The sequence below is a fragment of the Mesorhizobium sp. B2-3-14 genome (genome assembly GCF_006442175.1).
GTDB lineage: Bacteria > Pseudomonadota > Alphaproteobacteria > Rhizobiales > Rhizobiaceae > Mesorhizobium > Mesorhizobium australicum.
This window is the reverse complement of the sequence record NZ_VFVP01000001.1, coordinates 1-230,686: the sequence shown is the minus strand read 5'-3', so window position 1 is coordinate 230,686 and position 230,686 is coordinate 1. Positions and strand designations below refer to the sequence as shown.

Here is a 230,686-nt window from a genome sequence, read left to right as displayed (position 1 = left end):
GGATGCGCCGCCCGACGGCGACCACCGTGTCGGCCGCCAGCACGAAGCTCGACGCATGGTCCGTCTCGGACTTCAGCGACGCGAACGCCTTCTCGGCCTTTTCCTTCGACAGCCGTTTGGCCAGCGAGCGCGGATGCTCGGCACGCAGCGGCGTTTCGTCGATATCGGCTGGCAGGATGCGGTCCGGCTCGATGCCGGCCTGCTGCAGGAGTTCGATGCGGCGCGGCGAACCCGAGGCAAGCACCAGCTTTTGCAAAATGCTCATCGCTTTACCGGCCGGGTCTTGATCTTACTTGAAGCGGTAGGTGATGCGGCCCTTGGTCAGGTCGTATGGCGTCATCTCGACCAGAACCTTGTCGCCGGTCAGCACGCGGATGCGGTTCTTGCGCATGCGGCCGGCGGTATGGGCGATGATCTCGTGTTCGTTTTCGAGCTTCACCCTGAACATCGCGTTGGGCAACAATTCCGTGACGATACCCGGAAACTCGAGGACTTCTTCCTTCGGCATTCGATACCTTTGCTTGGATGGCAGTTCCAGCGCCCCGGCTGGAATTTCGGCGGAACCTATATGATAATCTGTCGCTTGTGAACACGCTTAATCGCCAGGCCTCGGAACGGTGAACCGGCTGTAGATCCGGGCTTTCAGCCGCTCGCGCACGTCGCGATAGCTGGCCATGATGTGTTCGCGCGTGCCGCCGGCATCGGTCGGATCCGGCGTCGGCCAGTATTCCACCTCGACGGCAAGCGAGCGCGTGAGTTCGAGCGCGGCATGGTGGGCCTCCGGCGCCAGTGTCACGATCAGGTCGAAATAGTCGTCCTCGAGATCGTTCAGCGTCCTTGGATGACGCTCACCCAGCGACAGCCCGTCCTCGGCAAGCACGGCATCGACGAACGGGTCGCGCTCGCCGGCGCGCACGCCGGCCGAGGCGACGAAGACGGTGGCGGGCAGCATCCGGCGCGCCAGCTGCTCGGCCATCGGCGAGCGCACGGCATTCATGCCGCACAGGAACAGAACCGAGCGGGGCAGGGCGCCGGGGGCCAGGATCAGCCCCGCCAGTGCAGCACGCAGACCAGCGTGAACAGCCGTCGCGCCGTGTCGAAGTCGATGTCGATCTTGCCGGAGAGCCGATCCATCAGCGTCTGCGAGCCCTCATTGTGCAGGCCACGGCGGCCCATGTCGATCGCCTCGATATGGCTCGGCGTCGAGGAGCGGATGGCGTCGTAATAGCTCTCGCAGATCATGTAGTAATCCTTGACGATGCGCCTGAGCGGCGTCAGCGACAGGATGTGGGTGACGACGGCGGTGCCGTCCTCGCGTGCCACGGCAAAGACCAGGCGGGACTCGGCCAGCGACAGCTTCAGCCGGTAGGGACCCGCACCGCTGTCGTTGACAGGCTGAAAACTATTCTCCTCGATCAGGTCGAAGATCGCCACCGCCCGCTCATGCTCGACATCGGGCGTCGAACGGCCGATCGACTCATCGAGTTCGACATCGATCAGTTTTGCGCGGGTTTGACCGGAGCCCGTCATACCGGCCTACATGTTCAGCCGTATGGCGACCGAGCGGCCATGCGCGTCAAGCCCTTCCGCCTGCGCGAGTGCGATCGCCGCGGGTGCCAGCACGCGCAACTGCTCCGGTCCGAGTTTGAGGACCGAGGTGCGCTTGACAAAGTCGAGCACCGACAGGCCGGACGAGAAGCGCGCCGAGCGCGCCGTCGGCAGCACGTGATTGGAGCCGCCGACATAGTCGCCAATGACCTCGGGCGTGTGGCGGCCGAGAAAAACCGCGCCCGCGTTGCGCATCTTCGCCAGGAAGCCTTCGGCATCCTCGATGGCCAGCTCGACATGTTCGGCGGCGATGCGGTCGACCAGCGGCAGCGCGGCCTCGACGGTCGGAACCACGATGACGGCGCCGAAATCGCGCCAGCTCTGGGCCGCCGTTTCCGCGCGCGGCAGGCTCCGCAGCTGGCGTTCGACCGCCCGTTCGACCGCCTTGCCGAATGCCGGGTCGTCGGTGATCAGGATCGACTGCGCCGACACGTCATGTTCGGCCTGGGCGAGCAGATCGGCGGCGATCCAGTCCGGATCGTTGTCGCCGTCCGCCACGACGAGCACTTCGGAAGGGCCGGCGATCATGTCGATGCCGACCCTGCCGAACACCTGCCGCTTGGCTGCGGCGACATAGGCATTGCCTGGACCGACGATCTTGGCGACGGGCTTTATCGTCTGCGTACCATAGGCGAGTGCCGCGATCGCTTGCGCGCCGCCGACGCGGTAGATTTCGGAGACGCCCGATATATCCGCCGCCACCAGCACCAGCGGGTTGACGACGCCGTGCGGTGCCGGCACGACCATGACGATGCGCTCGACGCCGGCTACCTTGGCTGGCACGGCGTTCATCAGCACCGAGCTCGGATAGCTTGCCGTGCCGCCCGGCACATAGAGCCCGACCGCCTCGACCGCCGTCCAGCGCGAGCCGAGCTCGACGCCGGCGGGATCCGTGTAGCGTTCGTCCTGAGGCTTTTGCCGCTGGTGATGGGACCGGATGCGGTCGCGTGCGAATTTCAGCGCCTCGACCGTGGCCGGATCGGCCTCGGCATAGGCGCCGGCGATGTCTTCCGCCGAGACGGCAATGCCGAGCTTGGCGAGGTCGCCTCCGCCGAATTTCCGCGTGTAGTCGATCAGTGCCGCATCGCCCTCGGCACGCACGCGCGCGATGATGTCTCGCACCACGGCGTCGACGTCGGCCGACACCTCGCGCTTGGTCGTGAGAAACGCGGCGAAACGCTGCTCGAAATCGGCGTCGGACTGGGCAAGCGTGATGGCCATCGTATGCTCAAGCCCTGTGGATGGGGCGCGAGGTGGCTTCCCACGCGCCGCCAATATCGGCAAGGCGGGCCTCGATGCATTCGACATCGAGCATGATCGTGCCGCCGCCCGAAAAGATCAGTTCGACGATGCCCGCGGGCTTGCTGATCTCGATAAAGCTGATCGCCAGCAAGGAGAGAATTTCGGCGGGCTTGTCGCGGGCGATACCGTTGGTCTTGGCGCCCAGCACCCGGTCGAAATGCAGCACGGCCTGCCGTCGTTCATTGTGCTGGCGAAACAGGCCGGATTTGGCCTCCCACACGAAACGGTTCATGGTCAGGACGAAGCGTTTGGCCTTGGGCAGGAATTCGAGGTCCGAGACCTTCATCACGGCGTCCTGGAGATGGGCCGAGACGATGCTCAGATCCTGGTCGTCGAGCGCGATAAGCTTGAGGGCGGTCATCCGGATTTTCGACCTACAGGTTGGTTTCAGCCTCTGTTAGGCGGTCTTTCCGGCCGGTGCAACCACCCCACGACGTCCGCCCGAGGCATTGCCTCGGGTTTGCGCTGCGGGCAGACGGGCGGCGGCGCTATGAGCCGCCCTTTGCTGGAAGCTGCTGCCGTCCGACCGTCAGGCGGAAATACGTTCGATCACCGCGCCGCAATTGGATAGCTTTTCCTCCAGCCGCTCAAAACCGCGGTCGAGATGGTAGACACGGTTGACCGTGGTTTCGCCTTCGGCCGCCAGGCCGGCGATGACCAGCGAGACGGAAGCGCGAAGATCGGTCGCCATGACTGGCGCGCCCTTCAGCTTCGCCACGCCGTCGACGATCGCCGTCTGCCCCGAGAGCGTGATGTGGGCGCCGAGCCGAGCCAGTTCCTGGACGTGCATGAAGCGGTTTTCGAAGATCGTCTCGGTGATGCGCGATTTGCCCTTGGCCATGGTCATCAGGCCCATGAACTGCGCCTGCAGATCGGTCGGGAAGGCCGGGAAGGGGGCCGTCGTCACGTCGACGGGTGAAATGCCGGCGCCATTGCGCTTCACGCGGATGCCGGAATTGGTCTGGGTGATCTCCGCGCCCGTCTGGGAAATCACGTCGAGCGCCGTCTGCAGCAGCTCCGGTCGTGCGCCTTCCAGCACGACGTCGCCGCCGGTCATTGCCACCGCCATGGCATAGGTGCCGGTCTCGATGCGGTCGGGGATGACACGCACGCGCGCGCCCGACAGGGCTTCGACGCCGTCGATGGTGATGGTCGGCGTGCCGGCGCCGGAAATCCTGGCGCCCATCGCGTTCAGGCATTCGGCGAGATTGACGATCTCCGGCTCGCAGGCGGCGTTTTCAAGCACCGTCTCGCCCTTGGCCAGCGACGCCGCCATCATCAGCACATGGGTGGCGCCGACCGAGACTTTCGGGAAGACATAGCGGTTGCCGACAAGGCGGCCGTTCCGGGTCTTGGCGATGACGTAGCCGGTATCGACATCAATGTCGGCGCCCAGCGCCTGCAGGCCTTCGAGGAACAGATCAACCGGGCGCGTGCCGATGGCGCAGCCGCCGGGCAGCGACACCTTGGCCTCGCCCATGCGGGCCAGCAGCGGGCCGATCACCCAGAACGAGGCGCGCATTTTCGACACCAGTTCGTAAGGCGCCGTGGTATCGACGATGTTGCGGGCGGAGAAGTTGATGGTGCGCGAATAGCCCTCATTCTGCTTCTCACGGCGGCCATTGACCGAATAGTCGACGCCATGATTGCCGAGGATGCGGATCAACTGCTCGACATCGGCCAGATGCGGCACGTTTTCCAGTGTCAGCGTGTCGTCGGTCAGAAGCGAGGCGATCATCAGCGGCAGGGCGGCGTTTTTCGCGCCCGAGATCGGAATGCTTCCGGCAAGCTTGTTGCCGCCGACAATTCTGATGCGATCCATTGGAGACTGTCCCTCTCGGCCAGAAAAGGGCCGGTTCAATCGTTTGAGTATCGGCCCGTCTAGACCATTGACCAATTTGGTTCAAGAAATAGGATTTCGCCCACCCCGGCCTGAGAGTGGCCGATTTGAGTTAATCTTTCTTCATTTCCTTGGCCGCGCCGAGCCCGTCGGGCCGCTGGTCGGCCTCGCCTGTCCGGCGCGAGCGCGACTGCGCCTTGCGCTTCTGCAGGTTGGCCCGCAACTGCTCGGCGAGCCGGTTCTTGCGGGTTGTTCCGCTGTTCTTCGGTGGATTTGTCTTGTCGTTCATTGTCCCGCCACGGCTGGCGCCCGGCCAACCCGCTTTCAGGGATAGCCAACATTGTGGCGCCGCCATGTCAATAAAAGCTATCCGGCAAAGCCATTCACAGAAGCGTTGTTCTTGGCCTTGCGCTTGCCGGTTCGATATGGCAGAAGCCCCGCCATCAGCGGCTGCGGTAGCTCAGTGGTAGAGCACTCCCTTGGTAAGGGAGAGGTCGAGAGTTCAATCCTCTCTCGCAGCACCAGACACCCTGCAAACAACGCCTGTGACACCGTCTTTCCGGCACGGACAGGCGATGAAGCCACGGCATGCGCCGGAATCCGTGGATTGCCCACGGCGTTTGTTCCCTTTGCGTTACCGGGATGATCTAGTGCCCGTTCCCATTCCGGGCATGGGTGCCGAGGCCGTAAATGCAGATATTCGAGGCCATTAGAAGCGATCTGTATCGCTATACGCGCAGCAGCGACATCGTGACGTTGTGCCGGCAATACCTCACGAATCGGGGCTTCAACTACATGGTCTGGCACCGGATCGCGCAGTCGGACAATTCCGTCGTGTGCCGGATAGCCCGTCTCTTCCTCTCGCTGAAGATGAGGAAATTCGGCATACAAATCCCCGTGGAGACCAGCATCGGCCATGGCTTCTACATAGGCCATGGCGGCCCGTGCGTGGTCCATCATACGGCAACGATCGGCAACAACTGCAACATATCCCAGTATGTGACGATCGGGGCGACGCTTGGCAAATCCGCGTCGATAGGGGACGAGGTCTATATCGGCCCAAACGTGTGCATCGTAGAGGAGGTCACGATCGGCAGCCGCTCGCTTATCGGCGCGGGTGCCGTTGTCACCAGGAATATTCCGGCGGGGAGCACCGCGGTCGGCGTCCCCGCGAGGCCGATCGACAAGGCGCGGCAGCACAATTTCATCACCAATCGATGGCCGCCGGCAATGTGAACAGGCCTATGGTGCTTGCCGGTGGCGCGCCCTCATCGGTCGAACGCATGCGCGGCATGACACGATTCGTTAACCAAGATGCTGTTCTTCGACATGTCGGGTTGTCGGACGGCTGCCTGTCCGGCTGGTTAAGTCATTGCCGGGGAGAGTGCCGAACGAAAGCTCCTCATCTGAGCGAAGACGTCAAATCGCCTGAAACAGGAACGATGTGCAAGGCATGAATGGGATTGAAAGCGAACAAAACCCGCTCGGCGCTTCCCGTCGTTGGACATGGTTGCCGGCCATTGCGATGGCGTTGCTTTGCATGTGTGTCACCGATGCGTTCGCCGAGACGCGCGCCTTGCGGATTCAGCATCTTCATACGGGCGAGAAGGCCGAGATCGTCTTCAAGCGCGATGGGCGCTACGATCAGGCGGGCCTGAAGAAGATCAACTTCATGCTGCGCGACTGGCGCCGCAACGAGCCGACCAGGATGGACCCGCGCCTGCTCGACCTGGTCTGGCAGGCTTACCGCGCCAGCGGCTCGACGGCCTATATCCATGTGGTCAGCGCCTATCGCTCGCCGGCCACCAACGCCATGCTGCGCGGTCGTTCGAAGGGCGTGGCCCGCGAAAGCCAGCACATGGTTGGCCGCGCCATGGACTTCTTCCTGCCTGACGTGCCGCTGAAGAAGTTGCGCGACATCGGCCTGAAGATGCAGGGCGGCGGCGTCGGCTATTATCCGACCTCCGGTTCGCCGTTCATTCATATGGATGTCGGCAATGTGCGGCATTGGCCTGGCATCAGCCGCCTGGAGCTCGCCAGGGTCTTCCCGAACGGCAACACGCTGCATGTGCCGAGCGACGGCAAACCGTTGCCTGGCTACGAGCAGGCGTTTGCCGCCTACGAGTCACGCAAGGCCGCCGGCACGCCCAACATCGAACTGGCCAGCGCCGACCGCGGCCAGCGCAGGCCAGCGCGCGGCCTGCTGGCGACGCTTTTGGGCGGGCGCGGCGCGGATGAAGCCGACGATGCCGCGGAAGCGGCGCCTGCGCCACGCAAGCCGACCAAGTCAGTTGAACCTAAAACGGCCGGTGATCCCAAGATGCCTGGCGACTCCAAGACGGCTGGCCAGGGCATTGCTATCGTGGCGCCGGAGGCAGCCCAGCGGGCGGACGTTCAGGTCGACCCCGCCGATCCGGCCGAAGAAACGTCTGCAAAGACGCCTGAAGCGATCGTCATGGCGATGCCGCCCGGCACGGTGCCGATACCCGCTTTCGCACCGCGCACCGGGTTCGCCGCCACCATTCCAACCCCGCAAGCCGTGCCGTTCGGCGTAGCCAGCAGCGCATCCACCGCGCGGGTTGAACCGGCGGCGACCGGTGCCGAAAATCCCGTGGCCAGGATGAATGCCGCCCCCGCGATTGCCGGTCCGGACATGCTGGCGCTCAACATCCCTGTCCCGACATGGCGACCGCAAGACCAGACGGGCCCCGCGCGTCAACCGGAGGCGGCCAAATCCGCCGATGCAATCGGTGCCTTGCTGGCCACGCATCACGTCGATGACAGCCTCGATCCGCTGGCTGGACAGCGGATTGCAGTCCCTGCATCGAAACCTGAAGACCGTGTCAGGACCAGCCCCAAGGCCGACCGTGTCCAGCCACGTCTCGATCCCGAAGCCACCGCCGTCATTCTGCCAGCGGCGCCGACCGCCCAATCGCTTGAGACCGGGCGCCGCATCACCGGAACCGGCTCGACAGCGGCGACCGTCATTGCCGCCAATTTCATCCGCACGGCCCCGGAGCAGGTCTATCTCGATGGCTTCCAGCCACGAGGACAGACGTCCGATCACCGCCGCTTCACCGGCTCCGCTGTGAAATTCCTGCCCACCGCCAGGTTCAGATAGGTCGACGCGCAAGTCTGTAAGATATTTTCCAAATTTGACAATCTTGTATGAAATTGTAAGGTAATCGTCTTTCCGTTGGCGAGAGGCGATGACCATGTCGATCCGCGAAGAGTTGGCCAACACCACCTTGGCTTTCACGTCGGCGGAAGAAAAGATCGTTCAGGTCCTGCTCGCCGACTATCCGATGTCGGGGCTGGGAACGGCGACCCGGCTGGCGCGACGCGCCGGAGTCAGCGACCCGAGCGTGACCCGCCTGATGACCAAGCTCGGCTATGTCGGCTTTGCCGATTTCCAGGCGCGGCTGCTGACGGAAGTCGAATCCAGACTGCATTCGCCGTTGCTGATGATGGAGGCCAAGCGTCCCGGCGGCTCCAGCGAGGGCACGGCACTGGCCTACTTCCATTCGGTTTCCGACAGTCTGGAGCGCACGCGCACCGCGGTCCCCCTGCAGGCCTATACACGCGCTGTCAATTTGCTGCTCGAGACCAAGGGCCAGGTCGTCCTGCTGGGCGGCCGTTTCAGCCGCCACATCGCCTCCATGCTCGCCGGCTATCTCCTGCAATTCCGCTCCGGCGTGCGCGACATCGGCTCGTTGAGCCCGGCGGATTTCGACTTGCTGATCGACCTCGGCAAGCGCGACCTTCTCGTCGTGTTCGACTATCGGCGCTACCAGTCGGACGTGGTGAGCTTTGCGCGGCAGGCGAAGGAACGCGGCGTCTCCGTACTGCTGTTCACCGATGTATGGCTGTCGCCGATCGCTGACATCGCCGACCTGACGATGGTCGCGGCGATCGACGCCAACTCGCCCTTCGACACGCTGGCGACCGCCGTGGCTCAGATGGAGACGGTTTTCGCCCATGCGCTGGAAGGCCATGGCGCCGGGGTGCGCAAGCGCATCGAGGACATCGAGAAGATCCGCAGCGCCAATGCCGTCACCCTCGATGCCGCCTTGTCGCCGTCCGACAACGAAACCGTCAAACCAAGAACCACCAGGAAATAGCATCGATGCGCCCGGCGCGGCGGTGCGAGGAAGGAATAACCATGGCTGACGCCCAGACGATCATCGATGCCGTGCAGGCTGAAATCGAGAGAGACCGCGACTGGCTGATCGGGCTGGTCCGCGACATGGTCCGCATCCCTTCGGTCAATCCCAAATTCGAGGCCAATCCGGCGATCAACCGCGAGGCGGATGTCCAGGCTCTGCTGGAGCCGATCCTCAAGCACGATGGCTTCAAGACCGAACAGTGGGACGCCTTGCCCGGCCGGCCCAATCTGGTCGGCGAATGGGCTGGAAACGAGGAGCGCAGCCTGATCCTGTGTGGGCATATCGATGTCGTGCCGGTCGGCGAGATGAAGGACTGGTCGGTCGATCCGTTCGGCGGTGAGATCACGAATGGCCGGCTCTATGGCCGGGGCGCGGTCGACATGAAGGGCGGCGTCGCGGCTTGCGTCGCCGCCGCGCACGCGATCCGCAAGGCGGGCATCACACTGCAAGGCCGGTTGGCCGTCCACTCCGTCGTCGACGAGGAGGCTGGTGGCTTCGGCGCCATGGACGCGGTCAAGAACGGCAAACTCGCCAAAGCGGTGCTTGTCGCCGAGCCGACCTGGGGCGATGTCCTCCCGGTCGAGGGCGGGCTCGAATGGGCGCGGGTGACGATCCGTGGCCGCAACGCGCATTCGGCGCTGCGTTACAACGAAATCTACCCGCAACGGCACGACAAGGACCGGCTGAAGCCGGGTGTCAACGCCATCGAGATCGCGGCGCGGTTCATTGCCGCCGTCCGCCAATACGAGCTCGACCGGACACGGGCAAAGTCCCATCCGCTGCTGCCGGTCGGCATGAACACGATCAACATCGGTGTCATGCATGGCGGAACGGGCCTTGGCGAACACGGCCTGCCGACGGTGATGACCAACCCGGCCATCATCCCCGATGTTGCCGTGCTCGATCTCGACATGAAGTTTCTGCCGGATGAGAATTCAGCCGACTATCGCCGCGATTTCGAGAATTTCGTCCATCATTTCGCGCAAACCGACGCCTGGTTGCGCGACAACCCGCCTGCCATCCAGTGGGAGCTCGGCGGGCTGCATTTCCCGCCGATGAACACGCCGGTCGACCATCCGTTGGTGACGTCGCTGATGAAACGCAAGGCGGCGATCGGCAAGGCGCCTCAGACAAGCGGCTTCGTCGCCGTGTGCGATGCTGCGCACTATGCCGGCGCCGGTGTCGACGGTGTCATTTTCGGTCCGTCGGGCGACGGCTTCCATGGCGCCAACGAATATGTCGAAGTGGAATCGGTGGTCGAGACCGCCAAGGTGATCGCGGCATCCGTCATCGACTGGTGCGGCGTGCGCTGAGGGGCTTGCTTTTCAGGCGGTCACGCCGGGCGGTTGATCCGCCCGGCGACGGCACCCCAAGCCGCTTTGATCATGCCGGCCAGTCCGCTGGGATAGGCCAGCATCACGCCGATGATCAGAACCGCCGTGATCATCGGGCGCCATGCGCCGAAATCAGCCATCCACTCGGCGAAGACCGTCAGCACGAAAGAGGCGACGATGGCGCCGTAGATGGTGCTGGTGCCGCCCAGCAGCACCATCGACAGGATGATGGTCGCCAGGCTCATGCCGAACACGTCAATCGAGGCGTTGCGCTGGTAGGCGGCATAGAAGGCCCCGGCAATGCCGGTGAAGAAGGCGCTTGCCGCAAGCGTCAGCATGCGTTGGCGCACGATCGAGACACCGCGGCTGACGGCGTATTCCTCATTGTCGCGCAGCGCCACGATGCTGGCGCCGGCGCGCGAGCGCACGAACACACGCAGGAACAGCGTGCTCGCCACCACCAGCGCCAGCGCGATGTAGAAATAGGCGAATTTGGCGTCGCGGACCATATTGTGGTCGAGCCAGTAGAGGCCGGGGATACGCACGATCCCTTGCGTGCCACCGGTGATGTCGGACTGGCTGAGGATCACTTGCATGACCAATTGCGCGAAGCCGAAGGTGACCAGGATGATATAGATGCCCTTCAGGCGCAGGATCGGGATGGTCACCACGATCGCGGCAAGCGTGGCGATGATGCCGCTGGAAAACAGCGCGATCCACGGATCGAGCCCGGCCAGCTTGGTCAGCAGGCTGTAGGCGTAGACGCCGATGCCGAAGAGCGCCAGATGACCGAAATTGAAGACGCCGCCATAGCCGAGGCTGAGATCCCAATTCGACGCCACGATGGCGTAGATGAAGGCCATGATCAGGATGTGGCGGGCATAGGTGTCGCCGAAGACGAGCGGCAGCAGCGCCAGCACGGCGAAGCCGAGCACGAAGCCGATGGCTTCGTGCTGCCACGGCGTGCGGCCAGGTGCGATCGGGGTTGCCGCCGCTGTGCGGATCTGGGTGATCGGCGAGGTCGTGTCGGTCATGCGAGGCCTCGCGAGCGGCTGGCGAAAATGCCCTCGGGGCGCACCATCAGGGTCAGGATCAGCACGCCGAACAGCAATGCCGGCGTCCAGTAGAGGCCGAAGTAATAGCTGCAGGCGGCCTCGAAAAAGCCGATCAAATAGGCGGCGAAGATCGGTCCCGATATGCTCGATATGCCGCCGAATACGACGACGATCAGCGCCTTGAGCAGCGGGTCTGAGCCCATCACGGGCGACATGAAGCGATAGCCGCCCATGAAGATGCCGGCGAGCCCCGCCAGCGAAGCGGCGATGGCGAAGGCCAGCCCGTAGAGCGCGGTGACATTCAGACCGACCAGATGGCTGGCATCCTCGTTCTGCGCGACCGCACGCAATGCCAGCCCGAGACGCGAACGGTTGAGGAACATCCACAACGCCGCCAGGATCAGCGGCGTGATGACGATGATGGCGATCTGGTGCAGCGAAACGCCGACGCCGCCGATGATGGCGTTGCCGTCGACCAGCGCCGGAATCTGCTTGGAGCGCGGCCCCCAGATGGTGAGCGCTCCGTTCTCGATCAGCGATCCGGCGGCAAGCGTGGTGATGACGACGACCAGCACGATATTGGGCCGGCCGATCAGCGGCCGCACGACGCTTGCCTGCAGGATCCAGCCGACGCCGGCCATGACGATCACGGCGACGGGAAAGGCCACCGCCGCCGGCAGGCCGAGTTCCACCAATTGCCAGGCGACATAGGCGCCCAGCATCATGAACACGCCATGGCTGAAGTTGAACACGCCGATCGTCGTCCAGACCAAAGCGAGCCCGACCGCCATCATGGCGTAGAGCGAACCTTGGAACAGGCCGCCGAACAGGATTTCCGCCAATGCGCTCATACCGAGTTCCTAGTGGCCAAAATACATCGACATGATCTCGCCGTGGTCGAGGCTCTCGCCCGGCTTGATCTCGGTCGCCACCGCGCCGTGGTTGACGAGGTAGAGTTGCTGCGTCAGTTCCAGCAGGAACTCGATATCCTGCTCGACGACGATCAGCGGCACCCCGCCGCGCGAAATGTCCATGACGGAGGCGCAGAGTTCGTCCTTGATCTTGGGGGCCAGCCCAAGCGTCGGCTCGTCGAGGATCAGGAGGCGCGGATGGCTCATCAGCGCCGTGCCGATCGACACCATCTGGCGCTCGCCGCCCGACAGCGTGCGCACGCGCTGGCGCCAGCGTTCCGCCAGTTTCGGGAACAGTTTGATCACCTTCTCGCGGTTCTCCGCCTCATGCGGACGGGCGCGCGGCGAATAGGCGCCCAGCGCCATGCAGTCGGCGATGGAGAGGTCGGGAAACAGCCGGTTGCCTTGCGGCACGTGGATCAGGCCGGCGCCGACGATGGCGCGGGCGCTGAGGCCTGCTATGTCTTGCCCGTCGAACTGGATGCGGCCGTTCTTCGGCCGGAGCAGGCCGGAGACGGTGCGCAACAGGGTCGTCTTGCCATGACCGTTGGGTCCGAACAGGCCGACATTGCCGAAGCGGCCAGCTTCCAGCGAAATGTCGTGCAGCACGGTGACGCGGCCATAGCCGGCGGTGACGCCTTCGACGGTGAGGATGGGAATCACGCCACCGCCCTCCTGGTTCCGAGATAGGCCTCGATGACGCGCTGGTCGGCGATCACGCTTGCCGGCTCGCCAGCGGCGAGCACGCGGCCATTGTTAAGCACCAGCAGATGCTGCGACAGGCTCATCAGGAAGGTCAGCACATGCTCGATCAGGAGGATGGTGATGCCGCGTTCGGCGGTGCGGCGGATCAAACCGATCGACGTCTCGATCTCGGGCTTGGTCAAGCTCGATGCCGGTTCGTCGAGCAACAGCATACGTGGCTGCATGGCGATCGCGGTGGCAAGCATCAGGCATTTGCGCTCGAAGACGGAAAGCTCGCCGGCCAGCCGCCCGAAGGACACTGAACCCAAGCCGACAAACTCCAGTGCCTCTGCGGCCGCCTCGCGGGCGGCTGCCGCTGCAGCTTTCTCCTTTCTGCCGTAGCTGGCGCCGATCAGCGCGTTCTCGAATACGGTCAGGCCGTCGAAGCTGGTTTCGCGCTGAAAGGTGCGGGCAAGGCCGAGGCGCGCGATGGCATGTCCAGACTTGCCGTTGATCGCGGTCCCGTCAAAGCGGATGTGGCCTCTGTCCGGCCCGAACGGGATGCCGGTGATGATGTTGAACAGCGTGCTCTTGCCGCTGCCGTTCGGGCCGGCGATGCCAAAGATCTCGCCGGCCTCGACCTTGAACGACACGCCATCGACGGCCTTCAGCGAACCGAAGGCCTTCGATACGTCGTCCAGTTCAAGCAGGGCCATGCCTCACTGCATCCAGGGCTGCGGCTTGAAGGCACCGGTGGCGTATTTTTCCGGCGAGATCAGCGTGCGCTGGCCGTCCCAGATCTGAAAGAAGGTGATCGGGATATAGTCGTCGCCCTGCGTGGCGAGATGCGTGGCGGAATCGAATTTCAGCCGGCCCTCGGCGACCTGCTTGTCGGTCTCCGACAGCGCCTTCATGATCGCGGCGTGGTCGGATGCGCCGCCGACTTTCTTGACCGCGTCGAAATAGACGTTGGTCATTTCATAGAGGCCGACGCCATAGGTGCCGCTCTCGACGCCATATTTGGCCTTGAACTTGGCCGCCACCTCATCGGCGCGCGGGTTCTTCGGCGTCGTCAGCGCCCCGCCGAGGAGATTGTAGATGACGCCATTCGACTTCTTGCCGGTGAGTTCGACGAATTCCGGAACACTCGGCGCATATTGCAGGAAGACAAGGCTCTTGGTCGGCTGTTCGAGGAACTGGTTCAGGAAAGACGCCGAATTGCCCGGCAGATAATCGGTGTTGATGACGACATCGGGAACATTCTCGCGCACCTTGGCCAGGATCGAACGCCAGTCGGTGACTTCGCCGAAGGGCACGATCTCATCGACGCTGATAGTCCAGCCCTTCTCCTTGAAAGTCTTCTTCATGCCCTCCGAGATGGTCTTCGAATAGGCGTTGTCGGAGGAGATGATGGCGACCTTCTTGGTCGGCAAGGTGATCTTGCCGTCGGCCGCGAGTTTCTCGACGAACAAGGTGACGTCGGTGTTGTAAGCGTCGAAGGACGGCGTTAGCGACCAACAGCACATGTACTTGTCTGGACTCGGCGCGATGATGTCCCTGGTCTGCTGCGAGGTGGCCGCCAGCATGTAGGGCATCTCGGCCTCGGCCATGTTGTCGATCTCGAAATTCGTCAGGCTGGCGTAGCCGGTGAGCATGAATTGCACGCCGGGATCGCCAAGCAGGCGCTCGACCGCGCTGGTGACGTTGCCGGCGGACTGATCCTTGACGTCGCCGACCACCAGTTCGAATGTGTTACCGGCAACGCCGCCGGCGGCATTCGCCTCATCGATTGCCATCTGCACGCCGCGCTGGAATTCCTGGCCGTCCGCCGCGGCAGGGCCCGTGATCGGCGCCAGCAGGCCGATCTTGACGACATCGGCGAAAGCGGGGGCGCTTGCCGTGGCAAACGCCGCGATCAGGGCCGTGGTCATCAGCATATGGCGGAGTCTGTTGCCTGCGAATTTGGATTTCATCGTGCCGTTCCCTGTTCTCCTCCCGTTCATCGGGAGTTGGATAATTGACAATCTACGCACAATTGATGTTATTTGAAAAGGATTTTTCAACGGCACGAGACCGGGAAAATGTTATGGCAGGGCTAGGGGAGGCGGCGGCGCTTTGTTGTGCAACTGCTTCGAAACAGAGCGATTCCAGACGGAGCCAAAGATGACGATCGCGCAGAAGACCCTTGAAACCAGTCACGGCAGGATCGCCGTTCGCGAGACCGGCGGCAAAGGCACCGCCGTCCTGCTGATCCACGGCAATTCGTCTTCCGGTGCCGTTTTCCGCAACCAGCTCGAGAGCCCGCTGGGCGAGCGCTACCACATGATCGCCCCCGATCTGCCGGGCCACGGCGCTTCCGGCAATGCGATCGATCCGGACCGCTCCTACAGTATGGAAGGCTATGCCGATGCGATGACCGAAGTGCTCGGCCTGCTCGGTATCGACAAGGGCATCGTCTTCGGCTGGTCGCTCGGCGGTCATATCGGGCTGGAGATGATCGACCGTTATCCTGGCCTGCTTGGCCTGATGATATCGGGCACTCCGCCTGTAGCGCCCGAGGAGGTCGGCAACGGCTTCAAGTCGAGTCCGCATATGCATCTTGCCGGACAAGAGGCCTTCACCGCCGCTGATGTCGAGGCCTATGCGCGCAGCACTTGCGGGGAACCGTTCGAACCGTTCCTCCTCGACACGGTGGCGCGCACCGACGGGCGGGCGCGGCGCCTGATGTTCGAGAAATTCGCGGCCGGCACAGGCCGCAACCAGCGCGAGATCGTCGCCGGCAAGACGCCTCCGATAGCCGTTCTCAATGGCATCGACGAGCCTTTCGTGAACACCGATTTTGTCTCAGCGGTCAAGTTCTCCAACCTGTGGGAAGGCAAGGCGCATCTGCTCGACAAATCGGGCCATGCGCCGTTCTGGGATTCTCCCGGCCGCTTCAACCCGATCTTCGCCCGCTTCCTGGAAAGCGTGGATCAGGCATAGACCCGCCGCAAGGCACCGACCAGCCGCCATCGACCGGAATGTGTCCAGCCCTGCTGGCCTCATTGCACTGACAGGAGGAGGGCGGCCGCGACTGGGCCGTTGGCAAGGCATGCGTGTCCGGCTATGACGGCAAAGTTGCGGAGAGCAGTCAGCTTTTCCGTTGGAGTGCGACATGACCGTATTTACACGCCGCGGACTGCTGAAAACTGCCGCCGTTGCCGGTGCGAGCGGGCTCGGGCTTGCCGCCATCGGCAGGATTGGCGGCTGGGCGGCGTCCGCGCCTGAGCCAGTGGTGCTGCGGACGGCGAAAATCCAGGCGAAGCTGATGGATGTCGGCCAGACCAACAATGTGCTGACTTACGGCAAAGCGGGAATGCCGCCGGTGCTCAGGATGAAAAAAGGCGAACCCTTCGCCGCGCGCCTCGACAACGCCATCGATGATCCGACGACCATCCACTGGCACGGCATTCGCCTGCCGAACAAGATGGATGGCGTGCCTTTCCTGGTGCAGCCTTACGTCTACACCGGCGATCATTTCGACTATGCCTTCACGCCGCCCGACGCCGGCACCTTCTGGTATCACCCGCACTGCAACACGCTGGAGCAGATGGGGCACGGCCTGACCGGCGTGATCGTGGTTGAAAACCCGAACGATCCGAAATTCGACGCCGAGTTTGTCCTCAACCTGCGCGACTGGCGCCTTGGCGACGACGGCCAGTTCATCGACCAGTTCCGGCCGCGCGATGCCGCGAGAACCGGCACTTACGGCACGGTGCGTACCGCCAACTGGCTCGATCAGCCGCAATATGACGCGCCCGCCGGCGGGCTGGTGCGGCTGCGCATCGCCATTACCGATGTCACCCGCATCCATGCCTTTCGCGTCGACGGCGCCGAAGCGATCGTGATGGCGCTGGACGGCAATCCGGTGCCGGAGCGCTTTGCGCCCGATGCCTTGCTGCTTGGACCGGGACAGCGCATGGAACTCGCCATCCGCATGCCCGACGATGAGGGCGCGACCGTCAGCCTGCGGGACGTCAGGGGCACCAAGCCCAAGGTGCTGGCGACGCTGCGCGCGACGGGCAACTCGCTCAAGCGGGACGTTCGCGACGTTGCGCCGCTGGAAGTGAATCCGGTGGCGGAAGTGGATCTCGGCTCGGCCCAGCATATCTCCCTGTCGCTCAGCGCCACGGCGGAGAACGTCCCGAGCGACAGCATCTGCGGTTCGCTCGGCTACAGTTTCTGGGCGATCAACAAGGTGCCGTGGCCGGGCGATACGCCCGATCCAACCGCGCCGCTGGCCGAATTGAAGCTCGGCAGGAGCTATGTCATCGACATGGAGAACCTGACGCCGCAATCGCATCCGATGCATTTGCACGGCATGAGCTTCAAGGTTTTGTCATCCTCGACGCGGCCGGTGCAGCCGTTGATTTCGGACACCTATCTCATCCAGCCCAATGAGAAGGTGAGCCTCGGCTTCGTCGCCGACAATCCCGGCGACTGGCTGCTGCATTGCCACATCATCGAGCACCAGAAATCGGGCATGACGAGTTACGTCAGAGTGGTCTGAGCCGGGCCCACCGAAGGCAGCATTGTCCGCGACCTACTTGCGCAGTTGCGCCTCGATCTCGTCGAGCACCTTGTCCTTGCCGATGCCGGTGAGGAAGGCGAGGCCCTTGATGACCGGCTTGGTCACCGAAGCCGAGATCGGCGTGGTGGCGACGATGAAGTCGACGCTGTCGGCGAGCCCCGGCACTTCGGTTGCCTTGGCCTGCTGCGCGTTGAAGGTAAGGCCGCGCATCTTCATCGCCTCGGTGACGGCGACGTTGACCGCCGTCGAGGTGGCGATGCCGGTGCCGCAGGCAAAGAGAATTGTCTTCTGTCTGGCCATCTTTGCTTTCCCTTGATTATCAGCCGAGCACGGTGCGCACGTCGTCAAGCGTCCTGGCCGACCTCAAGCCGTCCAATGCATCTGGATTCTGGATCGTTGCCATGACGGACTGCAGCGCTTCAATCTGCTTGTCCTTGTCATTGATCGCAAGCAGGAAGACGAAGCCCACCGGCAGCTTCTCGTCGGGGTCTTCCATGTTGGCGAAGATCACCGGCTTTCTCAGCGTGCCCATTGCGATGCCGGGCTTCAGCACATGCTCGGGATCGGTGTGGGGCACCGCGACATTGTCGGCGCGTTCCAGCGGCAGTCCTGTCGGGATGGTCATTTCGCGGCGCACGACCGCGTCGGCATAGGAGCTCTTGACATAGCCAAGCGCCTCGAGCCGTCCTGCCAGGACGCGGATGATCTCCTCATTGGTCGACGCGTCCGACCCGAGCACGATCGCTTCGGGATCCAGAAGCTGCATGAGGGCGTCGGACATGTCTTGCTCCGTCGATAAATCGTGCGCCCGGCGAAGGCGCACGATCGTTTCAGATGAAGGCACGCTTGCGTTCAGGCCGTGCCTTCGGCCGGCTCGTCCTCGGCGCCCGCCGCCCGTTCCCAGCCGAGCGGATTGCGGCGATAGAGCACGAACAGGGCCGCGATGACCACGGCGATCACGATGATGCCGATCAGCCCAAGTCCCTGGATCGCCTCGATGATCACATAGGGCACCCACAGGAAGCCGTCGACCACCGAGGTGATCTGCAAAGCATCCGCCGGCAGTTTGAAGCCCGACGCGACGGCCGCACTGGTGAACAGCGGCGCCAGGGCGTTGGCGACATAGAAGCCGATCGCCAAGGTCACCGTGCCGATCACCACCATGCGGAACACATTGCCCTTGACCAGCGGCGCGGTCATGGCGACGATGAACGGGATGACCGCCAGATCGGCGAACAGGATGACGCGGTTGCCCGGCAGGATCACCGACAGGATGATCGCGATCGGCACCAGGATCAGCGACGACGAGATCGCGGCGGGATGGCCGATCAGGATCGCCGAATCGAGGCCGACGAGAAGCTCGCGATCGCCGGTGCGCTTGCGCACGAACTCCTGCGCCGCGTCGGAAACCGGGATCAGGCCCTCCATCAGGATCTTCACCATGCGCGGCAGCAGCAGCATAACCGCGGCAAGTGTCATTCCGGTGCCCAGCACCTTGGCCAGCACCGTGCCGGGATCGCCGGCATTGTAGAAGGCGATGGCGCCGAGCACGAGGCCGATGATCAGGCCGAGCACGACCGGTTCGCCGAACACGCCGAAGCGGCGCTCGATGGTTTCGGTGTTGATGTTGATGCGGTTGATGCCGGGAATGCGGTCCATGATCCAGTTCAGGATGATGGCGATCGGCAGGATTTGCGCCGAGGCGAGATGCGGCACCGAAATGCCGGGAACGCCGTAGAATTGCTGCACCGCGCGCGCCGACCAATCGGCGAACAGCAGCGACAGCGCCGCAACCAGGGCCGCGATGGCAATGCCGTAGGCCAGATTGTCGGTGGCGGCGACGACGAGCGAGCCGACGAAGGCGAAATGCCAGAAATTCCAGACGTCGACATTGAGCGTGCGCGTCATGCGCGTCAGCAACAGCACGATGTTGACCAGGATGCCGACCGGGATAACCCAAAGCCCGACCGAGGAGCCAAAGGCGATGGCGGCCGCCGAGGGCCAGCCGACGTCGATAATGTCGCGATGAATGCCGGTGTTGGTGACGATGGCCTTGGCGACGTCGCCGATCGACGTGAACATCAGGCCAAGCACAAGGTTGATACCGATGAAGGCGACCCCGATGGTGACGGCGGCGCGAAAGGCCTTGCTGACCTTGGCGCCCAAAACCACGGCAATGATGAAAATGACGATCGGCAGCAGGATTGTCGCGCCGAGCGTGTCGATGGCCCCCTTGAGGCCAGCGAGTAGAGTATCCATTCTTCCTCCCCTGGAGCCCCGAGCCTAAAGCTTCGCGGTGCTCCTTTCTCTCAGCCTCTGCCGCCACCTTAGCGCAAAGGCACTCCCCAGATGCCGCGAGACGAGTGCCCCTCCGAGCGGTTGTCTCGATGAACATTTGCCTTCGTTGGCAAACGAATGTTTTATTGAGACTGTTCGCAACAATGTCAATTGGCAAGCCTTTGGGCCAATCGGCCAAGGCGACGACGCTTGTCACGGGCCATTTTCGTTGGAAATCGCCGGTCGCGAGCGGTTTTGTTGGCACAGGGGAATGGTCCCTGCTAATTCGCGTCCAGACCAAGAAGCTGTGGACATCCCGCATGACCAATGTCGCCTTGACCGGGCTTGCCCGCGATCTCGCCAGACGTGCCGCCGAGGGCCGCCCGGTGCGCATCGGCATCATCGGCTCCGGCGAAATGGGCACTGACCTCGTCACGCAAGGCATGCTGATGCCCGGCATTGCGGTTTGCGCCGTCTCGACCCGGCGCCCGCACACCGCGCGTGACGCCATCCGCATCGCCTACGGTGACGAGGCGATGGCGGTCGAAGCCGACACCGCGTCGAAAGTCACCGCGGCGATCGAGGTTGGAAAAATAGCCATCACCTCGAACGAGATGCTGGTCACCAACCCACTGATCGATGTCGTCATCGACGCCACCGGCAAGCCGGGCGTCGCCGCCGATTTCGACCTGATGGCGATGGAGCACGGCAAGCACCTTGTGATGATGAATGTCGAGGCCGACGTCACCATCGGCTGTTACCTCAAGCAGCAGGCCGACCGGCTTGGCGTGGTTTATTCGGTCGGCGCCGGCGACGAGCCGTCGAGCTGCATGGAACTGATCGAGTTCGCGTCCGCACTCGGCCTTACCATCGTCTCGGCTGGCAAGGGCAAGAACAACCCGCTCAACCACGATGCCGTGCCTGACGACTATCGCGAGGAAGCGACCCGCCGCAACATGAACCCGCGCATGCTGGTCGAGTTCGTCGACGGCTCCAAGACCATGGTCGAGATGTGCGCCATCGCCAACGCCACCGGGCTGGTGCCTGACGTGCCCGGCATGCATGGTCCCAAGGCCGACCGCGATGACCTCGTCAAGGTGCTGATCCCGCGCGAGGATGGTGGCCTCCTGCTGAAAAAAGGCGTCGTCGACTACACCATCGGCAAGGGTGTGGCGCCCGGTGTCTTCGTCATCGTCGAGGCGACGCATCCGCGCATCATCGAACGCATGGACGACCTGCATATCGGCCGCGGTCCCTATTACAGCCTGTTCCGGCCCTACCATCTGACCTCACTGGAAGTGCCGCTGACGGCCGCTCGCATCGTGCTGTTCGGCAAGCCCGACATGGTGCCGCTGCCGCGGCCGGTTGCCGAGGTCTGCGCCGTCGCCAAGCGCGATCTCGCCGCCGGCGAGACCTTCGATGCGATCGGCGAGACCTGCTATCGCTCCTGGACCATGACCGTCGGCGACGCGCGTTCCCAGCGCGCCGTGCCGGTCGGCCTGCTCGAGGGCGGCAAGGTGCTGAAGCCGGTCAGGAAAGGTGCACTGCTGACCACCGACAATGCAGCGCCAGACCGGACGACCAGTCTGTTCGCGCTGCGTCGCCTGCAGGACGAGATGCTGTACGGAAACAAGCCCGTTGTGGCGCTGTCATGACAGATGCGCTATATTGTAATGGCAGATGACGCCGAGGATCGACCAATGAACCTCCAGATCAGGGACCCGCGTGCACGTGAACTGGCACAGCGGCTCGCCGCCAAACGCAAGATTTCGATGACCGAGGCGGTGATCGAAGCTCTTGAGTCCGAACTGAAACGGGAAAGTGGACGCGCTCCGTTGGCGCAGCGGCTGGCTGCCATCGCCGATGAACTCAAAGCCAGAGCTGGCCAGGGCGGCCGGCCCGTACACAAGGATGAGATCGATGAGATGTGGGGCCACTCCTGATGTTTGTCGACACCTCGGTGGTCGTCGCAATTCTTTCGGGAGAAGGAGATGCTGGCGAGTGGAGCAACCGCATCGCGGTAGCACCTCGCAGGATTACTTCCGCGCTGGTGGTGCTCGAAGCGGCTATGCGGCTTTCAACTATGCTGGCCGTCGAGCCGCTCGTCGCTGAAGTGGCGATAGAGGCTTTTCTGCGCGAGGCCGAAATCGAAATCGTTCCCATCGACGCCGGCGACGCCAAGCTCGCGGTCCAAGCTTTTTCAGACTATGGAAAAGGACGCGGGCATCCCGCCCAACTCAAACTGGCCGATTGCCTGTCCTATGCTTGCGCAAAGGGCCGCGGCTCTGCTCTGCTCTACAAAGGCAACGACTTCTCGCATACCGATCTGGCCTAGGGAGTCTGCTCTATTTCCCTAGTTCGATCGACCGCAGCCGCGCCGCTTCCACCGCTTGCGTAAGGAGATTGGTCAACCGGTCATCGCCCATCAGCACGCCAAGCGCCGCCGCCGTCGTGCCGTTGGGGCTGGTCACCTGCTTGCGCAGCACGGCCGGGTTCTCGCGGCTTTCAGCGGCGAGCGATGCCGCGCCGTAAACGGTCTGCATGGCGAGCAGCCTGGCGGTCGCCGCCGGCAGGCCGGCCTTCTCGGCGGCCACCGTCAGCGCCTCGATGAAATGGAAGATATAGGCCGGACCCGATCCGGACACGGCGGTCACCGCATCCATAAGGCCCTCGTCGTCGATAGTGGCCACTTCGCCGCTGGCCGACAGAAGGTCGGCGACGAAGCGCTTGGCGTCGGCGGAAACCAAGGGATTGGAAAACACCACCATCATGCCCTTGCCGATGGCCGCCGGCGTGTTGGGCATGCACCGCACAACGGGGGCGCGGTTGCCGAGGATGTCCTCGAAGGTGGCGGACGGCGTGCCGGCGGCGATGCTGACGAAAGTGGTGCGTCCATCGCCGAAGCGCTTGTACGCGGCGGTGACGTCGCGGATCACCTGAGGTTTTACAGCGATGACGACCAGATCGGGCACGGCATCCGCCGGAATGGCTCCGGCATCCGCCGCCGCGCCGCAGCCAAGCGCCACTGCGCGATCGCGCAGCTCGGCATTGGGCTCGACCACGAAAACCGCCGAGGGTGCAAGCTTGCCGGACTTCAGCCAGCCCGAGAGCATGGCGTAACCCATATTGCCGCAACCGGCGAGAACAAGCCTGATCGTCATCGAGAGCCCTCCGAGGAAAGGCCATGACATAGACGCTCGCCGATCGGTGGGGAAGCCCTCTCAGGACCGCTGAACAGGCGTGCGCACCGCGATCGGCCGCAACGACACTTGCCTGAGGCCCAGCACGCCGAGCACGAAGAACAGCCAGACCGGATCGCCGCGATGGAAGAAGAAGCTCTCGAGAAAGGCGTTGAGTGCGGTGAACAGCACCACCATCATGAAGAAATCGCCGAGATAGATGTTCTCCTTGCGCGGCGGAATGCGCATATAGTCGCGCAATGGTGCGATGAGGAAGGTGTAGACCGCCACGCAAAGGGCAGGGATGCCCATCAGCACCGCGATGTCGAGATAGCCGTCATGGCCGTGCACGATGGTCCTGATGTCCCACGGGCGATCGAAGGGTTGGTCCTGGTTGAGCAGCAGCGGCGTGCCCCAGAAGCTCTCATAACCATAGCCGGTCCACGGCTTCTTCGCCAGCATCGAGCCGGCGAACTCCCACAGTGTCGTCCGGCCGGTATAGGTGAGGTCGGGGATGTAGATGGCCGCCAGATGCTTCACCGGCGGCAGGAAGACGATGCCCAGCGTGCCGACCGCCGTGGCGATAATCGCCAGCATGAACAGGATCGGCGTACCGAGCCGCATGCCCATCAGACTCGGAAACATCACGATCAGGATCGAGAACGGCACCAGCCCGGCGGTGGTCTTGGAGCCGGTGTGCAGCATGAAGATCATCGCCGCGCAGAAGATACCCGCGCCCCACCAGCGCTGGCCGCGCCGGTAGAGATAAAGCCCGGCGAAGCTGAAGCAGGCCATGATCGGGCCGGCGATGTTCTTGTGGGTGAACACGCCGCGCCACAAGCCGGCATGTTCGGGCTCCTGCGAGTCAGCCGTGTGCATCGCCTCGTGCGGAAAGACGATCAGGCCGAGATAGGACAGGCCCATGACCACGACCGCGGTGAAGATGATAACCCTGGAGAAGGACTCCGCGTCGCGGGGTAGCGCCAGAATCGTCGCCATCGTCAGGATGCCGATCATGGTGAAGGACGCCGCGCGCATTGCCGAGGGCGGATCGGTCGCCAGCACCACCGACAGAAAGAAGAAGCCCAGCATCAGTATCCAGGATGGGCTGAGTAGCGAGCGCACGACGCGCGGATCGGCGAAGGCCATCAGCGCGAAGATCGAAATCCCGCCGAGCGAGCCGAAGCCGAGCTGATTGACGATGTCGCCCCCTTCGCCGGTGAGTTCGGCGCCGGCCGGCTGGAACGGGCGGAAGGACACCATGATGACGGTGAACAGCAGCGCGGCGATCGCGGTCGCCACGCCACCGCGCGTGAACGCGGCGCTGAGCGGCGCGCGCTCAGTTCTTCTCAGGCTGGCGGTATTGCTCATTGGCATATCCGAATTCGGCCAGCACGCGGCCCAGCGCCACATGGACGGGGTAGATGGCGGCCGCCGGGGATCCCGTGCGCGCCAGCCGCATGATGCCGCGAAGCGGCGAGGCGGCAAGCAGCGCCAGGCTCCTGGCGAATACCTTGGCGCCGGCGAACGGCATGCCGGCGCGCCTCTTCTTTTCCACCAGTGTCGAGATGACACCGTTGCGTAGGCTGCGGGCGCGGATCCAGTCGGTCTCGACGCGCCGGGCCGGAACGGTCTCCCGCACCTTGGCTTCGGCGCACCAGCCCAGCACGAAGCCGCGTTGCGCCGACCGGCTGAGAAAGTCGGAATCGCCGCCGCCCATGAAATTGAATCTGAGATCGAGGAAGGGCGGCCCCATCGCGGTCAGCACGTTGCGCCCGACCAGAAGATTGCCGGACGAATAGAGCGCGGGCACCCGTCCCGTCTCCCGGTAGGGGGGTGCGAAGACGGGATGCTCGGCCCATTTGGCATGGGCAGGATCGGCAAAAACGGGCACCTGCGGGCCGCCGACGATGTCGGCGGCGAGCGTTTCGGCGGCGTGGCACATCCGCTCCAGCCATTGCGGATCGGCGGTCTCGTCATCGTCGATGACCAGAAGATGCTTGAAGTTCGGGAACTGCAGGATCGCCGTCTGCCAGCCGGCATTGTAGGCGCTGCAATTGCCGCGCTCATGCGCGATGATGACCATGCCCGGTATCTCGCCGCGCTCGAACAGCGGCAGCACCGCCTTGGCGCCCTCCCGCGCCTCGGCCTCGTTTTCGATGAGGATGACGGCAAAGCGCCTGTCGGTTTGCTGCGCGCGAAGCGACGCCAGTGTCTCCAGCACCTGTTGCGGCCGCTTGAACGTCGGCAAGGTGACGATCGCTTCGACGGCCTCCACGTCGAGCAGGCGAGATCGTCCCGCGATCGATACCGAACCGTCCAATGGCAAGGGGATCATCCGTGTCCAGCCGCGTCGTGAGTCGCGTTCTGGTAGCACCACGATGATAAGGTTTCGTTAATCACCTTGCACGGAGAGGCCCGCCAGACATGGGTTTTGGGGCGTTGATCGTGCTCGTTTAATCAAGGGTTCACCGCGCTTTGCTACCGGCTACACCACAGGATAGGTAAGATGCATCTGCTGTTCGCCACATCGATCGTGCCCGACGGTGCTCTCGCCTCGGGCTACGAGATAGCCAACGCCGCGATTATCGCCGCCCTGCGGCGCGCCGGCGCGCGCGTCACGGTCATCGGCTTCACCTGGCCCGGAAAAGCCGCGGCCGATCCCGAAAATACCGTGGTGCTGGGGGCGATCGACGTGCGCACCGAAAGTGCTTCGCCGCTGCAAAAGCTTGTCTGGGTCGGCAAGGCGATGTTTTCAGGCCTGACCTTCGCGTCGGTCAAGTTGCGTGCGGTGTCCAGCCACGATGTTCAGGCCGCCCTCGAACGAGCCGGTCCGTTCGATGGCTATGTGCTGAATTCCGTGCAGTTCGCCGGTGCTTTCGAACGGGTCTTCGAAGACCGGCCTTCGATTTTCGTCGCCCACAATGTCGAGCATCTCTCGGCGCGGGAGAACGCCGTTGCCGCCGCCGGCATTTTCCAGCGCCTGCTGTTTCGGCGCGAGGCAAGGCTGCTCAAACTGGTCGAAGAGCGCCTCTGCCGCCGCGCGCGTTTTGTCTTCACGTTGGCCGAGGAGGATCGCGGGGCACTTGGCGTCGCCTCGGATGATCGTTCGGCGGTGCTGCCGCTGGTGACCGGCGCCACGGCGCCAGTCTGGAACGGCCGGCGCGCGATCGACTGTGACGCGGCCCTGATCGGCACCTGGACCTGGCAGCCGAACCGCATCGGCCTCGACTGGTTCTTGGGCAAGGTGGTGCCGCATCTGCGGCCTGGTTTCCGCATCCGCATAGCGGGTCACATGCCTTCCGGCGTCACCTCCGCGCATCCGGGCGTCGAGTTTGTCGGCCGTGTCGCGGATGCCAGGGCTTTCGTGCGCGGCGCGGCCGTCATCCCGCTGATCAGCACCGCGGGCAGCGGCGTACAGCTGAAGACCATCGAGACCTTCGAGCTTGGCCTGCCCTCGGTCGCCACCAGCCGGTCGCTGCGCGGCATCGACCATCGCCCCGACAATTGCGTCGTCACCGACGATCCGGCCGGCTTCGCCCGGGCCCTGGAGGCAGCCGCGGCCGACATTCACGATGTCGATGGCAGCACCTTCCATCGCCGGCAGGTCAAGGCGCTCGACGCCGCGGTTCGTGTCGGTCTCGAAAAAATCGGCGCCGTGCGGGAGGAGGTGTTTGCATGAACATGCACGCCGCCCGCGCCGCGTTCGGCTTTGACAGCCTGAAGGCAATCCTCGGCATCCCGGTGCTGGCGATCCGCTGGGACGATGCGATTGCCTTGCTGAACCGATTGATCGCCGAGCGGCGCTTCACCAAGGTCAGTTTCCTCAACGCCCACAATGCCAATATCGCCCACACCGACCCGGTGTTCGCCGAGGCGCTCGACGATTTCCTCATCCTGCCGGACGGCATCGGCGTCGATCTCGCCGCGAAGCTTCTCTACGGCGCGCCGTTTCCCGACAATCTCAACGGCACCGATTTCGTGCCGGCCTTCCTGCAGGCTTCCAAGAGGCCGCTGACGGTGGGACTGCTCGGTGCGACCCGTGTCAACGCCGAGGCGGCGTCGATGAAGCTGGCGGCACTTGCCGTGCAGCACAACTTCGTGGTCATTCACGACGGTTATTTCTCCCCCGCGCAGGAGCCGGAGATCATCGACCGGATCGCAAAGCTACGGCCTGATATGCTGCTGGTCGCGATGGGCGTGCCGCGCCAGGAATTGTGGATTGAACGCCACATCGACGAACGCCATTGCACGCTGCCGATCGCGGTCGGCGCGCTGCTCGATTTCCTGAGCGGCTCGGTGCCGCGCGCGCCGCTGTGGATGCGCCGCCTGCGGCTGGAATGGCTGTTCCGGCTGGCCGTCGAGCCCGGCCGGCTCTGGCGCCGCTACGTGGTCGGCAACCCCCTGTTCCTGTGGCGGGTCGTCAAGCAGAAATGGGCGCGCGGCGCCGAGGCCGTCGCAGATGCTCCCGGAGAGTTTCGTTGAACAAGCGGTTCGTCCCAGACCCGCTGGCCGGCCCACGCCTGTTGCCGAAGACGCCGACGGCAGCGGTTGTGACGGCAAGCTACGCCCCGGATTTCGAACGCTGCCGACTGTTGTGCGAAACGCTTGACCGGCATGTCTCGGGTGCCGCGCACCACTACATTCTGGTCGAACATCGCGACCTTGCGCTTTTCCGTCAGTTGCAGACCAGCCGCCGTTCGGTCGTCGATGAGCGGGATCTCCTGCCGCGCTGGCTGCGCGCCTTCGACGATCCGCTCAGCCTGTTTCGCCGCCGCGTCTGGCTCAGCCTGAAGACCCAGCCGCTGCGTGGCTGGCACGTGCAGCAGCTGCGCCGTATCGCCATATCGGCGCACGCAGGGGAAGACGTGCTGATCTTCTGCGATTCCGACGTCGCTTTCCTGAAGGCCTTCGATTGCCGTGCTTTTTGGCGCGATGGCAAGGCGCGTTTGTTTCGCCGGGATGGCGTGCTCGCCGATGACGGCCATGACGAGCATCGCTTGTGGTCGTGCAATGCCGGAACGGCACTTGGCATCGATTCGTCCCGGACATCGGTCCATGATTATATCTCGACGCTGATCGCCTGGCGCCGCGACACGGTGCTTGCCATGTGCGGCCGGATCGAAAAGGTCCATGGCCGCGACTGGGTCGAGGTCATCGGCTCCGCGCGCAAATTCTCCGAATGCATGATCTATGGACGCTATGTCGACGATCTGCTGGACGGAGCCGGCCACTTCCACGGTTCGGAAGAATTCTGCCGCGTCCACTGGACGGGCGAGGCGCTGTCGGACGACGAGTTCCGCCGCTTCGTTGCCAGCATGGCGCCAGAGCAGGTGGCGATCGGCATGCAGTCCTTTATCGGCACCGATATAGGCCGGATCCGACGCCTGATCGGGCTTGATCGCTGATTTGTCCTAGATTGCCTTGGCCGGTCTGCGCAGCGCCGAATAGGTCAGCAGCATGGACGCGAGGTAGAGCAGCAGGAAGACGATGTTGAGCGACAGCACCAGATCAGATGTTTCGGAAATGGCGGTCAGCACATAGATCAGCAGCAGCGCCTTGAGGGCGGCGAGCAGGCCGAGATTGAGCGCTCGCACCAGCGTCTGGCCGCGCGCGAAAAGAAGCTCGGCCTGGTATTCGACCAGATTGCGCAGTCCGGGCACGCAGATCGCCAGCGCCACCAGGGGTGCGGCCTCGGAAACATTCCTGCCGAGCGCGTTGGGAAAGAAATGCAGCACGATGCCAAGCGCTGCCAGCGCCAGCGTTGAAACGAGGAACACGCCGCCCTCGATGCCGCTCTTTATCGCAAGGCGCGACAGCAGCTCCGGCGCGCGCATCATGCGCTGCACGAGCATCATGGAGAAGGTACGGATGGGGATCGCCGTCAGGTCGACGAGCCGCATGATGATGGCATAGATGCCGGCCAAATGCGGGCCGCCGATCGCCAGCACCAGCAGCTTGTCGAATTCCGATTGCAGGTAGAACAACACCTCGGCGCCGGCCACATAGATTGAATCGGCGAGCCGCCGCAGATAGAGTTCGATGCGCAGCCGCAGCCGCTGGCGTGGATAGAACCAGCCGAAAGCCAAAAGCAGCGAGGCGGCGTTGGCCCCTATGTAGAACCACGACCACATCCAAATGCCATGCTGTGGCGAGACCATGAACAACACCGCGCCAAGCGCCCGCAGTGCGGTGGCCAGGATCGCCAGCACGGCTGCACGGCCGAATTTGCCCAGCCCGTTGTTGACGATCAGCGCCACTTCCACCGGCCGCCACAGCAGTGCCTCGGCAAAAACGATGGCCGTGAATACCGACAGCGGCACAGTGCCGGCAAAGAAGATCAGGTAGACGCCGAACGAGGCCAGGACCAAAAGCGGCAGCGAGACGGCGCCGAGCAGCAGGAAACCTGCTGTGAACGTGCCGATCAGATTGGGGCGGATGGTGGCGGTGCGGTAGAGTGCCGAAATGAAACCGAAGGCGAGAAGCCTCGACAGCATGACGCCGGCCGCCGAGGCGGTGGCGAACATGCCGAACTCTGCGATCGACAGCGTATTGGCGAGCGCGATGAAATAGGCGAGTGAAAACACCAGTCGCCCGCCGGCGCCGCTGATCGCCGAAAAATAGTCGCGCACCAGCCCCCGCCGTTCGGCCATCAAGGTGCCGATCCGCGCGAAGGTCCGCCTTTGCGGTATGTCGCTGGCCTCAGTCATACGTCGAGGAAAATGCATAGGCTGGAAAGTTTAACGCGCCGTTCTGAAACTTTCAGTAGTGTTGAAAATTGTTGCAACCATGGCGTGAATTCTTGCCGTCCTCTTTCGAAAATTAACCTTTTGTTTCCTATGCCTGTTTAGCGTCACTTAACGAATGGCCGACCGCCGCTGCCAAGCGGCCAAGAGTAAAGCTCCACGACATGGTCGACAGGGAAAACCGTGAAGACTGGAAGCGCGAGCGCTCCTTGCTGGCGCTTGGCGAAGCCGTGCGTGGCGAGGACGATGCTTCGCTGGTGTCGATAGGAGACCGCGCGGACCCCTCATGGCGCGAGGATGCCGCCACGCGCCATCGCCTGGCTCGTTCCCGTCGCGAGACGAAGGCGAGCCCGCCTCGGTCGGCAGCCGATAACGCCGAACGGTCTCGCCTGGACGAGGAGCAGCCGTTTGTATCCGAGGGCGCCTGGCGTTCGCGGGGGGAAACCGGCACCGGCGATTTGCCACCCGACATGCCGCAAGCAAGGCCCGCCCCCGAGGAACCTTCGGGCACGGGTGGCGCCCACGATGCAATCGGGTCCCGCGCTGCGGGCAGAGCCGACCCGTCCTCCAATGGCGGGGCGGACAGTCAGCAGTGGAAGCCGCTGATCGATCCGATGCTGGTCGTTCGCGGCGTTGCCAGGTCGAAGCTGCTGATCGTTGCGACCACGATACTGGGCGCTGGACTTGGCGTTGCCATCGCCTTGTCGATGCCGAAGAAATACGAAGCCACGACCGAACTGATCATCGAGCCGGGTGACCTGAAGCTCTCCGACCGCGATCTCACCCAACCGGTAGGCCAGCCCGATGCCGCGCTGGCCGTCGTCGAAACCCGGATCAAGATGCTCACCTCGGGCACCGTTCTCGATCAGGTCGTCAAGAATCTCAACCTCGTCAACGATCCGGAATTCAATGGCCAGGGCTCCGGCGGCCTCGGCGTCATGTCGCTCATCCGCTCGATCGTGTCGCGCAACGCTGGGCCTGGCGGCGTCGATGAGGTTCGCCGCCAGGCTCTGGCTGTCGGCAATCTGGCCAAGAGCCTGTCGGTCGAACGCAGCGGCAAGACTTTTGTCATTTCCGTCAGCGCCGTGACCCAGAACGGCGACAAGTCGGCGCTCATTGCCAATACGACGAGGACCGTCTTCCAGCAGGAAGCCGCCAAATACCAGTCCGACATGGCCGGACGCGCGACGAACGAATTGACGTCCAAGCTCGATGATCTGCGCAAGGGGGTCGAGGCGGCCGAGCGCAAGGTCGAGGATTTCAGGGCCACGCATGGCCTGGTCGACGCGCAAGGCCATCTGATCAGCGACGATCAAATGCTGAAGCTCAACGAGCAGCTCTCGGTCGCCCGCGCCCGCACGCTGGAACTCAATGCCCGGGCAGCGTCGGCGCGTTCGCTGGACGTCAATTCCGTTCTGACCGGCACGTTGCCTGAAGAGATCAACTCCAACACCATGAGCGATCTGCGCTCGCAATATGCAACGCTAAAGCAGGAGGCCGATCGTGCCGCGGTCCGGCTGGGACCGCGGCATCCAGAACTCCAGGCCCTCGACGCCCAGATCGCCGGCGCGCGCGAGCGCATCGCGGCTGAATTGCGCCGCATCGCCTCTTCGCTGCAGGTCGACTTGAAGCGCGCGGTTCAGCTCGAACAGGACCTCGCTTCCCGGCTGGCCCAGGCAAAGGTCCAAAGCGGCGACGTCAACAGCGACCTGGTTGCCCTGCGGGAACTGGAGCGCGAGGCCACCGCCAAGCGTTCCGTCTACGAACAATATCTCCTGCGCGCCAAGGAGACTGGTGAACAGACGGGCATCAACACGACCAACATCAATGTGATCACTCCCGCCCAGGCTCCACTCGAGCCAAATGGACCCTCACGGGCCTTGGTGGCGCTGGCCGGCCTGCTGCTTGGCCTTGCCGCCGGCGTTGGCCTCGGCGCTCTGCGTGGCACCTATGACAGCCTGCGCGAGACGGCAAGCGCGCGCTCACGCCGCGAGCGCAAGGTGGATGAACGCAAGTTGGCTGACCAGAGAGCGCCTCGCGAGGAGCAGGCATTCCGGGCGGAGCCTCCGCCAGAGCCACCGATGCCGGCAGCGCCTGTGCCGCTGCCGCCCGCACCACCGCCGCCGGTCACGCGGACCGAGGCCGCTCCCGCCGAAAGCTCCGGGAGGATTGGCGCACTCATGTCGAGACTGCGCAAGGCCATGTCCCGCAAGCCGTCCGCCGAAGCCGACGACGACATCTCCAGCGGGTTCGGCCTGCCCGCCTTCGCCGACAACGGACGGCCTGTCAACGCTCCGCTATTTCCTGGCCATCCGGAGTCCGGTTTCGGGCCTCGGCAGGCGGCCGGCCTGGATTATTCGCAGTCACCCTTCCAGCCGGGCCCCGATGCGGGGTATGGGCAGCGGATGACCTTGCCTTCGCGCTCGCCCCTGATGCCGCAACAGGCAACGTACCCGGCTCCCCCGTTTCCGTCCTCTCCCTATGCACAGCCGCTGGGCTACCCCCAGGCGCAGCCCTGGTCGCAAGCGGGCCATCCCTCCACGCAAAGCTCAGCGGGACCTTATGCGGCGCAGATGCCGTATCCGCCGCCGCCCGCTCCGGCGCAGCCACCGGCCGCCCCGTCCGCGAGGCCGACCCCGGTCGAGGAGGGTGGCGAACAAGCATCGGTCGAAGAGATTCGCGCCAGCCTGCGTGAATTCCGCGAAGCGGTCCGCGAACTCACGGAAAACCGCACCCGCCGCCGCTACTTCTGAACCATCAGATAGGCTGCGGAGGCCGAACAAAACCGTGCCGGTTTCGCGTAAACGGCATGGGAAGGCGCTTTGACGGGATTGCGAGCTTGTATTTTCGTGACAATGCCGCGCTGCAGATTGCCTGCGCCGCGGCATTATGTTCTCGAAGCGGCGTTGGGCGGAACGATGTTGAGGGTGGCATGGCCGAAGTGATTGACGGAAAAAGCGTTGCCGAAGACGTGGTGCGGACGGTCAAGGCGCTGACTGCCGAGCTGGTCGCCAAGGGCCAGGCCAAGCCAGGCCTGGCCGTGGTCATCGTCGGCGAGGATCCGGCGAGCCAGGTCTATGTCGCCTCCAAATCCCGCACCGCCAAGGAATGCGGCTTTCATTCGCTTCAGCACACGCTGCCGGCGGAAACGTCGCAAGAGGCGCTGCTCAAGCTCATCGCCGAACTCAACGCCGATCCTGAAATCAACGGCATCCTGGTCCAGCTTCCGCTGCCCGCCCATGTCGATGCCGGCAAGATCATCCAGGCGATCGCGCCGCACAAGGATGTCGACGGCTTCCATTTCATCAATGTCGGCAAGCTCGGCACTGGTGAACTCGACACGGCCTTCGTTCCTTGCACGCCCGCCGGCTCGATGCTTTTGATCGAGCGCGTGCGCGGCAAGGATCTGTCCGGCCTCAACGCCGTTGTCGTCGGCCGCTCCAACATCGTCGGCAAGCCGATGGCCAATCTGCTGCTTGTCGCCAACTGCACCGTCACCATCGCGCATAGCCGCACCAAGGACCTGCCGGCGCTTGCCCGCACGGCCGACATCCTGGTCGCCGCTGTCGGCAGGCCGGAAATGATCAGGGGTGACTGGGTCAAGCCTGGCGCCACCGTCATCGATGTCGGCATCAACCGCATTCCCGCGCCCGAGAAAGGCGAGGGCAAGTCGCGTCTCGTCGGCGATGTCGCCTATGCCGAAGCGGCCAGGGCGGCCGGCGCGATCACTCCGGTGCCCGGCGGCGTCGGGCCGATGACCATTGCCATGTTGATGGCCAATACGTTAGCTTCGGCCTACCTTGCGGCCGGACTGAAGCGGCCTTCCTTCTGAGCCCGGGTTGACCCTGAAAGCCGCAGCTTTGCCGAACCCCACTATTTCCCCGGAACGGCCGGTCACGAATGATCCCGTTCAAGGCGGCCGGCAGTTCGCTTTCCTGCTGGTCGACAAGTTTTCGATGTTCTCGCTGGCCGCCGCGATCGATACGTTCCGGTCGGCGAACCGCCTGCTTGGCCGCGACTTCTACGGCTGGACAACTGTGTCGGCCGATGGTGACCCGGTGATGGCTTCCAACGGCCTGCCGCTCAAGATCGACTACGCCGTCGCCGACCTGCCGCCGGTCGATATTCTCTTCGTCTCGGTCGGCTTGACGACAGAATTTCCGGGCAAGAGCAAGGTTCTGGCCGCCTTGCGCAGCTGGGGCCGGCGCGGCAACGCGCTTGGTGCCTTGTCGGTCGGATCCTACCTGCTGGCCGAGGCCGGCCAGCTCGAAGGCTATCGCTGCACCATCCATTGGGAAAACCGCGCCGGCTTCGTCGAGCGCTTTCCCGACATCAACTGCACGGGCAACGTCTTCGAGATCGACCGCAAACGCTACACCTGCGCCGGCGGCACCACCTCGATCGATCTGATGCTGGAGATCGTGCGTGGCGATTTCGGCTCCAACCTCGCCAATGGCGTCGCCAACCAGTTCCAGCACGAGCGCATCCGCTCCGCTGGAGACCGCCAGCGCGTCGGGCCGGAGCGTGACCTCACCGGCAAGTCGGAGAAGTTGCGACGCATCGTCGAATTGATGGCCGACCATCTCGACGAGCCGCTGTCGGCGGTACAGCTCGCCAAGTCGGCGGGCCTCTCGGTGCGCCAGGTGGAGCGGCTGTTCCTGCGCCATCTCAACGTCACGCCGGGGCGCTACTACATGCGGCTGCGGCTGGAGCGCGCGCGCGAATTGCTGCGCCAGACCAACATGCCGATCCTCGACGTGGCGATCGCGACCGGCTTCACCTCGCATTCCTATTTTGCCCAGAGCTATCGGCTGCAGTTTGGCCGCCCGCCCTCGGAAGAGCGCCGCACGACATACTGAATTGGGTACGCACGGGCCCTATGCGAGCTATCGTTGATAGCGGTGGCTTGTGTCCCTGCACGCGCTCAAATAGCTTCGGCCAGCGGACGGGGTGGCTAACTCAGGAGATTTCGATGGCGATACTTGCGCGGAGCGTCGCTGCGGCGATCCTCCTTTTGTCGACGACGACATTCGGCTTTGCCGCCAACAAGGTCATCATCATCCTCGACGCGTCGGGATCGATGTGGGCGCAGATCGACGGAAAGCCCAAGCTGGAAATCGCCCGCGAATCGCTGAGGACCGTGCTTCAATCGGTTCCCGCCGACGACGAGATCGGCTTCATGGCCTATGGCCATCGCGAAAAAGGCAGCTGCGACGACATCCAACTGATCGTGCCGCCCCAGGCGGGCTCGGCAAGCGCCATCTCGGCAGCCGCCGACAGCATGAAGTTCCTCGGCAAGACGCCGCTGACGGCAGCCGTCAAGCAGGCGGCCGAAGCGCTGAAATACACCGAGGACAAGGCAACTGTCGTTCTTATCACCGATGGGCTGGAAACGTGCGGCGGCGACCCTTGTGCGCTGGGCAAGGAACTCGAAGCCTCCGGCGTCGATTTCACCGCCGACGTCGTCGGCTTCGGCCTGACCGCCGACGAAGGCAAGCAGATTGCCTGCCTCGCGGACAACACCGGCGGCAAATACATCCAGGCTTCCGACGAGAAGGCGCTGCAGGAAGCGCTGGTCGAGACCGTCGCGGCGCCGGCACCGGCGCCCGAGCCAGCACCGGCCCTCGCTCCGGCACCAGCGCCCGAGCCGGCGAAGCCCGAGTTCAATTTCATGCCGACCGTGGTGCTGGCCGAGGGCGGCGATCCTGTCACCGACGGCAATGCCTGGGAAGTCTACAAGGCCAAATCGGACGGCACGCGCGGCGACAACGTCACCACCGAATACGGCGACTACAAAGCCAATCTGGAACCGGGCGACTACATCGTCGTCGCGCGCGACGGTGAGGCCAAGACGGAGCAGAAGATCAAGATCGAGGCGGGCCAGGTCTACAAGCCGCTGTTCACCTTGAATGCCGGCACACTCATCCTGCATCCGCGTCCGAGCCAAGGTGCCGATGTGGCCAGCGGGGCGGCTGTCGTGATCGCCTATCCGGGCGTCGACAACCCTCCGACCTATTATGGAGACACGAAAGTCGTGTTGCCGGCCGGCGACGAGAAAGTGACCGTCACGATCGGACAGGGCGTGGTCACCGAAACGATCCTGCTTGCCGCGGGCAGGGTGATCGACAAGGACATAATCGTCGGCGTCGGCCATGTCGTTGCCAACGCATACTATGTGGCCGGCGGCGACAAGGCTGACGGTTCAGGCACCGGCTTCAAGGTGCTCAAGGCCAAGAAGAAGATCGATGGCACCCGCGACGAGGTCACCTATGCCTATGGCCCCGACAGCAAGTTCGATCTGCCGCCCGATGACTATGTGCTGATCGCGACGGTCGATCTCGCCGTCGTGGAACAGCCTTTCAGCGTCAAGGTCGGCGAGTTCCAGGACCTCAAGGTCGCCATGAATGCCGGCGTGCTGGCAATCACGGCGCCTGGCACCTCCAAGATCGAGATCTTCGAGACGAAGAAGGACATCAATGGCAATCGCAAGTCGATCGGCTATGCCTATGACGAGAAGTATCAGGCCACGATAGCGGCCGGCGATTACGCCGTGGTTTCGGAGAAGTCGGACAACAGCAAGAAGGAAGGCGCCGTGACCGTGAAGGCCGGAGAGCGGGTTGAACTGACGGTGCAATGAGGATTGCGATTTCGACCGGCAAAAAGGGCGGCCACGTGCCGCCCTTTTTCATGCCGGACAGAATGCGTCAGGCAGTGCCGAACGCGCTGGCGCCGTGATCGGCGCGGCCCACCAATTGGCGGAAGCCGGCGAACAACTCGCGTCCGAAGCCGAATTCATTGCCGATGAGATCGACTTCGGCCGTGCGGCGCAGCGCGAATTCGGTGCCTGGCACCAGCACTTCCAGCGTGCCGGCATCGGCGTCGAGGCGGATGATATCGCCGTCATGGATCCGCGCGATCGGCCCGTCCTCGACCGCTTCCGGCGTCACATGGATTGCCGCCGGCACCTTGCCGGAGGCGCCCGACATGCGCCCGTCGGTGACCAGCGCCACGCGCTGGCCGCGATCCTGCAGGATGCCGAGCACGGTGGTCAGCTTGTGCAATTCCGGCATGCCGTTGGCCTTCGGACCCTGGAAGCGGATGACGGCGATGAAGTCGCCGGTGAGTGTGCCCGCCTTGAAGGCGTCGTTCAGCCCCTGCTGGCTGTCGAACACCTTGGCCGGCGCCTCGATGACACGCCGCTCCGGTTTGACGGCCGATGTCTTGATGACGGCGTGACCGAGATTGCCCACCAGCACCTTCAGGCCGCCCGTCGCCTGGAAAGCCTTGTTGAACGGCGCCAGCACCTTTTCGTCGCCGCTTGCGCGCGGCGAAGCCTCGCGCAGCACAGCGCCGTCGGCGCCGAGCTTTGCCTCGACCGCATAGGGCCGCAGGCCTTCGCCCCACACCGTCTGCACATCCTCGTGCAGGACGCCTTCGTCGAGCAGTTCGCGGATCAGGAAGCCGAGGCCGCCGGCTGCATGGAAATGATTCACGTCGGCAAGTCCGTTCGGATAGACCCGTGCCAACAGAGGCACCGCTTCCGAGAGGTCGGAAATATCCTGCCAGGTCAGCGCGATGCCGGCGGCGGCGGCCATGGCGATCAGGTGGATGGTGTGGTTGGTCGAGCCGCCGGTGGCATGCAGGCCGACGACGCCATTGACGAACGAACGTTCGTCGATCATCCGCCCGACCGGCGTATAGGCGTTGCCGAGCGCGGTGATCGCCAGTGCCCGTTTCGTCGCTTCGCGGGTCAAGGCGTCGCGCAGGGGCGTGCCGGGGTTGACGAAGGACGCGCCCGGCGTGTGCAGGCCCATGATCTCCATCAGCATCTGGTTGGAGTTCGCCGTCCCGTAGAAGGTGCAGGTGCCCGGCCCGTGATACGACTTGGACTCGGCTTCCAGGAGTTCGGCGCGTCCTGCCTTGCCCTCGGCATAGAGCTGGCGGACCTTGGCCTTCTCATCGTTGGGCAGGCCTGTCGTCATCGGGCCGGCAGGAATGAACACCGCCGGCAGATGGCCGAAGGTTAGTGCGGCGATCACCAGACCCGGGACGATCTTGTCGCAGACGCCGAGATAGACGGCGGCGTCGAACATGTTGTGCGACAGGCCGATCGCGGCTGCCATGGCGATCACGTCGCGCGAAAACAGCGACAGCTCCATGCCGGGCTGGCCTTGGGTCACGCCATCGCACATCGCCGGCACGCCGCCCGCGACCTGGGCGATGCCGCCCGCCTCGCGCGCGGCCTCCTTGATCAGGGCAGGGAAGGTCTCGAAGGGCTGATGCGCCGACAGCATGTCGTTGTAAGAGGTGATGATGCCGAGATTGGGCACCTTGTCGGCACCGAGCGCCAGCTTTTCCGAGGGGCTGCAGACCGCGAAGCCATGGGCAAGGTTGCCGCAGGACAGCACCGACCGGTTGGCGGTCTGGTTCGACGCTTCGGCGATACGGCTGAGGTAGCGCTCCCGGCCCGGTTTGGAGCGCTGGCGTATCCGTTCGGTGATGGCTTCGATGTCTCGTCTTGCGGTCATGGGATCAGGTCCTTTCAGGCGAGGTCCCGGAAACATCCTCCCGCCGTTGCCGGGACCACTTGTAAACTTGAAATCAGGGCGCCCAGAAAACCTCCACGGGCTTGGGCGATGCGTCGAGCACGGCACGGATCGGCTTTCGCGGCCCGGACGCGGCCGCGCCGTCGAAGGCGGTGCGCTTGTCCTCGCCCTCGATGTGCAGCGCGATGAAACCGGCGTCGATGATCCGCGCCAGGGTCAGGGTCAGCCGAGGCTCACCCGCACTTGCGGCGTGAACCGGCAGGATGATCCTGTCCGAGGCGGGGTCGAGCAGCTTCGGCAGATCGTCGGCGTCGGGAAAGAATGAGGCGGTATGGCCGTCCGGCCCCATGCCGAGGATCACGGCATCGAGCGGCCAGGGCAGGGATCGCAGGGCCGCATCGTCGGATGCTGCAGCATCCTCGATGCCGACCGCCTCGTGGTAGAGCGGAACGAAGCGGGCCGCCTTGGCCGCGTTCTGCAGCAGGTTGGCGGCAACCAGCCCGGCATTGGATCGCGGCGAGGAGGCCGGCACGAAACGTTCGTCGACCAGCGTCACGATCACCTTGTCCCAGGCGATCGGCGCCGCAGAGAGCGTGGCAAAGAACTTTGCCGGTGTCGTGCCGCCGGAGACCGCCAGCAATGCCGTGCCGCGCCCGGTGATCGCCTTGGTCAGGGCATCGGCGACGCGGCCAGCCAGCGCCAAGGCCAGTTGCGGACGGTCGGGAAAAGCGTTCCAGTTGTAGCTGGCGCCGTTCAATTGCTCTCGTGCCATGTCCGCCCGTCACGTTCGATCAGTGCTATCGAGGCCGACGGCCCCCATGTGCCTGCCGTATAGCCCTGCGCTTCCTGCTTGGCGCCTTCCCAGGCATTCTGGATCGGGTCGATCCACTTCCAGGCGGCTTCCACCTCGTCGCGGCGCATGAACAGAGTCTGGTTGCCGCGGATGACATCCATGATCAGCCGTTCATAGGCGTCAGGCGCGCGGCCGTCGAAAGACTGCGCGAAACTCATGTCGAGCGAGATCTGGCGCAGCCGCATGCCGCCAGGGCCTGGGTCCTTGATCATGATGAACTGCTTGACGCCTTCGTCCGGCTGCAGCCGGATGACCAGTTGGTTGGCAAAGATCGGCCCCGCGCCGCTGTCGCCGAAAATCGAGTGCGGGATCGGCTTGAACTCGATGACGATTTCCGAAACCCGGGTCGCCAGCCGCTTTCCGGTCCTGAGGTAGAATGGAACGCCGGCCCAGCGCCAGGTGCCGATCTCGGCCTTGATGGCGACGAAGGTCTCGGTGTTGCTGTCCTTGCCGAGTTCCTCGACATAGCCTTTCACCGGTCCCCCGGCCGACGCACCGGCGCGGTACTGGCCGCGCACGGTGTGCTTCGGCGCCTCGTTGCCGTTGATGCGCTTCAGCGCCCGCAGCACCTTGAGCTTCTCGTCGCGCACCGCGTCGGCGTCCATCGACGAGGGCGCTTCCATGGCGACGAGGCAAAGCAGCTGCAGCATGTGGTTCTGCACCATGTCGCGCAGCGCACCGGCCTTGTCGTAGTAGGTGACGCGGTCTTCCAAGCCCACGGTCTCGGCGACGGTGATCTGCACGTGGTCGATGTGGGCGGAATTCCACAGCGGCTCGTACAGCGCATTGGCAAAGCGCAGCGCCATCAGGTTCTGCACCGTCTCCTTGCCGAGATAGTGGTCGATGCGGAAAATCTGGCTTTCGTGGAAGTCGTCGCCGACCAGGTCGTTGAGCGCCTGCGCTGAGGCAAGATCGCGGCCGATCGGCTTCTCCAGCACGATGCGCGAATTCGGCGTGATCAGATTGTGCTCTTTGAGCTTGTGCGAGATGTCACCGAACAGCGCCGGCGCCACGGCCAGGTAAAAGGCGCGGATGTGGTCACTTTCGCCGATCGCCTTTTTCAGCTTGTCGAAGCCGGCGCCGCTCGTTGCATCGGCCGGGACGTAGGAAAGCCGGGCGAGGAAGGTCTTCAACTCCTTGGCATCGATATCGGCCGGCTTGACATGGTCCGAAATCGCCTGCTTGGCGAAAGCCTGGAACTCCTCGTCGCTCATTTTCGAGCGCGACGTGCCGATGATGCGCGTCGGCTCGGAGAATTGATGGTCGCGCTGGCGATAGTAGAGCGACGGCAGCAGCTTGCGTTCCGACAGGTCGCCGGTACCACCGAAAATGATGAAGTCGAAAGGGTCGACGGGGATGATCTGGCTGGTCATGGTCTGTCCGCTTTGACGCCGGTCGCAAGTACGCGGCTGATATATTCTAATCGATTTAAATTTTCCAGTGCCATGGTGTCACATCAAGGACCAACCGCTGGATTTTGCGTCGGTCCACGTGTGCGCTTGACACTGGCGCCGCCGGGAGGCTTGTCGGTGAACGAAGACTCCGGAGGCTTTCGCAGTTGCAGCATAGAACGTGAATGTGACGAAAGCTAAGGGAGAAATCGGCGCGCCTTGCGGCATCGATTGCATCGGTCGCCAGCCCTTGTGCAAGCTGTGCAGTGATATCGAGGAAGTCCATGAGCGGGAAAAGCATGCGTCTGGAAAACAAGGTCGCCATCATCACCGGTGCGGCATCGGGCTTCGGCGAAGGCATGGCCAAGCGCTTCGTGGAAGAGGGCGCCAGGGTCGTTGTCGCCGATCTCAACGCCAAGGGTGCCAAACGCGTCGCCGATGAGATCGGCGAGGCGGCAATCTGGACGCAGACCGACGTTTCGTTGCGCTCCGAGTTCGACGAGATGGTCTATGCCGCCAAAAGCGCCTTCGGCCGTGTCGACATCATGGTCAACAATGCCGGGTTCACCCATCGCAATGGCGACATGCTCAAGGTCGACGAGGAAACCTTCGACCTGATCACATCAGTCAACATGAAGGCGATCTATCACGCCGCCCTTGCGGTTGTGCCGATCATGGAGCGGCAAGGCGGCGGTGTCATCTTGACCACGGCGTCTACCGCAGGATTGCGGCCGCGGCCCGGCCTCACCTGGTACAATGCCTCGAAGGGTTGGGCGATCACCGCCACCAAGTCGATGGCGGTGGAACTCGCGCCCAGGAACATTCGCGTCAACTGCCTTTGCCCGGTCGCCGGCGAGACCGGGATGCTTGAAAAATTCATGGGCGCCGACACGCCCGAGATCCGCGAGGCATTCCGCGCTTCGATCCCGCTCGGGAGGCTGTCGACCCCGCTCGATATCGCCAACGCGGCTCTATGGCTGGCCTCGGACGAGGCCGCTTTCATCACCGGGGTCGCGCTGGAGGTCGATGGCGGGCGCTGCATCTGAACGCGGCGATCGTCGGATATTACGTGCCGGGCTTGACGTAGCTCTTGTACACCCAGCCGTGCTTGCCGTTGTAGACGATCTCGCACCACTGCTTGCAGCCCATCAGTTGCACCGAGGTCCGGGCAGGGATCGTACCGATGGGGGTGGCCCCCTTCTTCGGAGCACTGCGCATGGTCACAGCCCTGAGAATACGGCCGTTGCCTGTCGCCGCCACCTTGCGCGGCTTCGCTTTGGCTGCGTTGTCCTCGCCTTGTGCATTCGCGGGTTTTTGGTCCGGTGCTTGCGGCTGCGTCTCCGGAATGGCGGCGGTCTGCGCGCCATCGGGATTGCTGCTATTGGCAGGCGGGCTCGGCGCGGCGACCTTGGCAAGCTCGTCGGTGGCATCGGTATCGGTAGACGATTGCGCGAATGCCGCCGCTGTTTTGTCAGGCGCCGGCTCGGGCTGCTTGGCTACCTGGCTGGGAGCCGCCGTTTGATCGGGATCAGTTGCCGCGGCAGCCTTCGGCTGCGCCCCTGTCCAGCGGGGATCATTGGCGGCAAGCGCTGGTATGTCCACCGCCGCCGCTGCCTTGGTCAGTGACACCTGGCTGGACTTGCGCTCCGCCTGCGGCGTCACGGCCGCCACCGTCACCGTCGTCCCCGAGGAGGGAACTTTCGTCGTCTTCACCGGAATGGTCGGAATGCTCTGCTCGGGACTGGCGGCTGCTTGCCTCTCGCCGGTCGGCAACGCCAGCCAGAGCGCCACTGCGGCAACGCCAAGCAGTGCCGCGGTGCCTATTGCCGCGATAACCAGGTGCGAGTTCGAACGGACTCCCTGCCAGAATGACGGGCGCATGTCATAGCCGAACTGCATGGCGAAGCGCCGACGTTCCGGAGCACCGAAACTGAAGGGCTCTCTCACTCTTGCCACCTCCATAAGCGGGCCGGTGTTCTTTTGATCAAATATCGCAAGTCACGCGTTCGATCAGCATCGGTCCCAAACGCGGGCGGGCCCGCAACAATCCCCGAACAATCGCCCAGATGCGGACCTTTCGCCCGCGATTGTGGCGTCAGTACGCCCTTAGCAAGGATTCTGCGCTTTTGCCGGCAATTCCGCAATGTGTCGCCCGGGCAACAAATATTACATGAATATTACAATATTACATGAGTTCGTGATCGCAGGGATAGCGGCGATCCAATCCCAGCCTAAGCACGTCGCGTTGGAAAAGGCCCCACGACGCACTTGGATCTTGTTTTGTGCATGTCGTTCTTCCCAAAGGTCACTTTGCGCGACGCATTAGATCCTGTCCCGCAGCGCAAACCAGTTGAGCGCAAGGAAAAGCAGCGGCGCCCGGAACCGGCGGCCGCCAGGAAATGGCGGGATTTTCAGCTCCTCGATCAGCTTCAGCCGATCGCGGTTGCCGGTGATGGTTTCGGCATAGAGCTTGCCGAAGAAGTTCGACAGCATGACGCCGTGACCGGAATAGCCGCCGGCCGAGATCACATTCGGCATCACTTCGCGCACGAACGGCTTCCTCGGCACGGTGATGCCGACATAGCCGCCCCAGCCATGGGTGATCTCGACATCGCTGAGCGCCGGATAGAGCTCCGCGATCTGGCGGCGAATGTGGATGTGGATATCTTTGGGATCGTTGACGCCATAGACCTCGCGTCCGCCGAAAAGCAGCCGTCCATCCCTGGATTTGCGGAAATAACGCACGACGAAGCGGGAATCGTCGACCGATTCGCCCCCCGGCAACACGTTCGAATCCGATCCCAGCGGCACGGTCGCGCCGATGAAGGATCCGATCGGCATGATGTGCGCGGCACTCACCGGCTCGAGCGTGCCGCCATAGGCGTTGACCGCGATCAGGCATTTTTGCGCCGAGATCGTCCCTCTCGGCGTGGAGACCCTGACCTTGCCGCCTGCCGAGACGATGCCGGTCGATGGCGTCCCTTCGAACAAGTGGGCGCCAGCTTGTGCCGCCGCCCGCGCCGTGCCGATCACCAGCTTCATCGGATGGATATGCCCGGTGCCGGTGTCGCGCGTGCCGCCGAAATAAGCGCTCGAGCCCAGCCGATCCGCCGTCTCCTTCGCATCCATGAAGGAGATGTGCGGGTACGAGAAGCGGCCGGCCATGATTTCGGCATGCGCCTTGTAGTCGTCCACATAGCGCGGCTTGTGCGCGACCGAGAGCTGGCCCGGCATGTAGTCGATATCGATCTGGTTGAGGGCGGCGAAGTCGAGCAGATGCGCTTTCGCCTCTTCGGCGAGATCGAACAGCGCCCTGGCGCGGGACAGACCGTATTCGGCCTCCAGGTCCTCGGCCCAGGCACGCTGCCCGGTGCCGAGCTGGCCGCCATTGCGCCCGGAAGCGCCGTCGCCAAAACGATATGCTTCGATCAGGACAACGCTGGTACCGGCCTTGGCCAAATGCGTCGCTGCCGACAGGCCGGTAAACCCGCCGCCGATAATAACGACGTCGCAGGTCCGGTCACCGTCGAGCGTTGGATATTCGGGCCGCGGCCCAGCCGTGTCCTCATACCAGGACCGGCCGGGGGAAATGGGGGATTGGTAGTTCATGATGAGCGAAGACTCGAGGGAGTTCGGGTAGTGAGTAGTGAGTAGTGAGTAGTGAGGAGTGAGGAGTGAGGAGTGAGGAGTGAGGAGTGAGGAGTGAGTAGTGAGTAGTGAGTAGTGAGTAGTCGCTACCAACTACTCACTACTCACTCACCATCACACATTCAGCAGCAGATATTCCCGCTCCCACGGACTGATCACTTCCATGAACGTTTCGAATTCCGCCCGCTTGATCGCCGCATAGGTGGCGGCGAAGGACTTGCCCAGCAGTGCGCAGAGTTCCTCGTCGCCTTCGAACAGGTCGACGGCTTCGAGCAGGCTGCGCGGCAGGTCGATCTCGTGCGCGTTGGCGGTGGTCAGTACGGGAGGCTCGGCCTTGATCTTCCTGGTGATGCCGATCAGCCCGCAGGCAAGCGAAGCCGCCAGCGCCAGATAGGGATTGGCATCGGAGGACGGGATGCGGTTTTCAACGCGCCGCGCCGCAGGGTCGGAACGCGGCACGCGGAAAGCCGTGGTGCGGTTGTCGTAGCCCCATTTGTTGTTGACCGGGGCAGAGGCCGCCTGCGTCAGCCGCCGGTAGGAATTGACGTAGGGCGCGAACATAACCAGCGCATTCGGCACGTGCTTCTGCATGCCGCCGATGAAATGGAAGAAATCCTCGGTCTCCGAACCATCCTCGGCCGAAAAGATGTTCCTGCCCGTCTTCTTGTCGACGATCGACTGATGGATATGCATGGCGGAGCCCGGCTGGCCCTGAATCGGCTTGGCCATGAAGGTCGCGTAGATCTCATGCTTGAGCGCGGCTTCACGAATGGTGCGCTTGAACATGAACACTTGGTCGGCGAGCTCGATCGGGTCGCCGTGGCGCAGATTGATCTCGAGCTGGCCGGCGCCCTCTTCGTGGATGAGCGTGTCGATCTCCAGGCCCTGGCTTTCGGAGAAATGGTAGATGTCGTCGATCAGTTCGTCGAACTCGTTGACGCCGGCGATCGAATAGCCGGCGCCGCCGCCGATCGCGCGCCCCGAGCGGCCGACAGGCGGGGTCAGGGGATAGTCCGGGTCCGGATTCTTGCGCACGAGGTAGAACTCGATTTCGGGTGCCACGACCGGCTTCAGCCCAAGCTTGTCATAGGCCGCCAGCACGCGCTTCAGCACATTGCGCGGCGTGAACTCGACCGAGCGGCCGTCCTGGTGGACGAGGTCGCAGATGACGGCGGCCGTCGGGTCTTCTTCCCAGGGCACCACGGTCAATGTCGACAGGTCCGGCATCAGCTTGAGGTCGCCGTCGTCTTCCGGATAGTGAAAGCCGTTACCGTCCTCCGGATAGCCGCCGGAAATCGTCGTCATAAAGACCGCCGAAGGCAGCGCCAGTGAGGTGTTGGAAGTGAATTTCTTCGACGGCATCATCTTGCCGCGCGCCACGCCGGCCTGATCAGGCGTGATGCATTCGATATCCTCGATGCCGCGCCATTCCAGCCAATCGCTGACTTCCTTCCAGTTCTTCACACCTCGCAGGTTTTTCACGAAGGCAGGCGTGCGCGCCCGTCCTCCGCGGCTCGACGGACGGACTTCCTTTTTTGCAGGCGGCATCATTCACCAGATTGGGTTGCGGATTTTCAAGTATAGCCGTGCCGTGCGACCGAAGGGAAGGGGAGCCGCCCCGGGCATTTGCCGTTGCGGGTTGAAAACCGGTTGCCGGTCGGCATAGGTTTGGCGTCTTCCCGCACTCGAGAAGCCGGCGATGAGATCCAGCAACGAACTGACCACGATCGGCTTCGACGCCGACGACACGCTTTGGCAGAACGAACGGTTCTTCCGCATGACGGAAAAGCGCTTTGCCGCCATGCTGGCCGATCATGGCGAGGGGGAGCAGATCTCGGCTCGACTGTTGGAAGCCGAGAGGCGCAATCTCGCGATCTACGGTTTCGGCATCAAGGGATTTACGCTCTCGATGATCGAGACGGCGATAGAGGTCACCGACGGGCGCGTGCCGGCTTCCGTCATATCGGAGATTCTCGACGCCGGCCGCGAGATGCTGGGCCATCCGATCGAGCCCTTGCCGCATGCACGCGAGACGGTCGAGAAGCTCGCCGGCACCTTCCGCCTCGTGCTGATCACCAAGGGCGATCTGTTCGATCAGGAGCGCAAGCTGGCCGGCTCCGGGCTGGGCGAGTTGTTCGACGCCGTCGAGATCGTCAGCGACAAGACCGCCGCGACCTATGCGCGCCTATTCGACCGCCATGGCGATGGCCCGGCAAGGAGCATGATGGTCGGCAATTCGTTGAAGTCGGACGTGGTGCCCGCCATCGAGGCCGGCGGCTGGGGTGTCCATGTGCCGCACGAATTGACTTGGGTGCTCGAACATGTCGAGGCGCCGGTCGCCGAGCCGCGGTTCCGCCAGATATCGGATCTCAGCCAATTGCCCGCGCTTGTCGAAAGCATCAGGAACAGAGTTTGATCGTAGACCTCCGGCTGCTTTTTTCGCGCAATTCTGGATGGAAAAAAACGGTTTCGCCTTTTGGAATCGTTTTAGCGGCCGGTCAGGCGATCGATGACCGGTTGCAGCCGTTCGGGCGTGATCGGCTTGGCCACCACCGCGTCGACAACATGCGCCAGGCCCAGGCTCTCCGGCGTGCCATTCTTGGTTGAAAGCAGGATCACGGGAGGAAGTGCCTTGCCCGCGGCTCGCCGCAACGTGTCGATACTGGACATCAGCGTGTCGCAGTCTTTGTTGTCGGGGCCACCATCGAGGACAACCGCCCCGGGGATAAGCGAACGTAAGGTCTTCACCGCCATTTCAGGCGATTCCGAGATTGGTTTGAGCCCGGAACGCTCGACGATTTTAGACACCACGACGCGATTGATCGGCGACTTCCCGACAACAAGCACCCGCGAAGGATCTCGGATCGTCTCAATGTTTGAACCCCGGGTCACCCGATTCAGATTTTTTGTACTCTCCCCCTCGTCACTCACTAGGCACCCAAGTCGGCCAAGAATCTTGCCCCTATTTCAATGCAGAGTTGAATCTGCGGACAATTGGCGTGAGATCGCACCCTATGTCAAGTTGAAATAAAAGACTTCTGAAACCGTCTCCCACACAGTGGATTCAAGCAACAGTACTGTACTGCCCTGTCCATAGCTTGGTTGCGTGAAAATAAAATTCACCTACGCATACGCGGCGCGGGCAAATGGCCGGTTGTAGCGCTTCCGGGTCAGCCATGGCTTTGTTGTGTAACGATCACCGGGATCAGCAGGTCGCCCCAATTGCCGTCGCCGCCATGGTGCCTCGCGGAGCGCACGAGCTCCACCGAGACGCCCGCCTCGACCGCCTTCATCACCGATTGGTTGAGCCTGTGCAGGTCGTTGGCCAGCATGCGGATTGTCGCCTGCTGGTCGACGCTCATCGTGGTCGATTGCTCTTCGGCCCGTTCCTTGACGCGGCTTATCGATGCCATTGGTCTTCTCCTGTGTCTGAGGCCCTGTTGGGCGTTTCCTCGGTATTTCTGGTCGCTATTCCGCGGCCGGCTTGAACTGCGCGTGCTCGGTCGATTCATGCATGGCCGTGGTCGACGACCGGCCGCCGGTGATCGCCATAGAGACCGCGTCGAAATAGCCGGTGCCGACCTCGCGCTGGTGCTTGGTCGCGGTATAGCCATTGGCTTCCGCCGCGAATTCCGCTTCCTGCAACTCGGAATAGGCCGCCATCTGCCGCGCCTTGTAGCCGCGGGCGAGTTCGAACATGCCGTAGTTGAGCTGGTGGAAGCCGGCCAGCGTGATGAATTGGAACTTGTAGCCCATGGCGCCCAGTTCCCTCTGGAACTTGGCGATCGTCGCGTCGTCGAGATTCTTCTTCCAGTTGAACGACGGCGAGCAATTGTAGGCGAGCAGCTTGCCTGGATGGTGCCTGCGCACCCCCTCGGCGAATTTCTTGGCCTGCGCCAGGTCGGGCTTCGAGGTCTCGCACCAGATCAGGTCGGCGTGCGGCGCATAGGCAACGGCCCGCGCGATGCAAGGCTCGATGCCGTTCCGGACCTGGTAGAAGCCTTCCACCGTGCGGCCGGCATCATAGTCGACGAAGGGCTGGTCGCGTTCATCGATATCGGAGGTCAGCAGCTTTGCAGCTTCCGCGTCCGTGCGTGCCACGACCAAGGTGGGCGTGGCCATCACGTCGGCCGCGAGCCGCGCCGCGTTGAGGTTGCGGATATGCGCCGCGGTCGGGATCAGCACCTTGCCGCCGAGATGGCCGCACTTCTTCTCCGACGCCAACTGGTCCTCGTAATGGACGCCAGCGGCACCGGCCTCGATGAACGCCTTCATGATCTCGAAGGCGTTGAGCGGACCGCCGAAGCCGGCTTCCGCGTCGGCAACGATCGGTGCGAACCAGGTCTCGACAGAAAGCCCCTTGCCTTCGGAGGTTTCGATCTGGTCGGCGCGCTGCAGCGTGCGGTTGATGCGCCTGACCAGTTCGGGCGCCGCATTGGCCGGATAGAGCGATTGGTCCGGATACATCGCCGAGGCGGTGTTTGCGTCGGCGGCGACCTGCCAGCCCGACAGGTAGATCGCCTTCAGCCCGGCGCGCACCTGCTGCATCGCCTGGTTGCCGGACATGGCGCCGAGCGCGTTGACGAAGTCCTCCTCGTGGATGAGCTTCCACAGCCGGTTGGCGCCTATTTCGGCAAGGCTCTGACGAATCTGCACCGAACCGCGCAGCCGCTTCACGTCCTCCGGCGAATAAGGACGTTCAATGCCGTCGAAGCGACCTTCAGGCGCCGAGGGGACGAGGTTGTAAAAATCAGTCATTGGTCACTCCGAAGATTTCTGCACAGCCAATTCTCGGGGCCGCTTCTATGTGACTGAATTTACATCTTGGCGCCGCATGAGCTAGAAAAATCAACAGAACCGGGTGGATATAAGGGCAAACCTGTGTTGTGTTTGACAGCAAGGCACTGTAAATTTGTCAATCCTGTAAAGCGAAGAGAGGCGGGATGCGGCGGGCGGCGTGTAAACTCCTGTCAAGAATTGGCGATGGCTGACCAGAAGATTTTCGCTGGGCCGCGCATCCGCCGCATCCGCGGCGCCAAGGGCCTGACCCAGACGGCGATGGCCGAGGGGCTCGGCATCTCGCCGTCCTACCTCAACCTGATCGAGCGCAACCAGCGGCCGCTGACGGTGCAATTGATCCTGAAGCTCGCCTCCGTCTACAAGGTCGATCCGCATGAGCTTCAGGGCGAGGCAAGGGGATCGGTCGCTGCCCTCAAGGAGGTGTTCACCGACCCGCTGCTGGTCGGCGAATTGCCGGGAGACCAGGAATTGATCGAGTTTGCCGAGGCGGCGCCCAACGCCTCCGCCGCGGTGATAAAACTGTTCCGCGCCTATCGCGAGCAAGCCGAGCGGCTGTCCGATCTCAACGAGCTTCTGGCCCGCGAGGGCCGGGCGACCGCCCTCTCCGGCGCCCGCCTGCCGATCGACGAGGTGCGCGAGATTTTCGAGCGGCGACCGAACCATTTCGCCTCGCTCGAGGAAGAGGCCGAGGCGTTCACGTCGGTGCTCGATCCCGGCGACGACCTGTTTGGCGCCTTGAAGGCATGGCTGAAGCGCGAATACGGCATCGTGGTCAAGGTTCTGCCGGTCGCCACCATGCCGAACTGGCGCCGCCGCTACGACCGCCACTCGCAGCGCCTGTTCCTGTCCGAGCGTCTGTCGCCGTTCGACCAGTTGCGTGAAGTCGCGATGGAGGCCTGCCTGATCCGCATGACTGTTGCGGTCGCCGGTGAGATCCAGGCACTGGGGCTGACCACGGACGAGGCGCGCCGCCTTGCCCGCTTCGAACTCGGCCGCTACGCCGCCCATGCGCTGATGATGCCCTATCAGCCCTTTCACGCGGCGGCCGTTCGCTCACGCTACGACATTGATGTCCTGCGCTCGCGCTTCGGCGTTTCCTTCGAGCAGGCGGCAAACCGGCTGACCATGCTGCAGCGGCCAGGTGCTTCCGGCGTGCCCTTCTTCATGCTGGAGATCGACAATGCGGGAAACCGCTTCCGCAAGGCCGGCAGCCGGGGCTTTCCGCAAAGCCGCTTCGGCGGTGGCTGTGCCAAGCTTCCCGTGCATGTCGCCTTCACTCAGCCGGGCCAGATATTCGTCGAGGCGGTGGAAATGCCCGATGGCGCCGAGTTCCTGTGCATCGCCCGCACGCTGGAGGGGCCGCAAGGCGCGTTCTCCGAACGACCGCGCCGCACGGCACTGCTGCTCGGCTGCGACATCGGCTTTCGCGACGAGATCGTCTATGGCACGGTGCTGCCTGGCGCGGCGACCGGCGCGAAGATGGGGGCGGGCACCGTCGCGGCGACGCCTGTCGGCCCCGCCTGCCGGCTTTGCGAGCGCGCCGGCTGCCTGGCGCGCGCCGAGCCGCCGGTGACGCGACCGCTCGGCCTCGACGAGATGGTCACCGGCTTGAGTGCCTTCGACTTCCAGTGATGTCGTGGTGACTTGCCGCGCGAAGAAGAAGACTGCTTCCTACTCGGGAAGACAATAAGCCTTCACGCTAAATATAGCGGATGCAATATTGATTAAGCATTGCTGTTAAGATATCAACGACAATCTGTGCAGCGATCGGGGGGATTGATGAGCCGGATAGCTCTTTGGCTTGGTTTGGGCCTTGCCCTTTCGGTCTGGCCCGCTCAGGCGGAAAGATCCTCGGATTTTTTTAAATCTTACCAAGGGTACAATGACGACGGCAAGGCTTTCCTGGACAAAATCGAGCCGAAGATCGGCACGGTGGACCTTGCCGAAGGTGTACACCTGACCCTTGGCGATAAGTTCTATTTTCTTAACAAGAAAGACACTGCCTCTGTTTTGACAGAAGCCTGGGGCAATCCTGCCAGTTCCGCTGCCGATTCGGTCGGCATGATCTTTCCGGCCAAATATGATCCCATTGCCGATGGCAATTGGGGCATAGAGTTGCGATGGGAGAAGATAGGCTATGTCGATGATGGCGACGCCGCATCCATCGACTACGGCGAGTTGCTGCGCACCATGCAGGCGGACACATTGTCAGGCAACGATCAAAGGGCAAAGGATGGCTTTCCTCCCATTACCTTGATCGGCTGGGCCTCGCCGCCAGTCTACGACTCGGTCAACAAGCGTTTGCACTGGGCAAAGGAACTGCAATTCGGAGACGATACCGTCCACACGCTCAACTACGACGTCCGTTTTCTGGGTAAGGAGGGCGTTTTTGTGATGAGTTATATCGCTACGGTGGAGCAATTGCCGGAGATAAGGCAAAGCCTGGACGAAGTCCTTGGCCTCGCCGCCTTCAATACCGGCAAGAAATACACTGATTTCATACCCGGCTCCGATACAGTTGCGGCAGTTGGCATTGGTGGCCTCATAGCGGGAAAATTGGCGGCGAAGGCGGGCCTTCTGGCCGTGGCCCTCATTGCGCTGAAGAAATTCGGTTTGATCTTGCTGGTTCCCTTGGCCGGAGTCTGGCGCTTCGTTCGCGGCAACAAGCGCACGTCGTAGGCGTCGCCCAAGCGCTGCTGACTGTTGTCGGGCGCGCCGGCAGGGTGCCGGCAGTGCGCCAAACGGAACACTGCACTGGATCACGCCTCGCCAATGCCTTTGCGGTACGCGAACAGGGTACGTTCTTGTCGTCTCCTGCGCATCGTGCCGTCCTCAAAATCTCGACAGTCGCGCCCATGACCGACACCACATCAAGGCAGATCGCCACGTCCGCGGCCATCCCGCCGCGCGAGGAGCGCATCGGCTTCCTTCTGGTGTTCCTGTCGGCACTGATGTGGAGTTTCGGCGGCACCATCGCCCGGTTCATCACGGTCGGCGACAGCTGGACCGTGATATTCTGGCGCTCCGCGTGGGCTGCCGTATTCCTGCTTTGCTTCATGGTCTGGCGTGACGGCTGGCGCGGCATGCTGAAATCATTCCGCGACATGGGCCTGCCAGGTATTGCGGTGGGGTTCTGCTTCGCCATTGCGTCGACCTCGTTCGTGGTGGCGCTTGCCTATACGACCGTCGCCAATATTCTTTTGATGCAAGCCGGCGTGCCGCTTCTGGCGGCCCTGTTTGCCTGGGCGCTGTTCCGCGAAAAGGTAACCGTCGCGACCTGGATGGCGATCGTCGCCGTCCTCGCCGGCGTCGCCATCATGGTGTCTGAATCTGTTGACGGCGCCGTCTCGCCCATAGGCGATGGACTGGCGCTGCTGATCGCGTTCATGTTCTCGATCGCCACCGTCATCACCCGGCGCTTCTCCAGCGTGCGCATGACGCCGGCGACCTGTCTCGGCACGATCCTGGCGGCGGGCTTCGCTGCCTCGCAGGCCTCGACCTTCGCGGTGTCGGCCGGCGACATGGGCTTTCTCTTCGTCTTCGGCGTGGTCAATCTCGGCCTTGGTCTTGCTTTCTTCGCCACTGGCGCGCGCTTGATCCCGGCGGCTATCGCGGCACTGCTCGGCACGTTCGAGCCGATCCTGGGGCCGATATGGGTCTGGCTCATCCATTCCGAGGTGCCGTCCGGGCGCACCATCGTCGGCGGCGCGGTGGTGGTCACGGCGCTGCTTGTCCATATCGGGCTCGAATTCAAGCGTCAGGCGCGGCCGCAGCGGCCTGGGGTCACCGGGGTGCCTTCGCCTAATTGATGCGGGTGCCGAAGCTTTGCCCATTGACAATGTCGCTGCCACCCGGGCAGGCTGGGAACACGGCAACAACAAGACAGGCGTATCTTGCCAAGTCTCCCCGGCGGCCCGATCGAGACCGGACCACATTCTAGTATCTCTGACCGCACGGCGGCGAAAGCTTCTGAAGGCATCGCAATTCCTTCCCGCCCCGACCGTGCGGGCGGCCGTCGGCGGCGTGCCGAATGGCGGCCGTCGACCTCTGGAAAGCTCAACAGTCTAAAGCAAATGCCCGGCCGCGCGAGCATGTCGCGACGCGCCGGCAATGGAACACTCACCAAAGGAGAATAGCATGATCCGCAAAGCGCTCTGGCTTTCGGCAACCTCGGTATTTCTGGCGCTTTTGACGCCCGCCGGTCACGCCGCGGACCGCGTCGTCAACGTCTTCAACTGGTCGGATTACATCGACAGTTCGATCATCGATGATTTCACCAAGAAAACCGGCATCAAGGTCGTTTACGATACGTTCGATTCCAACGAGATCCTCGAAACCAAGCTGCTCGCCGGCGGCAGCGGCTACGACGTCGTCGTGCCGAGCGGCAATTTCCTGGCCCGCCAGATCCAGGCCGGTGTGTTCCAGAAGCTCGACAAGTCGAAGCTGCCGAACCTCTCCAACATGTGGGACACGGTTACGGAGCGCACCGCCAAATACGATCCCGGCAACGAATACTCGGTCAATTACATGTGGGGCACGGTCGGCATCGGCTACAACACCAAGAAAGTGAAGGCAGCGCTCGGCACCGACAAGATCGACAGCTGGGATACCTTCTTCAACCCCGATAGCCTGGCCAAATTGAAGGATTGCGGCGTCTATGTGCTGGATTCTCCATCCGACATCCTGCCGGCGGCGCTGAAGTACCTCGGTCTCGACCCCAACAGCACGTCGCCCGACGATATCGCCAAGGCCGAGGAAGCTCTTCTCAAGGTCCGTCCCTATATCAGGAAGTTCCACTCGTCCGAATACATCAACGCACTTGCCAATGGCGATATCTGCCTGGCGGTCGGCTGGTCGGGTGACGTGTTCCAGGCTCGCAACCGCGCGGTCGAGGCCAAGCAAGGCGTGGAAATCGGCTATTCCGTGCCGAAGGAAGGCGCCCAGATGTGGTTCGATCAGATGGCGATCCCCGCCGACGCGCCGCACGTCGCCGAGGCGCTTGAATTCATCAACTACATGATGACGCCGGAAGTGATCGCCAAGTCGTCGAACTATGTCCTTTATGCCAACGGCAACAAGGCATCGCAGCAATTCGTGGACAAGGCGCTGCTCGACGATCCCTCGGTCTATCCGGACGCCGCGACCTTGCAGAAGCTCTATACCACCCAGCCTTACGATCCCAAGACCCAGCGCATCGTCACGCGCAGCTGGACCAAGATCGTCACCGGCCAGTAGGCAATCCGGCGCGACCCCGGCAGCCAACTGCCGGGGTCGATTTCTTTTGGGGAATAAAAAAGCACGGAGTGGGGATATGAAATCGCTTGGCAGCATCCGCAGGGACTTCGCGCCATGGAACGACCCGAACGCCAAGCCATATATCCAGTTCGACAATGTCACCAAGAAGTTTGGTGACTTTACCGCCGTCAACAATCTGTCGCTGACCATTTTCGAGCGTGAATTCTTCGCTCTGCTTGGCGCATCGGGTTGCGGAAAGTCGACGCTGCTCAGGATGCTTGCCGGCTTCGAGGAGCCGACGGCCGGGCGCATCCTGCTCGACGGCCAGGATCTGCGCGGCATTCCGCCCTATCGCCGGCCGGTCAACATGATGTTCCAGTCCTATGCCTTGTTCCCGCATATGACCGTCGAGAAGAACATCGCCTTCGGTCTCAAACAGGAAGGCATGCCGAAGCCGGATATCGAAAAGCGCGTCGCCGACATGCTGAAGCTGGTCAAGCTCGAGCAGTTCGCCAAGCGCAAGCCGCACCAGCTTTCCGGCGGCCAGCGCCAGCGCGTCGCGCTTGCCCGCTCGGTAGCCAAGCGACCGAAGGTGCTGCTGCTCGACGAGCCGCTCGGCGCGCTCGACAAGAAACTGCGCGAGGAAACCCAGTTCGAACTGATGGATCTGCAGCAGGAGCTTGGTCTCACCTTCGTCGTCGTCACCCATGATCAGGAAGAGGCGATGACGATGGCCGATCGCATCGCCATCATGGATAAGGGCGAGGTGATACAGGTGGCGACGCCGCCGGAAGTCTATGAAGCCCCGACGTCGCGCTTCGTCGCCCATTTCGTCGGCAACGTGAACATGTTCGAGGGCAAGGTTGCCGAACAGGCAGCCAACACGACCCACATTACAGGTCCAAGCGGGGCTCAGATCGTCGTCGAGAACGGTGGCGCGGCTGCAAAGGCCAATGCGGATATCGTCTTCGCCGTCAGGCCGGAGAAGATCAGGGTCTCGTCTAAGAAGCCGGCCGATGCCGTCAACGCGCTGGAAGGTGAGGTTTACGACATCGCCTATCTCGGCGACATGACTGTCTATCACGTCAGGCTGGACGACGGGCAGATCGTGCGGGCAAGCGCCTTGAACGCGGCCCGTGTGACCGAGGATCCACTGACCTGGAACGACCGTGCCTGGGTGTCTTTCCGGCCCGACGCCGGCGTCGTGCTGGCACGGTAGGGGACGGCCATGTCCAACACCGCCGTTACCGATGCCGCCGCACCACCGACCGCCGCCAATCCGTTCCTGACGCGGCTCGGTGCCGGCTTCGTCAGCCGGCTCGTCATCATCGTTCCCTATCTCTGGCTGCTGTTCTTCTTTCTTGTCCCCTTTGTCATCGTCTTCAAGATCTCGTTGTCGCAGACGGCTATCGCCATGCCGCCCTATACGCCGGTGCTCGATTTCAGGGACGGCGTTTCCGGTTTCTTCGCCGGCTTTCGCGACCTCAACTTCGACAATTATGTCTGGCTGACGCAGGACGCACTCTATTTCAAGGCCTATCTCACCAGCGTCGTCATCGCTGCCATCTCGACGGTGCTGACCCTGCTGGTTGGCTATCCCATCGCCTATGGCATGGCGCGCGCTCCGGCGACAATCCGCCCGACATTGCTGATGCTGGTCATCCTGCCGTTCTGGACGTCGTTCCTGATCCGCGTCTATGCCTGGATCGGCATCCTCAAGCCCGAGGGCCTGCTCAACCAGCTGCTGTTGTCGCTGCACATCATCAACCAGCCGCTGGTGATCCTCAACACTTACACGGCCATCTTCATCGGCATCGTCTATTCCTACCTGCCGTTCATGGTGCTGCCGCTTTATTCGTCGCTGGAAAAAATGGACTATTCGCTGATCGAGGCAGCCAAGGACCTCGGCTGCCCGCCGACGTCAGCCTTCTGGAAGATCACTTTTCCGCTGTCGCTGCCCGGCGTCATAGCCGGCTGCCTGCTGGTGTTCATCCCTGCCGTCGGCGAGTTCGTCATCCCCGATTTGCTCGGCGGCTCGCAGACGCTGATGATCGGCAAGACGCTGTGGAACGAGTTTTTCGCCAATCGTGACTGGCCGGTGTCGTCGGCCGTTGCCGTCATCCTGCTGCTGCTGCTGATCGTACCGATCGTGTTGTTCCAGCATGCCCAGGCCCGCGCGCAGGAGCAGGACAAATGAACACCACCTGGAGCCGCTTCAACATCACCTCGATCACGCTCGGTTTTGCCTTTCTCTATTTGCCGATCGTGCTGCTCGTCGTCTTTTCCTTCAACGAGTCAAAGCTCGTCACCGTCTGGGGCGGCTTTTCCACCAAATGGTACGTATCGCTGTTCCACAATCAGGGCCTGATGGACGCCGCATGGGTGACCATCCGCGTCGGTCTGATTTCAGCGACCGTGGCCACCGTTCTCGGCACAATGGGGGCCCTGGCGCTGACCCGCTACACACGCTTCCGGGGCAGGGTCCTGTTCTCCGGCATGATCTTCGCACCATTGGTCATGCCTGACGTCATTACCGGCCTGTCGCTGCTCCTGCTGTTTGTCGCAATCGGCATGGATCGCGGCATGACGACCGTGATCCTCGCGCATATCACCTTCACGATGTGCTTTGTCGCTGTTGTCGTGCAGTCGCGGCTTGTCAGCTTCGATCGCTCACTGGAAGAAGCCGCCATGGATCTCGGCGCGCCGCCTGTGAAGACCTTTTTCCAGATCACCCTGCCAGTCATTCTGCCGGCGATCGTGTCCGGCTGGATGCTGGCCTTCACGCTGTCACTGGACGACCTGGTCATCGCCAGCTTTGCTTCGGGCCCTGGCGCCACCACGCTGCCGATGAAGATCTACAGCCAGGTCCGCCTCGGTGTGACGCCGGAGATCAATGCCGCCTGCACCCTTCTGATCGCGATCGTCACGGTTGGCGTCATCATCGCTTCCGTCGCCAATAAGCGGCGCGAGGTGCAGCGGCAGCTTGACGAGCGGGCCGCGCAACGCGGTTAGAAGCGTTTCAACTGAGGGGCCAGGCCTTATTCGCCCGAAACGCCGCGGCTGATGGGTGAAATGAACGGCGTGCTCCAGGTTCCGCCGACGAAAAACGACGACTGGTTGGGCCCCTGCTGGCCGCTCTTCTGCGTTGCTGGCTGATCCGGCTGGATGACACCGCCCGACAGCGCCAGTCCGCGTCCTGCGTAGGATGCGATGCCGGAAAGCCAGATCTTGTATTTCGCCGAATTGGCCTCGGCCTTGTCCAGTCTGGCCACGCCTCGCGAAATGGTTGCCTTCACTTCGGCGCCATCGATGGGCAGCGTCCCGTCCGAGACATCGTCGAGCGCGAAGAAGCCGCCTTGTTCGGTATGCTTGAGAAAGGCCGGCAGGTTGAACTTGCTGAGCGCGCCAGGGCCAAAGGTCGCCGAGACAGAGCCGTCGGCGTTCTCAAAAACCGAATCCCAGGTCCTTCCTGGTCCCTTGAGGATGACCGAGACGGTGCCCGTGCCGACCGGCACCAGCCGGGTCATCCCGGCCGCGGTGCCGAACGCCCCGCCATCGACATCGGAGGCCAGCAGCCGGATCTCGACCTGGGTGCCCTCGGGCTTGCGGTCGAAACGAAGGCTGGTCTGGATGTTGCCGCCGAAGGCGGAGGCGTCGGAGATGTCGAAGACGGAAAGGCCATCCTTGACCTGCGCGGTGGCCGCGACATCGGCAAGCTGGATGCTCCCTGCGGTCGCATGCGCCGCCGACAGCCTGAGATCGAGGTTGACCCGGTCGGCGAAACTCGTGTCGATCTGACCTGGTTCGCCGCTGCTCGCCGGTCCCAGCGACGTGAAGGCGGATAGAAACGACCTGAGGTCGAGCGTGTCGAAGGCAAGTGTGCCCGAGATCACCGGCTGTGCCTCGCCAAGCGACACGTCCAGCGCACCCATGCCCGGATTGTTGTCCAGCGCCAGCGCCGTGTTCTCGAACTTGACGCGTCCGGCCGATGCCGTGACCTTGCTGGAAATGCTGACCGAGCCGATCGCGGCGCTCGGCGCGATGCCGGCCTGCGACCATTCCAGTACGCGGCGCAGCGAAGGAGCCGCGAATTTTACCTGGCCGTCGAAATAGGCGTTTTCGGACATGCTGGCCGTGCCGTCGAAGGAAAAGGTGGCCGGCGCCGCCTTGAAGGACAGGGTCAGCGGCGCCATGCCCCCGGCAAACAGCACCAGCGGCCTCGGCGAGGCAGCATCCACGGTCACGCTTTCGCCACGCCAGATCCCGGTCGCGGACAGTGTTGCATTGCTGTTCATCGCCGCCCAGTTGGCCTGGCCGCTAAGACTGCTCAGGATCTCTTCATCCTTGCCGTTGACGGACGCCACCATGCGGCCGTCCCTGAACTCCACAGTGCCGAACGTGTCGGCCGGCAGCTTGTCGAGGTCGGGCTTGGCGGGGTCGGCGTTGACCAGGCCACGGGCCGCATCGATGGAGCGCGCGATGCGCCCGCCGGTCGGCGCCGTGGGCAGGAACAGACCGTCCGCCGTGCGCTGGACCCGGATCGTCGGCCGCACCAGCCGTGCCGTGGAAAACACCACATCGCCCTGCAATGCCGCCATGGCCGAGAGGTCGACCTCGACCCGTTCGGCTTCGACGACCGGCGGCGCATCGCCGTCGGTCCATTTTGACAGCGTCACATCGGTCAGGATCGCGCGGAAATTCGGCCAGACCTCGATTCGTGGCGACCCCTCGATGGCAACCCGAAAGCCACTCCAGGCGCTCAATTCCCACGCGATGCGGTCACGCACGATCCGCGTCGAGGCGATCAGCGGCAGGGCCGCGACCACCAGAGCGATGACGATCGCGGCAGCGCCGATCGCCCATACTCCGCGGCGGATCAAGGATGATGGCATATAGCCCCGTATGCTTCCATTCCGACAAAAACGAGCGTCCGACGGGTATAACCCCTGTCGTCACTACGACTTAGGGCCGACGCATTTCAAGTCTTTATGGCCCGGCGATGGCATTTGCGCACACCTGACCGCATCGGCCCAACAAAATCTTGCTCTGCCGCGCAGCGATATGCATAAGCGATGGCGACCGTGGGAGGATCGATCATGGCTGGCGAACTACCGCTCTGGACCCCGACGCAAGACCAGATTGATGCCTCGCCATTGACCGCTTTCATGAAGGCCGCGGCAGCGAGTACCGGCAGTCCATTCTCGTCCTATGCCGACCTCCACCTCTGGTCGGTCGAGAACCGGGAGGCGTTCTGGGGTCTCGTCTGGGATTTCTGCGGTCTTGAAGGCGACAAGGGTGAACGACTGCTGCTCGACGGCGAGAAGATGCCCGGCGCCTCTTTCTTTCCGGACGCATCTTTGAATTTCGCCGAAAACCTTCTGAAAAAGACCGGCGCTGGCGAGGCCATCGTCTTTCGCGGCGAGGACAAGGTCGAGAGGCGGCTGTCGTGGAATGAACTGCATGGCCTGGTCTCGCGCCTGCAGCAGCTTTTCCTGGCGCTCAAGGTGAAGAAGGGTGACCGTATAGCGGCGATGATGCCCAACATGCCCGAAGCCGTCGCCGCCATGCTGGCGGCGGCCTCCATCGGGGCGGTGTGGTCATCCTGTTCTCCCGATTTCGGCGAGCAGGGCGTGCTCGATAGGTTCGGCCAGATCGAGCCCGTCATCTTCATCGCGCCGGACGGCTATTGGTATAATGGCAAGGCGATCGAGGTCGCCGACAAGGTCAAGGCGGTCGCGGCCAGGCTCGGCGGCGTCCGCAAAGTCCTGCTCGTCGACTATCTTGGCACCTCCGCCGACGTGGCTGATACCATCGACAAGGCAGTGGCGATGGAAGAGGCCCTGTCGCCCTTTGCCGTCAGGCCCGTCACCTTCGAGCGGCTGCCGTTTTCGCATCCGCTCTACATCCTGTTTTCGTCCGGTACCACCGGCGTTCCCAAATGCATCGTCCATTCGGCCGGCGGCACGCTCATTCAGCATGTCAAGGAACACCGGTTGCATGCCGGCCTCGGCGATGGCGACCGCTTCTTCTATTTCACCACCTGCGGCTGGATGATGTGGAACTGGCTGGTTTCGGGCCTCGCTTCCGGCGCCACGTTGCTGCTCTACGACGGTTCTCCCTTCTATCCCGACGGCAATGTGCTGTTCGATTTCGCCGACGCTGAGAAGATGACCTTTTTCGGCACCTCGGCCAAGTTCATCGATTCAGTGCGCAAGGCCGGCCTCAAGCCGATCCGCAGCCATGATCTGTCGACGATACGCGCCATATCCTCCACCGGATCGCCGCTTTCGCCCGAGGATTTCCGCTTCGTCTATGATGGCATCAAGAAGGACGTGCACCTTGCCTCGGTGTCCGGCGGCACCGATATCGTCTCGTGCTTCGTGCTCGGCGTGCCGACCCAGCCGGTCTGGACCGGCGAGATCCAGGGGCCGGGCCTCGGCCTCGCAGTCGATGTCTGGGACGATGATGGCAAGCCGGTCCGGCAGGAGAAGGGGGAGCTGGTGTGCACCAGGGCTTTCCCGTCCATGCCGATCGGCTTCTGGAACGATCCCGACGGCAGGAAATACCAGGCGGCCTATTTCGAGCGTTTCGACAATGTCTGGTGCCATGGCGATTTCGCCGAATGGACCGATCATGGCGGCATGGTCATCCATGGCCGCTCCGACGCGACGCTCAACCCCGGCGGTGTGCGCATCGGCACGGCCGAGATCTACAATCAGGTCGAGCAGATGCCGGAAATCCTGGAGGCGCTGTGCATCGGCCAGGATTTCGACAATGATGTGCGCGTCGTGCTGTTCGTGCGGCTTGCCGCCGGCGTCAAGCTCGACGACGATCTCGAAAAGCGCATCCGGGCCAAGATCCGCAGCGGCGCCAGCCCACGCCATGTTCCGGCCAGGATCGTCGCCGTCTCCGACATCCCCCGCACCAAGTCGGGCAAGATCACCGAGCTTGCGGTGCGCGACGTGGTCCACGGCCGCGCCATCAAGAACAAGGAAGCGCTGGCCAACCCGGAAGCGCTGGAGCTGTTCCGCGACTTGCCGCAGCTCGCGCAGTGAACGCGACCGGCATGGTTAACGAAATATGTCGCACGAATTTACCTAGATTTCACGAGTGGTACACATTCGTAAATTTTTTGGCGACCCGGTAAGGACTTGTTAAGGCCCGGCGTCGATAGTCGCACGTAACTTGAGGGAGAAATCCCGTTCCTCAGCCCCGAGGATCTGAATTCAGCTCAAGCCCCCGTTGTGACAGCAATCCAATTTCCTAAGGCGTCCTTACCGGGCGCCTTTTTTCTTGGCTTGCTACTCCGCGAGCACCCGGGTCGAGGGGAACGCAACCTCCACCAGCGTGCCTTCGCCGGGCGTCGAATTGATGGTGAAGCGGGCGCGGTTGGCTTCCACCATCGCCTTGGTCAGCGGCAGGCCAAGGCCGGTGCCGTCGCCGCGCCCACGCTTCAGCGCGTTGATCTGCTTGAACGGCTTCAGCGCCTGCTCGATCTCGGCCTGGCTCATGCCGATGCCGGTGTCGCGCACCCGCATGACGACGTCGCCCGAGGTCTCGTAGGCGGTCGAGACGATCACCTGGCCGCCGGCCTGGGTATAGCGCACGGCGTTGGACAGGATGTTGAGCGCGATCTGGCGCACGCTGCGCAGGTCGGCCACCACTTCCGGCAGCCGCGAGGCGAAGCTGGAACGGATGATGACGCGTTCGCGGTTGGCCTGGGGCTGCATCATCGCCACGGTTTCGGCCAGCGTATCGTTGAGCGACACCGCCTCATAAGCCATTTCCTGCTGGCCGGCCTCGATCTTCGAGATATCCAGGAGGTCGTTGACCAGGTCGAGCACGTGGTTGCCCGAGCGGTTGATGTCGCGCAGATAATCGCGGTAGCGGTCATTGGCCACCGGCCCGAACTTCTCGTCGACCATCAGTTCGGAAAAGCCGATGATGGCGTTGAGCGGCGTGCGGATCTCATGGCTGATGCGGGCGAGGAAATCTGTCTTCTGCGAGGAGGCGCGTTCGGCCACCGCGCGCGCCTGGGTGAGATCCTCTTCGGCTCGCTTCCACTGCGTGATGTCGCGCACCACGGCACAGAAGCCGCTGTCGTTGGGCAACCGGCCGATGGTCATGAACAGCGGGATGAAGCGTCCCTGTGCTTCGCGGCCGATCACCTCGCGGCCGTCATTCAAGACGCTCGCCACACCAGGCTCCGACAGGCCGGTGAGATAGTCGCGCGCCGCGCGCTGGCTCTCGATGGCAAACAGCGAGGCGAAGGGCTTGCCGGTCACCTCGTCGCTGTCGAAACCGAACAGCGCCTCGGCCGGGCGGCTGATCGAACGGATGGTGCCGTCGCTGCCGATCAGCACGACCCCGTCGGTAGCTGTGTCGATGATGGTGCGCATCTCTGCGATGCGTGCCTTGAGCTCGGAAATGTCGGGCTGCGTCGGCTCCTCGCCGATCGCATGCGCTGCCGCGGGCGCATCATCCTCGCCGGAACGGCGAACGACCAGCATCAGGGCCTTGCCGTCGCGCCAGGGCACGGAGCGCAGGATGGCGTCGATCGGGAATTCCTGCCCGTCGCGCGTCTTCAGCCGCAGCGCCCGGTCGCTGCCGTCGGAGGCGCCGTCATCGGCATAGGGATCGGCAAACAAAGCGCCGAGGCCGCCCGCATCCTCGAGGTCCTCCAGCGTCGCGTACCTGGTCAGGTCGAGGAATTCCTCGTTGGCATAGTGCAACTGGTCGCCTGAATGGATGATCAGCGGCACCGGCAGCTTGCCGAGCAGCGATGTATCGGGCGTCTTGTTTTCTGTGCCGACGGAAAAAGCCGACGGCATGAACCCTTCGGTCTTGAGCGGCGGTACCTGCAGCCGTGGCGGCTGGATGAGCGTCTCGGCCGCGTGATGCGTGCCGCCGGTTCCGCCGGTGGCCGCAATCGCTTGATCGCCGGATGCAGTTGCTGCGTCGCCGGCCCAATCCTCGTCATCCTCGGCGTCGCGAAAATCGTCTGACGTCATGCTGTCGTCATCGGCCGGTGCTTGGGCAGGTTCTGCCTGGGCCGCAGCCTCGCCATCCTCGGCCGTCGCCGCCTCTTTGTCGCTATCGTGGGCGGCATAGTCGAGCAGGGAGCCCGAGGCCTCCGGCGGCGGGGATCCGGAGGCCGGCGCCTGTTGTTCGGCCTGGTCCGGTTGCGCACCGTCGAGCCGCGCCAGATCCCTCTGATCCTCGGCATCGCTTGGGGAAAATTCGCCCGCATCCGGCTCGTCTTCCGCATCGGGCGCTGCCATCTCATGCGCCGGGCCGCTCGCCGGTTCTTGGCTCAAGCCTGCTGGTCCGGCATTCGGGTCGGCGATATCCGCCTGCGGCTTCGCATCGGCCTCCGGCTTGGCCGCGTCGTGCGGCCCGGGCAAGGACCCTATTCCGGCACCTTGTTCCGCCTGCCTTGCCGGCTCGGCTGCCGCCGGCGGCTCTGCCGTGGAACTGTCTTTTTTCAGCCGCTCGCCGATCTCGCGGAATGCGCTGCGTTCCAGCGAGGACAGTCCCTTGTCGTTGGCCGGCTGCCGGTGTTCGGCCAACCGGATGACCTTGTCGGCAAAGCGCCGCTCCGGTTTCGGGACGATGGTCAGCGCCGGCACTTCGCCCTTGAACGGATCCGATGCTTTTGGTTCTTCGGCCTTTGGGTCTTCCGGCATTGTCTCCACGGTTTTCGGCTTGGGTGCCGCCGGCATCTCGCCATTGGGCACCAGGGCCATGCCGATCGCTTCCGGATCGACGACCGCATCCCCGCTTCGCGCGACGCCGAAGCCGCGAAAGCCTTCGAAGGCGCGGCCGCGCCCATAGACAGGCAATGCCGCCAGGTCGACAGGGATCTTCAGGTCGGTACCGACGACCGGCCACAGCACCGAGCGGCCGGACCAGGTGTCGCGCCGCTCCAGCAGGCCGGAGATCTCGCCGGATGCATCAAGGCCGAAGGCCGCCGCCACATCTCGGAAGCGCCGGCCGATCACGTCGGCGGCCGGATGGCCGACGATATCGGCGAATTCCGGCGACAGGGCGCTGAACTTACCCTCGGCGTCGGTCCGCCAGACAAAACGCAGCGGTGCGGCCGAGCGGTCTATCGTCCGGGTGGCCATGGTCGCGGTCGGGGCTACGGGCGAGGTGGCCTCGTCCTGCTTTACGCTGTGCACCGCAGCTTCGGTGCCGACCGCCTCTGCCACGTGTTTCGGTTCCGGCGCGGCTGGCGCGTCGTCTTCTCCGGCATTGAAATACCAATGATCGTGCTGCCCCGGCGTGCCCGCCGCCGGCTGATCATTGTCGGCGGCAGCGGGTGTCGGCCCGGCCGGCTCCTCGATTTCCCGCGCTGTCGGCTCCGGCATCTCGCCAGCCATGGGTTCGGAAGGGACGTGTTCGTGCTCGGTCGCGGCAGCGACGGGCAACCGCTCGCTCGCCTCTGTCGCGGCGGTTCCCACCATCCGAACGCCAACCTCCTCGGCAGGGCTTTCCGTGGTCGCGGGCGAACCGTCTGCCGGAGCCGCGCTGTCCTCGAGTTGGTCCTCGTCTATCACCACCAGCAGATGCCGCTCCGGCGTCAGCCGGGCGAGACCGGCGGGGTAGGAGGTCCTGCCGCCCGGAACGAGGCGCTTGACGATGCGCTCGCCCTCGGCCGCGACGTCTGCCACCAGGGCCGCCAGTGTCGCGGGCTGGATGCCAAGCGCCGAAAATCCCTCCGAGGCGGCCTCGACATTGCCCTTGGCATCGATGAAGGCGATGAAATGGCCGTCTTCGGTAAAGCCGCTGATTGCCCGGCCGGCGATCTCGGCGGCACTGCGCGAGCCGGTCTGCGCGGCCGGCACCGCCAGCATGATGGCATTCTCGCCGTCGGGCAGGGTCACGGCACTGGCGAGAAAGCCGACGGCACGACTGGTCATGCCGGTCGCCAGGCGCACGGTGATCGATCGATCGACCCCGATCTGGGGAAAACCGCTGGTCGCCATGACCTGGCGGCGTGCGACCAGCGGCAGCCGGGCCGAGGCCCCAATGATCGCTTCGATGTCGGGATAGCCGAACATGGCGGCGCCCGGCCCGTTGGCCCAGATCACCTGCTCGAGGTCCACCGACAGGATCGCGATTGCGTCGCCGGCGGCAAACCGCTGGCGGACCGCGTCAAGCACGGCGACGTCGAGGAAGGAATATTCGGACGGCATGCGCTTGGCGAACCCTCACGGAGCGGCGAATTTGCAGTTAACGCTTTGTTAATAAAAGCCGCAGCCACGAAGGTCCACAAGCCAGAACGTGCAAAGGCTGAATTTTGGCCGTTTGGTTAACGTCCGAAAACATTTTTTTGTGCACTGCAACAAAGATATTGCAATGCACAAGATTTGCCTTTATATTGCCATCATACATGAACGAGACGGCTTTCTGTCAAAGCCGCTGCCGCTGAAAAGGATGGAAAATGTCCAGGACCAAGACCGCCGAGACGATTGAAAACGTTGAATTCCCGAGCTTCGACGCTTCCAAGGCCACCGACCAGATCCGCGCTTTCGCCGAAAAGGGCGTTGAGCAGTCGAAGGAGGCCTACGCCAAGCTCAAGACCGGTGCCGAGGAGACCCAGAAGGCCCTGGAGTCGACCTACGAAACCGCCAAGGCTGTTTCCAGCGACCTGTCGCTCAAGACCATCACCGCGCTGCGCGCCAACGCCGAGGCCGGCTTCTCGCATCTCGAAGCCCTGATCGGCGCGAAGTCGCTGTCGGAAGTCATCGAGTTGCAGACCGCGTTCCTGCGTAAGCGCGTCGAACTGACCGTCGAGCAGGCCAAGGACTTCCAGGCCGTTGCCTCCAAAGCGGCCGAGGACGTCTCGAAGCCGATCAAGACCGCCTTCGAGAAGGCGATCAAGGAAATCAAGGCCGCCTAACAAGTGCGCATCGTCCACGGATGCAACAAAAGGTCGCATTTTGTCGGACAAATAGATGTGAGACAGTTGCGACCGAGCGAATACCCGGCGAGTGGAACCTCCTCCCTCTGCTCTTCGGGGTGACCAGCCAGCACCTCCTCCCGCTGGCTCGTAACAGGAAAAGGCCGGCACCTCCTCCCGCCGGCCTTTTTCTTTGCCCGGCGAAAGGGGCGCCGCTGTAGGGAAGTGGCCTTTGCTTTGCAAAAGCCTTGAATTAGAATTCATAAGCCCGTAAGGACGCATCGCCGAACGAAAGAGCGGATCGCGGAGAGTGAACCTTCCACCCCGATCCTGCTACCAACGTTAAGACGTGCCGTTGTAGCTCAGATGGTTAGAGCGCCGGATTGTGGATCCGGAGGTCGCTGGTTCGATCCCAGCCAACGGTACCACTAGCACTCTCCCCATAACCGGTCGAAACTATTGGAGAAGGTTTTTCCAATAGCGGGTCCTTTCCTGATTGCATCGCCTTCGATGCTGCGCCCCTTGCTCTCGCGCACCGCAACTTTCGCGGTGTTCCGGCGCATCAGTAAGTGATGGCTCGACCCGCAAAACCACGCCCCGCTCTTAAACCGTCGGCTGCGGCCCGGGCCTCGCGAACCCGACCCGTCAGCTGTAGAAATCCTGGTACCACTCGACGAACCGCCCCACCCCCTCGGTGACGGAGGTGCGGGGGCGATAGCCGACCGCCGCCTGCAGCGCCGAAGTGTCGGCGAAAGTGTCGGGCACGTCGCCGGCCTGCAGCGGCAGCAGCTCGATCACCGCCTTGCGGCCGAGCGCGTTTTCCAGCGCCTCGACATAGGCGGTCAGCTTCACCGGATTGTTGTTGCCGATGTTGAAGATGCGCCAGGGCGCGCTGCTGGTCGCCGGATCCGGACGGCCGGAATCCCAGGCCGGGTTGGCCGCGGCGGGGCTGTCGCTGGTACGGATCACGCCCTCGGCGATGTCCTCGACATAAGTGAAGTCGCGCGTGTGATTGCCGTTGTTGAACAGCTTGATCGGCTCACCGGCCAGGATGCTCCTGGTGAACAGGAACAGCGCCATGTCAGGGCGTCCCCAGGGGCCGTACACGGTGAAGAAGCGCAGCCCCGTGGTCGGCAGGCCGAACAGGTGGCTGTAGCTGTGCGCCATCAGTTCGTTGGCACGCTTGGTGGCGGCGTAGAACTGCAGCGGATGGTCGGCCGGCCGATGCTCGGAAAACGGCATGTCGGTGTTGGCGCCGTAGACGCTCGAGGTGCTGGCATAGGTCAGGTGCCCGACACGGCTGCCGCGGCAGGCCTCGAGCATGTTGGTGTAGGCGATAATGTTGCTCTCGACATAGGCGCGCGGGTTTTCCAGGCTGTAGCGCACGCCGGCCTGGGCGGCGAGATGGATCACCCGGTCGAAGGCATGGTCGGCAAAGCAGCCGTCGACCACGCCCCTGTCGGCGAGATCGCCATGGATGAAATGATAGCCGGCATTGGTCTTGCGGCTCGCCTCGTCCAGGAGCCGCAGCCGCGCCTGCTTGATTTGCGGGTCGTAGTAATCGTTGATGCTGTCGATGCCGACAACCTCGTCACCGCGCTCCAGGAGCCGCCTGGCGACATGATAGCCTATGAAGCCGGCAGCGCCGGTGACCAGTACCTTCATCAGAAGGCATTATAGGTTGCATCGTGAAGCCGGCATCCTGCGGACGCATGATATGTCCAGCCCATGGCTCTCGGGCTGGACTGCCGGCATGCGAACTCCAGGCCTGCTTAGCGGAAAGCCCTGGAAATCTGGTCCGTGAGAGGTTTCAGCATATACGACCAGACATTGCGTTCATCCGTGCGGATGTGAACTTCCGCCGGCATGCCCGGTCTGAGTTGCCTGGCTTCCTTCAAGCACTCCGACTGACTGTCGACCTTGATACGGGCCGAAAAGTACGAAAGCTGGCGTTGCGGATCTTTGATCAGGTCCGCCGAGATGTACTTGACGGAGCCGTTGCAAACAGGGGTAGTCCCGGCATCGAAAGCTGGAAACCGGATCGAAACGCTCTGTCCCGGGTTGACGTCGTCTATGCGGGAAGGAGGGATCAACGCGTCCACGACAAGGTTGTCGGCCTCGGGAACGATCGTCATCAGCAGTTCGCCCGGGGCGACCACGCCGCCGACAGTGTGAACGGACGACTGCTGAACTGTGCCGGATTGCGGAGCGCGGATCTCGGTTTTGGTCAGTTCGTCTTGCGCCACGATCTTGCGTTCGTTGAGTTCGGTGCGCTTGGCTTCAGTCTCGCGCAGTTCACCGGTCACATCGCTTCGCCGTTGCTCGTCGAGCTGCAGAATCTGCAACTCGATCTCGCTGATCTTGGCCTGTGCCTCTGCTACCGCGGCTGCCAGTCGCCCCGACTCGCCCTTGGCTCGCGTCGCATCCAGCCTGACGTTGCTGATCCTCTCTTTGGACACCAGTTTCTTCGAATAGAGGGCATCGACATCCGTAAGGTCAGTGCTCAGCAGCGCCGCTGATTCATCGGCTGCAACCTGCTGCGCCTTCAGGCCATCGATCTGACGCTCGAGTTGCTTTGTTTGGCTCGACAAGAGCGCCTTCTGCCCGGCCAATGCCGAGGCACGGGTTTCGAACAGAGCGCGCTCGCCGCTGACAAGGGCGGCCAGCTCCGGCTTTGGCATCCCGGCCTCAAGGCCGGCTGGAAGCTGCATTTCACGCAAACCGCCGCGTTCGGCCTCCAGTCGCGCAAGCCGCACCGTGGTCCGATCAAGATCTTCGCTGATGATCTGCAGGTTGGCCCGTGGCAGCGTGCCGTCCAGCCGGACCAATATGTCACCGGCCCGAACATGGTCGCCGTCTTGCGCAAAGATGCCGCCGATCGTGCCGCCGGTCTGGTGCTGGACCTTCTTGATGTTGCTTTCGACCACCACCGTGGCGGGCGCGATCACGGCACCGGCTATCTTGGTCAAGCCAAGCCATGCTCCGCCGCCGACCACCAGCAGGCCAGTCACAACGAGCCCCAGCGTCATGCTTGGCCAAAGGGTCCCTGGCGCAAGGATGCTGCCTGGCACCTTGGGCAAGTCGGTTTCGGCGGGCTGATCTCGAGATCCGAACCGGGCAAGTGTCGGTATGAACGCAAGCACGCGGGGCAAGATGTCACGCATGTCCGGTCACTCCCGAGTGGATCGGCGCGATCGAAGATGGACGTTGCGCGGCAGGCGAGGGTGGCCGCCGCATGCCGGCAAGCACTTCCTCGCGCGAGCCGAAGGTGCGCAGCCTGCCATCCGCCAGGACCATGACTTGATCGATGTTGGTGAGGGCAGATGGCCTGTGTGCAACAACGATCACAATACCCCCACGCTGGCGGACGGCCATGATGGCTCCGGCCAGGGCGGCGTCACCTTCAACGTCGAGATTTGAGTTTGGCTCGTCCAGCACGACCAGGAACGGGTTGCCGTAGAGCGCCCGGGCAAGGCCGATAAGCTGCCTTTGCCCTGCCGACAGCGCTCTTCCTCCCTCGCCGATGCGCGTCTGGAAGCCTGCCGGCAGATGCATGATCATCGAGTGGACGCCCGCGGCTTTCGCCGCGGCGAGCACGCCCTGGGGGTCGCTCTTGCCGCCAAATCTCGAAATATTGTCCGCCACCGTCCCGTCGAACAGTTCAACATCCTGCGGCAGATAGCCAATGTGGGCGCCGAGCCGTTGCGCGTCCCACTGGTCGAGAGAGGCCCCGTCCAGCCGCACCGTGCCGTGCAGAGGGCTCCAAACTCCCACCAGCGCGCGCACCAATGTTGTCTTTCCCGAGCCGCTTGGGCCGATAACGGCCATTCCCGCGCCGCTCGAAAGCTGGAAGCTTACATCGATGAGCGTCGGCCTGGGTGTACCCGGAGGCGCTACCGCCAAACTATCGACCGCCAGGCGGGCCTCTGGCGGCGGCAACTTCATGGATTCGATTGGACTCTCGAACGCACGGAGCGCCGCTTTCAACTGGGAATAGCTCTGCCGGGTGGACAGGAAACCCCGCCAGTTCGCAATCGCCGCATCGACCGGGGCTAGGGCGCGACCCAGCAATATCGACGACGCGATGATCACGCCGGGGGATGCTTCGCCTCCGATGACGAGATACGCGCCGAGCCCTAGCACCGAAGATTGCAGCACCATCCTAAGCGCCTTCGACAGCGAGCTGATTCCACCCACGATGTCGGAGAGCCGCTCCTGATAGGAGAGATAAGCGTGAGTGACTTCGCCCCAGCGCCCCGCCAGCCGTTCGGAGAGGCCCATCGCGTGGACCACCTCGGCGTTCCGACGGCCGGAATCAGCAAGCGCGCGCTGTGTCAGGATCGCTTCGGACGCCAGCGCCGCAGGGCGGCGGCTGATGATCTCAGCCACGATGGTCAGCACGACGACGGCGACGGAGCCGAGGGTCGCAAGCACGCCGAGCGACGGATGCAACATGTAGATAATGAGCAGATAAAACGGGATCCACGGCGCGTCGAAAAGAACCGTCGGCCCCGTTCCCGAAAGGAATGCGCGCAACTGATCCAGGTCCCGCAACGGAAGCACCCGGTCCGCTTCTCGACCGGCCCTGAGCGGAAGAAGCAACGAAATCGCGAATGTTCTCTGCTGTAAACTGCAGTAGAATCGACTGGCGATTCGGACCAGCAGGCGAAGCCGCACGAAATCGAGCAGACCGTAGGCCGCGTAGAGGCCCAGCATTCCGATGGTGAACCCGACCAAGGTCGGGACGCTTTGCGACGGCAGGACGCGATCGTAGACCTGCAGCATGTAAACGGATCCGGTCAACGCAAGGATGTTTATCATTGCGGAAAAGAGTCCGATGCCAGCTATTCCGGGCAGGCAGTCTAGTATTGCGGAGCGTAGCGGTGAGGCGTTTTGTGGTTCTTTATTCATAGCTTATTGCTATGACGCGACGTTGTCGCGTGTCTTTCTTTGTTCATCCGATGGGTAACCTTTTCTGATTCCACCATATCACATGCGCCCCTGGACATGATGGCTAGCTAACATATGGCGAACTTTATGCAAAATGAAGCGAAATCGTGGCCGGGAGTCGCGGTGGGAAGAGGGGATGCCTGTGAAAACAGTGGAGAACTGTGCATGCGGTGGTCAATGGAAAACCCGCAGATTTCGCTGCAAGCCACTGACTTCACAGTAAATTGCACCGACCCGTTGATGTGGCCATCCCCACAGCGATCAAAAACTTCGTTCAAAGATGTTGGTATGTGATTTTCATCTAATGTAGCTTTCGGTCTAACCCCCATCCAGGGCGGGGTGTTGCCAAACAAGAAGGAAAACGCATGGCGACTCTCCATTATGCATCAGGCGGTTCGGCTGCCGAAGTTGCGGGCGCCGGATTTAACCTGGCGGACGTTCAGTATCTTTCGCAGGTCAATGAGCTGCCCAGCGGAATGAAGGGGCTTGTCTATCTAAGCGCTCATGACGGGGTGACCTCGTCGTTCATCGAAAAAGTCACACCCTTCCTCAACAATCCAAAAGTGTTTGGATTTTTCCTGATGGACGAGCCGGACCCTACCGGCAGATGGGGCACATACGCGAGTGCGGCAAATCTGAAGGCTGAATCCGACTGGATCCACTCCCATTTTCCGGGCGCCAAGACCTTCATCACCATGATGAATATGGGGTCGTCCACCAATCCGGACTTTTCCAACACCTATAATCCCGCCAACACCGGGATCGACTACTATGGACTGGACCCATACCCTGTTCGCACGGGAATAAGCAGCGTCGACTACAACATGATCGACCGAGCCGTGGCCGCGGCCGTGAAATCAGGCATTCCGGCTGACAAGATCGTTCCTGTATATCAGACATTTGGCGGCGGCGGTTGGCAGACGGACACCGGCGGCAAGCACGTCATGCCGACGTCGACCCAAATGCAAACGATGATCGATCACTGGGCAAAGCTGGTTCCGTCCCCAGCCTTCGACTATGCGTATGCCTGGGGTTCGCAGAACGGCGACACCGCCCTGGAGAACTCGCCTGAGTTGCAGGCCGTTTTCCGCCAGCACAACCTCGCCAGCACTAGTCCTTCGACACCGCCTCCGAGTTCCGAGCCGACAACGCCTACGCCCACCACGCCTACGCCCACCACGCCCACTGTCCCCGATCCCACGCAGGCGACCCATCACATCTTCCATGGCGGCCCTGGCGCGGACGTATTTCATTCGACCAGCGGGGACGACGTTTACTATGTCAACAATGCACATGATAAGGTGATGGAGGCATCAGGCGGCGGCTTCGACAAGGTGGTTGCCTCGGTCAGCTACGCATTGTCTGCTGGTTCGCATGTCGAGCAACTCTCGACCGACAAGACGGGCGGCACACATGCGATCAACTTGACGGGCAACGAGTTCGACCAGGCGATCAATGGCAATTACGGCGCCAACAAGATCGATGGTCGAGGCGGCGCCGATACAATGAAAGGCTATGGCGGCAACGACACCTATTTTGTCGACAACGTGCATGACAAGGTGGTGGAGCAGCCAGGCAACGGCAAGGACGCGGTGTTCGCTTCGGTGAGCTATGCTCTCTCGGCGGGCTCGTCCGTCGAGAAACTTGCGACCACGCAGGCGTCGGGAACCGGGCAGATCAACCTGACCGGCAACGAGTTTGCCCAGACGATCCAAGGAAATGCCGGCGCCAACAAGATCAATGGCGGGGGTGGTTCCGATACGCTGACGGGCTTTGGCGGCAAGGACGTCTTCGTGTTCAACACCGCGCTAGGGTCTGGAAATGTCGACAAGATAACCGACTTCAAGGTTTCCCAGGACAAGATCCAACTCGATCACAGCGTATTCGCCGGACTCCAGCAGGGCGCCCTTTCGGCCGCGAACTTCCACATCGGCAAAGGTGCGCATGATGGAAGCGACCACGTCATCTATAACAGTTCGACCGGCGCGCTCTCTTTCGACAGTGACGGAATCGGCGGCCATGCTCAGACGCAGTTTGCGACCGTTGCTCCGCATCTCTCAATTGGCGCGAGCTCCTTTTTCGTGGTTTGACGCACGCAATCGTGCTTCCGGCAGGAGCTGAGCGCTCCTGCCGGTCGGCTTCTCCGTTCGCCGTCTATTCAGCACAGTTCGCATCTGTTTTCCGTCGAGTTGAGCGCGCACGCCGCTTTTTGGGCTAAAAACGGCTGCCGTCCGAGGCATTGCGGGAACATTCTGCCTTGATCGTGGTTTGGTGCCATCGCGCAGGGGATGGATGACGTGCCAAGCTACGAAGTCGAGGAGATTTTCGCCGGCCAAGTCGTGGTGACCCACAAGGTAGTCGCACCAACTCCGTTTCGAGCAGCCAAGCTCGCGACAAACCGGGAAATCACGCTTCGTGCTTCCGAGGCCCGCTGGATCCGGGTATTCGAGCAGGACGGCCGCCGCCGAGCCTATGAATATACGTTCTCGGATCGACCTCAACCCACCCCAACGAGCAATCTTGATAGTCCGATCACCCGTTCGCGATGAATGCGCATTCGCGCGGCTGATCCCATAGCGCACGGCGTCTCGATCCAAACAGTCCAGCCTGCGGTCTGATCCTTGCGCCGTTGGCACGCAAGCATGGTTCTAGTTGCGTCATTCGAACGGACGAGGACAACGGCCAGCCCTGCCCGTAGCCTGAATTGCTGGTGTAAATCGCAACGAAATCGGGCCATGGGAAACGATCCAAGTTCGAGCCGCTTATGGGAGCCGAAGGCCCGCTGGATTTCGGGAGCGGCACGATGAACCCGCACCTGGTCTGCATCGGCGGCGAGGATCACGCCCTGAGGATCTCGTTTCTGATGGAACTCCGCGAGCGGGGTTTCCGGGTCACCGCGGTCTCGACGGGCGATGAAGCTCTGTTTTTACGGCACGGCATTCCGCACCGCCGCTACGAGTTCAATCGCTTTGCCAATGGCAGCGGCAAAGCCGGGACGATCAGGACATTGCGAAGGTTGTTGCGGGAACTCCGCCCCGACATTGTCCAAAGCTTCGATACGAAACCCAATTTGCTAACCCCGCTGGCGGTGCGGGGAGAAGTCCCGGTCGTCCGCACAATCAATGGCTTGGGCTGGACCTTCTCATCGCTGGAGCCGCGAGCCTTGGCCATGCGGCCCGCCTTCTGCGGTCTGCAGTGGGTTGCTTCCTTCTGGACTGCTGCCACGGTTTTCCAAAATCGCGACGACCAAGCCTTTTTTGAGCGCTATCGGCTGATCCCACGCGGCAGCGGACGCCTTATTCAGGGGTCGGGCATCGACGTCAATGCATTCGCGGTGGCAAGACGTCTTGCCTCATCACCAGCGGCAATGCGGCGGGAATTCGGACTGGAATCGGCCGAGATCGTCATTTTTGTCGGCCGGCTCACCCGCCTTAAGGGCATTCCGACCCTTCTCGAGGCGATTCCGCACATTCTCTCCAAAAGACCTCATGCGCGTTTCGTGCTCGTTGGCCCACGGGAATCGGAAGGACCATTCGCCGTCGAAAAGTCCGAAATCCAACGATTTGCTTCTCATGTAACCGTGCTGGGCAAACGGCATGATGTCCCCAGTCTGCTTGGCATGGCTGATTTGTTCGCCTTCCCAACGCAATATCGCGAGGGCGTTCCGCGCGTCTTGCTGGAAGCCGGACTCGCTGGATTGCCGATAGTCGCATCGCGAATGCCCGGTTGCAGCGACGTCGTCGAAGATGGGTGGAACGGTTATCTGGTCACGCCGCGCGATGCTCGCGCCCTTGCGGACCGGATAGTCGACATACTGTCGGACCGCACCTTGGGAGCGGCCATGGGGCAGCGCTCCGCCTCGCTTGTCAGGGAGCGTTTTGCCCTGCCGGGCATCGTCGACCAGTACTGCGATGTCTATAAGAGCAATCTCAGGACCAAATCTCGCGGCTTGCTTGCTCCATCGCCTCTGGAGAGCGGCATTGCGAACCGCCGGTTGGACGGGGCGCGGCAATGATGCGCGACGCGTTGCTTGCCGGCGGTGTCATCCTGTCAGCCGCGTCGCAGCTCTCCGTCCCCGGCATGCCATTCGGCTATGGCGAACTGCTCCTGGCGCTTTGGATCATGCTGTCGGCCGGACGAATGTTGGTCGGCGGGCGCGTCGAAGCGACACCAGCCTTCGCGCAACTCGCGACTTTTTGGCTGCTCCTTTCTCTCGCATTGGGGATCGGCACGATCGTCGGCTACTTGACGACCCTGCTTTACCCGACAGGGTTGTTGCACGACACAATGGCCTACGTGCTGTTGGCCAGCATCACTTGCCTGGCGAGTGTGGAGCCCGACGCGGGGCGTCGTCTTCGGCGCAGCGGTTGGTGGACAATCGTGTTCGCCGACGCGATATTTGCCATCCAACTCGCCATCGCGTGGGGCTGGCTCCATCAGCCCGGCGTCGATCCGTGGTATTGGGACCGCTTTCGCGGCTGGTCTGAAAATCCGAACCAACTCGCGCTCTATTGCGCGCTTCTTGGTCCGCTGGCGCTGCACCTTGCAACCACTACTCGCAATCGGTGGGGTCAGGTCCTTGCGCTCTCAAGCCTCGTGTTCATCTTTTTTGTCGGCCGCCTGACCAGGAGCGATGCCTATCTCTACACCACGATTGTAAGCGGCGTCGCCTTCCTCGGGTTACGGTTGAAGGCATGGTTGGCATCCGATGGCAATCGAACCAGCCTGCCCAGGCAGATCGCACTTCTGCTGATGGTCGGCGCTGTCCCCCTGGTGATAGCGATGACCCCCTATCTTCTTAGCGAGGAAAGCTTTGCGGCGAATTTTGCCAAGAGCCTCACCAAGGACGGAGGCGGCGAGGCCACGGCTGAAACATTCGAACTTCGGGTTTATCTGTGGGATGAGGCGCTTCAGAAGGGGCTGCAATCGGCATCGCTCGGCCTCGGTCCTGGCCCCCACCTGGAGCGCCCGCCGACGGCCGACATGCAATTTCTGGAGCGGCCGTTCGAAGCGCACAATACGGTTCTCGACCTCTATCTGCAGGGCGGGCTGGTCGCGGTCATCGCCTTGCTGTGGATCGTTGGATTGGCGGCCATGTCCGCCTGGCGCGCTCGCTACGACGCGCTTTTGGTGCTCGTGGCGTCCGCAGCCGTGTTCAGCATACCGCACCTCATCATTCGTCATCCGATCGTGTGGTTTGCATTGACCTTCTGCCTCGTCGCGGGAACGCCAAGCGTTTTCCGGCGCGAGCTTGAGCCTTCAGAGGTGATGTGATGTGCGGGATAGCCGGGATACTTCTCGCGTCCAATGCTGCCGACCCCAAGTCGCTCGATCAGATCGGGCAAATGATGATGGCGCTTCGTCACCGCGGTCCGGATGGCGAAGGACTCTGGACGGATCGCGAAGCAGGCATTGCCTTGGGCCACAGGCGGCTGGCGATTGTCGATCTGTCGGAAACGGGGCAGCAGCCCATGCTGTCCACAAGCGGTCGGTATGCGATCACCTTCAACGGCGAGATATATAATTTCCGTGACCTGCGTCTCGAGCTCGAAGGCGTCGGTCACCATTTCCGCGGCACCAGCGACACCGAAGTCATGTTGTGTGCGATCGAGAGCTGGGGCCTCGAGGCCGCACTCCAGCGTTTTGCTGGCATGTTCGCGTTCGCCTTGTGGGACCTGAAGACCAGGACCCTGCATCTCGCGCGCGATCGATTGGGCAAAAAGCCCCTCTACATCGCTTCAGCCAGGCATGCGCTGGTCTTTGCTTCCGAACTGAAAGCAATCAGCCGCTTTTCAGGCTACTCTCCGGAGATCGATCTGGATGCCGCCACTGCAATGCTTTCCAAGGGGTGGGTCCCGGATCAGAGTTGCATCTGGCGAGGTGTCTTCAAACTGCCACCCGGCTCGGTCCTGACCCTCACGGCCGCGACTGTGGCGGAGGGGCGCGGGGCCGCCTCCCTTTCGCAGGGCGCAAGTCGCTGGTGGTCGCTGGCCGAAGTCGCCAAGAACGGGCGAGAACACCAGATCGCCGGCAGTGACGACGATTTGACCAATGAACTGGATGATCTGCTCCGGCTTGCCGTTCGCGAGCGCATGATCGCCGACGTTCCGTTGGGCGGTTTCCTGTCGGGAGGCGTCGACAGCTCTACCGTTGCAGCCTTGATGCAGGCTCAATCTCCAAATCCCGTGCGCACTTTCACCATCGCCTTCGCGGAGAGCGGCTTTGACGAGGCCCCTTACGCCGCCGAGGTAGCGCGCCATCTGGGCACCGACCACACGGAACTACACCTTTCGGCCGCCGCCGCGCGTGACGTGATCCCCGAACTGCCAACGGTGTGGGATGAGCCATTCGCCGACGAATCGCAGATACCGACTCTGCTGGTGGCGCGGCTGGCCCGCCAGCACGTGACCGTGGCGCTGTCGGGGGACGGCGGAGACGAGTGCTTTGCAGGCTATGGCCGCCACTTCATGGCGGACCGGCTGAAACGGTACCAAGGTCTACCCGCAAGTGCACGACGAACGGTGGCGGCCGGCGCAGGGATGCTGTCCAGGGCGGCTCGTCACGATTTCATTGGCAACCTGCCACTTCCGTCGCATGTGCGGCATGCGCTGCGCAGCGATCGGCTCACTCGCTTCGCCTGGCTTCTCGCCGCGAAGGATGAAGACGAGCTGCACAGGCGGCTGACAGGATCATCGGCCGAAAACCTCACCCGGCACGAGACTCCTGCATCCATAGTCTCTGCACCGCGGCTCGACGGGCTGTTGTCTCGCCTCCTGTACGACGACATGTCCGGTTACCTCGCTGGTGACATTCTCGTCAAACTGGATCGAGCCAGCATGGCCAACAGCCTCGAGGCGCGTTGTCCCCTGCTGGACCACCGCGCCGTCGAATTCGCTTGGCGCCTTCCGGCTGCCATGAAGGTTCGCAACGGCAGAGGCAAGTGGATCCTTCGAAATGTGCTGCGTCGTTATCTTCCGCAACGGCTGATCGACCGGCCGAAGCAGGGCTTCGACGTGCCGATCGCGGCTTGGCTTCGGGGCCCGTTGCGCAGCTGGGCCACCGATATTCTGTCCGATGTTCGCAACCAGGGCGAAGGCTTGCTGGACAGCACAAAGGTGGACGCCTGCTGGCGCGATCACGTTGCAGGACAGGACCGCTCCCGTGAACTGTGGTCGGTGCTCATGTTTCAAGCCTGGTGCAACGAGGCCAAGCGGCAGGCGTCGGCATCGAACTCATCCCGTGAACTCGATCTGGCAGGAGTATGAAATGGCGGGTTCCGCAGTCAGCCGAATTGAATTGCCACGAGCCACCCCGGTGGCTGCCCCGGCTCCTGAAAGCAGGGCCCGCGTACGGCCTCCCAGAAGCGCCCCGAATTCAGCAACCCCGTCTCGCCAACTGCTGGTGACATTGGCGAGCAGGAAATGGATCATTCTGCTCTTCGCGGTTGTCGGCGGCATCTTGGCGGCCTTGGCGGGAATAACCCGCCCTACCATGTACGAAGCCACCAGCCAGCTTATCATAGACGCTCCTGCCAGGGCGGCCCTTCCCGCCAGCCCGGGCTCAGCGCAGGACATGATCGATTCAAGCATTGACGACCACATCACGATGCTCTCGTCGGAGAGCCACCTTCGTCGAGTCGCCGCAGCGCTGCGTCAACCGAGCCCGGCCAACGCGACCGCACAACCGCAAGCCGGGAAGGGAAGCTCCAGCCAGGGGCCAACGCCCGCCGATCCGCCGACATCGCACTCTTTCGCTGGCGATCTGCTGAAGCGCCTTTGGCCGCGGGATGTTGTATCCACCAATGCGCCGCAAGCAGCAGAGGCCGCCGAGATGAAAGCGCTGCGCAAAGGGGTAAGGGTCGGACAAGAGCTCCGGTCCCGGGTCATTTCCGTCGGCTTCTCGGACGATGACCCGGCGCGCGCGGCGCTGGTGGCCAATACATTCACCAAGATCTATGTCGACGACCTCGCGCAGAAAAGTCAGGCGTCGAACATGCAGGAACTTGACGCCGTCGTCGCCAGTTTGCCCAAACTGCAGAATGAACTGGTGGATGCGTCCAATCGGCTCGAGGAGTATCGGCTGAGCCATGGCGCGGTCGATCAAGGCTCGGCTGACAAGGTGGCCGGGGAGAGGGCGGATCTCAGCCAACAGATATCGATGTCCAAAGCGGATCTGGCGGCGCTGGAGTCCCGGCTCCAGCGTATCCAGGAGCTTCGAAAGCAGGGCGCGCCGGCCGCGACCCTGGCCGAGGCCGCCGGCACGCAGGAGTTGGCCGACCTTTCGGCTCGCGTGGCCAGGGCGCCAGCGGACAAGGATCTGGCCAATGCCTTTTCTGTCGCGATCGAAAAGGCAATCGCTGATATCGTCGCTGAAGCGGACATCTATCGTGCCCAGGTCGAGGCTCTGGGAAATCGAATGCGTGTGCTCGATGCGGTCGCGGCCGACACGGCCAGCCGGCTCGCCGGTTTGCGGGCGCTCGAACCTCAAGTCAGCCTCCTGACGCAACGCTACAACGAACTTCTCGGCCGCCAGCAGGACCTGAAGCGGCGCATCGGAGCTCCGTCCGCCGGGGTCTCGGTCCTTTCCGTTGCATGGCCGCCGACAATTCCGCAGACATTGCCGCCGGTTTTTTTGGTTCCACCGGGAATGATTGCGTTCGGCCTCCTTGGCGCTGTTTTGGTCCTCATGCGAAATCGCTTCGATCGCACCTTGCGCGGTGAAGCGGAGGCGGAAGCCGTGCTCAGGATACCGTGCGTGGGGCTCGTGCCCGAACCGGGCAGGATGCACGCCAAACAGTTGCGTGACTTGGTTCTGGGCCAGCCCAGGTCGGCCTACAGCCGTGCGGTGACGTCGCTGCTGGTCGCGGCCGCGCCAAATCAGGCAAGGGGTCGTGCTCCGCACACGATCCTGCTCACGCCAAGCGTCCGGGCTGACGGAGCGACCGAGCTTGCGTGGGGCCTGGCCTTGGCGGCCACCCGACTGGGCAATCGTGTTCTTCTGGTGGATCTCCAGCGGGCGGGCTCCCAACTTACGCCCGAGTTTCTGCGCCAGTTCAACGGACCCAAGGCTCGTCATTCCTTCGCGGATTACATCAGCAGTCGTTGTACCTTGGATGACGCGGTCGCCAGCATTCCCGAAATTGGCATCGACCTGACGACCATGGCACCTGCAGAAGATCTCTTGGCTCTCCTGGCGCGTGTCGACACCGCCAAGTGCAGGGAAGATTTGCACTCGGCGTACAGCCTCGTCATCATAAACGGGCCATCGGGGCTGGCTGGGCCAGAAGCCATGTTCCTCAAGAGCTGGGCGGACGCGGTTCTCGTTACCGTTCGCTGGGCAAGAACCTCGCGGCATGTCGCGCGCGGGGTGGTGGAGCAGCTCCTGAGCGACGGAACGCTCTCGGTTCCGGTGGCGAGCGTCCTTACCCGGGTGAACCTCACCCGGTACGGCAGGTATCGGTTTGGCGACAGTGCCGATCTTTTGCGCGAGAGGATCTCATGAATTCGACCGGCACCGGCCGTAAGCAAGGCTCGCCATGATCCGACTTCCGCAAAGCCCCATCGGCAAGGTCCTTCGAGCGGCCGGTGGCGTGTCGGCCATGGCGATTGCCGGTCAGCTCATTCTTGTCGCGACCATTCCGGTGTTGGCCAGGCTCTATTCTCCTGCTGATTTCGGCTTGTTCACGATCTATCTTTCGACCGTGAACATACTGGGGGCGGTCGCGGCACTGCGCTTTGAGGCTTCGCTGTACGGCGTCAAGAGCGACGCGCAGGCATACGTCACGGTTAAGCTCATTCTTTTGGCCGTGTCGGCAACCGGCGTTCTTGCCTTGACGGCGGGGGTTATGTTGTCGAGCACCGTTCCGGTCCGCGCTGTTGACCTTGTGTGGCTGGTCCCGATCGGCATGGCAGGCGCAGGTCTTGTGGAGACCATGAATTGCTGGAGCCTGCGTGCCGGCCTGCTGCGCGACTTCGCGCTCGGCCGCTTGATCTTGCCCGCGACGATGGCGTTGTTGCAACTGATGTTCGGCATCGTCCATCTCGGAGGAGAGGCGATGGTGCACGCTCACATTCTCAGCCAATTCATCTTCATTGGGTTCCTTGGCGTTCGGATTTTCCGCTGGGAGGACGTGTGCGGTATTGCCCGCGCGCCGTGGCAAACGGTCTTTGAAAAGGCCAGGCGCGAATACAAATTTCCACTGTTCGACATCCCGGCAACGGTCGCAAGTTTCGCCATCAACAACCTTCCGGCGATACTCGTCGGCTCGATGTTCGGGACCGCCTATGCTGGCTATCTGGGCGTCGCGTCGCGGCTCGTCACCGGCCCCGTCACCCTCATTGCCACGCCGCTCAGCAATGTCTTTGTCGCCGAAGCCAATAAGGGCGGCGGCCGCAGGCATCTGCTCGGCCTCGCACGAGGCCTGCTGATCCTTGCCGGCGGGCTCACTTCACTACCCATTCTGGCTCTTGGCCTCGCCGCACCGCAGCTCGTCGTACCCCTATTGGGACGGCCATGGCTGCCCGCCGCCGAAATCATGACGGCGCTGGCGTTCATGGGCGCGGTGCAAGCTTTGTCGACGCCGCTTCAGGATGTGCCGGCTCTCCTGCGACGGCAGGAGGTGCGCCTGGTCGTCGATGCCGTAAGGACGGTGCTCGTGTTTGGTCCGCTTCTAGCCGGCGCCAGAGCTGGCTGGGAACCTCTCACTGTCATTTATCTCATGGCTGCCGGCGGCGCCGGGGGCTTCTTCATCAAGACGGCAGCCTCTCTCTATCTGTTGAAGCAAAGTGTTCAACCGGACGAGACGTCGCCTCGCAGCCGGTGCATCGCCTTGGAGGAAAGATAACATGACGCAGATGGACAGTCGCGACGCCCTTCCTTCCGCAGCCCTGCCAACAGGGGTCGGACCTTCGCAAGATGAGGGGTCGGCGGAGTTGGTGACACTGCGGCCGTTCATTTCAGTGGCCATCCCGACCTTTCGCAGGCCAGATACCATTCGAAGGACAATCGACAGCATCCTCCAGCAGGATTTTGCGAATTGGGAACTGGTGGTTAGCGACGACGAGGGGCAAGGAGGGCTGTCCTGGAGGATCGTCGACGACTATGCGCGTGCCGACGGTCGCATTCGGATTGTCGAGAACGGCAGGGGGCGAGGCCAGGTCGAGAATACCAACAACGCCATGCTCGCTTGCACCGGCACCTGGATCAAGTTGCTGCATGACGACGACTGGCTCGCGCCCGGCGCGCTCAAGCGATTTGCCGAGGTGTCCAAGGAGCATCCCTCGGCCGCATTCATGACCTGTGCAGCCAATATCGTGGAAGACGGCAGGATCATGCTCCGCTCGACGCCATCGGAGGAAAACCGCGTTTCAGTCTATTCGAGCCAGCAATGCCTCAGGGATCTTTACCTTGTCCGGACGACGAGGAGCCTCGGCATCATTCCCTCGACACTGTTGATCAACAGCAAGGTTCTTCAGGCTGGATGCCGAATGCGTGCACACAAATCGATCCCCGCCGGCGTCGACCAACTGTTCTTCGTGGACCTGGCCGGTCACGGAGACATGGTTGCGATTAATGAGGGTCTGATTTTTTACGACGCGACCAACCATCCGAGCATCACCACATCGAAGAGCTACACGGAAGTGGACGAAGTTACGCTTGCGGTTAAGCAGCTTAATTGGCAGCTGCTCGAAAACAGAAGGAATCTTCCTGACCCTGAGAGCCTCTTGCGAGCATTGCGGGTTGCACGCGTACCCGCCAGATTTCATCACCAGTCCTTGCCCGTGACTATCCGCGACACGCTGCAAATTCTTCGCCCATCAGTGATGAAGATCGCAAGCCAGTACCTCGTGGAATACCTGTTCAGGATCCGCCCGGTCCTAGGGCCATGGTATACCCGAAGACAGTGATGGAGCTGACCAGTTCAAGGCCGCGCACGGGACGCGGCACGCGCCGAACCAATTTATGGAACACGGAAACACGACGGCCGCCCCTGCGGTGGCCGCAAGGCTGGACACGATCATCCCCGAATGTTCAGGGAACTAGGGCAACACCGAGACGCGTGCGAGAAGGGTGACCAATTCTGCCTGACGCCTGGTTTCAGTTTTGGCGAACAGTGATGCGAGCTGGGTTCGGATGGTCGTCCGGCTGAGCGCACAGCTTTCAGCGATTTCCAATGGGGTGTAGCCCTTTGCCAGCCGCACCGCCAGATGTGTCTCGGCTCCGGTCAAACCGAACATTCGCTGCAGGGTTTGAGGATTGGGCGCCGATTTCGTCTCTCGGTCCAACAGGGCGACGACGATCGTGTTGTCGGCTGCGAAGAGGCCGCGCTCGTTGATGACAACGGGACGATCTCCGCTGCTGCGGACCACAATCCATGCAAACGATCCGGGATTGAGGTGGCACGGCACGTTCGCGATCAGGCTTCTGAGCGCTCCCGAAAGGCCGTCGGCGTTGTTCACCTGGCTGCCATAACCGCTGAGAATGACGCGCGCGGTGGCGTTCCACTTGAGGACTTTCCTGGTTTCGCTGAGCACGAGACATCCGTAGCCAAGGCGATCAAGCATACCCGGGAAAGAATGCAGCGGCGGTTGGTCACCTTCGGTGGCGGCAGCAGGCCTTTCAACCTGCCGGTCGGAGCTTTGGGCATGGCGCAAGGGAGACGGCCTGCTGCCAGGCCCCATGGCCGCCATCGCACGTTGCACTTGGAAAACAGTACTTCTCGGCCGTTCGACCAGGTTCATTGTCGTCACCACTTTCCGGTTTCGCTGTCAGATCGGCGCCAGCGCATGGGCTAAGTGTTGGAACTTTCTTCTGATGATTCTGATAGGCTGACATTTCGGCGCGCGAAAGCGAGCAGCAGCACTAGGTCCGATAACCAAAGGCTCTAAGCCGCATTGGCTAAGCCAAAAGTTGTAGGTAATCAGGATGAGATTGCGGATAGGCGGTCCCGTACTGTCGGACAGGCTACGACAACATCTGGTTTCGTCGGCCGTCCTGCTGGCTACCCTTTTTATCGAGATGAAATCGTCGCTGACAGGTGGTGGCAGTGCGGCCTTTCTGGAATGTGTGCCGGCGATTGTCATCATCGCCTTCCTGGAGGACCGCTGGCCTGCGATGGCTGCCACGTTTGCCATGGTGGCTGTCGGCTTGGCAGTTCGCCTGGCGGCGAACGGTCAGTTGGTCGGAGATGATCTTTCCGGGGCCATTCTCCTCGCCTTGTCCGGCGGGATGATCGCCTTTCTTTTCCATCGTTCAAGGCAGGAGTTGAGGAGCGCGCTCGATGTCGCCGAGAACAGGCTTACCGCCATCGAAACGACCGAAGCGCGATATCGCTGGGCTTTCGAGCGGGCCGCCTTGGGATTTGCGACCGCAAATGACCGTGGTGAGCTGCTGCAGGTCAACATGTGCATGTGCAGTATGTCCGGCTACGCACAGGAAGAGCTCGTCGGCCAGCATATCGAAACGCTCGTTCATCCTGACGAACGCGATCTGTTCGCCAGGCTTGGACGTGCTCTAAGCGCGGAGGCGCCGTCGTTTGGCTTGGAAATGCGCTTGAGAAGGAAGGATGGCACTGTTTTCTGGGCTCGCGTGACCCTCTCTTGGTCTGGTCCGGAGAAACAACTGCCGATGGGCATATTTGTCGTCTTCGAGGATATCACTGAACGCAGGGCTGCAAGCGAAGCGCTCTTGAGCCAAAAGGAATGGCTGGACCTTGCGCTGCTCGCCGGAAGGCTTGGCACATGGCGCGTGGACTACAAGGAGAGAATTGTCTCCGGTTCAGATCAATTTTGGGAAATTCTTGGTTTGCCGCCAGCCGCTTCCCGTCCTCTGGACGAGCTGTCGGCGATCATTCATACGGCGGACTGGCCAAAACTCGGGGCCCATTCAGAATTCATCGCGGCAACCGCCAACTACGACGCAGAGGTCCGAGTTCGGCGGTCGGACGGACAGTTCCGCTGGATTGCCCTGCGCGGCCGTGAGGACATCCGCGATGGCTATCATCAGCGGTTCGGGATCGCGGCTGACCTTACCGAGCGGCGGCAGACGACACTGTTGCGGGCCGCGGTGAGAAGACAGGAGCGGCTTATACTTGAACAGCGGCACCGGCTCAGTAATCTGTTTGCCGTGATCACGGCTGTCGTGAAAATGATCCCTGCTTCAGACCAGGATATTTCCAAGTACAGAGGAGATCTTTTAGAGCGAATTCGGGCGCTCGAATCCACGCACCTGCTGTTGATCAACAATGCAGAGTTATCATCTACGATCCGCGATATTGTCGCACATGCGCTTCGCCCCTACGCGGAGGCACACAGAGCAACGATCACAGGGCCTCATGTCAGAATCGTCGGAGGCGCTGCGGAAAGTTTCGCGATGGTCGTCCACGAACTCACGACAAATTCGGTCAAGCACGGGGTGCTCGGGAACTCCCAAGGCCAGGTGGAGGTAAGGTGGGGCGTCGCACCCGAGGGCTCGGACGGCGACATCGTGTTCGACTGGATCGAACGAGGCGGCCGAAATGCCAAGCCTGTCCTGCGGAAAGGTTTTGGGTCGATTGTCCTTGGCGCCGATGGAACGCCCTTGGTCGGTCACTCTTCGAAACTGGAAATGTCGGCTGGTGGATTGCGATATCAGCTACGCCTATCCCAGGGCGAGATTCAGCCTTAACTTAGATCGTTCCAAGCCATGTCCTCATCAAAACAGCGACCTCGGTGCGGTTTCGGACTCCCAGTTCACGCAAGATTGCGGCGGCATGGATCTTCGTCGTGGCCTCGGCGATGTCGAGATCGCGGGCGATCTCCTTGTTCGAATACCCTTCGGCCATAAGCTTGAGCACGTCCTTTTGCCTTGACGTGAGCCTTCCCAGAGAACCTGGGCTGGCCAAGGCCTGGTGCGAAGCCTCCACGGGAGATCTATGCGTCTGAGGCGCGGCTGCGCCAGAGCTTCGCGACAGGAGGGCTGGTACATAGATGCGGCCTGACAAGATCTCTTTGACAGCCAGCACCACCTCCTCATCCGGCTGCGACTTCACGATGTAGCCGTGGAGGCCAACTGAAAGGGCCAACAAAATTTCCGATCGTGAATCGTTTCCTGACACAATCGCAAACCTGCTTTTGGGATAGGCGGCGAGAACGTCGCCGAGCACTTCCTGGGTGAGCAGCCCGGGCATGTTCAGGTCCAGGATCGCAAGATCAATTGTTTCGTGTTCGGCCAGGAGCCCAACCACGGCATCAAAACAGGTCGCCTCGATTATTTCGGCTCCAGGGATTCCGGCTGTCAGCGCCATGCGCAAGCCACGTCGATAAAGGCCATGATCATCGGCTATGACGATCTTGTACATAGAAACCCCCACGCACAAACAACCCGCACTACCTGGCCGCGCCTTGCAGGAGCGCCGGTACGTCCAGAAAGGTGGACCCCGACGTCCTACAACCCCGTCCTGCTAATTACCGTACGCTAATGTAGCTCGGTTTTAGGAAAATGTTTACCTTCAATCGCAATTCAAGTGGGACCTTGGTCTGTTGCGCGTCTCGGCCACGCCCGTCAGGTCCGCGGGATATGTTTCGTCCCCTACGGTTCCGGGATCAGAGAAATTCGCCCGTGCCATTCAAACGCACGACGACAGTATCCCGGTTGGCTCCCTAATCTCTCGCAGGTTCGGACAACTGAAACCCTGCTGCGCGAGGCGGTTCGCCGTCTTGGCTCCGGATGCGGTTTCAGCCGTCAAGGCCAACTCTGGCCATGTGCGTAGGGAGGATCGAATGAAAGCGGTAATTCAATGCGGTGGCATGGGAACGCGCCTTCGGCCATTTACATCGGTTTTGCCCAAGCCGCTGATGCCAATTGGCGCGCGGCCAGTCCTCGAGTTGCTGCTGAAATGGCTGCGGCGTAGCGGAATCGAAGACGTCTACGTCACCACCGGCTATCTCGGGCACCTGATCCGGAGCGTGTGCGGTGACGGCTCGCAGTGGAATCTGAGGATCCGCTACACGCAGGAAATGGAACCGCTCGGAACGATCGGCCCGCTTTCCTTGATCAGAGACGAATTGAATGAGCCGTTCATTGTCCTGAACGGCGATGTGCTGACCGACCTAAGCATCAGCCGGTTTACCGCGGCGCACCGCCTGCACAAAGACTCCGTCACGATAGCGACTTCGCTGCGGCTTACCAAGATGGATTTCGGTGTGATCGACGAGGTTGACAACACCGTCCAGGTGTTCCGCGAGAAGCCTGCGCTGTCGCACCTGGTCAGCATGGGCATCTACTGCATGAACCCGGACGTCCTCGACTTCATCCCATCCGGGATACCGTTTGGGTTCGACGACCTCATGCTGCAGATGCTCCAGGCCGGACGCGTCGTGCATGTCTACAAGCACGAAGGTCTTTGGCTTGACATCGGACGCGTCGAGGACTTCCAGAACGCGCAGACAGTTTCCTGGGAAGAGCAGTCGGCGTCCATCGAAGTGGCCGCCGCGGCAGCGTAACGGCCAGGCGCGAGGATCATCGAGGAGGTGACGATGCTCTTGGTAAGTTCCCCGGTCCTGGGAGTGCCAGAAAAAGCGGCTTTGGCGAAAGTGATCGACAGCGGTTGGCTGACGATGGGTGAACGGGTCCGGGCTTTCGAAGAGGCGTTTGCCTTGATGCACGAGGCAGAGGACTGCGTAGCGGTTAGTTCCTGCACCGCAGCCCTTCATCTTATCCTTCACGGATTGGGGATTGGTCCGGGCGACGAGGTGCTGGTTCCTTCGCTGACCTTCGTGGCTACCGCGAACGCAGTGCTCTATGTCGGCGCCACTCCTGTCTTTGTCGACATAGAATCGGCAGACGTCCCTCTGATGTCGCTCAAAGAAGCAGAAGCACGCTGCAGCCCTCGCACCAGGGCCGTGATCCTGGTTCATTTCGCCGGCTATCTTGCCGACAAGGACGCCTGGCAAGCATTCGCCAGCGCACGCGGGCTCTCGATCATCGAGGATGCGGCACATGCTCCCGGCCTAAAAGCGGTTGGCACCTTTGGTGCGGGCGCCGCCTTCAGCTTCTACGGCAACAAGAACATGACGACGGCGGAGGGCGGGGCCGTAATTGCCCGGGACCCCCAACTGCTGGACAGGATTCGCCAGGCTCGCGCGCACGGCATGACCACCGGAACACGCCAGCGACTGAACAGCCGCACCGCGCATTACGATGTGACCATGCTCGGCTTCAACTACCGAATGGACGAAATGCGGGCCGCGATCGGCTTGGTTCAACTCCAGAACCTGCAGGAGTGGAACGAGATACGGCGCATTCTTGTCGTGTTGTACCGGCGCCTTATCGCGTTGCGTTGCCCGGCAATCACAATACCCTTCGAAGAACCGCGAGCCTCGGCTTACCACATCATGCCGATCCTCTTGCCGCGCTACGTCAATAGGCAGCATGTCGTCGATGAGCTGCGGGCGCAGGACATACAAACCACGGTCCATTACCCGCCCGTTCATCAGATGACCCTCTACCGTGAGCTTTACCCGGGTACCCACCTGCCGCGCACCGAGGATTTCGCGGAACGAGAGTTGACCATTCCGCTGCATCCTCAGATTACCGCGCCCGCGGTTGAAGCCGTGGTGGACGTCCTGGCGACCGCGCTCAACAGCGGCATCCACGCGGGAACCGCCGCATGAACGCGTTTGATCTATCCATACACCCGCCCGTCGTGTCAGGCGTGAGCCATGGTTTTGGCAGACGCGCGATGGATGTCGTGGCCGCATCCTTGGCCGCGATCGTTTTCGCGCCGCTGATGTTGCTGATTGCATTTGCGCTATTTCTCGAGGGCGGACGCCCCGTGCTTTTCCGGCAGCCTCGCATCGGTGCAGGGGGGCGCATGTTTCATATCTATAAGTTCCGCAAATTCGAGGTTCTGTGTGATCCTCAGGGCCCTGCGTTGACCAGCATAGGCGACCGTCGGCTGACGAAGATCGGGCGCATTTTGGCCAGCACCAAACTGGATGAGTTGCCGCAACTCTGGAATGTGCTCAGAGGCGACATGGCCATCGTGGGGCCACGGCCGGAAAGCCTCGCCTTTGCTGACTGCTTCCATGGCGGCTTCGAGGCGGTCCTAAGATATAAACCCGGCTTGGTCGGCCCGACGCAAGTTCTTTTCCGTCACGAAGCCTCTCTCTACCCGGTCTCAGGAGACCTGTCGTCCTTCTACAGGGAGGCGCTGTTTCCGATCAAAGCCAAGTTCGATCTTTCCTATTATCCCCGACGAACCATCGCTTCGGATGTTGTGTGGATGATCCTCGGTTTTCTGGCGGTAATCGGCTGGGTGCCTGTCGGGCTACTCAGGCGTTGAAGGCTGTTTCTGTGTGCGCGCTCGGCAACCGGAGCGCTTCAGGTGAAAGAAGGAACACCTGGTTATGAGCTACAATGGCAAGAGAGTTCTGGTCACTGGCGCGGATGGGTTCATTGGATCGCACCTGACCGAGGCACTCGTCCGCAACGGTGCCGAGGTGACCGCATTGGCCCTCTATAATTCGTTCGACAGTCATGGATGGCTGGATGATCTGCCAGACGACATCCGAGGTCATCTGAAACTCGTTCGAGGCGATGTACGCGACGGTGCATTCCTGAACCGGATCGTGCGCGGCCAAGCCGTCGTGTTTCATCTCGCTGCGCTTATCGCGATCCCGTACTCATACGCGGCCGCCCAGTCCTATGTGGAAACCAATATCATGGGGACGCTGAATGTCCTTGAAGCGGCCCGCCAATGGGAGACGGAACGGATCATTCACACCTCGACCAGTGAGGTTTACGGCACGGCGCTCAGCATGCCGATCAGCGAGTCCCATCCTCTTCAGGGACAATCGCCATATTCGGCGTCCAAGATCGGCGCCGACATGATGGCGCAGTCCTATGCCAGATCGTTCGACCTGCCCGTCGTGATCCTCCGGCCGTTCAATACATTCGGGCCGCGACAAAGCGAACGAGCCATAATACCGACAATCATCCGGCAGGCGCTCGATCCAAAATGTGTTTCGATCATGGTGGGAGATACCAGCCCGGTCCGCGACCTGACCTTCGTCGAGGACACAGCGGCTGCCTTCCTGAGCGCGGGTTCAGCCACACTCGAATTCGGCCATGCCTACAATGCTGGAAGCCAGCGTGCCGTGACCATATCGGACGTGCTCGATCTCGTGCGCGAACTGAGCAACTGCAAGAAGCCCGTTCACCGCGACGAGAGTCGATTGCGGCCGCAAAACTCCGAAGTTCGCGCTCTGCTGGCCGATTCATCACGGCTCGAACGTGAAACCGGATGGACTGCGCAAACGAGTTTGCGCCACGGCTTGGCCAGAACCATCGATTGGTGGCGGGCGCGCCTCGGCGAAGGTCGGGTACGTCGCGAAATGAGCTACATGACATGAGGTTTTACCCACTCCCATTGACACTGCTCCTGATCGCCTTTGCCGTCCTGCTGCGGGCGGCCGACAGCCAGGGAAACAGCATGTCCACGACGTTCGTCGCGCCAATGCCGATGGATCTCCCAGATTATCTGCATCCCGCGACAGATCCGGCATTCGGCACGAATTTCATGCGCATCACCAAACCCGGCGCACTTGGGGGAGGTGTCGTGTGTGGGACGAAATATTGCAGTCATCGCTATTCGAGCGCTCAAGCCTGGAATGCGGACCAGAGCCTGCTCGTGCTGGCCAATGGCTGCAACGGGCTGTGCTTCCTCGACGGCAAGACATATGCTCCGCTATTCCACCGCGACAAAGGCGGTGAATGCGAATGGAATCCTCGAAACGCTGACGTGATGATCTGCGTTGAGGATCGGAAGATCTCGACATGGGCGCCAAGGACAAACCACGAAGACGTTGTCTTCGTCACGGCTCAATACCACGATCTGCAGTTCGGGCCGTCGAAGGGCAATCCAAGCCGTGACGGCAACCGTATAGCCGTCCGCGCTGTCCGCGCGGATGGAAAAGCGGTGGTGTTCGCCTTCGATCTCGCGGATCGGTTCAAATTCCCGGACATCGATCTCGCTCAGGTTCCCGGAACCACCAGCTCCTGCACCATCTCCCCGCTCGGCACCAACATCCTTTGCTTTCAAAACCTGGCCGATGGCACCGAGCAGAGGGCCATTTTCAGTGTCGATGGCACCTTGCGACAGAGGTGGACGGACCATCACCGCCCCGGCCACGGAGACCTTACGCTCGATGACGACGGCAGCGAGGTCTATGTTGGCATCAGCAAATCCGGCCCCGACAAGTATCACGTGATCAAGCGAAGATTGTCCGATGGGAAGGTGACCTCCCTGACCGGATACGGCGAAGCAGAGCATGCATCGTCGCGTGCTCTGAAGCGGCCCGGCTGGGTCTTCCTGACCTATGGCGGCAACCCTGAGGAGATATCGGCCAATCCAAGCTGGGCACCATATGCACGGGAAGTCATCGCGTTGCGCATCGACGGCAGCGGCGAAGTTCGGCGCATCGTGCAGACCCGCAACGCGCCCTTCGACTACTGGAGCGAGACGCATGCGTCACCTTCGCCGGACGGCACACAGGTGATCTGGTCCAGCAATTGGGGCGTGGCCGGTGGACCGGTTTACGACTTCGTCACCCGCGTCGACTGGCCCGAAAACCAGGACAAGAAGGAGATTGTCGCGAATGGTCAACCTTAGCCGATTCTTCCTTGCGACACTTGCGATGCTTTGCGCCCTGCCGATGGCTGCGGCAGCCGATGCGACGATCTATCGAATTTCGCCCGGAGACACCATCGAGATCGCAATCACCTCGCTTCCCGAGCGGACGCAGCGTGCGGTGGTGCAGATGGACGGCACCATCGTCCTCGCCGAGGCAGGCACGGTGCCTGTCGCTGGTCTGACCCCGTCCGAACTTCAGACGCGCTTGCAGGCGATCCTGCCGACCAAGATCTACCACATACGCATGCCGGACGGCCGTGAGCAGGTGGCGGTCGTCAGGCCCGGCGACGTGACGGCGATCATCGCTGAATACCGTCCAATCTACGTGACTGGCGAAGTGCTCGCTCCTGGGCAGCAAGCCTTTCGTCCGCTCATGACGGTTCGGCAGGCGATAGCCGTCGCCGGCGGCTTCAGCCTCTTGCGTGCACGGGCGAACCAGGCTGGGCCGGACCCAACGGACCTGCAGCGCGATTATGAGACGATCTGGGGAGAATACATCAAGGACTATTTCCACAGTGCGCGCATACGTGCCGAACTTCAAAAGCAGCCCGATTTCGACATGAAGGCCCCCCAGGGCTTTCCGCTGTCTTCTTCCCTCGCAACCGAAATCGCGCGGGCCGAAGCAGAAGGGCTGAAGCTCTCGCTGGACAATTTCGGGCAGGAGCAGAGCTTTCTGGAGAAGGGCGCCAAGGATGCAGCGACCCAGGTCCAGGCGTTGCTCCAGCGCGAGCAGGACGAAGCCGATGGAGTCAAGGCCGATGAAGAGGATTTGGCGCAGGTGACCAAGCTCTTCAAGGCTGGCAACCTGACCAACAACCGGCTCGCCGATGTCCGGCGCGCGGTGCTTCTGTCCTCGAGCCGTGCGCTTGAAACTTCGGTCGAACTCATGCGGGCTCGGCGCCAACAGGATGATCTTGCAAGGCAGATTGAGCGCAATGACAACCAGAGGCGTGCCGGTTTGTTGAACGAGTTGCGGGATACACAGGCGCGCCTTGCCGACATCACCGCAAGGCTGCACGCGGTCAGCCAGAAATTGCAGCCGCAGGGAGCATCCGCCTTGCCGCAGCCGATCGGCGGCGAAACCGTGCGGGCCCAGGTGACGATCATCCGCTCCGTCGATGCGCAATGGCGCAAGCAGCCGGCCGACCAGGATACCGCGGTGGCGCCGGGTGATACGATCGAGGTCAGATTCAGCAGCGCGCTCGAAAGCGCGGCGGTGCAATAGACAATCCCTGCCGGTGTCGCCGGCAGCGGCAATATCTTCGATGTCGTTGCGAGAACGGTCGTGAGCGAAGAGATCAGCGTCGTCGGCGCTTACAACAAAGGCAGCATCATCTTCATGGGAATGAAGATCCTGGTTGCGCCCGGTGCACTGGTGCCGCGGCCGGAAACAGAGCTGCTCGGCTCCGTTGCCGTAGATGTCCTGCGCGCAATGGACCTGCCGGCGCCGCGTGTCGTCGACATGTGCTGTGGCGCCGGCAACCTGGCCTGCGCGATCGCTAGCCATATCCAATCCGCCCGAGTTTGGGCCTGCGATCTTACCGACGGCTGTATCGACGCGGCGCGGCGAAATGTCGTTCATCATGGCTTGACTGACCGGATTTCAGTGCATCAGGGTGATTTGTTCGAAGGCGTGTCCGGACTGGAGCTCGACGGCACGCTTCATGCCATCGTCTGCAATCCGCCCTACATTTCGGAGAAGCGGCTCGAGGGTGATCGCCGCCATCTGGTCGTGCTTGAGCCGCGAGAGGCATTCGCGGCCGGTCCTTATGGGCTCAGCATTCATATGCGGGTCGTCAAGGACGCGCTGCGCTACCTCCGACCAGGCGGCGTCCTGCTGTTCGAGGTGGGGCTTGGTCAGGACCGCCAGGTCATAAGTCTTCTGGAGCGCAGCAAGGGCTACGAGCAGATACGCACCTTCGCCAACCATGCCGGTGAAGTGCGGGTGGTCCTGGCAGGGGCCAGGCGGCAGGCATGACCGCGTTCGGCCGGTATCGGGCCGACCGTCCAGATCATTGCTTCTTGCGCCAGATCATTTCTTCTTGCGAACGATGAACCGCGCGATTCCTTGAATCGAATCGAGGTTTTCCGGCAGGAGTTCACTGTCTTCCACTGTGATGCCGAAAGTCTCTTCGATGAACCCGATCACCTCGAGCACTCCGGTCGAGTCGACGATCCCCTGATCGAGCAATGATGCGGTGAGGGATAGCGCCTTGACGTCCGCGATGTAGAAATTCGAGGCCAGGAAGCTGCGGATCTGGTTGATATGGATGTCGTCGCTTTCCGCGGCCGATATCATGGAATCCATCTAATCCATCCTCCATTGCAAAGGCGACTTGCGATCGCGCATCTGAAACAATCTACGACAGGGCCGCTTTCTTGAGTTTTCCGGTATCGGTCATCGGCAGGCTAGGCACGATGACGATGGTCTTTGGCACCATGAAACTCTCCAGCCGTTTCCGGCACTCCATCAGGAGCTGCCTTTCGCCGACAATTCTTCCCTGCTCGATGACGACGAATGCTTTGACCGCTTGCCCGAGGAGGTCGTCGGGAACACCGATGACCGCGGCTTCCTTCACCCCAGGGACGTCCATCAGCACGCTTTCCACCTCTTTGGGAGCGACCTTTTCGCCTCGTGATTTTATGATCTCGTCACCACGGCCGACGAAGTACAAATAGCCTTCAGCGTCCATCCGGCAGTAGTCGCCCGTGTAGAGGACCTGCTCGCCCGGCAGCGGCCCCGGCTTCAGCTTCCTTGCCGTGGCCTCTGGCTTGCCCCAATAGCCTTTCATCACCGTTGCGCCGCGGACTACAAGTTGGCCAACGACGCCCGGACCGACCCGCCTGCCACTCTCGTCGACGATCCACACTTCTGTGTTGGGAATGGCAATGCCTACGCTGAGGGGCTTTCGCCCGAGATCGTCGGGCGGCAGATAGCTGCAGCGTTTGCATTCGGTGAGGCCGTACATGGAATAGATGCGTGCGCCCGAAAACAGCTCCCTGAGCATGGCAATCTGCTTGAGCGGCAGGGCGGCCGCCGTATTGGTGACATAGCGGATGCTCGCGAAATCGTTGCTCTTCAGCGATCTGAGCTCCGCAAGCGCCGCGAAGATCGTGGGCACGCCCGGAAAGCCTGTGATCTGCTCGTCCTTGATCACCTGAAGGATCTGCGCCGGAAAAGCGAAGGAGCGTTCGAGGACGAGCCGTGCGCCGGTGCGAAAGGCCATGATCATCTGATAGAGCCCGTAGTCGAAGGCGAGGGGCAGAACGTTGAGGATCACCTCATCCTCACGCAGCTCCAGATAGGAGGCGATCGATGCGCACGCGGCAGTCATGTTGCCGTGCGTCAACATGACCCCCTTGGGTTCGCCGGTGGATCCGGAGGTGTAGACGATGGCGGCGAGATCGATGTCGATCGATTTGCGCGGCGGCGCAACAGAAGGTCTTTCGATGATCGTGTCCCAACGCACGGCGTGCGGCAATCGGTTGAACTCGGCCTCGTCGACCGGCCCAGAGACAATCACCGCCCGCAGCGAGTGACAGTCGCGCGACGGCTGGGAGAATATCGAGTGCAGATGGCTGTCCGTGATCAGCGCCGCTGGCAGGCAATCGTTGAGCAGGTAATGAAGCTTCTCGCTTTTCGTAAGCGGGTTGACGATGCAGACCACGGCGTTCGCCTTGAGCACCGCCCAGAAGCTGACGACGGTTTCGACCGTATTGTCGGCGAAGATCATGACGCGGTCGCCGCGCTCGACGCCGGCCGCGGCCAGGAAATGCGCGATCCTGTCGGAGCGCTCATCGATCTCCGCGTAGGTGACGCGTTGCTTGCCGGCCACCAACGCGACCTTGCCGCCAAGCCGGCCGGCGGAATGGATGAGGTAGTCCTGCAGGAGTGGTACGGCGCCGTGGATCATGCCAGGACCCTTTCCCGCTGTTCGTGATCAACGTCGATCCTGAGCTCGGCTTTGTCCGCTCCGCGTGGGCGGCTCGCGATGAACTGCTGATGCAGAAGCTGGGTCGACAACACGCCGACCAGTGCCATGTTGTCGGAGTTGGAGAGATCGCCGTCGCCGGCCTTGGACCGGCACTTTCCAAGCAGGAAAGCCACCGATTTCGGATCGAAGACATTTGCCGCGCGCAATGCCGTGTCCGACAGTGCTTCGCGAATGTAATCTGGTGCATCATGACCAACGAAACTAAGCGCATTTGGCGCCCTGTAGGGCTGCTTCGTGCGGGCAACGACTTGCGGTGGCACGATCGGCTGCGCCACTCGCTTGAGCACGTGCTTTTCGTCGAGGATGCGCAACTTGTAAGCATCCGGAAGCGAATTCGCGAGCGCCACGACATCGTCGTCGAGATAGGGGAAGCGTCCCTCGACCGAGTGTGCCATCAGCATCCTGTCGCCCTGCGAGGAGAGCAGGTAGCCCGACATCAGCGTTCGGATTTCGAGATACTGGTCCTGGGCAAGGAAGCTCCATCGCGAAAATTCGGCGGGGAGAGGGGCGAGCAGTTCGGAGACCGCATTGCGGTGCTGCGAGGCGCCGCGCATGTCGGGGCAGAATAGGCGCTTGATGGCGCTTGTGGTGCGCCACCGCGTGTCATGTGCAAAGCCGGGCCTGTCGCAGGCATGAAGATCGCGCCCGAAGAACTGTCGCGCCATGGCCTGTTGGTGAACCGGTGAGCGCGACAGATAGGGGTAGAGTCGCTCAAGCAGTCGCGCACGCCGGCTCGAAGCAGGTTGACGCCCCCAGAAGCGGCGAACCTTGCCTTCGCGGAAAAGGTCGTAGCCGGCGAACATCTCGTCGGCGCCTTCCCCTGTCAGCACAACCTTGATGCCGCGCTCGCGGACCAACTTGGACAGAAGGAAGAGCGGGGCCGGGGCCGTCCTCAGGATTGGCCGCTCGGCGTGGTAGACGACCTCGGGAAAAACCGCTGCAATGTCGCGGCGGGAAATCACCACCTCGTGGTGCTCGCTCGCGGTGGCGGCGGCGACCAGGCGCTGGAAATAGGTCTCGTCGTATTCCTCGTCGGCAAAACGCAAGGAGAATGTCTGGAAGCGCTCCCCCGCGAAACGTCTCCCAAGCGCCGCGACAAGCGAGCTGTCGAGCCCACCGGACAAATAGCAACCCACCGGCACGTCGGCCTGCACCATCCGCAGCGCCGTCGCGGCTTCGAGCGCACCGCGGATCGCCTCGACGGCATCGTCGCACGAGCCGCTGAACCATTCAGGGTCCGAAGCGGAAATTCGCGGATAATGCGGCTCCCAGAAGGCCGTCTCCCGTGCCACGCGACCTTCATAGAGTCGGATATGTCCAGGCTGCAGTTCCTTGACGCCTTCGAAGACGCTCTGCGGCGGGATCACCGTCCAGAATGTAAACGTCTGATCGATTCCTGTCGGATCAAAGGCGCGAGGAATGGCCATTTCCGCAGCGAAAATGGCTTTGACTTCGCTTGCAAAGAAGACGCGGCCGCCGTGCTCGCAATAATACAGCGGGCAGATGCCGTAGCGGTCACGCGACAGGATCAGGCGGCCGGCAGCAGAGTCCCATATCGCGACTGCCCATTGACCATTCATCCGCTCAAAGGCGGCCTGGCCCCAGGCCTGGTAAGCATTGAGCACGACTTCCGTGTCGCTACGCGTGCGGAAGCGGTGACCAAGCGCGATCAACTTGTCGCGCAATTCGACGTAGTTGAAGATTTCACCGTTGAAGACGATCCATGTCAGGCCGCTCACGTCGGCGAGTGGCTGCTGGCCGTGCAGCAGGTCGACCACGGACAGGCGGGCATGCGCCAAACCCGCGCGTCGGTCGCGATACAGCCCCCGCTCGTCGGGTCCGCGGTGTGCAAGCGCGCCCACCATACGCAACAGCGCTTCCCGCGAAGGAGGTGGGGCAGTGGCGCTCAGCGCGACAATTCCGGCGATCCCGCACATCCGTTCAGTCCACCGTCATTGGCACCGAAGGCAAAGGCTGGGCGTGCAGATAGCGCGCCGCTCGACGCTTGGCTTCGATATCCTTGAAGACCTTCTGGACCTCGTCTGGTGACAACCCGGCAACATCAGCGACATCATCGGCGCAGATGCCATGGTTCACGCCGTAGAGGCATAGGTCCGTCTGATGATAGGGCAGGGCGAAGTAGAACTCCTCCTGGCTCTGCGCCATGGAGAAGGTGTCGGTCGTCGGCGGCCTGCGCCGGATCTCCCCGTCCACACCGAGATATTCCGCCAGTTGATAGACCTGCGTCTTGTAGAGGTGGACGATCGGCATCAGGTCAGCGATTCCGTCGCCTTGCTTGACGAAAAAACCCTGATCATATTCGAGCCGGTTAGGCGTGCCCGCCACCGCATAGCCGAGACGGTCCGCGTGATAGTACTCAGTCATCTTGCGAATGCGCTGCTTGTAATTGGTCGCGGCCACTATCTGCAGATAGGCCGCTCCTGACAGGCGCACGGTATCGATCTTCCCCTGGGGATCCTGAACGGTGAGACGGGTGATATTGAGGCCTTTGCTCTCCAGCACCGAGGTCAGCACCAGCTTGCATTTCCACCCTTCACCGTAGTCCGGAACAACGGTGCGAATGGCCTCTATCTGCCGGCTATAGGCACCGATGGCGTCGAGCGCCGGCGCAATGTCCTCGGCGATGGTGTCGATGCCCAGCTGACCGGCGATAACGCGCCCCAGCCTCAGCGAGTCCCCGGACGAGTCACGCTCCGGCATGAAGATCCCGAGCACCCTGTCCTTGCCGAAGGCAGCCACGCACAACGACGCGACCACCGAACTGTCGATGCCGCCTGAGAGCCCGACCACCACTCCGCGCCGGCGGAGCGTGACCAATACCTGCTCGCGCACGGATGCTACGATGCGGTCGACCTCCGCGGCCGCATCCAGTGCCAGAACATCCTTGCCGAACCGCGAAGTCACGCGAAGCTGCCTTTCATGGTTGAAGACTCGGCCGGCGAATAAGTGCGAGCGACCGCCTCCTCGATCAGCGGACGATTGACGCCGATGTGAGGCTCGACGACCAGATCAATGTGGTTGCCGGCAATCGGGATGACCTGCAGGTCCGCGAACACCCGATCCCATCCGATGGCAAGAGGCATTCCCGGTCGCGCGCAACGGAACAGCGTTCCGGTGATCGGGAGCACCGTTCTTGGCTGCTCCAACCAACGGAAGAAGGCCTGCGCACGCAAGACTTCCTGCAACTCCAGCTTGATGCGGAAGCTGGTTGCGTTGAATTGTCCTCGGGAAAAGTGGTCGATGGCTTGGGCAAGACGAGCTTCCTGGCCGACCTTGACCGTGAGCTTCGCCAAAACACGGCAGGCCATTCGATAGGGTGACATGCGGTTGGACCGGACCCGACGCAAGGTGCGGGTGATTGTCTCCCACGGACGGCTCCGCTCGCCAGCCAGGCTGGTGTCGAGGATACCGACAAACTTGACGGACCTTCCCTCCTTCAGCAGGCGCACGGCAACTTCGAATGCGACGGCTCCGCCGAGCGAGTGGCCGAGAAGCCTTACATGGCCCGACGGCTGGATGCGGTTGATCTGTTCAAGCGCGGCGTCCACCATGGCGGCAAGATCGTTCTGGCCGCTGAGAATCGTCGCGAGGTTGGGATATCTTATCGGACGGACCGTTGCGACTTTGCCCATGGCTGAGGCGAAGGCTGCAAGACTAGGCCCATAGCCCACGGAGCCGGGAAACAGAAAGAGAAAAGGCCGATCATGCTCCAGCCCATGATCGGGCGCATTGCCGGCTTGTGCGGACGCGACCGCGCTGACCATCGCTTCGGCGCTCATCCCGACGGTAAATGCCTCAAGATCCAGTTCCTGGCCGATTTCGTTCTCGATCTCCATGACGCAGTGGAGCAGCTTCAGCGAGTCCCCTCCCGCTTCATCCCATCGCCCGACGGCTGCCCGCGTGTTGAGGACCCTGGTCCAGGCATTCTGCACTGCTTGATGGGCCTTGAGATCGCTGCCTGAAATCGGTGGATCGGCAACTTGGGTAGGCTTCTTGGCCAGAAGATCCATTTTCCCGAGTTTCGCCACATCTATTTTTCCGCCTGCCAGGCGCGGAATGTCCTCTACCCTGTGGAGCCGCAGCGGGCGCAGTGGCGGCGGCAGCGTCTTTGCAAGCAGCTGGCGAAGGTCGTCGGCGAAGGCCGGACCGGCGGAATTCCTGGGGATCGCGAAAGCGACCAGTTCGTTGGCCTCGGTCACGATCGTCACCGCATCCTCGACTGACGAGGCGGAGCGCAGGATACTCTCGACTTCGGCCGGCTCGATGCGCCGACCGTTGATCTTTATCTGCCGCCCCTTGCGGCCGACGATCCTCAGCAGGCCCCGATTGTCCAATTGGACGAGATCGCCGGTCGCGAATATCCGTTGACTTGGATCATCGGGATCCGCCTCGGCAGGGATGACGGTGCCGTTTTCCCAGTGGCCGAGCAAGACGTAGGGGCTCTTGATGACGAGTTCCCCGCTTCCGCCCCGCGGTACGCTGTCACCGTCCTCGTTGACGATCGCAAAAGCTATTCCTGGCAAGAGCCGGCCGACCGGCACGGACGTTTGGTTCTTTGGTTGAACGCGAGGCAGAAACCATTGTGACCCGGTCGTCTCGGTTGACGAGTAGCCGATCTGTACGAGGCAATGAGCAGGAATCGCCTTTCGCAAAAGGGCAATGTCGGTCCAAAGCACTTTCTCGCCGCCGACGCGGACCACCCTGAGCGACCCGAACGCATCGGCGGGGGCATTGGCCATGAGGGCGCGAAGCAGCGCGGGCACGAGGTAAGTAAGCGTCGCGCCAACCTGCTGCATTCGCTCGCGAACCGCACGCAGGCCGATCGCTTCCACGTCGACCATATGCAAAGTGGCGCCGCACAGGACCGAAGTCAGGATTTCTCGACATCCGGCTATGGTGGCCGGCCCGGTCAAGGGGAGGAAGACATCGTCGGAATTGATGTGACACGCATCGGCATATTGGTGCACCCGCCAGAGCAGGCTGCGCTGGCTGTTGACTATGCCCTTTGGAGATCCGGTGCTGCCAGACGTGTAAAGAACCATCGCCGGTGCATCGACGGATACGGCAGGCAATTGCGTCGATGACAGCGGCGCCGTCGACGCGGGGCTGGCAGTCACATCGATCCAGCGGATGTCCTCGGGTAAACCCGCATGCCGGTGTCCAACGCCAAGAATGGCGCGGAGCCGCGCGACGCCGACAATCTCGTTGACACGGGCGATTGGGTCCCGGGCGTTGAGGGGAACCGAAATCCTTCCCGCCGCCATGCTCGCCAGGACAGCAACGATGTACCAGACGGAGTTTGGTTGATAAATTCCGATCGGCTGCCCCACGGGAACGACGGCAGCGATCCGGCGGGACAGGACTTCGACGGCAGTTGCAAGCTCGAAGTACGACAGTTGATTCACGCCGTCATGCACAGCGGCTTTTTCGGAATATTGGGCCGTGACTTTCTTGAGCTGATCGGCAATCCCGACATCTGCAAATGCCGGGCCCAACTTCTGATGAAGGCGCAGCGCCGGGCCACCTTGATCCAGGGCGTAGGCCGGGACGTCTATCCATCTGCGGGAGGGCCGAGAATCCTGGTGATGGTCCTGATCCGCTGCTGGTGCATTCAAATACGCCGGGAGCATGGCTTGCCTGGGTTTACGGTTGATACCCGGTTATGAGCTTGCAAGAGGGGGAATTCATCGATCATTCTGATGATGAACAAGGCACGGAAAGAGATTAGGCGTCGGGTTTCCTTGCCACGGGCGCAGCGTTGGAACCGATCCGCTGTTGATCTGTTGTTTACCCAGCGTGGAGATGTCCCCTCAACTCCTAGCCGATCGCCCGCTGCACTCCCCCGAGGCAGTGGGCTTTCTTTTTCAATTGGAAATCGCGGGCTCTCGAACAAGCCTGTCAGGCGAGATGAGCCGCTGCTGTAAATAGGATTTAGCGTCTTCCCGAGAGACCTGGAGGCTTCCGTCAGGTGCTGTCCTTGTATGACTTCGCCGCCTCATCGATCTTGCGCCAATCGTTGCCGTGGCGACGTACCAGCTCCCTTGCCTGAGCGGGCGACAGGTCATGCGTTTCGACGACATGCCGGACCTCCGCGTCCTCGCCCTTCAAGGGACGTGTACGACGCCTCTTGGTCGGTTGATCCCCCATTTCTCCATCTCGCCTTGACACGATCGTTTCCTCCGGTGTCGCAAACAAGCTGCGAGTAGGGAAAAGGTTTCACTGTTGGGTGCACGAAGCCCCAATAGCCTCTGCGGTACGGCAGTTGTCTTGCCGAAGGCATCAATTCCGCCCAAGCGCGGCGTCCCGTAAAGTAACTGAAGCGGAGAGGGATTGGTGTGCCTCGGACAGTGACCATTCACTTGCGATCCAGCACCTTACGGATCTTCTCTGCCAATTCGTCAATCGTGTAGGGCTTGGTTAAAAGCTCCGTTCCAAAATCAAGTGTGCCGTTGTGGACAATCGCGTTTCGTGTGTAGCCGGTGGTGTAGAGCACTTTTAGCGACGGGTGCATGCTCTTGACCTGATCCACCAGTTCCCGGCCGGACATCTCCGGCATGACGACGTCAGTGAACAGAAGCGACGGCACTTGCCCGCTTGCGACGGCCGCCAGCGCGTCCCGCGGCCCTTGCATTTCCAACACGGAATAGCCCAGTTCCCGCAGCGCCTCCGCAGCCATCAGCCGGACGCGATCTTCATCCTCGACAACCATGATGATCTCGTCCTCACTGCCGGGGTGCTCGCCCGCCACGGACTCGGCCGGGCTGTCGACCACGTCGCCGTGCGAGCGCGGCAGATAGATTTTCAAAGTGGTTCCGATACCCTGCTCGGAATAGATCTTGACGCTGCCGCCGGACTGGCGAACAAATCCATAAACCTGGCTGAGCCCCAGCCCGGTGCCTTTGCCAACCCCCTTTGTGGTGAAGAACGGATCGAAGGCTCTGGCCAACACGTCAGCGGTCATGCCGGTTCCGGTGTCCGTGACAGCTATCATCACATACTGGCCGGAGGGTATTGCGTTTTCTCTCGCATACCGGTCGTCGACATGGGCATTGGATGTCTCGATGGTCAGCCTTCCACCAGCGGGCATGGCATCCCGCGCGTTGACGCAAAGGTTGAGCAACGCGCTTTCCAGCTGCCCTGCGTCGACTTCCACATGCCAAAGTCCCGCGGCGAGCACGGTCTCGATTTGGATTGTCTCCCCAAGCGTCCGGCTCAGCAATTCACTCATATCCGAGACGAGGCGATTTGGATTCAGGCGCTTGGGCGCCAGAGGTTGCTGGCGAGAGAAGGCAAGCAGCCGCTTGGTAAGTTCTGCAGCACGTTGGGCTCCATCGATCGCGCCGGTCACGAACTGGTGGACGTTGGTATCGCCGTTTCTGAGCTTGCGCTGCACAAGGTTCAGTCCGCCGATGATGACAGCCAGCATATTGTTGAAGTCGTGCGCGATGCCACCGGTAAGCTGTCCGACAGCTTCCATCTTCTGGGCCTGCCGCAGGTGCTCTTCTGCTCTGGTGCGTTCGGCGACTTCGTCCATGACACGTTGTTCAAGGGTGCCATTGAGCGTCTGCAGCGCCTTGAACAGTCGAGAATTGTCGATTGCCGTCGCGGCATGGCCCGCAAGCCCCAGCAAGGCCTTCTCTTGCTGTTCGGCGAAGACGCCGATCTCTGCATGACCAAAGAAGAGGCCGCCCAGCACCTCTCCCGAACGCGAGACGACCGGTACCGCAAGATAGGAACGCACTGGCAGATGGCCCTCCGGCATTCCCTTGCGGGGCCAGTTCTTGCCGTAGCGGGGGTCGGCGAGGATGTCGTCGGAGCGCACCACGCTTGTCCCGCGGAAAGTGGGGTCGAACACCGCCGTGTTGCGAGGCATTGGAAAATTTTCGAACGCGGAGCGAGGTGCGCCCGACAGGGCGTAGAGCATGTAGCTGTCGCCCTTGTCGTCGATCACATTGTAGAAGAAAGCTCCGAATTGTGCGCCCGACAGCGCTACGCCGGCATCAGTTACCGTTTGAACAATCCGCTCCACGTCGAGCTCGGCCGCTACCGCGGCAGCGGTGACGTTCATCATCTGAAGCTGATGCTCCACCCGCTTTCGCGCGGTGATATCCATGACGGTACCAATGAAGCGGACCGCGCGCCCTGACTGGAAAAGCGACTCGCCCGCTGCCGCAATCCAGCGTTCCTTGCCGTCGTGCAAGCCGACCGTCCGATATTCGATGTCGTAGCGGGAAGACGTGCCCGGCGCGAGCGCCTGGCGTACGGCCTCGTCGGCGCGGGCCCGATCTTCTGGATGAATACCCGCCAGGAACGCGCTTTCATATGTTACCTCCGCGTCTGGCGGGAGGCCGAAAAGGGCTTTGCACCGGTCATCCCACCGCAGCGCCTTGGTGACGGGATCGTAGTCCCAGGTCCCGATAGCGGCTGCGTCCGTGGCAAGCCGGAGGCGCTCCTCACTGGCCCGGGCCGCCTGTTCCGAGCGAACGCGCTCGATGTGAGCCCAGGACCGCTCCGTCACCTCCGTCAGCAAGGACAGTTCGCGCTGTGACCAGACGCGGGGCTGCTTGTCGTGAATGGCCATCAGGGCGGTCAGCCGGCCCTGTTTTACCAAGGGCATGCAGATGGTTGCCGTTATGCCGATGTCCTGAAAGGTCTTTGCCTCCTCGGGCGCGATTTCCTCGAGGTTGTTGTTGATGATGAGCGGCCGATTGGCGCTGAGATTGGTGACCGCCAGGCGACCAAAATCGGTAAGACTGTAGTACCCTCTGATGCTGGGCGAGCCGGGTGCGCTCCAGTCGCCACGGATGGTGAAATGGTCCCGGTCCTGCTCCATGTCGGCGTAGGCGCAAATCGAGACGGCAAGATGTTCGCCCAACAGACGAGTGGTGATCGCCATGACGGCGTCGGCGTCGGCCGCGAGGGCAATCTCCCTTCCAAGACGGTCGAGAAAAGCCAGGCGTTCGGCGTTCTCACGCAGCGCTCGCTCAGCGCGAAGCCGCTCGATGGCGGTACGCGTCCGGTCCGCCACTTCCGAAATAAGGGCAACCTCCTCCTTGGCCCAGCGTCTGGGCGCGGAGTGGTTCAGGTATAGCAGCGCCACCAAACCGCCATGCTCGGTAACCGGCATGTTGATGACGGATTGGGCGCTGATGGCTTTGAGAGCCTCTGCATGATCCCTTGTTCGCGGGTCTGTCTCGGCATTTTCGAAGACAACGGTGTCGCCCCGCTTCAAGTCCTCGATATACGAGCCGTAGTTCCTGAAATTCAGGGTCCCAGCCAGGCTTTTGATGCCTGGCGCGTTCCAATCCCTCTCGATCGTGATGGTTTCTTTCTCAAGATCGATCGTGCCGTATCCGGCTCGGCTGACATCGAAATGTCTCCCTACCAGTTCCGCGGCAGCGTGGGCCAGTTCGGCAGGATCAGTAATCTCGCGAATCCGGTCGCCCAGCGCCGCCAACAGCTCGAAGCGCTGCAGTTCAGATTGACGATCGCCTGAAGTGACCCCCATATCGCCCCCGTTTTGCCCGGACTGGATAATGCAGTTGACGGCCAAGAGTTCCATTGCGGCCCGCACGCGGTCGTGCGGCTTCCATTGGGCGTGGCGCTAGCCGCGTCGCTATACGCAATTGGATCTTTTGTGCGCGAACTTGCCTCGGTCCATCATAGGTTAGCGACACGTCGTGCGCTGTGCCGCATAAGCGAGAGGTCAGCGGGCATGTAACGGGCTCCGCTGCTTGGGAGACCATCGCACTCTCGCTCGTTTGGAGACGCTTGATGCTTGACCGACCCATTCGCACGGATACCCTCTACCCGAATGACCTGGACACGCTTCGCGCGGTCTTCGACGCGATGTGCCAGGAGTTTGCCATTTTGCCGGACACCGCGGCGGCTCACTCCATCGCGAGAGAGCTGATCAGGCTGTTCCAGACCGGGATCACGGAATCGGCCATGCTGATGATTGCCGTGCGCGCGCGTTGGCAGGACGACTGGCAAACGGAAGCCAGCAACGCTGCCTGACCTCCGGTTCAGGCACGCACAATCGGTGCATCCTTTTCGAAACGGTGGCGTTGACCGTCACCCTGCCAGCAATGGCCGATCCGTTATCACCACCGACAGGAGGGATCGATGCCGAAATTTCGCTTCGAGTTTATCGAAGGCATGTCCCAGCCTGCAATCTTCGCCGACATGGCTGATCGGGATGAGGCCATCAAAGAGGCGAAGCGCGCAGCCAAGGAGGCCATGCTTGACGGAATTATCGATGGCGCGGACCCGACCAACTGGGTGACGAAAGTCTACGACGAGGCGGGTTATCTCGTCGTCACACTTGGATTCCAGGATCTGGTCGCCGCCCCCGAGGATTCGCAACGATTAAGAGAGGCGGACGAACCTGGCGTCATGCGGTCTGGCTGAAGCCCGATGTCTCGGTTCACCGGGGCCAGTCGAGTTCGATCCAGGCTGGCGCGTGATCGCTTGGCTTGTCCCATCCCCGTACCGTCTCATCCACGCCCGCGCCGGCCAGCCTGTTCGTGAGCGAGGGGCTCACGAGAAGATGGTCCATGCGAAGGCCGGAGCTGCGGTCGTAACCGCCCCGATAGGAAAAATTCCAGTAGGTATAGACGCCTCTCTCGGGACGGATCAGCCTGACGGCATCGGTCCAGCCATCGGCAAGCAGGTCGGCGTAAGCCTGTCGGCTCTCCGGGAAGTAGACGGCGTCGCCCAGCCATCGTGCCGGAACCGCGGCGTCGATCGGCGCCGGCACCACGTTGTAGTCGCCGCAAAGCAGGCTGGCGGGCGCGTCCTTGATCAGGAGCCGTCCGTAGTCGATCAGCCGCTCGAACCAGCGGAGCTTATAGTCGAACTTCGGACCAGGCGCCGGGTTGCCGTTGGGCAGGTATAGGCAACCAACGACGAGACCGTCGATCTCCGCCTCGATGTAACGGCTATGCGTGTCATCGGCGTCACCGGGCAACCCGCGCCGACGCTCATGCGGCTGCTTGCCCCGAGCGAGAATGGCTACGCCGTTGTACGACTTCTGTCCGTGCCATATCGCCCCGTAGCCGGCGTTGCTGATGGCATCGGCAGGAAACTTTTCGTCCGATGTTTTCAATTCCTGGAGACAGATGATGTCGTGGTGCGTCTCACCCAGCCATTTGAGTAGAACCGGCAATCGACCGTTGACGCCGTTTACGTTAAAGGTGGCGACCCGGATCATCTGAAGCCTTGAGGCATCCATTCATAAAACGGCGCTCCCCGTTTGAGCGAGTTCGGCAGCGCCCTTTGTCGGCGGCCTCAGCTCTTCACTCATATCATTCATGGCCTGCGAGCCGCCCGACGTCGTTTGAGGACGAGGTCAACGGTTGTGTTTCGCAGGTGCTCACCTTGTCCGTCAGGATTAACCCCGAAGCGGTAAGAAGGTTTCGACGCCGAGCAGGACCGGTGTGACAACGAGATCGAAGCTCTCTGGCTGCGGCTGAAGCCGGCCGGGCTTATGCGGTCTCTCCGCGTGTCGTGCTGGAACATCGAACGAACCAGATAGTTCGCCGCTGATGAAGCAAACCTGCGGTGAAAGCCATGCCGGTCACCCGCTCGCCGACGCTGAAGATGTGCTGATCGTCGGAGGCGGGCCAGCGGGACTGACCGCAGCCCAATATCTCGCCCGTTTTCGCCATCGCGTGCTGGTGGTCGATGCCGGCCAGCCCCGTGCCGCTCTGATCCCGAAGAGCCATAATTGTCCGGGCTTTCCCGAAGGGATAAGTGGCCCCGACCTTCTCGATCGGCTTGGCCGCCACGCGAGCTTGTACGGAGCAACCTTGATGCGGGGGCAGGTGTTTTCGCTGGCCGCTGGCGAGGGAGGCTTTGATGCTGAGACCTCGATCGGCGCAATCCGCGCGCGTAAGGTTTTCCTGTCGACCGGGATTGTCGACACGACACCCGAATTGCCCCGCTTGGCGGAGGCAATCGCGGCCGGTGTCGTTCGGCTTTGTCCGGTGTGCGACGGATATGAGGTGATCGACCGGAAGATAGCGGTCGTGGGGCAGGGTGACAGAGCCTTGCACGAGGCCATTTTCCTCAGCCGATTCACACCACACGTAACGATGCTGGGGACCCATGCATCGGACTTTTCAACCAGCACGCGTCGCGCGGCGGGCGAAAGAGGGATAGTCATCCGTCACACTCTCGACAGGCTCAGCCCGGCTGCTGACGGTTGTGCGGCGATTTTGCAGGATGGAGCGACCTGCCGCTTCGATGCAGTCTACGCGGCCTTGGGATGCAAGGTGCGCTCGCACCTCGCCCTGGCCGTCGGCGCGAGATGTTGCGCGGAGGGCTACGTCACGGTCGATGAGCACCAGCAGACTTCCGTCGCCGGCATGTACGCCATCGGCGACGTTGTGAAAGCGCTGAATCAGATTGCGGTCGCGTTTGGACAAGCTGCCATCGCCGCGTCCCATGCCCATAGAGAGCTTACCGCCTAGGCCGTTTGAGCCGGCTACAAAGCGTCGTCTTTGTCCAGCGGAACAAGCCGCCACTCCGAAGGTTTGGGCAGGCAGGGCACCGGGCAGGGCAGTTGCTGGCAGGCATGGGCATGGCGTTCGACAGGGATGGACCGAAGCTATCGACCGTGCTGCTCATCGCTGCATTGTCGGCACTTGCCGGGTACAATCACACCCGCGCCAAACGTGCGCTTGTTGGCCGGGCGCACGGCCATGTCATGGAGGTTGACGGTCTTCGCCTGCATTTTATCGAAGCCGGCACCGGCATGCCGCTCATTCTGCTGCATGGAAACGGATCCATGGCACAGGATTTCAAGTCGAGCGGCATCTTCGATCAGGCGGCAAAAACCTATCGGGTACTCGCATTTGATCGGCCGGGCTTCGGGCGAAGCACGCGGTCGCGCGGCCGGCGGTGGTCTGCCCGCGACCAAGCCGATCTCATACATGCCGCCGCCGGCAGGCTGGGTATCGAGAACTACATCGTGCTTGGACATTCGTGGGGCGCTTGGGTAGCCCTCGAATTGGCGCGCAGGCATTCTCGTTCGGTTGCCGGCGTCGTGCTGGTCTCCGGCTATTACTATCCGCCGCCGCGGCTTGATCTTGCGCTGGCCGCCCTCCCGGCTCTGCCATTCGTCGGCACCGCGTTTCGCCACACCTTGCTGCCGGTGCTTGTGAGGCTTGCCTGGCCTTGGACGATGCAGAAGATCTTCCACCCAGCGGATGTCGCTGCCGACTTCGCCGTTCTCGCAAAAGATATCGCCAGCCGCCCTTCCCAACTGCGGGCGGTGTGTTCGGAATCGGCATCGATGCTGGCGGCGGCCCTGCTGACGAAGGCCAGCTACACGGACATTGGTGTCCCGACAGGCATCCTGGCGGGTTCTGGAGACCGGCTGTTCGACGCCGAGGGGGAGGCACGACGCCTGCATGCGGAGGTTGGTGGGTCCCTCCTCGACGTCGTTGAGGGCGCCGGCCATATGGTTCATCAGAGCGCCCCGGGGGCGGTGATCGCCATGGTGGACACGATTGCAGGACGGCACTCCTCGTCTGAAGAGACCGGCGGCCATGAGCCCGCGAGTTCAGGCGGTGCAGCCTCGCCGGACGTGCCAGGCGGGCGATGAGCAACGCTCGGATGACATTGGCCAAACCGGGCTTTCAAAGATGAACGGTCAGCATCCCGCCGACATGCGGTCGGTCCTTCAGCAGAACATACAGGCTCTGGTCGACCACAGGCGACAACAGGAGGAGCACCAAGGCGTTCAGGTGCGAATTGCCGGCATCATTTCGCGCTTCGCGGGAAGCATGCCTTTTGTCTATTTGCATCTCGCAATTCTGGTCGCCTGGATCCTTGCGAACCTTGGCCTGATACCGGCCGTCCCAGCTTGGGACCCAACTTTTGTGATCCTGGCCATGGTGGCTTCGGTCGAGGCGATCTTCCTGTCCACCTTCGTGCTGATCAACCAAAACAGAATGGCCGAACACAGCGAGCGCCGAGCGGAGCTGGATCTGCAGATCAGCCTTCTCAACGAGCACGAAACCACGAGGCTCATCGAAATGGTGGCTGCTTTGACGGAGCGCCTCAATGTCTCCACACCGGCCGATCAGGAGCTGCCGCAACTGGCCGAGAATGTCGATCCCCGGCAGGTGATGACGGAAATCCAGCAAGCTTCTGGAGATCAGGAGAAATCTTGAGCAAAAACGAAATGCCCCGCATTGGAGGCGGGCTGCCGCGGAGGCTAATCGAATAAGAGCCTACATCCAGAGGAACATTCGCTGCACTTCAAGGTTCGGTCGCGGGCCTACAATCCTCCCTTGTCTTGGCCTTCGAGGCTGTCGAAGCAGCTTCAGCCCGTCTCGGCTTTCCGAGGCGGGCTTCTCATGACTCCGCCGCGAGGTCGCGGTGACAACAGGCCGATGCGTGTCATATGGAACCAAGTTGACGCCGAGATCGTAGTAGCGGTGGCGACTTGGGGATATCCCGGATGAGCGATGGCGTTGTTCTGATCGTCGAAGACGAGACGATGATACTGCTCGACCTCGAGTCAGCTTTGGAGGAGGCTGGCTTTCAGGTCGTCGGCGTTCGAAATGCTGCCGAGGCGCTGGCGGCCTTCGACCCCGATCCCACCAGGTTCAAGGCCGTGCTCACCGACATCCGTTTGGGGCCGGGACAATCCGGGTGGGAGATCGCCCGGCATTTGCGTAGGTCCAACTCGACCATCCCAGTTGTCTATATGAGCGGCGACAGCGCGGTACACTGGGGAGCGGAAGGAGTGCCCAACAGCATTATGATCACCAAGCCCTTCTTTCTGCCGCAAATCATAACCGCCGTTTCGCAGCTTTTAAACGCTCGGCAAGCCCCAGAAACTCACATCTAGCGCTGATAAGCTTTTTCTCCTTCCACGAAAATCCATGGAACATTCTGTCCCGACCAGCGTTAGGGCGCGCCGGAGAATCCTTATTGTAGGTTTCTTGCAGTGCATGGGCGGGATGAAATGCATAGGGATGCCTATACCCCATCGGAACTTGCCGTACTGAGCCGTGTTCTTGCACGCAGCAATCTCAAGAACGAGACTGAAGCCGAGAGAGAACGGCGCGCATCGCGCATCCTTGCTTACTACCAAGCCGGGATCACGGACGAGAACGAGCTTGAACAGCTGTCCCGGCAGCCGCTGGGAAGATGACGACTGAGCGTCCGTGTCTCGGCAAGCATGCATTTATTCGTCGAGCTTTCGGTCGAGTTCGTCGAGCAACGACCGATGCTCGCGCGGCATGTCCGCATCGGTCGGTAGGTCCAGCAACTGGCGAAGCTGGCGACGGCTGGCGTCCGATGCAATCCACTGACGTATGAGACGGGCTATGGCCTTCTGTTGCGCCTTGCCGATTTCTTCCATGTTGGGAACCCGAGCTTGTCCGAGGGTCGAACTCGGCGGATCCCCTCATGGTTCCCTGTCATGGATAACAAACCGGCGGTTGAGCTATAGGCTATCTCAGGGCAAGTGATGCGTGGCTGCCTGATAGGCATTCCGAATTTTTTGCGTTGAACACTGCCGCGCTTTGCTCACCATCAATTCGATATTTCAGGCGTGGCTTCCGCCGGGACACCCGACAGGACAGCCATTCTTGTCCTCGCATCCTGTATCCGGCCCTTGATGGTGGCTGTGTCGCAATCGCAGATGTCGGCGGCGTCTTCATAGGACAGTCCGAGCATGCAAACCAGAACGATGGCCTGCCGCTCCGGATCCGCCAGGACGTCAATGGCATGCGCTATCCTTGGGCCGGCTTCCATCTGTTCCTGTGTGTCCGTGGCAAAAGGTTCTGACAAGCAGCTCGCCGGTCCTCGAGGCTGGGGGGCTGTGCCTTCAAGCCTGGCCAAGGAAGCCCTACGCATGGTGGCGAAGATCCAGGGCTTTACCCGGCTTCCGTCAAGACCATCGAGATCTGCAATCCCTTTGACCAGTGTTTCTCGGACAAGATTGTCAGCTTCGTCGATGCTGCCGCTGAGCGAACGTGCGAATGCCCGCAATGCGGGAACAAGGTCTACCAGGTTCGTCTGTTCGCCAGAACCTGGCAAGGACGATCCGCCAGGGTCGGTAGCGGGCTGTGTCTGCTCCGCAAGCGCCGGATCGGACGCGTTGAGCTTGCGACGGTGGTCAGCCATCACACCGATCCTCCAGAGACATGGGACCTTCTTTCGTGTCGGTCTGATCTGGTGGGATGAAGGGTCCAAGAAGCGACAATTGTCATGTTTTGCTCCAGGCTGATACTCGGGCCCGTCATCAGCAGGGTCCTGCGTGCGAGCAAGGGTGCATTGTCCCCCGGCACGCACAGACCCAATTAATCCGGTCGCCGACTAGGCGCACTTACATAGATTAAAGCGCCCACCCACTTGCATTCATGGATCTACTCCATGACCGAGCACTGAGTGATCTATGGCTCGCGGCCCTTCGAGAGTTCTCGCTCGATGCAGTCCGATGGCCATGTTGAAGCTGGTTGGGTGGGGGGCTGATCCGATAATGGCGCGAAAATCGGCCGAATTCATCTCATCAATTTGATCTGAAGCGAGAGGCTTAGCCGCAGAACCTTGTCGCCATTTTCATCACGCACCTCGACAAACAATTTCTGGCCGTCGACGCTTTTCAATGCGTCTCTCGTAAGATCGATAAGGCCCTCGAATCCGACTCGGCGCACCTCTTCCAGGCCAGCGCATTCGACACCTATCTCATCCTGCAAGACCAAATCGCGATCGCCGGTGTCAAAGAAAAATCGTGCCATGGGAGAGCTTCCGTCACCACTAATCTGCCGGGTTCTTTTGATGCAGGTAAGTCGTGTCGAAATCCCCTGCGTGAGTGAGGCCGGGCCAGTCGATTGCATGCATTCTCGACCCCGTGGTGGCGATCAGGCCTTCACGTCGTAGTTCCTGAAGCATTCGGTTGACGTGGACCGTCGACAAACCCAATGCGTCGCCAAGTGCGGCTTGGGTTATGGGAATATCCGCAATGTGATCCTGAATGCGTCCGACCGCCCGCAAGCGAAATATGAGTTCGCACAAAATGTGAGCCATGCGGGTGTAAGCCTCACGTCTTCCAACGTTGGTGACCCACTCCCTGTACATCGCGGCGTCGATCAGCGTCGACCGCCAGAAAGCGGTGGCGATGCGAGGGTGCTGGTCACAGATGCTGCGTAGAACATCGTGTCGCATGAAGCCCACTCGGGCCGGCGTCATGGTCGAGAAATTACAATCCATGACCGACAGATGCAGCCCGTGCAGATCGGGAATGTCTCCGGCCACGAAGAAAGACGTGATCTGTCGCTTTCCTTCGCTTGTGTATTTGGTGGACCCGACCAAACCATCCAGGACGACAAACGAGTAAACAGGATGGTCACCCTCACGCACCAGGTCGTGGTTGGCGGAAAAATCTTTCTCCTGAATCGGTATGCTTTTCAAAACCGCGATTTCAGCTTCTCGAATGTCCGAGATGGTCTGAAGCTTGCGGATAAGTACATCCGAGGATGAAGTGGGGGACAAAATGGCTACCTAGCTGATTTTGCCCACCGAACTTTTATCCCGGCCAAAAGTTCCGGATGGCGGTGAAATCCGAATGAGCAGGACCTGGTTTGCCAAAGGCGCGATCAAAACCGCGGCCCATGGAACAAACGCACCCACGGCTTTGTACGTTTTCATACCTAACGCCGCTCCGCCGGAACGTAGGGTAGGCATTCGCGGTTACGTCGGACTCTTCGGGGAGTTCGCCATGGATGAGCCTCAGACAGCTTTCATTGATCGCCTGATCAAGGAAACCAGCGTCAGCGAAAAAGACGCCCGCGAACTGATAGCCCTGCTAGGGCTCAATTGGTCGTCCTTGGTCCGGGAAGCGAAGCTCCTGAAGCCACAGGCCCACGGTGCCTCTTATATGAGCGTGGACGGCGGCGGCGTCTCTGATTTCCAAACGAATTCTAACCAGGTCTCCGAGCAAGGCGGCCATTCTAGCCCGCTGGTCGGCAAGGCTGACACGTAGCGCCCGCGCTATTACGAGTTCGTTCAAGCTTTCCGGGAGGTCTGGAAGGATGGTCGCTAAACGGCCATCGTCCGCGACGGCACCGCTGCCAACAGAAGCGGCTCATCGAGAGGCGCATCTTTGGCGCGTCGCCAGATAAGAACGCAAGACCGCGCGCGCTGCCACTGCCTGCAACACTTTAATCCGCGCCTCAGGAACGGAGTGGTCCCACTGACGTTCTCGACGGTGGCAAGGTGAGACCTCAGTGAACAGACCCATTTCGCGGACGGAAATCATCGAAGAAATGGATCACCCGTCGAATGATGGGGACCTCGCGAGAGACCAGGGCGCCTCGCCTTCCGCCGCAATCGCGGCGGCGCTGGCCGACTCCCTTGAGAGCGGTCCAAACAAGCATATTGTCCATATAGCCGCCTCGGAACGCAGTGCCGAAGAGACCGCTGCGGCTTTGCGTCAGTTTCTGCCGAGCGCGGACGTCATCTTCCTGCCGTCCTGGGATTGCCTGCCTTACGACAGGGTATGGCCGACACGCGCCAATATGGGGCGGAGGCTTCGCGCTCTGCGTGAGATCGCGAGCGAGCCAAAACGTCCGCGCATCGTGGTTCTGTCGATCGAGACTACTCTCCAGCGGGTGCCGCCCGCACCAGTCATTGCTGGCGGTTTTACAATTCTGGAACTCGGACAAGAGTTCGACCCGGATGGTTTCCGAACGAGAGCAGAGGCGATTGGATACGGTGTCGACGAAAGGGTCGACGAACCGGGCGAGATAGCCTTTCGGGGCGACCTCATGGACATATTCCCTGCTGGCGCCGATCACCCGGTTCGCGTCGTCATCGGTACAGATAGCTGCATCCGGGAACTCAAGACCTATGACCCCATCAGCCAGCTTAGCGAACAGTCGCGCGAGTCGGTCACGGTTGGGCCGGCATCCGAGCTGATTTTCGCAACGGGGGATCATCCCGAGTTGGCAGCGATGCGCGCGACGTCGATGGAAGAACGCCTCGTCGCGTTGTACGGCAGCATGCCGTCGGTCTTCGATGTGGCATCCGGCGCCTGTGTCTCCATCGCGGAAGGTCTCGAAGGCGCGCCGCTCGACCGCTTCCTGGGCCTGATCGAAGATGCTCGTGGTGCAAGGCAGGAGGTTGCCGCGCCCGCCAAACCCTTGCCGGAACAGTTTTACCTGTCGCGTCAAGAATGGGACGTCGCAGTCCGTAAACGCCACGGCACGAGTCTCGCCGTTTCTGCCGCGCGAGTTCCCAAATTCTTCCAGCAGGCGCGATCCGGGGATCGGTTCGCCGAATTTGCGGAAAGGCAGACAAGGTCGGGTGTCACCGTGGCGTTCGCGGGCGAGGCCTCCGAACTGCGGCGAGCCGATCGTCTGCTCGATCGGAAGCTTGGTCGGCGAATGGGGGAAGTGGCGGACTGGCCGCGGATCCGTTCGGCCCCAAGGGGCTCTCTTCTCAAGGCCGAGATCGTTCTCGACGAAGGCTTTGTCGACGAGCAATCTGGCATCGCGGTGCTGGCCGCGGCCGACCTGTTTGGCCACGCCTTGAAAGCAAACGGCAGCGCGGCCACCAGCATACTCGAACCCGAGTTGCGCATTGGCGACGTCGTCGTCCATGAGGACCATGGCCTGGCCACGCTGGTGGCGGTCGAACAGGTCGAGTTGGCCGGTCAGCAGCAGGATGTCGTCAGGCTGGAATATCAGGACGGAGCTTCCTTGCTGGTCCCGGTCGATGAGTTTGGGCGGATATGGCGCTACGGCTCGGAACCCGGTGCAGTGCCGCTCGATCGCTTGAACAGCGATGGGTGGCTCAACCGACGCAAGGCGGCGCTGCGCGATATCGACAGGCTGGCCAAGCGCTTGAGGGACCTTGCCAATGCCAGGTCCAGCCAGCCTGCCGCGATCATAAAACCCTCTCGCGCCGACCTTGCCCGGTTCGCGGCGCGGTTTCCCTATACCGAGACTCCCGACCAGGCTGCCGCCATCCGCGACGTGCTCGGCGACCTGTCGTCGGGGAGAACAATGAATCGCCTTGTCTGCGGCGACGTCGGCTTCGGCAAGACAGAGGTGGCCCTGAGGGCCTGCGCCGCCGTGGCCCTCTGCGGGAAGCAGGTGGCGGTGATAGCGCCGACAACGGTGTTGGCACGTCAGCACTACGAGACGTTCAGCAGAAGATTTGCGGGAACCGGCCTCGACGTCGCCCACCTCTCGAGAATGGTCGGAGCGGCGGAGGCGAGAGCGGTGAAGGAGCGGCTGCGGAGCGGTCAGGTCGCGGTGGTTGTGGGTACCCAGGCCTTGGCGGCCAAGAGCGTTAGCTTCGCCAATCTCGGACTGCTGGTGATCGACGAGGAGCACCGGTTCGGCGTCAAGTTGAAGCAGGCGCTGCGGAACATGGCGCCCTGCCTTCATACGCTGAGCATGAGCGCCACGCCGATACCGCGGACGCTGCAATCGGCGATGTCAGGCGTCCAGGAGGTCAGCGTCCTCAACTCTCCGCCCGCCAAAAGACGTCCCGTTCGCACCATCCTGGCGCCCTTCGATCCAGCTTCGGCAAGAGCCGCTCTTTTGCGCGAGTTTCGTCGGGGCGGACAGAGCTTCCTGGTGGTTCCGCGCATCGAAGACATCGATCCGGTTCGCCTGCAGCTAAACAGACTGGTGCCGGAACTCGCGGTCAAGACGGCGCATGGCGAAATGAAAGGGAGACAACTGGACGACATCATGGTCGGGTTCGCTGACGGTGACGGCGACGTCCTGTTGAGCACCGACATCATCGAGAGCGGCCTCGACGTGCCGCGGGCCAACACCATACTGATCTGGCGAGCGGACAGGTTCGGTCTGGCACAGCTGCACCAGCTTCGCGGCCGGGTCGGAAGGGGGGCGGTGCAGGCTATTGCTCTTCTTCTGACCGAGCCTGGCGTCGAACTGGCCGAAGGCACAAGAGCCCGACTTTCGACCATGATTGCGCTCGATCGGCTTGGCTCCGGCCTTGCGATCAGCCAAAGGGACCTCGACCTGCGCGGGGCAGGAGACCTTTTCGGCGAAGATCAAGCCGGACACATGAAGCTGATCGGAGCAGGCCTTTACCAACATTTTCTGCAGCGGGCGGTCTCGCTGGCTGCGGGAGGGGCCGATACCGACAAGCAGCTTGCCGACATCAACGGCGCCGGAAAAGGGGCCTTTCCCGAAAGTTACGTCAACGAGCCGACGGTGCGCGTCAGCCTCTATGCGAGGCTGTCTCGTTTGGCTGCCGAGACGGACCTCGATGCATTCGGCGAAGAGCTTGAGGACCGCTTTGGAGACATGCCCGGCGAAGTGGCGGATTTACTGGAACTGACCAGGTTGCGCATAGCCGCGGCGGACCTGGGCATCAGCAAAGTCGATGTGGGACCAGAAGGGATCGCGATTACCTTCCGCAAGAAGCCGGTGGCATCAAAATGGCGCTTTAAAAACGCACAGGGCTTCGAGTTCCGCAACGGCCGGCTGATTTTCAGGCCCCCGATCCAGTCTCGCGGCTCAGGTATCGATGCCGTCCGCTCGGTGCTCGGTGCCTTGCGTGCAGCCCGGCCGGCGCGGCGCCGCCCATGATGGGTTCGCTCGGATCACCGGTTCCAGATCGTGGGGAAAGTCCGGCGCTTCGACGGGCAGTTCGTCAGCCGGCGTTCTTTCCCTTTGAGTCACGGCCGGAAGCATTTCGGCGACCTCGATGAGGATATCCTTGACGAAGTGATTGATCTGGGCGCCCATCTACCGCGAGCCTGTTGTCTCCGATGGCGTCCGAACTTGCTGCCCGAACCAAAGTTCCCGCCTGAAACGCGTGACGAGGCGAGCGAAAGTCAGCTAATGCCGTGTCCGGCGTGCGGTTCGCTCAAGGCATCACTCCGGCTTGATGGGCCGTCATGGCAGCCATGTTCTGATCCAGATGGGCCATGATCCAGACTGAGCCCAGAACCACCAGCGCCACGATCAGCACGCCGAAGGCCAGGGCCAGGACGTTGTTGGTGTTGTCCGGTCCGGTCGTCAGGTGGAGAAAGAAGACAAGATGCACCCCCATCTGCGCGACAGCGAGCACCACCAGAGCCGAAATCACCGCCGGCTGGTAGATCAGGTTGGTCTGAGCCGCCAGGAACGAAGCAATCGTCAGCAGGATGGCCAGGCCGAAGCCGAGCAGGTAGCCAGAGAGGCCCCCCGCCATTTCGTGCTCGGTTATGCGTTCCTCGCCCGGCGCTGAATCGCGGCGGTCTGGCGTCTCGCCGGCCCCGCTCTCGCCCCCGATTTCGGTCATGGCGATACTCCTAACAGATAAACCAGGGTGAAGATTGCAACCCAGATGATGTCGAGCGCGTGCCAGAAGAGCCCGAAGCAGTGGAGCCGCCGCAAAATATCGGGTCGAAAACCCTTGACCCACAGCTGCGCCATCATGGTGCCTAGCCAGAGCAGGCCAAGTGCGACGTGGGTCCCGTGGCAACCAACGAGTGCGAAAAAGGCTGAAAGAAATGCACTTCGAGACGGGCCTGCCTGCTCGCCGGCCATCGCCGCGAACTCCTGCACCTCCAGGAGCAGGAAGGCTGCCCCGAGCAGGCCCGTAACCAGCAGCCAGAACTGGGTGGCAGCCATCGATCTGCGGTGGCTCGCGAGCGTTGCCAAGCCGCAGGTGAAGCTTGAACTGAGCAGAAGGCCCGTTTGCACCGCAACGCGCGTGGGTTCGAACAGATCCTTGCCGGTCGGTCCGCCGGCGGTTGCCTTGGCGAGCACGGCATAGGCGGCGAAGAAAGCCGAGAACATGATGATGTCGGACAGCAGAAAGATCCAGAACCCGTAGGCAACGGTGACGAACTTCGACGCAGGGCCGCCCTGTCCGTGGCCCGTCGCGGATCTTGCACCATGGCTGCCGGTGCGATTGACCCGGTATTGGTCGCGTGTCTGGCCGTCGGCGCTGATGTCGGTGGTGAAGGCGTGATCGCTCATACCGGACGTTCCCAGCTGCGCAGGAAGGCAAGCCGCGCGGCTCGGCCGTTTCGGTCTATTCGCGCGACCTCATCGGCGGGGATCTCGTAGTCGCCATGATCGCGCCAGGCGAAGACGACGAAGGTGGCGTAGGCGCCGATGAAGCCGACGATCGCCAGCCACCAAATGTGCCAGATCAGCGCGAAGCCGATCAGCGTGCTGAAAAAAGCGGTGACGAAGCCTGTCGGGCTGTTGCGCGGCATCTCGATAGGCTCGTACGCGGCCTCCGTTTCCGCGCCCTGCTCCTCGATCCCCCGCTGCTTGATGCTCCAGTAGGGTTCTTCGTTCTCGACGTGCGGCAGCCACGCAAAGTTGAAGGCGGGCGGAGGGGAGGATGTCGACCACTCCAGCGAACGCCCGTCCCACGGGTCGCCGGTCTCGTCGCGAAGCTTGTCGCGATGCCGGATCGAAACCACCAGCTGCATGATCTGCAGCGCGGCGCCGATAATCATCACCAGCACGCCGAACGCGGCCACCACCAGCCACGGCGCCCAAAGATCCATGTCGATGTGCTGAAGGCGCCGCGTCATGCCAAGCAGGCCGACGATATAGAGTGGCACGAAGACCAGCATGTAGCCGACCAAGGTGACCCAAAATGCCGCCTTCCCCCAAGCTTCGTGCAACCGGAAGCCGAATGCCTTGGGGAACCAGTAGGTGAAGCCGGCAAAGGCGCCGAACAGCACGCCCGAGATGATGACGTTGTGGAAATGTGCCACGAGGAAAAGCGAGTTGTGCAGCACGAAGTCGGCGGGCGGGACGGCAAGCAGGACGCCGGTCATGCCGCCGACGGTGAAGGTGGTGACGAAAGCCAGCGCCCAAAGCATGGGCGTGTCGAAGCGAACGCGCCCGCCATACATGGTGAAGAGCCAATTGTAGATTTTTACGCCGGTGCCGACGGCGATGACCGAGGTGGCGATGCCAAACGCGGCATTGACGTCGGCACCGGCGCCCATGGTGAAGAAATGGTGCAGCCAGACCATGAACGAGACGATGCAGATGAACATCGTCGCCGCGACCATCGAACGATATCCGAACAGCGGCTTTGACGAGAAGGTCGAGAAGATCTCGGAAAAAATCCCGAAGGCTGGAAGCACCAGGATGTAGACCTCGGGATGGCCCCAGGCCCAAATCAGGTTGACGAACATCATCTGATTTCCCCCGGCTTCGTTGGTGAAGAAATGGAAGCCGAGATAGCGGTCCAGCGTCAGCATCGCGAGCGTGGCGGTGAGGATCGGGAAGGCCGCGACGATGAGCAGGTTGGATGCCAGCGATGTCCAGCAGAACATCGGCATGCGCAGGTACCCCATTCCCGGCGCACGCATCTTGAGGATGGTCGTCACCAGGTTCACGCCGGTCAGCAGCGTGCCGACGCCGGAGATCTGGATCGACCACAGATAGTAGTCGACACCGACGCCCGGCGAGTAGGTGGTTTCCGACAAGGGTGCATAGGGCAACCAGCCGGTGCGCGCGAACTCGCCGATGACAAGCGAGATGTTGACCAGCAGGGCTCCGGTAGCCGTCAACCAGAAGCTGACCGAGTTGAGTGTCGGAAAGGCGACATCGCGGATGCCAAGCTGCAGTGGCACGACGAAATTCATCAGTCCGATGATGAAGGGCATTGCCGCGAAGAAGATCATGATCGTGCCGTGCGCCGAAAAGATCTGGTCGTAATGCTCGGGCGGAAGATAGCCTGGACCGTGGATGGCCAGCACCTGTTGCGTGCGCATCATGATGGCATCGATGAAGCCACGCAAAAGCATGAGCATCGCGAGCACGATGTACATCACGCCGATGCGTTTGTGGTCGACCGAAGTTATCCACTCGCTCCACAGATAGGGCCAATATCCCTTGAGACTTATCCAGCAGAGCACCGCTGCCGCGGCGAGGAACACCGCGAAGGCCGCACCGAGGGGGATAGGTTGGTCGAACGGAATCGCCGACCAATCGAGCTTGCCGAGCATCGTCATTCTCCCCCTTCTGCCTGCTGGTGGTGCGCAATGGCCGCCGCTCGTAACGCCTTCGGGCTGACCTGTGGCTCACCGCTGCCGCCACTTTCAGCGGGGCCGGGGCCGGGCGGCAGCGTCTGCTGAACAACCGCTTCGAACAGCCCGGGCTGCACGTGGCCGAACGAAGCCGGCGGCAGGTTTGTGCTTTGCCGGGCGAGCTCGCGGTAAGCGTCGGCGTTGAGCACGCCGCCGCCGCCACGCAACGATGACGTCCAGCGGGTGAACGCATCAGGCGAAACCGCGGTCACGCTGAAATTCATGTCCGAGAAGCCGTCGCCGCTGAAATGCGCCGACTGACCGAAATAGCTGCCCTCGCGGTCGGCCTGCAGATGCAACTCGGTCTGCATGCCGTTCATGACATAGACCATGCTGCCAAGCTGAGGCACGAAGAACGTGTTCATCACGCTGGCCGAGGTCAGCTTGAAATGCACGGGAACGCCGGCCGGGATGACCAGCTGGTTGACCGCTCCAACACCCTGCTCGGGATAGAGGAACAGCCATTTCCAATCGAGCGCCACCACTTGGATGTCGAGCGGTGGCTGCGCCGAGGCGATCGGTTTGCGCGGATCGAGGTGATAGGAACCGTAATAGATCAGTCCGCCAAGGAAGAGGATGGTGAGCGTCGGAATCGACCAGACGATCAACTCGATCCGGCCTGAATAGGTGAATTCCGGGTCGTAACGGGCATTGCTGTTGGAGGCGCGGAATTTCCAAGCGAAGGCCAGCAGTGCGATCAGCGTCGGAATGACGATCACCAGCATCACCGCCAGCGAGTTCAAAAGGATCGTGCGATTGCCCGCGCCAATTGGCCCTTGCGGGTCGAGCACGCCCCCCGCGCAGCCGGGCAAGAATGCGGCTGCGGGTATCCAGAGCAGCGAACGCGCCGGCTTGAAGGTGGGTGGCAATAACAGTGGCTGCGCCACGCATCTCGGGGAGGACGCGTCGTGAGGGCACGCGTTCTTCGCGTTTTCCATCTAAGTCTTCCCTGACGCAGAATTCGAGATACGCCCGGTGTCGCCTGCCGCCCAACGAACGCCTAACTGGCGCCTGTGACGTTTGTTCCGCCGCCGCCCGTCTTGGGCCGCCCGGGCGGCAAAGCCGGCGCGTTTTTGACAGATCTTGAGAACCGCAGCAGAGCGCTGCGCTCGGACAGGCTCAGCTATTTGGAACCGTCGCCGGCTCGCGCACGAATTTCATCTTCGGCGGCACGGCAAACTCCGTGAACCGATCAGCCAGGCTGTCAAGAGCTTGACGCATGCCCATGCCAGCCGCCGCCGCCCCATGTCCACTGATGACCATCTGCGGCTTCAGCGCGGCCAGGCGCTTCACCGATCTTTCCGCCGCATCCCAGTCCGGCGTGAAATAGCGTGGCGGACCGTGCATCTCGAGATCCTGAACGGCGACCTCATAGACCGACTCCTGGCCTGTGGTGATGAAAGCGTCCCCTACGATCAGCGAGCGGTCCTCCTCGCGCCAGAGCGAGATATGCCCCGGGGCGTGTCCTGGCGTGTGCAGCCACTGCCATCCGGGCATTCCGGGGATCGAGCCGTCGGCCGGCAAGAGTTCCAGACGGTTGCCAAGATCGATCGGCCCGCGTGGAAATAGCGGCGAGAGCAGCGCCATCAGTCCACCCCCGACCCAGGGGTCCGGCGGCGGATAGGATGTGGTCCCGTCCAAATAGGGGCGCTCGAGCGGGTGCGCGAAGACAGGCACGTCCCACGTATTCGCCAGGTCCAGAACCGTTCCCACATGGTCGAAATGGCCGTGCGTCAAGATGATCGCAGCCGGCCGCGCGTCAATCCCGAAGCGCTTCTCCGCCACAGCAAGGATGCTGCTCCGGGACGTCGGCAACCCGGTATCGATCAGCACCCATTTCCGGTCTCCGCTGCCCGGTGCGCCGAAGAACACGACATTGACGATTGCCAGCCGCAAATAACCCAGATCCGGTGCGATGCTCCAAGCACCGTCGCCACGATCCTCGCGCCTGGCGTGGTCGATATCGGAAAGTTGAATTTGAACGGTCATGTGATCCCGTGCCTCTGTTGTTTGCCGGGCAGCCGGTCGAGTTAAGCGACGCCGGTGCTACATCGCCCCGAACTTGGCTCGAGCCTCCTTGTTCCTGATGTCGCCAATCGCCACCCAGCTCGCGGCTGGTCGACCACCGGAACAAAGGCTCGGCCAGTCGGTTCGGCTTTACCCCGCTCAGGCAGGATGAGGGGTCAGCTGAGCTGAGCAATGGGACGCGGCTTGCCTGATCGGATCCGGCGTTTCGCCAAGGCAATTCGCGGTCCGAACAGGGCGGCCGAGTTTGAAACCGACTGCCCAAAGGAGACTTCGAATGGACGAAGTGGGACGCACGGACGGGCACGAAGTGGGTGAGTCGGCTCCGAAAGCTTCGCGCTTTGCCAGTTTTTTCATGGCGGGCTTTGAGTGCTCCTCGCATCGGCGCAAGGATGGCGTCCGCCTCGACCTTATTCGTGCGACTTCGCATAATTTGCATGCCCTCGGCGATTACCGGGCCTGCGCCGAACTCGGCCTGCGCACCATTCGCGATGGGCTACGCTGGCACCTGATCGAAACCGCTCCTGGAACCTATGACTGGTCAAGTTGGATGCCTATGGTCGAGGCAGCCCAATCGGCAGGGGTCCAGGTCATCTGGGACATCTTCCATTATGGATCCCCGGATCATGTCGATCAGGGGTCCATCCAGTTCATCGATGCCTATGCCTCGTTCGCGGCGGAAGCCGTGAGGGTGTACCGTTCGATAACCGGAACATCGCCTCTGTTGTGTCCGATCAACGAAATCTCCTTCTTCGCCTGGGCCGTCGAGGTCGGCTATTTCCCGCGCGTAGGGCCGAACAAGCGGGGATGGTTCAAGCGGCACCTCGTCAAGGCTGCCATAGCCGGTGTTCGTGCAATGCGGGAGGTCGATCCGGCATGCGGATTTGTCTGGGCCGAGCCGCTCATCCACATCGCGCCTCGCGACCGGACCCGCGGCGAACGGCGCCGCGCCGAAAACGCCCGACTGGGACAGTTCGAGGCCTACGACATGTTGCTGGGCCGCGTCGAACCGGAGTTGGGCGGCAGCGAGGATGTTGTCGACGCCGTGGGCCTGAACTTCTACCCACACAATCAATGGTACATAAATGGACCGACCATTCCGATGGGGCACCACGAGTACCGTGCTCTGTCGGAAATGCTGATCGAGGTCGCTCATCGATACGGCAAGCCGATGTTCATTGCCGAAACCGGCTCGGAGGGATCGGGCGGGGCGGCTTGGCTCCACTATGTCTGCGACGAGGTGCGTGCGGCGATAAAACTCGAAGCGCCGATCGAGGGTATTTGCCTGTATCCGATAACCGCTTACCCCGGGTGGGATAATTCCCGACATGCGGAGGTGGGATTGTTTTCCGTCATCCAGGCGGATGGCACGCGACGCCTCCGCCAGCCCGTCGCGGACGAACTGGTTCGGCAGCAAGATCTGTTCGCACCAAACCGGACGCGTTGAAGGAGCGGCCGGCAACCAGGCGGGGGCGGCGTTGTGGATGCCGCCCCTGGCCGTTGGATCAGCTTTTTGCGGTCTCCCCCGCCGCGCGCAACTTGGCGTACCGCAGGGTCACGTCGCTCAGATTTTCCTTAAGCCAATCGGCCATCGCTTCCTCTTCGCTCAGATTTTGCTTGAGGACCGTTTCGGCATCCTGGAAGCCGCCGGCCTCGGCGAGCACCAGGAGCGAATTGTAGGCAGCGATCTCGTAGTTCTCGAAGGCGAAATTCGCTAGGCTGTTCTTGATGATCTCGTCGCCTGCCATCGAGTGTCCCATGGCAGCCATGCTGCCAACCATCGACAGGGCCGTGTCCTTGAGAGTCGAGTGCTCTTCATCGAGACCCTCCAGGACCGTCTCGAGCCGAGTGATCTGGCCCTCGGTCTCTTGAATATGCCGGCGCAAGCGATCAGCCACCTCAGGATAATTCTCGATACGCTCGACCTGTGGTTTCATGATCGACAGCGCTTGGTTCTCCATGGCATGGGCGTTGCGCAAGCCAACAATGAATATCGAACGGCTCTCCGAGTTGAAGTTTGTATCCATCGCAATTCTCCTTCTGTTTTCTGCCGCGGTTAATTCAGCTCCCATGTGCGGGAGAACTCGCCACCAGTCCGGCCAGGGACGTCCTTCCAGTGCCCGCCCATTCCGGCAGACTTTTCTGGATGCGAGCGAAAGTGGCCAGAGCCTGTCCGACCACCTGGTCCATGTTGTAGTAGCGGTATGTTGCCAGGCGGCCGACAAACCACACGTCGGGACAGGTTGCGGAGAGCGCTTCGTAGCGCTTGTAGAGCGCTTCGTTTTCGGCTCGCGGCACCGGGTAGTACGGGTCGCCGATATCCGTCGGGTATTCGTAAGTCAGGCTGGTCCGCGCGTTCTGCTGGCCGGTCAGATGTTTGTACTCGGTGATGCGGGTGTAATCTTGCGTCTGCGGATAATTGACGACGGCGACCGGCTGAAACTGCTCGCGGTCCAGGGTGACGTGCTCGAAACGCAGCGAGCGATAGGGAAGATGCCCAAGCTGCCACCCGAAATATTCGTCGATCGGACCGGTATAGATCATCCGCCTGAACGGGATCTTCTCACGGATTTCGCGGAAATCGGTCTGCAGCATGATCTTGATGTTCGGATGGTCGAGCATGCGTTCAAACATCCTGGTGTATCCGCCGGCCGGCATTTTCTGGAAACTATCGCTGAAATAGCGGTCGTCACGGTTGGTCCTGGTCGGCACTCGTGCCGTCACCGACTTGCTCAGTTGACTGGGATCGACGCCCCATTGCTTCCTGGTGTAGCCACGGAAGAATTTTTCGTAGAGCTCGCGGCCCACCGTGCTGACAACGACATCCTCGGCCGTGCGAACGTCCTCCACAGTCTCGCGTCGCGACGCGAAGAATTCCTCCAACTGGGCCGAGGTCAGATCCAGTCCATAAAGGCTGTTGATCGTGTCGAGATTAATCGGGATGGGAACGAGTTTCCCGTCCACCGCCGCCAACACCCTGTGCTCGTATGACCGCCACTCGGTGAACTGCGACAGGTAGTCCACGATTGCCTGGCTGTTGGTGTGGAAGATATGCGGACCGTAGCGGTGGATCAGGATGCCGGCTTCATTGTAGCAATCATACGCATTGCCGCCGACATGGCCGCGACGATCTACCAGCAGGACGCTTTCGTGACGCTGCGAGGCTATCCTTTCGGCAAGCACGCTGCCGGCAAAACCCGCCCCGACGACCAGCCAGTCGAACATGGCTAAGCGCTCCTGCGAAGAGGGACGATTTTCTTGCGTTCATGGGCGCGCTCGATGTGAGCCGCCATGGCATTCCATGTTCGCTCCCAGGAGGTATCCGCAAGGTAGGCGTCGACTTGTTGCCGGAGCATCTGGCGCGGTCGCGAAAGAGCCGAGCGGAGCTTGGTTTCCAGATCGTCGCTGTCGGCGATTTCCACCAGCCCGGCAGCGCCGTAGCTGCGCACCACGTCCACGATCGCCGTCGAGACTACCGGCAGCCCTGCCGCGAGGAACTCCGGCGTCTTGGTCGGGCTGATGAAGCGGGTCGCTTCATTGAGGGCGAACGGCATCCAGCCGGCATCCCAATGGCGCAGGTAGTCGGGCAGATCGCAGTAGGCTTTCCCGCCCAGCCAGTGAAGGTTCTCGGCGCGCGGCAGGCTTGCAGCGTCGATCTTGACCACCGGGCCGAGCATGACGAAATGCACGTCCGGCATGGTCTCCGCCGCCTGGGCTACGAGATCGACGTCCAGCCGCTCGTCGATGACGCCGAAATAACCGACCCTCGGGTGAGGAATGCCGGCCTGATCGGCCGGGTCTTTTCCCGGCTTCCTGGCCTGGTGAAAGTGGTTCACGTCGATGCTGCTCGGAAAGGGATAGATCGCGTGATGCAGGTGGCGCTTGGTCTCGAACAAGCTCAGGCCGCCGGTGAAAACAAGATCGGCGCGGTGCAGAAGCGCCTTTTCCATCTGCCTCAATTCAGGCGGCGCATTCTTGAACGCCGAGAGTTCGTCCATACAATCATAGACACATATGTCAGGCTCAAGGTACTCCGTGAAGCGGAGAGCCATTGGCGTATAATACCAGGCGATCAGCCGGCTGTGCGGCATAGACGCGATTGTCTGCTGAACAAATCTGCGCTGCACGGCATCTGCTTTCGCGGCCGACGTGCCGACCGGGAGCACTGGTGTCACAATCAGAATGTTTGGCGAGGCCTCGCTCGTCCGCATTAGCGGCTGCGGCAATTCTTCGAAGACAGGTTCTTCAAAGTAGACCACCCTCTGCTGCATGGATGCGAGAGTGAGGATATGCTGCGGGCGTTGATGAACGAAATTCCACCTTAAATGAGAGAAGCAAACCAGTAGATTTTGCCTGCCAGCCTGTTTACTGACGGTTACCCTGCCCAAGGCTGCTTCCATTGAGATATTCCTTTTATAGACGGTGGTTTATGTTGCGACTAACATTTGTTAATCGTGGATGAGGGGGAACTAGACTTCGGTTTCAGCTCCTAACTTTCGGGTAGGTGAGTTGTTCCAAGGTGAAACGGAGAGCCTCGGTCGCCGCTTCGGATTGGACGAATGCAAAGCGCCGGCTGCGCGGAGGCAGACTGGCTGTCTCAAATGGCGGGTCATCGAAACTGCCCGCGACCAAGTTTGCTGGTGGAGAACCGCCTTCGCCGTATTTGCGTTGAACTTGCTGGCTATAAAATGTGCCGGACAATCAACTTGATTCGCCCGCGGCTTGGGCGGGTCCGGGGCAAGGGCAAATTCCGGGGCTAAGATGAAGATCGACTTCGATACCAACGTGTTTCCGCTGTTTCATCCGCAAAGCGTGGATGACCTCAAGGACCCATGCCCCGTCTTCGATGGCAGGCTGTGGCATGTCTTCGGTTCCAGCGGGACGGTGACGACCGAGACGTGGAGGATCCTGCACGCCACTGCCCCCGACCTCTATGGGCCTTGGACCGAGCACGAAGCGATCGAGCTTCCCATCAATGGGACGGGGGTCGCGGCTCCGGGCGTCATCCACGAAAGTGGCGTCTTCCATATGTTCATCCAGACCGAGTTCATGAAATCCGGGGGCCGCTGCGAGCATGCGGTTTCCAACGACGGCTTCCATTGGGTGGTTCTCAGCCCGGCCATTCTCGCCATCCCCGACACGGAAGAGGATGGCATCTACGATCCGCACCCGGCGGTCATTGGTGGCAGGCGCTATCTCGTTTACTCTGCCATGCCGAAATTCAACAGGGTGCCGCAGCCCGACATCTATCTCGCACGCAGCCAGTCCGACTCGTGGTTCGGGCCGTGGAAGCGGATCGGCAAGATCCTCGATCATGCTGATGTCCCTCATCACAATACGAGAGAGGACCCCGACTATGAATGGGGCATAGAAGGTGCCCAACTGGTCGAGTTGCCGGATGGCCGAGTGCTTCTGAACGCCACTTGCTTTCTTCCAAATGGCCTTCGTGGGAATCGCCAGCGCGTGTTTTTTGCCATCGCTGACGAGGTTGCCGGACCTTACGTGTCCATAGGCCCGGTACTCGAACCAGGCCAGCCGGGCGAGAACGGTCATTCAACGGTGATGATCGAAGGCAGCCAGCTTTCCCTGTTTTACCAAAGCCGGGTTGCCGCGACCGACCACCGATGGCGCTACGGCTTGGCCCGATGTGACGTGGCTCTGTTTTCCAAGGTTGCATGATCCTGGTCTGCCGGCCGGCACGACTGCGTTCGACCGGCCGGAGCGGCTGTCGTCGTCGTGCAATTGAGTTCCGTTGACACGAGGCGATCCGTTGCCAGTTCTTTCCAAATTAAACGCCTACCCGGGCGGAACAATGCTTCCGGGCTGAGGTTCGGCTGACTTCAAACGGAGAGTCAGCCATGTATTACACCGACAAGAAATTGCAGTTCCCGGTTCGAGTCGAGACGCCGAACCCAATCTTTGCACGCGCCTTACAGCAGGCCATAGGCGGAGTGGAAGGCGAAATTCGTGTCGCCTTGCAGTATTTCTTTCAGGCGTGGGGGTGCCGTGGACCGGCCAAGTACCGCGACCTGCTGTTGAACACAGCCACCGAGGAGCTCGCCCATATCGAGATGCTGGCGACCGCGGTCGCGCTCAATCTCGAAGGGGCACCGCTTTCGCTGCAGGAGGACGTGTCGTCCGATGCGGTCGGCGGCTCTGTCCTCAACGGGATGAATTTCCGTCATATCTTGTCGACTGGGCTCGCCGCCCTGCCGGAAAACTCCAACGGTGTTCCCTTCAATGCTTCGCATGTTTATGCCAGCGGCAATCTTGCCGCCGATATGGTCGCCAACGTAACCGCGGAAGGAAGCGGACGCGTGCTTGCGACCCGCCTCTACAACATGACCAACGATGCTGGAATGAAGGACATGCTGTCATTCCTCATTGCGCGCGACACCATGCATCAGCAGCAGTGGCTGGCGGCGATCGAGGACATGGGCGGCCTGACCGCGTCTCTGCCGGTGCCCAATTCCTTCCCGCAGGAGAAAGAGCGTCAGGACGTATCCTATGCCTTCATCAACTGTTTCATCGAAGGTGTAGCACCGGCGCAGGGACGCTGGAGCGAAGGCCCGTCGATGGACGGCAAGGGCGAGTTCTCCCTGGTGCCCGGCGCACCGATGGGCGAGGAGCCAATGCTTTCGCCGCCACGGCCAAGCTCTGGTGCGCAGAGTGAGCAGATGTTCGACAGGAAGGCAGCCGAATAGTCATAGTCGCAGGCCGAAGGCGGCGGCCAAATGGGGCCGCTTCCGCTTTGGTACTTGTCAGGTCGCGTCGGGCCGAAGGATCCTGGCGCAGACATCGCGAATGAGCTGCGGCAGGACGTCGAACGCATAGCCGACATGCAATCGCTCCAGCGGCGTGTGATAATCGCGTCCCCACGGACCGATGTTGATTGTCGGTATGTTGGCCAGGGCTCGCGTGAGGGGCCAGCGCACGCTGTCTTTCCAGGCTGGTGTGTTGCGGGCGACGACGTCGAGGGAGGACTCGGCCGCTTCGCCAAAGAAGCTCATGTCCGAAATCCCGGCGAAATAGTCCGCGCAGGTGACCACGCTGCCATAGCGAGCCGCTGCCTCGTCGGCCACCTCGACGGCAGCGGCTCGCAGCCTGGCGGCTGCCGGCTGCGCGGAAAGGTTCGTCGGCAGATAGGGAATGGATCCGAAGCCCGTCACGATGGCTGGTCCGGCCAAGCGGCTGAGTTCCCAGGCCTGCTCGGTTATCAATCGGCACTTCTCGGGCAGGGGCTGGTCGCCGGCGGCGATCGAAGCGGAAACAGCTTCGAGCCGCATCCGCTCCGGTTCTTCGAGACGCGCCAGCAGAGTCTCATACCGATGGACCGGGATCGATTGCACCATCTCCAGCAGACCTGTTTCGTGCTGAGCGGAGACGCGCCGCCGGAGCTCCTGTAAAAGACGCGAGGCCGCTTCGGCGCATAGGCTGTCGAACCGGTCGAGCACCTCACTGGGCGCCCGGCGATAACTCAGCACATTGAAAGTGGCATGGGCGGTCCGCGGTGTCGTGACATCATACCCCGTCTTTCCGTCCCGAATCCCGAGCAGGCTGGGCGGGGTGCCGGGTTCGGTGCCGCACATGTCGGTGAGCTCGGGCGCCCATTCGACCCGCGCGGCGATTGCCGCGGCGATCGCGCCGGCATTGAGGCCATTCAAGGGAAAGCCGCTATGTGTGGGAACACCAACCACGCAGGCGGCCGGAAGCAGCTTGCCGACGGTTCCCAGAGCGATGACGCGACCCTTGCTGCCGTCGCCATCATCCGCGATCGCATCGAGATTGATCACCGCGAGCAAATCGAGGTCGCGCTCTTTACAGAGTCCAGGCAGCATCTGCGCCGCCTTGCGGGCGCCGGCGGAATTGTTCTCCTCGTCCGGCACTGCGATAAAAAGCAGATTTCCAGCCGGCTTTGCGCTTTCGGCAAATTCGGCGCATACGGCCAGCCCGGCTGCAAGGCCCGCCTTCATGTCGAGAAGACCGCGTCCGGCAAGGAACTCCCCGCCCGCGAAATCATGGTGGGCCAGAATGGCGGCTGGAGCGTTCGCGGCGACGAGGGAACCGTGCAACGCCTTTGTCAACGCGTCGGGCCGAGTGGCCAGAGGCTCCAACTGTCCGTAGTCGCTTGTCCCGACGGTGTCGTAGTGACCGGTCAAGAGCACGGTCGAGCGACCAGTGCCGCGCAGGAGCATCGCCACGCAGTGACGGCCGTCCTGGGGTCCGACCTCGATCGTCCAGACCTCCGCGTTCTGAAATGCCGTCTCCTCTCGGAGTTCCGCCGCCAGCCACGGGCCGAAGGCAGCCTCGCCGTCCGTGCCGGTGACGCTCTTCTGCTCGGTCAACCCGATTGCCCAGCGCCGCGCGCGACTGGACAGCGTCTCGATAGGGTTGCGGGTCATTGCGGTCCTGCCATTCGGGTGCGAACGGTGGACCCTATCCTGGTCAAGCGATTTCTCTCAAGCGCACTTCGGCGGTGGCTCAGTGGAATCCACTTGGAAGGTATTCGTGCTCAGAGGGGAACTCCCGGGCCGGGCAGCTCGTCTCGATGACGGACTGGCGACGCTCTGGACCGGTTCTTCCTGCATTGCTCTTGGATCGCAAAAAGCTCTTCGCCGACGGAACATCGCAGGGTCCATGAAGTTGGGCTGCCAAGGAGGAACGTGCCATGAACGGTGTCATTTATCTTATCGGCCTCGTCGTTGTCGTGCTCGCGGTCCTCTCCTTCCTCGGTTTTCACTAGGTGACCCATGCAACGTAATGACGGCCAGGGCCGTAAAGCCACCGATTTCGACAAGGCGACAAGCGACGTTTCCGATAGGCTTGGCCGGGAAAAGGAGCGCGCGAGCGAGTTGCTTCACGATGCTCGCGACGGACTGACCCGCAAGGCTGGCGACTACGCGACAGAAGCCACGCAGGTTATTTCGGACAAGGCGGAGGAGACGCAGCGCGACATAGGATCGAGCTTGGCGGCGTTGGGCGGCGCGTTGCGCGCGGCCAGCGAGCATCTGGCCAACAATGATGAAAGGACCGCGTCGAAATTTGCCCTGGACGCCGCTGGCGGGCTGGAGCGGCTTTCCTCCTCGTTGAAACAAAAGCCGTTTGGCCAGGTGCTTGAGGATGTGCAGTCTTTCGGCCGGCAAAACCCCGGTGTCCTGCTTGCCGGGTCTGTACTGGCCGGATTGGCGCTGGGTCGGTTCATCAAGGCTTCCCCGCCCAGAAGCCCCGAAGCATCTCGAAGTGCCTTGGGTGGTGCAAATTCGCAGACCGGCGAAGCTGCTGGTTGGTCGGCCGATGGGGCGCAAGGATTCGGCGGCGGTGTTGATGATCTGGCCACGCAGTATGGGGAGCAAGACAGATGAACACTCAAGATAATCCCAGCCTCGCGACCCTGGTGACCGACTTGGCCCAAAACGTCACCACGCTGGTGCAAACCGAAGCCAGGCTTCTGCGGGCGGAGCTCTCTGAAAAGTTTACCAAGACGGGAGCTGGCGCCGCCGAGGTGCTGGGCGGGGCCATCTGCCTGCTCGCGGCTCTGCTCGTGCTGCTTCAGGCACTGGTCATCGCATTGACGCGGGCAGGGCTGGGGGCCGGGTGGTCCTCCCTGTTGGTCGGCGTGGTGGTGGCAATTCTTGGCGTCATTCTGCTGCGCACCGGCATGGCAAGCATGGCGCCTTCCGAACTTACTCCCGACCGAACCCAGGAACAGCTCAGGCGCGACGCGACTGTGATCAAGGAACAAGTGAGATGACCGAGAAATCCGCAGCCGAACTCGAACGCGAGGCGGAAGCCGCGCGCGCCAGGGTGGTGGAGACCGCCGAATCCATTCGAGGCAAAATGACACCGGGACAATTGCTGGACGAATTCACCGGCATCTTCTCTGGAGGAGAGAGTTCGGCAATGCTCAACAACCTGAGAACGCAGGTCAGGGACAATCCCTTGCCCGTGACCATGGTGGGCGCCGGTCTGGCTTGGCTGATGCTGGGCAGCGGTCCGTCGAACGGCAGCCGTCGCCCGGCCGGCTATACGGCGCCAACCCCGCCCAGCGGGGGTGACGAGGCGGAGGGCGGCGGCTTGGGCAGCACGCTCTCCGGAACCGCTGAATCGCTCACGTCGGCCGCAAGCAGCGCTGGCGCAGCCATATCGGGCGCAGCAAGCGGCGTCGCCGAAGGGCTGACGAGCAACGCCGCCAGCGCAGGATCGACGGCTGGCGACATGGCTGCGAAAGCCAGCCGCTCGGCACAGGAGCTGTTGAACGATCAGCCCCTCGCCGTTGCGGCGGTCGGTCTCGCCATCGGCGCCGCGATAGGCGCCATGTTGCCCCATACCGCAATGGAGGATGAGCAGCTGGGCGGCTATGGCGAGAAGCTTCGCAACACCTCGGAGACCATGCTCGAGCAAGGCCTCGATCAGGCCAGGCAGGTTGCCGCGGACGCCTATGAGACGATCAAGCAGGAAGCTGGACGGCAGGACACACAAGCAGGCACGGTGGCCGACCAGATTGGTGAAATCGTCAAGTCCGCGGCCGACACGACGGAGCAGTCCGTACGGGAACGGATCTCTCTCCCGTTGGAACAAAAATCCTAGCCGAGGATACTGGAGCCACCGCAACGATGGGCGATTCTCGCAAGGCAAGGCGGGAGCTTCAACCGATTGGCAGTGGGGGCTCCGCCACTTCAGCAACCACGATTGCGGCGGGCGCTTCGAATGAAGCGTCGCCTTCGATACACCAGCTCGCGAAAGGGTTGTCGCTCCAATCTTCAGAGCTCTTTTCGCAGGAAGATGCGCGCGGCGCCTGGAATGCCAAACTCAACCCTGCCAAATTCCTCGTATCCGTGGCGAACATAGAAGCCAGGTGCTTGGAAGCTGCTGGTCTCGACCACGGCGCGGGCGCAGCCACGCTTTCTTGCCTCTGTTTCAACGGCTGAAAGGAGCCGGCTGCCATACGACTTTCCTCGAACATCCTCAGCCACGAAAAACATGTCCAGGAACAACAGTCCAAGCTCAGTCCTGCCCCACAAACCCCCAACGACCTTTCCCGAGGCATCCCGCACTATGGCGCCGATCGGCATTCGATCCGCGGCGCCGGACTTGGCCACATTGTAGCGATAGAGCGCAGCGCCCGCTTCTGCCTTGGCATCCCCGCCGGTTTCAACCAACTCGATCAGGAGATCCGGCTTCCGTGCTGCGCGGCTCGCTGAACATGCCCAGTCTGAAACCTGCTTCGATCTTGTCATCGTTGGATCTGCGGAGGAGACTTTGGCTTCACTTGCCGGCCCCGCCGCCCACGGCCATTCGAATGCCAAGGCCGACAATGAAGCAGCCCGCTATCCGTTGTTGCCAAAGTCTCACGCGGGGTCGACGCATGACCCATTCGCCGAGCACACCAGAAGCAACCGCATAGGTCCCCAGGACCAAGACGCCAGTCAATTTCTGGGTCGCGCCGAGCATCAGCATCTGGAACCAGACAGAGCCACGGTTCGGATCGACGAACTGAGGCAGGAAGGCGATCATGAAGGTCATGGGCCAAGGATTGATGAGGTTGGCTATCATACCTTCCCGCATCGCGGCGAGCGGCCCGACGCGCTCGACGCAATCGAGATCCAGATCGCTTTTCGTGTCCGAGAGCAAACTTATGCCCAACCAGACCAGATAGGCTGCTCCAGCCCAACGGAGCGTGTCAAATGCCAATGGCGATGCACGCAAGAGCGAGGAGACACCCAGGGCGACCAGCGGCAGTTGCACCATGCCTGCGCCCAATGTCATTCCCACGACCGTGAACAACGCCACGCCACGGCCTTGCCCGATGCCACGTGCCATGACCAGCATGCTGTCGGGCCCAGGCGGCATCTGCAACAGGATCACGGTGCCGAGAAAGGCGAACCACAGATTGGGATCGATCTTACACCTCCTTGGCCCAAGCCTATTTGGTGCGTTCAATGGTGGCCCCCTGTCCCGGCAAGCGGCGACATCCTTGCCGGCGCGATCGCCCCTGGCGCCGTCTGGCCGGCCTTGTCAGACCGTATGGCGAGCCCCTGCTCGATGAGAACTCCGTCGCAAGGCGATATTTCCGGCCCGGAGCATGCGGCATTTTTCTCGGCGTCACAATTTTCCAAAGGGAGATTTGTTCCCGGGGAACGAACGCTGCGTGTCATCCGGCAGCGGCTGTTCAAGCAAGGAAGTCCAGGATCGCCTTTGCCAACAGGTCCGGTGCTTCTTCGGCGACATGGTGGCCGCTGTCGATGCCTCGGCCCTGCAGGTGCCGGGCCCATGGGCGCCAGATCGCCAGCACATCACCATAGAGCCGTTCAAGATCGTCGCGCAGCGACCACAGGACAAGCGTTGGGCATTCGACCCGGAGCCCTCGGGCGCGATCCTCCGCATCGTGCCGGCGATCGATCGTGAGCCCGGCCCGGTAGTCTTCCAGCATGCCATGCACGACATGCGGACTGCTGATCGCCGCCTGATAGTCCTCGAAGTTTTCTCTGCCCATCGCCTCGGCCGATCCGCCATACCAGGCCTGCGGATCGACATTGATGGCGCGCTCGGGCTTGTCTGGCTGGGCAAAGAAGAACCAATGCCACCACTCTGTCGCAAAGCGGCTGTCGCAACGCTCCAGATGCTCAAGGACCGGAATGCCATCGATTTCGACAAGGTGCGAAATACTGGCAGGATGATCCATCGCCATCCTGAACCCGGTAAGGGCGCCACGGTCATGCCCGGCGACGGCGAAACGATCAAAACCAAGCCTGTGCATGAGAGCCACGCAAATGCCGGCCTTTGCCCGCTTTGAAGATCCCGCGCTTTCCCAGGCATCGGCCGGGACGGACGATTGCCCGAACCCCGGCAGGTCCGGGCAAATGACGGTGTGATGTCTTGCCAGGATCGGCGCGACGCGATGCCATGTGGTGTGGGTTCGCGGGTGCCCATGCAGGAGCAACACTGGCGGGCCAGCCCCACCATGGCGCACGCGCAATGTCGCATCCGCAAGCTTGACGATCTCCAGGCTAAAGCCGTCGAACATCATTTTTGCCGAGGATCGGTCAGCGACTGTCCAGCGGCGACGAAAGTGCCCTCCTTCCGAGCGACCGCAGCGGCCAGAAGCGTACGCGCCGCGTTTCGGACTTCTTCCTGCAGGTCCATGTCGTCGTCGAGCTCGTTGTGGCTGGTAGCGTATGGCTTCCAATAACCGGTGTAGCGGTCGAGTTCGGCCTTCGGCCCCGCCGGGACCATTTCGATCGATTTCAGCCAATCCGATAAAGAGCGCCGGACGTTTTCGGCTCCCTCGGTATCGCCGTGCACGATTACCGAGAAGAGCCGGCCGGCAAGGTGCCGGGGATAGTCCCATCCCTCGAGTTCCAGCGCCTTCGCCTCCCGCGCCTCCTTGCCGTGCGTGGAACTAGGATCGGGATTGCCGCCATCGGCGCATACCAGACGGTCCATCATCAGCTTCAGCGGCGAGGTGGCCTGATACCAGTGGACAGGCGTTATGATCATCACCGCATGGGCGGCAACCCACATTGGATAGATCTCGTTCATCCAGTCCTGCGTCTGGCCGAGCGAATGATTTGGATAGCAGGAGCAAGGCCAGTGACAAAGCGCGGCAGCGGTGGAGAAGCAGGCCTTGCAAGGGTAGATTTTGCGGCCGTATTCGGCGGCCAGCCGGGACAAATCCAGGATCTCGACTTCCGCGCCGCCGGCCTTGAAGATCTTCCGGGCGATTTCGACAAAACGATAGGATTTGGACATCTCGCCGGGGCAGGTGTGCTCGCTGCGCGGCGATCCGTTCACGATCAGGACGCGGCGTCGTTTGCCCAGCTCGTTCATGCGCTTTGCGCGCTCGATTGCTTGTCTCGCCTCGAGCCAATCGACCGCCAGATCGTAATCGGGATCGGCGAAGCCACGGCCCGCCTTTCGGGTCCGCGGGCTTTTCCTGGAATCCCTGTAGGCCTGCCAGGCGACCTCCGTTATTCGCTCGATGTCGGCAGCCAGGGGCTCGAACGCCGGATCGTTGAACTGTTCGCCATAGCGACGCTTGAAAGCCTGTTCGTCGAGGCGGGGGCTGGGCATGCCCTTGCGCGGTTCTGGCGCGCCGCGCTTCAGCCAATCGAACATGGGGTTTCACCTCTGCATGGAAAGCGATCCAAGCTCAAACGCGGCAAACAGGCGCGGCGTTCCGAACGCGCATAGCCATGATCTGCAATGACTTTTGGGCGAGTACAAAAAAAGGCGCGCCGGAATCACCCGAACCGGCGTGTTTCGAATTGATTCGCCAAGTTCGGTACGAAGGCGTACACAAAGAGGTCGTCAGCAGCACGATCCGGGCGTTGACGCTTGGGAGCGACCATCGCACTCCTGCCCCAGCGTGAGGCTAGGATGTCATGACGAAAGACCCTGAGCGCCCCGGTCTGGCGCCCGAAGCCGTTCGTACACTTGCCCGGGAATCGGGCGCTACGGAACAGCAGATACGTGACATAGTGTTGCTGGTAGGGTTCGACCGCTCTTCGATCCTCAGGGAAGCTCGTCTTCTGGCGAAGGATGGATAGTCGACAAAACTTGCGATTTGTCCACAGCAGCTATTGTCGGTTTCATACCGACGCGGCCGCCTGCCTAGTGCTGGCCGGGTGGGACAGTTTATGTTTTGCCACCGTCCCCTCGTTCGAGGGGCGCGGCCGGCCGAGAGATCCCAGTGCTCTTGCCCAAGTGGAGAGCGTCTCGTGGATCCCAAGATTCTGCAGGCCAAGAGCGAGTTGTTGCGCCGAATGAGCGTGGCCGATTTCGAGCGGCTGCGGCCGCATCTCGAAAGTGTTTTTCTAGAGTTGCGCTCGCCGTTGGAGATCGAAGGCCAAAAGATCGAAGCTGTCTATTTCCTGGAGAGTGGCATCGCATCGGTCGTCGCCAAGACTGCGGGAACGGCTGAATCAGAGGTGGGAATAATCGGCTTCGAAGGTATGACCGGTTCGGCGCTGATCATGGGCGACGATCTGGCAAGCTTCGATTGCTACATCCAGTCGACGAGCGAAGCGATACGGATGAGCGCCGCGCCGTTCGTCGAAGCCTTGGAAGAGAGCCCTACCTTGCGGCCGTTCCTGTTGCGCTACGTCCAGTATCTCCACGTCCAGACCAGCTACACGGCATCGATCAACGCGCGACACAGCCTGGAGGTCAGGCTGGCGAGATGGCTTCTGATGTGCAGCGACCGGACCGTTGGCGACAGGCTTATGATAACCCACGAATTCCTTTCCGTCATGCTGGGCGTCAGGCGCCCCGGGGTTACAGTGGGGCTTCAGACAATCGAGAGCCATGGCTACATCCGTGCCCGCCGCGGCGAAATCACGATCCGGGATCGGAAAGGTCTCGTGGCGCTGGCACGGGAATCTTACGGCCCTCCCGAACTGCAATACCGTCGGCTGGTCGGGGACCTCGGTTCAAAGAACCCTTCGAGGCAGGACCGCCCGCCCAGTTGACCGCCATCATGCCGGCATTGCAGGGCGAGGATCGCGGAAGTGGCCGACGCGACGATGCCGGTGACGGCACATTGCCTAAGCCCGCATCGGCCACTGCGGCATGATTTGGGGATGCCGCCTGGTTAATCTAGGCATCTGCCAATGACTGACAATAAAGGGCCAAGGCTCGGTAAGAAACGTACGAAGCCGAACCTAATCTCACTAGCGGGAGGCGATACGGGCCCTGCTCATCTCGCACACGGAATGGAACTGGCGTCCCACCGCTTGCCAGGCAATGTTACTCGCGCTGCGGACATTGCGAACTTGAATTCCCGGAGCACACCGCGCTTCGCGCCATTCACCGCCGACAGCGATCGGCATTGGTCAGGGCAATCACAAGTCCTTGAACGCGAACAGTTCCCGGAACATCTCAACTTCAGGTTTGTTTGAAGCCCAGATGCCATCTGGAGCAGGGGCGGAGAAGATCCGTGGCCAATTCGCGATCGATCCCGGTGGTCGTCGGCCGTCCGATCCATCGGACACCGATGGCGGTCGCCAATGCCTGTTTCATCGGCACGCTGCTGACCGACCTCACCTATTGGCGAACGGCGGAGATGATGTGGGCCGATTTTTCCGCATGGCTGCTGTTTGCCGGCCTCGTGATGGGCGCTCTTGCGGTGCTTGCGGCGCTTTTCGATCTCTTCACCCGTCGAATTCTCCGTACGCACGGAGCCTATCTGCTCGGCAGCCTGGTGGTGCTTGTGCTGTCGTTCTTCAACGCGCTGGTGCACAGCCGTGACGCCTGGACGTCGGTCGTGCCGACAGGGCTCATCCTCTCCGCGGCGGCCGTGATCGTCTTGGTTCTCGTGTGGTTGCTGGAATGGAGCACCGGCCGCACCCGCGTCGAGGTGCTCGAATGAACGCCCTGCGGGTTTCGAACACTCACATCCGGCGTGCCCTTGGGTTCGGTCTGTTGTGCGGATCGCTTTTGGCATTGCCCGCCTGCAGCAACGACGACCCAGACCCAAGCGGCCAGGTCGGGCCAAATCCGACACTGCCTGAACCAACGCAATATCTTGTTCCGCCCATGCATGTCGCTTCGGTCGTCGGCTGGAAGCAGGACGAGAAACCAACGGTCGCGAAGGGTTTGCAGATCCAGGCATTCGCCAAGGGATTGAAGCATCCACGCTCGCTCTACACCTTGCCGAACGGTGACGTTCTCGTGGTCGAGTCCGTGGCGCCGCCCGGCGCCGCGATCAAGCGTCCGAAGGACCTGATCATGGGCTGGATCGAGTCCATGGCGACGTCGGGCGGCGGCACCGAGGGAAGCAACCGCATCACGCTGTTGCGTGATACGAACGGCGACGGCGTGCCCGACGTGCAGGATGTCTTCCTCGATCATCTCAATTCGCCCTTCGGCGTGGCCCTGGTCGGCAACGATCTCTACGTCGCCAACACGGATGCGATCGTGCGTTATCCCTACACATCCGGCGAGACCAAGATCACCGCGCCAGGCACCGTGCTGACGCCGCTGCCCGGCGGCCCGATCGATCATCACTGGACCAAGTCTCTCGTCGCCAGTCCGGACGGATCGCTGCTTTATGTCGGCGTCGGCTCCAACAGCAACATCACCGAGAACGGCATCCAGGCGGAAAAGGATCGCGCCGCGATCTGGGAGGTCGACAGGGCGACAGGCCGTTCGCGCATTTTCGCAAGCGGGCTGCGCAATCCCAACGGTTTAAGCTGGGAGCCGCAGAGCGGAGCGCTGTGGGCCGTCATCAACGAGCGCGACGAACTCGGCCCCAATCTGGTTCCCGACTACATGACTTCGGTCAAGGACGGCGCGTTTTATGGCTGGCCCTACAGCTACTATGGCCAGCATGTCGATCCGCGGGTGATGCCGCGGCGGCCGGACCTGGTCGCCAAGGCCATCCCTCCGGACTATGCACTGAGTTCCCATGTCGCGCCCCTGGGCCTGGCATTTTACACCGGCACCAACCTGCCCGAATCCTATCGCAATGGCGCCTTTGTCGGCGAACATGGCAGTTGGAACCGCAAGCGATTCAACGGCTATAAGGTCGTTTTCATACCGTTCAATGGAGGTCATCCTGACGGTAAGCCTCAGGACGTCGTCACCGGTTTCCTTGACAATGACAACAAGGCACATGGGCGGCCAGTGGGCGTTGCCGTCGACAAGGCGGGCGCGCTGTTGATTGCGGACGATGTCGGAAACACGGTCTGGCGCGTGACCGCAGCTCGGTAGTTATCGGATTGTATGCGCAGGAAGCCCGGTAGTGAAACTGATCCTCACGCTGTTATCGGCGGCGTAACCTATACTGAGGATTCAAAGCATGCGTTACCCGGCACTCGCGATAAGTCGAGAGGAACAAAGGTCGCGCCGCCTTGTCAGCGATGATGGCGCGCTATTATTTTGATCTAGTCGACAACGGAACCTCCTTCCCGGACACTGAAGGAACCGAGCTTCCGAGCTTGGAGGCAGCTGAGGATGAGGCGGCAAAGGCGTTGCTCGAAATAGCAAAGGACCAGATGCCTGAAGGCAATTTCCGAGAGGTTGCCCTGCATGTCCGTGCTGGTGCTAGCAAACCCCTCGTTATGGTGAAGGTAACGTTCGAACTGGTGCGCAACGGACCTGATCGCGATGGACCCGTGGGAACCTGACTACTTCCTCAATGAAAGTGCGCGCCTATATCAACGGAGGGCGGCGGCACAGATTGCCGATCTTCGCTCGAATATTGAAGACACGCGGCGCGTAATCGAGGAATCGCGCAAGCTGCTGGACCGGCTTTCCGCCAAATCAGGCGCTATCCACCCGTAGGGGATGACAAGGCCCGCTCGTAACGCGGGCCGCTTGAGTTGTGGTGGAGCAATCCGCCTCATAACTGAGTTTAAGGCTGCTCATCTCGGTTCGTTGTTGATGCTCAGATAGGTAGGGTCGAACTCGGCAAGCCTGGCAAGCTGGTCCCAGTCCAGAATGGTGACCATATGGTTCGTCCAGGTGATTACCTTGATCTTCTTCAAGCCTCCGATCACCCGGTTCATGTGCACGACCGACAACCCAAGCACGTCGGCCATTTCAGTCTGTGACAACGGTAGATGGAAACACATGCCGCTGGTGCGTTTCACCGCCTGCAGACGTACGAACAGTTCGCAGATGAGATGGGCCAGATGCGAGGTCCTGGAGCGGCGGCCCATTGCCACGATCCATTCGCGATGTATGGCCCCATCGACCAGCGTATCGAGCCACAACAGCCGGGTCAGGTGAGGGGCCTGTTCCGTAATGGCTTTCAGCTTGTTGTGGTCCGCGTACATCACCCGGCAAGGCGACAGCGCGACGATACCGTGATCCATGGTCTTGAGCAAAAAGGCGTGGAGATCGACGAAGTCGCCGGGCACCTGCAAGGACGTGAACTGCCGGCCGCCGTCCTCGAGCACCTTGTAGCGTGCCGCCAGGCCATCCAGCAGCATGGTGCTATAGGTTGGCCGGGACCCCGCTTTGACCACATCTTGCCCCTTTTCGAACTCGCGTCCGAAAACAACCGTTTCGGCCAGCAAGACCTTCTCGACGTCCGACAGAGTGTCATGCTGGCCGAGTTGCAGATAGAGGGACTCTAACATCATAGCCTCGAGGCGATCGGGGTTGAAACGCCGATCGCCAGATGTCCTGGACGCAAGGATAGCAGCCGGACCTTAGGCCTTCGGAAGATGGCGGACCCTATCATCGGCAGCCTGCGCGTATTCTGGCGCAAGCGCCGGAGCGGGAACCACCAGTGTCGCTGGGTATTAGCACGCTAGAGGTGTCCAAGGCTGCCCCGAAAATGAAACGGTGTCATTTCGATCTTTATAACGGTCATGGCCCCGTACCCAACGACGGCCAGCCATTTGAATCGCGAGAACAGGCGAGGGCAGAAGCCATTCGCATTTCGCAGGAAGTCGCTCGCGATGAAATGCCGGATCGCGACCTGGTCAAGATACCGGCAAGGTGCGCAATGAGGCGGGCGCCCAGGTGTTCGAGGCATCGCTTGTCCTGACCGCCGGGTGGAGCGCGTGACCTTGATGCGGTCAGCGTAGGAGTCGCTGTGGAATTTGCACCACATTTTCCGATCCGGGCAGTTCAAAGGCCATGGCCAACCGACGCAAGGAAGCCATTTCCACGATCAACTCTTCGATCGAACGATCCGGCAATCCCGTCTTCACTTTCTGCCTTACCCTTGCTGTGAGTTCATGAACGCGGACAGGCACGAAAAGCGCGCTGTCGTCCAGCAATCTGCTGATTTCGATCACCACATCGGCGTCAATGTCTTTCGGCAATTCCCGCATGGGCGTCACCTTGGTCTCGAAGCGATCCGAAGGCAGCCAGGCATTGCGCATCAGAGGGCATGCCGGACGCGGATCGATCATCGGATTCATAAAACCACCCACCCAGCGTGTCACTAAAAACGTTGGTACGAAAATTACCAAACGGGTTGGTTCCCGTAATCCATGTATTCTGGCATCGCGCGACTACAGGCATCGTCCAGTGGCGCTTGTCGCATGCCAGGACGCGATTGCCGCCAGCATCCCGGCACTCACTTGGTGAACTCGTCGTCAAGAATGCGCAATGCTTCTTCATACTTGGCCGTGGATGCTCCGATCTGCTTTGATTGCCAGATATTGTCGGCCAGATCCGCCCGTTTTACCGGCAGCGCCAAGGGGTTCGATGCGGCCCGGCGTACGAATGCGAAATAATCCTCGCCTTCTCTGCGTGTCATGGCGTCGACCGCGGCAGCGATCGTCGGTCCAAAGCCCGCCTCTTCGAGCTTGGCCCTGCTCCAGCCTTCGCTTTTTTCCAGGACATCGTGCAGATAGGCGACGACTTTCTGATCTATCGTTTCGACGGCGTCGACCACTCGACGGCAATGATCGATATAGGGGCCTCCTGTCTTGTCATGCTGCGATGCATGCGCCTGCTCCGCAATCTTGGCCGCCCGATAGAAAATACTCATCACATCGATCTCCGTCCTTTCGGCCAGCGAGCCGCATCGCCTTCAGGCGCTACCAGCGTTCCTCGGTTTCGCGGTGCGGCAAGTCCACGCCGCAGCAGACCCAGCCAAGCCGCTGCCCTGATCCGTAATTGTAGCGAGGCTCCAGCCGCGCTGGATCGTCGAATGTGCCGACATGCAGCGCGATTTCCCCGGGCGAGACGTCATAGGCAAGGCTGAGCGGCGATCCGCAGGCAGGACAGAACCCCCTTTGGGCGATTGGCGAAGATCGGCGATAGGCGGGAGTGGCGTCGACCCAGGTCAGGTCTGGCGAAGGCACCCACGCCAGGACCGCAAATGCACTGCCGGTCGCGCGCCGGCACATATCGCAATGGCAATAGTGCACTCTCGGTTCGCTTGTGACGTTGAAGCGAATCCGGCCGCAAAGACATCCGCCGTTCAGTTCCACCTTGGCTCCAGTCCGATGAGCCTGCGTTTCGGCGGGCTCTCCAATCCCGTGCGGGCAGCTTCGTTCATCTGGCGAAAACGTCGGCCGCTCTCGTCGGTTCCTGTGCCTCCGCAGGAGCGGGTTCGCGCACGAGGCGCTTGTCTTTTCCAGCGCTGCGGCATTGAGGCCGCTTCTGTCGGCGACCCTGCGGAAAATGGCCAGCCAGGTCCAGAGCCAGGCCGCCGATCGGCTATCGAGCCGCTTCGGTTTCGACGAAGCAATGGGCAGAAAAAGACTTCTTTTTGCGATCCGGCCCGGATGCTCTGTTGCAAACCTTAGAACACGCAAGGCTCGCTGGGAGGCGACGCCCAAACAAGAGCGGCTGCCGAAACGCAACCGGCATAGGCCGCGAGAATGAGGCCGATGCCGGCAACAGCCATAGGGGAACCACGACAATGAAGACATTTCGAAACTGCCTGATGGGCGCGGTCGGCGCAGGCCTGCTGGGCCTGGGGCTTGCAGCTCCCGCCAATGCGGGCGCCATCCGTCTCGGCATGACGACCTGGGTAGGTTACGGGCCGCTGTTTCTTGCCCGCGACCTCGGTTACTTCAAGGAGGCCGGCGTCGACGTCGACCTGAAGGTCATAGAAGAATCAGCGCTTTACATGGCTGCGGTCGCCGGCGGCGATCTCGATGGCGCCGCCTCCACCGTCGACGAGCTGATGAAGTACCGCTCGGACGATCTCTGCTTCAAATACGTCCTTGCGCTCGACGACAGCCACGGCGGTGATGGCGTCGTCACGCAGCCCGATATCAAGTCGCTCAAGGATCTGAAGGGCCAGCAGGTGGCCTTGAACGAGGGCTCCGTTTCCGAATTCTGGTTCAACGTGCTCCTGAAAAAGGAAGGCATGACCGAGGATGACGTCACCATCACCAACATGACCGCCGATGACGCGGCGACCGCCTTCATCGCCGGCCAGGTTCCCGCCGCCGTGACGTGGGAGCCGCACCTCACCGAGGTCCGCAAGGGCGGCAAGGGAAAGGTGTTGATCGATTCCACGACCACCCCTGGCTTGATCGTCGACGTGATCGCCCTCAAATGCGATCTGATCGAAAAACATCCCGAGGACGTAAAGGCCCTCGTCAAGGGCTATTACAAAGCGGTTGAATACATCAAGACCAATCCGGAAAAGGCCTATGAGATCATGGCCAAGGGCATTGGCGGCTATCTCGAAAAGCCCGAGGATTTCGCCGCCGGTGCCAAGGGCGTGCGCTATTACGATCGCGATCGCAACCTGGAATTCTTCGGTACGCCGGAAAAGAGCGAGGCGTCCGAGCTGGTGAATTTCGCGCAGGACATCTGGGGCAAGGCCGGCAAGCTCAAGATGACGATCGACGCGAAAACCATCCTCGATACCGACTTCATCAGGGAACAATGAGCCTTCGAGAAACCGGGGTCGGTCCGCTTGGGCCGACCCCGGTTTCCCGACGGGCCGGAGCCTTCTCGCTTCAGAAAATCAACGGAGGCCATGCCATGGCACAGAGGCGGACGGCGTGGACACGCCTGACGACCCCATTCGCCAACATTCCCGCCAGCACGGCAACGACACTCGCGCTGGCGATGTGGGTGGCCGTGATCGGCGGCTGGGCGCTGCTGTCCTATGGCCGCGTCGTGCCGAACATGTTCCTGCCGACGCCCGGAACCGTGCTGCAGACGACCTATCGCATGTCCCAGGACGGCAGCCTTTTTTACCACACTTTCACCAGCGCCAAGGTGGTGATCCTGGGCTTCATCGTCTCCTCGCTGATCTCGGTGCCGCTGGGGCTGTGGATGGGGACCTATCGGGTGGTGCAGGCGCCGCTGGAGCCCTTGGTCAACTTCATCCGCTACCTCCCTGTGACCTCCTTCGTGCCCCTGTTCATCCTTTGGATCGGCATCGGTATCGAACAGCGCATAGCGGTCATCTTCTTCGGCACCTTCTTCCAGCAGCTCGTGATGATTTCGGACTGTGCGCGCAGCGTCTCCAGGGACCTGGTCAACGCCTCCTACACTTTGGGCACCAAGCGGAGCGAAGCGGTGTGGCACGTCATTTTCCCGGCCGCGCTTCCAGCTATCCTCGACACGCTTCGCGTCACCATGGGCTGGGCCTGGACCTATCTGGTCGTGGCCGAACTCGTCGCCGCGTCGAGCGGCCTCGGCTATATCAGCCTGAAGGCGATGCGAGGCTTCCAGGTCGATGTGATCTTCATGGCAATCGCCGCGATCGGGCTTCTGGGCCTTATCACCGACACGGCGTTCCGCATCATCCGGGCCAGGGTCGCGCCATGGGCATCCTGATCTTGAACGCAAGCTCGCAAACCGCAGTCGGATCAAGGGTAGCAATGAGCGAGACCATAAAGGCGAACGATCTGGCCGGCACGGCCGCGACGACCGGCGATCCGCGCTCGACCGGCACGACGATGGCCGTTGAGGACGTGACATTGCGTTACGGCGACGCCAACGGCGTGCTGGCGCTGGACGATGTGTCGCTGAAGGTGGCCAAGAACGAATTCTGCGTCATCGTCGGCCCTTCGGGATGCGGCAAATCGAGCCTGCTCTACCTTGCGGCCGGCCTCAACGACGCGACTTCAGGCAGCATCAAGGTCGATGGCAGGGAAGTGATCGAACCGGGTCCAGACAGAGGCATGGTGTTCCAGAGCTACACCTTGTTTCCCTGGCTCACCGTGCGCGCCAACATCGAGTATGGACCCAAGCGCAAGGGCCTGCCGGCGGGGCGGCGCAAGCAGATCGTCGACCAGTATCTCGACGAAGTCGGCCTCGCGCCGTTTGCCGACCACTACCCCGCCCAGCTTTCCGGCGGCATGAAGCAGCGCGTGGCGATCGCGCGCGCCCTTGCCAACGATCCGGCCGTTCTGTTGATGGATGAGCCGTTCGGCGCCCTCGACAGCCAGACGCGCGGCACCATGCAGAAACTGCTTTTGCGCGTCTGGGAGCGGCAGCAAAAGACGGTGCTGTTCGTTACTCACGATATAGACGAGGCGCTGGTCCTGGGCGATCGCGTCCTGGTGATGACGGCCCGGCCCGGCAAGATCAAGGCCGAGATCAAGGTCGACATCCCAAGGCCGCGTTCGATGGATGTGATCCTCGAACCCGAGTTCATCGCCCTCAAGCGCCGCATCCTCGGCCTCTTACACGACGAGATCGATGAGGATCATTGAGAGCAATCTCGAGGAAACACAAAGGGTCGTCGGCAGGTCGGCGTTGCCAACGCTGAACTGCCTACGATGTTGAAAGGCGGAGCGGGTCCTTACCTTTCGCCGCGATACGCCTAGCCCAGGATCATCTCCGAGCACTTCTGTCCGATCATCATGCTTGGCGCGTTTGTGTTGCCGCCGATCAGCTTCGGCATGACTGACGCATCGGCGACCCGGAGCCCGTCCATACCTCGCACTTTCAGCGTCGCCGGATCAGCGACCGCCATAGCGTCCGTCCCCATCTTGCAGGTCCCGACGGGGTGGTAGACGGTCAGAGCTTCGGCGCGCAGATAGGCCAGGATCTCGTCGTCGCTGCTGACATCCTTGCCCGGAAGCATTTCCTTGCCACGCACCGCATCGAACTCGGATGCGGCCAGGATCCTGCGCGCGATCTTGATGCCTTCGACAAGCACCATGGCGTCGTCCTCGTTGGCGAAGAAGCGGTGGTCGATGAGAACGTCACGGCGAGAACTGTCCCGTGACAATCTGATCTCGCCAACGCTTTTCGGCCTGAGAACGCAGGTGTGAATGGCGTAGCCGTGGCCATATTCGATGAGCCTGCCGCGATGGCTGCGATAGCCCGGCACGAAGTGGAACTGAACATCGGGCAGGCCGTTCGCGTGCCTGGTTTTGGCAAAGCCACCGGCTTCGACATAGTTGGTGGTGAGGATTCCCTTGCGGCGCGCGAAATACTGGAAAGGCGCTGCCGCAATGCGGGGCAGGTTGGCAAACGACAGGCCGAGCGTCCTGGTGCTCCTGGAGCGCACGGTGATCATGCCGTCGACATGGTCCTGCAGGTTCTTGCCGACACCAGGCAGATCGAGAATCGGCGTGATGCCGATCTGCCGCAGCTCGTCCGCGGGGCCGATGCCGGATGCCATCAGGATCTTGGGCGAGTTGATGGCCCCGGCACAGAGCACGATCTCGCGGCTGGCCGCGAGTATTTTTTGCTCGCCGTCGTGGCGCACCCGCAGGCCAGTGGCGCGCCCTTCGGCGATGACAAGGTCGACCACCTCGCATGCACTGAGCAGCGTCAGGTTTCCGCGATGGAGCACCGGACGCATGAAGGCGGTAAAGCTGCTGAAGCGCTGGCCCCGGTTCTGGGTGACGTTGTAGATGCCGAGGCCGAACTGGCTCTCGGCGTTGAAGTCGTCGTTGGCGGGCAAGCCGGCATTTTTCCCGGCCTTGACGAACATGCTGGAAAGCACGTTCGGATCGCGCGGATTGTCGACCATGAGCTCGCCGTCCGTGCCGTGATAGCGCGGGTCCTGGGCGATCAGGTTGCGCTCCAGCTTCTTGAACACCGGAAGCACGTCGTTGTAAGCCCAGCCGATGCAGCCGAGCCCGGCCCACTCGTCATAGTCCTGCGCGGCGCCGCGAATATAGACCATCGAGTTGATCGAACTCGATCCGCCCAGCGCCTTGCCCCGGTTGACCGGAATGCTGCGGTTGTTGAGATGGGGCTGCGGCACGCCGACGAAACAATAGTCGTAGTTCGGGTTGCCATAGAGCGACAGAATGCCCGCCGGAATCCTTACCCGCAGGCTGTTGTCGCTGCCGCCTGCCTCTACCAGGCACACCCTGACCGACGGATCGGCGCTCAGCCGATTGGCCACCACGCATCCGGCCGAACCGGCGCCGACGACAATGTAATCATAGCTCTCAGTCTTCATGCCAGCCCCTCGAGAATGCCGGCTCGTGGCATTGCCGAACGGACCGCTGCGAGGCTGCGTTCTGTTCCGCAACAATTCCGTGCCGACACGTGCCCAGCTTCGCGGCCAGCTCATGCGGCGCTGCGGATCCGGCCGCTGAAACTGTAGATGCGTCCATCGGCACGAGAAATTCGGAAATGGTTACGCGTGACTTCGGAGATTCGTTATGGGCGCCCACCGGCACGTGCTGCTACTTGTGACCGCCAATGGGGAGGCGACCGGATGGCGCACGGCCTGTCCGGAACACGGCGAAATGGATCTCCCGGGGCTGCGTTTGCCGGCCGCCGGAAATCGGTTTCATCGCGTGCGGCGGGAGCTGTCGGATGGTCAGAAAAGGACTGGGCATGTCGGTTGAGACGATAGACACGCTTGTCGTTGGCGGCGGCCAGGCTGGGGTGGCCATGAGCGAGCACCTGAGCAAATGCGGGGTGCCGCATCTCGTTCTCGAACGCGGCCGCATCGCCGAGCGCTGGCGCTCGCAGCGGTGGGACTCCCTGGTTGCCAATGGCCCGGCCTGGCACGATCGCTTCCCGGGCATGGAATTTCCTATGACAGGTCCCGATGGCTTTCCCTCCAAGGAAGAGGTCGCCGACTATTTTGTCGCCTACGCAAAGCAGATCAATGCGCCGGTCCGCTGCGGCGTCGAGGTCAGGCTTGTGCAAAGAAACATCGGGCGGCCCGGATTCCGTGTCGAGACGTCCGATGGCGTGATCGAGGCCAACAGCGTTGTCGCGGCGACCGGGCCTTTCCAGGTCCCGGTCATCCCGTCGGTCGTTCCTGCCGATGCCGCCATCCTGCAAATCCACTCCAGCGCCTACCGCAACCCGGCGCAGTTGCCGAAAGGGGCGGTGCTGGTGGTCGGCGCGGGATCCTCGGGCGTCCAGATTGCGGACGAACTCCAGCGTGCTGGCAAACGCGTCTATCTCTCGGTCGGCGCGCACGACCGCCCGCCGCGCGCCTATCGCGGCCGCGACTTCTGCTGGTGGCTGGGCGTTCTCGGCAAATGGGACCTCGAAACTCCGGGACCCGGCACGGAGCATGTCACGATCGCGGTGAGCGGTGCGCGGGGCGGAGAAACGATCGATTTTCGCCGTCTGGCGGCGCAGGGGCTTACGCTCGTCGGCATGACGAGGGCCTACCAGGACGGTGCCATGACCTTCGCGCCCGATCTTGCCAAAAACATTGCCCGCGGTGATGCCAATCTGATGGCATTGCTGGACGAGGCCGACGCCTATGTCGCGCGCAACGGTCTCGACCTTCCCGAAGAACCCGCGGCCCGCCGGATCGGCCCTGACCCGGACTGCGTGACCAATCCAATCCTCGAGCTCGATCTGACCGAAGCCGGGATAAGTTCGATCATCTGGGCGACGGGCTTTGCCGTCGATTACAGCTGGCTGAAGGTCGATGCCTTTGACGAGCAGGGCCGGCCGAGGCACCAGCGCGGCGTCTCGACCGAGCCAGGGATCTATTTCCTGGGCCTCCCCTGGCAGTCGCGCAGGGGATCGAGCTTCATCTGGGGCGTATGGCACGATGCCAAGCACGTGGCCGACCGTATTTCGACGCAGCGCAAATATCTCGCTTATCACGCCGCTAAGCGCGAGACCGTGGACGCCTGACCAAAGCTGGCGACGGCCGCGAGCCCGACCTGATGGAGATCAAGATGAAGCATACCCGAATTCGCACCTTCAATACGAAGGACACTTATCCCGAGCAGAAGCTCGACAACGATCTGTGCCAGGCGGTCGTCACACGGGGTGGCCGGACGATCTATCTGCGCGGGCAGTGCCCGCAGGATCTCGACACCGCCAAGAATATCGCCAGCCACGATCCGGTCGAGCAGACCCACAAGGTGATGCAGAACATCAAGCAGCTCATCGAGGAATGCGGCGGCACCATGGAGCATCTGGTGAAGGTGGTGGTCTACATCACCGATGTCCGCCATCGCGAAGCCGTCTACCGGACGATGGGCGAATACATCAAGGGCGTCTATCCGGTTTCGACCGGCCTTGTGGTGTCGGCCCTGGCAAGGCCGGAATGGCTGGTCGAGATCGACGGCACGGCCGTAATTCCGGACTGAGCGCCATGACCTTCTCCATCGTCGCACGGTGCCGGCGCACCGGCATGTTCGGAGTGGCGGTGTCCTCGTCATCCCCCGCGGTCGCGGCCCGCTGCGCCTATGCACAGGCCGGCGTCGGCGCCGTTGCCAGTCAGAATGTCACGGACCCGACGCTCGGGCCACGGGCGCTGGAGCTGATGGCGCGAGGCGCCTCCGCCGCCGAAGCCGTCGCGATCCTGAAGCGCACGGCTGCTTTCAGCGAATACCGGCAGGTCCTGGCGGTCGACAAGGCCGGCGGCAGCGCGATCCATTCGGGACCGAAAGCGCTTGGCATCTGGAGCGAGGCACGCGGCGAGGACGTCGCCTGCGGCGGCAACCTGCTTGCCAGCGATAGGGTTCCGAAAGCCATGGTGGACGCCTTTCTCGCCTCCGAGGGCGATCTCGGAGACCGGCTGATTGCCACCATGCGAGCCGCGCTCGAGGCCGGCGGCGAGGCGGGGCCTGTCCGCTCCGCCGGTATGAAACTGGTACGCGATGTGTCATGGCCGGTCGCCGACCTGCGTTGCGACTGGACCGAAGGGTGTCCGGTCGAGCAGCTGGCAATGCTGTGGGACATCTATAAGCCCCAGCTCGATGCTTATGTCACGCGCGCCCTCAACCCGTCCGGTGCGCCAAGTTACGGCGTTCCCGGTGATGAGTAGTTCGACAATCTGGAGCCAGCATGAGCGAACTCAGTCATAAGGATTGGATCAGCAAAGCCTCGGCTATCCGTTTTCGCGACAGGGCGTTCATCGACGGCAAGGCAATGCCCGCGCGTTCCGGCAGAACATTTACCAGCATCAATCCGGCCACCGGAGCAACGCTCGCTGAGGTGGCTTCCTGCGGCGAAGAGGACATCGACCTTGCCGTCGCCGCGGCACGTCGCAGTTTTGAGGCCGGCGTCTGGTCGAGAGCGACCCCTCAGCATCGCAAACGGGTGCTGCTGCGGCTGGCGGAATTGCTGCGCGAGAACCTGCAGGAGCTCGCGCTGCTGGAATCTCTTGATATGGGCAAGCTGGTCAAGGACGCAGCGACCGTCGACGTGCCGGGGTCGGCGGCGATCTTCCAGTGGTATGGCGAAGCGATAGACAAGGTCTATGACGAGGTGGCGCCGACGGCCCGAGGCGACCTTGCTTTGGTACGGCGCGAGCCGCTCGGGGTCGTGGGCGCCGTCGTGCCGTGGAACTTTCCGCTCGACATGGCGACCTGGAAATGCGCGCCCGCGCTGGCTGCGGGCAATTCGGTGGTGCTCAAACCCGCCGAGCAGTCGCCTTTCTCGGCGCTCAGGCTGGCCGAGCTTGCCGTGGAGGCAGGGCTGCCCGCCGGCGTGCTCAATGTGGTGCCCGGCCTCGGCGAGACGGCCGGCCAGGCTCTTGGCCGTCATATGGACGTCGATTGCCTTGCCTTCACCGGATCGACCGCTGTCGGCAAGATGTTCCTGCAATATTCCGGCCAGTCGAACATGAAGCAGGTCTGGCTGGAGACCGGTGGCAAGAGCCCCAATCTGGTGTTCGCCGATTGCGGTGATCTGGACGCGGCAGCCGACATGGCCGCCTTCAGCATCTTCTTCAACCAGGGACAGGTATGCTCGGCCAACTCCCGGCTTCTGGTGGAGCGCGGCATCAAGGATACGCTCGTCGAGAAACTGGCGCAGCGCGCGACGGCGACCCAGCCCGGCGATCCGCTCGACCCTGCATCCAGGATGGGTGCGATGGTGGACGCGCGCCACGCCGCGGCCGTCATGCGTTTCGTCGATGGCGGCAAGAAGTCGGCACGGCTGGTGACCGGCGGCGACCGGGTTACCGTCGGCGGGCGCGGCAGTTTTGTGCAGCCCACGATCTTCGACGACGTCTCGCCCGACGACCCGCTTGCGCGCGACGAGATATTCGGTCCGGTCCTGTCGGTGATCGCCTTCGACACCGAAGACGAGGCGCTTCGCATCGCCAACGACAGCGTCTACGGCCTGGCCGCGTCGCTGTGGACCGACAGCCTGTCGCGGGCGCATCGTCTCGCGGAAGGGCTGCGCGTCGGCACGGTTTCCGTGAACACCGTCGATGCGCTGAGCCCGATGACTCCCTTCGGCGGTTTCAAGCAGTCCGGCTTCGGGCGCGACCTGTCGCTGCACGCGCTCGACAAGTACACCGCGCTGAAGACTACCTGGATAAAATATTGAGAAGCGGCCGCGACTTGATCGCCGGCTGCAAACCGGCAACATAGCCACCATGCCGCTTCGCTTCACGCTGAGACAACTCGAATATTTCGTCGCCGTTGGCGAAGCGGGTTCGATCGCCAAGGCGGCCGAGCAGGTGAATGTCTCGCCGCCATCGATCTCGGCGTCGATCGCTCAGCTCGAAGCCGAGTTCGGCGTGCAGCTTTTCGTGCGCAAGCATTCGCACGCGCTGGCGCTGACGGCGGGCGGGCGCCTGTTCCTCAAGGAAGCAGCGCGTCTGCTTAACGACGCGGATGCGCTGCACGACATTGCCGGGGATATCGCCGAAAAGGTGCGCGGACCGCTGGCGATCGGCTGCCTGCTCACTTTCGCCCAGATCGTGCTGCCGGCACTGCGCAAGAAATTCGAGGACGCCTATCCCGATGTGCGGGTCAGGCAATTCGAGCGCAACCAGGGGCAATTGTTCGAGATGCTCCAACGTGGCGAAATAGACGCCGCGCTGACCTACGATCTGGAGCTGTCGCAAGACATGACTTTCGAGCCGCTGATGCAGTTGCCGGCCTATGTCATGCTGCCGGCCGCGCATCGCCTGGCGGCGAAGGCAGGTATCACGCCCGAGGAACTGGTCGATGAGCCGATGGTGCTGCTTGACCTGCCCTACAGCAGAGAATATTTCCTGTCGGCTTTCCAGCCTAGGGGCCTGCGGCCCAAGATCGTCGAGCGTACCGGCGACATCGCCGTGATGCGCTCGATGGTCGCCAACGGCTTCGGCTACGGCATCGCCAATATGCGGCCGCTCAACACCATGTCGCCGGACGGCAAATTGCTGGTCTTTGTGCCTTTGTTGGGCGACCTCAGGCCGCTGACCATAGGGATTGCCCTGCCGAACGCCGAGCATCGCACGCTGACGGTGCAGGCCTTCATCGACCACTGTCGCCGCTTCGTCGTCGAGCAGGGCGTCTTCGGTACCGAGCGCATCGTGAAGTGAGGCCTGCCATGCGGCTCACGGCCAGCCGTCCGTGAGCCGTTCCAGCAATCTGTCCAGCATCGCGTCGCAACGACGCAGCTGTTCGACGCTGACAAATTCGTCGGGCTTGTGTCCCTGCGCCATGGAGCCCGGCCCGCAGACGACTGCAGGCGTGCCAAGATCGCGGCTGAACAATCCGCCCTCCGTGCCGAACGCGACTTTCATCGTGTCGTTGGCACCGGTCAGCGACTTGACGAAAGCCACCGCCTCCGATGCGGCCGGCGTGTCGAGGCCCGGATAGGTGTTGGTGATCTCGATGTCGATCGCTGCCTCTGCCGCGATCGAAGCGGCGTCCTCGGCAATGCGCACCGCGGCGGCGCGCAGCCTGTCGAGAATGCTGGCGGCGTCGTCGGCGGCAATGTTGCGGATCTCGAAATCGACGTGGCAGAGGTTGGGCACGATGTTGAGCGCGACACCGGCATTGATCTTGCCGACATGAACCGTCGTGTAGGGAATGTCGTAGTCGCCGTCGCGGGCGCCGTCGCGGGCCAGCCGTTCCTGTTCGTCACGCAAGGCGCGCACGAAATCGCACCCGAGGTGGATCGCATTGAGCGCCAGCGGGGCGAGCGCCGAATGGCCTTCGCGTCCCCTGCAGACGGCGCGAGCGGCAAGCTTGCCCTTGTGCCCGGTCGCCACCTGCATGTTGGTCGGCTCCCCGACGATGCACAGCAGCGGGCGTTGCGGCGCCGCACGCAGCATTTCGATCAGGTCGCGCACGCCTAGGCAGCCGACTTCCTCGTCACAGGAGAGCGCCAGATGCAACGGCGTCCGAAGCGCGATCCTGGAGGCCTTGATGCAGATCGCGAGCGCAGAGGCCACAAAACCCTTCATATCCGCCGCGCCGCGCCCATAGAGCTTGCCGTCGCGCTCGGTCATTTCGAATGGGGGCAGCGTCCAGTTCTGGCCGTCCACGGGAACGACGTCCGTGTGGCCGGACAGCATGACACCGGGTCTGCCTGCCGGGCCAATGGTGGCAAAGAGATTGGCCTTGTGCCTGTCCGCGCCGTGGACGATCTGGCAGGCAACGCCGCTCGCTTCGAGCAAGTCGGCCGCATAGCCGATCAGGTCGAGGTTCGAGTCGCGGCTCACCGTGGGGAATGCGATCAGCCGTTCGAGAATCCTGATGCTGTCCATTTTCTGTCTCTCGGTCGGGTTCTGGCTGTCTAGCATCATGCCGCCGATGCTCTGAAGTCGCATTTCGCTCAGCCCCGGTTCAACACAGACTAATTCGCGCCGGCGCGCGCGATTAGGCGCGTCCTAATCGGCACAGAAGAAATCCGTAGTTTTCCCGCGCCGGCTCCAACTTATGAGTAGTCTCGGCAGCACCGGCGGTGTCGAGCCGGCAGGGAGGAAGCTACATGCGCGACCCACGCTACGACATCCTGTTCGAGCCGATGAAGATAGGTCCGGTGACGGCCAAGAACCGCTTCTATCAGGTTCCGCACTGCAATGGCGGTGGCTATCGCGATCCATCGGCGGCGGCAGAGATGCGCCGCATCAAGTCGGAAGGCGGCTGGGGCGTGATCTTCACCGAGCAGACGGAGATGCACCATACCTCCGAGATCACGCCCTTCATTGAACTGCGGCTATGGGATGACGCCGACATTCCGGCTTTGGCCAAGATGGCCGAGGCCATGCACGAGCACGGGGCGCTGGCCGGCATCCAGCTCGCCTATTCCGGCATCAACGGCCCCAACCTCTACACCAAGGAGGTGCCGCGCGGACCGTCGGCCCTGCCGATCCGCACCTTCACCAATGATCCGGTGCAGGCGCGCGCCATGGACAGAGAGGATATACGCGACCTGCGCCGCTGGCACCGCAATGCCTTCAAACGCGCCAAGCAGGCGGGTTTCGACCTGGTGTGCCTCTATGGCGCGCATGGCTTCGGCATCATCCAGCATTTCCTGTCGACGGCCACCAACCAGCGCGGCGACGAATATGGCGGCTCGCTGGAAAACCGTTCGCGGCTGATGCGCGAGCTGATCGGGGAAGGGCGCGACGCGATCGGCGACACGTGCGGCCTGACGCTCAGGCTGTCGCTGGACGAGATGATCGGTGAACACGGCTTCGCCAATTCGGAGGTCCGCGACATGATCGAGATGCATGCCGAACTGCCCGATCTTTGGGATCTCGCGCACGGCGCCTGGGAGGATTGCTCGGGTCCGTCACGCTTCAAGGACGAGGCGGCGCAGGAAAGCCTGGTATCGGGCATCAAGAAGCTGACCTCGAAGCCGGTCGTCGGCGTCGGCCGCTTCACTTCGCCCGACGTGATGGTCAGGATGATCAGGTCGGGCACGCTCGACTTCATCGGCTGCGCGCGCCCGTCGATCGCCGATCCCTTCCTGCCGAGGAAAGTCGAGGAAGGCCGCATCGAGGACATCCGCGAATGCATCGGTTGCAACATCTGCATCACCGGCGACATGACCATGTCGATCTCGCGCTGCACGCAGAACCCGACCTTCATGGAGGAATGGCGCAAAGGCTGGCATCCTGAGCGCATGCAGGCGAAAGGCGACAGCGACAGCGTGCTGATCGTCGGCGCCGGGCCTGCCGGACTGGAGGCCGCGCGTGCGCTCGGCCTGCGCGGCTATAAAGTGGCCATCGCGGAAGCGGGCACCGAGCTTGGCGGGCGCGTGGCGCGCGAAAGCAGACTTCCAGGCCTGTCGGCCTGGGGCAGGGTGCGCGACTATCGGCAGTATCAGCTCAGCCAGATGCCCGATGTCGACATCTATTTCGAAAGCCGGCTGTCGGCCGGTGACATCCTCTCGTTCGGCTTCCAGAACGTCGCCATCGCCACCGGATCGACCTGGCGCCGCGACGGCGTCGCGCGTGCCCATGTCGTGCCGATGCCGATCGACGCCGCGATGCCGGTCTACTCGCCCGACGATCTGATGGCCGGCAAGGTTCCGGCCGGCAAGGTCGTGCTGTTCGACGACGACCACTATTACATGGGCGGCGTTCTCGCCGAGCTGATGGCGCTTCGGGGAACGAAGGTGACCCTGGTGACGCCATCGGCCTATGTCTCGGACTGGACCCGCAACACGCTGGAGCAAGGGGCCATTCACCGCCGCCTGGCTGAACTCGGCGTCGATATCGTCCTCAACAGGACCGTCACGAGTGTCGCTTCAGGTGGCGTCGTGACGGCCTGCGTCTACACCGGCGCGAAACAGGATCTGGCGGCCGATGCCGTCGTCCTGGTCACGTCACGCAATCAGGACGACGCCGTTTGGCGCGAGCTCAAGGCGCGGGAAAACGAGTGGGCCGACAACGGCATCCGTTCGGTCAAGGTCATTGGCGACGCCGAAGCACCGGGACCGATCGCCTGGGCAACCTATGCCGGCCACCGCTTCGCCCGGGAGCTGGACGAACCTGACATCGGCGACGCATTGCCGTTTCGGCGGGAAGTCGCCGCACTGACGGCGGAATAGAACGCCGGAGCGCGGCAGATCAGATCGCCCGCCCTTCCTGGTCGAAGAAGTGCAGATGCCCGGGTTCGGCCCGCAGGCCGACCTCGGCGCCGGTTTCGGGCGCCGGTCCTTGATTGTGGCCGGTCCTTGATTGTGGATGACGAGGCAGGTCTGACCACTGTCCAGCTCGACATGGAGGAGCGTGACGGCGCCGGTGTATTCGGCGAGCCTTACCTTGCCGCGCAGCGATCCTGTTCCTCTGCTCCGACGCCGCGAGCTTCGTCTACGGCGCCGCGCTCGACGTGGATGGCGACTCGATGTTCCGCTGACCGGGAGGGCAGCGGCTCCGGCGACGCTCGCTGACCCTTCCCGCCATTTATAGAGTTCAGTCGGTCGGACGATCCGCGACCGAACGCCGCCCGTCGATCCACAAGGCAAGCAAGGTGCAGGCCGCGCCCGAGAGCAGGTAGGCGCCCGCCGCGATGAGGCCGAAATTGCCGGCCAAAAGCAGGGCTGCGAGCGGCGCGAAGCCGGCGCCGAACATCCATGCGAGATCCGATGTTATCGCCGAGCCGGTATACCGATAGTGTCGCGAAAAGCTCGATGCGACGACGCCCGACGATTGCCCGAAACTCAGCCCCAGCAGGATGAAGCCCAACACCATGAACAGGGCCTCCCCGACGGTGCCGCCATCCAGGAGCTGCGGGGCAAAGCCGCTGAACGTCGCGATGGCGATCGCCGAACCGCCGAGCAGCGCACGGCGTCCGACACGATCGGCCAGTGGCCCCGACGCGACGATGGCCGCGATGCCGAACAGCGCGCTCACCGCCTCGATCGTCAGGAAGCGCGCCGGCCCCTCATTGGTGAACAGGAACACCCAGGAGAGCGGAAACACCGTCACCATGTGGAACAGGGCGAAACTCGCCAGCGGCGCGAAGGCGCCGATGACGACATTGCGGCCTTCGGCCCTGACCGTATCCCTGATGCGCGTCGGCTGCAGGTCGCCGCTCTCGTACAATCTTGAAAATTCGGGCGTCACCACAATGCGCAGCCTGGCAAACAGGGCCACGACATTGATGGCGAAGGCGACGAAGAAAGGATAGCGCCAGCCCCAGGCAAGGAAGTCGTCGGCCGACAGGTTGGCGACGAAGAAAGCGAAGAGGGAACTCGCCACGATGAGGCCGATCGGCGCGCCGAGTTGCGGGATCATGGCGTAGAAGCCACGCCGGTTCTGAGGCGCGTTCAGCGCCAGCAGCGAGGGAAGTCCGTCCCAGGTTCCGCCGAGCGCCACGCCTTGCCCGATGCGGGCCAGCGCCAGAAGCCAGATCGCAAGCGCACCGATATCGCCATAGGCCGGAAGGAACGCGATGGCGACGGTCGAGGTGCCGAGCAGGAACAGCGCGATCGTCAATTTCGCCCCCCGGCCATAGGCGCGATCGACGGCCATGAACAGAACGGAGCCGAACGGACGGGCGATGAAGGCCAGTGCGAAGATGGCGAAGGAGTAGAGCGTTCCGACGAGCGGATCGTGCGTCGGAAGCACCAGCTTCGGGAAAACGATGACGGACGCGATCGCATAGACGAAGAAGTCGAAGAATTCCGACGTCCTGCCCACGATCACGCCGACCGCGATATCGCCCGCGCTGACCTGGCCGTGGTCCGAGCCGATGAGCCCGCTGTTTGGTTCGGCAGTCGAAGTCTGAGCCATCTTGTCCGTCGCCACCGCGTGGAATGAAATATCTGGGACCCAATCACAGGGATTCCATTGTGCGCGGCACACTGTGCCAGACCCACCCCGGCTGGGCATTGGACAAATTGTCCAATGTCAGCGCGCCGCCGCCGGCAGTAGCCCTTTGTTGATACCGCACCGCAACATCCCTCCGCGTGTGGCGGTCCATCGAGGGCAGCATCTGATGAAACGATTTGGGGCCTTGCTTCTGTTTCCCCTGACCGGGCTGTTGAGCGGCTGCGATATGGTCGTGCTCGCGCCGGCAGGCGATGTCGCGGCCCAGCAGCGCGACCTGCTGGTGGTCTCGACCTTGCTGATGCTGATCATCATCGTTCCGGTCATGGCGCTGACTGTCTTTTTCGCCTGGCGCTACCGGCACTCCAATGCCTCGGCGACCTATGCGCCGGATTGGGATCATTCGACGAAACTCGAACTGGTGATCTGGGCAGCACCGCTTCTCATCATTATATGCCTTGGCGCGCTGACCTGGCTCGGCACGCATTTGCTCGACCCGTACCGCCGGATCGACAGGATCGAACCCGGCCAGCCCGTCACCCAGTTGCACAAGCCGCTCAGGGTCGAGGTAGTGGCGCTCGACTGGAAATGGCTGTTCATCTATCCCGATTACGGCATCGCTGCCGTCAACGAGCTGGCGGCGCCGGTCAACCAGCCGATCGACTTCCGCATCACCTCCTCGGCGGTGATGAATTCCTTCTACATTCCAGCCCTCGCCGGGCAGATCTATGCCATGCCGGGCATGGAGACGAAGCTGCACGCCGTCATTAACCGGCCAGGCACCTATAGCGGTTTCTCCGCCAATTATAGCGGCGCCGGCTTTTCGGGCATGCGCTTTGCCTTCCACGGCCTATCCGATGATGTCTTCAGCCAGTGGGTGGCACAGGCCAGGACCGCATCCGCGGCTCTCAACCGCGACAGTTATCTCGAACTCGAAAAGCCGAGCGAGAACGAACCCGTCCGCCACTACGCCTCCGTCGATCCCGATCTCTATGGCGCCATCCTCAATCTGTGCGTCGAGCGCGGCAAGATGTGCATGGACGAGATGATGTCGATCGACGCCAAGGGCGGTCTCGGCCTTGCGGGTGTGCGCAACACCTTGCCGCTGCAATATGACAAGCTCGCGCGGCGCGGCGCGGTGTTCGGAAACGATCCCTCCTATGTCGCCAGCATCTGCACGGCGGAGGAGGCCGCTGCCGTCTCGCGCGCGTCGCGCGATGCCCGGCCGACCTATTGGCCGGCGAAGAACCTGTCCCCGCTGCGCGGGGCGGGACTGCTCCGGCCAGGGACAGACAGCCGCAGCGCGGAGGCCGATACCCCGGCCCTCGGCCTGCTGCGGCGCGAACTGTGAGAGACTTGCGATGCCCGATACACTGACCAAATTCATTTTCGGCCGCCTCAACTGGGACTCGCTGCCGCTGCATGAGCCGATCGTTGTCGCCACCTTCGCCGCGGTGGCACTCGGCGGCATCGCGCTTCTCGGCGTCATCACCTATTTCAAGCTGTGGGGCTACCTGTGGCGTGAATGGTTCACCAGCGTCGACCACAAGAAGATTGGCATCATGTACATGGTGCTGGGGCTGGTCATGCTGCTGCGCGGCTTCTCGGACGCCATCATGATGCGCCTCCAGCAGGCCATCGCCTTCAATGGCTCCGAGGGCTACCTGAACTCACATCACTACGACCAGATCTTCACCGCCCATGGCGTCATCATGATCTTCTTCGTGGCGATGCCCTTCGTAACCGGGTTGATGAATTTCGTCGTGCCGCTGCAGATCGGCGCCCGCGACGTCTCCTTTCCGTTCCTCAACAATTTCTCCTTCTGGATGACGGTCGGCGGCGCCATCCTCGTCATGGCCTCGCTGTTCGTCGGCGAATTCGCCCGCACCGGCTGGCTCGCCTATCCGCCGCTTTCCGGCATGGGCTACAGTCCCGACGTCGGCGTCGACTATTATATCTGGGCGCTGCAGGTGGCGGGTGTCGGCACGACGCTGTCGGGCATCAACCTGATCTGCACCATCATCAAGATGCGGGCGCCCGGCATGACGATGATGCGCATGCCCGTCTTCACCTGGACGTCGCTCTGCACCAACGTGCTGATCGTCGCCTCCTTCCCGGTGCTGACGGCGGTGCTCTCGCTGCTGGCGCTCGACCGCTATGTCGGCACCAACTTCTTCACCAATGACTTCGGCGGCAATCCGATGATGTATGTCAACCTCATCTGGATATGGGGTCACCCGGAAGTCTACATCCTCATCCTGCCGCTGTTCGGCGTCTTCTCCGAGGTCACCTCGACCTTCTCCGGCAAGCGCCTGTTCGGCTACACCTCGATGGTCTACGCCACAGTGGTCATCACCATCCTGTCCTATCTCGTCTGGCTGCACCACTTCTTCACCATGGGCTCCGGCGCCAGCGTCAATTCCTTCTTCGGCATTACGACGATGATCATCTCGATCCCGACGGGAGCGAAGATCTTCAACTGGCTGTTCACAATGTACCGGGGCCGCATCCGCTTCGAATTGCCGATGATGTGGACGGTGGCTTTCATGCTCACCTTCACCGTCGGCGGCATGACCGGCGTGCTGCTTGCCGTGCCGCCGGCGGATTTCGTGCTGCACAACAGCCTGTTCCTGATCGCGCACTTCCATAACGTCATCATCGGCGGCGTGCTGTTCGGGCTGTTCGCCGGCATTGCCTACTGGTGGCCCAAGGCCTTCGGGTTCAAGCTCGACCCATTCTGGGGCAAGGTCTCGTTCTGGTGCTGGGTGGTCGGCTTCTGGTTCGCCTTCATGCCGCTCTACGTGCTCGGCCTGATGGGCGTGACACGCCGCATGCGCGTGTTCGATGATCCCTCCCTGCAGATATGGTTCGTCATCGCCGCCTTCGGCGCGGTGCTGATCGCCTGCGGCATCGCCGCCTTCCTGATCCAGATCTTCGTCTCCATCCGCAGGCGCGAGGCGCTTGCCGATCCGACCGGCGATCCATGGGACGGCCGCACGCTCGAATGGTCGACCTCCTCGCCGCCGCCTGCCTACAATTTCGCCTTCACACCTGTCATTCGCGACAACGATGCCTGGTTTGACATGAAGCAGGCCGGCTACACCAGGCCGCTCGCCGGCTTCAAGCCGATCCACATGCCCAGCAATACCGGCAGCGGTGTCATCCTGGCCGCCTTCAGCGTCGCGCTCGGCTTCGCCCTGATCTGGTACATCTGGTGGCTGGCGGCGCTGAGCTTCGTTTGCCTCATCGCCACCGCGATCGGCCACACCTTCAACTATCACCGCGACTTCCACATTCCGGCAGCCGAAGTCACTCGGACGGAAGAGGCGAGGACGACGCTCCTCGGGGCTGGGGTTTGAGCATGGCATCGACAGCAATCATGGCCGGCACCGAACCGGTGTTTCATCTGGAAGAGGAGCATGCGCACGCCGAAGGCGGCTCCACCATGCTCGGCTTCTGGCTCTATCTCATGAGCGACTGCCTGATCTTCGCGATGCTGTTCGCCGCCTATGGCGTGCTTGGCGGCAACTACGCGGCCGGGCCGGCACCCAAGGACCTGTTCGACCTCGATCTGGTGGCGGTCAACACCGCCATGCTGCTCTTCTCCTCGATCACCTATGGCTTCGCCATGCTGACCATGGACAAGGGTCGCGTGGGGGCGACGCAAGCCTGGCTCGCCGTCACCGGCCTGTTCGGCCTGGCGTTCCTGTCGATCGAGCTCTACGAATTCTCGCACATGATCCATGAAGGCGCGACACCGCAGCGCAGCGCCTTCCTGTCGTCTTTCTTCACCCTGGTCGGTACGCACGGCCTGCATGTCACCTTCGGCATCGTCTGGCTGGTGACGCTGATGACCCAGGTCGCACGATTTGGCCTCGTCGAGGCGAACCGCCGCCGGCTGATGTGCCTCTCGATGTTCTGGCATTTCCTTGACGTCGTCTGGATCGGCGTCTTCACCTTCGTCTATCTGATGGGAATGTTGCGATGAGCGCTCATGATCATGCCGAGGGTCACGGTCATGCCCATGGAGGAGCAGCACACGGATCGTTCCGGAGCTATCTGACCGGCTTCATCCTGTCGGTGATCCTGACCGCCATCCCGTTCTGGCTGGTCATGAGCGGCGCCATCGACGACAAGCAGGCGATGGCCATCGTCATCATGGCCTTCGCGGTCGCGCAGATCGTCGTCCACATGGTCTTCTTCCTGCATATGAACACCACCTCGGAAGGCGGATGGTCGATGCTGGCGCTGATCTTCACGCTGATCCTGGTCGTGATCGTACTGACCGGCTCGCTCTGGGTGATGTATCATCTCAACGCCAACATGATGCCGGGGCTGCACGACATGCGCGAGATGCCATGAGCCCGGTTGCGGGCTCTGGGAGAACCAACACCGAGGCGACGGGCATCGGTCCGCGGCCCGCGTCGCAAGAGGGCGCCGGCCGGTCGTCCGCATCGCGCCTTGTCCTTGTGCTGCTCGGGCTCCTCGGCGTGCTGGTGTTTGTCGGGCTCGGCATATGGCAGCTGGAGAGGCGGGCCTGGAAGCTCGACCTGATCGCCCGTGTCGACCAACGCATTCATGCCCCGGTTTTCGAAGCGCCTGGCCCGGAGAGCTGGAACGGCATCACCGCGGCCCGCTACGAATACAGCCATGTGCGATTGGCCGGACGCTTCCTGGGCGGCGCCAACACGCTGGTCCAGGCGGTGACGGAGCTTGGCGGCGGCTATTGGGTGCTGACGCCGATGCGGACCGACAGTGGCTTCGTCGTGCTGGTCAATCGCGGCTTCATTCCCCCGGAGCGCAAGGCCGAGTTCGGACAAGAGAGCGGCGGCTCAACCGCGCCGGTCATCATCGATGGACTGTTGCGCATGAGCGAGCCAGGCGGTGGCTTCCTGCGCAAGAATGACACCACGGGCAATCGCTGGTATTCGCGGGATGTCGCTGCCATCGCAACCGCGCGCGGCCTGACGGATGTCGCACCCTATTTTGTTGATGCTGAGGCATCCGGCATCGACGGCTGGCCACACGGCGGGCTGACCGTCGTGACTTTCCGCAACAGCCACCTCATCTATGCTTTGACCTGGTTCACGCTCGCTGCGATGCTTGCCCTCGCCCTGGCCAAGCCGATGACCGGCCGCCCCCAGCGGCAAGGACCAGCAAGATGAGCGTTCCCACGCAAGCGCTCCGCCGCGACAAATCGCTGGTGACGGCGTCCCTTGCCGCCAACAATGGCGCGGTACCAAATCCCGAAGCAACGAACAGGAAGAACTTGTTCCTGCTCATCCAACTGCGTTGGCTGGCGGTGGCGGGTCAGGTGCTCACCATTCTGGCGACGCAATACTGGTTCGAGATCCCGCTGCCGCTGGGGAAGATGGCCGGCGTTGTGCTTTTCCTGGTTGGCCTCAACATCTTCAGCTTGCTGGTCCTGCGCGGTATCAGGCCGATCACCAACACCCAGCTCTTCGTCGCGCTCATCTTCGACATGGCGGCACTGACGACGCAGCTTTACCTGAGCGGCGGCGCGTCCAATCCGTTCGTATCGCTCTACCTTCTGCAGATCACGCTCGGCGCGGCACTGCTGACCCCAAGGTTTACCTGGATCCTGGTTGCAGCCGCGTCGGCCTGCTTCGTCTTCCTCATCTTCCTTTTCCAGCCGATCGCCATCCCGCATCATGGCGGCAGCGATCTCCTGTCCCTGCATATCAGGGGCATGTTCATCTGCTTCGTGCTGGCCGCCGGCCTGATCGTGATCTTCATGACGCGCATCGACCGCAACCTGCGCGAACGTGATGCCTATCTCGCCGACCTGCGCCAGCGCTCGGCCGAGGAGGACCACATCGTGCGCATGGGCCTGCTGGCCTCCGGCGCCGCGCACGAACTGGGTACGCCGCTTGCCACGATATCCGTCATCCTGTCCGACTGGCGCCAGATGCGCACCCTTGCACGCAACCGCGAACTGGCGGCCGACATGGCCGAAATGCGTGCGCAGATCGAGCGCTGCAAGCGCATCGTGTCCGGCATTCTGATGTCTTCCGGCCAGGCCAGAGGCGAGGGAACGATACGCACCACCATTCGCGGTTTCCTCGACGATCTGGTCGAGGAATGGCGCATCAGTCGCCAGCCATTCAAGCTGGAATACACGAACGATTTCGACCCGGACGAGCAGATCGTGTCCGACACGGCGCTGAAGCAGGTCATCTTCAACGTGTTCGACAACGCCCAGGAAGCGTCGCAGGCTTGGGTCGGCGTCACTGCCGAGCGGCAGGGCGACAAGCTGGTGATCGCCGTGCGCGATCGCGGGCCGGGTTTCGACGAGACTATTCTGGCAGCGCTTGGCCAGCCCTATATGTCGAGCAAGGGACGGCCAGGGGGCGGTCTTGGTCTTTTCCTTGTCATGAATGTGGTCCGGAAACTGGGAGGCGATTTTTCCGCGCGCAACATGGAGCAGGGCGCCTGTGTTACGCTTTCGCTGCCGCTCGCGGCGCTGACCGACGGAGATGATCATGAGGCCTGATCGATCCCTCTTTATCGTCGAGGACGACGCGACCTTCGCCAAGACGCTGAAGCGCTCCTTCGAAAAGCGCGACTACGACGTCATGGTCTGCCATGACAGGGAAGCCTTGCTCGGCGCCCTCGAAAAAGCCGTTCCGGCTTATGCCGTCGTCGATCTCAAGCTTGGGGCCGGCGGTTCCGGGCTGGAGTGCGTCAAGCTGCTCAGCGCCCGCGATGCGTCGATCAGGATCGTCGTGCTGACAGGGTTTGCCAGCATCGCCACGGCGGTCGAGGCGATCAAGCTCGGCGCCAGCCACTACTTGGCCAAACCCGCCAACACCGATGATATCGAAGCCGCCTTCGGCCGTGCCGAGGGCGACATTTCCGTACCGCTTTCCAGCCGGCCCACCTCGATCAAGAACCTGGAGTGGGAGCGCATCCACGAAACGCTGGTCGAAACCGGCTTCAACATCTCCGAAACGGCGCGCCGGCTTGGCCTGCATCGGCGCACCCTGGCCCGCAAGCTCGAGAAGCGTGTGGTGAGATAGCGGGAAGGTCCGGCGAGCCGCGGTGCCGCTCTCGGCACAGCCTTAAAAGAGGACCGCCCCACAGCTCCGACAGCTTTATGCGAGCGCCTCCGTTCACCGCGGCGGAGACGCCGGCCATCCGCGTCGGTCCCTGTCGGCGGCTCAGGAACGAGTTCCCGCATGCGGCGTTGCGTATCCGGATGGCAGTGCCGGAAGTCATGAGAACGCACCGCCGGTCGGAGATGCGTTGATGTCGATGCCAGGCTTGGCTTATGGCCCATTGGGCGACCGGTGCATGCATGTCTGTGTGGATATGCAGAAGCTGTTTGCCGAACCGTCACCTTGGGCGACGCCCTGGATAACCCGTGTCCTGCCTCAAATTGAGAGGCTGGTCGAAAGGCGTGCGGAACAGACGGTCTTCACGCGCTTCCTGCCTGCGCAAAGGCCGGGGCAAGGCGCTGGTACATGGAAACGCTATTATGAGCGCTGGGCCTCGATGGCGATCGACAATATCGGGCCGGAGATGATCGAATTGTTGCCGGCGCTGGCCGCTTACTGTCCGCCGGCGGCAGTCATCGACAAGCACATCTATTCCCCCTGGTTCGAAGGGCGCCTCAGGACCTTTCTGATGGAACGCGAGATCGACACGCTGGTCGTCACGGGAGGCGAAACCGATGTATGCGTCCTAGCCACCGTGCTCGGCGCCATCGATTTCGGCTATCGCGTGGTGCTCGTCACCGACGCATTGTGCAGCTCTTCCGACGCAACGCATGACGCGCTGCTTACCGTCTATCACCAGCGCTTCGCGCAGCAGGTCGAGACAGTCGAGATGGAAACGGTTCTCTCGAACTGGACTTGACGCCAGTGTAGCGTCAGCCTTCCCTGCGGGGTCTGTAGTGCTTATCTGTCCCAATCGCGGACATTGGAGCAGGCAAACGTGGCGCAACGATCGGGCAGTGCTGATCTTCCCCTTCACGGTGGACGCGTGCCGAAATGGCTGGGCGACCGCATGACGCGTCTCGGTGCCGTCATGTGCGAGGCGATCATCCATCACTATGGCCGCAACGAATTGCTGCGGCGTCTGGCGCATCCGTTCTGGTTCCAGTCCTTCGGCGCCGTCATGGGCATGGATTGGCATTCGTCCGGCATCACCACCAGCGTCGTCGGCGCCTTGAAACGCGGCCTCACGCCGCTGTCGGGCGAACTCGGCATCCACGTCTGCGGCGGCCGTGGCGCGCATTCGCGCAAAACCCCCCACGAGCTTGCCGCCATTGGTGAGCGCATCGGCTTCGACGGAGCCCGCCTTGCGACCGCCAGCCGGCTTGTCGCCAAGGTGGACAGCGCCGCCGTTCAGGACGGGTTCGACCTCTATCTGCATGGCTTCATCGTCACCGACGACGGCGACTGGGTGGTGGTGCAGCAAGGCATGAACGGCGACAGCAAGGTGGCGCGCCGCTACCATTGGCTGTCCGAAGGTTTGAATAGCTTTGTCGACCAGCCGCATGCTGCCATCGAAGGCGCCAACCAGGGCGAGATCGTCAACCTGACCGACCGCCGCGCCGAAGCCTCGCGCCAGGGACAGCTTGATCTCCTCCAGGATCTTGGGCCGGACCGCATCCTTCGGGAGTTCGCCGCGCTGGAGCCCGGTACGGCACCGGCTCCGGTGCAGCCCCTGCTGCCGCATTTGATCATGCCGGCTCATCACGACGTCCGCGAAAGCGACGTCGTGATGCATCGCCTTCATGGCAACATGGCCGCCGCCGCCGAGCGAGGTCCAGCCGATTTTGCCGAACTTCTCCTGGTTCCGGGCGTAGGCGCCCGCACGGTGAGGGCACTCGCTCTCGTTGCCGAAGTGGTGCATGGCGCGCCTTGCCGATTTTCGGACCCGGGTCGTTTTTCGCTGGCGCATGGCGGCAAGGACAGGCATCCGTTCCCTGTACCGCTCAAGGTCTATGACGAGACGATCGGCGTGCTGAAGTCCGCCGTGCAAAAGGCCAGGCTCGGTCGCGAAGAGGAAATCGGCGCCCTGAGGCGGCTCGACCATCAGTCGCGGCAGGTCGAGCGATACCTCACGGGTCCCAGCCTCAAGGAAATTGTCGCCGGCGAATTCGACCAGTCGCATCTGCTTGGCGGCCGCAGTGTCTTTGGTTGGGAACCGGCGCCGGATGAGTTGAGCGCCGACGAGAACAGGAAGGCGTGACGGGCCGGGCATCACGCCACGCGACGGTACCTGTGGTGGTCCTTGATGAATTTATTGAAGAAGCGGCCTTTCGAAGGAGCGCGCATGAACGCCGCATAGGTAGCCGGGGCGACGTCCTCATAGTCATAGCGGTTGCCGTGCGGCACGAACCAGACCGAGAGGATCCTGGTCGCGGGATCGTATTGCGTGTTTCGAATGACGGTCGACGGCATGCTGGCACCTGACGGCTCAGCCAAATAACCCGCCAGGCGCGGTGCGGTTCCGTGCCGCCATCCGACATTGCTACCTGTCGCTTGGGTTGCCGAACTTCGCATCGCGTTTCCTCGAATATCGATCGATGCGCGGCAGCTTGTCGGCAAAGTCGACCCAAGGCAGCCTGAGGTCCCAATAGGCATGGGCCTGTGGCCGCAGCCCTTCGGGTTTGTCGAAGAATCCGATCGTCAGATAAAGCTCGTCCGGCAGCCCTTCGTCGCTATAGCCTATCGAACTCCCGCAGTCGGGACAGAAAGTGCGGATAACACCCGGCGTCTTGGAAAAGGCCTTTGGCGCCCCCCTCAAAAGATTGAATTGGCTCGGCCGATACCCGACCCAGACGGTGAGTGGACTGCCGATGGCCCGTCGGCAATCGTCATCGTGATCGTAGCATATCCAGAAAGGCTCACCGTCCATGGTGGCGGCGATCGCCCCGCAAAAGCAGGCCCCGGTTTCAACGCGCGGCATCCGGCACTCCAAGACTAGAACGTGTCCGGCGGCCCCCGACGGAACCGCCGTTGCTAAACTTTCACGCTCCTCTCGCGGTTCCGTTGCGCCGGTTTTGGACGTATCCAGCGGCAGGCAAGCGCGGTTCCCATATTGCCTTGTGGTCCGGCCTTCACCATCTAGGCAAAATGTCGCCGCTCAAACCGAAAACAGCCGGCCGTGTGGCCCAGCACGATCTCTTCGGTGCCGCTCAGGATGATCTGCCGGAGGGTTTCGCCTACCAGACCGGACTGATCACGCCACAGGACGAAATCGAACTCGTCCATCATCTAGAGGCACTGCCCTTCAAGGCTTTCGACTTCCATGGCCATCTGGCAAACCGGCGTGTCGTCGGTTTTGGCCTTCGCTACGATTATGACCGGCGCGAGGTGGTCGAGGCACCGCCGATACCTGATTTTCTGCTGCCCTTGCGCGAAAAGGTCGCGGCTTTTGCGCGCCGGCCGGCCGAAACCTTCGCGCAGGTCTTGATCAACGAGTACCGGCCCGGCGCCGGTATCGGCTGGCACCGCGACAAGCCGCATTTCGAGGATGTCGCGGGCGTTTCGCTGCTGGCGCCCTGCGATTTTCGCCTTCGGCGCAAGAATGGGTCTAAATGGGAGCGTCGGACCATCACTGTCGAGCCGAGATCGGCCTATCTCATGACGGGGCCGTCGCGGTCGCAATGGGAGCACAGCATCCCGCCGCTTGCCGAGCACCGCTACTCGATTACCTTGAGGACATTGCGGCCTCGCAATCCCTGAGCATGCGCAGAGGTTTGCACGGGAAGTTCCGCATCATCTCGCCATAGTGCTCAACCCGACCCGCGTGCAGCGGGGCGGGTTGAACGATCCTGTGCTCTAACTCTTTGTTTTTACGCAATTCCGAACGGAAAACCGCTACGCACTTTTCCCTGGAATTGCCCTAGGTCAGCACCAGCACGATTTTGTATGTATCCGGATCGACGATGACGATCCGGCCGTCGGCGAGAACGAAATACTCGTACGCCTCGTAGGCCGGAACGATCTTGACGATGCGAGCCGGCAAGCGATGCAGCCTGACCTTGTGCCGCGGAACTTCGATGCCGACGGAGACGTCGAAGTCGACGTTCGTGACCGGCTCGACCTTGGTTTCCCTGATCACATGAGTGATCTGGGTCTTCTGTTCAACCGTCACATTGTTGATGGAAGCGGTCGAGGTCTTGTCCTGCGTGGAGGCCTTGCCTTGGGCCTGCTGATCGGTCTGGACCTTTGTCTTGTCCTGAGCCTGCTGATCCGTGGTGGTGCCGGCCTTGCCCTGTGCCTGCTGATCGGTCTGGACCTTTGTCTTGTCCTGAGCCTGCTGATCCGTTGTGGTGCCGGCCTTACCCTGTGCCTGCTGGTCGGTCTGGACCTTGGTTTTGTCCTGGGCCTGCTGGTCGGTCTTGGTGCCAGCCTTGCCCTGCGCCTGCTGGTCCGTCTGGATCTTCGTCTTGCCCTGGGCCTGCTGGTCCGTGGTGGTGCCGGCCTTGCCCTGGGCCTGCTCGTCCGTCTTGGCCTTGGCCTTGCCCTGTGCCTGCTCCTCTGTCTTGGCCTTGGTCTTGTCCTGAACCTGCTGATCAGTCTGGGACTTGGTGCCCTGTGCCTGCTCCTTCATCTTCGAGCCCTTCTGGCAGTTGGTCGTGCCGGAAGCGCAATTTGTGTCCGCTCCTGATTGGCTATCGGCGGGCTGCTGCGTCTGAGCCATCGCCGTCCCGCAGCCTAGCCCGACCGCCAGCATGCTGGTAATGAGAACATGTTTCATAGGAAATCTCCTTCGGAGAGTTCGTCCCTTCAAGGGGTAAAACTTCGGCCAAAAAAGATTGTTCCGAACTGGCTGCGTTAATGCAACCACTCCCGATTGGGTCCCGAGATCGATCTTAACGGTCTTACTTCACGCCGATGCCGGCGGTGAGGCCGCCATCTATCTTGTAGTCGGCGCCTGTGCAGAAGCCGGCCTTCGACGAGCACAGGAAAGCGATGAGTTCCGCCACTTCCTCCGGTTCCCCGATGCGGCCGAGCGGATGGGCCGCGCCGAAGCGCCTGTAGGCCTCTTCCACGTCGGCATCGCTGCCGCCGTCGCCACGCGCGGCCTTTTCGAGGATCGGTGTGCGGATCGAGCCCGGGCTGACCGAATTGACCCTTATGCCGGACGCGGCATAGTCGAGTGCCAGCGAACGCGTCAGCGTATGAATGGCGCCCTTGGTCGTGGCATAGGCGGCAACGTTCTGCTGACAGGCGAAGCCCTGCACCGAAGCGACGTTGACGATGGCGCCGCCGCCACGCTTGATCATTTCCGGGATGCCGAAATGGGCGGTCAGATAGATCGAGCCGACATTGACCGTCATAGCCCGGTTCCACGTTTCCCAGTCGGTTGTCGTCGCCGTTCCGTAGGGATGCACCGCCGCCGAATTGACGATGACGTCTATGCCGCCGAATTTCGCCACGCCGGCCACGACCGCGTCGCGAACCTGCTCGGAAACGGAGACGTCAACCGTTTGCACCAGCGCATCGGCTCCGGACTTGGCGAGGCTTTCCTGCATGGCGGCGTTGGCCGCGCTGTCGATCCCGCAGGCGACGATCGCGGCGCCCCCAGCCGCCAGGCGTTTGGCGGCTGCCAGGCCGATACCGGTCGTTCCTGTCACCAATGCCACCTTGCCGTCAAAATCCTTCATCGCGGAAGCTCCTTCATTGCTATCGAAACCGGCTCTTAGTTTGACACTCATCGTGGTCAAACAATAGGTTGCCGGTCTCTCGCAGAAAGGAAGTGGCAATGGAACAGTGTTGGCGTTGGTACGGTCCCGATGATCCGGTGACACTTGAACATGTCAAACAGGCTGGCGCCACCGGCGTGGTTTCAGCGCTTCACCATATCTATGATGGCAGGGCCTGGCCTGAGGCCGATGTGCTCGAACGCAAGCGCATCATCGAGGCGGCTGGGTTGACCTGGTCGGTCGTCGAGAGCATTCCGGTTCACAATTCCTTCAAGATCGGCGCGCCGGAGCGCGAGCGCTATGCCGGCTATTATCGCGACAGCATCCGCGCTCTCGCGAAGGCCGGCATCCAGACGATCTGCTATAATTTCATGCCTGTGGTCGACTGGACTCGCACCGACCTGGCCTACCGGCTGCCGACGACCGGTTATGCCTTGCGCTTCGACGCCATCGACTTCGCTGCCTATGATCTCTTTGTCTTGCAGCGCAAGAACGGCGCGGCAAGCTATACGCCGTCACGTATTGCCCAGGCCGAGGAGCGCCTGAAGGCGCTGACACCGGAGCAGATCGGCCAGATCGAGCGCAATCTGATCGCCGGCCTGCCGGCTACGGAGCGTAGCTATAACAGGGACAGTTTCCGCGAGGCGCTGGCGGAATACGACGCGATTGGGCCTAAGGAACTGCGCGACAATCTTGCCTGGTTCCTGCGCGAGATCATCCCGGCGGCCGAAGAGGCGGGTGTGCGTATGTGCATCCACCCCGACGATCCGCCCTTCTCGCTTTATGGCCTGCCGCGCGACGTTTCGACGGCCGAGGATGCGCGTTTCATCCTCGAGACGGTCGACAGCCCGGCCAATGGTTTGACGTTCTGCACCGGCTCCTACGGTACGCGCGCCGACAACGACATTGTCGCCATGGTCAAGGAATTCGCCGACCGCATCCATTTCGTCCATCTGCGCAACATCACCATCGAGGAGGACGGTTCGTTCTACGAGGCCGAGCATCTCGAGGGCGGCACGGACATGGCGCATGTCATCCTCGCTTTGATGCAGGAAGAGAAGCGCCGTCGCGGAGAAGGCCGAGCCGACTGGCAAATTCCGATGCGGCCCGATCATGGCCATCTGCTTGCCGACGACATCGGCAAGAAGAAGATCAACCCCGGCTATTCGCTCATCGGCCGGCTGAAAGGCCTCGCGGAGCTGCGCGGCATCATGCGTGCGGTGGAGCGGTTCGGGCTGGCCTGAAGCCATCGGGCGGCAAGCTAACGTTTGCGATCTTCCGCCGGAATGTCGCGACAGGTCTGAGCGAGCGCTTCGCTTCGTCCGGCATCCGCGTGCCCTAGCCAGCTGATTGTCGATGAAGCCGGGGCTGCCCTGCGACGAGAAGTGGCCTCGACGGGTGGTCAACAATTTCATCGAGCTGGCACGCAAATTTTCGAGGCCGGTCGTGTAGTGCTCGTCGTCGCACTTCATGCTTGGCCAGTGTCCGATGAAAGCGGGCGACTTTCGCGCCACTGGGACCAGCCATCGGCGTGGGGCACCCTTATGAAAAAGGACAGTCCTTTGACGATCTTCCCTTTCACCGAAGCCAGTCCGATCCAGTTCCAGGCGCCGCTGCCGAAGACGTCGGATGTGGTCATTGTCGGCGGTGGCATCATCGGCGTGACCGCGGCCTTGTTCCTGGCCCGTCGCAACATACCGGTGACCTTGCTGGAGAAGGGACGCATCGCCGCGGAGCAGTCCTCGCGCAACTGGGGCTGGATTCGCCAGCAGGGCCGCGACGCGGACGAATTGCCCATCGTCATCGAAGCGCAGCGTCTCTGGCGCCAACTGGCCGAGGAGTGCGGCGAGGACATAGGCTTGACGCAGACGGGCGTGACCTATCTTGCGCGGACCGACAAGGAGATGGCCGGTTTCGCCAAGTTCCTGAAGATCGCCGAGGCCCATGGCGTCGACACGCGCCTCCTCGACCAGGGCGAGACCGCCAAGCTGATCCCGGCCATGTCGCGCCCCTTCAAGGGCGCCATGACCACGCCGTCGGACATGCGTGCCGAGCCTTGGGTCGCCGTGCCGGCGCTTGCCCGCCTGGCCGCTCGCCAGGGTGTCACAATCATCGAGAACTGTGCGGCACGCATGCTCGACATCTCAGCAGGGCGCATCAGCGGTGTCTGGACCGAACGAGGCCGCATCGCCACCTCGAACGTGCTTGTCGCCAGCGGCGCCTGGACGTCGCTGTTCCTGCGCGCGCATGGCGTCTCGATCCCGCAGCTCAGTGTCCGCACGACCGTCGCGGCGACCGCGCCTATGCCAGAAATCCATGCTGGCGCTGCCGCGGACGAACGCATCGCCTTCCGGCGTAGAAAGGACGGCGGGTACACGCTCGCGGCGGGAGGCAGCCACCTGCTCTATGTCGGGCCGGATGCATTGCGTCACGCACCGAAATACCTGCCTGCCCTGAAGGCAAATCCTTTCGGCACGCGCTACCTGCCGGCGGCGCCGCGTGCATATCCGGACAGCTGGTCCACCCCGCGCAAATGGGATGCCGACAAGGAAAGCCCGTTCGAACGCATACGCGTTCTCAATCCTGCCCCGGAACCCAGGGCCCTTCGCGCCATCGATCATGGGTTCAAGGCGCTTTTTCCGCAATTCGAGGCGGTGCCGCTCAGGGCAAGCTGGGCCGGCATGATCGATGCGATGCCGGATGTCGTGCCTGTGGTCGATCGCGCCGCAACGGTCGATGGCCTCGTCATCGCCACTGGGATGAGCGGCCATGGCTTCGGCATAGGGCCCGGCATGGGCCGCGTCCTGTCCGACTTGATCCAGGGCAACGAGACTGGGCACAACCTTCACAGGTTCCGTCAATCCCGGTTCAGCGACGGCAGCCCTATCCGGATGGGACCATCGCTTTAGGCGAAATTGCCCTGACGCCGGTTGGGGCGGCAGGTCAGGTCGGGCGACCTGATTGTGAGCTTTCGGGAAGTTGTACATTCGGATCGGACCATCCCCATCACGCGAGCGCCGCGCTGATGGCGAGAAGCGCGGCTTGCCGACCTGCGTAATGGTCGCGGCGTCACGTCCGCACCGGCTGAGAGGCCTCCGTCTGGTGCGCGGGCAGCGCCGCCGCCAGCCGGTCCGCCCATTCCTCGATACCGGACCGTGTCGACAACAAGTCCTGCCTGATCTCGACAAGGACGGCGGGGATGCCGCGATCATCGCCATGGATGGGTACGGCGTAGTCGGCATCGCGGCTGATCACATAGGGTACGTTGGCCGCGACATCGAGTGCCGCGTCGGTGCGCAGGCCCGAAAGGATCGCCGCGGCGAGATCGGCTGCATGACCATGCAGCACACCCGCATGCCAAGGCCTGGCGACACCCAGGAACACCGGCGTGAAGGAATGGATCGTCACGATCCGCGTCGGCCGGCCCTCGGCCACACGGCGATCGAGGTGCGCGGCCACACGCTCATGGAACGGCGAAAACATGATTTCCGCGCGCCGGTCTCGTTCCGTTCTGTCGACGCCGGCATTGCCGGGAATGTCAGTGTCTTCCGACAGCACCGGAATGCTGCCCGTGCTGCCCAGTGGCCGGTTGAGATCGATCAGCAGTCGGGAATAGCCGCTGAGAAAGGCCGCAGCATCGAGCCGGGCCGATAACAGGCGCGTGACCTCCGCAGCGCCGATGTCCCAAGCGATGTGGCGCTGCAGATGGCTGGCATCGAGCCCGAGCCGGCGGTACTCCGCCGGCATATGGTTGGACGCATGCTCGCACAGCAGCACGATCTCGCAACGGCCATGCTCGTTGAGCACCTCGACGGCTTCGGGCCAATCTTCTTGGGGGCGCGAGCTTTTTTCGGCCTGCGCAGTCATCAATAAAGCGTCCGGTAGAGATCGCAGATGGCAGCTGGATCAAGGCCTGCCAGGCGCTCGGCTTCATGCTGCTTCAACCCGACGAAGGTCTCGATGAAGATCGGGGCGAACCATCCCGTAACGGTCTTGTCGGCCAGGAGCGCATCCAGTGCCGCCGGCAAGGTCTCGGGAAGCCGCACCAGACCGAGTTCCGCCCGTTCCGTCTCGCTCATCAGCGTCGGGTCGCCAGTGACCAGCGGCGGTGATGGCAAGTCCGCCTTCAGCCCCTCCAGCCCGGCGCGGATGATCGCCGCCAGCGACAGATAGGGATTGCCGGTTGCGTCGGCCGCCCGATACTCGACATTGTACTGCCGTGCCGGATCGCGTCCGCCGATCGTTACCGTCGGACAAATGCGGAGCGACGCCTCGCGGTCGCGGTCGGCGAGCCAGGTGTAGGACGAACTCCAACTGTGCGGCTTAAGGCGATAGAAGGACGACACGCTCGACGCCGTCATGGCGGTCATCGCGGGCAGATGGCGCAGCACGCCGGCGCAGAAGGCGCCAGCCTTGGCGGACAGGCCGCCGGGACGCGCCGGATCGTAAGTTGCCGGCTTGCCGGCTTCGTCGACGAAGCTGAAATGGATGTGCACGCCGTTGCCGACGGCATCCGGGGCGACCTTGGGCGCGAAGCTCGCGCGCCAGCCGGCATTGCGTGCCACTTCGCGCGTGATTTCGCGGATGGCGACGGCGCGATCTGCTGCCGTGAGCGCATCGGCCGGCTCGTGCGTCACTTCGAATTGCTCACTGCCGAATTCGGCGATGACCACTTCGGGGCCGACACCTGCCTCTTCGAGTGCCGCCATCAGATTGGGGGCGAACGGGTCGGTGCGGCGCAGGGCGGCAAAGGACATCGAATGTGCCGGCGCGAAGCTGCCGCCGGCAATGTTGAATTCGTGCTCGAAGGCGGCGATGACGGAAAGGCCGGTGGCCGCCTTCAATTCCGCCAGCGCATCCCGGAGCATGGTCCGCGTGCAGCCAAGCCACGGGCTGCCATCGAGCTCGACGATGTCGCCGGCCACCATGTCGAAGGGCGTCGCCGATCCCGTCCGCTCGGTGCGGAAGCGCGCCTTGAGATCCGGGATCAGCCGAAGGTCACCGGACGAACCCCAGGGATTGGGATCGACGATCGAATTGAACGGCGTCATCGACAGATTGGCCTGCAGCCAGCCGACCCCTGTCGCGGCGGTCTTTTGCAATCTACTTTCGACCACGAAGCGGCCCCGCGTAATGGCGGAGAGATCCGTGGTGACGACGGCGACGAGAGGCTCGACGGCAGATGTCATGCCTTTTTTCCCAGAGCGTTGAAGCGGTCGACGACGGTGTCGGTGTCCGTGACCCAGCAATAGCCGCCAAAGGCCTTCAGCGCGATGTCGTGGCGCTCCTGGGTAATGGTGGCGCAGGCATCCGATACGCAGGTGACGAGATAGCCGCGGTCGGCGCCGTCGCGCACTGTCATGTCGACGCACTGGTCGGTCAGCACGCCGACCACGACGAGATAGCGGATGCCAAGGTTTTTCAGCAGGTAGTCGACATTGGTCGAGTTGAAGATGCCCGACGAGGTTTTCGGCAGCATGATCTCGTCGCCGACCGGCCCCAGCGATGGCACTGGCAGGCCTTCGGGGAGGCTGGGCGCAACATGGATCGGTGTCAGCTTGTGGTCGAGCGAGCGGTCGCGGCCGTCTTCGGTCAGGCTCTGGATGATGGTGTGCAGCACTTCGACGCCATTGGCCCTCGCCGCCGCCAGCAGGCGCTCCTGGTTGGGGATCGTCTGCGAGCATGTCTGCCGGTAGAAATAATGATCGGGTCCGCGTTCTGGATGCGAAGGATCGGCACCCGGCTCCAGCCAGATGCGTTGCATGTCGACCAGCAGCAGCGCTGTCTCGCCGGTACGAAAAGCTTCGTCTCGCTTGGGTAGGGCTTGGGTCATGCCTTCTCGTCCTGCTTTGCTGCTTTGGGTCCAGGTATCTTGCGCGGTCCTGATGTCTTGCGCATGCCGCTCCCTTCCGCATCGCTGTCGAGCGTCACCGCATTGGCGTGCCGCACTTTCTCGATCCTCTCGATGCGAGCCCGAGCGTCGTCGCCCAGCGTCGAAACGATCTGGGCCGTCAGCGCCTCCATCTGTGCGATCGCCGGCGCCAGCGTGTCATAGGGCGAGGCGACTTCGAGCGGGCTGACGATCGTGACTTCGGCAAGGTCCGATATCGGCGACAGCCATTGGTCGGTGAACAGAAGAATGCGTACATCGAGCGCGGCGGCTTGGCGCGTATAGGCCATCACGTCCAACTGGTAGCGGCGATAGTCGAAGACGACGAGCACGTCGCGACGGCCGAGGTCGGCCAGCGTGTCGAACGCCTGCGGAGAGAGCACGCCGAGATCGCGGACCCCGGTGCGGAACTGCACGAGATATCCAGCCAGCATCCCGGCGATGTGGCGGCTGAACCGGCCGCCGACCAGCAAGATTTCGCCCTTGGCCTCCATCAAAAGGCGGGCGGCACGCTCGTAGGTCTGGACCGGTGCCGCCGCGGTGGCTTTCTGCAGGGCCGTGGTAACGGAATCGAGATAGGCAAGCACCGCGCTGTCGCTGGAACCGCTTTGCCGCTTGGTCTCCATCATCAACAGCGGCGAATGCAGCCTGGCCTCGACCTCGGCGAGCAGCTTTGCCTGAAAGTCCGGGAACCCTTCATAGCCGAGCTTGACGACCAGCCGGACAACGGTGGGATCGCTGACGCCGGCGCGTCGCGCAAGCGACGATGCGGTACCGAGGCCCGAGGTCGGATAGTCCGTCAGCAGCAGCCTGACGATCTTCTCTTCCGACGGCGTCAGCGCCAGATCCCCGCGCATCAGAACATCGCGTATCGCCATAGGCCTCCCCTGAAATATATGCTGTGTCGAGTCTATTTCAGATATTTTAATTATGGTCAATAATGAAGAGGTATTGACATACTTTCCGAGACTGCCGACGATGATGAAGGCGTACAACCCGCATCGCCAGGGCTGACTAGTGTACCGGCAAGGAACAAATGATACCCAATCTCAACATCGTGCCGTTCGTCAGCGTCGACAATATGATGAAGCTCGTGCTCAGGATCGGCGTCGAGCGGTTCCTGGTTGAGCTCGCCGGCTATATCGAGGACGACTTCCGCCGCTGGGAGCTGTTCGACAAGACCCCGCGCGTCGCTTCGCACAGCGCCGAGGGCGTTATCGAGCTGATGCCGACCAGCGACGGCGAGGTCTATGGTTTCAAATATGTCAATGGTCATCCCAAGAACATGCGCGAGGGCCGCCAGACCGTGACTGCCTTCGGCATGCTGGCCGACGTCCACAACGGCTATCCCGTGTTGCTGTCCGAGATGACCATTCTGACCGCACTGCGCACGGCGGCCATGTCGGCCCTTGCCGCGAGGCACTTGGCGCCGGCCGAGTCCTGCTGCATGGCGCTGATAGGCAACGGCGCCCAGGCTGAGTTCCAGGCGCTGGCCTTCAAGGCACTGCTCGGCGTCGACAGGCTGCGGCTTTACGACATCGACCGTTCGGCAACAAAGAAATGCATTCGCAATCTCGCCGGCCTCGGCTTCGACATGACGGCCTGCACGAGCGCGCAGGAAGCGGTTGAGGGTGCGGACATCATCACCACCGTCACCGCCGACAAGCAGTATGCCACCATACTGACCGACAACATGGTCGGCTCGGGCGTGCATATCAACGCGGTTGGCGGCGACTGCCCCGGCAAGACCGAACTGCACCGCGACATCCTGCTGCGCTCCGACATTTTCGTCGAATTCCCGCCGCAGACCCGCATCGAAGGCGAGATCCAGCAGCTCGCGCCGGATCATCGGGTGACCGAGCTGTGGCAGGTGGTCACCGGCGCCGTTGAGGGCCGGCGCGACGCCGGCCAGATCACGCTGTTCGATTCGGTGGGCTTCGCCATCGAGGACTTTTCGGCATTGCGCTATGTCAGGGATCAACTGAGATCGACCGGCCTCTACCAGGAGCTCGACATGCTCGCCGACCCCGACGAGCCACGCGACCTGTTCGGCATGCTGCTCAGGGCAGCCCAATAGCGTGGAGGTCGCGCGCCTGCTGGCGGTCCGTATCGGCCGGAATGATCGCGGTCATTGTCAGCTTGCCGGCGCGCGCGCAAAAATTGTTCATCGCGGCGGCCTCGAAGGGCCGATCGTTTCTTTCTTGGCAATCTCGAGTCGATGAGACTTGCAGGCATTGCTGGCGGGTGTGCCCGCCGAAAAGTGCACGCCTGTCCAACAGTCCTGGTTTGCGGACGGTAACATCCGCACAAAGCCGGGAAAGGAGCCTGATATGCCCAGAATAGTACCCGTGCTCGACTTGAGCCGCTTTGAACAAGGCGCGTCGGAATGCCGGACATTTCTGGCGGATCTGCGTTCCGCGTCGCGCGACATCGGCTTTTTCTACCTGGCCGGACATGGCATTTCGTGGGCGGAAATCAGTGAAGTGCTCACCGCGTCGCGCCGCTTCTTTGCCTTGGCCGAGGCCGACAAGCTCGCGATCGAAATGGTCAAATCCTCGCAGTTCCGTGGCTATACCCGCGCCGGCGGCGAGCTGACCAAGGGCAAGGCCGATTGGCGCGAACAGCTCGACATCGGCGTCGAGCGTCAGCCCATAGCGCAAGGGCCAGGAATTCCCGCCTGGACGCGGCTGCAGGGGCCGAACCAGTGGCCCGCTGCGTTGCCGGAACTCAAACCCGCCCTGCTGGCATGGCAGGCCAAGGCAACAGCAGTGGCCATCAGGCTGTTGAAAGCCTTCGCGCTGTCGCTCGATCAACCCGAGGACGCTTTCGACCCGATCTACCGCGAGCAGCCAAACCACCGCATGAAAATCGTGCGCTATCCCGGCCGAGAGGCGACCGGCGATGACCAGGGTGTCGGCGCGCACAAGGATGGCGGTTTCCTGACGCTGTTGCTTCAGGATGACAATAAGGGGCTGCAGGTCGACTATGACGGAAGCTGGGTGGATGTGGACCCCATTCCCGGTACGCTCGTCGTCAACATCGGCGAACTGCTCGAACTGGCCTCAAACGGCTATTTGCGGGCGACCGTGCATCGTGTCGTGACGCCGGCGGCCGGCATTGAACGCATTTCGGTGCCGTTCTTCTTCAGCGCCAGACTCGATGCGACGATACCGCTGCTTAGCCTTTCCGAGGATCTGGCGGCGCAGGCGCGCGGGCCGGCCAGCGATCCGGACAATCCGCTGTTTCGCGATGTCGGAACCAATGTGCTGAAAAGCCGGCTGCGCTCGCATCCCGACGTCGCTCGGCGCCACTATGTGGATCTGCTCGAGCCGGAAAGCCGGGCCGGCTGAGTCTTGGACGAGAAAGAACGGGATTTTTGCCATCCCGACCGATTCTTAGAAAATCATTCGTCGTATTCGTCGGGGAATCGGCTCAAAAAGGAAAAACCGTTCGGTGTTTTCCTCCCATTTCACCGAGCGGTGTTCCCCTCTGAAGGTTATGACCTTCTTTTTTGGCCGGGCCGTTTGGCGCCCGGCCATTTTTCTTTTCGCCCTGCGTGTTGCCGGTGCGGCGCCGATCCGGCAGAGTTCAACACGCGCCGGCCATTGCGATCACTGGAAGAGGAGAGGATCTCATGACATCCAACGTCGCCGTGATTGCCGGAGCGGGCTCCGGATTGAGCGCCTCGCTCGCGCGTCTTCTCGCCAGGGAAGGGTTCCATGTCGTCCTGGCCGCCCGAAACATCGAGAAGCTCGATGCATTGCAAGCGCAAACCGGCGCGCAAGCCGTGGCGACGGATGTCTCGGATCCGGCATCGGTCGAGCATCTGTTCGATATCGCGGACAAGGCTGGCCCGCTTTCCCTCGTGATTTTCAACGCCGGTGGCCGCGCTCGCGGTCCAATAGCCGAACTCGATCCCGAGGCTGTCCGACAGGCTTTGCTGGTCGGGGCCTATGGCGGGTTCCTGGTAGCTCAGCAAGCGGCCCGCCGGCTGATCGCTCAAGGGGCGGGGTCGATCCTCTTCACCGGAGCGACAGCAAGTGTGAAGGGGTTCGCCGGCTCCGCCGGCTTTGCGATGCCCAAATTCGGATTGCGCGGGCTGGCGCAATCCATGGCCCGTGAACTGGCGCCCAAGAACATCCACGTTGCGCATTTCATCATCGACGGCGCCATTGCTTCGGCCGCTTCCGGACAGGAGCCTGGGCCGCAGGATCGCCGGCTGTCTCCGGATGCGATCGCAGAGGCCTATCTCGCCATCCACCGCCAGCACCGCAGCGCCTGGACCTGGGAAATGGAACTCAGGCCGTGGGTCGAAAATTTCTGACTGGATCAGCGATCCATGCGACTTTTGCATGGCTCGTCTGCACGGGCCTTGAGGAGAGTCGACATCGGATGAGGATGTCACTATATAGCGGCGGCTTCGCGGGCTCACGCCTTGAAGCGCAACGTCATAGGCGGCTGTAGCGACAGCCAGTGAGATTAAGAAACGGACTGGAAGCCGTAAAAGGTAGAAGCAATTGCTCGGAGCGGGAAGACCCCGCCAACGGTACAGTCCTTCAGAATCAGAAAATGTTCTTCACCCCTCGATTTCCTTCGGCTCTGTGGACCCTGGACGGCTTCGGCTTGCCGGCTGGCCGCGACTCGGCTCGAATGGGAACATGCATCCTTCGCGGGATGCCGACGCTTATGATTACCAACCGGCTTTGCCGCCAGGGAACAGCAGTATGAGTGAACACGCGATCGAGTTCTTGCGGGGATGGATCGGCGAAAAGGTCCATTGCCAGTCCCACGCCAGGATCGAGAAGCAGGCCGAGACGTTGGCCCGCGAATGCGCCGCCAAGGCGGCCGAGGTCGGCATACCGCTGGAGGACATCCAGGAGGAAGTCGGCGACATCCAGGAATTGATCGCTTCCCGGCTCGAGGAAGCGGCCGAGGCCGGCGAAAACCAGCAGGCCTCAAGCAAAGCCGCGGAATAACTGCGGGTCAAACCTGTTCGAAACGCGCGGGCTTCGGCCCGCGTTTTCGTCTCAGCCATTCCTCTCAGCCAAACTTTTCTTCCAGCCAGGCCTTTGGCAGCGCCGGCACAAAATTGCCGTCGCGCCCGGTCATGTCCTCATTGGCGATAAGAGCGTTGAGGATGGATTCCTCCACCGTCCGAATCACCGCATCGAAGAACGGGTCGATGTCTGTATCGGGGATGAAATCGGCGCTGGCGATGCGGCCGGACAGCCCCAGCGCCGCGGCGGGATTGGCCGTCGAGAAGGCGAGGAAGATATCGCCCGAACTGTGATAGCCGAAGCCGCCCGTTAAGGCGACGCCGAGCGGCACACGGCGCGCCAATCGCTTCATCTGATGCGGCAGGAAAGGCGCGTCGGTCGCGATGACGGCGATGATTGAGCCCTTTTCCGCGCGCGACGTGGCTTCGCGGATCGCCGGTTCGGTGAGTTCGGGCTCGGCGCGCAGGCCGCGAATGGTGAAATTATGCCGCTTGCCGAAATTCGACTGCACGAAGGCGCCGACCGTGTAGGTGCGCCCTTGCCATGCGACGATGCGCGAGGCCGTGCCGGACCCTGCCTTGAAGCCGAAGGTGATCATGCCGGTGCCGCCGCCGACGCTGCCTTCCTCGACCGGTCCGCCGGCGGCGCCGTCAAGGGCGTCGGCGACGTGCTCCGACGTTAGATGGTGGCCGTTGATGTCGTTGAGAAATCCGTCATAAGTCTCCGCCGCCACCGGCAGCCCCCAGGCGCTGTCGATCGCGGCCGGCAGCACCCGGTTCATCCAGCGCAGCGTGCCGTCACGCGAAACACCGCAGGAATGCGTGTTGGTGATGGTGATCGGGAAGTTGAAGGCGCCGGTTTCCTCGATGATGTGCGAGCCGGTCATCTCGCCATTGCCGTTCTGGCTGAAAATGCCGGCGAAGACCGGGGTGGCCAATTCGGAGCGCGGCCTCGGCAGGATTGCGGTCACGCCGGTGCGCACCGGCCCCTTGCCGACGATAAGCGGACCATCGCCCGATATCAGCGTCGCATAGCCCACAGCGACGCCGGGCACGTCGGTGATCGCGTTGAACGGCCCTGGCGTTCCGTCGAAGCCGATAGTGAAGCTTCGCGCGCGCGGCTTGCCGGACGGCGTTGCCAGATGGTGCGGATTGTCGATCATGCTCTTAGAACAAGGATCCCTGATTGCCGGGTTCCTTTGCCTTTGCCGCCGGTCTGGCCACGGGCTTTGGCCGCGCCGCGCCACTGGTTGCCACCGCGTCCGCCGTGCCATCGGCGAACTCCAGCGACAGCGCCATCCCCGACACCACGTCGGCGGCCTGCTTGATAACCGCGCCGTCGGCATCCTTCACCAGCGCGAAGCCGCGCGCCAGGACGGCCTTGTGCGAAAGCGTCGCCATCAGCCGGTCGGCCTGGACGATGCGGCCGCGCAACCGCTCCAGCCTGAGCAGCATCGCCTGGCCGCCGCGTCTCGTCAAAGCCGTCAGAAGATCCCTCTGCACACGTTGGCGCCGGGCTGTCGGCTCGATCGTGATGCGGCCCTGCAGCAAAGCCAATTGCTGCCTGTGCCGCTGCAGCGATGCCTTGGCGCATTTTGGCAACTGATCCGCGGCACGATTGAGCTCCGCGCGCCGGCTTCTGGCCAGAGTGCGCAGCGCCCCTTGCGCCCGTAAAAGGCTACGGTCGTTCGTGCGCCGCGCTTCGGCAATCCGCTGCGACAGCATTGCCGGCGTCAATTTTACAGCGAAGAATCGCGCTCGCTTGCGCTCGGTGGAAACCATCAGGCCACGACCGAGCCTCGATGTCGCCTCGTCCAGGCGCCGGCGCGGCAGCGCCAGCAATTGGTCGGGCGAGGGCAGCGCACGCGCCGCCGCACGGGCTGCCTGCCGCTTGCGCTCGAAATTGCGCAAGACGGCGGCCTTGAGCCGCGCGCCGAGGCTGGCCAGCGTCGCTTCGAGGTCAGCCTTCACCGGCACGGCGATTTCGGCCGCGCCCGTCGGTGTCGGCGCCCGCACATCCGCGACAAGGTCGATCAGCGTCCAGTCGGTTTCGTGGCCGACAGCCGAAATCACCGGAATGCCCGAGGCGGCGACCGCGCGGGCGAGTGCCTCGTCGTTGAAGCCCCACAGATCTTCCAGGCTGCCGCCGCCGCGCGCCACGATCAGCAGATCGGGGCGCTGAATGGGGCTGTCCCATGCCAGCGCGTTGAAACCGGTGACGGCACTGGTCACTTCCGCACTCGCCGTGTCGCCTTGAACCCGCACGGGCCAGACCAGCACATGCAGTGGAAAGCGGTCCTTGATGCGATGGATGATGTCGCGGATGACCGAGCCGGTCGGCGAGGTGACCACACCGATGACGCGTGGCATGAACGGCAGCCGGCGTTTGCGCACCGCATCGAAAAGCCCCTCCGCCTGCAGCCGGCGTTTGCGCTCCTCCAGCAGCGCCATCAGCGCCCCGGCGCCGGCCGGCTCGAGATTGTCGATGACGATCTGGTAGTTGGACTTGCCGGGATAGGTGGTGAGCTTGCCGGTGGCGATCACCTCCATCCCTTCCTCGGGACGGAATTTCAGCCGGCTCATCGTGCCTTTCCAGACCACGGCGTCGAGCCGCGCACGGTCGTCCTTCAGCGCGAAATAAGCATGGCCGGAGGAATGCGGCCCACGATAACCTGAGATTTCGCCGCGCACCCGCACATTGCCGAAGACGTCCTCGACCGTGCGCTTCAGCGCGCCTGATATTTCGCTCACCGTGTATTCGGTGGCGTTGGTGCGTGATTCGGATGCTGCTTCGCTCATCGGTCGATTGGGGGCCGGTTGGACGCCGCCGTCAAGGCGGCCGTGTCAGGCCCGATAGTCATGACCCGCTTTTTACCAGCCCGGCAGGATCTGGTTCGGCTTGCTTCGCTTCATCTTGGCAAAGGCGAGGGCCGCGAAATCGAACGTCCCCGTCTCCTCGCCGAGCGGCACGGAGATGTTGTCCAGGCTTTCCGAGATGTGGCGGGCAAGCGCATCGACGATCTCCGGCCGCGAGGTCTGGCCGCGCATGATGCCGATGCGGCAGTCGGGCAGGGCGCCGAAGCCGTCGGCCTCGCCCAGCACCCGCATGCCGGGCCTGAGCGCGCATTCCGGCAGCACCGAGATCGCCAGCCCCGACAGCACTGCGGCGGTGATCACGGTCGCTGAGAAACTGGTGAACAGGATGCGGTAGTCGCGGTTCTGCTGGTCCAACACGTCGACCGCGGCGCGCCTCCAGATGCAGTTCGGCCGGCCGAAGGCCATCGGCAGCGTCTCCTGTTCATGTGTCGCATGGTTGGCCGAGGAGACCCAGAGCAGCGGTTCACGCCGCACCACCTCCGACTGGCCGCGCACATCATTGTGGGTCACCAGCGCCAGGTCGAGATTGCCGCGCTTGATGTGCTCAACCAGCCCCGGCGTCGGTTCGCAGATGACGGTCAGTTCGACGCGCGGATTGGAGCGCGTGAACCGTGCCATGATCTCGGGCAGGAAACGGTCCGCATAATCGTCAGGCGTGCCGATGCGGATCGTGCCTTCGAGCCTCTGGTCATCGAAGGCTGCGAGCGTTTCGCGGTTGAGATAGAGCAATCGCCTTGCGTAGGAGAGTAGTTTGTCGCCTTCCTCCGTCAGCCTGTTCGAGCGCCCCTCCTTCTCGAACAGCGGCTTGCCGATCCGCTCCTCCAGCCGGCGCATCTGCATCGACACCGCCGACTGGGTGCGGTGCACTTCTTCCGCAGCGCGGGTGAAGCTGCCGGTATCGGCAATCGAGATGAAGGTCTGCAATTGATCGAGATCGAGCGGCGCTTTCATCGGTCCAATCCATCACTGCTGTTGATATTAAAGATTAGAAACATTCGTTGGATTAATCAATCGGTCGATGGCAAATTGGCGTTGTCCAAATGAAAGCCATGCATGTCGCCCAAAAGTGGACACCGGTTTTGAGACGACGACATGCATTTCTAAAATTGTATTTGAGACCGGAACGGCCGCTGTCGCCAGCGCCGATCGTCGGGTTTCGTCCGTTCGAGTCTGAAGGAGACCGACATGACCACGATCGATTTCGCCACCGAGACCTCGCGCATCACCTCGCGTCCGGCTGTTGCGACGCGCGTGGCCAACATTGTCTCCAACACCTACCGCGCCTGGAAAAACCGCCGCGCCTTCTACCGCCTTGGCGAGATGTCGGATGCAGAACTCGCCGATATCGGCCTGACGCGCGCCGACCTTTGTGTCGCCATCGACGTGCCGTTTGGCCGCGATCCCACGGTAATCCTGCGTGAAATTACCAGCGATCGCGTCGAAACGATCGAGGAAATCGCCCGCAAGGTGGCCTGATTGGTTCAGCTTCGGTTGCGTTGAACCCTTTCACGGTTCAGCGCGACCAAGGTTCTGCAGGCTCCCCACTCCCTGCCGGTTCCCCGCCGGCCTGCCTGCACGCTGCCCGGTCCTCCCAAGGACCGGGCTTTTCTTTAAGGTTTACCGAAGGCCGGGCGACTACCGCCGGTCCATGTCCCGCTTGAACTGGTCGAAGATCGTTTCCACGCCCTTCTGGTATTCGTCGCGCTGCTGGGCGCCGGTCTGGAACATCTTGCCGAAAATGTCGTCGAACGGGTTCCTTGGCCGTCCGCTCGGATTGGCTTGGGGCTGTGGTGCCTGGCGCCGCTGCGGTTGCGGCGCCGGCTGCCCGCCGGGCATCCCGAGGCCGCCGCCTCCACCTTGCCGCAGCATCTCCTCGAAGATTTTCCCCAGCGGGTTGTCGCCGTAGGGGCTCTGTGTCTGCTGGGACTGGGGCCGGCTTTGTGGTTGCTGCGGCGCGCCGCCACCGAACATGTCCTGCAGCACCTTGCCGAGCGGATTGTCGCCATAGGGGTTGGGCGCCGGCTGCGGCTGGCTTTGCGGCTGCGGTGAGCCGCCACCGAACATGTCCTGCAAGACCTTGCCGAGCGGGTTGTCCATGGGGTTCTGAGGCGGTGGCGCCTGGCGCTGTTGCGGCGCCGGCGCCTGCATGCCGCCTTGCCGCATCATCTGCTCGATGATCTCGCCCAGTGGATTGTTGCCGCCGCCGCCAAGACCAGCCGCTGCCTGCATCTGGTTTGTCGTCTGCTTGAACAGTCCGCCCATCACCATCGAGGCGATAGCAGGCAGCATCTGCTGCAAGATCTGCTGGCTGACGCCGCTCGCCTGCGCCGCCTGGCTGGCCACGGCGCGCGACAGGTCTTTCGAACCGAACAGATGTCCCAGAATGCCGTTGCCCTCGTCGACGCCTTGCGGCGAGAAGGCGCGCGTGGCGTCCTCGAAATACTTGGCGTGCTGGCCGCTTGCCATCGCCGTCATGAAGGCGCCGAGCCCATAGGGATCGGCGGTGTTGCGTTGCAACCCTTGTGAAAAGGCTGGCAGCAGTGCGGCGACCGCCGCCTGCGTCTGCTGCAGCGAAAGCCCGTATTGCTGGGCAAGTGCCTGCATGCCGTTGCCGTTCTGGGCCTGCGCCAGCATGTCGAACAAGGTAGGCATCGGCTTCTCCTCCGGGAAATCCTCGAAAGAGAGCCTAATTCGTTTCAGCGCCCGATTGAAGTTACTTTTGCCACCCGCCATGGCTCGCGGTTAATAGGCATACTCCATGAACACCGGCTCGATCGAGCCGCCCCAGCGCGTGTGGTAGGCCGACAGCATCTCCTCCGCACTGGTGGTGCCGCGCGCCACGACCTCGTCGAGCGTGTTGAGGAACGAGGTTTCGTCGTAGCCGTCACGGTTCTTCTTGCCGCGGTTCTTCAACCCCGTGCGCGAAATGGCCATGACGTCGCGGGCGACCTCGCGCAACGTCGTGTTGCGGAAGGGCGCGGCGATGCCGAGTTCCGGCACGGCGTTGCGCATGGCCAGCACTTCCTTGTAGGTCCAGCTCGACGTCAATGCCTCGGCCGCGTCGAGTGCCGCCTCGTCGTAGAGCAGCCCGACCCAGAAGGCCGGCAGCGCGCAGATGCGCCGCCAGGGACCGCCATCGGCGCCGCGCATTTCAAGGAAACGCTTGAGCCGCACGTCCGGGAACAGCGTCGACAGATGGTTGGCCCAGTCGCCCATCGTCGGCAGCCCGTCCGGCACTTCATTGCGCGCGGCCCCGGCCATGAACTGGCGGAAGGTGATATGCGTCATGTCGTGATAACGGCCATCGCGAATGACGAAATACATCGGCACGTCGAGTGCCCATTCGACATAGTCGGCGAAACCGAAATCGGGCGAGAAGCAGAATTCGAGCAGGCCCGAGCGCTGGTTGTCGGTGTCGCGCCAGATGTCGCCGCGCCAGCTCTGCAGCCCGTTCGGCCGGCTGTCGGTGAAGGGCGAGTTGGCGAACAGTGCGGTCGACAGCGGCTGCAGCTTCAGCGACACCTGCATCTTGCGGCGCATGTCGGCCTCGCTCTCGAAGTCGAGGTTCACCTGGATCGTACAGGTGCGGTACATCATGTCGAGGCCCTTGGTGCCGACCTTGGGCATGTAGCGCGTCATGATCTCATAGCGCGACTTCGGCATTTTCGGTGTCTCGGCCAGCGACCATTTCGGGCTGCCGCCGAGGCCGAGGAAGCGGATGCCCATCGGCTCGGCGATCTCGCGCACCTGCGCCAGATGGGCGTTGCCCTCGCGGCAGGTCTGGTGGATCGTCTCCAGCGGCGCGCCGGAAAGCTCGAACTGGCCGCCGGGCTCGAGCGAAATTGCCCCTTGGCCCGTCGGTTCGACCAAGCCGATGATGCGGCCGTCATCCATGATCGGATCCCAGCCAAGCTTGTTCTGCATGCCTTCAAGGATGGCGCGGATGCCGCGTTCACCACCATAGGGCACCGGTGCGTTGCCATCGACATAGAACGGGAATTTCTCGTGCTCGGTGCCGATGCGCCATTTTTCGCGCGGCTTGTTGCCTTCGGCCAGGTGCTCGACAAGCTCGTCTATGCCTTCGATGGGCCGGAAATCGGTTGTGTCGCGCGCCATTCTCAAGCCCTCAAAGGCGGTTGGACCACCGCCGGCGCTAAATGGACGAAATGTCAGTAGCCGATCAAGCGAAAAATCCTGAGCCACAGGTCAAGAGGAATTGAAGGCCACGCCCAGCAAGCACCTCTTGCAAGAGACAGAGCACTACCAGTCGCCGATTGTTGCCTGCATCACCGCAAGCGCTGCCACGGCCGCCGTGTCGGCACGCAGGATACGCGGCCCGAGCGGAATGGCGGTCACGAAGGGGAGCGCCCGCAGCATCTTGCGCTCCTCGTCGGAAAAGCCGCCCTCGGGCCCGACCAGCAGGGCGAGCTTCTTCTCCTTCACCGTCTGCAATGCAGGCAGTGGATTGTTGGTCGAGGCGTCCTCGTCGCAGAAGATCAACCGGCGTTCCTTGTCCCAGCCGGTCAGCAGGCGCTCGAATTTTTCCGCCTCGCGAACCTCCGGCACCGCCAGGATGCCGCATTGTTCGGCGGCCTCGACGACATTGGCGCGCAGGCGATCGATCGACGGCTTGGCCACCTGCGTGTGCTGGGTGATGACCGGCTGCAGGACGCCGGCGCCCATCTCGACCGCCTTCTGCACGAGATAATCCAGCCGGCCCTGCTTCAGCGGTGCGAAGCAATAGACCAGGTCAGGCAAAGGCGGCTGCGGCCTTTGCAGCGCCAGTACTTTCAGCCGCACCGAGCGCTTCGATTTCGCTGATATCGCGGCCGACCACTCGCCGTCGCGGCCATTGAAGACAAGGATCTCGGCGCCTTCGGCGAGCCGCAGCACATGCAGGAGATAATGGCTCTGCTGCTGGCCGGGTTCGACCTCGATGTCCAGTCCGAGGTCGTCGGGCACGAACAGACGTTGCATCTTGTAGTTGGCGCGCATGGCCGAGGAATGGGCGAGGCGGCCGCCGGCGTCAAGCCTTGGCGGAGGGATGCCACACAGGCTGAAAGCCGTGACGCAGGATGGCAACCGTCGTTTCCGGGGTCAGCAGCACCAGCGTCTCGTCCTCGAACCGACCCAGGCTGGTAGGCGGGCCGTATCCGGCAAAAGACCATGGCAACGCCTTGCCGTGGCACAAGGCGTAGGTGCTGCCGCCGGTTGCGATCATCGCGCCGTCGGGCAGGCGGGCAAGCGCGTCCATCGCGACGGCAGGCCGTTTGCCACCCGACGCCAACCGCTCCTTGTGCAGCCGTTTGTCCACCTGCGGCGCGCGCGGCTCGGCAATGACGAAGGCTTGGCCGAAGCGCCTGACAAAATCCCTGGCTCGTTCGCGCTGGCAAAAGAAGCAGGGACGATGCCCGGCGGCGAGCGCCGTCACCTCGTCGAGGAAGAACAGTTCGGTCCAGCCGGCCTTGCCATCGGCCCGGTTGCGGCCCATCGGCTCGCGCCGCACATTGCGGAATTGGCACACGCAGATGATCCAGGCCTGAAGCGCCCAGCGCTTTTTCAGGAGCGTCTTTGTCGCGGGGTCGTGGATGATGCCGCGATTGCCGGTGAACAGGCCGCGCTCCGGCATGGCATGAATGGCGCCGAACGGATCGACCCGGTTCTGCAGTGGCATGGTTTTCTCCTGGGATACGCATCTTGGCTGCGATACTGGCGGCATGATATCGCTGGTTTCCTCGTTTTCATGTCAGCAGGGTTTGCCATGCGGGTGCTGGTGGTCCAGAACTTCGACAATACCGGCCTTGGCCAGGTTGGCGCGGCGCTCGCGGAAGCGGGTGCCGATCTCGATGTGCGCCTTCCCTACAAGGGTGATGCGCTGCCACGGGACGCAACCGGCCATGATGCCATGGTGGTGCTCGGCGGTGGCCAGAATGCACTGGACGACGAAGACTATCCCTATTTCCCGGCGCTGCTGGAACTGACCCGCGATTTTGCCGGCAAGGACCGCGCAGTGCTCGGCATCTGTCTCGGGGGTCAACTCGTCGCCCGCGCCTTTGGCGGCGAGAACCGCATTGGCGGCGCCAATGAATTCGGCTGGCGCGGCGTGTCGTTGACCCCGGATGCCAAGGCCGACCCAGTGCTGTCTGCACTGCCGGAAACATTCCCGATCTTCCAGTGGCACGACGATACATTCGAGCTGCCGGACGACGCCGTGCGGCTCGCCGGCAACGATGTCGCCGAAAACCAGGCGTTTCGCGTCGGCCGTGCCGTCTACGGCTTCCAGTTCCATTTCGAGGCCGACCGTCCGCTGGTGAAGGACTGGAGTGCCTCCTTCGCGCCGACCATTGCCGCGCGCCATCCCGACTGGGCCGGCGAGCTCGAGGACGAAATGGCCCGCAACGGCCCTGATGCCGATGCTGCCGGCCTCGCCATCGCCCGCGCCTGGGTGGCGACGATCTAAGCATTCGCTTCCGCGTCCTACCGCGTGACATAATTGGCACGTGGGCCGGAATCCGTCTGGGGAAAACCCTTTCATCCTTGGCTTGTGTCCGCCTGCTATCCTAGAAGGCGCGCGCTATATCGGCTGTGCAACCGGGATGAACCTTTTGTGTGACCCGTGCGACACACCATCGATACAGAACACGCCTAGAAGCGCGAAATCGTCGAAACTTTGAAGCGATTTTTCCGTTTCAACGCATTGGTAACCGCCTCGTGCACAGATGCAGAAAGCTCAACAAGAGATGACCTCCGTGAAAGCAGCTCTTCTGTCCTTTGCCATGCTGTCCGCCATCGTGCTTTGCGGCCTTGGCATCTATGCCGCCGATGCCGCCAACAACCACAATGCGGTCGACGGCTACGGCGTCACCGCCTCCCTGCGCTAAAGCCCAGGCATCCCTCGCGCGAGTATTCCTCGCGCCAGTATCCTCGCGCCCTTGGGCGCCGGGGCCTCAAGGTTCCTTTATCGACATTTCCAGGATGCGTTTGTCCGCGCCGTCCACGACGAGCGCGGTAAGCATGCCTGACTGCCAGGCAAGCGTGTCGACATTGACGCGGTTGGCCATCACTTCCGCCTCGGGGACCGGCGTGTGGCCATGCACCACGATCTTCGGGAGGAGACCGGCGTGATCGTGGAAGACGTCACGGATCCAGATCAGGTCCTGGATATTCTGTTTTTCCAGCGCAATGCCTGGCCTTATGCCGGCATGGCAGAAGAAGAAGTCGCCTGACGTCACCGAGAACGGCAGCGACCGCAGGAAGTCGATATGGCTTTGCGGCACGGCTGCGAGCAAGGCTTGGTGGCCCTTGCGCATGGCTGACTCGGCCTTGCCGAACCAAATGCCGCTGCCGTTGTTGATCGTCACCCCATAGGATTGCGCGGTCTGGATGCCGCCAAAACGGATGAAGAGCCCTTCGGGGTCGGGTGTCTCGAGAAAGTCGAGAAAGCCGAGGTCGTGGTTGCCGGCCAGCATCATGTTTCGCTGATCGCGTTCGCGCGCTTCGATCAGGAAGTCGATGACGCCCTTGGAGTCGGGCCCTCGATCGACATAGTCGCCAAGATGGATGATGCGCCAGTCCGCGACCAGGTCCCTGGCGATCTCGGCCTCGATCTGTCCGTGCATGGCGGCCAGCAGGTCGAGCCGGCCATGCACGTCGCCGATCGCGTAGAGACGCACGCCGTCCGGCCCGCGTGCGTCGAGGAAATGGATGCCGGGTTCCAGCAAGGTTCTGGTATCTCCGTGGTCAGATGTCACGGCCTTAGCGCCGGAGTTGGTCCTTGCCCATGTCGGTGACCAGACGTTTTCCGCACAGCGCCAGCGTGATGTCCATCTCCTTGCGGATGATTTCCAATGCCTTGGTAACCCCTTCCTTGCCGAGCGCGCCCAGGCCGTAAAGAAATGGCCGGCCGATATAGGTGCCCTTGGCGCCCAGGCAGAGCGCTTTCAACACATCCTGGCCGGAGCGGATACCGCCGTCCATATGCACTTCTATTCTGTCGCCGACCGCATCGGCGATCTCTTCCAGTGCCATGATGGAGGACGATGCGCCATCGAGCTGGCGTCCGCCATGATTGGAAACGATGATGGCATCGGCGCCGGTATTGGCCGCCATCAGCGCGTCCTCCTTGTCGAGGATGCCCTTGAGGATCAGTTTGCCGCCCCAGCGCTCCTTGATCCAGGCGACGTCCTTCCACGACAGGTGCGGATCGAACTGTTCGGTCGTCCATGACGACAACGAAGCCACATCGCCGACGCCCTTGGCATGGCCGACGATGTTACGGAAGGTACGGCGCTTCGTGCCAGCCATGCCCATCCACCAGCCAGGCCGCACAGCGATGTTGGCGATGTTGGCGAGCGTCATCTTGGGCGGCGCCGAAAGCCCATTGCGGACGTCCTTGTGGCGCTGGCCGAGGACCTGCAGGTCGAGCGTCAGCACCAGCGCCGAGCACTTCGCCGCCTTCGCCCGGTCGATCAAATTGAGGACGAAATCCTTGTCGCGCAGCACATAGAGCTGGAACCAGAACGGTTTCTTCGTCACCGACGCGACATCCTCGATCGAGCAGATGCTCATCGTCGAAAGCGTGAACGGCACGCCGAATTCCTCCGCCGCCTGCGCTGCCAGAATCTCGCCGTCGGCGTGCTGCATGCCGGTCAGGCCTGTCGGCGCCAGCGCCACCGGCATCGACACTTTCTGGCCGATCATGGTCGATTCCAGCGAGCGGTTGCTCATGTCGACCAGCACGCGCTGGCGGAACTTGATCTTCTGGAAGTCTTCCTCGTTTGCCCGGTAGGTGCTCTCGGTCCAGGCGCCGGAGTCGGCATAGTCGAAGAACATCTTGGGCACGCGCCGGCGCGCGAGATCCTTGAGGTCTGCGATGGTGAGAATGTCGCTCATGATGGTCCCCGCTTGATCAAATTGACTAGGAGCGGCTGCGCGCTGGTTCGCTGCCGCCGGTTTCCGAGCGCTGCCTTAGCCTCAGCCGCGACACGCGTTGCCAGTCGCCGCTGCGCTCGGCTTCCGCCATCGAGCGCTCGACATAGGTCATGTGGTCCATCGCCGCCTGGCGGGCGGCGGCCGGATCGCCAGCCCTGACCGCGGTGTGGATCGCCCGGTGCTGCGCCAGCAGCGCCTCTCGCGCGCCCGGCACGGTGAACACCAGCAGCCGGTTCTGGAACACGCCCTCCGATAAGAGGCGGTAGCAGGAGCGCAGCGTGTGCAAGAGCAGGATGTTGTGTGCGCATTCGCAGATCGCATGGTGGAATTCAACGTCGATTTCCGCCTCGTCGTCGAAGTCGCCGGTGCGATGCGCCTCATCCATGCGCGCCATGATGCGGTCGAGCAGGGCGAGGTCTTCGGGTGTGGCACGCCGTGCCGCGTATTCGGCGGCTATGCCCTCGACCTCGCGGCGATACTCCAGATAGTCCGTCACCGCCTTGCGATGCGTCGAGATCAGGTCCGCCACCGGCTTGGTAAACAACTGGCCGATAATGTCGGCGACATGCGTGCCGCCGCCGGCCTTGGTCGTCAGCAACCCACGTCCTTCGAGCGCCTTCAGCGCATCGCGCAGGATGGGCCGCGACACATCGAACTGACGCGCCAGTTCGCGCTCGCCCGGCAGCCGGTCGCCAGTGCGCAGCACGCCTTCGAGGATGAGGCTTTCGATCTGCTGCACGACTTCGTCGGCGGTGCGCGAATGCTCGATCCTGGAGAAAATATCGCTCAAAGGAAGCGCCTGGGGACGGAATGAATGTCGCGCAGATTAAAGCGTCTGTCGCCAACTGGTCAAATTATTTATCCAATTCGCCTGGTTCGGTCGATTTTCGCATCGCGCCGGCACGTCGCCTCGCGCTAAACTTTGCTGTTTACGTCCCTTGTCGATTGCCGCAAGACGGCACCATTGCACGAAGGGTCGAAACCAGGGGGACCAGACGTGTCGGACGAGACGTCCAATCTTGAATTCCAGTCGCGCAGCCAAGGCAGCGTCATGGGCTTTCCGGCGCATGAAGGCCGGCCCGGCGCGCTCGGCGAGGTTCATGCCCGTCCGCATCCACTCGTCGAGAAGCCGCGCGTCCTCGTCCAGCTCTCCTTCATGACCGAAGGAGGCTCCGCGGTCGACCATGCCGTGCTTTCGGAACTGTCGCGCCGCCTCGGCATCGCCGCCCCCGAGCGTCATGCCCGCCACCACGCCATGAAATGGGGCAAGGGCACGCTGCGCTGGGAGCGGCATACGGAGTTCTCGACCTATCTCTGGGAAGGACCGCTGGCCGAGAATGACCGGGGGCAAGAGGATTCGCCGTTCGGCAATGGCTTTTCGCCGCCGGGAACCGTCATCTCGGGCATCCGGCTCGAGATCCGCAAGTGGACGCAGGCGAACGAGAGGCTGATCGCCGGCTTCGACCCGACCAGCCTCTGTCACTCGCTCGTCGAGCGCGGCAGCGCGGCTATTGTCACCGACTTCCGCCAGGACGGCGATGGCATGACCCGCATGCTGGTGCTTGATCGTGGTCTGACCCCGGCCAGCACCGGCGCGCTGTCGCAGCGGCTGATCGACATCGAGACCTACCGCACGCTTGCCATGCTCGGCTTGCCGCTGGCGCTCACCTTGTCCAGCCGCGCCCGCCGCATCGAGGATCGCTTGGCACAGACGACCCTGGAAATGAAAGTTGCCGAGACCCGCGACAGCCAGACGCTGCTCGCCGACCTGACGGAGCTTGCCGCCGAACTGGAGGCTGATGCCGCTTCCAGCCTTTACCGCTTCGGCGCCAGTCGCGCTTATGACGGCATCGTCACTGAAAGGCTCAAGGCACTGGATGAGGAGCCAGTGCTGGGCTACGACACCTGGGCGGGCTTTCTGCTGCGGCGCATGGCGCCAGCCATGCGCACCTGCCGCTCGGTCGAGGAGCGCCAGGCCAATCTGTCGCGAAAGCTGACCCGTGCCACCACGCTGTTGCGCACCTGGGTGGATGTCGAGGTCGAGAAGCAGAACCGCGATCTGCTCGCCTCGATGAACAACCGCGCCCGGCTGCAACTGCGCCTGCAGCAGACCGTCGAAGGGCTCTCGGTCGCCGCCGTCTCCTACTATGTGGTGGGCCTCATAGGCTATGTCGCCAAGGGCGCGTCGGTCTTTGGCCACGCCTTCGCGCCGGAGGTCGTTACCGCCGCATCGGTGCCTGTCGCCATCCTGCTGGTCTGGTGGGGCGTGCGCAGGGTGCGACAGATGCATTCCGAGCCGGCGAAGCATCCGGCCGAATAGACCGCGCCAAGCTTCGAAGCGCGATGGATGTGCAGCGGCAGATTGCCGCTGCGGAAGCCTTGCCTGCATCCGCCCCGGATGCCATCAAAGCAAGGTTTGCAACAAATGTCCCTAGCTGGTAAATCATTTTTACCAGTTGAGTGGAGGAAGCGCCGATGTCCGGCCTTGCCATGCCCAAGCCAGACGCCGAGACGCTGCGCCGGCGCAGCGAAATCGTCGCCGACATGCGCATCATCGTGCCGGGCGAGGGCGTGGTCGACGCGGCCAACGAAATGCGGGCCTTCGAGAGTGATGGCCTGAGCGCCTACCGGCAAGTGCCGCTGGTCGTGGTCCTGCCCGAGACGGTGGCGCAGGTTTCCCGTCTGCTGAAATACTGCAACGACCGCAACATCCGCGTCGTGCCGCGCGGATCCGGCACCTCGCTGTCGGGCGGCGCGCTGCCGCTGGAAGACGCGGTGCTCCTGGTCATGAGCCGCTTCAACCGCATCATCGAGATCGATTTCCCCAATCGCATCGTCGTCGCCCAGCCGGGCGTCACCAATCTCGGCATCACCACCGCCGTCGAGCAGGAGGGTTTCTACTACGCCCCCGATCCATCCTCCCAGATCGCCTGCTCGATCGGCGGCAACGTGGCGGAGAATTCCGGCGGCGTGCACTGCCTGAAATACGGCCTCACCGCCAACAATGTGCTTGGCATCGAGATGGTGCTGATGAATGGCGAGGTGGTGCGGCTCGGCGGCGGCCACCTCGATGCGGAAGGCTATGACCTGCTCGGCGTCATGACCGGTTCGGAAGGGCTGCTCGGCGTCGTCACCGAGGTCACCGTGCGCATCCTGAAGAAGCCGGAGACGGCGCGGGCGCTGCTGATCGGCTTTCCGACCAGCGAGCAGGGCGGCCAATGCGTGGCCGACATCATCGGCGCCGGCATCATTCCGGGCGGCATGGAAATGATGGACCGGCCGGCGATCCATGCGGCGGAAGATTTCGTCCATGCCGGTTATCCCCTTGACGTCGAGGCGCTGCTGATCGTCGAACTCGACGGGCCGGGCGTCGAGGTCGACCATCTCATTACGGCGGTCGAGGCAATCGCCATTCGCAACGGCTCGACCACCTGCCGCATCTCGCAGTCCGAGCAGGAGCGGCTGAGTTTTTGGGCCGGCCGCAAGGCGGCCTTCCCCGCCGTTGGCCGCATCTCGCCCGATTACTACTGCATGGACGGCACGATCCCACGCAAGGAGTTGCCGCGCGTGCTGGCCGGCATGCGCGAGCTGTCGGAAAAATACGGCCTCGGAGTCGCCAATGTCTTTCACGCCGGCGACGGCAATCTGCATCCCCTGATCCTTTATGATGCCAACGTGCCTGGTGAACTCGACAAGGCCGAAAGCTTTGGCGCTGACATTCTGAGGCTTTGCGTCAAGGTCGGTGGCGTGCTCACCGGCGAACATGGCGTCGGGGTCGAGAAGCGCGACCTGATGCCGGAAATGTTCAACCAGGTCGACCTCGACCAGCAAATGCGCGTCAAGTGCGCCTTCGATCCCAACCATCTGCTCAATCCCGGAAAGGTGTTCCCGCAACTGCGCCGCTGCGCCGAACTGGGGCGCATGCATGTGCATCGCGGGCAGGTGGCGTTTCCCGACATTCCGAGGTTTTGATGGGACATGTTGGCGCTTGAACACCCCCCTCTGTCCTGCCGGACATCTCCCCCGCAAGGGGGGAGATTAGCAGTTCCGGCATCTCGCCGTTCAACAGACATTGGATGTTGGCGAAATCCGATGCGGCATCTGATCTCCCCCCTTGCGGGGGAGATGTCCGGCAGGACAGAGGGGGGTGTGAAGAAACGCGACCTATCACTTCTCGCCCGCTTTGCGGGGCAGAGGAAGGGCACGCGTGCATGACCGCCTTCACCCCCACCACTTCAGCCGAAGTCCTCTCCACGGTTGCCTGGGCGACGGCAGAAGAAGCATCGCTCGAAATTCTCGGCCATGGCTCCAAGCGCGGCATCGGCCATCCGTTGCAGACCGAGCACACGCTCGACCTGTCGAAACTCTCGGGCGTGACCCTCTATGAACCCGCAGAACTGGTGCTGTCGGCCAAGTCAGGCACGCCGCTGGCCGAGATCGAAAGGCTGCTGGCTGAAAACGGCCAGCAACTCGCCTTCGAGCCGATGGACTACGGCCCGCTGCACGGCGGCGAGCCAGGCAAAGGTACCATCGGCGGCGTGCTTGGCGCCAACCTGTCCGGTCCGCGCCGGCTGAAGGCGGGTGCCGCGCGCGATCATATCCTGGGCATCAACGTCGTCTCCGGCCGGGGGGAAGCTTTCAAGTCGGGCGGCCGCGTGGTCAAGAACGTCACCGGCTACGATATGTCGAAGCTGATGGCCAACAGCTGGGGCACGCTGGCCGTCTTTACCGACGTCACCTTCAAGGTGCTGCCTGCGGCCGAGACCGAAGTCACGCTCGCTGTCCGTGGCCTGCTCGATGATGCAGCCTGCGCCGCCATGGCCTTGGCCCTTGGTTCCAGCGCGGAAGTTTCGAGCGCTGCCCATCTGCCGGAGCGCATCGCCGCCCGCGTTGCCGGCGGGACGCTCGGCAGCGAAGCCGCCACGCTGCTGCGCGTCGAGGGCTTTGGCCCGTCGGTTGCCTATCGCATCACCGCGCTGAAGACCCTGCTCGGCAAAGCCGGGCCGCTGGAAGAGATTTCCGGTGAGACCTCCAAGGCAATCTGGCGCGACGTGCGCGATATCAGGCCCTTCGTTGACGGCAGCGAGAAGCCGGTCTGGCGGGTCTCGATGACGCCCGCTCAGGGGCACCAGATGGTTCTGGCCCTACGCATGCAGGCCGCCGTCAGTGCCTTCTACGACTGGCAGGGCGGGCTGGTGTGGCTGCGCATGGAGGAGGGCGATCCCGAAGCCACCCTGCTTCGAGGGCTGTTGCGGAAACATGGCGGCGGCCACGCGACGTTGGTGCGCGCCGCTCCCGCCCATCGTGTCGCGCTGCCGGTGTTCGAGCCGCAGGCGCCGGCATTGGCGGCGCTCAGCCAGCGCCTGAAACAGGAATTCGACCCGAAGAACATCCTCAATCCCGGCCGCATGGCCTAGGACATCAGAGATGCAGACCAATTTTTCGCCCGCCCAGCTTGCCGACCCTGATGTCGCCGAGTCCGAAAAGATCCTGCGCAAATGCGTGCATTGCGGTTTCTGCACCGCCACCTGCCCGACTTATGTAACGCTTGGCAACGAGCTCGATTCGCCGCGCGGGCGCATCTACCTGATCAAGGACATGCTGGAAAACGGCCGTCCCGCCGACAAGGAAATCGTCACCCATATCGACCGCTGCCTCTCCTGCCTGGCCTGCATGACCACGTGTCCATCAGGCGTCAATTACATGCATCTGGTCGACCATGCTCGTGCCCATATCCAGGAAACCTACAAGCGGCCGCTGCTCGACCGGCTGACCCGTGCCACGCTGGCCTACGTGCTGCCCTATCCCCAACGCTTCCGCGCCGCGCTCAAGCTTGCGAGGTTGGGCAAGCCTTTCATCGGCCTGTTCGAGAAGATTCCTGCACTGAAGCCGCTCGCCGCGATGCTCAAGCTCGCGCCTGCATCGATCCCGGCGGCCTCGCCGATGGCCTTGCCGGGTGTCCATGCCAGGCAGGGGACGAAAAAGGGCCGCGTCGCCATCCTGACCGGCTGCGCGCAATCGGTGCTTGACCCCGCCATCAACGACACCACCATCTCGCTGCTGACGCGGCTCGGTGTCGAGGTCGTGGTGCCACCGGGCGAGGGCTGCTGCGGCGCCCTGGTTCATCACATGGGGCGGGAAGAAGCCGCCCTTGCCTCGGCCAGGCAAAATGTCGATGCCTGGACACGCTCCATCGAGCAGGGCGGGCTCGACGCAATTGTCATCACCGCATCGGGTTGCGGCACGACGATCAAGGATTACGGTTTCATGCTGCGGCTCGATCCGGCCTATGCCGACAAGGCCGCGCGCGTGTCGGCGCTGGCCAAGGACATCACCGAATATCTGGCAAGTCTCGAGCTCCCTGAACCGGTGCGCAAGCCGGGCACGGTCGTTGCGTATCACTCGGCCTGCTCGATGCAGCACGGCCAGAAGATCACCCGGCAGCCGAAGGAGCTGCTCGCCAAGGCCGGTTTCATTGTGCGCGAGCCGCGCGAGGGCCATCTCTGCTGCGGCTCGGCCGGCACCTACAATATCCTGCAGCCCGAGATTTCGGCCAGGCTGCGCGATCGTAAGGCGAAAAACATCGAGGCGACGGGCGCCTCGATCGTCGCCACCGGCAATATCGGTTGCATCACGCAGATCGCATCCGCCGCCAGCATGCCGGTGGTGCACACGATCAAACTGCTCGACTGGGCCTATGGCGGGCCGAGGCCGGATGGCATTTTGGATGAGAGCCTGGTCGCTGCGGAGTAGGCCGGGCGCTATTCCGCCGCAAGCCTGTCGGCCGTGCCGTAGGTCGCCTCGTAGAGCGCGCGCTGGCGGCTGAGCGCGACCATGGTATTGCGCAGCAGGATCGCCACCGTCAGCGGACCGACGCCTCCCGGCACCGGCGTGATCCACGAGGCGACTTCCTTGACGCTGTCGGTGTCGACGTCGCCGACGATGCGGCTCGTGCCGTCCGGTCCGACCTCCGAATTGATGCCGATGTCGATGACGGCGGCACCCGGCTTGACCATGTCGGCCTTGATCAGCCGCGGCTTGCCAACGGCGACGAACAGCGCATCGGCGCGCCGCGCATGGGCAGCGACCGACCGTGTCATATGATGGCAGACCGTCACCGTCGCGCCTTCGCTCATCAGCAGGAAGGCGATTGGCTTGCCGACGATTTCCGAATGGCCGACGATCACCACTTCCAGCCCCTTGAGGTCGAGGCCGGTTTCCTTGAGCAGTTCGACCGAGGCGGCCGCCGTGCAAGGCGCGAGATCGAGCTGGTTGTAGACGATGTTGCCGATCGAGGCCGGATGCATGCCCTCGACGTCCTTCAGCGGATGCACGGCCGCCTGCAGTATCTTGATCGGGATATGCGCCGGCACCGGCCGCTGGATGATGATGCCGGTGACACGCGGATCAGCATTCAGCCCATGGATGGCTGCTTCGAGTTCACCTGAGGTGATCGTGGCGGGAAAGCGCCGTTCCTCGAAATCGATGCCGGCGAGTTGAGCCTTGGCACGCTGGTTGCGCACATAGACGTCGACGGCGTCGGTATCGCCGACGGTGATCGAGATCAGCTTGGGCGGAAAGCCCTCGGCCTTGGCAATGGTCGCGTCCTCGCGCACGGCGGCGATGATGCGCTGGGCAACCGGGCCACCCCTGAGATAGCGGCTGTCGTCGGACAGGGACATGGTTCAAACCTTTGGTGGGGAAATTGTGCACTGCAATAGCAGAGCATGGCCCGGAAATCAGCCCTGAAAACGAAACACCGTGCCTCCGGGGCGACCTGTCGCACCGTGAAACGAAAAGGGCAGCCCGGTTACCCGTGCTGCCCTCTCGTGACTGGCCGTATCCCCACACGGCCCGTCCCCCGTTAACTCGTTGCCAGTCTAAGCACGTCTTCCAAAAGCGCGCTATGGCTTAAGGGCAACAGCGCGCCAAAACCTGCTCAGCACTGCTTAACCGGCTGATTCGCTGCCACTATATCACCTCGACGGTGGTTCCGACATTGACCCGCTCATAAAGGTCGACCACGTCCTCGTTGCGCATCCGGATGCAGCCCGATGATACCGCGCCGCCGATCGTCCAGGGCTGGTTGGTGCCATGGATGCGGTACTCGGTCGTGCCGAGATAGAGAGCGCGCGCGCCGAGCGGGTTTTCCATGCCGCCGGCCAGATAGGTCGGCAGGTATCGGCCCTTGGCCGCTTCGCGCTTGATCATCTCGGCCGGTGGACGCCAGTCCGGCCAGACGCGCTTGTTGGTGATCTTGTGGGTGCCCGACCATTCGAAGCCGGGTTTGCCGGTGCCGACGCCGTAGCGCCGCGCCTTGCCGTTCTTCTCGACCAGATAGAGAAAATTCTGCGTGGTATCGATGACGATGGTGCCCGGCTTCTGGGCGCCGTCATAGGCGACTTCCTGCGGCAGGTAGACGGGGTTGATCTGCCGGCGCATGACCATGCGTTTGGCCGGCGCCTGCACGGCGGCCGTTTGCACTCGGTCGGGCTGTGCCGGCTGCGCGGTGCGCTGGCGCGGCTGCTGCTGCACGGCCTGTCGGTTCTGCCGCACGACTCCGGGCGCATGGCCGAGCTGCAGCACCCAGGGCGCGGAAAGGTCGGGGCTCACCATCACCGGCGGCCTGTCGGCATAACGGTCGTTGGCGGTTGAGGGTGTGACGCCGGCGGCAAACACAGCCACGGCGCCGAGCAAGGGAAACAGAACTCTCTTCATCGGGAACGCACCTTGATCGTCTAATATGCCGGGCAAGAACGCTCCCGGCTTGCGCGATCATTGGCGGCGAGCAGCAACCGAAACATGAATCGGAATGCGTAAAATGCGGTTCTGTCAGTAAACCCTTTGGTGTGGTTACCGCCCGGTTCAGGAATCTGGTAAAGCCACGGTAAAGACAGCGCGCAAGCGCGTTAACGGATGGATTTCTTGGGATGAGCAATGAAAACACCGGCCTGCTTGCCGGTCCTGACGGTGTCGTGCGCTGCTTCTGGCACGGCAATCTGCCCGATTATCTGCATTACCATGACCATGAATGGGGCCGGCCGGTGGCCGATGACCGCAGGCTGTTCGAGAAGATCTGCTTGGAAGGGTTTCAGTCGGGCCTGTCCTGGCTGACCATTTTGCGCAAGCGGGAGAATTTTCGCGAAGCCTTCGCTGGCTTCGACTTCGACAAGGTCGCCGCCTTCAACGAACGGGATGTCGAGCGCCTGCTCGGCAACGCCGGCATCATCCGCCATCGCGGCAAGATCGTCTCGACCATCAACAACGCCAAACGCGCCCGCGAGATGGTGGATGAGTTCGGCTCGCTGGCCGCCTGGTTCTGGAAGTTCGAACCCGGCAAGGAGGAGCGGCCGGAGATCGTCGACCTCGCCCATCTGCGCGCCAACCCGACCACCGCGGTTTCCGTTCGGATTTCGAAGGACCTGAAAAAGCGCGGCTGGACTTTCGTCGGCCCGACCACCGTGTACGCCTTCATGCAGGCCATGGGCCTGGTCAACGACCATCTCGAAGGCTGCGTGTGCCGTAAGGAGGTCGAGAAGCAGCGGAAGGCTTTCCAGCGGCCGAAATAGCCGGGGGCAGCTCAGGTGCCGTTGGCGCTGGCCAGGAACAGCCCGGCGACGATTGCGGCCACCGTGGCGACCGTCGGATAGATCACCAGCAGACCGGTCACCAACGCGTCGCGCAGGGAAGGATCCTTGCTGGTGGCTGCCGGCACATCGAACGGCCCGGCAGCCTGGCCAACCATTTGCGGTGCATGGGTGCCCGCCGGGCGCAGGCGCGTCGGCACTTCGCCGGCCTCGCTGTTGGCCTCAAATTCCGTTGCGCTGGTCATGTCCCGAACCTCTTCGTTTCGGTGCGCTATATCGGCCGCGATTGTGTCGGCACGATGCCGCGCCCGTGGCGGCATTGTTTCATTTCCGGCGTGTTTTTGTTTCAGGGGGTTTCGATTCTTTCCTGATCTCGTCGGGTGCGCTGCCGGGCGCCAACCCTTGCCGCTCCCGGCTTCATCGGTTAGGAACGCGCGCTGTGAACGCGCTAGATTTGCCGCGTCACGAAGTCATGAACATCGGGTGCCCAGATTATGGCCGACAAATCGGAAAAGACGAAAGCGCGGCTGCCGCGCGGGTTTGCCGACCGCGGCGCCGAGGATATCCGCGCCGTCGAGAAGATGATGGCGACGATCCGCTCGGTTTATGAGCTCTATGGCTTCGAACCGGCCGACCAGCCGATGATCGAATATACCGATGCGTTGGGCAAATTCCTGCCCGACCAGGACCGGCCGAACGAAGGCGTGTTCTCTTTCCAGGACGACGACGACCAGTGGCTGTCGCTGCGCTACGACCTGACCGCGCCGACCGCGCGCTTCGTCGCCGAGAATTTCGAACGCCTGCCAAAACCCTATCGCAGCTACCGTTCCGGCTGGGTGTTCCGCAACGAAAAGCCCGGGCCCGGCCGCTTTCGCCAGTTCATGCAGTTCGACGCCGACACGATCGGCACGCCGGGCGTCGCGGCGGACGCCGAGATGGCGATGATGATGGCCGACGTCATGGAAGCGCTCGGTATCAAGCGCGGCGACTACGTCATCCGCGTCAACAACCGCAAGGTGCTGGACGGTGTGCTGGAAGCGATCGGCCTTGGCGGCGAGGAAAATGCCGGCCGCCGGCTGACGGTGCTGCGCGCCATCGACAAGCTCGACAAGCTCGGTCCGGACGGTGTCCGGCTTCTGCTTGGCCCGGGGCGCTGGGACGGCGGCAAGGAAGGCGAGGGTGACTTCGCCAAGGGCGCCGGGCTGAATGAAACGCAAGCCGAGGCTGTTCTTATGGCGACAGCGCGAAATGTGCAGGCGGGTTTGGATGCCAGCGTCAGCGGGAACGCGGTCTACCAGGAGGGCGTTGGCGAACTTGCGACCATCGAATCGTTGGTCCGGGCTGCCGGATATGCCGAGGACCGTATCGCCATGGATCGTTCCGTCGTGCGCGGCCTCGAATACTACACCGGCCCCGTCTTCGAGGCCGAACTCCTGGCTGAAATCCCCAACGAGGACGGCCAGATTGTGCGCTTCGGCTCGGTCGGCGGCGGCGGCCGCTATGACGGTCTGGTCTCGCGCTTTCGCGGCGAGCCGGTGCCGGCGACCGGCTTTTCCATCGGCGTCTCGCGACTGATGACGGCGCTGAAGAACCTCGGCAAGCTGGACGTATCGGAAGTGATCGCGCCGGTCGTCGTGCTGGTCATGGACAAGGACACTGAAAGCCTCGGCCGCTATCAGAAGATGGTCTCGGAATTGCGCGCCGCCGGCATTCGCTCCGAAATGTATCTCGGCGGCGCCGGCATGAAGGCGCAGCTCAAATATGCCGACCGGCGCGGTTGCCCCATTGCCGTCATCCAGGGCGGCGACGAGCGGGCCAAGGGCGAATTGCAGATCAAGGACCTGATCGAAGGCGCGCGTATGTCGGCGGAGATCACCGACAACGCCGAATGGCGTGCGGCGCGGCCGGCCCAGGTGACCGTGGCGGAAAGCGAACTGGTCGCCGAGGTGAAGAAGATTTTGGCGGCGCAGGCCGCTGATCGCGCCAAGGGTGGCGCTTGAGCACCCCCCTCTGGCCTGCCGGCCATCTCCCCCGAAAAGGGGGAGATGGGATGTCGCGTAGGTTTTCGCCAATCTCCGATGTTGGGAAAAACGCGCCGAGCCCGAAGCTGCCGATCTCCCCCCTTGCGGGGGAGATGGCCGGCAGGCCGGAGGGGGGGGCCTCGCGCCCAACCTGTCTATGACCTCCCGCCCCGCGATCGCCACCGACATCACCACCCTCTTCGCCGCGCGCAACACGCATGCGGTGGAAGTCGCGGTGCTGCAGCCGGCCGATCCCTTCCTCGATATGGCCGGTGAGGATTTGCGCCGTCGCATTTTCCTGACCGAAAGCGAGACCGGGCAGGCGCTCTGCCTGCGGCCCGAATTCACCATTCCCGTCTGCCTCGACCACATAGCCAGCCAGGCCGGCACGCCGCGCCGCTATTCCTATCTGGGCGAAGTGTTTCGCCAGCGCCGCGAGGGCGGCAATGAGTTCTTCCAGGCCGGCATCGAGGATCTCGGCGACCGCGACACGGCCGAAGCCGATGCTCGTTCAGTGGCCGATGCACACGCATTGCTGTCGCTGGTGCTGCCCAGGCAGTCGCTGGCCGTCACGCTTGGTGACCAGGCGATTTTCGAGGCGGTGCTGGCGGCGCTCGGCCTGCCGCGCGGCTGGCGCATGCGGCTGGCGCGCGCCTTCGGCTCGGCGCCGATGCTGGAGGCAGCACTCGCCGACCTCGCCAACCCACAGCGCAACAGCCAGATCTCCGGGCCGGTCGCGGCGCTTGTCCTCGATGGCGATCTGGACCGTCTTTCCCAGCATATTGCCGGCGGCATGGAGGAAGCCGGCTTGTCAGCATCGGCCGGGCGCGCGCCGTCGGATATCGCGCGGCGGCTGATCGAGAAAGCCGAGTTGCGCAGCGTGCGGCTGTCGAACGAGGCTTTCGCGGCGCTGAAAGATTTTCTGGCGATCGACGTGCCGCTCGATGGTGCGGCCCAGGCATTGGAAACCTTCGCGGCCGGCGCCGGACTTTCGCTGGGTGCGGCGCTGGAAAAATTCTCGGCCCGCGCCAAGGCGATCGAGGCGCATGGCTTGCCCTCCGAAAAAATCCGCTACGACGCCGCTTTCGGCCGTCCGCTCGACTACTACACCGGTGTCGTCTTCGAAATCGCGGCCGCCGACGGCGAGCGCGCCTTGGCCGGTGGCGGGCGCTACGACCGGTTGCTGACGCTGCTCGGTGCCAAGACCGCGATCCCCGGCGTCGGCTTTTCGGTGTGGCTCGACCGCATCGAGGCGCTGCGGGGGGCGGCATCATGATCACGCTCGCCGTTCCCTCGAAGGGTAGGCTCAAGGAGCAGGCGCTGGAGGTGTTGGCCAAGGCCGGCCTCGCCGTCAGCCTGCTCGGCGACGAGCGTAAGTATCATGCCCGCGTCGAGGGCCTGGACAATGTCGAAGTGCTCTTCCTGTCGGCTTCCGAAATATCGGGCGAAATAGGCCAAGGCGCGGTCGATCTCGGCATCACCGGCGAGGACCTGGTGCGGGAAAATCTCGCTGACTGGGAAGCGCGGGCCGAGATCGTCGCCCGCCTCGGCTTCGGCCATGCCGATGTGGTGGTCGCGGTGCCCGAGATCTGGCTCGATGTCGACACCATGGCCGATCTCGACGATGTCGCCGCCGATTTCCGCCAGCGCCATGGCCGCAGGCTGCGGATTGCCACCAAATATTGGCGGCTGACGCAGCAGTTCTTCTCCCAAAAGCACGGCATTCAGGTCTATCGCATCGTCGAGAGCCTCGGCGCCACCGAGGGCGCGCCGGCGGCCGGCCTCGCCGACGTCATCGTCGACATCACCAGCACGGGCTCGACGCTGCGCGCCAACCATCTCAAGGTGCTGGCCGACGGCGTCGTGCTGAAGTCGCAGGCCTGTCTGGTCGCGTCGAGGAAGACACGTGCAGCGGCCGACGACGCCGTTTTGCGCGACATCGTCGCGAAAATGGCGGCAGCGGTCGCATAGCGACCTCCAGGGAAGGGGCTCCAGTACCATCGACGGGATTTCCAGCGTCCCGGCAGGCTGATAGGTTCGGCCAGTCTTGGGAGGAGACAGCGATGCCGGTCAATCTCGACGAGCTGAAGAATGCCACCAATCTGCGCGGACGCGGCGCGCGCGCCGGCAGCGTCTTTATTGCACCGGTCGATGGCAGGGCGCATGTCTCGGGCGACCGCAAAGTGCCGCTGCTCGACAAGACCATTCCCGCGCTGTTCTCCGACACCGTCGGCAAATACGGCACGCTCGATGCCGCCGTGTTCGTCGGCCAGGACAAGCGCTTCACGTGGAGCGAACTGTCGGACACGGTGGATGCACTGGCCGCCGGCTTTCTGGCGCTCGGCCTCCGGAAGGGCGACCGGGTCGGCATCTGGTCGCCCAACCGCTGGGAATGGCTGGTGACGCAATTCGCCACCGCCCGCATCGGCCTGATCCTAGTCAACATCAATCCGGCCTACCGGCTGACCGAGCTGGAATATGCCCTGAACAAGGTTGGCTGCAAGGCACTGGTGACGGCGGCGAGCTTCAAGACATCGGACTATCTCGGCATGATCGAGACTCTGGCGCCGGAGATCGCGACGGCGACACCCGGCAAGCTGAAGGCTGCGAAATTGCCGGCGCTCAGGATCGTCATCCGTATGGGCGAGGAGAACTCGCCAGGCATGTTCAATTTCGGCGACGTGCTGGCCATGGCCGGTCGCGACGAGCATGATAGCCTCGACCGCATCTCGGAAGGGCTGAAGCCTGGCGATGCGATCAACATCCAGTTCACCTCAGGCACGACGGGCGCACCCAAGGGCGCGACGCTCACCCATCTCAACATCGTCAACAACGGCAATTTCGTCACCTCGGCCATCAAGCTCACCGTCGACGACCGGCTCTGCATCCCGGTGCCGCTCTATCACTGCTTCGGCATGTCGATGGGCACGATGGGTTGTGTGTCGAAGGGCGCGACCATGGTTTTCCCCTGCGAGGGGTTCGATCCGGGCCTGACGCTGAAGGCGATCGCGCGGGAGCGCTGCACCGGCCTCTACGGCGTGCCGACCATGTTTGTCGGCATGCTCGACCATCCGGATTTCCCGACCTTCGATCTCTCCAGCCTGCGCACCGGCATCATGGCCGGTTCGCCCTGCCCGATCGAGGTGATGAAGAAGGTGGTGTCGCTCATGCACATGGCTGAAGTGACCATCGCCTACGGCATGACCGAGACCAGTCCGGTCTCGTTCCAGAGCAGCACCGACGATCCGTTGGAAAAGCGTGTCTCGACCGTCGGGCGCATCCACCCGCATGTCGAGGTCAAGGCGATCGCCGTCGACGGCGCCACCGTTGCGGTTGGCGCGCCGGGCGAGCTTTGTACGCGCGGCTACTCGGTGATGAAGGGCTATTGGGACGACGACGAAAAGACCCGCGAGGCGATCGATAGCGATGGCTGGATGCACACCGGAGACCTCGCCACTATCGACGCCGAGGGCTATTGCAACATTGTCGGCCGCGTCAAGGACATGGTCATTCGCGGCGGTGAGAACGTCTATCCCAGAGAGGTCGAGGAATTCCTCTACCGCCATCCCAAGGTGCGGGAAGTGCAGGTCTTCGGCATCCCGGACGCCAAATATGGCGAGGAGCTGTGCGCCTGGATCGTGCTCAAACCCGGCCAGGTCGCCACCGAGCAGGAGATCAAGGCATTCTGCGCGGGCCAGATCGCCCACTACAAGGTGCCGCGCCACATTCGCTTCCGCACGGAATTGCCGATGACGGTGACCGGCAAACCGCAGAAATTCCTGATGCGTCAGGCGATGGTGGAGGAGCTGGGGCTGGTGGCGCAGAAGACGGCGTGAGGGGTTTGGATTCTTGTCCCCGATCGGAGGATTTGCCTACCGTACGCTTATGCAAGTGATCTGAAAGCGAAAATTGACCCATCATCCGGCAGAATCACGGTCCGGTTTGTTCTGTTGTTCCTTCAGCCAATAGTAGCGTTGGAACAAATTCATCCAAACCAGATGGACAATATCGCGACAGATACGAGCTTCTGGCGAGAGGGACGACAAATCCAACTTCTCGAATGTGCCATGGAGCCGTTCTATCGTCCCCAGCTCTCGCATTTCGCCATCTTGCCGCTTGCTCTGGGCACATGCGGCCAGAGTCTCCGCAAGCTCTTGCGGCAAGTCAGTAGCACACGCTGCGAGCGTCGCTGCGGTCAGGCGCACCGAAGTTATTGCCGGACCTGGTGAGACCGTGTTGGCTACGAACTGGTAGCGCTCGAGGGCGCGAAGTATCGGTTGAATATTCAGCAGCCTTTCGCCAGGCGTCACGGTCTCGATCTTTAGAAGATCACAAATCTTCTGATATCGCTCGTTGTTGGTGACAAATTTCTCTTGAAGATCCGCCCTCTCAGCCAGATCGATGCCGACAAGCAGGGTGCCAACACAAAGCTGAAAGATCTGGCGACCGAAAAGCATTAAAGAACCGAAACCATCGGAAGGCTGCCGCTGCTTGCCTGCAATGGGAGCGTAGAAATACCCGTCACCTACCTGTCCCTCGTGCGCGACACGAGAACGGGCGGCATAAAATTGGTCAGCCCAGTCATTGAGACGCTCTGTCCGACCCAGCAGCAATGAGATTGCATCGACAAGTCGTTCTTTCTTGGACGACTCTGGCAAACGCAGGAGTGTCTCGAAAGCTATCGCTAGATTGAGCACCTCTTGGCTACGGTCGAGCATATGTTCATTGGCAGCATTGTACCAATGCAGGGCTGCATAGATACGCTGGGCTGCGGACGTGACGGGTTTCTCTAGGAGGTCGAGCAGCAAACTATAACCCGGGCGACCACCAAGCCGCTGGCCTATGTCTAAGTAAAGATCTTGGGAGGCATTGAGATTCATATGGGGCTTAGGGCCATATAGCCGCGCTCCCGGCTCAACCCAAAAAGCATGACGGAAATTATAAAGGCCCGTATAGCCTGGAACGAAGTGGTTCGTGTCCGGTGCGGGGCCATGATAAGGCGAAGCACTCTCTGTATGATATTCGGGGCGAGTCAGGAAAACGCTGACACGATCCGGAGTAAACAACAATAAACTTACTTCATCAGGTGCGAGAAAAACCGTCTCGAAAACTTCGTGCGGTGCCGAATATAAGTAAGCGACTGCTGCGCGCAGATGAGCGATATGCGCAAGTTGCTGATCGCTTCTGTGGACCCGGATGTAAGGCATAATTGCATAAGACGCAGATTTTATTCGAAAATCGTCCTTTACGAACAACATCTGTGAAATTTCATCGACAGCTGTTGCCTGGTTAGGGGGCAGACCATCGAGATCGGTAGTCGAGCGAAATGTGTAGCCACCGATTCTGATCGGAGACGTGGTTTTCAGGAACGGAAAGACGGCGATACTGAATTGGGCAGGCGTCATTTCAATAAAAGCCATAAATAGCGGCGATTCGCACTTATACGGCTGAGAACGTGCAGAACAAAGCGTTTGAATCCATCTCCGATGGCCGCAGCATCGTACCCCTCGCACCTGCACGAATCGCGCCCTCAGCCGCGTCGCGCCATTGCGCCGATACCGTCGAGCAGCGCCTGCTGGTCGCCGACCCAGAACCAGTGATCGTCGCCATCGACCTCGATGAACCGCGCGCCTGGAATCTTGGTCGCTAGGAACCGCCCCGCCTCGATGCGCACGGCGCGGTCGCCGGAACGGTGGAGGATCATCGTCGGGGCGGAGACGTTTGCCAGGAGGTGACGGACATCGGCGTCCCGCAACGCGTCGAGCAGCCCTGCGACCGCACCCGGGCTGGAGGCTGCCCTGAGCAATCCGGCCCACCAGGTCCTCGCCTGGCGGTCGCCAGCGAGGCTCGGTGCGAAGGTGTCGATTTCCGCCGCGCCACCCCAGCCCGCCAGCAGCCGTTGCTTCCACAGATCATACTGCGCGATGGTCAAGGCGTGGGGATAGTCAGGTGCACGGCTGCCTTTGGCGAGCGAGCCCCACAAGACAAGGCCCGTCAGCCGATCGGGATGCTGGACCGCAAAACGGATACAGCCCGGCCCACCCTCCGATGCGCCGACCAGCAAGGCCCGGCGGCTGCCGGCCGCGTTCATGACCGCCAGAATATCCTGCGCCGTCGCCTCGACCGTGGGGCGGGCACCGACTCGGTCGGAAAGCCCCATGCCGCGCCGGTCGAAGAGGATCAGGCGACCCAGGCGCGAAACCGCGGTCAGCCAGGCGCGGCAACCCGGGTCTTCCCAGATACGCTCGACATGTGAAATGAAGCCGGGAACAAGCACGATGTCCGTCGGGCCGCTGCCAAAGATCTGGTACGCGATGTGGATACCGCCCACCGCGACATAGCGCGTCCTGGGCACGTCCAGGGCGGCGTCCTGAGTTGGCTGGCTCAGCATGGCAAGCGTGGCGGGGTCCGGCGCTACACCGAGTTCGTCCCGCAAGAGCCGGATGCACGTGTCGATCTGCCGCTCGGCCGCCGCCCTGTCCCCGGCCGCCAGATGGGCACGGACCAGATGTCGGTGCGCGCTTTCGCTCAAGGGGTCGAGTGCCGCCAGCCGTGTCGCGTGAACGACCGCGCCACGAGGCTGGCTGTAGGCGATCTTGGCGTCGATGAGCCGCTCCAGCGCCTGCACCAGCCGGCCACGCAACGTCTCTCGCCGAAAGAAGACCCATTCCTCGAATTGCGGACAGTCCGGCAGCAAGAAGCCGGCGAGATAGTCGTCTTTGTAGATCTCGGCTGCCTTGTCGAGAGCGCCGGAATTGCAGGCCTGCTCGAAAATCCTGGTGTCGATCTCGGCGGACAACGCCGGGTGCAGGCTTAGCGAGACGCCTGTGGCGGCGATGATCTCGTTGCCGAACGCGATGCGGATTTTGTACAGCGTGCGCCGAAGGCGGGCGCGTGCGGCCTGCTCGTCGGCTTCCGGCCACAACAGCGTGGCGGCGACCTCGCGCGCCACCGGCCCGCTGGCCTCGGCGAGATAGATGAGGAGGGCTGCCGCCTTGCGCAGGGCGAGTTCCACCCGCCGGCCGTTCAAGCGGAACTCCGGAAAACCCAGAAATCGGAATTCCAATCGCTCCATCGATCCGACCACGGCCATGCAGGGACGTTGAGGGGACGCCGGCCTTCTATCCATTCCCACGACATCGGGCCGATCGGGTCCGATCATGAGACTCCCTTGGAGCGAGAAATGTCACTGGTCAATACTCTCACCCGCCCTGTCGGTGCCGCCAACACACGGCAAGGAGGCTGAGACATGTGCCAATCCTGTCTCTCCTGGTACGCGCGCTGCATTGCTCCCTACCTCGTCCACGCCGGCTGTTCGGCCAACGCTTTCACGGACATGCGAAGGCGTCTGATCCCGCAGGCAGGGGGCGTCGTCGTCGAAGTCGGCTTCGGCTCCGGCCTGAACCTTCCCCATTACGACGCCGCCAGGGTGAAGCGGCTGGTCGGCGTCGATCCCGACGGCACGATGCTGGGCCTTGCCGAACCGAAGAGCCGTTCCGTGCCATTCGATGTCGACTGCATCAGGGCCAGCGGTGAAAGGCTGCCCTTGGCCGACAGCTTCGCCGACACGGTGGTCGTCACCTATGCCTTCTGCACCATTCCGGACCCCGAGGCGGCGTTGACCGAAATCCGGCGCATCCTCAAGCCCAAGGGCCGGCTGATCTTCATCGAGCACGGCCAGGCCGAAGGGCCGCGTTGCCGCCGGTGGCAAGAGCGTCTGAACCTGATATGGGGCCGGCTCGCCGGCGGCTGCCACCTCAATCGCGATCCATTGCACCTGATCCGGACGGCGGGCTTTCATATCGTCGAAGCGCAGCGCGAGCGGTTCCAGCTACCCTTCTGGCAGTTGGGAAGTCACCATGCCGGCATCGCGATACCCCTAACGGGTTGACGGGATGCCTCGTCCGCTAACGCCGCCCGCGCCGTATTTCCGCCGGCCGTGGCGCCGAACCCGGCTCCTGCACCAGCGGCCCCAGCAGCACCTCGCCGAACAGTGGCTGGTAGCTGCGGCGCACCGCCGGGTCCTCCTTGAAGGACAGCGCATATTGCCCGATCTGGTGGAAATAGGTGATGCGGGCCCTGACTAGGCTTTCGTCCTCGGGATAACCCATGGCGCGGAAGGAGCGGGTCAGGAGTTCGATGCGCAGGTCATCGATATCCTTGACCTCCTGCGCCAGCTTTTTCGACGTTCGTGACCAGTCGCGCACGGCGAGGTCGAGCAGGGGACTAAACGGCGCCTCGTCGACCCAAACATGCACGATGTCGGTGAAGAACTGCAGGCCGTCTATATTCTGCATCTCGCGCATAGCCCAGAAGGGCTCGCAATTGATATCTCGCCATTCTTGCAGCAGGCCGTCGCGAAGATCGGCCAGGCTGGTGAAATGGAAATAGAAGCTGCCGCGCGTCACCTTGAATTGCTTGGCGAGGCGGTCGATCTTGACCTCGCCAATGCCGTGCTTCTCCAGCACCTTGCGCGCCGCTGCGATCCAGGCCTCGCGACTCAGCGTCTGCCGCGCCGTCTTCCCAGGTCCCGCGGCTTTGGCTGGTCTCTTGCCTTTGGCCGGGGCGCTGTCCGATTTCATCCGATCAAGACCTTCATCGCACACGCAACGCCCACAAAACCGTTCGCCGGCTCCGATGCGCTTCGCGACTCATCAAGTGTCCATCTATCGCGGAAGGCGCAACTCAGGGCAATGCGCTGATCCGCTCCAGCATGAGTTCGAAGAACGGCGCGGGATCGATGCGCCGCAGGACGTTGCAGTTCTTGCGCCGGCCGGTGACGTGCCACCAGTCGACGACGGTCATGCCGATTGTCTCAGGCGAGACAATGTCGACCGTCACCGCGCACTGGCGCTGTTCATAGATTTGCGGTGCCAGGAGATAACCGGTGACGCAGGCATCGTGGATGGGGCGTGCCGGCGTCTCGAATTTGTGGGTGCCATACTGGCGGTAGAAGTCGGCCAGGTTCGCGGCCTCGATCGCCGCGCGGCTGCCGCTTGCGCGCAGGCGGTCGAGCCACTCAGGCGTCATCAGCGCCGTGTAGGTGCAATCGATGCCCGCCATGGTCACCGGCGCGCCGCTGTCGAACACCTTGTGCGCGGCATGCGGGTCGACGAAGATGTTGAACTCAGCCGCCGGCGTCGCGTTGCCACCCTGGAAGAAGCCGCCGCCCATCAGCACCACTTCGCGCAGACGGGGCACGATCCTCGGCTCCATGGTCATGGCCATGGCCAGATTCGTCATTGGCCCGAGCGTGCAAACGGTCAATTCGCCTTCCGGCGCGTCCATGATGGTGCACACCATGTAGTTCACCGCGTGTTCGCCCCGCAGCGGCGTCACCGGTTCGGCAAGGTCGGCGCCGTCGAGGCCGGTTTCCCCATGGACATATTCGGCGGTGATCAGCTTGCGCACCATCGGCGCCGGGCAGCCGGCATAAACGGGCACATCGGGCCGCCCGGCGAGTTCGACGACTTTCAGCGCATTCTTCGAGGTCAGGGCAAGCGGCACGTTGCCGCCGACCGTGGTGATGCCGACCACGTCGAGTTCATCAGGCGACCCCAGTGCGAAGAGGATGGCGAAGGCGTCGTCCTGGCCCGGATCGGTATCGATGATGATCTTGCGTGGTGCCATGATGCCGCGTCCTTCCTTTTGCGATCGAAAGCCTATTGATGAGGCCGTTCGGATGTGTAGAAATACAGTACTGTATCTTATGTTCAAGACAGGGTGTTCGAAATGGATGCACAAGAGCGCGGCGATTTTTCCGAAATTCCGATCCTCGACGTTTCGCCGCTCTATGGCGACGACGAAGGCGCGATCAGGGAAACGGCAGCGACACTGCGCCGCTATCTCGAGACGATCGGCTTCCTCTATGTCACCGGCCACCCCATTCCGCGCACCGATGTCGAAGCGGTCCGCGAGGCCTCCAAGCGTTTCTTCGCCTTGCCCGAGGAGGAGAAGGCGAAGCTGAAGATCGACAAGAATTTCCGCGGCTATTTGCCCTTTGCCGGCTCGACCATCGTGACCTCGTCCGTGGCGGCCGTCAGCAAGCCGAACCAGAGCGAATCGATCTTCTTCATGCACGAGGTCGGCGCCGACGACCCCCGGGCCTTGGCCGGCAAGCCGCTGCAAGGCCCCAACCAGTGGCCTGACGAGGCCGCCCTTGCCGGCTTCAGGGAGACCATCGAGCGCTATGTCCAGGAGATGGGCACGCTCGCCCGCAAGATGGTGCGCGCCATCGCGCTTTCGCTCGGGCTGCCCTCCGACAGTCTCGACCGCTATTTCGAGCAGCCGACGACTTTCCTGCGGCTGCTGCACTATCCGACGCAGCCCCAGGAAGAGGGGCTTTTCGGTTCGGCGCCGCACACCGACTACGGCTTCATCACGCTGCTCGCCCAGGACAATGTCGGCGGCCTCGAGGTCAAGAACAAGGCGGGCGACTGGGTCCCCGCGCCGCCCGTTCCGGATTCCTTCGTCATGAATGTCGGCGACATCCTGGCGCGCTGGTCGAACGACCAGTTCGTCTCGACGCCGCACCGCGTCATCAACCGCTCCGGACGCGAGCGCTATTCGCAGCCCTTCTTCTTCGACCCCTCCATGGACGAGACGATTGCCGCACTTTCGGTCTGTGTGCCGGCCGGCACACAGCCGAAATACGAGCCAGTGCTCTATGGCGATTACCTGATGGAGCGCATCGACAAGAATTATCACTATCGAAAGAAGAAGGCGGCCGAGACAGCCGCTTCATAAGGGACACCGAGCCCGTGCCGGCCACTGGCCCGGGCTCTGCCGGAAAGACTGCAAACAAGGACAAGAAAAGGGGAACAGCAATGAACAGATATCTGCGAATGACCAGCCTTGCACTGGCGCTCTCCACCACCGTCTGGGGCGGGGTTTCCAAAGCCGCCGACGTGCCGAAATCGGCTGAGGTGAAAGAGAGCGGAACGCTCGCCGTCGCCAACACTCTGGACTTCGCGCCGTTCGAATATCTCGACGCCGACGGCAAGCAGACCGGCATCATCGTCGAACTCGCCGGCGAGGTGGCCAAGCTCGTCGACGCCAAGCTCGATATCCAGCGCACGCCGTTCCCGTCGATGATCCCGGGTCTTGCGGCGGGCCGCTTCAAGATCGCCTGGGAGACCTTCTCGGCCACGCCGGAGCGCCTGAAGCAGGTCGATTTCATCATGTTCCTGAAGGCAGGGCTCGCCGTCTCGACATCGCCTGACAAGAAGGCGAGCTTCAGCGGCGACATGCCGCTCTGTGGCAAGCGCATCGGCGTCTCGGCCGGCAGCGCCTCGGATTTCCTGGTCGACAAGCTCGGTAAGGAATGCACCGACAAGGGCCAAAAGGCTATCGAGAAATCGGTGTTCAACTCCTCCACCGATATCGTCCAGGCCGTGCTTTCGGACCGCGTCGACGCGCGTATGGACGATGCCACCGCATCGAGCTATTTCGAGGTGACGAGCAAGGGCCAGTTGGTGGTCCTGCCGACGCTTTACGAGGTCGCGCCGCTCGGCATGGCGATCGCCAAGGACGACAAGCAGACCGCCGACATGATGGTGGCGGCACTTGCCGAACTGTTCAAGAACGGCACGTACAAAGCTATCCTGGAGAAATACGGCATGGGCGCCTATGCGATCAAGGAACCCTACTTCGTCGGCACCATGGACGCGCTTCGCGCCGAATAGAGACCATCCGGCGCCTGATGAACGTCAGGCGCCGGCCCGCAAGCTGGAGACATCCGATGGGCGTTGCCCTCCCGACCGACATCGGCGTCGAGCCAAGCGTTTCCGCCGCTGTGTCACGACTGACCGTCGTGCCGCAGCGCCGTTATGGCATCTGGGTCGGTACGGCGTTCGCCCTGCTGCTGGCCTTCCTCATCATTCGTGCTTTCGCCAGCAACCCGGCCTTTGCCTGGGGCACGGCAGCCGGATACCTGTTCCATCCCTCGATCATGCGAGGCCTCGGCAACACGCTGATGCTCACCGTCATCATCATGGTGCTGGCGATCGTCGTCGGCACCGTCATCGCCATCATGCGGGTGTCGCCGAGCCCGGTGCTGCGCGCCTTTTCCGGCGTCTATGTCTGGTTCTTCCGGGGTGTCCCAGCCCTGATCCAGCTGATCTTCTGGTTCAACCTGTCGCTGCTGGTGCGCGAAATCTCGCTGACTTTGCCGTTCATAGGCACGCTGTTTTCCGTGCGCACCAATGATTTCATGACGCCGTTCTTCTCCGCCGTGGTGGCGCTTTCGCTGTGCGAGGCCGGCTACATGGCCGAGATCATCCGGGCGGGCATCAAGTCGGTGCCGTCTGGCCAGTCGGAGGCGGCGAGCGCGCTCGGCATGCCCTACCGCATGATCCTGAAGCGCATCACCTTGCCGCAGGCCATGCGCTTCGTGCTGCCGCCGACCGGCAATGAGGCGATCAACCTCCTGAAGATGACGTCGCTGGTGACGTTCATCGCCGTCGACGACCTGTTCTATACCGCGCAGAGCATCTATGCGCGCACCTTCGAGACCATTCCGCTGCTGATCGTGGTCGCCTTCTGGTATCTCGCGGTGGTCAGCATCATGTCGGTGGGGCAGCATTTCCTGGAGCGCCATTTCGGCCGCAGCGATGTCAGACGCGACCCCCTGACGGTGCGCACCTTGCGCAACTTGATCAGCCTGCGCGGCGTTGCCCGATGAGTGATGTGAAGTTCGAAAATCGTACCCGCTTCGGGGTGCCTGCCGATTCCATGGTGTTCGCGCGCGGCGTGCGCAAAACCTATGGCCAGCTTGAAGTTCTCAAAGGCGTCGATCTCGATGTACCGGAGGGATCGGTCGCCTGTATCATCGGCCCGTCGGGATCGGGCAAGAGCACGTTCCTGCGTTGCATCAACCATTTGGAAAAACTCAGCGGCGGCATCCTGCTCGTCGACAGCCAGTTCGTCGGCTACGACCTCCAGGGCGAGAAGCTCTATGAGGTGAAGGACGATCTTCTGTGCCGGCGCCGCGCCGAGATCGGCATGCTGTTCCAGTCGTTCAACCTGTTCTCGCACATGACGGTGATGGAGAACCTGATCGAGGCGCCGACGCAGGTGCGGCGCATTCCAGTCGACCAGGCAAAGACCGAGGCGGAGATGCTGCTGCGGCGTGTCGGCCTGGCCGATAAGGTAGACCGCTATCCCCGCGAACTGTCCGGGGGCCAGCAGCAGCGTGTCGCGATCGCGCGCGCCCTCGCGATGAAGCCCAAGGTGCTGCTCTTCGACGAGCCGACCTCGGCGCTGGATCCGGAACTGGTCGGCGAAGTCCTGCAGGTCATGCGCGACCTTGCCGAGAGCGGCATGACGATGGTCGTCGTCACCCACGAGGTCGGCTTTGCCCGCGAGATCGGCGACCAGCTCGTGTTCATGGACGGCGGCGTGATCGTCGAACGCGGCGCACCGCGCGAGATGATCGCCAACCCGGTGTCGCCGCGCACCCGCGAGTTCCTGTCGCGGGTGCTGTAACGAGCGTTAGGGCCACCTCTCAGGCCGCCAACAGCGCCGGGCCTAGCCCCCGTATAATCTTGGCTAGCTCGACGCATTCCCCGTGCCGCGCATTGTTGCGTCGCCAGGCCAGGCAGATCATGCGCTGCGGCATCGGTTCCTGGAACGGCACGATCTTGAGGTCGGGGATGGTGCCGGCGGGGCCGGTCGCCATTTCGGGGATGAGCGTGACGCCGAGCCCGTGCGCCACCATCTGCAGGAGCGTGGTCAGGCTGGTCGCGCCATAGCTTGCCATCGCCACCGGCCGCACATTGCCGCAGACGGCCAGCGCCTGTTCGCGCAGGCAATGGCCTTCTTCCAGCAGCATCAGTCTTTCCAGCGCCGGGCTCTCGGGTGGAACCGGCGGCGAGGCAAAGGCCGGATCGTCCGACGGCACGGCCAGGAAGAACCGGTCGGGAAAGAGCGCCTCGGTGATCAGTCCTGGATGGTCGAGCGGAAGTGCCGCGATGAAGGCGTCGAGTTTTCGCGATGCGGTGTCTTCGACCAGGGAGGTGGTGACCGCCTCGCGCAATTCGAGCAGCAAGGCCGGGAAATGCTTCTTCAGTTCGGGCAAGGCGCGCGGCAGAAGATAGGGCGCGACAGTCGGGATGATGCCCAGCCGGAAGCGTCCCTCCATGGCCGTGCGGCCGCGCCGGGCCGTCGTTTCCACGTCACGTATATCAGCCAGGATGCGCTCGATACGCGGCAACAGGGCGATCGCCTCGTCCGTCATGCGCACCGACTTGCCGCCGCGTTCGAACAGCCGGCAGTTCAGCCGTTGCTCCATTTCGGCGATCTGCGAGGACAGCGCCGGCTGGCTGACACCGGCAAGTTTCGCCGCACGCCCGAAATGCAGCGTCTGCGCCAGCGCGTCGAAATAATGCATCTGGCGAACTGTCAGTCCGATCATGCGGTCAAGGCCATCATAAGAAAATCCTATCGAAATAAACAGGAAAGACAATTTGTTTTTATCGACGGTCTGGCCTAGGCTGGAATGGTTCCAGATTGGCGCGGGCCGCTGGCCGCCCCCAAAATCTCGGCAAAAAATCAACCTCGGCAAATCAAACCTCGGCAAATTGGAGTGAGAGATGGACGCGAAAACCGACGACAGCAGCGCGGGCAAATGCCCTGTCGCGCATGGATCCGCCGGCCGGACCAACCGTGACTGGTGGCCGAACCAGCTTGACCTTGGCGTTCTCCATCAGCAGTCGAACCTGTCGGACCCGATGGGCGAGGACTTCGACTATGCCAAGGAATTCGCCAGCCTCGATCTCGATGCGGTCATCAAGGACCTGCACCAAGTGATGACGGATTCGCAGGATTGGTGGCCCGCCGACTTCGGCCATTACGGGCCGCTGTTCATCCGCATGGCCTGGCACAGCGCCGGCACCTACCGCATCGGTGATGGCCGCGGCGGTGCCGGAGCCGGCCAGCAGCGTTTCGCGCCGCTCAACAGCTGGCCTGACAACGCCAATCTCGACAAGGCGCGCCGCCTGCTCTGGCCGGTCAAGCAGAAATACGGCCGCAAGATTTCCTGGGCCGACCTGTTGATCCTCACCGGCAACGTCGCGCTGGAATCGATGGGCTTCAAGACCTTCGGCTTCGCCGGCGGCCGCGCCGACGTCTGGGAGCCCGAGCAGGACGTGGACTGGGGTTCGGAAACCAAGTGGCTGGGCGACGAGCGCTACTCGGGCGATCGTGAGCTTCGCGGCCATCTCGGCGCCGTGCAGATGGGCCTGATCTACGTCAATCCGGAAGGGCCGAACGGCAAGCCCGATCCGCTGGCCTCGGCCCGTGATATCCGGGAAACCTTCGCGCGCATGGCGATGAACGATGAGGAAACCGTGGCGCTGATCGCCGGCGGTCACACCTTCGGCAAGACCCATGGCGCCGGCGATGCCTCGCTGGTGGGCGCGGAGCCGGAAGGTGACGGCATCGAGGCGCAGGGCCTCGGCTGGTCGAGCAAACATGCGTCAGGCATTGCCGGCGACGCCATCACCTCGGGTCTCGAAGTCACCTGGACCACGACGCCGACCAAGTGGAGCAACAACTTCTTCGACAATCTGTTCAATTTCGAATGGGAGCTGACGAAGAGCCCGGCGGGCGCCCATCAGTGGACGCCGAAGGGTGGCGCCGGTGCCGGCACGGTGCCGGATGCGCACAACCCATCGAAGCATCACGCGCCGGCCATGCTGACCACCGACCTCGCGCTGCGGGCCGACCCGGCCTATGAGAAGGTCTCGCGGCGTTTCCATGAACATCCGGATCAGTTCGCCGATGCCTTCGCCCGCGCCTGGTTCAAGCTGACCCATCGCGACATGGGTCCGGCGGTGCGCTATCTCGGCCCGTTGGTGCCCAAGGAAGAGCTGATCTGGCAGGACCCGATCCCGGCGCTCGACCATGAACTGGTCAACGAGCAGGACATCGCATCGCTTAGGGCCAAGATCCTGGCCTCCGGCCTGTCGGTTTCCGAACTGGTCTCGACGGCCTGGGCCTCGGCTTCGACCTTCCGCAACTCCGACAAGCGCGGCGGCGCCAATGGCGCACGCATCCGGCTGGCGCCGCAGAAGGACTGGGAAGTCAATCAGCCGGCCGAACTGTCGAAGGTGCTTGCCAGGCTCGAAGGCATCCAGACGGAATTCAACACCGCGCAGACCGGCGACAGGAAGGTCTCGCTGGCCGACCTGATCGTGCTCGGCGGTATCGCCGCGGTCGAGAAGGCCGCGAAGGATGGCGGCAACGACGTGAAGGTGCCGTTCACGCCCGGCCGCATGGATGCATCGCAGGAGCAGACGGACGTCCACTCCTTTGCCGCGCTCGAGCCGAAAGTCGACGGCTTCCGCAACTATGTCAGGGGCAAGCAGCCCATGTCGGTTGAAGCCATGCTGGTTGACCGCGCGCAGTTGCTGGGCCTGACGGCGCCGGAACTGACGGTGCTCGTTGGGGGCTTGCGGGTGCTCGGCGCCAATACCGGCAAGTCCAGGCACGGCGTGCTTACCGACAGACCCGGCACGCTGACCAACGACTTCTTCGTCAACCTGCTCAGCATGAGCACGGTCTGGGATCCGGCTGCCGGTTCTGTTCCGGGTTCGGAAGAAGTGTACGAAGCGCGCGACCGCAAAACCAAGGCAGTCAGGTGGACCGGCACCCGTGCCGACCTGATCTTCGGTTCGCATGCGCAGCTGCGGGCATTGGCCGAGGTCTACGGATCGGCGGACGCCGGGCAGAAATTCGCCCGGGATTTCGTTGCGGCATGGACCAAGGTGATGAACGCCGACCGCTTTGACATCGCGGCCTGACCCGAGCTTGAGGACCTACGAAAGAGGCGCGGGCCACGGCCCGCGCCTCTTGCATTCAGGCTCTGGAATCAATCCTTCTCGAAGACACGCACCTTGGCGACGACGCCGGCAATGGCGCCGCCGATCAGCGGTGCGACGATGAACAACCAGAGCTGGCTGAGTGCGGCACCGCCGGTAAACAGCGCCGGGCCGATCGAGCGCGCCGGATTGACCGAGGTACCGGTGACCGGGATCATGGCGAAGTGAATGCCCGCTAGCGTCAGGCCGATGACCAGGCCGGCAAACGCCGTCGAGTGTTTTTCAGCGGTAACGCCAAGGATCACCGTGACGAAGGTGAAGGTGCCGATCAGCTCCCACAGGAACGCCGAGCTCATGCCCCATTTCGTCTCGTCCCAGCCATTGGCGCCGAAGCCGCCGGTATGGCCGCCGGTCTGGCCGGAAACGATGATCCACAACGCCAGCGAGGCGATGATGGCGCCGATGATCTGCGCGATCCAATAGGGGATGACGTCCTTGGCCGGCAGCCGGCCAGCCAGGAACACGCCGAGCGTCACCGCCGGATTGAGATGCGCGCCCGAAATCGGGCCGATCGCATAGGCCGCCGCGATGAGGCCGATGCCGAATGCCAGACCGATGCCTTCCTGGCCAAGCGGCAGCGCGCCGCCGAAGCCCCCCGTCACCACGGACGCCGTACCGATGAACACCAACAGAAATGTGCCTAGAACTTCCGCCAGATAAATCTTCATTGCCCTCTCCTCGTGACGATCCGCCGGTCCACGTTTTCCGCGCCGCGAATCATGACGGCAAGAGTATTCCCAACCGAAAAACTTGGAAAGCAGAGCTGTAGCGCCACACGCCGTCCTTCCGGCCGCCAGTTAAGAACATTAGAGATCTTGTATCTACTAGTCCGCCTGCTTCTAACCGCCGCGAAGATTTACCGGTCGGACAGGTTTAGCCGACCATCGCCAGCTTGCGCTCGCGGCGAGGCCGGGCGGGGTTCAATCCGGACGTGAAAGGCTCTAAGAGCAGACCGGATAATGTGCTCGATTGATGGAATGACGAATGCGACTGGGCGGACGGCTGGCTGCGGCCATTGAAGTGCTGGAGGACATTGGTCGGCGTCACCGGCCGGTGGCCGACGCGCTGAAGGATTGGGGCCTGTCCCATCGCTTCGCCGGCGGTGGGGATCGCGCCGCGATCGGCAACATCGTCTACGACGCGCTGCGCCACAAGCGCTCCGCCGGCTGGTTGCTGGGCGAAGACACGCCGCGAGCCATCGGCTTCGGGGCGCTGCTGCTCGAATGGAGCCAGACGGCGCAGTCGCTCAACGCAGCGCTCGAAGGTGACAAATTCGCGCCGCCGCTGCTGAGCGCCACGGAACTCCAGGCAATCGCGGAACGCCGGCTTGCCGACGCGCCGCCTGCTGTTCGCGCCGACATTCCCGATTGGTGCGAACCGCTTTTCCAGCGGGCCTTTGGCGACACATGGGTCGAGGAGGGCGCGGCGCTCGCCACACGTCCGCCGCTCGACATCCGGGTCAACACGCTGCAGGCCAATCGCGCCAAGGTGTTGGCCGAACTCGCGCAGACCGGTGCCAGTGCCGCACGGATCGCACCCTACGGCATCCGCATCCCGCCGATCGACGGTGACGGCCGGCATCCGAACGTGCAAGCCGAGCCGGCCTTTCAGAAAGGCTGGTTCGAGGTCCAGGACGAGGGGTCGCAAATTGCGGCGGCGCTTGCCGGCGCGACGGCTGGCATGCAGGTGCTCGATTTCTGCGCCGGCGCAGGCGGCAAGACGCTGGCTTTGTCGGCGGCGATGGACAACCACGGTCAAATCTTCGCTCACGATGCCGAAAAGGCGCGGCTGGCGCCAATCTTCGACCGCATTCGCCGCTCGGAAAACCGCAATGTGCAGGTCACCACCAAGCCGGCCGAGCTTGCCCCATTGACCGGCCACATGGACATCGTGCTGGTCGACGCGCCCTGCACCGGCAGCGGCACCTGGCGGCGGCGTCCCGACGCCAAATGGCGGCTGACGCAGAGACAGCTTGATGCCCGCAAGGGCGAGCAGGCGACGATCCTCGATGCCGCCAGAACCTACGTCAAACCCGGTGGCCTGCTGGTCTACGTAACCTGCTCCGTGTTCGACGGGGAGAACGGTGAACAAATCGCCGCGTTTCGCGAGCGGCACGGCGGCTTTGCCCCGGTCGATCATCGCCAGCTCTGGGACAGCCGTTTTCCCGGCCATACCGCCGCGATGCGGATCGGTGCCCTGGGTGGCATTTCGCTCTCGCCGGCGCTGAGCGGCACAGACGGATTTTATTTTTGCGCCTTGCGTCGGGCGAACTGACGCTGTCGTTGACAGCTGCCCGCAGCGCCCCAATTGCAGATGCGCGGCGTTGCGCCGCCACAGGGTGAGTGCTTGCAAAGATATCTGTCGCTTCTGCTGTTCCTCGTCCTGGTGCTGGGCGGAGGCCTGCTGATCGGTTTCGCCACCTTGCCAGGTGCCTGGTATGCATCGCTGGCCAAGCCTTCCTTCAATCCGCCCAACTGGATTTTCGCGCCTGCCTGGACACTGCTCTATGTGCTGATCGCCGTGGCCGGCTGGCGGACATGGTTGCGGGACCCGGCCGGCACCGCGATGAAGATCTGGGGCGCTCAGCTCGTCCTGAATTTCCTGTGGTCGCCAATCTTCTTCGGCGCAAAAATGATGGGGCCTGCTCTGGTCATCATCGTGCTTCTTCTGACCGTCATCGTGCTGTTTATCGCAAGCGTCTGGACCCGCGATCGGCTCGCCGGCTGGCTTTTCGTGCCCTACGCGGCGTGGGTGGCGTTCGCCACCTTGCTCAACGCCTCGCTTCTTTGGCTGAACTAGGTCGCGTTCGATGCGGTTTGCTGCAGTGCAGCAAAAGCATTTGCCTGCCGCTCATGCCTCTGCGATAAGCTTTCCCGGCAAACGTGAAGGCAACGGCGATGGCAGCAAAGATCGTACCGGCTCCGGACTATGAGGATCGCGTCAGGGCGTCCTTCGCCCGCCAGCAGGCGATGGCGACGATCGGCGCCGAACTGACATTGGTGACCCCCGGCATCATCGAGATCGAGATGCCTTATTCGGCGGCGCTGACCCAGCAGCATGGATTCCTGCATGCCGGCGTCATTTCGACGGCGCTGGACTCGGCTTGCGGCTATGCGGCGTTCTCGCTCATGCCGGAGAATTCCGGCGTGCTGACCATCGAATTCAAGGTCAACCTTCTGGCGCCGGGCCGGGGTGAGCGTTTTCTGTTCCGCGGTTCGGTGACCAAACCCGGCCGTACCATCATCGTTGCCGACGGCCAGGCCTATGCCTTCGCCACCGACGGCGAGGCCAAGCTGATCGCCACCATGACCGGGACGATGATGACGGTGCTAGGCCGTGATGGTATCGCTGGGTGAGTGGCCGGTTCGCCGCGGGCGAATTTAATCGTGCCGGCGGCACGGAGCTGCCGCCGGCAGCGGCCATGCCGTTGGCCATAATGTAGCGCAAGCAGGAGGATCGCCATGACTGGCAACGTCGTGCGCATTGGCGGCAAGGATGTCCTCTTCGTCATGGCGGCGCGGGCCGAATATGGCCAGCATCTGCAGCGACTGTTCACGCCGCTGATGACGGGTGTGGGCCCGGTCGAGGCCGGCGTCAGGCTGGGCGCCGAACTGTCCTGGTTGAAGTCGGACAAGGCATTGCCCGATCTGGTGGTATCGCTCGGCTCTGCTGGCAGCCGGACCCTGGAGCAGACCGAAATCTACCAGGCCGTCTCCGTCAGCTATCGCGACATCGATGCCTCGCCGCTGGGCTTCGAAAAAGGCGCGACGCCGTTTCTCGACCTGCCGGTGATCGTACCGTTGCCGTTGCGTATTCCCGAAATCAAGGAGGCGACACTGTCGACCGGCGGCGCCGTCATTACCGGCGCGGCGTACGAAGCGATCGCCGCCGACATGGTCGACATGGAGACCTTCGCCTGCTTGCGCGCCTGTCAGCTTTTCGACATCCCGCTCATCGGGCTGCGCGGTATTTCCGACGGCGCGGCTGATCTCAGGCACGTCGGCGACTGGACCGAATATCTGCACGTCATCGATGAAAAGCTGGCCGACGCCGTCATGCGGCTCGAACAGGCGATCGGTTCGGGCTTGCTCCGGCCGGATTCACCTGGTGACGAGGCGATACCGCTCTGAAAGTCAGGCGACGCAAGCCATTGCGCAGACTCGTTTCTTTCTCTAAAGGCTCGCCATGACGACAGCCAATCACACCGACACCGTCCTGATTGTCGATTTCGGCAGCCAGTTTACGCAGCTCATCGCCCGCCGCATCCGCGAGGCCGGCGTGTTTTCCGAGATCGTGCCGTTCCAGTCGGCCGAGGCGGCATTCAAGCGCATCAACCCGAAAGCGGTCATCCTGTCCGGCGGCCCGGCTTCGACGTCCGATATCGGCAGCCCGCGCGCGCCGCAGATCGTCTTCGATGCCGGCGTGCCTGTGCTTGGCATCTGCTATGGCCAGATGGCCATGTGCGTGCAGATGGGTGGCGTCGCCGAAAGCTCCAACCATCGCGAATTCGGCCGCGCCTTTGTCGAGATCGAGAAGGACAGCCCGCTATTCGAGGGCCTGTGGGCCACAGGCCAGCGCCATCAGGTGTGGATGAGTCATGGCGATCGCGTCATCGCCCTGCCGCCTGGCTTCGAGGTGTTCGGCAAATCGGAAAGCTCGCCCTTCGCCATCTTCGGCAATGTCGAACGCAGGATGTACGGCATCATGTTCCACCCCGAGGTGGTGCATACGCCGGATGGTGCGAGGCTGCTCAGGAACTTCGTCCACAACATCGCCGGCATCGAAGGCGACTGGACGATGCGCGCCTATCGCGAGCACGCGGTCGAGGCGATCCGCAAGCAGGTCGGCAAGGGCAAGGTCATCTGCGCGCTGTCGGGCGGCGTGGATTCCTCGGTGGCTGCCCTTCTGATCCACGAGGCGGTCGGCGACCAGCTCACCTGCATTCTTGTCGACCATGGCCTGATGCGCAAGGACGAGGCCGCTGGTGTGGTGGCGATGTTCCGCCAGCACTACAATCTGCCTTTGATCCTGGTCGACGCCTCTGACAAGTTCATCTCGCAGTTGGAAGGCGAGTCCGACCCGGAAAAGAAGCGCAAGACCATTGGCCGGTTGTTCATCGAAGTGTTCGAGGACGAGGCCAAGAAGCTCGGCGGCGCCGATTTCCTGGCGCAAGGCACGCTCTATCCCGACGTCATCGAGAGCGTCTCCTTCACCGGCGGCCCCTCGGTCACCATCAAGTCCCACCACAATGTCGGCGGCCTGCCCGAGCGCATGAACATGCAACTGGTCGAGCCGTTGCGCGAACTGTTCAAGGACGAGGTGAGGGCGCTGGGCAAGGAACTCGGCCTGCCCGAAAGCTTCATCGGGCGCCATCCGTTCCCTGGCCCCGGCCTAGCCATCCGCTGCCCGGGCGGCATCACGCGGGAAAAGCTGGAGATCCTGCGCGAGGCCGATGCAATCTATCTCGACGAAATCCGCAAGGCCGGCCTCTATGACGCGATCTGGCAGGCCTTCGCCGTGCTGCTGCCGGTGCAGACCGTCGGCGTCATGGGCGACGGCCGCACCTACGAATTCGTCTGTGCGCTACGCGCCGTGACCTCCGTCGACGGCATGACGGCTGACTTCTACCACTACGACATGGCTTTCCTGGGCACCGCCGCCACGCGCATCATCAACGAAGTCCGCGGCATCAACCGCGTGGTGTATGACGTGACGTCGAAGCCGCCTGGCACAATCGAGTGGGAGTGAAGGAGCGGCAATCGCGTAGTTTCGGCGGCGAGTTTTGCCAGCGAGAATTGTTATCGTCCGGGTCTCACTTTCGCTGAACTGGCATTCTTCATCTCCAGGCTGGCAAGTCCGATCTGCGCCCCTACGGCGTAAAACGGCGTGCACAAAGGCAAGGTCTGGCGCCTTGTCATCCTTGGAGTGATCTGCGTTGGAGCGTGAAACTTCCGGATGTCCGGCTCGCCCGTGGCAGCGATCAAGGTCCAGCGTTAGTGCGCTGGCGGGCTCTCGTTACGCTGCCCCGCATCTTCTGCCGCGCTGGCTCATATCAGGCGTGCGCTCGTTCGATCTCACAAGCCGATCCGGGTGGCTGCAGCTCCTTCATGTTGAATATTAACCGTTCGCCCAAGTTGGACGTTGACGCCTCCTCCCCAGTAGAGTTAATAATCTCCTAATATAAGCATTGTCTAAAATCTCTTGATCGGAAACCGGCGATTTAGACGATGCAATTGGGTTGGGAGACGTAGCGCTGCGACAACGCCGTCGCAGCCGCCATCATGCGATCATCATCCGCTAGCTCCAGCCGGCACTGCTTGTCCGGCAGGCTCGCTGATGATGCGCCGCACTCGCTTTCAACCCAGCTGTGTGGCGACTTTGGGATCGATGCTCGGACAGAGCGTGGTCGTATAGGACTATCAACAAACAGGCGTTGGGGCGTCTGCTACACAAACAGGGGTTGAAAATGGCTACTCAGGTCACCGGTGCCGGCGGCACCACGGCGTCATTCTCCAATACACCGCAGGCGAAGGACGACACCTTCCTCTATTCGGAAGATGCAACGGGGGTCCTTGTCCTGAACGTTTTGGCGAATGATCTGGGTGGTGCAGCCAAACAGCTCTACTCCATCGACAACTCAGACAGTTTGTCGACCGCAACCAAGACATATGCTCCCGCAGATCTGCTCACGCGGGATACGACATATTCTACTGATAGTTCGGGAGCCGCCGGGACCACCGACACAAGCTTCTTGGGAGCCAAGATCTGGATGGCCAGCGATGGCACAATCCACTACGACACGGCGAGTATCGCTGGGCAGCTACAGGCACTTTCTGCGGGTGAGGTTCTCGTCGATAAGGTGACCTACGCTATTCAACTCGGCAACGGCACGCTGAGCTGGGCCACTGCCACCGTTCAGTTCACCGGCACGAATGACAAGCCCGATATCCATCTGGTGACGACCGACAGCGCGGCCGCGTCGCTGATCGAGACGAACTCGGCTCTGACGAAGAGCGGCACGCTGACTGTGAACGACGCTGACGTCTCCGACACAGTAACCGCAAGTGTCGCCTCAGTGTCGCTCGCCGGCACCCTTGGCGGCCTGAACAGCGCCGCCGTCATCGGCATGATGACGGTTTCACCGACCTCGCTGACGGCTAACCCTGGCGAAACCAACAATCTGGGCTGGACCTTCAATTCGGCGCCACAAGCCTTCGACTTCCTGGCTGTCGGCGAGACGCTGACGCTCACCTACACGATCAAGGCCGACGACGGCCATACAGGCACCGACATGCAGACGGTGACGATCACCATCAACGGCACCAATGACGCGCCGGACATCACCGTTGGCGCCGGCGACAGCGCTACAGCCTCGCTGACCGAGACCAATGCAGCCCTGATGAAGAGCGGCACCCTGACGGTGAACGATGCCGACCTCTCCGATACGGTGACTCCTAGCGTGACATCTGTATCGCTCGCCGGCACAACGGGCGGTCTGAACAGCGCCGCGGTGCTCGGCATGCTGACGGTGTCGCCGGCCTCGCTTGCCGCCAGTCCGACCGACACGCACAATCTGAATTGGTCGTTCAACTCGACACCGCAAGCCTTCGACTTCCTTGCCCAAGGCGAGACTCTGACGCTCACCTACACGATCAAGGCCGACGACGGCCATACCGGCACCGACACGCAGACGGTGACGATCACCATCCACGGCACCAACGACGCACCGGTAGCGGTCGCGGACAGCGGCTCTGCCACCGAGGCCGGGATCAC

The 230,686-nt window shown here is 62.6% G+C and carries 206 protein-coding genes, 2 tRNA genes and 1 pseudogene (1 of these 209 cut by a window edge); 114 read left to right on the top strand and 95 right to left on the bottom strand.

All coding sequences use genetic code 11. The annotated features are described in order from the left end of the window. The 8 genes from FJ950_RS01050 to FJ950_RS01015 form a co-directional block, all read right to left on the bottom strand. On the bottom strand, positions 1–265 hold the 5' end (the start) of the coding sequence (locus tag FJ950_RS01050; protein ID WP_140614684.1) for a Maf-like protein. It extends 362 nt beyond the left edge of the window; the window shows 265 of its 627 coding nt (coding positions 1–265); the start codon lies at positions 263–265; the stop codon falls past the left edge of the window. A 24-nt stretch (positions 266–289) separates the two neighbouring features. Continuing rightward, positions 290–508 carry a translation initiation factor IF-1 gene (infA, locus tag FJ950_RS01045; protein ID WP_006329283.1) on the bottom strand — a complete coding sequence of 73 codons (219 nt, stop codon included), beginning with the start codon at positions 506–508 and terminating at the stop codon, positions 290–292. Between the two features lie 87 nt (positions 509–595). Beyond that, positions 596–1,057 (bottom strand): low molecular weight phosphatase family protein, encoded by a 462-nt coding sequence (locus tag FJ950_RS01040; RefSeq protein WP_140614683.1) that lies wholly within the window; start codon positions 1,055–1,057, stop codon positions 596–598. Beyond that, positions 1,045–1,530 carry a UPF0262 family protein gene (locus FJ950_RS01035; RefSeq protein ID WP_015316266.1) on the bottom strand — a complete coding sequence of 162 codons (486 nt, stop codon included), beginning with the start codon at positions 1,528–1,530 and terminating at the stop codon, positions 1,045–1,047. The genes FJ950_RS01040 and FJ950_RS01035 overlap by 13 nt, the downstream gene beginning before the upstream one ends. A gap of 6 nt (positions 1,531–1,536) precedes the next feature. Beyond that, on the bottom strand, positions 1,537–2,829 hold the full coding sequence (gene hisD / locus FJ950_RS01030; RefSeq protein ID WP_140614682.1) for a histidinol dehydrogenase: 1,293 nt from the start codon (positions 2,827–2,829) through the stop codon (positions 1,537–1,539). Between the two features lie 7 nt (positions 2,830–2,836). Beyond that, a complete protein-coding gene (locus FJ950_RS01025) occupies positions 2,837–3,271 on the bottom strand; it encodes a DUF2948 family protein (RefSeq protein ID WP_015316268.1) in 435 nt (144 codons plus the stop codon). Positions 3,272–3,439: 168 nt separating this feature from the next. Then, on the bottom strand, positions 3,440–4,732 hold the full coding sequence (murA, locus tag FJ950_RS01020; RefSeq protein WP_015316269.1) for a UDP-N-acetylglucosamine 1-carboxyvinyltransferase: 1,293 nt from the start codon (positions 4,730–4,732) through the stop codon (positions 3,440–3,442). 130 nt (positions 4,733–4,862) lie between these two features. Next, on the bottom strand, positions 4,863–5,039 hold the full coding sequence (locus FJ950_RS01015; protein ID WP_015316270.1) for a hypothetical protein: 177 nt from the start codon (positions 5,037–5,039) through the stop codon (positions 4,863–4,865). A gap of 160 nt (positions 5,040–5,199) precedes the next feature. Here FJ950_RS01015 and FJ950_RS01010 point away from each other — a divergent pair. From FJ950_RS01010 to FJ950_RS00990, 5 genes are all read left to right on the top strand, one after another. Next, positions 5,200–5,274, top strand: a tRNA-Thr gene (locus tag FJ950_RS01010). Between the two features lie 166 nt (positions 5,275–5,440). Beyond that, a complete protein-coding gene (locus FJ950_RS01005) occupies positions 5,441–5,986 on the top strand; it encodes a serine acetyltransferase (protein ID WP_140614681.1) in 546 nt (181 codons plus the stop codon). A 217-nt stretch (positions 5,987–6,203) separates the two neighbouring features. Next, positions 6,204–7,871, top strand: a complete 1,668-nt coding sequence (locus tag FJ950_RS01000; RefSeq protein ID WP_140614680.1) for a DUF882 domain-containing protein — start codon at positions 6,204–6,206, stop codon at positions 7,869–7,871. A gap of 94 nt (positions 7,872–7,965) precedes the next feature. Then, positions 7,966–8,871 carry a MurR/RpiR family transcriptional regulator gene (locus FJ950_RS00995; protein WP_140615407.1) on the top strand — a complete coding sequence of 302 codons (906 nt, stop codon included), beginning with the start codon at positions 7,966–7,968 and terminating at the stop codon, positions 8,869–8,871. Between the two features lie 41 nt (positions 8,872–8,912). Further along, the gene (locus FJ950_RS00990) at positions 8,913–10,229 is read left to right on the top strand and encodes an ArgE/DapE family deacylase (protein ID WP_140614679.1); all 1,317 of its coding nucleotides are present in this window, start codon (positions 8,913–8,915) and stop codon (positions 10,227–10,229) included. 20 nt (positions 10,230–10,249) lie between these two features. Here the strand turns inward: FJ950_RS00990 and FJ950_RS00985 are convergent, their stop codons facing one another. Genes FJ950_RS00985 through FJ950_RS00965 form a run of 5 tightly spaced genes read right to left on the bottom strand, consistent with a single transcriptional unit; the run spans position 10,250 to position 14,873 of the window. Next, on the bottom strand, positions 10,250–11,284 hold the full coding sequence (locus tag FJ950_RS00985) for a branched-chain amino acid ABC transporter permease (RefSeq protein ID WP_140614678.1): 1,035 nt from the start codon (positions 11,282–11,284) through the stop codon (positions 10,250–10,252). After that, positions 11,281–12,156 (bottom strand): branched-chain amino acid ABC transporter permease, encoded by an 876-nt coding sequence (locus tag FJ950_RS00980; RefSeq protein ID WP_140614677.1) that lies wholly within the window; start codon positions 12,154–12,156, stop codon positions 11,281–11,283. The genes FJ950_RS00985 and FJ950_RS00980 overlap by 4 nt, the downstream gene beginning before the upstream one ends. Before the next feature lie 9 nt (positions 12,157–12,165). After that, entirely contained in the window at positions 12,166–12,879 is a 714-nt protein-coding gene (locus FJ950_RS00975) for an ABC transporter ATP-binding protein (RefSeq protein ID WP_140614676.1), read from the bottom strand. Beyond that, complete coding sequence (locus FJ950_RS00970) at positions 12,876–13,616, bottom strand: ATP-binding cassette domain-containing protein (protein WP_140614675.1); 741 nt, start codon at positions 13,614–13,616, stop codon at positions 12,876–12,878. The genes FJ950_RS00975 and FJ950_RS00970 overlap by 4 nt, the downstream gene beginning before the upstream one ends. A 3-nt stretch (positions 13,617–13,619) precedes the next feature. Continuing rightward, positions 13,620–14,873, bottom strand: coding sequence for an ABC transporter substrate-binding protein (locus FJ950_RS00965; RefSeq protein ID WP_140614674.1), 1,254 nt, complete (start codon positions 14,871–14,873; stop codon positions 13,620–13,622). 190 nt (positions 14,874–15,063) lie between these two features. On the opposite strand from FJ950_RS00965, the gene FJ950_RS00960 reads away from it, so the two are divergent. Beyond that, on the top strand, positions 15,064–15,882 hold the full coding sequence (locus FJ950_RS00960; protein ID WP_041163341.1) for an alpha/beta hydrolase: 819 nt from the start codon (positions 15,064–15,066) through the stop codon (positions 15,880–15,882). 172 nt (positions 15,883–16,054) lie between these two features. Then, a complete protein-coding gene (locus tag FJ950_RS00955) occupies positions 16,055–17,449 on the top strand; it encodes a multicopper oxidase family protein (RefSeq protein ID WP_140614673.1) in 1,395 nt (464 codons plus the stop codon). 33 nt (positions 17,450–17,482) lie between these two features. On the opposite strand, the gene FJ950_RS00950 is transcribed toward FJ950_RS00955, so the two are convergent. The 3 genes from FJ950_RS00950 to FJ950_RS00940 form a co-directional block, all read right to left on the bottom strand. Continuing rightward, positions 17,483–17,770 (bottom strand): PTS sugar transporter subunit IIB, encoded by a 288-nt coding sequence (locus tag FJ950_RS00950; protein ID WP_015316281.1) that lies wholly within the window; start codon positions 17,768–17,770, stop codon positions 17,483–17,485. Between the two features lie 19 nt (positions 17,771–17,789). Next, positions 17,790–18,251, bottom strand: a complete 462-nt coding sequence (locus tag FJ950_RS00945; protein ID WP_015316282.1) for a PTS sugar transporter subunit IIA — start codon at positions 18,249–18,251, stop codon at positions 17,790–17,792. 71 nt (positions 18,252–18,322) lie between these two features. Then, positions 18,323–19,729, bottom strand: coding sequence for a PTS sugar transporter subunit IIC (locus FJ950_RS00940; protein ID WP_015316283.1), 1,407 nt, complete (start codon positions 19,727–19,729; stop codon positions 18,323–18,325). Positions 19,730–20,067: 338 nt separating this feature from the next. Between FJ950_RS00940 and FJ950_RS00935 the strand changes: the two genes are divergently transcribed. The 3 genes from FJ950_RS00935 to FJ950_RS00925 are packed head-to-tail and all read left to right on the top strand — an operon-like array spanning position 20,068 to position 22,082. Beyond that, positions 20,068–21,402 carry an NAD(P)H-dependent oxidoreductase gene (locus FJ950_RS00935; RefSeq protein WP_140614672.1) on the top strand — a complete coding sequence of 445 codons (1,335 nt, stop codon included), beginning with the start codon at positions 20,068–20,070 and terminating at the stop codon, positions 21,400–21,402. A 45-nt stretch (positions 21,403–21,447) separates the two neighbouring features. Next, positions 21,448–21,690 carry a type II toxin-antitoxin system VapB family antitoxin gene (locus tag FJ950_RS00930; RefSeq protein WP_015316285.1) on the top strand — a complete coding sequence of 81 codons (243 nt, stop codon included), beginning with the start codon at positions 21,448–21,450 and terminating at the stop codon, positions 21,688–21,690. Beyond that, on the top strand, positions 21,690–22,082 hold the full coding sequence (locus FJ950_RS00925; RefSeq protein ID WP_140614671.1) for a type II toxin-antitoxin system VapC family toxin: 393 nt from the start codon (positions 21,690–21,692) through the stop codon (positions 22,080–22,082). The genes FJ950_RS00930 and FJ950_RS00925 overlap by 1 nt, the downstream gene beginning before the upstream one ends. Positions 22,083–22,092: 10 nt before the next feature. Here the strand turns inward: FJ950_RS00925 and proC are convergent, their stop codons facing one another. From proC to FJ950_RS00910, 3 genes are read right to left on the bottom strand one after another with little or no spacing between them, the layout of a single operon-like run. Next, entirely contained in the window at positions 22,093–22,908 is an 816-nt protein-coding gene (gene proC, locus FJ950_RS00920; RefSeq protein WP_140614670.1) for a pyrroline-5-carboxylate reductase, read from the bottom strand. A gap of 60 nt (positions 22,909–22,968) precedes the next feature. After that, positions 22,969–24,297, bottom strand: coding sequence for an O-antigen ligase (locus tag FJ950_RS00915; RefSeq protein ID WP_140614669.1), 1,329 nt, complete (start codon positions 24,295–24,297; stop codon positions 22,969–22,971). Further along, on the bottom strand, positions 24,266–25,264 hold the full coding sequence (locus FJ950_RS00910) for a glycosyltransferase (RefSeq protein ID WP_015316289.1): 999 nt from the start codon (positions 25,262–25,264) through the stop codon (positions 24,266–24,268). Before FJ950_RS00910 ends, FJ950_RS00915 begins: the two co-directional genes overlap by 32 nt. Positions 25,265–25,435: 171 nt before the next feature. On the opposite strand from FJ950_RS00910, the gene FJ950_RS00905 reads away from it, so the two are divergent. The 3 genes from FJ950_RS00905 to FJ950_RS00895 are packed head-to-tail and all read left to right on the top strand — an operon-like array spanning position 25,436 to position 28,334. Further along, positions 25,436–26,608, top strand: coding sequence for a glycosyltransferase family 4 protein (locus FJ950_RS00905; RefSeq protein ID WP_140614668.1), 1,173 nt, complete (start codon positions 25,436–25,438; stop codon positions 26,606–26,608). Then, entirely contained in the window at positions 26,605–27,411 is an 807-nt protein-coding gene (locus FJ950_RS00900; RefSeq protein WP_140614667.1) for a WecB/TagA/CpsF family glycosyltransferase, read from the top strand. Before FJ950_RS00905 ends, FJ950_RS00900 begins: the two co-directional genes overlap by 4 nt. Beyond that, positions 27,408–28,334 carry a DUF6492 family protein gene (locus tag FJ950_RS00895; RefSeq protein WP_140614666.1) on the top strand — a complete coding sequence of 309 codons (927 nt, stop codon included), beginning with the start codon at positions 27,408–27,410 and terminating at the stop codon, positions 28,332–28,334. The genes FJ950_RS00900 and FJ950_RS00895 overlap by 4 nt, the downstream gene beginning before the upstream one ends. A 6-nt stretch (positions 28,335–28,340) precedes the next feature. On the opposite strand, the gene FJ950_RS00890 is transcribed toward FJ950_RS00895, so the two are convergent. Continuing rightward, positions 28,341–29,636 carry a lipopolysaccharide biosynthesis protein gene (locus FJ950_RS00890; protein WP_140614665.1) on the bottom strand — a complete coding sequence of 432 codons (1,296 nt, stop codon included), beginning with the start codon at positions 29,634–29,636 and terminating at the stop codon, positions 28,341–28,343. A gap of 200 nt (positions 29,637–29,836) precedes the next feature. Here FJ950_RS00890 and FJ950_RS00885 point away from each other — a divergent pair, with 200 nt between their 5' ends. From FJ950_RS00885 to FJ950_RS00870, 4 genes are all read left to right on the top strand, one after another. Further along, the gene (locus tag FJ950_RS00885; protein ID WP_140614664.1) at positions 29,837–32,425 is read left to right on the top strand and encodes a GumC family protein; all 2,589 of its coding nucleotides are present in this window, start codon (positions 29,837–29,839) and stop codon (positions 32,423–32,425) included. Positions 32,426–32,604: 179 nt separating this feature from the next. Continuing rightward, entirely contained in the window at positions 32,605–33,504 is a 900-nt protein-coding gene (gene folD / locus FJ950_RS00880; RefSeq protein ID WP_140614663.1) for a bifunctional methylenetetrahydrofolate dehydrogenase/methenyltetrahydrofolate cyclohydrolase FolD, read from the top strand. A gap of 28 nt (positions 33,505–33,532) precedes the next feature. Further along, a complete protein-coding gene (locus FJ950_RS00875) occupies positions 33,533–34,531 on the top strand; it encodes a GlxA family transcriptional regulator (RefSeq protein ID WP_032922464.1) in 999 nt (332 codons plus the stop codon). A 113-nt stretch (positions 34,532–34,644) separates the two neighbouring features. After that, on the top strand, positions 34,645–36,309 hold the full coding sequence (locus FJ950_RS00870) for a VWA domain-containing protein (protein WP_140614662.1): 1,665 nt from the start codon (positions 34,645–34,647) through the stop codon (positions 36,307–36,309). 67 nt (positions 36,310–36,376) lie between these two features. Here FJ950_RS00870 and edd read toward each other — a convergent pair whose 3' ends face one another. From edd to zwf, 3 genes are all read right to left on the bottom strand, one after another. Next, the gene (gene edd / locus FJ950_RS00865) at positions 36,377–38,200 is read right to left on the bottom strand and encodes a phosphogluconate dehydratase (protein WP_140614661.1); all 1,824 of its coding nucleotides are present in this window, start codon (positions 38,198–38,200) and stop codon (positions 36,377–36,379) included. A 73-nt stretch (positions 38,201–38,273) separates the two neighbouring features. Beyond that, entirely contained in the window at positions 38,274–38,990 is a 717-nt protein-coding gene (gene pgl, locus FJ950_RS00860; protein WP_140614660.1) for a 6-phosphogluconolactonase, read from the bottom strand. After that, positions 38,972–40,444 carry a glucose-6-phosphate dehydrogenase gene (zwf, locus tag FJ950_RS00855; RefSeq protein ID WP_015316300.1) on the bottom strand — a complete coding sequence of 491 codons (1,473 nt, stop codon included), beginning with the start codon at positions 40,442–40,444 and terminating at the stop codon, positions 38,972–38,974. The genes pgl and zwf overlap by 19 nt, the downstream gene beginning before the upstream one ends. Positions 40,445–40,761: 317 nt before the next feature. On the opposite strand from zwf, the gene FJ950_RS00850 reads away from it, so the two are divergent. After that, on the top strand, positions 40,762–41,508 hold the full coding sequence (locus FJ950_RS00850; protein ID WP_140615405.1) for an SDR family oxidoreductase: 747 nt from the start codon (positions 40,762–40,764) through the stop codon (positions 41,506–41,508). Positions 41,509–41,527: 19 nt separating this feature from the next. On the opposite strand, the gene FJ950_RS00845 is transcribed toward FJ950_RS00850, so the two are convergent. The 3 genes from FJ950_RS00845 to FJ950_RS00835 form a co-directional block, all read right to left on the bottom strand. Further along, entirely contained in the window at positions 41,528–42,409 is an 882-nt protein-coding gene (locus FJ950_RS00845; RefSeq protein ID WP_140614659.1) for an SH3 domain-containing protein, read from the bottom strand. Positions 42,410–42,784: 375 nt separating this feature from the next. After that, complete coding sequence (locus FJ950_RS00840; RefSeq protein WP_140614658.1) at positions 42,785–44,071, bottom strand: FAD-binding oxidoreductase; 1,287 nt, start codon at positions 44,069–44,071, stop codon at positions 42,785–42,787. A gap of 153 nt (positions 44,072–44,224) precedes the next feature. After that, on the bottom strand, positions 44,225–45,661 hold the full coding sequence (locus FJ950_RS00835; protein ID WP_015316305.1) for a glutamine synthetase family protein: 1,437 nt from the start codon (positions 45,659–45,661) through the stop codon (positions 44,225–44,227). 148 nt (positions 45,662–45,809) lie between these two features. Here FJ950_RS00835 and FJ950_RS00830 point away from each other — a divergent pair, with 148 nt between their 5' ends. Next, positions 45,810–46,526, top strand: coding sequence for an HAD family hydrolase (locus FJ950_RS00830; protein ID WP_140614657.1), 717 nt, complete (start codon positions 45,810–45,812; stop codon positions 46,524–46,526). A 71-nt stretch (positions 46,527–46,597) separates the two neighbouring features. Here FJ950_RS00830 and FJ950_RS00825 read toward each other — a convergent pair whose 3' ends face one another. The 3 genes from FJ950_RS00825 to aceA form a co-directional block, all read right to left on the bottom strand. Next, positions 46,598–47,041 carry a response regulator gene (locus FJ950_RS00825; protein WP_181171010.1) on the bottom strand — a complete coding sequence of 148 codons (444 nt, stop codon included), beginning with the start codon at positions 47,039–47,041 and terminating at the stop codon, positions 46,598–46,600. Between the two features lie 239 nt (positions 47,042–47,280). Then, the gene (locus FJ950_RS00820) at positions 47,281–47,523 is read right to left on the bottom strand and encodes a hypothetical protein (RefSeq protein WP_006202762.1); all 243 of its coding nucleotides are present in this window, start codon (positions 47,521–47,523) and stop codon (positions 47,281–47,283) included. A gap of 55 nt (positions 47,524–47,578) precedes the next feature. Beyond that, on the bottom strand, positions 47,579–48,868 hold the full coding sequence (gene aceA, locus FJ950_RS00815) for an isocitrate lyase (RefSeq protein ID WP_140614655.1): 1,290 nt from the start codon (positions 48,866–48,868) through the stop codon (positions 47,579–47,581). A gap of 225 nt (positions 48,869–49,093) precedes the next feature. On the opposite strand from aceA, the gene FJ950_RS00810 reads away from it, so the two are divergent. The 7 genes from FJ950_RS00810 to FJ950_RS00780 all read left to right on the top strand — a co-directional run bounded on the left by FJ950_RS00810 (position 49,094) and on the right by FJ950_RS00780 (position 57,157). Next, the gene (locus FJ950_RS00810) at positions 49,094–50,542 is read left to right on the top strand and encodes a helix-turn-helix domain-containing protein (protein WP_140614654.1); all 1,449 of its coding nucleotides are present in this window, start codon (positions 49,094–49,096) and stop codon (positions 50,540–50,542) included. A 147-nt stretch (positions 50,543–50,689) separates the two neighbouring features. Beyond that, entirely contained in the window at positions 50,690–51,589 is a 900-nt protein-coding gene (locus FJ950_RS00805; protein ID WP_140614653.1) for a DUF2167 domain-containing protein, read from the top strand. Positions 51,590–51,765: 176 nt separating this feature from the next. Further along, on the top strand, positions 51,766–52,719 hold the full coding sequence (locus FJ950_RS00800) for a DMT family transporter (RefSeq protein ID WP_140614652.1): 954 nt from the start codon (positions 51,766–51,768) through the stop codon (positions 52,717–52,719). Positions 52,720–53,047: 328 nt separating this feature from the next. Further along, complete coding sequence (locus FJ950_RS00795; protein ID WP_140614651.1) at positions 53,048–54,145, top strand: polyamine ABC transporter substrate-binding protein; 1,098 nt, start codon at positions 53,048–53,050, stop codon at positions 54,143–54,145. Positions 54,146–54,221: 76 nt separating this feature from the next. Beyond that, a complete protein-coding gene (locus FJ950_RS00790; protein ID WP_140614650.1) occupies positions 54,222–55,364 on the top strand; it encodes an ABC transporter ATP-binding protein in 1,143 nt (380 codons plus the stop codon). Between the two features lie 9 nt (positions 55,365–55,373). After that, positions 55,374–56,342: an ABC transporter permease subunit gene (locus FJ950_RS00785; RefSeq protein ID WP_140614649.1), complete on the top strand. Its 969-nt coding sequence runs from the start codon at positions 55,374–55,376 to the stop codon at positions 56,340–56,342. Further along, a complete protein-coding gene (locus FJ950_RS00780; RefSeq protein ID WP_015316315.1) occupies positions 56,339–57,157 on the top strand; it encodes an ABC transporter permease subunit in 819 nt (272 codons plus the stop codon). Before FJ950_RS00785 ends, FJ950_RS00780 begins: the two co-directional genes overlap by 4 nt. Before the next feature lie 26 nt (positions 57,158–57,183). Here FJ950_RS00780 and FJ950_RS00775 read toward each other — a convergent pair whose 3' ends face one another. Next, complete coding sequence (locus FJ950_RS00775; protein WP_140614648.1) at positions 57,184–59,037, bottom strand: AsmA family protein; 1,854 nt, start codon at positions 59,035–59,037, stop codon at positions 57,184–57,186. A 204-nt stretch (positions 59,038–59,241) separates the two neighbouring features. Between FJ950_RS00775 and FJ950_RS00770 the strand changes: the two genes are divergently transcribed. After that, a complete protein-coding gene (locus tag FJ950_RS00770; protein WP_140614647.1) occupies positions 59,242–61,200 on the top strand; it encodes an acetoacetate--CoA ligase in 1,959 nt (652 codons plus the stop codon). A gap of 246 nt (positions 61,201–61,446) precedes the next feature. Here FJ950_RS00770 and FJ950_RS00765 read toward each other — a convergent pair whose 3' ends face one another. Further along, the gene (locus FJ950_RS00765) at positions 61,447–65,343 is read right to left on the bottom strand and encodes a PAS domain S-box protein (RefSeq protein WP_140614646.1); all 3,897 of its coding nucleotides are present in this window, start codon (positions 65,341–65,343) and stop codon (positions 61,447–61,449) included. Positions 65,344–65,591: 248 nt separating this feature from the next. Here FJ950_RS00765 and FJ950_RS00760 point away from each other — a divergent pair, with 248 nt between their 5' ends. Continuing rightward, positions 65,592–66,050 carry a phasin gene (locus tag FJ950_RS00760; protein ID WP_140614645.1) on the top strand — a complete coding sequence of 153 codons (459 nt, stop codon included), beginning with the start codon at positions 65,592–65,594 and terminating at the stop codon, positions 66,048–66,050. Positions 66,051–66,401: 351 nt separating this feature from the next. Next, a tRNA-His gene (locus FJ950_RS00755) sits at positions 66,402–66,478 on the top strand. Between the two features lie 217 nt (positions 66,479–66,695). On the opposite strand, the gene FJ950_RS00750 is transcribed toward FJ950_RS00755, so the two are convergent. From FJ950_RS00750 to FJ950_RS00740, 3 genes are all read right to left on the bottom strand, one after another. Beyond that, positions 66,696–67,715: an NAD-dependent epimerase gene (locus FJ950_RS00750; protein ID WP_140614644.1), complete on the bottom strand. Its 1,020-nt coding sequence runs from the start codon at positions 67,713–67,715 to the stop codon at positions 66,696–66,698. Positions 67,716–67,822: 107 nt separating this feature from the next. Further along, positions 67,823–69,214 (bottom strand): HlyD family type I secretion periplasmic adaptor subunit, encoded by a 1,392-nt coding sequence (locus tag FJ950_RS00745; protein ID WP_140614643.1) that lies wholly within the window; start codon positions 69,212–69,214, stop codon positions 67,823–67,825. Beyond that, complete coding sequence (locus tag FJ950_RS00740; protein ID WP_140614642.1) at positions 69,207–70,961, bottom strand: type I secretion system permease/ATPase; 1,755 nt, start codon at positions 70,959–70,961, stop codon at positions 69,207–69,209. The genes FJ950_RS00745 and FJ950_RS00740 overlap by 8 nt, the downstream gene beginning before the upstream one ends. Positions 70,962–71,365: 404 nt before the next feature. Here FJ950_RS00740 and FJ950_RS00735 point away from each other — a divergent pair, with 404 nt between their 5' ends. From FJ950_RS00735 to FJ950_RS00700, 8 genes are all read left to right on the top strand, one after another. Next, complete coding sequence (locus tag FJ950_RS00735; protein ID WP_140614641.1) at positions 71,366–73,090, top strand: calcium-binding protein; 1,725 nt, start codon at positions 71,366–71,368, stop codon at positions 73,088–73,090. A gap of 207 nt (positions 73,091–73,297) precedes the next feature. Next, the gene (locus FJ950_RS00730) at positions 73,298–73,549 is read left to right on the top strand and encodes a hypothetical protein (protein ID WP_140614640.1); all 252 of its coding nucleotides are present in this window, start codon (positions 73,298–73,300) and stop codon (positions 73,547–73,549) included. Positions 73,550–73,803: 254 nt separating this feature from the next. Beyond that, on the top strand, positions 73,804–75,015 hold the full coding sequence (locus FJ950_RS00725) for a glycosyltransferase (protein WP_041163711.1): 1,212 nt from the start codon (positions 73,804–73,806) through the stop codon (positions 75,013–75,015). Beyond that, positions 75,012–76,274 carry an O-antigen ligase family protein gene (locus tag FJ950_RS00720; protein WP_140614639.1) on the top strand — a complete coding sequence of 421 codons (1,263 nt, stop codon included), beginning with the start codon at positions 75,012–75,014 and terminating at the stop codon, positions 76,272–76,274. Before FJ950_RS00725 ends, FJ950_RS00720 begins: the two co-directional genes overlap by 4 nt. After that, positions 76,274–78,265: an asparagine synthase (glutamine-hydrolyzing) gene (gene asnB, locus FJ950_RS00715; RefSeq protein WP_140614638.1), complete on the top strand. Its 1,992-nt coding sequence runs from the start codon at positions 76,274–76,276 to the stop codon at positions 78,263–78,265. The genes FJ950_RS00720 and asnB (FJ950_RS00715) overlap by 1 nt, the downstream gene beginning before the upstream one ends. 1 nt (position 78,266) lies before the next feature. After that, a complete protein-coding gene (locus FJ950_RS00710) occupies positions 78,267–80,501 on the top strand; it encodes an exopolysaccharide transport family protein (RefSeq protein WP_140615403.1) in 2,235 nt (744 codons plus the stop codon). A 34-nt stretch (positions 80,502–80,535) separates the two neighbouring features. Further along, a complete protein-coding gene (locus FJ950_RS00705) occupies positions 80,536–81,843 on the top strand; it encodes a lipopolysaccharide biosynthesis protein (protein ID WP_015316387.1) in 1,308 nt (435 codons plus the stop codon). Between the two features lies 1 nt (position 81,844). Next, the gene (locus FJ950_RS00700; RefSeq protein ID WP_140614637.1) at positions 81,845–82,906 is read left to right on the top strand and encodes a glycosyltransferase family 2 protein; all 1,062 of its coding nucleotides are present in this window, start codon (positions 81,845–81,847) and stop codon (positions 82,904–82,906) included. 132 nt (positions 82,907–83,038) lie between these two features. Here the strand turns inward: FJ950_RS00700 and FJ950_RS00695 are convergent, their stop codons facing one another. Next, entirely contained in the window at positions 83,039–83,740 is a 702-nt protein-coding gene (locus FJ950_RS00695; protein WP_224531203.1) for a helix-turn-helix transcriptional regulator, read from the bottom strand. A gap of 184 nt (positions 83,741–83,924) precedes the next feature. Here FJ950_RS00695 and FJ950_RS00690 point away from each other — a divergent pair, with 184 nt between their 5' ends. Then, positions 83,925–85,664, top strand: coding sequence for a PAS domain S-box protein (locus FJ950_RS00690; protein WP_140614636.1), 1,740 nt, complete (start codon positions 83,925–83,927; stop codon positions 85,662–85,664). Position 85,665: 1 nt separating this feature from the next. Here the strand turns inward: FJ950_RS00690 and FJ950_RS00685 are convergent, their stop codons facing one another. Continuing rightward, positions 85,666–86,337 carry a response regulator transcription factor gene (locus tag FJ950_RS00685; protein ID WP_015316391.1) on the bottom strand — a complete coding sequence of 224 codons (672 nt, stop codon included), beginning with the start codon at positions 86,335–86,337 and terminating at the stop codon, positions 85,666–85,668. 421 nt (positions 86,338–86,758) lie between these two features. On the opposite strand from FJ950_RS00685, the gene FJ950_RS00680 reads away from it, so the two are divergent. The 7 genes from FJ950_RS00680 (at position 86,759) to FJ950_RS00650 (ending at position 93,649) form a co-directional block, all read left to right on the top strand. Next, the gene (locus FJ950_RS00680) at positions 86,759–87,481 is read left to right on the top strand and encodes an NDP-sugar synthase (protein ID WP_015316392.1); all 723 of its coding nucleotides are present in this window, start codon (positions 86,759–86,761) and stop codon (positions 87,479–87,481) included. 33 nt (positions 87,482–87,514) lie between these two features. Then, complete coding sequence (locus FJ950_RS00675) at positions 87,515–88,651, top strand: DegT/DnrJ/EryC1/StrS aminotransferase family protein (protein WP_015316393.1); 1,137 nt, start codon at positions 87,515–87,517, stop codon at positions 88,649–88,651. After that, positions 88,648–89,322, top strand: coding sequence for a sugar transferase (locus FJ950_RS00670; protein WP_140614635.1), 675 nt, complete (start codon positions 88,648–88,650; stop codon positions 89,320–89,322). The genes FJ950_RS00675 and FJ950_RS00670 overlap by 4 nt, the downstream gene beginning before the upstream one ends. Before the next feature lie 64 nt (positions 89,323–89,386). After that, complete coding sequence (locus tag FJ950_RS00665) at positions 89,387–90,391, top strand: SDR family NAD(P)-dependent oxidoreductase (RefSeq protein WP_140614634.1); 1,005 nt, start codon at positions 89,387–89,389, stop codon at positions 90,389–90,391. Continuing rightward, entirely contained in the window at positions 90,388–91,650 is a 1,263-nt protein-coding gene (locus FJ950_RS00660; protein WP_140614633.1) for a hypothetical protein, read from the top strand. The genes FJ950_RS00665 and FJ950_RS00660 overlap by 4 nt, the downstream gene beginning before the upstream one ends. Further along, positions 91,637–92,896, top strand: a complete 1,260-nt coding sequence (locus FJ950_RS00655) for a polysaccharide biosynthesis/export family protein (protein WP_140614632.1) — start codon at positions 91,637–91,639, stop codon at positions 92,894–92,896. The genes FJ950_RS00660 and FJ950_RS00655 overlap by 14 nt, the downstream gene beginning before the upstream one ends. 60 nt (positions 92,897–92,956) lie before the next feature. Further along, positions 92,957–93,649 carry a class I SAM-dependent methyltransferase gene (locus FJ950_RS00650; protein WP_140614631.1) on the top strand — a complete coding sequence of 231 codons (693 nt, stop codon included), beginning with the start codon at positions 92,957–92,959 and terminating at the stop codon, positions 93,647–93,649. A gap of 54 nt (positions 93,650–93,703) precedes the next feature. Here the strand turns inward: FJ950_RS00650 and FJ950_RS00645 are convergent, their stop codons facing one another. The 7 genes from FJ950_RS00645 to FJ950_RS00620 all read right to left on the bottom strand — a co-directional run bounded on the left by FJ950_RS00645 (position 93,704) and on the right by FJ950_RS00620 (position 105,195). After that, positions 93,704–93,970 (bottom strand): acyl carrier protein, encoded by a 267-nt coding sequence (locus tag FJ950_RS00645; RefSeq protein ID WP_023771446.1) that lies wholly within the window; start codon positions 93,968–93,970, stop codon positions 93,704–93,706. Between the two features lie 61 nt (positions 93,971–94,031). Next, positions 94,032–95,585: an AMP-binding protein gene (locus tag FJ950_RS00640; RefSeq protein ID WP_181171008.1), complete on the bottom strand. Its 1,554-nt coding sequence runs from the start codon at positions 95,583–95,585 to the stop codon at positions 94,032–94,034. Further along, the gene (asnB, locus tag FJ950_RS00635; RefSeq protein WP_140614630.1) at positions 95,582–97,603 is read right to left on the bottom strand and encodes an asparagine synthase (glutamine-hydrolyzing); all 2,022 of its coding nucleotides are present in this window, start codon (positions 97,601–97,603) and stop codon (positions 95,582–95,584) included. Before asnB (FJ950_RS00635) ends, FJ950_RS00640 begins: the two co-directional genes overlap by 4 nt. Positions 97,604–97,607: 4 nt before the next feature. Next, positions 97,608–98,591 (bottom strand): NAD(+) synthase, encoded by a 984-nt coding sequence (nadE, locus tag FJ950_RS00630; RefSeq protein ID WP_140614629.1) that lies wholly within the window; start codon positions 98,589–98,591, stop codon positions 97,608–97,610. Beyond that, a complete protein-coding gene (locus FJ950_RS00625) occupies positions 98,588–101,317 on the bottom strand; it encodes an AMP-binding protein (protein ID WP_140614628.1) in 2,730 nt (909 codons plus the stop codon). Before FJ950_RS00625 ends, nadE begins: the two co-directional genes overlap by 4 nt. A gap of 334 nt (positions 101,318–101,651) precedes the next feature. Next, positions 101,652–101,795, bottom strand: a complete 144-nt coding sequence (locus FJ950_RS29420) for a hypothetical protein (protein WP_167331116.1) — start codon at positions 101,793–101,795, stop codon at positions 101,652–101,654. Positions 101,796–102,042: 247 nt separating this feature from the next. Further along, entirely contained in the window at positions 102,043–105,195 is a 3,153-nt protein-coding gene (locus FJ950_RS00620) for a GAF domain-containing protein (protein WP_140615397.1), read from the bottom strand. Positions 105,196–105,461: 266 nt separating this feature from the next. Here FJ950_RS00620 and FJ950_RS00615 point away from each other — a divergent pair, with 266 nt between their 5' ends. Both FJ950_RS00615 and FJ950_RS00610 read left to right on the top strand, forming a co-directional pair. Continuing rightward, on the top strand, positions 105,462–105,704 hold the full coding sequence (locus FJ950_RS00615; protein ID WP_015316406.1) for a hypothetical protein: 243 nt from the start codon (positions 105,462–105,464) through the stop codon (positions 105,702–105,704). 108 nt (positions 105,705–105,812) lie between these two features. Further along, the gene (locus FJ950_RS00610; protein ID WP_140614627.1) at positions 105,813–106,097 is read left to right on the top strand and encodes a hypothetical protein; all 285 of its coding nucleotides are present in this window, start codon (positions 105,813–105,815) and stop codon (positions 106,095–106,097) included. Between the two features lie 16 nt (positions 106,098–106,113). On the opposite strand, the gene xth is transcribed toward FJ950_RS00610, so the two are convergent. Then, positions 106,114–106,899, bottom strand: a complete 786-nt coding sequence (xth, locus tag FJ950_RS00605) for an exodeoxyribonuclease III (RefSeq protein ID WP_015316408.1) — start codon at positions 106,897–106,899, stop codon at positions 106,114–106,116. Between the two features lie 334 nt (positions 106,900–107,233). Between xth and FJ950_RS00600 the strand changes: the two genes are divergently transcribed. The 5 genes from FJ950_RS00600 (at position 107,234) to FJ950_RS29690 (ending at position 110,856) form a co-directional block, all read left to right on the top strand. Continuing rightward, a complete protein-coding gene (locus FJ950_RS00600) occupies positions 107,234–108,160 on the top strand; it encodes an NAD(P)/FAD-dependent oxidoreductase (RefSeq protein ID WP_015316409.1) in 927 nt (308 codons plus the stop codon). Between the two features lie 110 nt (positions 108,161–108,270). Continuing rightward, entirely contained in the window at positions 108,271–109,296 is a 1,026-nt protein-coding gene (locus FJ950_RS00595; protein ID WP_015316410.1) for an alpha/beta hydrolase, read from the top strand. A 40-nt stretch (positions 109,297–109,336) separates the two neighbouring features. Then, positions 109,337–109,867 (top strand): DUF1003 domain-containing protein, encoded by a 531-nt coding sequence (locus FJ950_RS00590; RefSeq protein WP_140615395.1) that lies wholly within the window; start codon positions 109,337–109,339, stop codon positions 109,865–109,867. A gap of 290 nt (positions 109,868–110,157) precedes the next feature. Further along, positions 110,158–110,550, top strand: a complete 393-nt coding sequence (locus FJ950_RS00585; RefSeq protein ID WP_015316412.1) for a response regulator — start codon at positions 110,158–110,160, stop codon at positions 110,548–110,550. Between the two features lie 117 nt (positions 110,551–110,667). Continuing rightward, on the top strand, positions 110,668–110,856 hold the full coding sequence (locus tag FJ950_RS29690) for a hypothetical protein (protein WP_015316413.1): 189 nt from the start codon (positions 110,668–110,670) through the stop codon (positions 110,854–110,856). 33 nt (positions 110,857–110,889) lie between these two features. Here FJ950_RS29690 and FJ950_RS29415 read toward each other — a convergent pair whose 3' ends face one another. From FJ950_RS29415 to FJ950_RS00565, 4 genes are all read right to left on the bottom strand, one after another. After that, positions 110,890–111,066, bottom strand: a complete 177-nt coding sequence (locus FJ950_RS29415) for a hypothetical protein (RefSeq protein WP_157163632.1) — start codon at positions 111,064–111,066, stop codon at positions 110,890–110,892. A gap of 173 nt (positions 111,067–111,239) precedes the next feature. Continuing rightward, on the bottom strand, positions 111,240–111,833 hold the full coding sequence (locus tag FJ950_RS00575; protein WP_140614626.1) for a sigma factor-like helix-turn-helix DNA-binding protein: 594 nt from the start codon (positions 111,831–111,833) through the stop codon (positions 111,240–111,242). Positions 111,834–112,210: 377 nt separating this feature from the next. Further along, a complete protein-coding gene (locus FJ950_RS00570) occupies positions 112,211–112,447 on the bottom strand; it encodes a hypothetical protein (RefSeq protein ID WP_015316415.1) in 237 nt (78 codons plus the stop codon). A gap of 19 nt (positions 112,448–112,466) precedes the next feature. Beyond that, entirely contained in the window at positions 112,467–113,201 is a 735-nt protein-coding gene (locus FJ950_RS00565; protein ID WP_140614625.1) for a Crp/Fnr family transcriptional regulator, read from the bottom strand. Positions 113,202–113,274: 73 nt separating this feature from the next. Between FJ950_RS00565 and FJ950_RS29410 the strand changes: the two genes are divergently transcribed. Next, positions 113,275–113,691: a hypothetical protein gene (locus tag FJ950_RS29410; protein ID WP_181171007.1), complete on the top strand. Its 417-nt coding sequence runs from the start codon at positions 113,275–113,277 to the stop codon at positions 113,689–113,691. Between the two features lie 244 nt (positions 113,692–113,935). Continuing rightward, a complete protein-coding gene (locus tag FJ950_RS00555) occupies positions 113,936–117,277 on the top strand; it encodes a DEAD/DEAH box helicase (protein WP_181171004.1) in 3,342 nt (1,113 codons plus the stop codon). A 280-nt stretch (positions 117,278–117,557) separates the two neighbouring features. Here the strand turns inward: FJ950_RS00555 and cyoD (FJ950_RS00550) are convergent, their stop codons facing one another. From cyoD (FJ950_RS00550) to FJ950_RS00530, 5 genes are all read right to left on the bottom strand, one after another. Beyond that, positions 117,558–117,974, bottom strand: a complete 417-nt coding sequence (gene cyoD, locus FJ950_RS00550; protein WP_140614624.1) for a cytochrome o ubiquinol oxidase subunit IV — start codon at positions 117,972–117,974, stop codon at positions 117,558–117,560. Then, the gene (gene cyoC, locus FJ950_RS00545; protein ID WP_140614623.1) at positions 117,971–118,657 is read right to left on the bottom strand and encodes a cytochrome o ubiquinol oxidase subunit III; all 687 of its coding nucleotides are present in this window, start codon (positions 118,655–118,657) and stop codon (positions 117,971–117,973) included. Before cyoC (FJ950_RS00545) ends, cyoD (FJ950_RS00550) begins: the two co-directional genes overlap by 4 nt. Further along, complete coding sequence (gene cyoB, locus FJ950_RS00540) at positions 118,654–120,657, bottom strand: cytochrome o ubiquinol oxidase subunit I (protein ID WP_181171056.1); 2,004 nt, start codon at positions 120,655–120,657, stop codon at positions 118,654–118,656. The genes cyoC (FJ950_RS00545) and cyoB (FJ950_RS00540) overlap by 4 nt, the downstream gene beginning before the upstream one ends. Before the next feature lie 2 nt (positions 120,658–120,659). After that, positions 120,660–121,676: a ubiquinol oxidase subunit II gene (cyoA, locus tag FJ950_RS00535; protein WP_140614621.1), complete on the bottom strand. Its 1,017-nt coding sequence runs from the start codon at positions 121,674–121,676 to the stop codon at positions 120,660–120,662. Positions 121,677–121,857: 181 nt separating this feature from the next. Next, on the bottom strand, positions 121,858–122,727 hold the full coding sequence (locus tag FJ950_RS00530; protein WP_015316424.1) for an MBL fold metallo-hydrolase: 870 nt from the start codon (positions 122,725–122,727) through the stop codon (positions 121,858–121,860). Positions 122,728–123,040: 313 nt separating this feature from the next. Between FJ950_RS00530 and FJ950_RS00525 the strand changes: the two genes are divergently transcribed. Continuing rightward, a complete protein-coding gene (locus FJ950_RS00525; protein WP_181171001.1) occupies positions 123,041–124,210 on the top strand; it encodes a beta-glucosidase in 1,170 nt (389 codons plus the stop codon). A 58-nt stretch (positions 124,211–124,268) separates the two neighbouring features. On the opposite strand, the gene FJ950_RS00520 is transcribed toward FJ950_RS00525, so the two are convergent. From FJ950_RS00520 to FJ950_RS00510, 3 genes are read right to left on the bottom strand one after another with little or no spacing between them, the layout of a single operon-like run. Next, entirely contained in the window at positions 124,269–124,790 is a 522-nt protein-coding gene (locus FJ950_RS00520) for a ferritin-like domain-containing protein (protein ID WP_015316426.1), read from the bottom strand. A 34-nt stretch (positions 124,791–124,824) separates the two neighbouring features. After that, on the bottom strand, positions 124,825–125,988 hold the full coding sequence (gene glf, locus FJ950_RS00515) for a UDP-galactopyranose mutase (RefSeq protein WP_140614620.1): 1,164 nt from the start codon (positions 125,986–125,988) through the stop codon (positions 124,825–124,827). Positions 125,989–125,990: 2 nt separating this feature from the next. Then, positions 125,991–127,163, bottom strand: a complete 1,173-nt coding sequence (locus FJ950_RS00510; RefSeq protein WP_140614619.1) for a glycosyltransferase — start codon at positions 127,161–127,163, stop codon at positions 125,991–125,993. 361 nt (positions 127,164–127,524) lie between these two features. Between FJ950_RS00510 and FJ950_RS00505 the strand changes: the two genes are divergently transcribed. Together FJ950_RS00505 and FJ950_RS00500 are read left to right on the top strand one after the other, a co-directional pair. Beyond that, positions 127,525–128,442: a hypothetical protein gene (locus FJ950_RS00505; RefSeq protein WP_015316429.1), complete on the top strand. Its 918-nt coding sequence runs from the start codon at positions 127,525–127,527 to the stop codon at positions 128,440–128,442. 179 nt (positions 128,443–128,621) lie between these two features. Next, positions 128,622–129,467 carry a manganese catalase family protein gene (locus FJ950_RS00500; protein ID WP_015316430.1) on the top strand — a complete coding sequence of 282 codons (846 nt, stop codon included), beginning with the start codon at positions 128,622–128,624 and terminating at the stop codon, positions 129,465–129,467. A gap of 57 nt (positions 129,468–129,524) precedes the next feature. Here the strand turns inward: FJ950_RS00500 and FJ950_RS00495 are convergent, their stop codons facing one another. Beyond that, a complete protein-coding gene (locus tag FJ950_RS00495; RefSeq protein ID WP_210242348.1) occupies positions 129,525–131,108 on the bottom strand; it encodes a M20/M25/M40 family metallo-hydrolase in 1,584 nt (527 codons plus the stop codon). A gap of 405 nt (positions 131,109–131,513) precedes the next feature. Here FJ950_RS00495 and FJ950_RS00490 point away from each other — a divergent pair, with 405 nt between their 5' ends. Genes FJ950_RS00490 through FJ950_RS00480 form a run of 3 tightly spaced genes read left to right on the top strand, consistent with a single transcriptional unit; the run spans position 131,514 to position 133,350 of the window. Beyond that, entirely contained in the window at positions 131,514–132,125 is a 612-nt protein-coding gene (locus tag FJ950_RS00490) for a hypothetical protein (protein ID WP_140614617.1), read from the top strand. Continuing rightward, complete coding sequence (locus FJ950_RS00485) at positions 132,122–132,514, top strand: phage holin family protein (RefSeq protein ID WP_015316434.1); 393 nt, start codon at positions 132,122–132,124, stop codon at positions 132,512–132,514. The genes FJ950_RS00490 and FJ950_RS00485 overlap by 4 nt, the downstream gene beginning before the upstream one ends. After that, positions 132,511–133,350, top strand: a complete 840-nt coding sequence (locus FJ950_RS00480) for a DUF3618 domain-containing protein (RefSeq protein ID WP_140614616.1) — start codon at positions 132,511–132,513, stop codon at positions 133,348–133,350. Before FJ950_RS00485 ends, FJ950_RS00480 begins: the two co-directional genes overlap by 4 nt. A gap of 173 nt (positions 133,351–133,523) precedes the next feature. Here the strand turns inward: FJ950_RS00480 and FJ950_RS00475 are convergent, their stop codons facing one another. The 4 genes from FJ950_RS00475 to FJ950_RS00460 form a co-directional block, all read right to left on the bottom strand. Further along, entirely contained in the window at positions 133,524–134,000 is a 477-nt protein-coding gene (locus FJ950_RS00475; protein ID WP_140614615.1) for a GNAT family N-acetyltransferase, read from the bottom strand. A gap of 28 nt (positions 134,001–134,028) precedes the next feature. Further along, positions 134,029–134,703, bottom strand: a complete 675-nt coding sequence (locus tag FJ950_RS00470) for a LysE family translocator (RefSeq protein ID WP_015316437.1) — start codon at positions 134,701–134,703, stop codon at positions 134,029–134,031. A 229-nt stretch (positions 134,704–134,932) separates the two neighbouring features. Further along, a complete protein-coding gene (locus tag FJ950_RS00465; protein WP_181170999.1) occupies positions 134,933–135,787 on the bottom strand; it encodes an alpha/beta hydrolase in 855 nt (284 codons plus the stop codon). Continuing rightward, positions 135,787–136,878 carry a flavodoxin family protein gene (locus tag FJ950_RS00460; RefSeq protein ID WP_140614613.1) on the bottom strand — a complete coding sequence of 364 codons (1,092 nt, stop codon included), beginning with the start codon at positions 136,876–136,878 and terminating at the stop codon, positions 135,787–135,789. Before FJ950_RS00460 ends, FJ950_RS00465 begins: the two co-directional genes overlap by 1 nt. 602 nt (positions 136,879–137,480) lie before the next feature. Between FJ950_RS00460 and FJ950_RS00455 the strand changes: the two genes are divergently transcribed. From FJ950_RS00455 to FJ950_RS00440, 4 genes are all read left to right on the top strand, one after another. After that, positions 137,481–138,230 carry a Crp/Fnr family transcriptional regulator gene (locus FJ950_RS00455; RefSeq protein ID WP_015316441.1) on the top strand — a complete coding sequence of 250 codons (750 nt, stop codon included), beginning with the start codon at positions 137,481–137,483 and terminating at the stop codon, positions 138,228–138,230. A gap of 467 nt (positions 138,231–138,697) precedes the next feature. Further along, a complete protein-coding gene (locus FJ950_RS00450; protein ID WP_140614612.1) occupies positions 138,698–139,129 on the top strand; it encodes a DUF2231 domain-containing protein in 432 nt (143 codons plus the stop codon). After that, positions 139,126–140,472 (top strand): sorbosone dehydrogenase family protein, encoded by a 1,347-nt coding sequence (locus FJ950_RS00445; RefSeq protein ID WP_140614611.1) that lies wholly within the window; start codon positions 139,126–139,128, stop codon positions 140,470–140,472. The genes FJ950_RS00450 and FJ950_RS00445 overlap by 4 nt, the downstream gene beginning before the upstream one ends. 149 nt (positions 140,473–140,621) lie before the next feature. Next, positions 140,622–140,888, top strand: a complete 267-nt coding sequence (locus FJ950_RS00440; RefSeq protein WP_015316444.1) for a hypothetical protein — start codon at positions 140,622–140,624, stop codon at positions 140,886–140,888. A gap of 237 nt (positions 140,889–141,125) precedes the next feature. On the opposite strand, the gene FJ950_RS00435 is transcribed toward FJ950_RS00440, so the two are convergent. The 4 genes from FJ950_RS00435 to FJ950_RS30040 form a co-directional block, all read right to left on the bottom strand. Then, positions 141,126–141,845, bottom strand: coding sequence for a Crp/Fnr family transcriptional regulator (locus FJ950_RS00435; RefSeq protein ID WP_015316446.1), 720 nt, complete (start codon positions 141,843–141,845; stop codon positions 141,126–141,128). Between the two features lie 444 nt (positions 141,846–142,289). Further along, on the bottom strand, positions 142,290–142,637 hold the full coding sequence (locus FJ950_RS00425) for a hypothetical protein (RefSeq protein WP_224531261.1): 348 nt from the start codon (positions 142,635–142,637) through the stop codon (positions 142,290–142,292). Positions 142,638–142,795: 158 nt separating this feature from the next. Then, the gene (locus FJ950_RS00420) at positions 142,796–143,212 is read right to left on the bottom strand and encodes an HD domain-containing protein (RefSeq protein WP_015316448.1); all 417 of its coding nucleotides are present in this window, start codon (positions 143,210–143,212) and stop codon (positions 142,796–142,798) included. A gap of 49 nt (positions 143,213–143,261) precedes the next feature. Next, positions 143,262–144,101, bottom strand: a complete 840-nt coding sequence (locus FJ950_RS30040) for a GFA family protein (protein WP_281408368.1) — start codon at positions 144,099–144,101, stop codon at positions 143,262–143,264. Here FJ950_RS30040 and FJ950_RS00410 point away from each other — a divergent pair. From FJ950_RS00410 to FJ950_RS00400, 3 genes are all read left to right on the top strand, one after another. Continuing rightward, the gene (locus FJ950_RS00410; RefSeq protein WP_015316450.1) at positions 144,092–145,075 is read left to right on the top strand and encodes an ABC transporter substrate-binding protein; all 984 of its coding nucleotides are present in this window, start codon (positions 144,092–144,094) and stop codon (positions 145,073–145,075) included. The genes FJ950_RS30040 and FJ950_RS00410 overlap by 10 nt on opposite strands. Positions 145,076–145,170: 95 nt before the next feature. Beyond that, positions 145,171–145,974 (top strand): ABC transporter permease, encoded by an 804-nt coding sequence (locus FJ950_RS00405; RefSeq protein ID WP_140614610.1) that lies wholly within the window; start codon positions 145,171–145,173, stop codon positions 145,972–145,974. A 122-nt stretch (positions 145,975–146,096) separates the two neighbouring features. Then, positions 146,097–146,855, top strand: coding sequence for an ABC transporter ATP-binding protein (locus FJ950_RS00400; RefSeq protein ID WP_167331150.1), 759 nt, complete (start codon positions 146,097–146,099; stop codon positions 146,853–146,855). A 110-nt stretch (positions 146,856–146,965) separates the two neighbouring features. Here FJ950_RS00400 and FJ950_RS00395 read toward each other — a convergent pair whose 3' ends face one another. Further along, positions 146,966–148,564, bottom strand: a complete 1,599-nt coding sequence (locus FJ950_RS00395) for a GMC family oxidoreductase N-terminal domain-containing protein (RefSeq protein ID WP_140614608.1) — start codon at positions 148,562–148,564, stop codon at positions 146,966–146,968. Between the two features lie 383 nt (positions 148,565–148,947). Here FJ950_RS00395 and FJ950_RS00390 point away from each other — a divergent pair, with 383 nt between their 5' ends. The 5 genes from FJ950_RS00390 to FJ950_RS00370 are packed head-to-tail and all read left to right on the top strand — an operon-like array spanning position 148,948 to position 153,856. Next, positions 148,948–150,219, top strand: coding sequence for an NAD(P)/FAD-dependent oxidoreductase (locus FJ950_RS00390; RefSeq protein ID WP_140615387.1), 1,272 nt, complete (start codon positions 148,948–148,950; stop codon positions 150,217–150,219). A gap of 44 nt (positions 150,220–150,263) precedes the next feature. Next, positions 150,264–150,680, top strand: coding sequence for a RidA family protein (locus tag FJ950_RS00385; protein ID WP_015316456.1), 417 nt, complete (start codon positions 150,264–150,266; stop codon positions 150,678–150,680). 5 nt (positions 150,681–150,685) lie between these two features. Further along, a complete protein-coding gene (locus FJ950_RS00380) occupies positions 150,686–151,360 on the top strand; it encodes a DUF1028 domain-containing protein (RefSeq protein ID WP_140614607.1) in 675 nt (224 codons plus the stop codon). A 20-nt stretch (positions 151,361–151,380) separates the two neighbouring features. After that, a complete protein-coding gene (locus tag FJ950_RS00375) occupies positions 151,381–152,871 on the top strand; it encodes an aldehyde dehydrogenase (RefSeq protein WP_140614606.1) in 1,491 nt (496 codons plus the stop codon). A 49-nt stretch (positions 152,872–152,920) separates the two neighbouring features. Continuing rightward, a complete protein-coding gene (locus FJ950_RS00370; protein WP_015316459.1) occupies positions 152,921–153,856 on the top strand; it encodes a LysR family transcriptional regulator in 936 nt (311 codons plus the stop codon). Positions 153,857–153,871: 15 nt separating this feature from the next. On the opposite strand, the gene argE is transcribed toward FJ950_RS00370, so the two are convergent. Then, entirely contained in the window at positions 153,872–155,029 is a 1,158-nt protein-coding gene (argE, locus tag FJ950_RS00365) for an acetylornithine deacetylase (protein ID WP_041163727.1), read from the bottom strand. 224 nt (positions 155,030–155,253) lie between these two features. Between argE and FJ950_RS00360 the strand changes: the two genes are divergently transcribed. Both FJ950_RS00360 and FJ950_RS30165 read left to right on the top strand, forming a co-directional pair. Next, positions 155,254–157,323, top strand: coding sequence for an FAD-dependent oxidoreductase (locus tag FJ950_RS00360; RefSeq protein ID WP_140614605.1), 2,070 nt, complete (start codon positions 155,254–155,256; stop codon positions 157,321–157,323). Positions 157,324–157,544: 221 nt separating this feature from the next. Next, a pseudogene (locus FJ950_RS30165) lies at positions 157,545–157,631 on the top strand (SDR family NAD(P)-dependent oxidoreductase); the annotation flags it as partial. A 56-nt stretch (positions 157,632–157,687) separates the two neighbouring features. Here the strand turns inward: FJ950_RS30165 and FJ950_RS00350 are convergent. After that, on the bottom strand, positions 157,688–159,010 hold the full coding sequence (locus FJ950_RS00350; protein ID WP_140614604.1) for an MFS transporter: 1,323 nt from the start codon (positions 159,008–159,010) through the stop codon (positions 157,688–157,690). A 205-nt stretch (positions 159,011–159,215) separates the two neighbouring features. Between FJ950_RS00350 and cyoA (FJ950_RS00345) the strand changes: the two genes are divergently transcribed. From cyoA (FJ950_RS00345) to FJ950_RS00305, 9 genes are all read left to right on the top strand, one after another. After that, complete coding sequence (gene cyoA / locus FJ950_RS00345; RefSeq protein ID WP_140614603.1) at positions 159,216–160,397, top strand: ubiquinol oxidase subunit II; 1,182 nt, start codon at positions 159,216–159,218, stop codon at positions 160,395–160,397. A 10-nt stretch (positions 160,398–160,407) separates the two neighbouring features. Beyond that, entirely contained in the window at positions 160,408–162,405 is a 1,998-nt protein-coding gene (cyoB, locus tag FJ950_RS00340) for a cytochrome o ubiquinol oxidase subunit I (RefSeq protein ID WP_140614602.1), read from the top strand. Then, positions 162,402–163,034, top strand: coding sequence for a cytochrome o ubiquinol oxidase subunit III (cyoC, locus tag FJ950_RS00335; RefSeq protein WP_210241303.1), 633 nt, complete (start codon positions 162,402–162,404; stop codon positions 163,032–163,034). The genes cyoB (FJ950_RS00340) and cyoC (FJ950_RS00335) overlap by 4 nt, the downstream gene beginning before the upstream one ends. After that, on the top strand, positions 163,031–163,408 hold the full coding sequence (cyoD, locus tag FJ950_RS00330) for a cytochrome o ubiquinol oxidase subunit IV (protein ID WP_140614600.1): 378 nt from the start codon (positions 163,031–163,033) through the stop codon (positions 163,406–163,408). Before cyoC (FJ950_RS00335) ends, cyoD (FJ950_RS00330) begins: the two co-directional genes overlap by 4 nt. Next, on the top strand, positions 163,405–164,211 hold the full coding sequence (locus FJ950_RS00325; protein WP_140614599.1) for an SURF1 family protein: 807 nt from the start codon (positions 163,405–163,407) through the stop codon (positions 164,209–164,211). Before cyoD (FJ950_RS00330) ends, FJ950_RS00325 begins: the two co-directional genes overlap by 4 nt. Then, the gene (locus tag FJ950_RS00320; RefSeq protein ID WP_140614598.1) at positions 164,208–165,560 is read left to right on the top strand and encodes an ATP-binding protein; all 1,353 of its coding nucleotides are present in this window, start codon (positions 164,208–164,210) and stop codon (positions 165,558–165,560) included. The genes FJ950_RS00325 and FJ950_RS00320 overlap by 4 nt, the downstream gene beginning before the upstream one ends. Continuing rightward, positions 165,550–166,086 (top strand): response regulator transcription factor, encoded by a 537-nt coding sequence (locus FJ950_RS00315; RefSeq protein WP_140614597.1) that lies wholly within the window; start codon positions 165,550–165,552, stop codon positions 166,084–166,086. Before FJ950_RS00320 ends, FJ950_RS00315 begins: the two co-directional genes overlap by 11 nt. 229 nt (positions 166,087–166,315) lie before the next feature. Continuing rightward, positions 166,316–166,924 (top strand): isochorismatase family cysteine hydrolase, encoded by a 609-nt coding sequence (locus FJ950_RS00310; protein ID WP_140614596.1) that lies wholly within the window; start codon positions 166,316–166,318, stop codon positions 166,922–166,924. 78 nt (positions 166,925–167,002) lie between these two features. Continuing rightward, positions 167,003–168,265, top strand: coding sequence for a DUF763 domain-containing protein (locus FJ950_RS00305; RefSeq protein WP_140614595.1), 1,263 nt, complete (start codon positions 167,003–167,005; stop codon positions 168,263–168,265). An 11-nt stretch (positions 168,266–168,276) separates the two neighbouring features. Here FJ950_RS00305 and FJ950_RS00300 read toward each other — a convergent pair whose 3' ends face one another. Both FJ950_RS00300 and FJ950_RS00295 read right to left on the bottom strand, forming a co-directional pair. Further along, positions 168,277–168,477 (bottom strand): KTSC domain-containing protein, encoded by a 201-nt coding sequence (locus FJ950_RS00300; protein WP_015316472.1) that lies wholly within the window; start codon positions 168,475–168,477, stop codon positions 168,277–168,279. Positions 168,478–168,547: 70 nt separating this feature from the next. After that, on the bottom strand, positions 168,548–168,985 hold the full coding sequence (locus FJ950_RS00295; protein WP_015316473.1) for a GFA family protein: 438 nt from the start codon (positions 168,983–168,985) through the stop codon (positions 168,548–168,550). A gap of 167 nt (positions 168,986–169,152) precedes the next feature. Between FJ950_RS00295 and FJ950_RS00290 the strand changes: the two genes are divergently transcribed. After that, positions 169,153–169,764: an alpha-ketoglutarate-dependent dioxygenase AlkB gene (locus FJ950_RS00290; protein WP_015316474.1), complete on the top strand. Its 612-nt coding sequence runs from the start codon at positions 169,153–169,155 to the stop codon at positions 169,762–169,764. 160 nt (positions 169,765–169,924) lie between these two features. Here the strand turns inward: FJ950_RS00290 and FJ950_RS00285 are convergent, their stop codons facing one another. Both FJ950_RS00285 and FJ950_RS00280 read right to left on the bottom strand, forming a co-directional pair. Beyond that, positions 169,925–170,782 (bottom strand): DUF1236 domain-containing protein, encoded by an 858-nt coding sequence (locus FJ950_RS00285; RefSeq protein WP_140614594.1) that lies wholly within the window; start codon positions 170,780–170,782, stop codon positions 169,925–169,927. A 124-nt stretch (positions 170,783–170,906) separates the two neighbouring features. Next, positions 170,907–171,692, bottom strand: a complete 786-nt coding sequence (locus FJ950_RS00280; RefSeq protein ID WP_140614593.1) for an SDR family oxidoreductase — start codon at positions 171,690–171,692, stop codon at positions 170,907–170,909. A 98-nt stretch (positions 171,693–171,790) separates the two neighbouring features. Here FJ950_RS00280 and uxuA point away from each other — a divergent pair, with 98 nt between their 5' ends. Continuing rightward, on the top strand, positions 171,791–172,975 hold the full coding sequence (uxuA, locus tag FJ950_RS00275) for a mannonate dehydratase (RefSeq protein ID WP_140614592.1): 1,185 nt from the start codon (positions 171,791–171,793) through the stop codon (positions 172,973–172,975). Positions 172,976–173,293: 318 nt separating this feature from the next. Beyond that, positions 173,294–174,640 carry an FAD-binding oxidoreductase gene (locus FJ950_RS00270; RefSeq protein WP_140614591.1) on the top strand — a complete coding sequence of 449 codons (1,347 nt, stop codon included), beginning with the start codon at positions 173,294–173,296 and terminating at the stop codon, positions 174,638–174,640. A 160-nt stretch (positions 174,641–174,800) separates the two neighbouring features. Here FJ950_RS00270 and FJ950_RS00265 read toward each other — a convergent pair whose 3' ends face one another. From FJ950_RS00265 to FJ950_RS00250, 4 genes are read right to left on the bottom strand one after another with little or no spacing between them, the layout of a single operon-like run. Beyond that, entirely contained in the window at positions 174,801–175,598 is a 798-nt protein-coding gene (locus FJ950_RS00265; protein ID WP_140614590.1) for an N-formylglutamate amidohydrolase, read from the bottom strand. Continuing rightward, complete coding sequence (locus FJ950_RS00260) at positions 175,598–176,920, bottom strand: glutamine synthetase (RefSeq protein WP_015316480.1); 1,323 nt, start codon at positions 176,918–176,920, stop codon at positions 175,598–175,600. The genes FJ950_RS00265 and FJ950_RS00260 overlap by 1 nt, the downstream gene beginning before the upstream one ends. Continuing rightward, complete coding sequence (locus FJ950_RS00255; protein WP_015316481.1) at positions 176,917–177,564, bottom strand: isochorismatase family cysteine hydrolase; 648 nt, start codon at positions 177,562–177,564, stop codon at positions 176,917–176,919. Before FJ950_RS00255 ends, FJ950_RS00260 begins: the two co-directional genes overlap by 4 nt. Then, positions 177,561–178,499, bottom strand: a complete 939-nt coding sequence (locus FJ950_RS00250; protein ID WP_140614589.1) for a MurR/RpiR family transcriptional regulator — start codon at positions 178,497–178,499, stop codon at positions 177,561–177,563. The genes FJ950_RS00255 and FJ950_RS00250 overlap by 4 nt, the downstream gene beginning before the upstream one ends. Before the next feature lie 158 nt (positions 178,500–178,657). Between FJ950_RS00250 and FJ950_RS00245 the strand changes: the two genes are divergently transcribed. From FJ950_RS00245 to FJ950_RS00230, 4 genes are all read left to right on the top strand, one after another. After that, positions 178,658–179,698, top strand: a complete 1,041-nt coding sequence (locus tag FJ950_RS00245) for an ornithine cyclodeaminase (protein ID WP_140614588.1) — start codon at positions 178,658–178,660, stop codon at positions 179,696–179,698. Positions 179,699–179,951: 253 nt separating this feature from the next. Then, a complete protein-coding gene (locus FJ950_RS00240; protein ID WP_140614587.1) occupies positions 179,952–180,971 on the top strand; it encodes an isopenicillin N synthase family oxygenase in 1,020 nt (339 codons plus the stop codon). A 284-nt stretch (positions 180,972–181,255) separates the two neighbouring features. Beyond that, positions 181,256–181,945 carry an SDR family NAD(P)-dependent oxidoreductase gene (locus tag FJ950_RS00235; protein ID WP_140614586.1) on the top strand — a complete coding sequence of 230 codons (690 nt, stop codon included), beginning with the start codon at positions 181,256–181,258 and terminating at the stop codon, positions 181,943–181,945. Positions 181,946–182,345: 400 nt separating this feature from the next. Beyond that, the gene (locus FJ950_RS00230; protein ID WP_140614585.1) at positions 182,346–182,597 is read left to right on the top strand and encodes a DUF768 domain-containing protein; all 252 of its coding nucleotides are present in this window, start codon (positions 182,346–182,348) and stop codon (positions 182,595–182,597) included. Positions 182,598–182,661: 64 nt separating this feature from the next. Here FJ950_RS00230 and FJ950_RS00225 read toward each other — a convergent pair whose 3' ends face one another. The 3 genes from FJ950_RS00225 to FJ950_RS00215 form a co-directional block, all read right to left on the bottom strand. After that, positions 182,662–183,780 (bottom strand): P1 family peptidase, encoded by a 1,119-nt coding sequence (locus FJ950_RS00225; protein ID WP_140614584.1) that lies wholly within the window; start codon positions 183,778–183,780, stop codon positions 182,662–182,664. A 4-nt stretch (positions 183,781–183,784) separates the two neighbouring features. After that, positions 183,785–185,416 (bottom strand): exodeoxyribonuclease VII large subunit, encoded by a 1,632-nt coding sequence (gene xseA, locus FJ950_RS00220; protein ID WP_015316489.1) that lies wholly within the window; start codon positions 185,414–185,416, stop codon positions 183,785–183,787. A gap of 72 nt (positions 185,417–185,488) precedes the next feature. Next, on the bottom strand, positions 185,489–186,445 hold the full coding sequence (locus FJ950_RS00215) for a LysR substrate-binding domain-containing protein (protein WP_140614583.1): 957 nt from the start codon (positions 186,443–186,445) through the stop codon (positions 185,489–185,491). A 234-nt stretch (positions 186,446–186,679) separates the two neighbouring features. Here FJ950_RS00215 and FJ950_RS00210 point away from each other — a divergent pair, with 234 nt between their 5' ends. Beyond that, positions 186,680–186,970 (top strand): DUF1127 domain-containing protein, encoded by a 291-nt coding sequence (locus FJ950_RS00210; protein ID WP_140614582.1) that lies wholly within the window; start codon positions 186,680–186,682, stop codon positions 186,968–186,970. Between the two features lie 159 nt (positions 186,971–187,129). Here FJ950_RS00210 and FJ950_RS00205 read toward each other — a convergent pair whose 3' ends face one another. The 4 genes from FJ950_RS00205 to FJ950_RS00190 all read right to left on the bottom strand — a co-directional run bounded on the left by FJ950_RS00205 (position 187,130) and on the right by FJ950_RS00190 (position 191,168). Further along, the gene (locus FJ950_RS00205; RefSeq protein WP_140614581.1) at positions 187,130–188,146 is read right to left on the bottom strand and encodes a DUF937 domain-containing protein; all 1,017 of its coding nucleotides are present in this window, start codon (positions 188,144–188,146) and stop codon (positions 187,130–187,132) included. Between the two features lie 90 nt (positions 188,147–188,236). Further along, positions 188,237–189,610 carry a glutamate--cysteine ligase gene (locus tag FJ950_RS00200; RefSeq protein ID WP_140614580.1) on the bottom strand — a complete coding sequence of 458 codons (1,374 nt, stop codon included), beginning with the start codon at positions 189,608–189,610 and terminating at the stop codon, positions 188,237–188,239. Positions 189,611–189,754: 144 nt separating this feature from the next. After that, positions 189,755–190,489 (bottom strand): 16S rRNA (uracil(1498)-N(3))-methyltransferase, encoded by a 735-nt coding sequence (locus FJ950_RS00195; protein WP_140615383.1) that lies wholly within the window; start codon positions 190,487–190,489, stop codon positions 189,755–189,757. 31 nt (positions 190,490–190,520) lie between these two features. Then, entirely contained in the window at positions 190,521–191,168 is a 648-nt protein-coding gene (locus FJ950_RS00190; RefSeq protein ID WP_140614579.1) for a hypothetical protein, read from the bottom strand. Between the two features lie 87 nt (positions 191,169–191,255). On the opposite strand from FJ950_RS00190, the gene FJ950_RS00185 reads away from it, so the two are divergent. Together FJ950_RS00185 and FJ950_RS30035 are read left to right on the top strand one after the other, a co-directional pair. Beyond that, on the top strand, positions 191,256–191,954 hold the full coding sequence (locus tag FJ950_RS00185) for a type 1 glutamine amidotransferase (protein WP_140615385.1): 699 nt from the start codon (positions 191,256–191,258) through the stop codon (positions 191,952–191,954). 289 nt (positions 191,955–192,243) lie between these two features. Then, positions 192,244–192,375: a hypothetical protein gene (locus FJ950_RS30035; RefSeq protein ID WP_013893872.1), complete on the top strand. Its 132-nt coding sequence runs from the start codon at positions 192,244–192,246 to the stop codon at positions 192,373–192,375. Positions 192,376–192,441: 66 nt separating this feature from the next. Here FJ950_RS30035 and FJ950_RS00175 read toward each other — a convergent pair whose 3' ends face one another. The 3 genes from FJ950_RS00175 to FJ950_RS00165 are packed head-to-tail and all read right to left on the bottom strand — an operon-like array spanning position 192,442 to position 195,215. Further along, the gene (locus FJ950_RS00175) at positions 192,442–193,215 is read right to left on the bottom strand and encodes a metallophosphoesterase (protein WP_140614578.1); all 774 of its coding nucleotides are present in this window, start codon (positions 193,213–193,215) and stop codon (positions 192,442–192,444) included. 34 nt (positions 193,216–193,249) lie between these two features. Further along, positions 193,250–194,386 (bottom strand): alpha-hydroxy acid oxidase, encoded by a 1,137-nt coding sequence (locus FJ950_RS00170; RefSeq protein WP_140614577.1) that lies wholly within the window; start codon positions 194,384–194,386, stop codon positions 193,250–193,252. Between the two features lie 25 nt (positions 194,387–194,411). Next, complete coding sequence (locus FJ950_RS00165; RefSeq protein WP_015316499.1) at positions 194,412–195,215, bottom strand: FCD domain-containing protein; 804 nt, start codon at positions 195,213–195,215, stop codon at positions 194,412–194,414. A gap of 207 nt (positions 195,216–195,422) precedes the next feature. Between FJ950_RS00165 and FJ950_RS00160 the strand changes: the two genes are divergently transcribed. From FJ950_RS00160 to glcF, 4 genes are all read left to right on the top strand, one after another. Continuing rightward, positions 195,423–196,745, top strand: a complete 1,323-nt coding sequence (locus FJ950_RS00160; RefSeq protein ID WP_140614576.1) for a DUF3422 family protein — start codon at positions 195,423–195,425, stop codon at positions 196,743–196,745. A gap of 155 nt (positions 196,746–196,900) precedes the next feature. Continuing rightward, entirely contained in the window at positions 196,901–198,397 is a 1,497-nt protein-coding gene (locus FJ950_RS00155) for an FAD-linked oxidase C-terminal domain-containing protein (RefSeq protein WP_140614575.1), read from the top strand. A gap of 239 nt (positions 198,398–198,636) precedes the next feature. After that, positions 198,637–199,842 (top strand): FAD-binding protein, encoded by a 1,206-nt coding sequence (locus tag FJ950_RS00145; protein ID WP_140614573.1) that lies wholly within the window; start codon positions 198,637–198,639, stop codon positions 199,840–199,842. Between the two features lie 10 nt (positions 199,843–199,852). Continuing rightward, positions 199,853–201,178, top strand: coding sequence for a glycolate oxidase subunit GlcF (gene glcF, locus FJ950_RS00140; RefSeq protein WP_140614572.1), 1,326 nt, complete (start codon positions 199,853–199,855; stop codon positions 201,176–201,178). A gap of 8 nt (positions 201,179–201,186) precedes the next feature. On the opposite strand, the gene FJ950_RS00135 is transcribed toward glcF, so the two are convergent. Together FJ950_RS00135 and FJ950_RS00130 are read right to left on the bottom strand one after the other, a co-directional pair. Then, entirely contained in the window at positions 201,187–202,107 is a 921-nt protein-coding gene (locus tag FJ950_RS00135) for a bifunctional 5,10-methylenetetrahydrofolate dehydrogenase/5,10-methenyltetrahydrofolate cyclohydrolase (RefSeq protein WP_140614571.1), read from the bottom strand. Between the two features lie 289 nt (positions 202,108–202,396). Next, positions 202,397–203,143 (bottom strand): L,D-transpeptidase, encoded by a 747-nt coding sequence (locus tag FJ950_RS00130; RefSeq protein ID WP_140614570.1) that lies wholly within the window; start codon positions 203,141–203,143, stop codon positions 202,397–202,399. A 212-nt stretch (positions 203,144–203,355) separates the two neighbouring features. Here FJ950_RS00130 and FJ950_RS00125 point away from each other — a divergent pair, with 212 nt between their 5' ends. Next, on the top strand, positions 203,356–203,994 hold the full coding sequence (locus FJ950_RS00125) for a DNA-3-methyladenine glycosylase I (RefSeq protein ID WP_140614569.1): 639 nt from the start codon (positions 203,356–203,358) through the stop codon (positions 203,992–203,994). An 11-nt stretch (positions 203,995–204,005) separates the two neighbouring features. Here the strand turns inward: FJ950_RS00125 and FJ950_RS00120 are convergent, their stop codons facing one another. Then, complete coding sequence (locus FJ950_RS00120; protein ID WP_140614568.1) at positions 204,006–204,257, bottom strand: hypothetical protein; 252 nt, start codon at positions 204,255–204,257, stop codon at positions 204,006–204,008. 249 nt (positions 204,258–204,506) lie between these two features. Here FJ950_RS00120 and hisS point away from each other — a divergent pair, with 249 nt between their 5' ends. The 4 genes from hisS (at position 204,507) to FJ950_RS00095 (ending at position 209,869) form a co-directional block, all read left to right on the top strand. Further along, on the top strand, positions 204,507–206,012 hold the full coding sequence (gene hisS / locus FJ950_RS00115) for a histidine--tRNA ligase (protein ID WP_140614567.1): 1,506 nt from the start codon (positions 204,507–204,509) through the stop codon (positions 206,010–206,012). A 178-nt stretch (positions 206,013–206,190) separates the two neighbouring features. Further along, positions 206,191–207,309, top strand: a complete 1,119-nt coding sequence (locus FJ950_RS00105; RefSeq protein ID WP_140614565.1) for an ATP phosphoribosyltransferase regulatory subunit — start codon at positions 206,191–206,193, stop codon at positions 207,307–207,309. Then, positions 207,306–208,004, top strand: coding sequence for an ATP phosphoribosyltransferase (gene hisG / locus FJ950_RS00100; RefSeq protein ID WP_140614564.1), 699 nt, complete (start codon positions 207,306–207,308; stop codon positions 208,002–208,004). The genes FJ950_RS00105 and hisG overlap by 4 nt, the downstream gene beginning before the upstream one ends. Positions 208,005–208,096: 92 nt before the next feature. Continuing rightward, complete coding sequence (locus FJ950_RS00095; RefSeq protein WP_140614563.1) at positions 208,097–209,869, top strand: AMP-binding protein; 1,773 nt, start codon at positions 208,097–208,099, stop codon at positions 209,867–209,869. Positions 209,870–209,950: 81 nt separating this feature from the next. Here FJ950_RS00095 and FJ950_RS00090 read toward each other — a convergent pair whose 3' ends face one another. Together FJ950_RS00090 and FJ950_RS00085 are read right to left on the bottom strand one after the other, a co-directional pair. Then, positions 209,951–211,453 (bottom strand): HEPN domain-containing protein, encoded by a 1,503-nt coding sequence (locus tag FJ950_RS00090; RefSeq protein ID WP_140614562.1) that lies wholly within the window; start codon positions 211,451–211,453, stop codon positions 209,951–209,953. A gap of 110 nt (positions 211,454–211,563) precedes the next feature. After that, positions 211,564–213,108: an alpha/beta hydrolase gene (locus FJ950_RS00085; RefSeq protein ID WP_181170997.1), complete on the bottom strand. Its 1,545-nt coding sequence runs from the start codon at positions 213,106–213,108 to the stop codon at positions 211,564–211,566. A gap of 174 nt (positions 213,109–213,282) precedes the next feature. On the opposite strand from FJ950_RS00085, the gene FJ950_RS00080 reads away from it, so the two are divergent. Further along, positions 213,283–213,924: a class I SAM-dependent methyltransferase gene (locus FJ950_RS00080; protein WP_140614560.1), complete on the top strand. Its 642-nt coding sequence runs from the start codon at positions 213,283–213,285 to the stop codon at positions 213,922–213,924. A 16-nt stretch (positions 213,925–213,940) separates the two neighbouring features. Here the strand turns inward: FJ950_RS00080 and FJ950_RS00075 are convergent, their stop codons facing one another. Next, positions 213,941–214,615: a TetR/AcrR family transcriptional regulator gene (locus FJ950_RS00075; RefSeq protein ID WP_015316514.1), complete on the bottom strand. Its 675-nt coding sequence runs from the start codon at positions 214,613–214,615 to the stop codon at positions 213,941–213,943. Between the two features lie 103 nt (positions 214,616–214,718). Beyond that, positions 214,719–215,663, bottom strand: a complete 945-nt coding sequence (locus FJ950_RS00070) for a nucleoside hydrolase (protein ID WP_140614559.1) — start codon at positions 215,661–215,663, stop codon at positions 214,719–214,721. A gap of 102 nt (positions 215,664–215,765) precedes the next feature. Between FJ950_RS00070 and FJ950_RS00065 the strand changes: the two genes are divergently transcribed. From FJ950_RS00065 to FJ950_RS00050, 4 genes are all read left to right on the top strand, one after another. Further along, positions 215,766–216,779 carry a 2OG-Fe(II) oxygenase family protein gene (locus FJ950_RS00065; protein WP_140614558.1) on the top strand — a complete coding sequence of 338 codons (1,014 nt, stop codon included), beginning with the start codon at positions 215,766–215,768 and terminating at the stop codon, positions 216,777–216,779. Between the two features lie 80 nt (positions 216,780–216,859). After that, positions 216,860–217,717: an ABC transporter substrate-binding protein gene (locus FJ950_RS00060; protein WP_140614557.1), complete on the top strand. Its 858-nt coding sequence runs from the start codon at positions 216,860–216,862 to the stop codon at positions 217,715–217,717. A 56-nt stretch (positions 217,718–217,773) separates the two neighbouring features. Next, a complete protein-coding gene (locus tag FJ950_RS00055; protein WP_140614556.1) occupies positions 217,774–218,715 on the top strand; it encodes an amino acid ABC transporter permease in 942 nt (313 codons plus the stop codon). After that, positions 218,712–219,518 carry an amino acid ABC transporter ATP-binding protein gene (locus FJ950_RS00050; protein ID WP_140614555.1) on the top strand — a complete coding sequence of 269 codons (807 nt, stop codon included), beginning with the start codon at positions 218,712–218,714 and terminating at the stop codon, positions 219,516–219,518. Before FJ950_RS00055 ends, FJ950_RS00050 begins: the two co-directional genes overlap by 4 nt. 19 nt (positions 219,519–219,537) lie before the next feature. On the opposite strand, the gene FJ950_RS00045 is transcribed toward FJ950_RS00050, so the two are convergent. Further along, entirely contained in the window at positions 219,538–220,446 is a 909-nt protein-coding gene (locus FJ950_RS00045; RefSeq protein WP_015316520.1) for a hydrogen peroxide-inducible genes activator, read from the bottom strand. A gap of 178 nt (positions 220,447–220,624) precedes the next feature. Between FJ950_RS00045 and katG the strand changes: the two genes are divergently transcribed. After that, positions 220,625–222,835: a catalase/peroxidase HPI gene (gene katG / locus FJ950_RS00040; protein ID WP_140614554.1), complete on the top strand. Its 2,211-nt coding sequence runs from the start codon at positions 220,625–220,627 to the stop codon at positions 222,833–222,835. 68 nt (positions 222,836–222,903) lie between these two features. Here katG and FJ950_RS00035 read toward each other — a convergent pair whose 3' ends face one another. Continuing rightward, positions 222,904–223,581 carry an MIP family channel protein gene (locus FJ950_RS00035; RefSeq protein WP_140614553.1) on the bottom strand — a complete coding sequence of 226 codons (678 nt, stop codon included), beginning with the start codon at positions 223,579–223,581 and terminating at the stop codon, positions 222,904–222,906. Between the two features lie 316 nt (positions 223,582–223,897). Here FJ950_RS00035 and FJ950_RS00030 point away from each other — a divergent pair, with 316 nt between their 5' ends. The 6 genes from FJ950_RS00030 to FJ950_RS00005 form a co-directional block, all read left to right on the top strand. Further along, entirely contained in the window at positions 223,898–225,187 is a 1,290-nt protein-coding gene (locus FJ950_RS00030; RefSeq protein WP_140614552.1) for an RsmB/NOP family class I SAM-dependent RNA methyltransferase, read from the top strand. 72 nt (positions 225,188–225,259) lie between these two features. Beyond that, a complete protein-coding gene (locus FJ950_RS00025; protein WP_246681256.1) occupies positions 225,260–225,712 on the top strand; it encodes a TspO/MBR family protein in 453 nt (150 codons plus the stop codon). A 98-nt stretch (positions 225,713–225,810) separates the two neighbouring features. After that, positions 225,811–226,269, top strand: a complete 459-nt coding sequence (locus FJ950_RS00020; RefSeq protein WP_023771340.1) for a PaaI family thioesterase — start codon at positions 225,811–225,813, stop codon at positions 226,267–226,269. Positions 226,270–226,374: 105 nt separating this feature from the next. Continuing rightward, positions 226,375–227,043: a 5'-methylthioadenosine/S-adenosylhomocysteine nucleosidase gene (locus tag FJ950_RS00015; RefSeq protein WP_015316526.1), complete on the top strand. Its 669-nt coding sequence runs from the start codon at positions 226,375–226,377 to the stop codon at positions 227,041–227,043. 55 nt (positions 227,044–227,098) lie between these two features. Continuing rightward, positions 227,099–228,661 (top strand): glutamine-hydrolyzing GMP synthase, encoded by a 1,563-nt coding sequence (gene guaA, locus FJ950_RS00010; RefSeq protein WP_140614551.1) that lies wholly within the window; start codon positions 227,099–227,101, stop codon positions 228,659–228,661. Between the two features lie 718 nt (positions 228,662–229,379). Continuing rightward, positions 229,380–230,686, top strand: a 1,307-nt coding sequence (locus tag FJ950_RS00005) for a VCBS domain-containing protein (protein WP_210242347.1), incomplete at its 3' end; no start/stop codon positions are given.

Coding starts and splice junctions, on each gene's coding strand:
- FJ950_RS00155 (WP_140614575.1), top strand. CDS start 196,901: ATGTCCGGCCTTGCCATGCCCAAGCCAGACGCCGAGACGCTGCGCCGG.
- hisS (WP_140614567.1), top strand. CDS start 204,507: ATGGCCGACAAATCGGAAAAGACGAAAGCGCGGCTGCCGCGCGGGTTT.
- cyoD (WP_140614600.1), top strand. CDS start 163,031: ATGAGCGCTCATGATCATGCCGAGGGTCACGGTCATGCCCATGGAGGA.
- FJ950_RS00400 (WP_167331150.1), top strand. CDS start 146,097: ATGGCCGTTGAGGACGTGACATTGCGTTACGGCGACGCCAACGGCGTG.
- FJ950_RS00085 (WP_181170997.1), bottom strand. CDS start 213,108: ATGGAGCGATTGGAATTCCGATTTCTGGGTTTTCCGGAGTTCCGCTTG.
- FJ950_RS00425 (WP_224531261.1), bottom strand. CDS start 142,637: ATGAATCCGATGATCGATCCGCGTCCGGCATGCCCTCTGATGCGCAAT.
- FJ950_RS00745 (WP_140614643.1), bottom strand. CDS start 69,214: ATGCGTGACATCTTGCCCCGCGTGCTTGCGTTCATACCGACACTTGCC.
- FJ950_RS00615 (WP_015316406.1), top strand. CDS start 105,462: ATGCTTGACCGACCCATTCGCACGGATACCCTCTACCCGAATGACCTG.
- FJ950_RS00135 (WP_140614571.1), bottom strand. CDS start 202,107: ATGTCCCTGTCCGACGACAGCCGCTATCTCAGGGGTGGCCCGGTTGCC.
- FJ950_RS00775 (WP_140614648.1), bottom strand. CDS start 59,037: ATGCCATCATCCTTGATCCGCCGCGGAGTATGGGCGATCGGCGCTGCC.
- FJ950_RS00595 (WP_015316410.1), top strand. CDS start 108,271: ATGGCGTTCGACAGGGATGGACCGAAGCTATCGACCGTGCTGCTCATC.
- FJ950_RS00215 (WP_140614583.1), bottom strand. CDS start 186,445: ATGAAAGCGCCGCTCGATCTCGATCAATTGCAGACCTTCATCTCGATT.
- murA (WP_015316269.1), bottom strand. CDS start 4,732: ATGGATCGCATCAGAATTGTCGGCGGCAACAAGCTTGCCGGAAGCATT.
- FJ950_RS00435 (WP_015316446.1), bottom strand. CDS start 141,845: ATGTTAGAGTCCCTCTATCTGCAACTCGGCCAGCATGACACTCTGTCG.
- FJ950_RS00445 (WP_140614611.1), top strand. CDS start 139,126: ATGAACGCCCTGCGGGTTTCGAACACTCACATCCGGCGTGCCCTTGGG.
- FJ950_RS00610 (WP_140614627.1), top strand. CDS start 105,813: ATGCCGAAATTTCGCTTCGAGTTTATCGAAGGCATGTCCCAGCCTGCA.
- FJ950_RS00030 (WP_140614552.1), top strand. CDS start 223,898: ATGCGACTGGGCGGACGGCTGGCTGCGGCCATTGAAGTGCTGGAGGAC.
- glf (WP_140614620.1), bottom strand. CDS start 125,988: ATGTTCGACTGGCTGGTCGTCGGGGCGGGTTTTGCCGGCAGCGTGCTT.
- FJ950_RS00790 (WP_140614650.1), top strand. CDS start 54,222: ATGAAATCGCTTGGCAGCATCCGCAGGGACTTCGCGCCATGGAACGAC.
- FJ950_RS00770 (WP_140614647.1), top strand. CDS start 59,242: ATGGCTGGCGAACTACCGCTCTGGACCCCGACGCAAGACCAGATTGAT.
- FJ950_RS00325 (WP_140614599.1), top strand. CDS start 163,405: ATGAGCCCGGTTGCGGGCTCTGGGAGAACCAACACCGAGGCGACGGGC.
- FJ950_RS00225 (WP_140614584.1), bottom strand. CDS start 183,780: ATGATCGACAATCCGCACCATCTGGCAACGCCGTCCGGCAAGCCGCGC.
- FJ950_RS00045 (WP_015316520.1), bottom strand. CDS start 220,446: ATGATCGGACTGACAGTTCGCCAGATGCATTATTTCGACGCGCTGGCG.
- FJ950_RS00750 (WP_140614644.1), bottom strand. CDS start 67,715: ATGAAGGTACTGGTCACCGGCGCTGCCGGCTTCATAGGCTATCATGTC.
- cyoA (WP_140614621.1), bottom strand. CDS start 121,676: ATGGAAAACGCGAAGAACGCGTGCCCTCACGACGCGTCCTCCCCGAGA.
- FJ950_RS00055 (WP_140614556.1), top strand. CDS start 217,774: ATGGGCGTTGCCCTCCCGACCGACATCGGCGTCGAGCCAAGCGTTTCC.
- FJ950_RS00170 (WP_140614577.1), bottom strand. CDS start 194,386: ATGAGCGACATTCTCACCATCGCAGACCTCAAGGATCTCGCGCGCCGG.
- FJ950_RS00735 (WP_140614641.1), top strand. CDS start 71,366: ATGGCGACTCTCCATTATGCATCAGGCGGTTCGGCTGCCGAAGTTGCG.
- FJ950_RS00660 (WP_140614633.1), top strand. CDS start 90,388: ATGAGGTTTTACCCACTCCCATTGACACTGCTCCTGATCGCCTTTGCC.
- FJ950_RS00245 (WP_140614588.1), top strand. CDS start 178,658: ATGATACCCAATCTCAACATCGTGCCGTTCGTCAGCGTCGACAATATG.
- FJ950_RS00885 (WP_140614664.1), top strand. CDS start 29,837: ATGGTCGACAGGGAAAACCGTGAAGACTGGAAGCGCGAGCGCTCCTTG.
- FJ950_RS00800 (WP_140614652.1), top strand. CDS start 51,766: ATGACCGACACCACATCAAGGCAGATCGCCACGTCCGCGGCCATCCCG.
- FJ950_RS00300 (WP_015316472.1), bottom strand. CDS start 168,477: ATGCCGTCGACCGTCATTCGAAACACGCAATACGATCCCGCGACCAGG.
- FJ950_RS00075 (WP_015316514.1), bottom strand. CDS start 214,615: ATGAAATCGGACAGCGCCCCGGCCAAAGGCAAGAGACCAGCCAAAGCC.
- FJ950_RS00935 (WP_140614672.1), top strand. CDS start 20,068: ATGACCAATGTCGCCTTGACCGGGCTTGCCCGCGATCTCGCCAGACGT.
- FJ950_RS00960 (WP_041163341.1), top strand. CDS start 15,064: ATGACGATCGCGCAGAAGACCCTTGAAACCAGTCACGGCAGGATCGCC.
- FJ950_RS00985 (WP_140614678.1), bottom strand. CDS start 11,284: ATGACCGACACGACCTCGCCGATCACCCAGATCCGCACAGCGGCGGCA.
- FJ950_RS00510 (WP_140614619.1), bottom strand. CDS start 127,163: ATGGAAGCAGCCTTGGGCAGGGTAACCGTCAGTAAACAGGCTGGCAGG.
- zwf (WP_015316300.1), bottom strand. CDS start 40,444: ATGACCAGCCAGATCATCCCCGTCGACCCTTTCGACTTCATCATTTTC.
- FJ950_RS00320 (WP_140614598.1), top strand. CDS start 164,208: ATGAGCGTTCCCACGCAAGCGCTCCGCCGCGACAAATCGCTGGTGACG.
- cyoC (WP_140614623.1), bottom strand. CDS start 118,657: ATGAGCGATCACGCCTTCACCACCGACATCAGCGCCGACGGCCAGACA.
- FJ950_RS01005 (WP_140614681.1), top strand. CDS start 5,441: ATGCAGATATTCGAGGCCATTAGAAGCGATCTGTATCGCTATACGCGC.
- FJ950_RS00375 (WP_140614606.1), top strand. CDS start 151,381: ATGAGCGAACTCAGTCATAAGGATTGGATCAGCAAAGCCTCGGCTATC.
- FJ950_RS00655 (WP_140614632.1), top strand. CDS start 91,637: ATGGTCAACCTTAGCCGATTCTTCCTTGCGACACTTGCGATGCTTTGC.
- asnB (WP_140614630.1), bottom strand. CDS start 97,603: ATGTGCGGGATCGCCGGAATTGTCGCGCTGAGCGCCACTGCCCCACCT.
- FJ950_RS00695 (WP_224531203.1), bottom strand. CDS start 83,740: ATGAACCTGGTCGAACGGCCGAGAAGTACTGTTTTCCAAGTGCAACGT.
- FJ950_RS00410 (WP_015316450.1), top strand. CDS start 144,092: ATGAAGACATTTCGAAACTGCCTGATGGGCGCGGTCGGCGCAGGCCTG.
- FJ950_RS00120 (WP_140614568.1), bottom strand. CDS start 204,257: ATGACCAGCGCAACGGAATTTGAGGCCAACAGCGAGGCCGGCGAAGTG.
- xseA (WP_015316489.1), bottom strand. CDS start 185,416: ATGAGCGAAGCAGCATCCGAATCACGCACCAACGCCACCGAATACACG.
- FJ950_RS00990 (WP_140614679.1), top strand. CDS start 8,913: ATGGCTGACGCCCAGACGATCATCGATGCCGTGCAGGCTGAAATCGAG.
- FJ950_RS00290 (WP_015316474.1), top strand. CDS start 169,153: ATGTCGCCGCTCAAACCGAAAACAGCCGGCCGTGTGGCCCAGCACGAT.
- FJ950_RS00390 (WP_140615387.1), top strand. CDS start 148,948: ATGTCGGTTGAGACGATAGACACGCTTGTCGTTGGCGGCGGCCAGGCT.
- FJ950_RS01015 (WP_015316270.1), bottom strand. CDS start 5,039: ATGAACGACAAGACAAATCCACCGAAGAACAGCGGAACAACCCGCAAG.
- FJ950_RS00585 (WP_015316412.1), top strand. CDS start 110,158: ATGAGCGATGGCGTTGTTCTGATCGTCGAAGACGAGACGATGATACTG.
- FJ950_RS00970 (WP_140614675.1), bottom strand. CDS start 13,616: ATGGCCCTGCTTGAACTGGACGACGTATCGAAGGCCTTCGGTTCGCTG.
- FJ950_RS01025 (WP_015316268.1), bottom strand. CDS start 3,271: ATGACCGCCCTCAAGCTTATCGCGCTCGACGACCAGGATCTGAGCATC.
- FJ950_RS00020 (WP_023771340.1), top strand. CDS start 225,811: ATGGCAGCAAAGATCGTACCGGCTCCGGACTATGAGGATCGCGTCAGG.
- xth (WP_015316408.1), bottom strand. CDS start 106,899: ATGATCCGGGTCGCCACCTTTAACGTAAACGGCGTCAACGGTCGATTG.
- FJ950_RS00785 (WP_140614649.1), top strand. CDS start 55,374: ATGTCCAACACCGCCGTTACCGATGCCGCCGCACCACCGACCGCCGCC.
- FJ950_RS00590 (WP_140615395.1), top strand. CDS start 109,337: ATGAACGGTCAGCATCCCGCCGACATGCGGTCGGTCCTTCAGCAGAAC.
- FJ950_RS00795 (WP_140614651.1), top strand. CDS start 53,048: ATGATCCGCAAAGCGCTCTGGCTTTCGGCAACCTCGGTATTTCTGGCG.
- FJ950_RS00095 (WP_140614563.1), top strand. CDS start 208,097: ATGCCGGTCAATCTCGACGAGCTGAAGAATGCCACCAATCTGCGCGGA.
- FJ950_RS00370 (WP_015316459.1), top strand. CDS start 152,921: ATGCCGCTTCGCTTCACGCTGAGACAACTCGAATATTTCGTCGCCGTT.
- FJ950_RS00050 (WP_140614555.1), top strand. CDS start 218,712: ATGAGTGATGTGAAGTTCGAAAATCGTACCCGCTTCGGGGTGCCTGCC.
- FJ950_RS00830 (WP_140614657.1), top strand. CDS start 45,810: ATGAGATCCAGCAACGAACTGACCACGATCGGCTTCGACGCCGACGAC.
- FJ950_RS01000 (WP_140614680.1), top strand. CDS start 6,204: ATGAATGGGATTGAAAGCGAACAAAACCCGCTCGGCGCTTCCCGTCGT.
- FJ950_RS00255 (WP_015316481.1), bottom strand. CDS start 177,564: ATGACCCAAGCCCTACCCAAGCGAGACGAAGCTTTTCGTACCGGCGAG.
- FJ950_RS00685 (WP_015316391.1), bottom strand. CDS start 86,337: ATGTACAAGATCGTCATAGCCGATGATCATGGCCTTTATCGACGTGGC.
- FJ950_RS00130 (WP_140614570.1), bottom strand. CDS start 203,143: ATGAAGAGAGTTCTGTTTCCCTTGCTCGGCGCCGTGGCTGTGTTTGCC.
- FJ950_RS00940 (WP_015316283.1), bottom strand. CDS start 19,729: ATGGATACTCTACTCGCTGGCCTCAAGGGGGCCATCGACACGCTCGGC.
- FJ950_RS00780 (WP_015316315.1), top strand. CDS start 56,339: ATGAACACCACCTGGAGCCGCTTCAACATCACCTCGATCACGCTCGGT.
- FJ950_RS00185 (WP_140615385.1), top strand. CDS start 191,256: ATGCGGGTGCTGGTGGTCCAGAACTTCGACAATACCGGCCTTGGCCAG.
- FJ950_RS00265 (WP_140614590.1), bottom strand. CDS start 175,598: ATGACTGCGCAGGCCGAAAAAAGCTCGCGCCCCCAAGAAGATTGGCCC.
- cyoD (WP_140614624.1), bottom strand. CDS start 117,974: ATGACCGAAATCGGGGGCGAGAGCGGGGCCGGCGAGACGCCAGACCGC.
- FJ950_RS00740 (WP_140614642.1), bottom strand. CDS start 70,961: ATGAATAAAGAACCACAAAACGCCTCACCGCTACGCTCCGCAATACTA.
- FJ950_RS00910 (WP_015316289.1), bottom strand. CDS start 25,264: ATGATCCCCTTGCCATTGGACGGTTCGGTATCGATCGCGGGACGATCT.
- FJ950_RS00505 (WP_015316429.1), top strand. CDS start 127,525: ATGAAGATCGACTTCGATACCAACGTGTTTCCGCTGTTTCATCCGCAA.
- guaA (WP_140614551.1), top strand. CDS start 227,099: ATGACGACAGCCAATCACACCGACACCGTCCTGATTGTCGATTTCGGC.
- FJ950_RS00060 (WP_140614557.1), top strand. CDS start 216,860: ATGAACAGATATCTGCGAATGACCAGCCTTGCACTGGCGCTCTCCACC.
- FJ950_RS00015 (WP_015316526.1), top strand. CDS start 226,375: ATGACTGGCAACGTCGTGCGCATTGGCGGCAAGGATGTCCTCTTCGTC.
- FJ950_RS00405 (WP_140614610.1), top strand. CDS start 145,171: ATGGCACAGAGGCGGACGGCGTGGACACGCCTGACGACCCCATTCGCC.
- FJ950_RS00210 (WP_140614582.1), top strand. CDS start 186,680: ATGACCACGATCGATTTCGCCACCGAGACCTCGCGCATCACCTCGCGT.
- FJ950_RS00295 (WP_015316473.1), bottom strand. CDS start 168,985: ATGCCGCGCGTTGAAACCGGGGCCTGCTTTTGCGGGGCGATCGCCGCC.
- FJ950_RS00765 (WP_140614646.1), bottom strand. CDS start 65,343: ATGCCGTCCGAATATTCCTTCCTCGACGTCGCCGTGCTTGACGCGGTC.
- FJ950_RS00440 (WP_015316444.1), top strand. CDS start 140,622: ATGATGGCGCGCTATTATTTTGATCTAGTCGACAACGGAACCTCCTTC.
- FJ950_RS00705 (WP_015316387.1), top strand. CDS start 80,536: ATGATCCGACTTCCGCAAAGCCCCATCGGCAAGGTCCTTCGAGCGGCC.
- FJ950_RS00310 (WP_140614596.1), top strand. CDS start 166,316: ATGTCGATGCCAGGCTTGGCTTATGGCCCATTGGGCGACCGGTGCATG.
- FJ950_RS00240 (WP_140614587.1), top strand. CDS start 179,952: ATGCCCAGAATAGTACCCGTGCTCGACTTGAGCCGCTTTGAACAAGGC.
- cyoB (WP_140614602.1), top strand. CDS start 160,408: ATGCCCGATACACTGACCAAATTCATTTTCGGCCGCCTCAACTGGGAC.
- FJ950_RS00525 (WP_181171001.1), top strand. CDS start 123,041: ATGGACGAAGTGGGACGCACGGACGGGCACGAAGTGGGTGAGTCGGCT.
- FJ950_RS00810 (WP_140614654.1), top strand. CDS start 49,094: ATGGCTGACCAGAAGATTTTCGCTGGGCCGCGCATCCGCCGCATCCGC.
- FJ950_RS29415 (WP_157163632.1), bottom strand. CDS start 111,066: ATGGAAGAAATCGGCAAGGCGCAACAGAAGGCCATAGCCCGTCTCATA.
- FJ950_RS00835 (WP_015316305.1), bottom strand. CDS start 45,661: ATGATGCCGCCTGCAAAAAAGGAAGTCCGTCCGTCGAGCCGCGGAGGA.
- aceA (WP_140614655.1), bottom strand. CDS start 48,868: ATGACTGATTTTTACAACCTCGTCCCCTCGGCGCCTGAAGGTCGCTTC.
- FJ950_RS00820 (WP_006202762.1), bottom strand. CDS start 47,523: ATGGCATCGATAAGCCGCGTCAAGGAACGGGCCGAAGAGCAATCGACC.
- FJ950_RS00675 (WP_015316393.1), top strand. CDS start 87,515: ATGCTCTTGGTAAGTTCCCCGGTCCTGGGAGTGCCAGAAAAAGCGGCT.
- FJ950_RS00035 (WP_140614553.1), bottom strand. CDS start 223,581: ATGAAGATTTATCTGGCGGAAGTTCTAGGCACATTTCTGTTGGTGTTC.
- FJ950_RS00205 (WP_140614581.1), bottom strand. CDS start 188,146: ATGCCTACCTTGTTCGACATGCTGGCGCAGGCCCAGAACGGCAACGGC.
- edd (WP_140614661.1), bottom strand. CDS start 38,200: ATGACCGCAAGACGAGACATCGAAGCCATCACCGAACGGATACGCCAG.
- FJ950_RS00760 (WP_140614645.1), top strand. CDS start 65,592: ATGTCCAGGACCAAGACCGCCGAGACGATTGAAAACGTTGAATTCCCG.
- glcF (WP_140614572.1), top strand. CDS start 199,853: ATGCAGACCAATTTTTCGCCCGCCCAGCTTGCCGACCCTGATGTCGCC.
- FJ950_RS29690 (WP_015316413.1), top strand. CDS start 110,668: ATGCATAGGGATGCCTATACCCCATCGGAACTTGCCGTACTGAGCCGT.
- katG (WP_140614554.1), top strand. CDS start 220,625: ATGGACGCGAAAACCGACGACAGCAGCGCGGGCAAATGCCCTGTCGCG.
- FJ950_RS00600 (WP_015316409.1), top strand. CDS start 107,234: ATGAAGCAAACCTGCGGTGAAAGCCATGCCGGTCACCCGCTCGCCGAC.
- FJ950_RS00070 (WP_140614559.1), bottom strand. CDS start 215,663: ATGGCACCACGCAAGATCATCATCGATACCGATCCGGGCCAGGACGAC.
- FJ950_RS00930 (WP_015316285.1), top strand. CDS start 21,448: ATGAACCTCCAGATCAGGGACCCGCGTGCACGTGAACTGGCACAGCGG.
- folD (WP_140614663.1), top strand. CDS start 32,605: ATGGCCGAAGTGATTGACGGAAAAAGCGTTGCCGAAGACGTGGTGCGG.
- cyoB (WP_181171056.1), bottom strand. CDS start 120,657: ATGCTCGGCAAGCTCGATTGGTCGGCGATTCCGTTCGACCAACCTATC.
- FJ950_RS00950 (WP_015316281.1), bottom strand. CDS start 17,770: ATGGCCAGACAGAAGACAATTCTCTTTGCCTGCGGCACCGGCATCGCC.
- FJ950_RS00850 (WP_140615405.1), top strand. CDS start 40,762: ATGCGTCTGGAAAACAAGGTCGCCATCATCACCGGTGCGGCATCGGGC.
- FJ950_RS00670 (WP_140614635.1), top strand. CDS start 88,648: ATGAACGCGTTTGATCTATCCATACACCCGCCCGTCGTGTCAGGCGTG.
- FJ950_RS00530 (WP_015316424.1), bottom strand. CDS start 122,727: ATGACCGTTCAAATTCAACTTTCCGATATCGACCACGCCAGGCGCGAG.
- FJ950_RS00640 (WP_181171008.1), bottom strand. CDS start 95,585: ATGATCCACGGCGCCGTACCACTCCTGCAGGACTACCTCATCCATTCC.
- FJ950_RS00350 (WP_140614604.1), bottom strand. CDS start 159,010: ATGGCTCAGACTTCGACTGCCGAACCAAACAGCGGGCTCATCGGCTCG.
- FJ950_RS00725 (WP_041163711.1), top strand. CDS start 73,804: ATGAACCCGCACCTGGTCTGCATCGGCGGCGAGGATCACGCCCTGAGG.
- asnB (WP_140614638.1), top strand. CDS start 76,274: ATGTGCGGGATAGCCGGGATACTTCTCGCGTCCAATGCTGCCGACCCC.
- FJ950_RS00905 (WP_140614668.1), top strand. CDS start 25,436: ATGCATCTGCTGTTCGCCACATCGATCGTGCCCGACGGTGCTCTCGCC.
- FJ950_RS29410 (WP_181171007.1), top strand. CDS start 113,275: ATGAGCAGGACCTGGTTTGCCAAAGGCGCGATCAAAACCGCGGCCCAT.
- FJ950_RS00840 (WP_140614658.1), bottom strand. CDS start 44,071: ATGAACTACCAATCCCCCATTTCCCCCGGCCGGTCCTGGTATGAGGAC.
- FJ950_RS00105 (WP_140614565.1), top strand. CDS start 206,191: ATGACCTCCCGCCCCGCGATCGCCACCGACATCACCACCCTCTTCGCC.
- FJ950_RS00195 (WP_140615383.1), bottom strand. CDS start 190,489: ATGCGCGCCAACTACAAGATGCAACGTCTGTTCGTGCCCGACGACCTC.
- pgl (WP_140614660.1), bottom strand. CDS start 38,990: ATGGCACGAGAGCAATTGAACGGCGCCAGCTACAACTGGAACGCTTTT.
- FJ950_RS00280 (WP_140614593.1), bottom strand. CDS start 171,692: ATGAAGGATTTTGACGGCAAGGTGGCATTGGTGACAGGAACGACCGGT.
- FJ950_RS00625 (WP_140614628.1), bottom strand. CDS start 101,317: ATGCTCCCGGCGTATTTGAATGCACCAGCAGCGGATCAGGACCATCAC.
- FJ950_RS00870 (WP_140614662.1), top strand. CDS start 34,645: ATGGCGATACTTGCGCGGAGCGTCGCTGCGGCGATCCTCCTTTTGTCG.
- uxuA (WP_140614592.1), top strand. CDS start 171,791: ATGGAACAGTGTTGGCGTTGGTACGGTCCCGATGATCCGGTGACACTT.
- hisG (WP_140614564.1), top strand. CDS start 207,306: ATGATCACGCTCGCCGTTCCCTCGAAGGGTAGGCTCAAGGAGCAGGCG.
- FJ950_RS00915 (WP_140614669.1), bottom strand. CDS start 24,297: ATGAGCAATACCGCCAGCCTGAGAAGAACTGAGCGCGCGCCGCTCAGC.
- FJ950_RS00965 (WP_140614674.1), bottom strand. CDS start 14,873: ATGAAATCCAAATTCGCAGGCAACAGACTCCGCCATATGCTGATGACC.
- FJ950_RS00230 (WP_140614585.1), top strand. CDS start 182,346: ATGAGTGAACACGCGATCGAGTTCTTGCGGGGATGGATCGGCGAAAAG.
- FJ950_RS00955 (WP_140614673.1), top strand. CDS start 16,055: ATGACCGTATTTACACGCCGCGGACTGCTGAAAACTGCCGCCGTTGCC.
- FJ950_RS00360 (WP_140614605.1), top strand. CDS start 155,254: ATGCGCGACCCACGCTACGACATCCTGTTCGAGCCGATGAAGATAGGT.
- FJ950_RS00720 (WP_140614639.1), top strand. CDS start 75,012: ATGATGCGCGACGCGTTGCTTGCCGGCGGTGTCATCCTGTCAGCCGCG.
- FJ950_RS00620 (WP_140615397.1), bottom strand. CDS start 105,195: ATGGGGGTCACTTCAGGCGATCGTCAATCTGAACTGCAGCGCTTCGAG.
- FJ950_RS00900 (WP_140614667.1), top strand. CDS start 26,605: ATGAACATGCACGCCGCCCGCGCCGCGTTCGGCTTTGACAGCCTGAAG.
- FJ950_RS00420 (WP_015316448.1), bottom strand. CDS start 143,212: ATGAGTATTTTCTATCGGGCGGCCAAGATTGCGGAGCAGGCGCATGCA.
- FJ950_RS00480 (WP_140614616.1), top strand. CDS start 132,511: ATGACCGAGAAATCCGCAGCCGAACTCGAACGCGAGGCGGAAGCCGCG.
- cyoA (WP_140614603.1), top strand. CDS start 159,216: ATGAAACGATTTGGGGCCTTGCTTCTGTTTCCCCTGACCGGGCTGTTG.
- FJ950_RS00385 (WP_015316456.1), top strand. CDS start 150,264: ATGAAGCATACCCGAATTCGCACCTTCAATACGAAGGACACTTATCCC.
- FJ950_RS00700 (WP_140614637.1), top strand. CDS start 81,845: ATGACGCAGATGGACAGTCGCGACGCCCTTCCTTCCGCAGCCCTGCCA.
- FJ950_RS00570 (WP_015316415.1), bottom strand. CDS start 112,447: ATGGCACGATTTTTCTTTGACACCGGCGATCGCGATTTGGTCTTGCAG.
- FJ950_RS00805 (WP_140614653.1), top strand. CDS start 50,690: ATGAGCCGGATAGCTCTTTGGCTTGGTTTGGGCCTTGCCCTTTCGGTC.
- FJ950_RS00250 (WP_140614589.1), bottom strand. CDS start 178,499: ATGGCGATACGCGATGTTCTGATGCGCGGGGATCTGGCGCTGACGCCG.
- FJ950_RS00090 (WP_140614562.1), bottom strand. CDS start 211,453: ATGGCTTTTATTGAAATGACGCCTGCCCAATTCAGTATCGCCGTCTTT.
- FJ950_RS00200 (WP_140614580.1), bottom strand. CDS start 189,610: ATGGCGCGCGACACAACCGATTTCCGGCCCATCGAAGGCATAGACGAG.
- FJ950_RS00980 (WP_140614677.1), bottom strand. CDS start 12,156: ATGAGCGCATTGGCGGAAATCCTGTTCGGCGGCCTGTTCCAAGGTTCG.
- FJ950_RS00125 (WP_140614569.1), top strand. CDS start 203,356: ATGAGCAATGAAAACACCGGCCTGCTTGCCGGTCCTGACGGTGTCGTG.
- FJ950_RS00380 (WP_140614607.1), top strand. CDS start 150,686: ATGACCTTCTCCATCGTCGCACGGTGCCGGCGCACCGGCATGTTCGGA.
- FJ950_RS00680 (WP_015316392.1), top strand. CDS start 86,759: ATGAAAGCGGTAATTCAATGCGGTGGCATGGGAACGCGCCTTCGGCCA.
- FJ950_RS00475 (WP_140614615.1), bottom strand. CDS start 134,000: ATGACAAGATCGAAGCAGGTTTCAGACTGGGCATGTTCAGCGAGCCGC.
- FJ950_RS00190 (WP_140614579.1), bottom strand. CDS start 191,168: ATGCCACTGCAGAACCGGGTCGATCCGTTCGGCGCCATTCATGCCATG.
- argE (WP_041163727.1), bottom strand. CDS start 155,029: ATGGACAGCATCAGGATTCTCGAACGGCTGATCGCATTCCCCACGGTG.
- FJ950_RS00285 (WP_140614594.1), bottom strand. CDS start 170,782: ATGAAACATGTTCTCATTACCAGCATGCTGGCGGTCGGGCTAGGCTGC.
- FJ950_RS00520 (WP_015316426.1), bottom strand. CDS start 124,790: ATGGATACAAACTTCAACTCGGAGAGCCGTTCGATATTCATTGTTGGC.
- FJ950_RS00575 (WP_140614626.1), bottom strand. CDS start 111,833: ATGGCTGACCACCGTCGCAAGCTCAACGCGTCCGATCCGGCGCTTGCG.
- FJ950_RS30040 (WP_281408368.1), bottom strand. CDS start 144,101: ATGTCTTCATTGTCGTGGTTCCCCTATGGCTGTTGCCGGCATCGGCCT.
- FJ950_RS00065 (WP_140614558.1), top strand. CDS start 215,766: ATGGATGCACAAGAGCGCGGCGATTTTTCCGAAATTCCGATCCTCGAC.
- FJ950_RS01035 (WP_015316266.1), bottom strand. CDS start 1,530: ATGACGGGCTCCGGTCAAACCCGCGCAAAACTGATCGATGTCGAACTC.
- hisD (WP_140614682.1), bottom strand. CDS start 2,829: ATGGCCATCACGCTTGCCCAGTCCGACGCCGATTTCGAGCAGCGTTTC.
- FJ950_RS00485 (WP_015316434.1), top strand. CDS start 132,122: ATGAACACTCAAGATAATCCCAGCCTCGCGACCCTGGTGACCGACTTG.
- FJ950_RS00500 (WP_015316430.1), top strand. CDS start 128,622: ATGTATTACACCGACAAGAAATTGCAGTTCCCGGTTCGAGTCGAGACG.
- proC (WP_140614670.1), bottom strand. CDS start 22,908: ATGACGATCAGGCTTGTTCTCGCCGGTTGCGGCAATATGGGTTACGCC.
- FJ950_RS00395 (WP_140614608.1), bottom strand. CDS start 148,564: ATGAAGACTGAGAGCTATGATTACATTGTCGTCGGCGCCGGTTCGGCC.
- FJ950_RS00665 (WP_140614634.1), top strand. CDS start 89,387: ATGAGCTACAATGGCAAGAGAGTTCTGGTCACTGGCGCGGATGGGTTC.
- FJ950_RS00235 (WP_140614586.1), top strand. CDS start 181,256: ATGACATCCAACGTCGCCGTGATTGCCGGAGCGGGCTCCGGATTGAGC.
- FJ950_RS00710 (WP_140615403.1), top strand. CDS start 78,267: ATGGCGGGTTCCGCAGTCAGCCGAATTGAATTGCCACGAGCCACCCCG.
- FJ950_RS00465 (WP_181170999.1), bottom strand. CDS start 135,787: ATGTTCGACGGCTTTAGCCTGGAGATCGTCAAGCTTGCGGATGCGACA.
- FJ950_RS00315 (WP_140614597.1), top strand. CDS start 165,550: ATGAGGCCTGATCGATCCCTCTTTATCGTCGAGGACGACGCGACCTTC.
- FJ950_RS00080 (WP_140614560.1), top strand. CDS start 213,283: ATGTGCCAATCCTGTCTCTCCTGGTACGCGCGCTGCATTGCTCCCTAC.
- FJ950_RS00645 (WP_023771446.1), bottom strand. CDS start 93,970: ATGATATCGGCCGCGGAAAGCGACGACATCCATATCAACCAGATCCGC.
- FJ950_RS00925 (WP_140614671.1), top strand. CDS start 21,690: ATGTTTGTCGACACCTCGGTGGTCGTCGCAATTCTTTCGGGAGAAGGA.
- FJ950_RS00690 (WP_140614636.1), top strand. CDS start 83,925: ATGAGATTGCGGATAGGCGGTCCCGTACTGTCGGACAGGCTACGACAA.
- FJ950_RS00945 (WP_015316282.1), bottom strand. CDS start 18,251: ATGTCCGACGCCCTCATGCAGCTTCTGGATCCCGAAGCGATCGTGCTC.
- FJ950_RS00890 (WP_140614665.1), bottom strand. CDS start 29,636: ATGACTGAGGCCAGCGACATACCGCAAAGGCGGACCTTCGCGCGGATC.
- FJ950_RS00460 (WP_140614613.1), bottom strand. CDS start 136,878: ATGTTCGATTGGCTGAAGCGCGGCGCGCCAGAACCGCGCAAGGGCATG.
- FJ950_RS00260 (WP_015316480.1), bottom strand. CDS start 176,920: ATGACATCTGCCGTCGAGCCTCTCGTCGCCGTCGTCACCACGGATCTC.
- FJ950_RS00490 (WP_140614617.1), top strand. CDS start 131,514: ATGCAACGTAATGACGGCCAGGGCCGTAAAGCCACCGATTTCGACAAG.
- infA (WP_006329283.1), bottom strand. CDS start 508: ATGCCGAAGGAAGAAGTCCTCGAGTTTCCGGGTATCGTCACGGAATTG.
- FJ950_RS00145 (WP_140614573.1), top strand. CDS start 198,637: ATGACCGCCTTCACCCCCACCACTTCAGCCGAAGTCCTCTCCACGGTT.
- FJ950_RS00995 (WP_140615407.1), top strand. CDS start 7,966: ATGTCGATCCGCGAAGAGTTGGCCAACACCACCTTGGCTTTCACGTCG.